The sequence below is a fragment of the Agrobacterium sp. RAC06 genome, from assembly GCF_001713475.1.
Lineage (GTDB): Bacteria > Pseudomonadota > Alphaproteobacteria > Rhizobiales > Rhizobiaceae > Allorhizobium.
On record NZ_CP016499.1, the window covers coordinates 2,546,108 to 2,766,467 of the forward strand.

Genomic DNA, 220,360 nt, shown 5'->3' on the forward strand with positions numbered 1-220,360 from the left:
AGATGTTCGGGTGCTGGCCCGAACGGAATGCAGCAATGCCAGAAGCCAGAGCTTCTTCATAGGTGCCCTTGGACACAGGCGTCAGAACACAGGCGGTCTGGGCTGCATTGAACTTGACGGCCAGTTCGTTCAGAACTTCGCCGTTGCGGCCGCCCATGCCGTGCCACCAGGTGATGTTGGTCGCGGCAAGCGTCGTCGATGCGGTCATGGTCAGGGCCAGAGCGGCCAGGGAAATCTTCTTGATCATGGGTTAGATCCTCTCCACCGGTTGTTGCGGTGAGGGCTCCAATAGGGCCGATCCATGACAGCGACTTGAATCTTTTATGACAGACCTGTCACAATGAATGGGTTTCGAAAAATCGTGATCGAAACTCAAACGAAGCTAAAATGCGCCCTCGAAATGGACAGGCCAGCGCCACGGCTGCACCACAATGATATCATGGCGAAGTGACAGACGTGTTGCATCGGATTGCCTGCGAAGCCAATGATCTGCGGCATTGGCGATGCGGCGCTCGGCCTCGTGGCCGACCGCATCGACGCCGGCGCGCAGGTCTTTTCGAGCTTTCACTTCGACAAAAAGAACCAGATCGCCACGACGGGCGATGATGTCCACTTCGCCGGCTTTCGTCTTGTAGCGGAGCGCCACGATCCGGTAGCCCTTCAGGAGGAGCGCGAGGGCGGCCCGGTATTCCGACCAGCGGCCCAGCCTCTCGGCGCGGATGCGTTTTCGATCCGCGCCTCTGGGCGTCATGCGGCCCCCTTGAGTTCCAGCAGCCGCTGGTAAAGCTCCTTGCGCGGCAGGCCGGTCAGCTTTGCGGCTTCCGTTGCGGCCTTGGCCGTCGGCATGGTGGTCGACAGTTCGGCGAGCAGGCTATCGACATCAGCGGCGTCAGGCGCTGCATCTGGGGCGGGCGGGCCGATGACGAGCACGATCTCGCCCTTGACCGTCTTGTCGGCATAGTCGCTGGCGAGGTCTCCGAGCGGACCTCTACGGAACTCCTCGAAAGTCTTGGTCAATTCGCGGCAGACTGAGGCCGGCCGATCGATGCCCAGTTCGTCGGCTGCCGCGACAAGCGTATCCCCGATCCGGTGCGGGGACTCGAAGAAGATCAGGGTTGCCGGCACCTTGGCGAGTTCGCGAAGTCGGTCGCGCTTGGCCTTGTCCTTGGTCGGCAGGAAACCGGCAAACAGGAAAGCGTCGTTCGGCAAGCCGGAACCGACAAGGGCCGCGAGCGGTGCGGAGGCGCCGGGGATCGGCACGACGCGGTGGCCCGCCTCGATCGCCAACTGGCCGAGGCGATAACCGGGGTCGGAGACGAGCGGCGTGCCGGCATCGGAGACAAGCGCCACCGACTTGCCGGCTTCGAGGGCGGCCAGCAGCCGGGCGCCTGCCTCGTCGGCATTGTATTCGTGATAGGCGTAAGGGCGGTTCTCGATGCCGTAGCGGTCGAGAAGGACCCGGGTGACCCGCGTGTCCTCGCAGGCGAGCACGTCTGCACCGGCCAGCGTTTCGAGCGCGCGGATGGTGATGTCGCCGAGATTGCCGATCGGGGTCGCGACCAGATAAAGCGCAGGCTCCAGCGGCCGCGCCGCGACCGGCGTGTCGTTGAGGCGATAGCGCTTCGAGGTGGCTGCAACCGGCTGATTTTTGTCTTCTGTTGTCATGGCGCCTTTATCCTCCACCCCCATGCTCGCGGCAAGGGTGCCCGGCCCATAAACCATTCCGGCAAGCTCTGCTGGGGACTGGCGTGGAAAACCTTGGAGCCTCTTGCTTTTCCCGCAAATTTGCTGCCATTTTGCCCGTCCACATCGTCCGGCCCGGGGACTGCCCGGCCCCTATTTTCCGATCCGGAACTCCGGAAGACGACACGTCGAAAGCGGTAGCATCCCATGCGTATAACTCTTGAACGGTCCAATCTCCTCAAGTCCCTCAATCACGTGCACCGCGTGGTTGAGCGTCGCAACACGATCCCGATCCTGTCGAACGTGCTGCTGAAGGCCGAGGGCGCCGAGCTCGATATGAAGGCGACGGACCTCGACCTTGAGATTACTGAGGGCACACCTGCCATGGTCGAGCAAGCCGGCGCCACGACGGTCCCGGCACATTTGCTTTATGAAATCGTGCGCAAGCTGCCCGACGGTTCCGAGGTTCTGCTCGCCACCAATCCGGATGGCGGCACGATGACGGTGGCGTCCGGCCGCTCGAAGTTTTCGCTGCAGTGCCTGCCGCAGTCGGACTTCCCGGATCTCACCGCTGGCACCTTCACCCATTCCTTCAAGATGAAGGCATCCGATTTCAAGATGTTGATCGATCGCACCCAGTTTGCGATCTCGACGGAAGAGACCCGTTACTACCTGAACGGCATCTTCCTGCACACGATCGAGGCGGGCGGAGCTTTGAAGCTGCGCGCCGTTGCAACCGACGGCCATCGCCTGGCGCGCGCCGATGTCGACGCACCCTCGGGTTCGGAAGGCATGCCCGGCATCATCATTCCGCGCAAGACGGTCGGGGAGCTGCAGAAGCTGATCGACAATCCGGATCTCATCATCGGCATCGAGATCTCCGATTCCAAGATCCGCCTCTCAATCGGCTCGGTCGTTCTGACGTCCAAGCTGATCGACGGCACCTTCCCGGACTATCAGCGCGTTATCCCGCAGGCGAACGACAAGGAAATGCGCGTCGATTGCCAGACCTTCGCGCGTGCCGTCGACCGCGTCTCGACGATCTCGTCCGAGCGTGGCCGCGCCGTGAAGCTGGCGCTGGCCGATGGTCAGCTGATGCTGACGGTCAACAACCCGGATTCGGGAAGTGCGACGGAAGAAGTCGCCGTCGGCTATGAAAGCGACGCGATGGAGATCGGCTTCAACGCCAAATATCTCCTCGACATTACCGCCCAGCTGTCGGGCGACGACGCGATCTTCCTGCTCGCAGATGCCGGCTCTCCGACGCTCATTCGTGATACGGCCGGCGCCGACGCGCTGTATGTCCTGATGCCGATGCGCGTGTAACGCGCCCCGTCTCTGGCGGGTCGATGGCTCGCCAGCGTCATTCTCTCTTGCAATTGCGACAAAACGACCCAAAATTGTCGCAATGCGCTCGAACAATCGAGCAGCAACAATAAGAGGGACGACCATGGCTATCCGATTGAAGGAACGGTTCGAGAAAAAATTCGACGAGGAAATCCGTTTCTTCAAAGGCATGATGCAGGGTCCCAAGACAGTCGGCGCGATCGTGCCGACGTCTTCGGTGACGGCAAAGCGCATGGCGAGCGTCATCGATGTGAAGTCGGGCCTTCCGGTCCTCGAGCTCGGCCCCGGCACGGGCGTGATCACCAAGCAGATCCTGGCGCGTGGAGTGCCGCCCGAGAAGATCGTTTCGGTCGAGTATTCCGAGGATTTCTATCGCCGCCTGGTCGAGGACTATGCCGGCGTCAACTTCATCCACGGCGACGCCTTCAACCTCGAAAACACCCTGGGTCGTTTTTCGGACCAGATCTTCGATTGCGTCATATGCGCCGTGCCGATGCTGAGCTTCCCGATGGAAGCCCGTATCCAACTGCTCGAAGACCTGCTGTCCCGCATCCCCGAAGGGCGCCCCGTGGTGCAGATCACCTACGGCCCGGTGTCGCCTGTTATCGCCAAGCCCGATCGCTATCACATTCAGCATTTCGACTTCGTCGTGCGCAATATCCCGCCCGCCCAGCTCTGGATCTACCGCAAGGCCTGATCGGCCAGTTTTGCGGAGAACGGGGGATCGTCGATCCCCCTGCCCTTGTCATGCTTGCGATTTGACGCGCGGCATGCGAGTGGACGGGGCATGGAGATCTGGCAGGAGTCTTTGTCTTGAGCGCACGTCACCGTCTCATCGTCGGACTGGATGTTCCGACTGTCCAGGAAGCGGAGCGCGTCGTCTCGACACTCGGCGACAGCATCTCCTTCTACAAGATCGGCTATCAGCTCGCCTTTGCCGGTGGATTGGAATTTGCCCGCGATCTCGCGAAAGAAGGCAAGCAGGTCTTCCTCGACATGAAGCTGCTGGACATCGACAACACGGTGGCGTCTGCGGTCGAGAACATCGCGCGCATGGGCATGACCATGCTGACCCTGCATGCCTATCCGAAGGCCATGGCGGCAGCCGTCAAGGCGGCCGAGGGATCCGGTCTTTGCCTACTCGGCGTGACGGTGCTGACCTCCATGGATGAACAGGATCTGACGGATGCCGGCTACGAATACGATCCGCATACGCTCGTGCTGAAACGCGCCGAACAGGCCCGCATCGCCGGCATGGGCGGGATCGTCTGCTCGGCCGAAGAGGCGTCGGCCGTGCGTGGAATCGTCGGACCGAAACTTGCGATCGTCACCCCCGGCATCCGCCCGACAGGCGCCGACAAGGGCGACCAAAAGCGCGTCATGACGCCGTCTGACGCGATTGCCGCCGGATCGAGCCACCTCGTCGTCGCTCGACCGATCGTCAAGGCAGAGGATCCGAAGGCGGCAGCGCTTGCGATCCTCGCCGAGATGGACGAGGCGCTGCTCAAGCAGCATTAAGCACAGCCGATATGGGAGGAGAGACCATGGCCAAGGGATACTGGATCGCACGCGTCGATATACGCGATGCGGAGCGCTACAAGGATTATGTCGCCGCCGCGAAGCCGGCCTTCGAGACATATGGCGCCAAATTCCTCGCAAGAGGTGGTGCCTATACCCTGGTTGAGGGCGATGGGCGGGCGCGCAACGTGGTGATCGAGTTCCCCACCTATCAGGCCGCCGTCGATTGCTACAACTCGCCGGAGTACCAGATCGCCGCCAAGATCCGCCAGGAAGTGGCGGACGGGGAAATCGTGGTTGTCGAGGGCATCTGAGCCCGCCCTGCCCCTGTGTCTCAATGTCCGGCGGATGCGGCCTTGACGGGCCTTTCCCCCGCCGGGCGATTCGGTTAAGAGAGGCCAGCCAGATCGCGCATATCGTGTGCGCCTATATATAGTTCAGGGGAGCCGTCCATGACCTTGTCCAACCTTCCGCCGCTCGTCACCGTTTTCGGGGGCTCGGGCTTCGTCGGACGGCATGTCGTCAGGGCACTCGCCAAGCGCGGCTACCGTATCCGTGTTGCCGTTCGCCGCCCTGATCTCGCAGGCTTCCTGCAGCCGCTCGGCAATGTCGGCCAGATCTCCTTCGTCCAGGCCAACCTGCGTTACCGCTCATCGGTCGATGCCGCTGTCCAGGGCGCCGACCATGTCATCAACTGCGTCGGCATCCTGTTCGAAAGCGGTCGCAACGGCTTCGACGCCGTGCAGGAATTCGGTGCACGCGCGGTTGCTGAAGCCGCCCGTTCGGTCGGCGCGACGCTGACCCACGTTTCGGCGATCGGTGCCGATGCCAAGTCCGACTCCGTCTATGCCGCGACCAAGGGTCGTGCCGAAGCCGCGGTCCAGTCGATCCTGCCCGACGCCACGATCCTGCGTCCGTCGATCGTCTTCGGCCCGGAAGACGGCTTCTTCAACAAGTTTGCCGCCATGGCTCGCCTGGCGCCGGCGCTGCCGCTCGTCGGCGGTGGAAAGACCAAGTTCCAGCCTGTTTATGTCGGTGACGTCGCCGAGGTCGTGGCGCGCTCCGTCGACGGCTCGATCGCCCGTGGCAAGATCTACGAACTCGGGGGCCGTGATGTCGCGACCTTCAAGCAGTGTCTCGAGATGATGCTGGAAATCGTCGGCCGCAAGCGTGCGCTGGTGACCCTGCCCTTCGGCATCGCTTCGCTGATCGGCAGCATCGCCTCTGCAGTGCCGCTGATCACGCCGCCGCTCACCAGCGACCAGGTCAAACTTCTGAAGAAGGACAATGTCGTGTCGGCCGCTGCCAAGGCCGAGGGGCGCACGCTGGAAGGCCTTGGCATCGAGCCGGTGACCATGGCCGCAATCCTGCCGACCTATCTCGTGCAGTACCGCGTGCACGGCCAGTACACAGGGACCGGCAAGGCGGCCTGAGGCCGCCTGAAGTCGCATTTTGCAGAGCTGCAACCTTAACCGCCGTTGCACAAAAGACGCAGCCGCATGAAGACCTGCGTTAACTCAGGATAAAGCAAGTTCGCCTATTGATGGCGGTCGTGGCAATGCGTAAAGACTGGCCCCCAACGGCCGGACGGCAACGATTGCCGGCCCTCATTTTCAGTCAGTCTCAAGAGGCATTTCCATGGGCAAGCCTATCGCACTGTTCTTCGCATGTGCGGCACTGGTCATCATCGCCGGCTCCTTCGTCGCCCCGACCACGGTGGCGGCCCGCAAGGACAACTGCTCGCCTGCCTATGGCATCGACCCCTGCTCGACGGCCTCGATACCGTCGACCAACTGATCTCCCAAAATCAAAAAGGCTGCCCCTCGGGACAGCCTTTTTTCTTGTCTCGGCTCTGCCGGCATCAGCCGAACATCAGCAGACCGATGATCCCTGCTGTGCCGACGGCAATCCGCCACCAGGCAAAGGGCGCATAGCCTCGTTTTGAAACAAAATTCAAAAGCCCCCTGACGACAAAGAGCGCCGAGATGAAGGCTGCCACGAAGCCGATCGCGATGATCATGGTGTCGTCGACGGTCAGCGCGTTGCGGTTCTTGTAGAGATCGAGCGTGAAGGCACCGAGCATGGTCGGCATGGCGAGGAAGAACGAAAACTCGGCTGCCGAGCGCTTGTCAGCACCGAGCAGCAGCGCGCCGACGATCGTCGCACCGGAACGAGATGTGCCCGGGATCATCGCGACGCACTGGCAAAAGCCGATCTTGAGCGCAAGCGACAGCGGATATTCGGTGACGTCGTGATACCGGGGCTTCAGCGGCAGGCGGTCGATCCAGAGCAGGACGAAGCCGCCAAGGATCAGCACGACACAGATCAGCATCGGCGTCTCGAAGAGCACGGTCTTGATGAAGTCATGCGCGAGGAAGCCGATCACGGCAGCAGGCAGGAAGCCGAGGAGAACCGCACCAACGAAGCGACGGCTCTCGGCGCTGGTCGGCAGCGACAGGGCAATCCCGAGTAGCTTGGCGAAGTAGACGCTGAGAATCGCCAGGATCGCGCCAAGCTGGATCAACACCGCAAATGTGTTGCCCGGCGATTCGAAGCCGAGGAAATGGCCGGCCAACAGGACATGGGCGGTGGAGGATACCGGCACGAACTCGGTCAGGCCTTCGATCAGGCCAAGGACGAGCGCGCTGATAATGGATTGGTCTTCCATGAGGTCTCCTTCAAGGGGAAGGCAAAGTGATTTGCTTGTATTGCCGGGGCCGAAACCCTATAGCTTGGAAGCCGCGCTGATGACCAGCCGCTTCGACAGCCTGCGCTGCGGCCACTGAAAAATCCGAGAATCCGAGTTCCGATGCCGACCCTGTATCATCACACGATGTCCACCGCGTCCCGTTTCATACGCCTGGTCCTGTCCGAATACGGCTTCCAGACGGATCTGGTGGAGGAACAGACCTGGGAGAAGCGCAAGGAGTTCCTCGCCTTCAATCCCGCCGGCACGTTGCCCGTCTATGTCGACGACAACATGCGGGCACTGTGCGGCCCGACCATCATTTCCGAGTTCATCGACGAGACGCATGGCGTGTTGAAGCGCGACCGGCGCCTGTTTGCGGAAGACCCGTTCCAGCGGGCCGAGATCCGCCGGCTGACGGAATGGTTCCTGCAGAAGATGGAGCAGGATGTCACCAAGCCACTGGTGCGCGAGCGGGTGCACAAGCTGATCATTCCTAATGGCCTCGGTGGCGGCGCTCCCGATTCCAAGGTTCTGCGTACGGCGCGCTCGAACATTCGCCATCACATGAAATACCTGACCTGGCTTTCCGGTTCGCGCCAGTGGCTCGCAGGAGACCGCATCAGCTACGCCGATCTCTCGGCGGCAGCGGCTGTTTCCGTGCTTGATTATCTCGGCGAGATCGACTGGAACGAATTCCCGGTCGCCAAGGAATGGTATCAGCGCATGAAGTCGCGGCCGTCCTTCCGCCCGTTGCTGACAGAGCGCGTGCGCGGCATCACGCCGGTGTCGCACTACGCCGATCTCGACTTCTGACGGTTATCTTCATGGACGAGCCGCAGATCGATCCCAAGATCCGGAAGCGGCAGGCAGACCTCACGCGTTTCCTGCGTCAGGAGGCCCATGCCCAAGGCTTCGATCTCTGTCGCATCACGCTACCGAACGCCATTCCCGAAGCGCCGGCAAGGCTCGAGACCTTTCTCGAGGCAGGACGGCACGGCACCATGGCATGGATGGAGGAGACCAGGGAGCGCCGGGCCGATCCACGCGTCCTCTGGTCCGAGGTGCGCTCCATCGTCATGTTCGGCATGAATTATGGCCCGGACGAGGATCCGCGGCACCTGCAGTCGCAGACCGATAAGGCGGCAATCTCCGTCTATGCCCGCAATCGCGACTATCACGACGTGATCAAGGGACGCCTCAAGGAAGTGGCGACGCGGTTTGCGGCGCGTGCGGGCGAAGACGTCAAGGTCTTCGTCGATACCGCGCCCGTCATGGAAAAGCCGCTTGCGGCGTCAGCCGGCCTCGGCTGGCAAGGCAAACACACCAATCTCGTCAGCCGCGACTTTGGCTCCTGGCTCTTCCTCGGCAGCCTATTCACCACGGCGGAGCTTGAGATCGACGCCCCCGAGCGTGACCATTGCGGGTCGTGCCGGGCCTGCCTCGACGCCTGCCCGACGGACGCCTTTCCGGCCCCCTACCAGATCGATGCGCGGCGTTGCATTTCCTATCTGACAATCGAGCACAAGGGTCTGATCGACCGGGCGCTGCGTCCCGCTTTCGGCAACCGCATCTATGGCTGCGACGACTGTCTCGCTGCCTGTCCCTGGAACAAGTTCGCGGCCACCGCCCGCGAGATGAAGCTTGTCGCGCGCGAGGACCTGAAGGCCCCCGACATCGCCTTCTTCCTGACGCTGGACGATCCGACCTTCCGCACCTATTTCAGCGGCTCGCCGGTCAAGCGGATCGGGCGGGACCGCTTTGTGCGCAATGTGCTGATTGCGGCCGGAAATTCCGGCTCTCGCGATCTGGCGCCGGCCTGTGAGAGGCTGCTGACGGACGGCTCGGCTGATGTGCGTGGCATGGCCGCCTGGGCGCTGTCCAGGCTTCTACCGGCGGATCGCTTCGCCGCTCTTCAGAGCGCGCATTTGATGACGGAAACGGACGAGCATGTCCGACAGGAATGGATGACGGAGAGCTGACGCATGCGCTTGATGATTTTTGGAGCCGGCTATTCGGGTAAGGCAATCGGCAAGCTTCTCGGCAGCGAGGGCGCCTCGGTCGCCGGGACCACACGGAGTGCAGAGAAGGGCAAGGAGCTTGAGGACATGGGAATCCGGCCCTTCGTCTTCGACGGCACGAGCCTGTCGGAGCCCCTTCTTGCCGAACTCGCCGAGACCACGCATCTCGTCCAGTCGATCGCGCCTGGCAGCGAGGGCGACCCGCTGATCCGGCTCTGCGGCCAGACGGGCATCAAGGCCTTGATGCCAAAGCTCGAATGGATCACCTATCTTTCGACCGTCGGCGTTTATGGTGATCATCACGGTGCCTGGGTGAACGAGGAGACGGAGCTGAAGCCGGTCTCTGTGCGCTCAGTGGAGCGCGTGGAGGCCGAGCAGGCGTGGCAGGTGGTCGCGGCACGGGACAACCTGCCTCTCGCGATCCTGCGGCTCTCCGGCATCTATGGTCCTGGCCGCAACACCTTCATGAACCTTGCCAACGGCACGGCGCGCCGCCTCGTGAAGAAAGACCAGGTGTTCAACCGCATCCGGGTCGAGGACATCGCATCCGCCACAGCGTTCCTGGCCGGCCCGAACACAGGCGGGATCTTCAACGTCACCGACGACATGCCCTCCCCGCCGCAGGACGTGGTAACCGAAGCTGCCCGCGTGATGGCGATGGATGCACCACCCGAGCAGCCTTTCGAGACGGCGGAGCTGACCCCCATGGCGCGCTCCTTCTATGGCGAAAACAAGCGGGTTTCAAACGGCAAGATCAAGTCGCTCGGATTCAACTTCCAGTACCCGAATTACATGATGTCGCTGGCCGATCTACTTGCCTCCGGCACATGGAACCAACGGGCCTGAAGGGGCGTTTTACGGGGTCAAACCTTGCGCTCTAAGCGCCAGAATGCCGATGCAGACGAGCGTCTGGCCCCGTCCGCACCACAATTTGGGCAGCAAATATGACCTGTGAGCAAAATTTTTCTCCACCGATTCCGTGAATTCCGAAAACGGTGGAATCGTGAGTTTTTAATTCCATGAAGACTCATGAAATCAAACGATTTTTCTGTAGAATTCACATTTCATTAAGGTAAAGATCCGTCTTCCGATCATCACGAATGTTACAGGATGTAATGTTTCGTGATGATCTGCGGGCACGTTTTTGCCATTTTTGACCCTGCCTAGCCGTCGGCACGCAAAAAACCACTCGTGTCAACGACTAGGGACGTAGATCTTGATCATCAACCGCCGCTCTGCTTTCGCCGCTGCAACTATTGCTGCACTCTTTGCTTTCGCACCTTCGAGTGCAAACGCAAAGTCGTCATGCGGTGGTGCATCCTGGTATGCGCTGACATCGAAGACGGCTTCCGGCGAACGCATGAACCCGACGAGACTGACGGCGGCCCACAAGACCCTGCCCTTCGGCACCAAGCTGAAAGTCACCAATGCGCGAAGCGGCAAGAGCGTTGTCGTCCGCATCAACGATCGCGGTCCCTTCATCCGCGGTCGCGTGCTCGACCTCTCCAAGGCCGCGGCCCAGAACATCGGCATGATCCGCTCGGGCCATGCCAAGGTCTGCTACGAGATCATCGGCTGATTGGCTGCAATTCCGGGAGCGGCGATTGGTTCGTCGGGTTTTAGGCGCTTGCTCTTGCCCTTGATCGCCGTTACCACGCTCTCTTCTTTCAGAGGAGAATGACCATGCGCTTGGGCGGCCGTCTTGCCGGTGCGATCGAAGTTTTGAGCGATATCGAGACCCGTCGCCGACCCGTTGCCGATGCCCTCAAGGATTGGGGCCTTTCGCACCGTTTCGCCGGTTCCGGCGATCGTGCTGCCATCGGCAACATCGTCTATGATGCGCTGCGCATGAAGCTTTCCCATGCTTGGCTGATGGATGACGACAGCGCCCACGCTCTCGGCTGGGCCGTTCTCCTGCGGCAATGGGGCATGAGCCTTGAGGCGCTCCAGGCGGAACTCGAAGGCGACAATTTTGCGCCGGCGGCGCTCTCTGAAACCCAGGTGCAGGCCTTTACCTCCCGCGACCTTTCCGACGCCCCGCTGCATGTCCAGGGTGACATTCCCGATTGGGTGCAGCCTTCGTTAGAAGAAGCCTTCGGCGACGAATGGCTGGCCGAAGCCAAGGCACTGGCCACCCGGCCGACGCTCGATCTGCGCGTCAACACGCTGAAAGCCAACCGAGACAAGGTGCTGAAGGCACTCGATCGCTCCGGCGCCAAGGCGTCGCCGATCGCCCGTTTTGGCATGCGCGTGCCGGCCGGCGAAGGCCCGTCACGCCTCCCGAACGTTACGGCGGAACTCAGCTTCCAGAAGGGCTGGTTCGAGGTTCAGGACGAGGGCTCGCAGATCGTCGCCGATCTCGTGACGCCGCGCGAAGGCGATCAGGTTCTCGATTTCTGCGCCGGCGGTGGCGGCAAGACGCTCGCTATGGCGGCTGTCATGAACAACAAGGGCCAGGTGCACGCCTATGACGCCGACCGCAAGCGACTGGCGCCGATCATCGAGCGGCTGAAGCGCGCCGGCACCCACAACGTCCAGGTCCACGACAGCACCAAGGGGCTGGCGAGCCTGAAAGAACGCTGCGACCAGGTGCTGGTCGACGCGCCCTGCACCGGCACTGGCACCTGGCGCCGTCGCCCTGACACCAAGTGGCGGCTCACCGACCGTAACCTGCAGGAGCGCATTGCCCAGCAACAGGAAGCGCTCACCGAGGCTTCGACCTTCGTCAAGCCGAATGGCTCCCTGCTCTATGTCACATGTTCGGTACTGCCTGAAGAAAATGACCGGCAGGTCCAGGCCTTTTGCGAGGCCAATCCGACCTTCGAGATCGTCCCCGTTGTCGAAGAATGGACGCATCTTTTCGGCGCCTCGGCGCCCAAGCCACGCTCGTCAGATGGCAAGACGGTGACGCTCAGCCCCGCCAGCATGGACACCGACGGCTTCTTCTTCTGTCGCATGCGCCGTCGTCCGACCTGACTTGATCATCGTCAATTCAAGCGATCAATTCGCATACTCGACTATTTGACACCAGTTTCTTTTTGCGCGAAGACATGGCCGTCCGTTCACATCGAGGTGCCCATTGGCGCCGAAGGGAGACACCATGATCCGGAAATCTGTCATCGGCGCGTCTGTCGCGCTGCTCGTCACATCGGCTGCGATTTTTGCCGGCCCTGCGGTCGCGGCACCCGCGCCCAAGGATGTGCTGACGCACTATGCAGAACTTGCCCACGCGAAGTTCGAAGACTCGTTGTCCACTGCCAAGGCCCTCGATGCCGCTATTGATGCGCTGATCGCAAAGCCCAGCGATGAGACGCTGAAGGCCGCCCGGGAAGCCTGGATTGCCGCACGCGTCCCCTATCAGCAGACCGAGGTCTACCGCTTCGGCAACCCGATCGTCGACGATTGGGAAGGTAAGGTGAATGCCTGGCCGCTGGATGAAGGCCTGATCGACTATGTCGACGCGGGCTACGGCACCGAAAGTGACGGCAATGCGCTTTACGTGGCCAACGTCATCGCCAGCCCTAAGATCAAGATCAACGGCGAAGAGGTCGATGCTTCGAAGATCACGCCGGAGTTTCTCGCCGAGACGCTGCATGAAGCCGGCGAAGTCGAAGCCAATGTCGCAACCGGTTATCACGCCATCGAATTCCTGCTCTGGGGCCAGGATCTGAACGGCACCGGTCCGGGCGCTGGCAACCGTTCCTACACCGATTATGACACGGCCAATTGCAGCAATGGCAATTGCGACCGCCGCGCCGCGTATCTCAAGGCCGCGTCCACGCTGCTGCTGCAGGATCTGGAAGAGATGGTCGTCGCCTGGGCGCCTGAAGGCGAAGCCACGAAGGCCGTTCTCGCCGACGAGCAGAAGGGCATTTCCGCAATCCTCACCGGCATGGGCTCGCTGTCCTACGGCGAGCTCGCCGGCGAGCGCATGAAGCTCGGCGTGCTGCTGCATGATCCCGAAGAGGAGCATGATTGCTTCTCCGACAACACGCATGCCTCGCACCTCAACGACGCGATCGGCATCGCCTCTGCCTATACCGGCGAATACACCCGCATCGACGGGACCAAGATGACCGGTCCGTCGCTGTCGGAACTCGTCGCCGCCAAGGACCAGGCACTCGATGCGGAAATGAAGGGCAAGCTTGAGAAGACGCTGGCTGCCATGAACACGATGGCCGAGCGTGCAGAGACCAAGGAAGCCTATGACCAGATGATTGGCGAAGGCAATGCCGAGGGCAATGCCACAGTGCAGGCTGCCATCGACGGCCTTGTTGATCAGACCCAGTCAATCCAGCGCGTCATTGCGTCGCTGGAACTCGGCACGATCGAGCTTGAAGGTTCCGATAGCCTTGATAGTCCTGAGGCCGTCTTCCAGTAAGCAGCAAAGGCGGGCCGCCCCTTCCAGGGGAGCGGCCCGATCCCCATCATGAGAACTCGCAAGGCCACCCTCGCCGGCCTCGGCATGTTTTTGACAACGGGCCTGGCTATCTCGCCCGTTGCCGCCGGAGAGGCTGTCGGACGAACCGATCTGACGCCGAAGGACATCTCCCGCGTCATCGCCGTCACGCGTCCGACGGAAGACTTCAGCAAGGCCGAGAATTTTGAACTGATGCAGGGCGGGGCCGGCACCTCCCCGCGCGGCGTGAGCGCCGACTCCTTTTCCGACTTTTCCGCCAACATCACCTTCGCCGAAGAAGAAGAGTTCAAGCTCGGCAACGCTCTGTTCCGCAAGCTCTGGGTCTCCTCCCCCTCCTCGACCCAGGCCTCGGACGGCCTCGGCCCTCTTTTTAACGCGCGGGCCTGCCAGAGTTGTCACCTGAAGGACGGGCGTGGCCACCCGCCGGAGGGCGACCGCGACCATACCTCAATGTTCTTCCGCCTCGCGCGCCCTGCCGCCACGCCAGAGGAGAAGGCCAAGCTTGAGCAGCTCGACATCGCTTCGCTGCCCGATCCCGTCTATGGTGGCCAGTTGCAGGACCAGGCGGTGCCCGGCATCTCCGCGGAAGGCCGCATGGCCATCACCTACACCGAAGAGCCGGTGAGACTGGCTGGCGGCGAGACGGTGATGCTGCGCAAACCCAGCTATTCCGTCAGCGATCTGAACTACGGCCCACTCGATCCAAGCACGACGCTTTCGCCGCGCATCGCCAATCCGATGATCGGGCTCGGCCTTATCGAAGCGATCCCCGAGGAAGATATCAGGGCACTTGCCGATCCCGATGACCTCGATGGTGACGGCATTTCCGGACGCGCCGCCCGTGCCCGCGACCACCGGACCGGCGAAATCAAGCTCGGCCGCTTCGGCTGGAAGGCGCAGAATGCTTCGGTGCGCGATCAGAGCGCCAGCGCCTTTGCCGGCGATATCGGGATTTCGACGCCGGATGATCCCAAACATTTCGGCGATTGCACCGAGAAGCAGACCGCCTGCCTCGAAGCGGCCACCGGAGTCCAGCCGCGGCTGGGCGATACCGAAGGCCCTGATCCCGTGCTCGAACTCGTCACCTTCTATGCGAAGAACCTCGCCGTTCCGAAGCGGCGTGACGTAGACGATGCTCAGGTGCTGCCCGGCAAGGAAATTTTCTACGCGAGCGGCTGCATTGCCTGCCATCGGCCGAAATTCGTCACGAGCCGCAAGGCCGAGAACAAGGCACAGGCCTTCCAGCTGATCTGGCCCTATTCCGACTTCCTGCTGCATGACATGGGCGAAGGTCTGGCCGACGGTCAGCCCGTGGGCGATGCCACCGGGCGGGAGTGGCGCACGCCGCCGCTCTGGGGTATCGGTCTGACGCAGGTGGTGAGCGGCCATAGCTTCTTCCTGCATGACGGTCGGGCGCGAAACCTGACCGAGGCCATTCTCTGGCATGGCGGAGAGGCGGAAGCCGCCCGCAATGCCTTCGCCGCTGCCACCCCCGAGGACCGCAAGGCCCTGATCACGTTTCTGGAGTCTCTCTGATGCGGTTTTTCGCGCGCCTTGCCCTCCTCACTGCCGCTCTGATGCCGCTGCCCGTACTGGCGCAGGAATCGAGCTCGACCGTCGGCGTGCTCGACGCAGCCAAGGTCCCGGGCGTCATGACGCGCGCCGTCGACGGTTTCATCCGCCCGGGTTATCGCCGTTTCACCGATCAGGCCACTGTCCTGCAGGGCGCGATGAACACGCTGTGCAGCGCTCCGTCACCCGAGACGCTCGACGGCGCACACAAGGCATTCGGCGACGTGGTCGAAGCCTGGTCGCGCATCGAGATTATCCGTGTCGGCCCTGTGCTCGACGATAACCGCTTCGAACGCATCCTGTTTTTCCCCGACCGCAAGGGTACTGGGTTGAAACAGGTGCAGGCGGCCCTTACCAAGCCCGATCTGAGCGTCACCTCGGTCGAGACGCTGAAGGGCAAGAGCGTTGCCATGCAGGGGCTCGGCGCGCTGGAATTCGTGCTGTTCGGCACCGGCTCCGAAGCGCTGACGACCACCGAAGGCCATTACCGCTGCCAGTATGGCACGGCGATCGCGGCGAACCTCAAACGCCTCGGCTCGGAACTCTCCGCCGCCTGGGATGCGCCGGATGGTGTGGCAGCCGCCTGGAAGACGCCCGGACCCAACAACCCGCTCTACCGCGACGAGGCAGAGGCCGCCAAGGAACTGCTCGGCGTGCTCGTGCATGCCGCAGAAACCATCCGCGACCAGCGCATCGAGCAATTCTACAAGGGCGACCCGAAGAAAGCCCTGCCGCGCCAGGCGATCTACTGGCGCTCGGGCAATACCTTCCGCTCGATCACCGCCAATATCGAAGGTGTGCGCGACCTGCTCGACACCTCGGGCATGGTCGAGCTTCTGGCCGAGGACAATCGCTCGGTCGTCTCCTCGACCGATTTCGTTGCCCGCTCACTGTCGCGGGTCTCAGCCGACATCAAGCCGGATGTGGCTCAGGTCTTTGAGGATCCAGCCCAGATCGCCAAGCTCGACTTCCTGCTGCTCAACAGCCGCGACCTGATCCTCCGGCTCAATAACGATCTCGGTGGCGGCATCGGGCTTGCCGCCGGCTTCTCCTTCTCCGACGGCGACTGAGATGATATCAACGCCGCTCATTGATCGCCGTGTCTTTCTGCGTTCCGCTGGCCTCGCCTTCGTCGCGGGGCTTGGCGCACGGTCGGCCTTTGCGCTCGAACGAACGGATGCCGTCTATGCCAGCGGGCTGAAGCGTCCGGACGGCAGATTTGCCATCGGGCTGGTCAGCGAGGCGGGCACGCTAATCGACGAAATCGCATTGCCCGGCCGTGTCCACGGGCTCTGCCACAGCGCCGCGAACGGGCTTTCGGTCGCCTTTGCCCGTAGACCCGGGACCTTTGCCGTCATCTTCGACGCCAAGAAATCCGTGGAGCCACGGATCATCGCGGCGGCGAACGGACGGCACTTCTTCGGACACGGCGCCTTTTCGCATGATGGTCGGCACTTCTATGCCAGCGAAAACGACTTCGACGCCAATGCCGGCGTGATCGGGATCTATGATTGCATCTCCGGCTTCGAGCGCGTGGGCGAGGTCCCGGCCCATGGTATCGGCACACATGACATCACCGTCACGGCCGATGGTCTCCTGGTCATCGCCAATGGCGGGATCGAGACCCACCCGGATTTCGGGCGGACCAAGCTCAATCTCGACCATATGGAGCCGTCACTCGTTCTGGCCGAGGCCAGGACAGGCGCGCTGATCGAGAAGCACACGCTTCCGCCCGAACTCAAGCAGCTCTCCACGCGGCATCTCGACGTGGCCGCCGACGGTCGCATCTGGTTCGCCTGTCAGTATGAGGGGCCGCGCACGGATCGACCGCCGTTGGTGGGGTATTTTGCCAAGGGCGTTCCAGTCTCCTATGTCCAGCTTCCCGACGAAACGACCGACCGGCTCGGCAATTATGTCGGTGCCATCGCCGTCAACAGGGCTCAGGGTCTCGTCGGCATCGCCTCGCCGAAAAACGGGCTCTGGGCGGTGCTCGATGGCAAGGACGGTCGCCTGCTGTCCGAGACGACGTTGCCGGATGCAGCGGGCATTGCCCCCTCGCCAAAGAGCTTTGCCGTCTCCTCCTATCGTGGCGATTTCCTCGACCGAAACACCGAGATTGCCTGGGACCAGCATATCATCCGCCTCTGAAGGCTGGCAGAACTAGCCGTGGAACACTAGATGACCTCCATGTCCAAAATCCTGAGCTACATTCTCTTCATTGGTTTCGTCGTCGGCGCGGGCCTTCTCGCCGGCCTCACCAATATGCCCGGCGACTGGTATCAGTCGCTCGAAAAGCCGTTCTTCAACCCACCCGCCTGGCTTTTCGGCCCTGTCTGGACCACGCTCTACGTGTTGATCGGCGTGGCTGGCGCCCGGATCTGGCAGCGCGCACCGAAATCAGCTGCCATGCAGCTCTGGTTCGCGCAGATGGCTTTCAACTTGATGTGGTCGCCGGCCTTCTTCGGTCTGCAGAACCCCGAGCTGGCGCTCGCCGTCATTCTGGGCATGCTGGTGACGATCATCGCCTTCATGGTGAAAGCCAAGCCGATCGACCGGATCTCGACACTGCTCTTCGTGCCCTATCTCGCCTGGGTCACGTTCGCCGGCATTCTCAATCTCAGCCTCGCCTGGTTGAACTGAATTTGCCGCTCGCCGGCTTGCCTGCCTGGAACGACCGTGCCAATTTCGCCGCCAAAGGGGACAGGGCATGGTGGACTACGATCAGGAAACGGTCGAAACACGCATTCGGCAGAGCTTCGCGCGCCAGGGGGCGATGGAAACGCTTGGGGCGGAACTCTCGCGCGTCAGCCCCGGCGTCGTCGAGATCGAGCTTGAATATGACCGCAAGCTCACCCAGCAGCACGGTTTCCTGCATGCCGGCGTCATCTCCGCCGCCCTCGACACGGCCTGCAGCTATGCGGCCTATACGGTGACCACGCCGGAGGTCTCGCTGCTCACCATCGAATTCAAGGTAAACCTGATGTCGCCTGGTCGCGGCGAGCGCTTCCTGTTTCGCGGCGAAATCACCAAGCCCGGATCCAACATCATCGTCGCCGACGGTCGCGGTTATGCACTGACAGATGGTCCCGCCAAGCTGATTGCCTCGATGACCAGCACGATGATGGTGATCCGCGGACGCGAGGGGATTTCCGGATGACCTATGAGATGAAGTCGATCGCCGGCAAGACCGTGCTCTTCGTCATGGCGGCGGATGCCGAATACGGCGTCTTCCTGCGCACCCGCATCTCGCCGCTGATGACCGGCGTCGGACCAGTGGAAGCCGCCGTGGTGCTGACGAAGGAGCTTTCCCGGCTGTCGAGCCACGACGATCTGCCGGATCTCGTCGTCTCTCTCGGCTCGGCCGGTTCCGCGACGCTCGAACAGGCGGAAATCTACCAGGTCTCGGCCGTCTCCTATCGCGACATGGACGCCTCTGCCTTCGGTTTTGAGAAGGGCAAGACGCCGTTTCTCGACCTGCCCGTTTCCGTTGAACTGCCACTCAGGATCCCCGGCATCCCGGCGGCCACGCTTTCGACCGGTGCCAATGTCGTTTCGGGTGCAGCCTACCAGTCGATCGACGCACAGATGGTCGACATGGAGACCTTTGCCATCCTTCGCGCCTGCCAGAGCTTCGGTATTCCGCTGATCGGGCTGCGCGGCATTTCCGATGGCCGCCACGACGTCAATCACATCGACGACTGGACGCAATATCTGCATGTCATCGACAAGAAACTCGCACTTGCCGTCGATGGCCTGCAGACGGCGCTGGAAGACGGCGTCTTCTGGTTCTGAGCGGCTGCACAAAAAATCGAGATTCTCTGGGCATTCTGCCATTGAAAGATGGGCCCGTTTTCTTTAAAGGCTCGCCATGACCCAGACAGCACATCCCGACAGTGTTCTCATCGTCGATTTCGGCAGCCAGGTAACGCAGCTGATCGCCCGCCGCGTTCGTGAATCCGGCGTCTATTGCGAAATCGTCCCCTTCCAGTCCGCCGAAGAAGGCTTCCACCGGTTGAAGCCCAAGGCGATCATCCTGTCGGGAAGCCCTGCTTCCACGCTCGATGAGGGAAGTCCCCGGGCGCCGCAGGTGCTGTTCGACAGCGGTCTTCCGATCTTCGGCATCTGCTATGGCCAGCAGACCATGTGCGCCCAGCTCGGCGGCAAGGTCGAAGGCGGTCATCACCGCGAATTCGGCCGCGCCTTCCTCGAGGTAGAACAGGATTGCGACCTGTTCGGCGGCCTCTGGTCGGTCGGTTCCCGCCACCAGGTCTGGATGTCCCATGGCGACCGCGTGACCGCGATCCCGCCGGGCTTCAAGGTGCTCGCCACCTCCGCCAATGCACCGTTTGCCTTCATCGCCGACGAGGCGCGCAAGTATTACGCCGTGCAGTTCCATCCCGAGGTCGTTCACACGCCCGACGGCGCGAAGCTCATCCAGAACTTCGTGCAGAACATCGCCGGCATCAAGGGCGACTGGACCATGCATGCCTACCGCCAGAAGGCGGTCGAGCAGATCCGCGCCCAGGTCGGCGACAAGCGCGTCATCTGCGCGCTCTCGGGCGGTGTGGACTCGTCGGTTGCAGCGCTCCTGATCCACGAGGCCGTCGGCGACCAGCTGACCTGCATCCTCGTCGACCACGGTCTGATGCGCAAGAACGAGGCAGCCGACGTCGTTGCCATGTTCAAGGAACACTACAACCTGCACCTCATCCATGTGGATGCCGTCGACAAGTTCGTCGGCGAGCTGGAAGGGGTTTCCGATCCGGAAACCAAGCGCAAGATCATCGGTCGCCTGTTCATAGAGACCTTCGAGGAAGAAGCCAAGAAGCTCGGCGGCGCTGACTTCCTCGGCCAGGGCACGCTTTATCCCGACGTCATCGAAAGCGTCTCCTTCACCGGCGGCCCTTCCGTGACGATCAAGTCGCACCACAATGTCGGCGGCCTGCCCGAGCGCATGAAGATGCAGCTCGTCGAACCCTTGCGCGAGCTGTTCAAGGATGAAGTGCGCGTGCTTGGCCGCGAACTGGGACTGCCGGACTCGTTCATCGGTCGCCATCCCTTCCCCGGTCCCGGCCTTGCCATCCGCTGCCCGGGTGGTGTCACCCGCGAAAAGCTCGACATCCTGCGCGAAGCCGACGCCATCTATCTCGACGAGATCCGCAAGGCCGGCCTTTACGACGCCATCTGGCAGGCCTTTGCAGTCCTCCTACCGGTCCAGACCGTCGGGGTCATGGGCGATGGCCGCACCTACGAGTTCGTCTGCGCCCTGCGTGCGGTCACCTCGGTCGACGGCATGACCGCCGACTTCTACCACTATGACATGGAGTTCCTGGGACGTGCGGCAACCCGCATCATCAACGAAGTCCGCGGCATCAACCGCGTCGTCTATGACGTGACGTCGAAGCCGCCAGGGACCATCGAGTGGGAATGAGGGCCTGACCTGCCCCAACGACTGGATATGCCAGACAATCAAACGGCGGAACACTGTTCCGCCGTTTTCGCTTTCAAGAGCCGGATCAGAGCATGCTGCCCGTCGATGATCGCCCTCGGCGCCAGAGAGTGACGCCCGCCCAGATGAACAGCAGTTGCACAACCACACGGATGGTGGCTGCGACCGGTGGTGCAAAGACCGGGTCGGGACGGACATAGTCCCAGAGATGCAGTGGCAGATACGTGAGGCAAAGCGCGGCGAAGGCGAGGCCAGCCAAGGCTCTCGTCCGTGGCCAGAGCGCGGCTGCGCCAATCAGGATCTGCACCACAGCCGCCGCGACCAGAACCGGATAGGCTGGCAGCCAGGGTGGAACCAGTGGGGCAAAGGCCTCAGGCTTTGCCAGATGGGCGACCCCTCCAAGGATCATGACAAGGGCCACCAGAGCCGTCAGCGCCCAGCCGGCAATCCGGGATGGTGTCTTGATCGATGCGTCAACCTGCCGCTCAGTCATGGGACACCTTCGTCGCGGCAACCGAGACGTCCTTCCATTCTTCCCAGGTCGCAAGGCGCGCCTTGTAGGCGTCCGGCACCATCATCGTCGGCAGCACGCCGAGGAAGAGGCGCAGCGGCGGGTTGTCAGCATCGACGAGCTTGAGCATGGCAGGACCTGCCGCCTCCGGTTCGCCGTAGACGGCGGGCGGCATCTGCGCCTGGCGCGCCTGCATGGCGTTGCGCAGCCCGTCATAGGCGGCGATCGGCTGTGCATGGCTTGCCGAGTTACCAGCCCAATCGGTCATGTAGGGGCCGGGCTCGACCAGGGATACCTTGATGCCGAAGCCAGCGACTTCCTGGGCCAGCGCATCGGTCAGTCCCTCGACCGCCCATTTCGAGGCGTGATAGGCGCCAAGGCCGGGGAAAGTCATGACCCCGCCGACGGTCGAGATCTGGACGATATGCCCGAAGCCCTGATCACGCAGTAGCGGCAGAACCGCCTGCGTCATGTTGAACAGGCCGAAGTAATTGACCTCCATCTGATCGCGCATCTGCTTTTCAGACACTTCCTCGACCATACCGAACAGGCCATAGCCGGCATTGTTGACGACAACATCAAGCCGACCGAGCCGCTCTGCGGCGGTTGCCACGACCGAGACGCAGGCGGATCGATCCGTGACGTCGAGCTGCAGCGGCACGATGCGATCGCCGTAGTCGGCAACGAGATCATCGAGGCCTGCAAGGCTGCGGCTGGTTGCGGCAACCTTGTCTCCACGCTTCAGGGCGGCGTTGGCAAAAACGCGACCCAGGCCGCGATTGGCGCCGGTGATAAGCCAGGTCTTTGACATGGAGCGTCTCCTGTTGATGGGTCATTTGATCACTGATAGAATGAAGGTGTAACTGGAAATCTGAACAGTGTATAGATGGCAGAGTCCCCAAACAGCGCCAAGTCAGGCTACCATCACGGCAATTTGAAATCGGCGATGATCGACGCCGCCGATACGATCATTCGCGAGCATGGCATCGAGGGGTTTTCGTTGCGCGAAGCCGCGCGCCGTGCCGGCGTCTCGATCGGCGCGCCGGCGCATCACTTCGGCAGCGCCAAGGGCCTGCTTACCGAAGTGGCCCTGCTCGGCTATGGCAGTCTCGGCGAGTATCTGAACGCGGTCGTGGCCAGTGATGATGCCAGGCGTGATCTTCGAGACCTGGCGCAGGCCTATGTGCGTTTTGCCATCACCCATACCGGGCGCTTCCGCCTAATGTTCCGACCCGATCTCGTCGATCGCGACGACCCGCGCTACAGCGAGGCCAGCCGGCAGGCGCTGACCGGGCTTGCGACTGCCATCGCCCGGGGCGCGCCCGCAGGCGCGGATGCCATGGGTGAGCTGTTCGTCGTCTGGTCCTCCATGCATGGCATGGCGAACCTCGCTGTCGACGGCAAGGCCAAATACCTGTTTGGCGGAGTAGATGCCGACAGGTTTGCCAGCGAGATCCTGCCGGGCCTCTTGGAAACGGCCTGGCCTTTTGGCAGGCCGTAATCCCTGCGCCAGAGCCCGGCAACACTCGTGCTTGGCCACCTTTCAAAAGGTGTCGAGCAACCGCTCCTGTTCTTGCATCCGCTCGTGAGTTTGCTATCCCTGCCGAACAGACCGCGAGCAGGGAGCCCCCTTCATGACTACCATCTACGGCATCAAGAATTGCGACACGATGAAGAAGGCGCGCATCTGGCTCGAGACCCAAGGCGTGGCGCATGACTTCCACGACTACAAGGCCAAGGGCGTGGATGCGTCGACCCTCGACAGCTGGATCGGCAGGGTCGGCTGGGAGGTGCTGCTCAACAAGGCCGGTACGACCTTCAAGAAGCTCGACGACGCGCAGAGGCAAGGCCTTGATGCCGCAAAGGCCAAGGCGTTGATGCTGGAGCAGCCGTCGATGATCAAGCGGCCGGTGCTCGACGTGGATGGCGCGCTTGTCGTCGGCTTCAAGCCCGAGATCTATCAGCAGACCTTCAAAGCCTAATCCCATGGCGAAAACCACCCGCGCCACGCAGTTTCTCGACAAGGCCGGGGTGGCCTATACCACGGCGACCTACGACTACGACCCGAATGCCGAGCGCATCGGGCTGCAGGCGGCGGAAGCGATCGGCGAGCATCCGTCGCGCGTGTTGAAAACGCTGATGGCGGAACTCGACGGCAAGCCGGTCTGTGTGGTCGTGCCCTCAGACAGGGAAGTGTCGATGAAGAAGCTGGCGAGTGCCTTCGGCGGCAAGTCGGCAGCGATGATGAAGCCGGCCAATGCCGAGAAGCTCACCGGCTTCGTGGTCGGCGGCATCAGCCCGTTCGGTCAGAAGAAACCGGTGCCGACCGCCATCGAGATATCAGTCATGGACGAAGCGCTCGTCTACATGAATGGCGGCCAGCGCGGGTTGCAGGTGCGGCTCTCGCCGCAGGATGCGTTTGCCGCACTGGGCGCAATTGCGGCGCCGCTGGTGGCTTGACACTTGCCCATGGTCTGGACTTCGCCATCTTTCCCCTTAAGTCTGGCGTGACAGCCACAACAGGAATACCCCATGACCCTCCCCGATCTCTCCGCCTCCATCGATCCAGTCAAGCTCGACAAACTCGCCGAGGTGGCGATCAAGGTCGGGTTGCAGCTGCAAAAGGGGCAGGACCTGGTGCTGACGGCCCCGCTCGTCGCCGTGCCGCTTGTCCGCCTGATCACGGCGCATGCTTACCAAGCAGGCGCTTCGACGGTCACCACCTTCTATTCGGATGAGGAGACGACGCTTGCGCGTTATCGCCATGGTCACGACGCGAGTTTCGACCGTGCGCCGAACTGGCTCTATGACGGCATGGCGAAGGCCTATGAAAACGGGGCTGCCCGCCTCGCCATTGCCGGCGACAATCCGCTGCTGCTGTCGCAGGAAGACCCTGTTAAGGTCGGCCGCGCCAACAAGGCGACCTCGATCGCCTACAAGCCGGCGCTTGAGCATATCTCCAATTTCGACATCAACTGGAACATCTGCTCCTATCCGAACCCGTCCTGGGCGAAGCTCGTTTTCCCTGACATGCCGATCGAGGAGGCCGTGCGCAAGCTTGCCGATGCGATCTTTGCCGCTTCCCGCGTCGATCGTGACGATCCCATCGCGGCCTGGGCCGAGCACAATGCGGAACTCAAGAAGCGCTCGACCTGGCTCAACGGCGAGCGGTTCTCAGCGCTGCATTTTGCCGGCCCGGGCACGGATCTGACGGTTGGTCTCGCGGACGGCCATGAATGGCATGGCGGCGCTTCAACGGCGAAGAACGGCGTGACCTGCAATCCCAACATTCCGACGGAAGAGGTCTTCACCACCCCGCATGCGTTGAAGGTGGAGGGACACGTCTCCTCGACCAAGCCGCTCAGCCATCAGGGCACGCTGATCGACAATATCCAGGTGCGCTTCGAAGGTGGTCGGATCGTCGAGGCCAAGGCCTCGAAGGGCGAGGCCGTGCTCAACAAGGTCCTCGACACCGACGATGGCGCGCGGCGCCTCGGCGAAGTGGCACTGGTGCCGCATTCCTCGCCGATCTCGGCGTCCGGCGTCTTGTTCTACAATACGCTGTTCGACGAAAACGCCTCCTGCCATATCGCGCTCGGCCAGTGTTATTCGAAGTGCTTCCTGGATGGCGCCTCACTCAGCCAGGACCAGATCAAGGCGCAGGGCGGCAACTCCTCGCTGATCCACATCGACTGGATGATCGGCTCTGACAAAGTGGATATCGATGGCATCCGCGCCGACGGCTCGAAAGTGCCTGTGATGCGTCAAGGCGAATGGGCTTAAGACCTCCGCCTCAGAGGTCGAGGTCGACCCAGAGAGCCGCGTGATCGGAGGCCGCATCCTGCGGCCTCTTCAGTTCCTCATAGGTCTCCCAGCGCTTCGGCCGCGACCCCGGCCACATGCCGGTGCGGATCACACCGCCCTTTTCCACCTTGTCGAAGAGCTTGGGAGAGAGCAGCAGGTAATCGATCTTGTTGCCGGGATTGGACAGGCCGTAAGTGCCCTCATAGCCGCCATTGTCGAAGCTCGGATGATCGAAGGCATCGGTCAGGTCGGCAGTCTTCAGCAGGGGGCTCAAGGGATCGCTGTCGGGCGTATCGTTAAGGTCGCCGATGACAGCGATATGCTCCCAACCCTCGGCAAGCCGCTCCTCGACGATCTCGGCAACACGGCTCGCCTGGGCCTTGCGGCGGCGGTCGGACTCAACCTTGCCGCCGAAACCCTTGCTCTTGAAGTGGTTGACCATCACCAGCAGCCTATTGCCGCTTGCGGTCGTCACCTCGAATTCAGGGCAGTCGCGGGAGAAGATGATGCGGTCGCTGCCATCAGGCAACCGGTCGTCCACATGGCTGCGCATCCGGCCGATCGGGAATAGCGGACCGGACATCAGGCCGACATCGATCCCGCGCTCGTCATTGCCATCGATCAGCATCACATGGCGAAACGGGTTGCCCCCGACCGAGGCGAGGATCTCGTCGCTGAAGGCCTTGAGCACGGGCCGGCTTTCCGCTTCGACCACGCCCAGCGCGTCCGCCTTCAGGTCGCGGACTACGCGTGCCGTGTTGCGCATGGCGTGCTCGTTGATGGGTTCATCGCGCAGTTCAAGAGAGCCGACCCAATCTGCACGGCCAGATGCGGTGATCTCGATGCCGCCTGTTTTGGGGCGCTTCAGCAGGCCGCCGCGATTGCGGCGCAGGATGACGAAGGGACCGGTGTCGCTCTTTTCCATTCCGAGATCGACGATCAGATCCGCCATCTTGCTGCGGTCAGTCGGCGTATAGGTGACCTCGCCGAGCAGGGCGTTCAATGCGGCGAATTTCTCAAGAACGGGGCGCCCGTCCTCCCAGGTCTCCAGGTTCATCGCCTTGGCGCGATCGAACAGGTTCTCGACGTTGTAGACGGCAAGGCGCATCACTCCCTCCCAGGCTCACTGGGAAGGAGTCATATCAGAGATTTGTGATGCGCGCATGTCGCGAGACGTCAGAGACTTCCCGCGACTGACACGCAGCCGTATCTTACTCAGCGATAATAGACGATCTTGCCACCGTTAAAGGCGGTCTCGACCCACAAGACGTTCTGCGCGGCAATGCCACGGACCTGGAGCGCTGCAGACAGACTCGGATCTTCCGTCACGGCCGCCTGGGCAAGCCGCATGCTGTTGCCGGTGGGGTAGATGACCTGCATCGGATAGGTATGACGATCGAAGCCGCCGCGATCGACGCGGATCGCGGTGACATTGCCATTATACTGCTTGCCGAAGAGGATTTCGCGGGGCGTCCAGCCGCCGGCCTCGACATAGGTTGCGGCACCGGCCGGAAGGGCGGCGAAAGTAGCCGCAGCAAGGGCTGCGGCGACGACGAGTTTCTTCATCATGATCATGCTCCTTTTCGCCGGACGCTTGGGAGCACATCCGGCTTCATCCGGACATGTGGAGATCGGAAGAATGGTTTTCCAGTATAATCACATCAGCTTGATCGGTTGCGCACAACCGATCGCGGTGACGGAGTGTTCACGTCCGCCGATGCGGGCCGCAGTCTCGCAGCCCGACGAGGGATTATGACTGCAATTAGCCCTGGCGGGCCTTGCGGGCGGCGTAGCGACGGTCGCGCTCGGCCTTGCGGGCGGCTTCGTCTTCGACAACGCGGCTGATGCGCGATGCTTCCGCGTGTTCGCGGGCGTCCTTCTCGGCATTTGCCGCAGCGATCGCGGCTTCTTCGCGTTCGCGGGCTTCCTGTTCGGCGCGGATCTTTTCCGCGGCCTTCAGGCGGTCGCGTTCGGCATGGCGCTTGACGCGCTCTTCGGCACGGGCCGCGCGTTCTGCCATGCGTGCTTCACGCTCAGGATCGGCAGCGGCATGGGCGGCCTTGTAAGCCTGAAGCAGCGCTGCCTTGGCGTCAGTTGCGGTGGTACGGCGCTCGGCGAGGCCATGGTCTCTCGTAAATTTCATTGGGGCTCCGATCTCTTGGAACTGGGGTCAGGTACGGGCGCGCTTGGCGACGAGGGCCGCCGTTGCGCTTTCGCGCGCTTCGCGTTCGCGTGTCAGACGGGCTTCGCGCAGGCGCAGCGTCTTCTCGTCACGGGCAGAGGTAATCGCATCCTGCTCGTCGATCGCGCGACCGCGGGCCAGAAACTGCGACTGCGTCTTCGCAAAGGCGAGTTCGGCGGTCTGGCGCGACTTGGTGAGTTGCTCGGTCATGTCATCTCCTTTCAGGAGGCTTGCCCATGTCGGGCAATAAAAAAAGGCCAGGCTATCTGCCTGACCTTCCGTGGGATCTTGCCTTCGACAGTGCCAGTACATCCGTGGTCAAAGGAAAGCGGATCCCGGATCTATCAGGCTGCCTGCAGGTTGCAGGCCGACATCTTGCCCGACTTGTTGTCGCGCTCCATGTCGTAAGCCAGCTTCTGGCCTTCAACGATTTCGCGCATGCCGGAGCGTTCAACTGCCGAGATGTGAACGAATGCGTCCGGGCCGCCGTTGTCAGGCTGAATGAAGCCGAAGCCCTTGGTGGAATTGAACCATTTTACTGTGCCAGTGGTCATGATGAACCCTTTCATAGCGTAGAGAGTGCCCCAGCGCGGATGCGCTGTGGAGGTAACGATTTTTGAAAGGAAGGTTCGACAGGGCGCAAATGATGCGCGGTAACCAAAGCTCAGCAAGCAAATATCGATGACCATTAGATAGACGCGTTTCTAATGAATGTCAACCATCGGTTTCCATTCCGCCTCAAATCTCAATCAAAAGTGTAATTTGCGCGAATGCAACCGCATCCCGTTTTCTGCATCAAATGCTCGCGAAAGCGGCCCTGAGTTTCGCCAGGAAACGCTTGCGCTTTTCATCCGTCGCGCGGTCCATGTCGTGCAGCGCCAGCATGCGAAAATCGACGGACTTGGCGCAGAAGGCGGCCACGCCGCGCTTCATGATCCGCCTGACCGGGTTGCCCATGTAGAGATGCACGACCCACCACGGAGAACCGGTCGAGGTCACGACCCAGAAGCTACGGATATGGGTCATCAGCGGCACGATGCGTCCGCCGGCCTTGTCATGCTCGAAGGCAACGCCCGGCACGAAGATGCGGTCGATGAAGCCCTTCATGATGGCCGGCAGATTGAACCACCATTGCGGAAAGACGAGCACGAGACCATCTGCTACCTTCAGTCGCTCGACAATGCCTGAGACGTCTTCCGGCGGTTGATAGCCCGGCTCCATGTAGGCGGCACGCTCGGCAGCCGCGAGGCGCGGTTCGAAATCCTCGGCGTAGAGGTCGAGCAGATCGACCTGATGGCCCTTCGCTTCCAGCGTCTCCACCACAGCCCGTGCGGAAGAAGCGGCAAAGCTCTGCGGCAGCGGATGGGCGAGCACGACCAGAAAGCGGCGTGACATCAGAACAGGCTCCCCTGCCCGGCCGGAGGCTCGCTCTTGCGCGCCGGCCTGGACACGGCGGCTGCGCGGGCCGGCTGCGGGGCCGACGGTTCCGGCGGGGATACACCCTCGCCAGCAACGGCATCCACTCGCCCATCGGCGAATTCGATCGCGATCGCCTGGCCATGCGACAGCCCGTCGGCGCGCGAAACCGGGCGATCATTCTCGTCGCGGATCACGGCATAACCGCGCGCCAGTACGTTCTTGTAGGAGAGTGACTGCAGCACGCGGTCCTGCGACAAGAGTGACTGTCGGGCACGGCGCAGGTCGTTCATCACGGCGCTGTCGGCACGGCGACCAAGACTTTCCAGCCTGTCCTTCGAGCGCTCCGTCATCGCCTTCAGCCGCGCCGGGACTGCCGTCAACGTTGCATCGAAGCGTCCAAGGCGGGCCTTGTTGCGCTCAATCAGCCGCTCGATGACGCGTTCGGCGCGCACGGCATTTTCCGTGAGTTTCTGCTTACGCTCTACCAGTCGGCGCGCCAGCATGTCGGGCGACAGTTTCGCCGCCGCGCGCTCGAAGCTGCGGCGCTTGTTCATGGTGTTGAGTTCGAGGCTACGCCCGAGACCTGCGGCCGCCTCGTCAAAGCGACGACGCGGCAAGGCCAGCAACTGGTCGAGCGAAGGCAGCGCCCGCACGAGGCTGCGCAGGTTCTGGCGACGATTGTCCATCTGCCTGTTCATGGCGCCAGAGAGCCGGGCAGACAGTGTGGCCACCTGCGCCTCAAGATCGGCCTTCACGGGCACGGCCATTTCGGCCGCCCCCGTAGGGGTCGGCGCGCGCACATCGGCAGCATAGTCGATCAGCGTCCAGTCGGTTTCGTGGCCGACGGCCGAGATCAGCGGAATGCTGCTCGCAGCCGCCGCACGGACCACGGCCTCATCATTGAAACTCCAGAGGTCCTCAAGGCTGCCGCCGCCGCGCGCAACGATCAGCACGTCCGGCCGCGGCATCGGCCCGCCGGGCTCCAGCGCATTGAAGCCGTGGATGGCATTCGCCACCTCGTCGCCGGAGCCTTCGCCCTGAACCTTGACCGGCCAGACCAGCACATGCACCGGAAAACGGTCCGAGATGCGGTGCAGGATATCGCGGATAACGGCACCGGTCGGCGAGGTGACGACGCCGATCACCTTCGGTAGGAAGGGCAGGAGCTGCTTGCGCGCGGGGTCGAACAGGCCCTCGGCCGTAAAGCGGCGCTTACGCTCCTCGATCAGGGCCATCAGGGCGCCTGCACCGGCCGGCTCCATCTGCTCGATGACGATCTGGTATTTCGACGAACCCGGGAAGGTCGTGACCTTGCCGGTGGCGATCACCTCCATGCCCTCTTCCGGGCGATATTTCAGCTTGGAAAAGGAGCCCTTCCAGATCACCGCATCAATGCGCGCCTTGTCGTCCTTCAGGCTGAAATAGGCATGGCCCGAGGAATGCGGTCCGCGATAACCGGAGATTTCACCGCGTACCCGCACATGGTCGAAGGATGTTTCGATGGTACGCTTGATCGAGCCCGAAAGCTCCGAAACGGAAAATTCGGTGAGGTTCGTCGGCGAATCGTTGTCGAAGAAATTGCTCATGCCCCTTCCCTAGCGGAAAACGGGGCCAAGATCAGCCCAAAGCACCCGTCATCAAGCGCTTTCCGCTCACGGCAGGTCCACCCGGTAAATCTGCATCCCGGAGGCGCCTTCGATGGGCACGGGCCTGAGATAAGCAGGCACCTCCCCCTTCATCATGCCGGCATAGAGCCCGTCGACTTTCGTCGACGCGATGTTTTGTGTAGGCGTGAGATCCGGGCAGAAGACGAGGATCGTCGCCCCGGCGCCGCGCAGGAAGGCGGCTGCCTCCTCCGGCTCGGCCAGCCCCACATGCAGTTCCGTCAGCATGCCACCCTGATTGCGGTGGTAGGGGCCGGACAGGACTCGGTGGCGGGTGAAACGCAGAATTTCCGGGCCCAGATCCACAGCCGCGACTACCACGCCGTCCGGCAGGCTGTTCAGGGTCGCAAATCCTGCCGGCGCGTCACAGGCCGGCTTGGCCCCAGCCATGGTGGCCGGTGTCTGGGCAAGCCCCTTCATCCGGTTGGTTACACCTGCCGTTCCCTCGACGAAGAGCACGCCGAACAGCGCCCAGGCGCTCGGCACGGACAAGAAGGCAGCGAGCGCAAAAAGCAGGCCCGTGCCAAGCTGCTGCGGCTCCTCGCGCGCCTTGCGCCTCAGTTCGCCGATCAAAAGCGCCAGCGGCGGGATGGCGAGCAAATTGGCGAAAATCGCCCCGCGCACCTGAACCAGCGCAATAACGAAAGAAACCGCGATCAGACCGAGCATGATTGCGTGGCTGCGGATCCGGTCACCATTGACGATGCGTAACAGGCAGACGCCAATGGCGAAGAAACCGACGGCGTAGAAGCCTCCGAAGGCTGCGGGGTCCTTGGCGAGTTGATCGATGAAGGACTGGGCCTCGATAACGCCGGAAAGCCAGAGCGTGTGCAGCAGCGGATCGAGTTCGTTCAGCGGGTTCTGCAGGCATTGCGGCGCGATCGTCACGGTGCCGGCCAGCACCAGGGCGCCGGTCACGCCGATCGCCGCAATCCGCAACCGACGATCGCCCATGCCCGGAAGCTGCGTGGCAACGAAGAGGGACGCGGCTCCGATGCCGACCACGGCATAGAAGCCGACCGAAAGGCTGTCGCAGGTCACCACCGCATACTGGACCGATGGCACGGTGGCGAAGAACATGGCAGACAGGCTGACAAGAAGCGTCAGGGAGAAGGCGCGCGCGGCCCTCGCATAAACCTCACCCTCGAGCGCCCATAGGATGCCGACGGTGGCACAGACGGTCGCCACCAGGGGCGTGGTCTCGGCGCCGATGGCGATCGCGAGTGCAGCAGCGAGGCCCGCAAGCGCATGGCCAACGAGCCCACGGGCCGGATCGACCAGCCCCGCAGCCATGGTCGCGACCAGGACCAGCTGGACATTGTGGTGATCGATCGAGCCCGGCAGGAAGCGGTTTCCGGTGACGACGAAGACCGCCGTCAGCATCAGTGCCAGATGCATGGTGACATCATCGCCCATGCGGCGGGCGGCGACGGCGACCGCTGCCATCAGCGGCAAGATCAGAAGGAAAGGCCAGACGATCAGCGCCAGCGCCTCGGCCTGTTGCATCGGCACCAACTGGGCGAATAGGCGGATCAGCAGCGCGATCGGCAGATCGATCAGGCGGGACCAGTGCATCAGCGTGCCGCCATCAAGCCCCAGCCGATACTGTGTGACGTCGAACCAGGACTGACCGGCAAGCAGATCACGCACCTGCACGAGCCGCAGGACATCGTCGTTGTCGGCTCCGACATAGTCGCTCGCGGCCGGCAGGTTGAGCGCAGCCAGCACCGCCATGGTCACGATACCGTAAACCAGCGTCCAGAGAAGGAGCGGGCGCGGCGCCCGGGCTCTCGACGCGCCAGGCAGGGTGATGTCGGCCATGCTTCGTCAAACCTCCAAGTCCGCCTCGATCGTTTCCTTGCAAAGAAACGACCGGCAGACCGTATTTCAAAGACTGCTCTTCTCCGAAACCTAGCCTTAACCTTCTCAAGAAATAGTAAAACCAATGGTGGCCGAAGGCTGCCCGAACCCCAGCGCTTTGAGCAGGTCCCGATGAGCCACCCGGCCAACCCCTCCCTCGACATCGCCGTTCTCTTGCCCTGCTACAATGAGGCGGCAACGATCGGCCAGGTTGTGAGCGATTTCCGTGCGGCCCTGCCCGAGGCGAAGATATACGTCTATGACAACAACTCGACCGACGGCACGGCGCTGAAGGCGATGCTCGCCGGGGCCACCGTCGTGCGCGAACGTCGCCAGGGCAAGGGCCATGTGGTGCGCCGCATGTTCTGCGACATCGATGCCGATATCTACATCATGGCCGATGGCGACGGGACCTATGGTCCTGCCGACTCCGAGGAACTGATCCGCACGCTGATCACCGAGCGAGCCGACATGGTGGTCGGCACCCGACGCGGGGTCCATGACGATGCCGGACGCCAGGGCCATGCCTTCGGCAACCGGCTGTTCAACCTGCTTTACCGCGTGCTGTTCGGCAACGACTTCACGGACATCTTGTCCGGCTACCGCGCCTTTTCGCGCCGCTATGTAAAGAGCTTCCCAGCGATTTCCGGTGGGTTTGAGATCGAGACGGAAATGTCCGTGCATGCCTCGCGGCTGAGGCTGCCGGTCGTCGAGCTGGAGCTCGACTATGGGCGTCGCCCAAAGGGATCACAATCGAAGCTCTCGACATTTCGAGACGGCTTCAAGATCCTCAAGATGTTCGCTCTCCTGATGAAGGAGACCCGCCCTTTCACATTCTTCGCCCTCATCGCCTGCGCGTTCCTGGGAAGCGGCATACTCTTTGCCGCTCCTGTCCTCGTGGAGTATCTCCAGACGGGCCTTGTCCCGCGAATGCCGACCTGGGTCCTGTCCCTCTGCCTCGTCGGCCTCAGCTTCGTTTCCTTTGCCGGTGGGGTCATCCTGGATTCGGTTGCGCAGGGACGCAACGAACTGCTTCGGCTTCATTATCTTGCCTTGCCCTCGATCCATTCGCGGAGCCGGTCCGAAGCGACCGAAGGGAATGCACAGGAAAGAAATGCCGCATGAGGCGCGAGACCACCAACAGGATCCGCTTCGTCATCGAAGACATCCTCCCGCCGATCCTGCGCGATTCCAGGCTGTTCCTTTGGCTGGCCGAGCGGGTCTGGGGCAATCACATCCGGGATCTGGCCGAGTTTCGGGCGCGCGCGCCGTTTCTGACGGAAGAGGCCTATGCCGCGCTCTACCGCAAACACCCGCGCGTGCATGCAGGCACGGACAATTCGGAGGCCTGCATTGAGCAGGTCGTTCAGGGGGTCGAGGGTGAAAGCGTCTGCGACATCGGCTGCGGGACGGGCGCGCTGCTCACGCGCATCCGTGCGCGTCACCCGCATCTTGCCCGGGTCACCGGCGTGGATTTTGTCATCGACGACGCGGCGGCCCTGCCGGGTGTCGAATATGTTGCAGCGAAGATCGAAAACCTGCCCTTTGCGGACAAAGAGTTCGATACGGTCATCTGCACCCATGTCATCGAACATGTTCTCGAATACCAGCGCGCCATCGCGGAGTTGCGGCGCATTGCCCGAAAGCGCCTGATCATCGTCGTTCCGCGGGAACGTGAGGCGCGCTACAGTTTCAATCCGCACTTCAATTTCTTTCCCTATACGCACTCGTTCCTGCGCGCCATGCATCCGATCCCACCACAATATGCCTGCGCGGATATCGGACGGGACATCTTCTACATGGAAACGCTGGAGGGCTGAGGGCGATGGAGTTTTCCAGCCTGACACTTGCGACCTGGATAGGATTGCTCGCCACGCCGCTGTTGATTGCGATGGGGCAGGTTCTGTTCAAGCTGACGAGCCAGAGCACAGGGACATTTTCTCTGGCGAGCCTGATGATGCTCGCGGTCAATCCGGTGTTCATTGCGGCGCTAGCGCTTTACGGTTTTGGAACCGTCGTCTGGATCTATGTGCTGCGCTCCGTGCCTCTGACGCTCGCCTATTCCTTCATGGGGCTGACCTTCTGCTTCGTCCCCCTGCTGGCGCAACTCTTCTTCGGCGAACCCTTGCACATGCGCTATCTGATCGGGACGCTGCTCATCCTGGCCGGGCTTGTGACCATACATGTCTGATCGCAGCAATCGGTTTGATTCGTCTGTGACGCTCGGCGTCACGCTGGCCGCCGACCTCCTGCTGTTTCCGATAACTTTTGCCGTCCTCGACGCACCGCTCATGTCACGTGCGGTATCCCTGGTCGTTGCCTATGCTCTCTCGCAGATCCTGCGGCTCGGCATCGGGCGCGGCATATCACCCCGGGCCCTTCTTCAGGTGCCGGGCTTGTGGCCGCTTCTTGCGGTCACGGTCCTGATCAATTTCGGCCTTTTCGTTATCCTCAACGCCCGTGCGCCGGACATCCGACCCATCCTGCATCTGTTGCTGGCTTGGGCCGGATCTCTGCTGTTCCTCAGTTTCGGATCTTCACGGATAAAACGCCTGCGCTGATCTTCGGCCACCGCTGCGGACAGTCGAGGTCGGTTCGCTTACACTGCTTCCCAGCCATCCTTGTCTGCGGCCCGGTAGATCGCATCGATCAGCTTCTGGTTTGCCTTGGAGCTTTCCAGGGTGACGACCTCCCCCTTGGTGCCGGCAACAGCGCGGGCAAAGGCTTCCGCCTCCAGCTTGTATTGGCGGCTGTCGGGGAAGCGGAAGATCTGCGAGACGTTGTGGCTGCGATTGGTGAGTTCGACTTCCTCGGCACCCCAGCGATCGGCGTTGAAGGGTGACTTCACCTCGATGAACCCGTCAGTGCCATGGAAGACCATCAGCTGGCGGTTGGCCATCTGGGTCGAGACATAGAAGTTCAGTTCGAAATCGGCAAAGTCAGCCTTCACGCTCGCATAGATATCCGTGCCGAAGTCCGGATCGCGCTCGATGGTCGACTGGACGCGGACCGGCTCCTTATCCGTGACGAAGCGGGTGGTGATCGTCGGGTAGACGCCGATATCGGGCAATGCACCGCCGCCGAGCTCCGGGATGTTGCGCATGTTGTCAGGGTCGCGATTGAAGTAGGTGAACGAGCCCTGGACCATCTTCAACGTGCCGATCGCGCCTTCGGCCAGCAGTTCGCGGACCTTCAGCCAGACCGGTGCATAGGTCACCATATAGGCTTCCGTGATCAGTACCTTGTTGCGTTCGCGCGCCGCGATGATCTCGTCGATTTCCGACGCTTTGAGCGCGATCGGCTTTTCACAAAGCGCATGCTTGCCGGCGTCGGCGGCCTTGATCGCCCATTCGACATGCTGCGAGGTCGGCAAAGGAATATAGACCGCGTCGATGACGTCGGAGGCCAGCATTTCCTCGTAGGAGCCGAAGGCATGCGGCACCGAGAAGCGATCGGCCATCTCGCGGGCTCTCGCCAGATCGCGGCTGGCGATCGCTGTCACCACGGCATTTTCGGCATCCTGGATCGCCGGCACGACAAGCTCGCGACCGATCTTGGCCGTCGACAGAATTCCAAAACGCAGCATCTTTATTCCTCCTCAAAATGTCGGGGCGGACATTAGGCGAAGCTCCGGCAGGGCGCAACGGGTTGTCAGACAATCAGCTTGCTCAGACAAGGAGCAGCTTGGCCGAAAATGTCCGATCTTCGTCCTGGCCGCGCATAGTACCCATGACGCCTGGACTTATGTTAGCTGTCATCACAACGACAGGAGACGAATATGTCCGCTCAAGACACTGCCCTCATCGTGGTCGACGTTCAGGAGAGCTTTCGCCATGCGCCCTATTGGGACGCATCGGAACTCCCCGCTTACCTTTCGAGGCAGCAGGCGCTGATCGACGGCGCGAAGGCTGCAGGCATGCCGATCGTGCAGATCTTCCACGTCGACACCGACGAAGCCTTCCGGCTGGAAAGCGGACTTGTCCGCACGCTCGACGAGATCACAATTACGCCGGACGTGACCTTCCACAAAGGCGTGCATTCGGCCCTGGTCGACACTGGTCTCGAAGCCTGGCTGCGCGAAAAGGGCATCTCACGCGTCATCGTCTCGGGCATCCGTACCGAGCAGTGCTGCGAGACCACCACGCGCCATGCATCCGATCTCGGCTTCGCGGTCGACTTCGTCACCGAGGCGACGCTCACCTTCCCGATGACGCATGCCTCCGGCCGGGTCTTTACCGCAGACGACATCCGCATGCGGACGGAGCTGGTGCTTGCCGACCGCTTTGCCCGGATCGTGACCGTCGAGCAGGCTCTGATGCCGCCCTCCGCCGCCGCCTGAGATCCCCGCAATGGACGTGATCCCGTTCTTCATCCTCGTTCCGCCTGACACGCTGCTGATCGACATTGCCGGTCCGCTGGAGGTGCTGCGGTATGCGAACCAGGAGCAGGACCGGGTCCGTTTCGACTATCGCTACATCTCGGCCCAATCGCGGCAGCAGACCTCGATCGGGCTCATGCTCGACGGTCTCGAACCCCTGCCCGAGACGCTGCCTGACAATGCGATCCTGATGATTTCCGGCAGCCTCACTGTCGGCACCGAAGAGATCGCCCGCGAGGCCGAACTGAAGACGCTGACGCGCTGGCTCGCCCGCACGGTCAGGCCGGACACGCGGCTCGTCACCATCTGCTCCGGCGCGCTGCTTGCTGCGGCAGCCGGGCTGATGGAGGGCTATCAGTGCACCACGCACGCAGAATGCCTAGACGAACTCCGGGCACTTGCACCGACGGCGAGTGTTCTGGAGAACCGGCTCTATGTGGAAGATGGCAACCGCTTTTCGAGTGCCGGTATCTCGACCGGCATTGACCTCATGCTGCATCTCGTCAGCCGCTTCGCCTCGCCGCAGGCAGCACTCGCCGCTGCCCGCAAGATGGTCATCTATCTCCGTCGCAGCGGCCAGGACCCTCAGCTTTCGCCCTGGCTTTCCGGCCGCAACCACATCCACCCGGCGATCCACCGCGCCCAGGATGCGATCATGGCGGATCCGGCGCGAGACTGGTCGCTGCCGGGGCTCGCCGAGATCGCGCATTTGAGCGAACGGCATCTGTCCCGTCTTTTCCGGGAATATGTCGGTCAGTCGGTCGTCGATTACGTCAACCTGATGCGGGTGACGCTCGCCCAGGAGCTGCTCAAGCAATCGAGGCTCGACATGGAGAACCTCGCTTTGCGCGCCGGATTTGCCTCCTCACGCCACATGCGACGGATCTTCGTCCAGCATCACGGCGTGCCGCCCAGTCACTTTCGCCGGGCGGCCGAATGAGGAGCCCTGGACCGCAAAAGAGAGACTGCGGGACTGGACGGCCGCCGGTTTCGATCCATATCGATTGCGGTTTCCGGCGTCGGGACAGCGGCTCTGCAGGTTCGATCAACGCTTCTGAATGGCCTCTTCGACCGACGCTTGCTAACCTGCCCTTTCCGTCGCTCCCTTGACCCCTCCCGAGGCTTTCCATGCAGAAACGTGCTCTCGGCCGCACCGGCCTTTCGATCGCTCCCGTCGTGCTCGGCGGCAATGTCTTCGGCTGGACGGCCGACGAGAAGACGTCGTTTGCCATTCTCGACCGCTTCTTCGATGCCGGCTTCAACACGATCGATACCGCCGACATGTATTCGCTCTGGGCCGACGGCAATGTCGGAGGCGAGAGTGAGACGATCATCGGCAACTGGCTGAAGCGCGGTGGTGTGAAGCGCGAAGATGCCGTTATCGTCACCAAGGTCGGGGCCGATCTCGGGGGCAAGAAGCGAGGCCTCAGCGCGCGCCGCATTGCAGAGGCCGTTGAAGACTCGCTCCGCCGTCTGCAGACGGACTATATCGACCTTTATCTCGCCCATTGGCCGGATGCGGAAACGGATGACGAGGAGAGCCTTGCCGCCTTCGCCAAGCTGAAGGATGCCGGCAAGGTGCGCGCGATCGGCTGCTCCAATCTCGACGCCGAACAGCTGCAGGCGACCTTCGATGCGGCAGCTAAGGCCGGCGTTGGTCGCTATGACGTGATCCAGCCGGAATACAATCTCTACACACGCTCGAAATTCGAGGGTGAACTCGCAGAGCTCTGCCAGCGCGAGGAGATCGGCGTCATCACCTATTATGCGCTGGCCTCGGGCTTCCTCACCGGCAAATATCGCAGTGCTGCCGATACCGAGGGCAAGGCACGCGGCGAGGATATGGAGCCCTATCTCAACGCACGTGGCTTCGATATATTGGGCGCTCTCGACCAGATCGCGGTCGAAACTGGCACCAGCCCCGCGACCGTTGCGATCGCCTGGATCGCCGCACAGCCCGGCGTCACCGCGCCGATTGCGTCTGCCACCAGCCTGCGCCAGCTTGAAAGCCTGATCGCGGCCGGGAAACTGGAGCTGACGACCGCGCAGATGAAACAACTCAACCAAGCCGGAGCATGATCATGAAGACCCGCAGACTCGGCACCCTCACCACATCGACCATCGGCCTCGGCTGCATGGGCATGAGCCATGGCTATGGCACCAACATCGACGAGGCGGCGGCGCAAACGCTGTTCGATCACGCCATCGAACGTGGCGTGAACTTCTTCGATACGGCGGAGGTCTATGGACCCTTCACCAACGAGGAACTGGTCGGAAAGGGACTGAAGCGGCATCGCGACCACGTGGTGATCGCCACCAAGTTCGGCTTCACCATCGGCGACGAGGCCAAGGCCGCTCGACCTTCCGGCCTCGACAGCCGGCCGGAGCATGTGCGGGCCGTCGCCGAGGCGTCGCTGAAGCGGCTCGGCGTCGAGGTCATCGACCTCTTCTACCAGCACCGCGTCGACCCCGATGTCGCGATCGAGGAGACCGTCGGCGCCATGGCCGAGCTGGTGAAGGAAGGCAAGGTCAAGGCGTTGGGCTTGTCCGAAGCAAGTGCGGCAACGCTGCGACGCGCCCATGCCGTGCATCCGATCTCGGCCATCCAGAGCGAATATTCACTCTGGACCCGCGACCCCGAAACCAACGGCGTGCTCGACACCTGCCGCGAACTCGGCATCGGCTTCGTGCCGTTTTCGCCGCTCGGTCGCGGCATGCTGACCGGCGCCTTGAAGGATTTGTCCAAGCTCGGCGAAAACGACTTCCGCCGCGGGTTGCCACGCTTCGACCAGGAGAATTTCGACGCCAACCTTGCACTTGTCACCGCTCTCGAAACCATGGCGGCGGACAAGGGCGTGAAGCCCGGCCAGTTGGCGCTTGCCTGGGTACTAGCCCAGGGCGATTTCATCGTGCCGATCCCCGGTACGACCAAGATCGCCAATCTCGACAGCAACATCGATGCGACCGGGATCAGGCTCTCGGCCGAAGAGCTCGCCACGCTGTCTTCCGTCGTATCGCCAGACAAGGTGGCCGGCGCACGGTATGGCGAGGCCATGGCCAAGATGGCGGGGCGCTAAAGGTCTCCCTCAAGCAAAGCGCCGGCTACCCGCCACGCAGAGAACGACCAGCAGGGCTGTCGCCAGCATGGGAAGGCTGACCTTCTCATGCAACAGCCCTGCGGCGAGCACGAAACCGAGAAAGGGTTGCAGCAGCTGCAGCTGCCCGACCGAGGCAATGCCGCCCAGCGCCAGACCGCGATACCAGAAGATGAAGCCGATCATCATGCTGAACAGCGAGACGTAAGCCAAAGCCAACCAGCCTGACATCGACACGGCGCCAAGATCCTGCGGCAGTGTCCAAAGCGCGAGTGGCAGCATCACCGGCAGCGACAGCACCAGCGCCCAGCTGATCACCTGCCAGCCGCCAAGCCGACGCGACAGGCGGGCACCCTCGGCATAACCCAGGCCGCAAACGATTACCGCCGCAATCATCAGCACTGCGCCTTGCACCGCCATGTCCGCCGTCGCCGAGAGCGCAAAGCCGGCCACGAGCGCCGCTCCCGTGACGGAAAACATCCAGAAAACAGCAGAGGGGCGTTCCCCCGCCCGCAAGACGCCGAACAGCGCGGTAGAAAGCGGTAGCAATCCGATGAAGACGATCGACTGGGCGGAATTGATGCTTTGCAGCGCGAAAGCCGTCAGCAGCGGGAAGCCGACCACGACGCCAAGCGAGACGATGGCCAGTGGCAACAGATCACCGCGCAGGGGGCGCTTCTCCCGCATCGCGATCAGCAGGGCCGCTCCCAAAAGTGCAGCGATCACGGCCCGCGCCGAAGTCAGGAACAGCGGGGCGAAATCGGCAAGCCCCACCCGCGTTGCAGGCAGTGAGCCGCTGAAGATCAGCACGCCGATGAAACCACTCGCCCAGGCCTTCCACGAAGTCGTCATTTTCGTCTCCATTCGTCTGGCCTCCCCTATCGCGCGGAGGGGCTGGCGCAGACAGAGACGGATCGATACAATCTAGTCAAACTGTATTGATGACAAAGGCCATACAGATGAACGAACGCGTTCAGCCACCGGAGCTGCCGGCCTCAAGGACGGCCCATGTCATGGCCGATATTCGCGGCCGCATCGGTTCGGGCCAGTTCGTGCCCAACGACCGGCTGCCCTCGATCCGGCGCCTCGCCGCGGAGCTTTCGGTGTCGCCCTCGACTGTGGTCGAAGCCTATGACCGGCTCTCCGCCGAGGGCTTGATCCGGGCCCGCCCCGGCTCCGGCTTCTTCGTCACCGAGGCCGGTCGCACGCCAGCACCCCTCGTCCGGCTTGAGCCGCCAAGGCCCCCTGAAGTCGATCCCTTCTGGGTAGCGCGTCAGGCGCTGGACGCCGATCCAGGCACATCCAAGCCCGGCTGCGGCTGGCTGCCGCCGGACTGGATGCCGACCGCCCTCCTGCATGCCGGCATGCGAAACGTGCTCCGCCAGGCGACCAGCCTCATGACGGATTACGGACCCTCGCGCGGCAGTGCTGGCCTTCGGCGCTTCGTCGAGATGCGACTGCGTCAGCAGTCGATTACGCTGTCCGAAGATCAGGTGCTGCTTGCAGGCTCTGCCACCCAGGCGCTCGATCTGGTCTGCCGGCTGCTTTTGCGCCCCGGCGACCGCGTGATCGTCGACGATCCCTGCTACTTCAATTTCCAGACGCTGCTCCGCGCCCACCAGGCCATCGCCATCCCCGTGCCCTATACAGAAAACGGCCCCGACATCGCCGCCTTCCAGGCCGCCGTCGCCCGCGAGGCGCCGCGGCTTTATCTCACCAATTCCGGTCTGCACAATCCGACCGGTGCTACGCTCTCGCCGCAGATCGCCTTCCAGCTGCTCGGCATCATCACGCGTTCGGACATGCTGGTCGTCGAGGACGACATCTTTTCCGATTTCGAGCCGGAGCCTGCGATGACACTTGCGACGCTCGACGGGCTTTCCCGGGTCATCCGCATCGGCAGCTTCTCCAAGACCATCTCTGCTTCGCTGCGCACAGGATTCATCGCCGCCGACCCCGAGCGGATCCGGCTCCTCACTGACCTCCAGGTTGCAATCCAGTTCGGCGGCCCAAGCCAGGTTGCGACCGAAGCGATCCATGGCGTGCTCGCAAGCGGCGGCTATCGCAAACATCTCGAGCAATTGCATCGGCGGCTCGACAAAGAGCGGCGCGCGGTGGGGACCCGGCTCGGGGATCTTGGCATCCATCCCGTGCTCGCGCCGCGCGGCGGGCCCTATCTCTGGTGCCGGATGCCGGAAGGTGTCAGTTCCACCGCGCTTGCGCAGGCCGCCCTGCCGCAGGGGGTTGTGCTGGCGCCCGGCAACGTCTTCAGCCCGTCGCTGTCATCAGACGGTTTCATGCGCTTCAACGTCGCGCACATGGGCGATGCGCGCCCGTTTCGGGTTCTGGAACGGGCGTTGAAGACGTCGCGCTGGCACTGACTGCCGTCGTCTTCGTGGTGGCTTTGAGTGTGGGGATCGGTGATCTGCCGATCCCGATCAGCACCACTTTCCTTGCGATCTCCAACAAGCTCGGCTGGACAACAGCCGAGCTCAATCGCATCCATGAAGCCGTGATCTGGGACTACAGGCTGAGCCGGGCGCTTGTCGCGGCCTTCTGCGGTGCGGGGCTCGCGATCTCGGGCGCCATCATGCAGTCGCTGCTGCGCAACCCGCTGGCTGAACCCTATGTGCTCGGCATTTCGGCCGGCGCCTCCACAGGGGCCGTGGGGTATTGTCATCCTCGGCTTCGGCTCCGCAGCCATCTCGCTCTCGGCCGGCGCTTTCGCCGGGGCCTTCGCCGCCTTCCTCTTCGTCGTCCTGTTGTCCAACGGCACGCGCGGCGGGGCCGACCGCACCATTCTGGCTGGCGTTGCTGCATCCCAGCTCTTCAACGCCGCAACCTCTTATATCGTGACGACTGCCGGCAATGCCCAGCAGGCGCGGGATGTGATGTTCTGGCTGCTCGGCAGCTTCGGCGGCGTGCGCTGGCCGGAGTTCATGCTGGTCTCCGTGGTCGTCGGGTTTGGCCTGATCGCCTGCCTCGCCTATTCCCGCATCCTCGACGCCTTCGCCTTTGGCGACGAGGCCGCAGCAGCACTTGGCGTCAATGTCGGTCGCGCCCGGCTCGCGCTCTTCTGTCTCACCGCCATGCTGACGGCGACGATCGTCAGCATGGTCGGCTCGATCGGCTTTGTAGGCCTCGTCATCCCGCATGCCGCACGCTTCCTCGTCGGACCGCTTCATATCCGCCTGCTTCCAGCCTGCGCCATTGGCGGGGCGATCTTCATGGTGCTTGCCGATATAGCCTCGCGGATCCTGGTTCCGCAGCAGGTGCTGCCAATCGGCGTCGTAACCGCGCTCGTCGGCGTTCCCGTCTTCTCGATCATCCTCTATCGTTTCCAGCGTCCGACATGAGCATCACGGCCGACACCATCACCTGGAAGATCGGGTCGAAGACCATTCTCGAACAGGCTTTGCCACGCGCCCCGGCGAGATGCTCGGCCTGCTCGGCCCCGATGGCTCCGGCAAGACATCCCTGCTGCGGCTGCTCGCAGGCTTGAAGCGTCCCCATTCGGGCAGCATCCGCCTTGAAGGACACGATATCCAGTCGATTCCCCGCAAGACGATGGCGCAGCGGATGGCCTTAGTCGAACAGCATGCCACGACCAATGCCAATCTGAAGGTTGTCGACGTCGTCAAGCTCGGCCGTTTCCCGCATCGCTCAATGTTCTCCGCCTGGACTGCGGAAGACCAGGCCGCCGTCGAGCAGGCGCTGGAGCGGGCGGGAATGGTGGCAAAGCGCGACCATACCTGGCAGAGCCTGTCCGGCGGCGAACGGCAGCGGGCGCATATCGCCCGGGCGCTGGCTCAAGCCCCCAAGGAAATCATCCTCGACGAGCCGACCAACCATCTCGACCTGCAACACCAGATCGCGCTTCTGTCGCGAGGTATTCTCGATCGATGCCCATGTTGAGCCCTCGGCGCATCATGGCCGGCCGCTGATCCAATTCTCGCGGACGGTCCGCTAGGTCGACATGATTGCCTGGCAGTCCTGACCCGGACGAGCCGCCGATGCGGCTGAGAAATCGACCATCTCGCTCAGCCGCCGACCGCCCGGCGATAGGCCGATGGCGTCGTGCCGGTGACGGCCTTGAACATTCGCGTCAGATGGCTCTGGCTGCTGAAACCGCAGGCCGATGCGATCTGGGCGATCGGTTCGTTGCCGGCCAGCATACGCCTTGCGCGATCGATACGGCGGTTGAGGATGAAGTCATGCGGTGAGACGCCGCAACTTGCGCGAAACATCCGCTGCAGATGGAATTCGCTCAAATCCGCGAGCCGCGCCAGATCCTTCAGGGTGATTGTCTGGTCGAGGCTTGCCTCGATGTGCTCCACAAGCCGTCTCCGCAGCACGGGAGCCAGACCGCCACGCAGCACCGGACGCCGCTCACCGCCATAACGCGGGTCGGCAAAGAGCTGCCCGACGGCCGCCACGATCGCCTGTTCGGCCAGCAGCCGGTTGCCGCCCTGCGTGGCAGCGGCCAGATGCACCAGCGCCTCCGCGAGTTTCGGCGCCTCGTCGAAGGTCGCCTCTGGTAGAAGCATCAGCCGGGCATCGCGGTCGAAGGTTTCCGAGAACAGGCGGCGCAGTTCATCGTCAGCGACATAGAGATGCACGAATTCGAAGTTGTCGGTGATCTCCCATTCGGACGAGGCACCCTGCGGCATGATGCAGAGCGCACCCGGCCAGCCGGCGATGCTGCCGGCATCGAGCCGTCGCGTGCCGTCGCCGCCGCGCAGGTAACAGCTGAAGGTATGCCCGTCGGTCCGCTCGTAGCGCATGCGGTCATGGCTGTTGCGCCAGATGGCGCTTGCCCTGCCCTCGCCCAGGTCAAGCGTTTCCCCACGCTCGGCACGGGACGAGGCGGACAGAGAGCCGAAGACGGTGGCGGTGTGCAGCATGGATAACCTTCACGAGATCGCCTCGCATTCTAGCGCGCTTGATGCGCCGCGCCATCACCAATCGGATAGGCGTAGCCGCCTCAGCGCAGTTCGCCGCAAGATCATGCAAGAACGGATTGCGCAAGCGGCGCTACCTGCCTTTCGAAAGCGAGGCGCATCCCATGACCAATTTTCTTCTCTTCTCGTCCACCGTGCTGATCTGGGGCACGACCTGGATCGCGATCGCGCTGCAGATCGGGCCGGTGCCCGTGCTGGTCTCGGTCTTTTATCGCTTCGCCCTTGCGGCGCTCGTGCTCGTCGGCGTGCTGGCCCTCACAGGTCGCCTGAAAGTGCCGACGCTCAAGCAGCAGCCCTTCATCCTCGTCCAGGCGCTGTCGCTCTTCTGCTGCAACTTCCTCTGCTTCTATCACGCGGCGAGCTATGTGCCGTCTGGGCTCATCTCCGTCGTCTTCTCGCTCGCCACTGTTTACAACGCCGTCAATGCCCGGATCTTCTTCGGCGATCAGATCAAGCCGCGCACACTGGTCGCCGCAGGCTTTGGCGCCACCGGACTTGCGCTGCTTTTCGGGCCCGAGATCTTCATCGCCGTCAATCCGGACAGCTGGAAGGGCATCGGCCTTTCGGCGCTCGGCACGCTGTTCTTTTCCTTCGGCAACATGGCCTCCCGCCGCAACAGCGCTGAAGGCATCGCGCCTGTCACCGCCAATGCCTGGGGCATGAGCTACGGCTCGGCAGCACTTCTTGCCCTGATCGGCATCACCGGCACGCCCATCGTGCTGCCGCCGGACCAGACCTATCTCGCCGCCCTCGTCTATCTCTCGGTCATCGGCTCCGTCATCGGCTTTACCACCTATCTGATGCTGGTCTCGCGCATCGGCTCGCAGAAGGCCGCCTATGCCACTGTGCTTTTCCCGGTCGTCGCGCTGACGCTATCAAGCCTCTACGAGGACTATCACTTCACGCCGCTCGCGATGGTGGGTCTCGCACTCACGCTCGCCGGCAATGCAGTGATGTTTGCGCGCCTGCCGCGCCGACAGCCCCTTAACGCTGTCGAGCCGGCGGAACTGAAGGGCTGACTACAGATCCTTCCGCCGTGACGGATGGCGCGGTCGATTTCCCGCGTCAGCGACGACATTCTGCGCTATGAGAAGCGTCACCGTCTGATCCCAACGCTGAAAGTGCCCATGGCCCCACGTTCCAACTCCGTGATCCGCCCTTGACCGGCCTCAACGACACCGCCGCGCTCACGCGGCTCGGCTTCAACGCCTTCTTCACCGAGCAAGTGACGGCTGACGAGGCCGAGCTCCTTGTGCGCCGCATCTCTTCGGTGCATCGCGACCGCCTGGAGGCGATCGATGCGACGGGGCCGGTGGAGATCGAGCTTCCGCCCAACAGCAATACCGCCGATTTTGCCGTGGGCGACTGGGTTCTTGCCGCGCCCTATACCGGACTGCTCGCGCGCCGCCTGGATCGCCAGACCGTGCTGCAACGGCGGACCGAAGGCGCCTTCGGCCAGCAGCTTGCCGCCGCCAATGTCGATACGCTGTTCATCGTCACCTCCTGCAATGCGGATTTCAACGCCGCGCGGCTGGAACGTTATCTGGTGATGGCCAATGAAGCGGGCACGCGGCCTGTCATCGTGCTCACCAAGGCCGATACGGTCGATGATGCCTCTGTCTACGCGGATGAGGCCCAAGGCCTGCAGCGCGATCTTCCCGTCGTCATCGTCAACGCCCGCTCGCCTGAAGCCGTCGACCCCTTGATGCCCTGGTGCGGCCCGGGCCAGACCGTTGCTCTGGTCGGCTCTTCTGGTGTGGGCAAGTCGACGCTGGTGAATACGCTCGCCGGCCACGGCGCGGAGACGGCGCAGAAGACCGGCGCGATCCGCGAGCATGATGCCAAGGGGCGGCATACGACGACGGCACGTTCCCTGCACGCCATTGCGAGCGGCGGCTGGGTGATCGATACGCCCGGCATCCGCACGCTCTATGTCAGCGACATCACGGACGGGATCGACACGTTGTTTGCCGAAATCACCGAGCTTGTGCCGCATTGCAAGTTCCGCGACTGCAGCCATTCGCACGAGAAGGGTTGCGCCGTGCAGGCGGCGATCAGGGACGGCAGCCTCGATCCTGCACGTCTCGACCGCTGGCGCCAGCTGCAGGCGGAGAACCGGGACCGCACGCCCGTCTATTCCGGGCCGAAGGGCAACAAGACGCTGCGCAAGAAGAAGTATTGAGCTTTCGGTCGCCAATCCCTACATAGGGTTCATAGGCGACGCCCTTCGCACGCGTTGCATCTGCTCGCCATCGACGAGCTTTTTCTTCCCCGTTCACCCGCGACATCACAGGCTTCGGCATCCTGCCGGGGCATTTTTCGGAATTGGAGACCAGCATGGCAGACGAAACCACCGCCAAGGGCTATGAGCCGATCCCCTTCGCCAAGAAGCACCGCATCTCGGTCGAAGATGCCAAGGCGATCCTTGCCAAGCACGGCGACGACCGCAAGTCCGCCGACAAGGAAGGCCGTCGCGTCAGCCTGTGAGGTGTGATGACGAAGCCCGACCTTACCGACGGTCATGACCTTCGGGTACACATCAAAAAAGCCCTTTCCCTGACATGCAGGGAAAGGGCTTTTTCTTTGTCTCATCGCCAGCGGCCCAGGTCCGCCCGCCATCACAGGATCAGGCGCGCAGCGTGCCGCCCGTGGACTTCTCGACATTGCCGACGATCTTCTTCGTCAGCGCATCGAAATCCTCGTCGGTCAGCGTCTTGTCGGTCGGCTGGATCAGAACCTCGATCGCCACCGACTTCTTGCCCTCGCCGACGGATGCGCCCTCGAAGATATCGAAGACATTGACGCCGGAGATCAGCTTGCGATCGGCGCTTGTCGCCGCCTTGATGATCGCGCCCGCCTCGACCGCCTTTTCGACGACGAAGGCAAAGTCGCGCTTCACCATCTGGAAGGCCGAAAGCTCGAGCGCCGGCTTGGTGCGGGTCGCCTTCTTCTTCGGTTCCGGCAGGGCATCGACATAGATCTCGAAGCCGCAGAGCGTGCCTGATACGTCGAGCGCTTCCAGCGTCTTCGGGTGGAATTCACCGAAGGTGCCGAGGATAACCTTGGGGCCGGCCTTGATGGTGCCGGAACGGCCCGGGTGGTACCATTCGGGACCGCCCTGCTCGATCTGGACATTGCTCATCGGAATGCCGCAGGCTTCCAACACGGCGAGCGCATCGGCCTTGGCGTCGAAGACGTCGACCGGCTTGCCGCCGCCCTTGGCCTGGTTGGACCACATGCGGCCGGCACCGGCGATTGAGGCCGTGCCACGGCGCACGCCACCGGCAACACGGCGCTGGGTCTCGGGCGTATCGCCCTCATAGGTGCCGGAGACTTCGAAGATCGCCACATCGCCAAAGCCACGGTCGGCATTGCGCTGGGCAGCGGTCAGCAGACCCGGCAGCAGCGAAGGCCGCATGTCCGACATGTCGGCCGCGATCGGGTTGACGAGCTTCAGCTTCTCGCTGCCGCCGCCGAAGAGCTTGGCATGCTCGGCCGAAATGAAGGACCAGGTGACCGCTTCCAGCATGCCACGCGAGGCAAGCGCCCGGCGGGCAGACCGCGTGCGGATCTGCAGCGTGGTCAGGATCTTGCCATTGACCGAACCGGTCGGCGGCAGCGGTTCCGGCTTGATGTTGTCGACGCCGTGCATGCGCATGACCTCTTCGACGAGATCGGCCTTGCCGTCGACATCAGGACGCCAGGAGGGAACGGAGACCTTGGCCGAAGTCTCGTCGCCCGACAGGATCTCGAAGCCGAGGGCTGTCAGGATCTGGCGCGACTCGTCGTTGGAAACGGTCAGACCCGTCAGGCGCTTGACTTCCGCATAGGGGAAATCAACCACCTTCTTCTGGTGACCCTTGTAGCCCTCGACCTTCTTTTCGGCCGCGACACCGCCGCACATTTCGAGCACCAGCTCGGTGGTGCGCTCCAGACCCGGGACCATATATTCCGGATCAACGCCACGCTCGAAGCGATAGCGCGCATCGGTGATGATGCCATGCGCACGGCCGGTCTTGGCAATGTTGATCGGATCCCAGAGGGCAGACTCAATCAGCACATTGACGGTGTTCTGGTCACAGCCGGAATGCTCGCCGCCCATGATGCCGCCGATGGATTCCGGTCCGTTGTCGTCAGCGATGACGACGTTGTTCGGGTTGAGCTTGTAGGTGCGGGTGTCGAGCGCAAGGATTTCCTCGCCGTCCTTGGCCCGGCGCACGACAAGCGCTCCCTTGACCTTGTCGGCGTCGAATACGTGCATCGGACGCCCCTGGTCGAAGGTCATGTAGTTGGTGACGTCGACGAGCGCCGAGATCGGTCGCAGGCCGATCGACAGAAGCCGCTGCTGCATCCATTTCGGGCTCGGGCCGTTCTTCACGCCGCGCACCAGGCGATAGGCAAAGCCCGGGCAAAGATGGTCTTCAAGCTCCAGCTTGACCTGATGCGGGGTCTCGCCCTCGACCTTGAAGGCGGGCGCCTTCGGGGCCTTGAGCGTGCCGAGGCCCGAGGCGGCCAGATCGCGGGCGATGCCGAAGACCGACGTGCAATCCGGACGGTTCGGCGTCAGGTTGATCTCGATGACCGGATCGTCGAGGCCGGCGTAAGATGCGAAGGAGGTTCCAACCGGCGCATCCTCGGGCAGATCGATGATGCCGTTATGGTCGTCGGAGATGTTGAGCTCCTTTTCGGAGCACATCATGCCATGGCTTTCGACGCCACGGATCTTGCCGACGGAGAGCGTGACATCAATGCCCGGCACATAAGTGCCCGGACGCGCCAAAGCGCCGATCATGCCGGCGCGGGCATTCGGCGCGCCGCAGACGATCTGCACTGGCTTGCCGTCGCCGGCATCGACCGAGAGCACCTTCAGGCGATCGGCCTCAGGATGCTTTTCCGCCGTCAGGATCTTGGCGATGACGAAAGGCTTGTAGGCCGCCTTGTCATCGACATCCTCGACCTCAAGCCCGATCGCGGTCAGCCGCTCGCAGATCTCGTCGAGCGAGGCCTCAGTTTCCAGGTGATCCTTCAGCCAGGAGAGTGTGAATTTCATCGAACTTTCTCGTCTTCCTCAGCGCGCACTGCGCAAATTCAATATTCCGTCGCGGTCTCATCGATAGGTCGGCGCTTAAATCAGGCCGCCTTGTCAGGCGCTTTGGCGCCCGGTGCCTTCCAGCCTGCCAGCATGCCTCGAATCGACAAATCCTCATCTACATCAGGCCAATGAACCCCCGCGAGCATGAGATGCACGTTGTTGCGCTGCGCAGGCGTTGCGTTCAGAAGCCGCGGATACCACCACAGCGGCGTCGATACCTGCCGTCCGTCGGCGAGCCGAACGTGGACCGTATGCGGGTCGCACCAGGCCTCGGTCGGGCGCTCCGCCTCTGGATAGGAATCATGCGAAATAGTCATTCCATGCCTCCAGCATCTGCTGCCTGTGTTCCGCGACCACTTCCAGTATACGTGCAAGGTCTCTCTGGCTAAAGCCCCCGGCTTCCGCGACCTTGAGATCAGCAAGCCAGACCTTCGCTTCACCTCCATTGCCATCGACGTGAATATGAGGCGGCTCATATCGGTCGGCGGAGTAGAAATGAAAGCGGAACCCATACTTGCGAAGGACCGTCGGCATCAGCTCACCCCTTGCACAATCTCCTTCAACCTGAAGGATCCTAACCCTACTGTCTCGTTCCCATCTGTATCTTGCCCGAGACGTCCAGCGGTCGCGCGCCTGATGCCTGTCTTCCGAGGAGTATGCTGACCACCGTCACATCGAGATCGATGTCGGGCCAGTGGATGCTCGACGGCATGAATTCCACGTTGTTCCGCTCCACCGGCATCGCCTCCTGAAGGGGCGGGTACCACCAGACCGGGACGCTGACGATACGACCGTCCGTCAGTTCCACATGCAGCAGGTCGTCATCGCAAAGCAGATCGACCGGCCGCATGTTGTCGAGATGTTCAATCACGTCGCATTTGCCTTCATTCACTCGGAGTAGCGGGCTTCATCCACCCCTCCGTCTGGCCGCCCCTCATTCATCGGGGCAGCCACGCATTGTGCCAATCAGCTGCTCAGACCGCCGAACAGCGTCGGCACATCGAGCGGGCGGAAGCCATAATGGCTCATCCAGCGGACATCGGCGTTGAAGAAGTCGCGCAGGTCCGGCATGCCGTATTTCAGCATGGCGATGCGGTCGAGGCCCATGCCCCAGGCGAAGCCCTGGTATTCGTCGGGATCAAGACCGCCAGCGCGCAGCACGTTCGGGTGGACCATGCCGCAGCCGAGGATTTCCATCCAGTCCTTGCCCTCGCCGAACTTGACGATCGGACCCGACGAGCGGTCGCACTGGATGTCAACCTCGAAGCTCGGTTCGGTGAAGGGGAAGAAGGACGGGCGGAAGCGCATGGTGACGCTGTCGACCTCGAAGAAGGCCTTGCAGAATTCTTCTAGGATCCAGCGCATGTTGGCGACATTCGCGGTCTTGTCGATGACGAGACCCTCGACCTGGTGGAACATCGGCGAATGGGTAGCGTCCGAGTCCTGGCGATAGGTCTTGCCCGGAATGACGATGCGGATCGGCGGCTTCTGGGCCTCCATGGTGCGGATTTGCACCGGCGACGTGTGCGTGCGCAGCACCTTGCGCTCACCGTTTTCATCCGGCTGCAGGAAGAACGTGTCGTGCATCTCGCGGGCGGGGTGACCTTCGGGGAAGTTCAGCGCCGTGAAGTTATAATAGTCGGTCTCGATATCGGGACCTTCGGCGATCGAGAAGCCCATGTCGGCGAAGATCGCTGTGATCTCGTCGACGATCTGGCTGATCGGGTGGATGCGGCCACGTTCGGCCGGCGAGGAGCGCACGGGCAGCGAGACATCCAGCGTCTCCGCCTTCAGGCGGGCATTGATCGCCGCATCCTTCAGGGCTGCCTTGCGGGTTCCGATTTCCTCGGTGATCTCGTTCTTCAGCGCGTTGATCGCGGCACCGCGCGTCTGGCGCTCTTCGGGCGTCATGGTACCCAGCGTCTTCAAGAGTTCCGAGACGGACCCCTTCTTGCCGAGGGCCGCCACGCGCACAGCCTCGATCTGAGCCTCGTCCGCAGCAGCGGCGATGTCAGCGAGAAGCGTCGTCTTCAAACTGTCGAGATCGGACATGTTTCCGTTTCCTGCCCCATTGTCTCGCCACCATTTCCCGGCGGCATGAAGATCACATGAAAAAACCCGCGCCAGCCCTGCCAGCGCGGGTTTCCCAATACTTGAATTCAGTCTGGGAAGCGCTGGTTACTTGACCGCGCTTTCAAACTCGTTGGCCGTGCCGGCGTCCTTGAGGTAGGCGAGTGCCTTCTTGGAAGCTTCTACGAGCTTCGCGAATGCTGCCGGCTCATGGATGGCGAGGTCGGAAAGGACCTTGCGGTCGACTTCGATGCCAGCCTTGTTCAGGCCATCGATGAAGCGGCCGTAGGTCAGGCCGAATTCGCGGACTGCAGCGTTGATACGCTGGATCCACAGAGCGCGGAAGTTGCGCTTGTTGTTCTTGCGGTCGCGGTAAGCAAACTGCTTGGAACGATCAACGGCAGCCTTTGCTGCGCGGATCGTGTTCTTGCGGCGGCCGTAGAAGCCCTTGGCCTGCTTGAATACCTTGTTGTGCTTGGCGCGGGAAGTTACGCCACGTTTTACGCGTGCCATGTCATGATCTCCTTAATTGTCCAACAGCGAGCGGGTCTCAGAGACCGTTTGGCAGGTAGTTCTTGATGACCTTCTTGCCGTCAGGTTCAGCCAGAACCATCGTGCCGCGGGCATCGCGAATGAACTTGTTGGAACGCTTGATCATGCCGTGGCGCTTGCCAGCAGCGGCGGCGAGAACCTTGCCGGTCGCCGTGATCTTGAACCGCTTTTTGGCGGCAGATTTCGTCTTCATCTTGGGCATTTTGCTACTCCATTGTTCTTGTATCGAAACAGGCTGACGAATGCCCGTTTTCAAGCATAAAGAACGGCCACGGCATGCCCTGCCGGACCGTTCGGACGCGCGCTTATAACCGTAGACCTGAAAAAGCGCAACGGGTGGCGATCGGAATCTTCGTTTACAGGCCAGCCGGCAAAAGCAAGCTCACTCTGAGGCCACCGGTTGCCCCCCGCGAAAAGGCGATGGCACCGCCATAGGCGTTCAGAATATCGGAGGTGATCGCTAACCCCAGCCCCGTACCCTCGTCCTCCACCAGATGGACACCGCGAGCAGCAATTTCCGGGATCGCTGCTTCGGCAACACCTGGACCATCATCCTCGACTTCGAGCCGAATATGTTTCCCGTCGCGCTCCGCCACGACAGCGATCTGAGTTTTGGCGAAGTGCGTGGCATTGTCGAGCACATTGCCGAGCGCCTCTGCGAGGTCGGCTGGATCCATGTCGACGGTCAGCTGATCATCGACATCGACCTTCCAGGCGACATCACGCGCTGACGTGACCGGCGTCAGAACCGATATCAGCTTGCCGGTGAGCGAGGCCAGGCCCGTCTGCGCCATCTGCTCGACGCCGAGCCTTGCCGACTGCAGCTGCCGGTCGGAACGTTGGCGGATCAGATCAACCTGCTGACGGATCATGCCGCGCTCCCGATCGGGCAGATTGTCTGCGAGCTGCAGCAGAACGGTGAGCGGCGTCTTCAGGCCATGGGCAAGGTCGCTTGCTCTGGCACGGGCGCGCTCGACGGCCGTTTCCCTCTCCTTCAGGAGGCCGTTGAGCTCCGTGACGAGAGGACGGAGCTCGGTAGGGCCGGCATCGGGCAATTGGTCGGTCCGTCCGGAACGGACGAGAGAAAGCGCCTGCTGCAATCTCGACAGCGGCGCAAGGCCGATGCCGATCTGCAGGAAAGCCGCCGCCAGCAGGACGGCAGCCGTGAGTACGAGCATGATCGTCATCGCGCCATGGAACTTAGAGATGGCATCATCGATCATCTTTTGATCGAAACCGGCAAGCAGCGTCAGAGGCCGATTGCCTTCCGGCGTTTCGAGTTGAACCTCGCGCAGTTGAAGCAACAGAGGTTCACCATCCGGCCCTTCGCCCTGTCGAAATCCGTAGGCGCCGTGTTTCAGGGTCTCGGGCAGCAGCTCGACATCCCAGAGCGAACGGGAGCGGAAGACCTGGTCGGTTCCGGCGATCACCTCCCAGTAAAGGCCACTGCCCGGCAGTTCGAAGCGCGGATCACCTGGCTCGTCCGTCATGCGCGCAACGCCGGCGGGGAATTCGACGCCGGCGGCCAACTGATCGATGATCGCCGACATGTCGGCATGATAGCGGTCTGCGACATAATTGGAGAAGATCCGGCTCAGGCCGGAGGCGACGAGGAGCAGAACAAAAGCAATCGCCAGAACGGCGCCAATGAACAGGCGCAGACGTAGCGACTGGGTCATGCCTCCTCGCCTGAGAGCGTGTAGCCGAAACCCCGGCGGGTCGCGATGGCAGACGGATGAGTCTTGCGGCGGATGCGCGCGATCATTGCCTCAACCGCATTCTTGGCCTGCTCGTCGTCCCGTCCCTGAACCTGGCGCGCAATCTCGATCGGATCGAAGACCTTGTGCGGCTCGGCGATCAGCATGGAAAGCAGCCTATACTCGAGCGGCGTAAGCTCGATCGGCCGGCTCTCGAAGGTCACGCGACGGGAGGTATCGTCGAGCACGAAACCTCCGGCTGATGCAGTCGCCTTTGCGCGGCCATGAACCCTTCTCAACAGAGCCTTCAGACGGGCGATGAGTTCCTCGCTGCGGAATGGCTTGGGGAGATAGTCGTCAGCGCCGGCATCGAAGCCGTCGACCCGTTCCATCCAGGATCCTCGTGCGGTCAGGACCAGGATCGGAACCTCGACACCGGCGCCGCGCCAGCGTTTGAGGATGGACAGGCCATCCATGCCGGGCAGGCCCAGATCGAGGATGATCGCCTGATAGTCGCCCGTTTCGCCCTCGGCCCAGACATCGGGTCCATTGTTGAAATGTTCGATGATGAAGCCTTCCGCCTCCAGCTTCGAACGTGTGTGGTCCGCAATGGTCTGGTCGTCCTCCGCGAGCAGAATGCGCATGTGTCACCATCCAAAGATATTGAGTTTGCGGCCGGTCGCCGCCTCGAACTTGAGTGTTCTGACACTCGGACCGCTCTGCACCTTCAACGTATAGAAGGGCTTGCGCGCCTGCATGTTGAGATCGACGGCGATCACACGTCCGCCGCCCTGCTCGTCGACCCGTTTTAGAATTTCCCGCAGTGGCAGGATCTCTCCGCGCCTGACGGCTTCGCGCGCCTCCTTCTGGTCGCGCTCACGCCTGGAGCTGCCGGATCGGTCGTCGTCGTCGTCCCTGTTGTCATCATCAGAGCCACGTCCCGAGCCGCTGCGGTCCTCCTTGTCGTCATCTTTGCCACTGTCATCATCATCATCGTCGTCAGATCCGCTGCCGCCGCTGCCGCCGCTGTCGTCATCTTTGCCACTGTCATCGCTGTCGCCATCATCCCCTCCGTCCTTTGCCCATGCCGATGACGTCGGTATGGCGGAGGCCAGACCGAGGCTCAGAAGGGCAAGAATGAAAAGACGACGGTCCATACAGGCTCTGTTCGGGTTTGTCGGAGAGTAGCGCGGGCCGAGACTTGCGCCAACAGGAGAAAAGCTATCCCCGCCCGGTGGGGGCCGGGCGGGGCGAAACGGTGAGAGGGTGCCCGCGGCGGCTCGGGCTTCACCGCTTCGAACTGGTCAGATGGCGGGGACCACGGTCACGCTGGACAGCGTGCCGCGTGGGGCCCGAAGCTTGATTTCCGTGTTGCCATGCTCCTGCTCAACCTCGAAGCGCAAACGCTTGCCATTCTGGTCGACGGGGATCATGGAGCCGCTGAGCAAGCCCTGCAGCTGGGTGTTATTGACGATAAGGCGGATCTCGTCGCGATCGCGGTTGCCGCTCCGGCGGCTGCCGTCCTCGGCGCTGTCATCAAAACGATCGTCGCTGTCGTCATAGCCATCATCGTCATCATCATCGCCGCTACGGTTGCGATCGCGGTCGCGGTCCCGATCACGGTCGCGGCCCGAGCTGTCGTCAGAGCTGTCGTCGTTGTCATCGGAACTGTCGCGGCCACTATCGTCCCTGCCGCTGTCGTCGCTACCACTGTCATCGCTACCGCCGCCGCCACTGTCACCGCTGTCGTCGCTGCCACCATCATCATCACCGCCACGCGCTTCGGCCTGGCTGACGACGAAGGATGCAAGGGTAGAGGGCGCGAGCGAGGCGATCGCGGGGATCAGGGTGAGTGCGGCCAATGCCGTGGTCGAGACCAGCAAGGTCCGGCGCAGAAATCGGGTCATCTTGAATTCCTCCAGGTTCGCAATCGCGTTCGATGGAGGGATCATGCATCAACGCCGCTGACAGAGCGGCCGCTGTGACGATCAGCGTTCTGTCAGACAAGGAACCGGCAAAAACCAAGCATGAAAAAAGCCGCCCCGTAAGGCGGCTTCATCCGGTCCTGCCATGCGGCAGCAATCAACGCGGCGCGAGCACCATCATCATCTGGCGACCTTCGAGCTTCGGCTCGGCTTCCACCTTGGCGATCGTCGCGGTGTCTTCCTTGACCTGAAGCAGGAGCTTCATGCCGAGTTCCTGGTGGGCCATTTCGCGGCCACGGAACTTGAGCGTCACCTTGACCTTGTCGCCCTCTTCGAAGAAGCGATTCATAGCCTTCATCTTCACCTCATAGTCATGGGTGTCGATGTTCGGGCGCATCTTGATTTCTTTGACCTCGACGATCTTCTGCTTCTTGCGCGCTTCGGCCGCCTTTTTCTGGTTGGCGTATTTCAGCTTGCCCAGGTCGAGGATCTTGCAGACCGGAGGCTCGGCATTCGGCGAAATCTCGACCAGATCCAGTCCGGCCTCTTCGGCCATGCGCAACGCCTGATCCGTCGCCACGACACCGAGGTTCTCGCCCTCTTCGTTGATCAGCTGGACTTTCGGAATGCGGATTTCACGGTTGGAGCGCGGCCCGTCCTTTACGGGGGCATCGGTCTTGAACGGTCTGCGAATGGTCGTATTCTCCTCAAAACATTTCGGAATGTCGCAGCGTAAACCCGCGCGCATCCGCGTCAAAGGGCTATGTGATATCTGCGACGGCAGTGTCAATAGCATGCTTGCGAAAGAAAATCACCTGTTGTCGCGCACTTCCTGGATGTGTTTTACAGCATTCGACAAAAGGAGCACGCGATGACCGACACAGCCAACATCCTCAGAGAGACGACACTGACCGTCGGTTCCGGCGATGCAGCCCGCGACATCGCGGTCATCACCCGCATGGGAACCGAGACGGACCGGCCGGCGCTTGTCTGGCTCGGCGGTTATCGCTCCGATATGGCCGGCACCAAGGCAATCGAAATGGACGCGTTGGCCGGTGACGAGGGGCTCACGGCCATTCGCTTCGACTATTCCGGCCACGGGGTGTCCGGCGGCGATTTCAGAAAGGGGACCATCTCGCGCTGGACCGAGGAAGCACTTGCCGTGCTTGCCTCGTCGGGCGTCAAGAAGGTCGTGCTGATCGGCTCGTCCATGGGTGGATGGATTGCGCTTCGCGTGATCCAGGAGGCACGGCGCCTCGGCCTGCCCTTCTCGGTCGATGGCCTGGTGCTGATCGCGCCGGCACCCGACTTCACATCGGAGCTCATCGAGCCCAGCCTGACTGCGGCAGAGCAGCAATCCCTGGCCGAGCGCGGCTATTTCGAAGAGCCGTCCGAATACAGCCCGGAGCCCAACATCTTCACCCGCCGCCTGATGGAAGACGGGGCCGAGAACCGGGTGCTGACCGGGCTCATCGAGACCGGTTGCCCGGTCCATATCCTGCAGGGCATGAAGGACCCGGATGTGCCCTATCAGCACGCCCTGAAGCTGATGGAATTCCTGCCGCTCGACGACGTGGTGCTGACGCTGATTCGTGATGGCGACCACCGGCTTTCCCGTCCAGAAGACATCGCCAAGATGAAATCGGCGATACTTTCAATGATCTGAGTATTTCGATTCTTTTATTTCTCCTCGATCTTGGGAACCGATTCTCATTTCGGCTGTTCGAACTGTCGCATTTTAACCATACCGGATGAATTGCGCGGGAGAGAGCCTCCCGCGCCGTTGACTCACGTCCTGTCGCAATCTTAACCTTTTGTTAAGGATACAGGGGACGTGTTCATGACGAACGGCTCGCGCGCCATCAAGGCGCTGATCATTGCAGTTGCGGTGCTCGCACCTGCCCATGCGGGTCTTTCGGCACCGCAGACATTGCGATCGATGATCACCGGCGCCGTGACATCCCAGCCCATCGGCCATTACGAATTCTGCAAGGCCCTCGCCGATGAATGCAGCATCCGGACCCGTCCTTCGGTGCCACCGAAGGTCACCGATCACGGCTGGAGCGTCATCCGCGACATCAATGCCAGCGTCAATCACGCCATCGTCCCCATGACGGATGCGGAGATCTACGGCCGCGAGGAAGTCTGGGCCTATCCGGTCGACCTCGGCGATTGCGAAGATTTCGTGCTGTTGAAGCGCAAGAAGCTGATGGAAGCCGGATTCAATGCGGCCGATCTCCTGATCACCGTCGTGCGCAAGCCGGATGGCGAAGGCCATGCGGTGCTGACGGTTCGCACTCAGTCCGGCGACTTCGTGCTCGACAACCTCAACGACGACGTCAAGCTCTGGACCGAGACGCGCTATGCCTTCCTCAAGCGCCAGTCTTCGACCGACACCGGCCGCTGGGTCACCATCGAGAACGGCACCTCCGACGTTCTCGTCGGCGCGCTGCAGTAAAATCGGTCAGCTTTGTCTCTCGCGCGTCAGCGCGAGGGTCGCGATCACGGCAAGGCCGGCCATGCCTGCCAATGCAGCCAGAGCTGCATTGGTCCCGACCGTCTCGTTCAGCCAGATCACGGACACAGGCGCAATCGCCGAGGCGATGATGCGGGCGGACGCGAGCGTGCCCATGGTCCGCCCATAGCCCGCAGCGCCGAAGTAGTGCAGCGGCAAGACGCCCCGCACGATCGAGGTCAGCCCCTGCCCTGCCCCGTAGAAGATTGCAAAGGCGATGGCGAAAGCCGCCATCGGCTGGACCAGTGCGCCGGCAAGAATGGCGAGGCTCAGCGCCATGGCCGATGCGGCGATGATTGCGGTCAGCGGCGGCGAGAAAAGGTTGCGTCTGACATATTCGATCAGCCTGGCAGCTACCTGGCTTGGACCGATGAGGCTGCCGGCAAGCGTTGCCATTGCCGTGGCATAGCCGAGGTCGCGCATCAGGACGAGAAGTGTCGACCCCACCGCCGACATGACGAAACCTCCGGCGGCAAAGGCCGTCGCCATGAGGATCATCCGGCGTTTGCGCTCGCTGTCGAGAACAGGCTCACCGGTCGATTGCTCTTCACGGACGGTCTCCTCCGGCGCGATCATCCGCGCCCTTGGCAGAGCCAGATGGATCGGCAGCGCGATCAAGAGGTTCATTGCGGCCATCACCAGGTAGATGTCGCGCCAGGTCATGATGGTGAGCAGCCATTGCAGGAGCGGCCAGAAGACGGTGGAGGCAAAGCCCGCGATCAGCGTCACCAGCGTGATATGGGCGCGCGCCTCGCGGCCATGGCTCTGGGCGAGTGCTGCAAAGCCCGCATCGTATTGTACCGCAAGCGCGATGAATTCGGCGACGAGCGTGATCGCCGCGAATTGCCAGGCATTCTCCATCACCGAAAACAGCGCGAGCGAAAGTGCTGCCGCGACGGAACCGAGACAAAGGATGAGGCGTGCACCGTATCGATCGACCAAGCGCCCGAGCACGGGGGCTGCCACCGCGCCCGCCAGCAGCCCGAAAGAAAAGACGCCGAAGACGAAGCTCTGGCCCCAGCCGAATTCGCGAGCGATCTCGGGAGCCAGCACGGAGAAGGAATAGTAGAGCGTGCCGTAACCAATGGTCATGGTGACGCCCAGACCGATGGTCGCGGGAGATGCTTTCATGAAGGCGCCATATCCACGGATTATTGCAGGCATGTGACCATTCATCCTGACGCAATCGGTCACCTCAGCCAAACTCAATCTCTGTTGCTTGTCGGGTCAGCCGGGGTCTGCCACCATGACGGGTGAGTGGGGGACATCGTGCAGGCCAGACAGTTCAGACAGCTTCTCAACGAGGCGCGACGCCTCAGCCGGCGGGCGGACGAGGCGGAAGACCTTCTTCAGGACGCGCTCCTCGCCGCGATCACCGCAGGCCGGGAGGATTTTTCCAAGCCGGAGAACCTGCGTTGGCTGCGCGGCGTGTTGCGCCATCGCAGCACCTTCGTGGCGAGATCGGCAGTCAGGCGACGGCAGCGGGAGAGCGTCTTCGTATTTCGGCAACCGCAGACCAGTGAACCGGCCGAGCCGAATGACCTCGCCCACCATCTGCAACGCCTGCCGCCCGGCCTCAGAACCACCTTTCTGCTCGCTCTCAATGGCCAGACGCATGCGGAGATCCGCCATCTGCTGAAGCTCAACGAGGCGGCGCTGCGCCAGAGGATCTGCGACATCCGCAAACGCCTGCGTCCCTTTGAATTTACTGGCGCAGTACCAGACCGGCTGTGCGGAAATCTCGCCTTCGGCTCAATCCGCCAGACGCTGCGTCCGCTGATCGGCCATGTCGACGCGATGCTTGCGACCCATGATCCGGACGGTCATCTGATTTCTTTTGGACGCAACCTCACGAAAATACGGCCAGCGGCAACATGATCATGTTCGCATTCCAACACGGGAGTTCTCCATGCTGAAATCCAAAAAACTCACCAATATCTGCTACTACGTCGCCGATATCGATCGGACGGCCCGTTTCTATGGCGAAACGCTGGGGCTCGACCTTCAGCGCATGCCGAACGAGCCCGGCGAACCCGACTGGCTCATTGCCTCGACGGCCAACGGCATCGATCTCCTGTTCTTTCAAATGGAGACCAGGCCCGGCAATTCACCGATCATCGTCTTCGACCTCGACGACGGCGGCATCGACGACATGGTTGCGGGACTGGCCGAGCAGGGTGTCACAATCGTGACACCCGTCAGCCATGCGCCCGGCGGCTGGTCATCTGAATTTGCCGATCCAGACGGACATACGCTGTCCATGTACCAGACCGAGGAGATGCCGCGACAGAAGAAGGCCGCAGTCTAAGGCGAAGGCAGCCGCTCCTCGCATTGCGTCATCCCTGCCCGATCAGAACCCCGGCGGCCAGCACCAGCGAGCCGCCGAGCACCACCTGCATGGCCGCGCGCCAGAAGGGCGTCTCCATGTAGCGGTTCTGAATGAAGGCGATCGCCCAGAGTTCGAAGAAGACGATGACGATGGCGGTGATCGTCGCGGTCCAGAAATGCGGGATCAGATAGGGCAGTGCGTGGCCGAGACCGCCGACCGTGGTCATGATGCCGGAGGCAAGGCCGCGCTTCAGCGGCGAACCGCGGCCAGAAAGCTTGCCGTCGTCATGGGCTGCCTCGGTGAAGCCCATCGAAATGCCCGCACCGACCGAGGCCGAGAGGCCGATCAGAAAGGTCGACCAGGTATCGCCTGTCGCGAAGGCGGCCGCAAAGATCGGCGCCAGCGTCGAAACAGAACCGTCCATCAGGCCTGCGAGGCCAGGCTGCACATAAGTCAGAATGAACTGACGCTTCTTCGTTTCATCTTCCGTCTCGCGTGCATCCTCCGGCAGATGCCGGTCGCCGAGCATGGTCGCGATCTCCTCGTGACCCTGTTCGGCCATGGCGAGATCGCCGAGCAGCTTGCGGATGCCGGCGTCGGAGGTGTGTTGGGCGGCCTCGTGATAGAAGCGATAGGCCCCCTCTTCCATCTGCAAGGCCTCTTCGCGGATCTGGTCCAGCGTCAGGTTCTTCCTGAGCCAGTCCGGCTTGCGATCATAGAAGCCGCGCACATGTTCGCGCCGGATCAGCGGGATACGCTCGCCGAAACGGTCCCGATGCATCTCGATCAGCATGTTGCGATGGGTATGCTCCACCTCGGCCATATCCTCGAAGACCTTGGCAGATTGTGGATAGGCCGCCCGCAACTGGTCGGCATAGGCGAGGTAGATGCGGGCATCGTCCTCCTCGGAGGAAATGGCAAGCGCCAGGATCTCCTGTTCGGAGAGTGTGTCGAAGGGGCGCTTGCCGCCCTTCTGGAAAAGACTGAACATGACGATTATCACCTATCTTAGAATTATTCTAAACTTAGGCCATGGGAGGCCTTGTATCAAGATGCCGCATAGACCATTTGCACGGCAGGGTGCATCAGGTGCCCGAAAGCCATGAACGAGACGAAACCGATGACGATGGAACTTACGGGCCGCGCCGCCCACCGCGCTGAAATCACGGCTCGTGCCCAGGCCGACATGGCAGCCATGGGTGTCGATGGGGCATTTATCGACCGCTTGGTGGAGACGTTCTACGGGCATATCCGCCAGCATCCCGAGCTCGGCCCGGTGTTCGACGGGCGGCTCGCCGGACGCTGGCCGGACCATATGGTCAAGATGAAGGCCTTCTGGAGTTCCGTCGCCTTCAAGACAGGCGCCTATGGCGGCAAGCCAGTGATGGCTCACCAGAATGTCGACGGCATGGCGGAACACCTTTTCCTGCAATGGCTGCAGCTCTTCTCCGACACCCTCGTCGAAATCGGCGCCTCGGAAGAAGCCCATGGCTGGTTCATGGCCAGCGCCGAGCGGATCGCCAAGAGCCTGGTGCTGTCCCTCTTCTACAATCCAGCCTTCGATGACCCGCGCATGCGTAGCCCGTCCTGACAGTTCCTTGCGCGGAACACCGCTTGCGCGAAAGAATAGGCAAATTTGGTAAGGTTGCCGGACAATTTCCTGAGCTTTTGAACTTGCACTCCCGGTCATGCCCGACTAGACCCACCGCGGGAGCTGGAGGAGTGCGTATTATCAGAGGCAAGAGATCATGAACCGCCGTCAATTTTTCAAGCAGGCCAGTGTCGCCGGCATCGGTGCCGCCGCGCTTGCCGCCCCCGCGATTGCCCAGGAAAATCCGAAGATCACCTGGCGCCTCGCCTCGTCCTTCCCGAAGAGCCTCGACATCATCTATGGCGCTGCCACCGACATTGCCGAAAGCGTCTCGAAGGCGACCGACGGGCAGTTCCAGATCCAGGTCTACGCAGCTGGCGAAATCCTGCCGCCGCTTGAGGTCGCCGATGGCGTCGCCGACAATACCGTCGAGATGGCCCATACCTGCTGCTATTATTACATCGGCAAGGATCCGGCCTTCGCGCTCGGCACCGCCATCCCCTTCGGCCTCAATGCCCGCATGACCAATGCCTGGTTCACCGCTGGCGGCGGCAATGAGCTGCTCAACGAGTTTCTCGCCCCTTACAAGCTCTATGCGCTTCCCGCCGGCAATACCGGCGCGCAGATGGGCGGCTGGTATCGCAAGGAGATCAAGACGATCGACGACCTGAAGGGTCTGAAGATGCGGATTGCCGGTCTTGCCGGGGAAATCATGACCAAGGTTGGCGTCACGCCGCAGCAGATCGCCGGCTCCGACGTCTATCCGGCGCTCGAAAAGGGCGCCATCGACGCCACCGAATTCGTCGGCCCCTATGACGATCTGCAGCTCGGCTTCTACAAGGTCGCGCCCTATTACTATTACCCGGCCTGGTGGGAAGGCGGCCCGACGGTTCACGCCTTCTTCAACCTCGAAAAGTTCAACGCGCTGCCCGAAAGCTACAAGCGTATCCTGACGGATGCCTGCGCTGCCGCCAACGCCCGCATGCTCGCTCGCTATGATGCGTCCAACCCCGGGGCGCTTCGCGAACTCGTCGCCGGCGGCGCCCAGCTGCGCGCCTTCTCGTCGGATATCCTCGACACCTGCCACAAGGCGGCGAAGGAAACCTATGCGGATCTCTCGGCCAAGAACGAGTGGTTCAAGAAGCTCTTCGACAGCCAGCAGGCGTTCAAGCAGGACGCCTATCTCTGGGCTCAGATCGCCGAATACAGCTTCGATACCTATCAGATGATCCAGCAGCGCCAGGGCACGCTCTGATCAAGGCGTCATCGTCCGACAACGACAAACCCGGCTTCCAGGCCGGGTTTGTTTGCTTTTGCCGCAGGGTCGCTTCATGCCCTTCAAAAGGCAGGACAAAACGACTAAGCTCGCTGCAGAACGGAACAGGAGCCGCAACGCTCCAACTGCATGAAGCGGGAGACAGTGCACTGTCGGTCATCGTCAGGGTCTTGATCGGCAAGCTTTCCCTGTCGGGCGTCGTTCTCGCGATCGCCTTCTTCTGCGCATCGCTCACTCCCAGTCTCATGCCACGCGAAGCCCTGGTGCAGGGCTCACTGTCCGGCATCGCGTCAGCTGTCGGCTATTTCTTCGGCGTTCTCCTGAGCTCTCTCTGGAGGCTTTTCGAGTTGCCCGAACCCCGGCTGCGTCGGGACAAGGCGCTTTTCTGGATAGCGGCGTTTGGTGTGTCCGCAATGGCCGTGGCGCTCTGGCGCTCCGCGGTCTGGCAGGAATCGGCGCGCGCGCTCTGGCAGATGGCTCCTCTCGACGTGTCATATCTCGAGGCGGTGCTGGTGGCCGCAGCCCTGTTCCTTAGCCTGCTATGGATCGCCCGTCTGTTCATGATGCTGTTCAGGAGGCTGGCGGCACGCATGGCCACCATCTTCCCGGCACGCTTCGCCACCGCGATCGGCTTCGTCATCGCCGCCTTCATCTTCTGGTCGATCGGCGAAAACGTGGTTTTGCGCGGCGCAATCCGGCTCGCCGATTCCTCCTTCCAGCAATTGGACGACCTGATGGAGGACGAATTCGCCGCGCCGACGTCCTCGGCAAAAACCGGAGGACCGGATTCGCGTCTCGAGTGGCATGGTCTGGGCCGGCAGGGTCGTCATTACATCGCGTCTGGCCCGACGCGCGAAGATATCGAGCGCTTCTGGGGAGAGCCGGCGCTGGAGCCTATCCGCGTCTATGCGGGCCTCAACAATGGAGAAAACATCGAGACGCGCGTCGCACTCGCGCTCGAGGAACTTATCCGGCAGGGCGGTTTCGAACGGTCGACGCTGGTGATCAAGGCCCCGACCGGAACCGGCTGGATCGACCCTGCGGCGGCAGACACGCTCGACCTTCTGCTGCGCGGCGATGTCGCAAGCGTCGCCCTGCAATACTCCTATCTGACCAGTTGGCTTTCGCTGCTGGTCGAGCCGGAATATGGCTCGGAGTCGGCAAAGGCGTTGTTTCGCGCCGTCTATCGTCACTGGAAGCAGTTGCCGCCCAATGAACGCCCCCGGCTGGTGCTCTATGGCCTGAGCCTTGGAGCGCTCAACTCGCAGAGCTCAGTCGACCTTCTCGAAATCGTCGCCGATCCCTTCTACGGCGCGCTGTGGGTCGGACCGCCGTTCCAGAGCCGGATGTGGAGCGAACTCACCGCCGGTCGGGAGGCGGGCTCGCCTGCCTGGCTGCCCCGCTACGGCGACGGCTCGATCGTGCGCTTCACCAATCAGCGGGCCGACCTCAATTCACCCTATGCCGAATGGGGGGCACTGCGGATCGTCTACCTGCAATATGCCAGCGACGCCGTGGTATTTTTCGACCCCCGTTCGGCCTATCGGTCTCCCGCCTGGCTCTCGGGCACGCGGGGTCCGGATGTCTCTCCCGAACTCACCTGGTATCCCGTGCTCACCATGCTGCAACTCCTGTTCGACATGATGATCGCGACGACCAGCCCGGTCGGTTACGGGCATGTCTATGCTCCGCAGCATCATATCGATCCCTGGATCGCCGTGACCGGGATTGAAATCGACCCGGCCGACGTGGCCCGGCTGAAGCGCCATTTCACCGCAGTCGCCGAGACCTATTGAGGCGCCTTCAACCTTCCAGCCCTTTGAGCACATTGGCGACGTTGAGTCCGATTTCCGGCACGCCGTAGCCGCCTTCCATGAGCGTCAGCACCGGCACGCCACTGGCCGCGATCATTTCGCCCATCCGGATATAGTCAGGGCTCTTCAGCTTGAAGAAGCTGATCGGGTCCTTTTCGAAGGTGTCGACGCCGAGCGAAACGACGATCGCCTCTGCGCCATAGGCCTTGATCTTCTTCAGGCTGTCTTCCAGCGCTGCCGACCAGATGTCGAAAGGCGTGCCCGAGGGCATCGGGTAGTTGGCGTTCAGGCCTTCGCCTTCGCCCTCACCGGTTTCGTCGGCATAACCGAGGAAGAAGGGGAAGGCGTCTTCCGGCTCGCCATGCAGCGAGGCGAAGAAGATGTCGCCGCGACGATAGGTGATGTCCTGCGTGCCATTGCCGTGGTGGAAGTCGACGTCGAGGATCGCGACTTTCTTGGCGCCGTGGTCGATCAACCGCTGGGCGGCGACCGCAGCGTTGTTGATGAAGCAATAGCCGCCGAAGAGATCGATGCCGGCATGGTGGCCGGGCGGGCGGCAGAGCGAGAAGGCGAAGCGGTTGCCCTCGTTCAGCCAGTCGGCACCGGACAGGGCCACATCCATCGAGGCAATCGCCGCCTCATAGGTGCCCTTGGAAATCGAAGTCTCTGCCGAATTGGTGTAGTAGCCGACGGCGCCGTCGATGTTCTTCGGCACGCGGCCCGTCTGGCTGCGGCGGCAGGGGAAGGAGGTGGCGATCGCCTCGCCTTCGAAGCCATGCGCCTGCCAGCGGTCCCAGCAGGTGCGCAGGAATTCGAGATAGCCTGCGTCATGCACCTTGAGCGCGGTTTCAAGCCCGTGTTCGGCCGGCGCGCGGACATCGGTGAAGCCCGCCTCCTTGACGCCCGAGAGCACCCATTCGGCGCGGAACGGCCCCTCGAAAGGCTTGACCAGCAGGCCGCCATGCAGCTCGGTCTTGGCGTCTCGCAGCTTGTGCTTTTCGGAATAGAATACGCGCATGTCGGTTGTTTTCCCTCTGGTGTTTTGGAGAGAAAACTAGCCTCGTCACGGCCTCAGCCACAAGTGCAAAGGGGGCGATTTTCCTGGTCAATCGACCAAAAAAATCGCCCCCGCCCCTCGGCCCCCGCCGATCCGATGTTACTCGGTCAGGTTAATCTGCTCGGTCTCGCCACCGGTGCAGGTATAGCAGCAGTTCTCGCAATTCTCGGCATTGTCAGGACCGACGCCCCAGTAGCTCTGCTTGTCGCCGGAAATCCAGGCGCCGTAGCAGATCGTCTCGCCTTCTTCGCAAGACAGGGGGATCTCCTTGGTCTCACCGTCATCGAGATAAAAGACCTGGTTGTCACCCGGCCAGACATGGTCGCGATCCTGGCTGTAGAGCTCGACCTCGACGGCATTCGGATGATCGTTGCGCATGAAGAAGGTCACGTCTGCGGCCAATGCGGGTGCCGCAACGGCAACAGCCAGCGCCAAACCCAACCATCTCAAAGTTGCTGTTGCAACCATCTGAAGTCCACCCCCGGAAATTTAAAAACGGAGGGACGATAATCAGATGCGTCGACCGCTGAAAAGGGCGAAGCTCAGACGTTTTTTGGGCTCAATCTCAAGAACTTGGCAGAGATGCCGTCAGGCCACAGTTTTCCAGAAGATCACCGTGTCGCAGTAGCGACCATCCGGAAACAGCGCGTAGTTCGGGATGATGCCTGAACGCTGCCAGCCAACCTTTTCATAGAGCGCCTCGGCAAGCTCGCCTGCTGCCGTGTCGAGCACCAGCAACGTGCGTCCGGCCTGCGCTGCCCCCTGTTCGGCGGCCGCCATCAGCGCCTTCGACAAGCCGAGACCACGGGCGTCGCGATGTACCAAAAGCTTCATCAGATCGCCGCGATGCGGCTGGTTCGGCTTCGAGGCAAAGCCGACCTGAACTGTGCCGACCAGCCGATCGCCGAGAAAGGCGCCGTAGAGCAGGACTTCGCCACGCCCGACTGCCTCTGCGACGCCCCGCCAGAAGGTTTCGCCATCAGCGGGCGCAAACGGCGACATGAAGCCGAGCGAGGCGCCGCCTTCGACGCAATCGGAAAGCGTCTCGCAGAGGTCGGGCAAGGCGCCAAGCGTCTCGTCTTTGGAAATCGGGCGGATGTCGGGCTTGGGCATGGGGTCAGGTCCTGTCGTCGGAAGTGGGAGATGGTCAAGGGCCGAGGGAAATCACCACGGCATAGCGGGCGGGTCGATCGGTCGGGTTTCGGTAGCCATGCACGTCACCGACATTCATGAACAGGCAGTCGCCGGCTTCGAGCCGGTGCTCGGCGTCACCGACGGTCAATTCGATTACGCCGTCGAAGACCCAGACATGCTGCGTCTGGCTGCGCCCGCTCGGGCGGCCGGGAAAGCGGACCTCGGCACCGGCCGGAAACTCGACCTCGACGATATCGGTGCCGCTGCCTGTGCCCGGGGGCGAAATCGCACGGCGCAGATATCCGCTTTCCGGATCGCGCCAGACCGGTTGGTCGGCTCGTCGTGACAGTGGCGAGGGTTCGCTCTCCGTGCTGGCAAAGAAGACGGACAGGGAAACCCCGAGCGCCGAGCAGAGCCGCGCCAGAAGCGCTGCCGTCGGACTTGCCTCGGATCGCTCGATGCGCGAGATCATCGCCCGGCTGACGCCTGAAAGCTCCGCCAGCTGGTCGAGCGTCAGCCCCCGCTCGATGCGCAGGCGCTTCAGCCTTTCGGCGACATGTTTCTCGAATTGATCCTCTGATTCCATTATTTGAGAATTCCACGCGCATATATTGGAGTCAAGCTTTCATGCCCGCCCTCTTCCGTTGCGCCTGCCGGTCGGCGTAAAAGAGGCGGTCGGCACCCGCCGACGTGACCGCAGGACATTCTGATGCAGCAGCACACTCCCGAGATCGGCCCGGCCATCAAGCGCGAGCGCAAGGCGCGCAAGCTGACGCTCGAACAGCTCGGCACATTGTCCGGCGTCTCCAAGTCGATGCTGAGCCAGATCGAGCGTGGCGAGGCCAATCCGACCTTTGCCGTGCTCTGGAGCCTCACCCAGGCGATGGAAATCGAACTCTCGGACCTGATCGGCAATGGCACCTCCGTCGCCGGACGCGAGGAGATTGAAGTCACCTCGGTCATGCACACGCCCGTCATCCGTAGCGCCGACGGCTCTTGCCGGTTGAAGATCCTGAGCTCGCCCCGGCTCGCCGGCCAGACGGAATGGTACGAGCTCGAAATGGATCCCGGCGGCGCCCTTGTGAGCCAGCCACATTCGATCGGCGCCTTCGAACATTTCACCGCCTTTACCGATGGTTTCGAGATTTCGAGCGGCAGCAGCAAGACCCAGATTCGATCAGGCGAGACCGCCCGGTACCGCGCCGATGTTCCGCATGCGATCCGCAATGGCGGAACGGATATCGGCAAGGGCCTGCTGGTCGTGCTACACAGATAGGCGACAAGGCAATTCCAAAATATCGATTGCCGCGGGGCAAAATTCCGATATGCTGGAATTATTCAGCATCGAGGGATTTCCCATGCAGACCGGCTTTCTCGACCACATCACCGACATCCTCCAGGGCATCGAAGCCGACGGGCTACTGAAGCGCGAACGCGAAATCGTCAGCCCGCAATCGGGCCGCATCCAGGTGCGCGATGCGAAGGGCACGCGCGAGATGATCAATCTCTGCGCCAACAATTATCTCGGCCTCGCCAACCATCCCGAAATCGAAAAGGCCGCCAAGGCCGCGATCGACAGCCACGGCTTCGGCATGGCCTCGGTGCGCTTCATCTGCGGCGCGCAGGACATCCACCGTCAGCTCGAACAGGCAATCGCCCGCTATCTCGACAAGGATGACGCGATCCTGTTTGCCGCCTGCTTTGATGCCAATGGCGGGATCTTCGAGACCCTGCTCGGCCCGGAAGATGCGATCATTTCCGACAGCCTCAACCACGCCTCGATCATCGACGGCGTGCGGCTCTCCAAAGCGAAGCGCTACCGCTATGCGAACTCGGACATGGACGGGCTGGAAGACGAGTTGAAGAAGGCGATTGCCGAGGGCACGCGTTTCCGGCTGATCGTCACCGACGGCGTCTTCTCGATGGACGGCTATGTCGCGAAGCTCCCGGAGATCTGTGCGCTCGCCGAGAAATACGGCGCCATGGTGATGATCGACGAATGCCATGCCACGGGCCATTTGGGCGCCAAGGGCAAGGGCACGCCGACGCTGACTGGTGTCGGCACCCGCGTCGACATCATCACCGGCACTTTCGGCAAGACGCTGGGTGGCGCCATGGGCGGCTTCATCGCCGGCCCGAAAGCTGCGATCGACCTGCTTCGCCAGCGGGCACGGCCCTATCTCTTCTCCAACAGCCTCGCCCCCGCTGTCGCTGCCGGCTCGCTCAAGGCGATCGAGATCGCCGAAAGCGCCGACGACCTGCGCGCCAAGCTCTCCGGCCACACCAAACGCTTCCGCCAGGGCCTCACCGAGGCGGGCTTCGAACTGCTTCCTGGCGAGACGCCGATCATCCCGGTTATGACCCATGACGCTGTGCTGGCGCAAAAGCTCGCCGCCGAACTCGATGCGCGCGGCGTCTATGTCGCCGGCTTCTTCTTCCCCGTCGTGCCCAAGGGCCAGGCCCGCATCCGCACCCAGATGTCGGCAGCGCTCTCCGAGGCCGATATCGACACCGCCATCGCCGCATTCATCGATGCCGGCAAGACCATCGGGATGATCTGATCATGAAGGCGCTTTCCAAGCAGAAATCCGAGGTCGGCATCTGGATGATCGACGCGCCCGTTCCCGAAATCGGGCCGGATGACGTGCTGGTCAAGATCAACAAAACAGGCATCTGCGGCACCGACGTCCACATCTACAAATGGGACGAGTGGGCGCAGAAGACGATCCCCGTGCCGATGATCACTGGCCATGAATATGCCGGCGAAATCGTCGCCGTCGGGGCCAATGTGCGAAACCTCCAGGTCGGCCAGCGCGTCTCCGGCGAGGGCCATCTCGTCGGCATGAACAGCCGCGCCTCACGCGCCGGCAAGTATCATCTCGACCCGGAGACCAAGGGCATCGGCGTCAACGTCCAGGGCACGTTTGCAGAGTTCGCCAAGATCCCGGCCTTTAACATCATCCCGCTGCCAGACACGATCGACGACGAGATCGGCGCGATCCTCGATCCGCTCGGCAATGCCGTGCATACGGCGCTTGCCTTCGACCTCGTCGGCGAGGACGTGATCATCACCGGCGCCGGGCCGATCGGCATCATGGGTGCCGCGATCGCCCGCCATGTCGGCGCGCGTCACGTGGTCATCACTGACGTCAACCCGGAGCGCCTGGCGCTGGCGGCCGAGGTCGCCGATGTACATCCGGTCAACGTCGCGAACGAAGACCTGCGGGACGTCATGACGAAACTGAAGATGAAGGAAGGCTTCGATGTCGGCCTTGAGATGAGCGGCTCGCCGGCAGCGCTTGACCAGATGATCGACCATCTCGTCATGGGCGGCCGCATCGCACTTCTGGGCGTCCCCGCCCGGCCTTTCCATTTCGACCTCTCCAAGGTCGTCTTCCGGATGGTGACGCTGAAGGGCATCTATGGCCGCGAAATGTTTGACACCTGGCACAAGATGCTCGCCATGCTCGAAAGCGGCCTCGACATCCGCAAGGTAATCACCCACCGGATGAAGGTGGACGATTACGCCGAAGCCTTCGAACTCGCCACCGCCGGCAAGGCAAGCAAGATCGTACTCGACTGGACCTGACGGTCGCGCAATGCCAAAGCCACGCTCACGCAGAATTTCTGGAACATAGAGCGACTATCCCGCGTATGGTGATCGTTTGAAACGAGGAACAACCATGCGAAAAATCGGTCGAGTGCGGGAAGTCTGGCGCTATCCGGTGAGTTCTCTCGGCGGAGAAGCGCTCGCCTCGATCACCGTCTCGCCCGACGGCATCGAGGGTGACCGACGCTTTGCGCTGTTCGATCCGGACACCGGCCTTGCCGCCGCCCCCGAGAAGGAAACGCGCTGGCGCCCTGCCCTCTTCATCACCGCCTCGCAACCGGCAACCGGACTGCCGGTTCTGCGCTTCGCCGACGGCGCCGAACATGCACTCGATGACAGCGCATTGCCGGACCGTCTGGCAGAGCATTTCGGCTTCCCGGCCGCCATCGGGCTCGTCGGGTCAGGCGATTACCGCTTCCCCGTCGTCTCCAACCGCTACGCACCGGCGCCGCTTCACCTCGTGACCACGGCCTCGGTCAGCGCGCTTGCGGCAGTCACGGGCCTCCCGTCGCTGGATGCGAGACGCTTCCGCCCCTCGGTGTTGATAGAGACGGAAGACGATGAAGGCTTCATCGAAAACGACTGGGTGGGCCACATGGTCAGGATCGGCGAAGCGGATATCCGCGTCACCGAAGCCTCGCGCCGCTGCGGCATGACGCTGGTCGCTCAACCGGGCATGGCAGAAGAGCCCGACGTGCTGCGCGGCATCATGCGCCACAACAAGCGCAATCTGGGCGTCTACGCCACGCCGGCCGCACCCGTCACGCTGTCCGTCGGCGACCCCGTCTACGCCGAGATCTGAAACACCGGCGTATCAACGTCCACTACGTCCCTCAGGATCGCCCGGCCGACCGTCTCGCCGATATCCCGCGCGCTGGTGATGCCCTGCACGAAGGGCTCCTTGTGCAGCAGGAAGGCCACCGCTGCGCAATAGAGCCTGCCTTCCGACATCAGACCGAGACGCGGGCGATAGAATTCATCGACGTCGATTCCACCGGTGCGAACCATATCGGGATCCCGGTCGAGCGATCGGATCGCCGTCGCCTTCGGCGTCGCGGCTTCGCGCACACCACCCTGATCGACAAGCGTCGGAAAGGGCAGATCGGTCGCCGACAGCGTCTCCTGACCGGTCGCATCGACAAAGGCCCCGAAGGTATGCGTGGTTCCGCCAACCACGATCTCGGCGCCCCGCTCCAGGCCATCCTCGGCCGTCCGGATCTCGTAATCCTCGCCGAGTTTCAGGATCGACAGCTTGCCCGCACGGGCAAGCGCCAAAAGCCGGCGAATCGACATCAGCGGTACCGTTGCATAGTCGTCGATGAAGATGCCCTTGAAGTGGCGATGGAAGCGCTTCAGATCGTTCTCATCGAGATGCGGAATGACCTTTGCCACGATCTCGTGGGTGATCAGGATCGCATAGCGCCAAGGCACGGTGTAACGCTTCTGCCGGTTCTCTTCGGCCTCGGCCAGATTTTTCGCCGCCCAGACAAAGGGATCGCTTTCGCTGCGATCGGCATAATAAGCGGCCGCAAAGGTCTCGACCGTCAGCTGCGACAGACCGATCCGGGCGGCATAATCAGGGTCACGCGCAACGATTTCGCCGCGAAAGAGCTCGAAGACCTCGTCGAGCAGATCGTGCCGGCCCGTGGCAATCAGCGCATCGATCGCTTCTTCGGTGCAGACGAGGGGCGTGACATACGGAAGCGGGCAGTAGAAATCGGCCTCCGGCAGGATGCCCTTGCGTGACATCAACGTGGCGGAGAACCCTTCGGTATCGGCAGCCGGCTGATATTGCAGATCGCCGGCGGCATCGGCGTAGAACATGCCGTGTGCCGTCGCGACCGTCATCAGTGCATCGATGCCGCTCAGCGACGTGCCGAGAATGCCGACCGCCTCATTGCGGATCGATGTCAGAACGGTCGCCGGCCAGGGCGAGACGAAATAGCCGGGCCGGATTTCCGTGCTGTCGGGCCAGTTGTGGCCGGTCGCCATGACGACATGGTCATAGGCCGCGTCGTTCTCCCCGTCGACATGGCTGACGCGAAGGCGGATCGCATCGGCCTGGATCTCGATATCAATCACCTTGTGGCGGGCAAGCACGATGATCTCGTGACCACGCTCGGCCGCGATTGCCCGCATCCGCTCGAACTGCGCCTGCATATAGTCGCCAAGCACGAGACGCGGATAAAACTCCCGCTCATCGATCGCCTCGCGCCTGATCCCGTGGCGCATCAGCGTATCGTCATCCTGTCGTCGCAACCACTCGACCAGGGTCTCCGTAAACGCCGGAAACTCGATGCTCGGGATGTTGGAGAGCATGGCGGGATCGTTCATGTCGGGATGGTAGGGCGTGCCCTTTCCCGGCTCGCCCTCTGCTTCGTAAAGCGTGATGGACAAGGGAACGGTGGAACCGATCAGTTGTTTGAAGGTGTAGAGGCCGGTGGGACCGGTGCCGATGATCGAAATTCTCGGAAACATGTATGGACTCGCTGTCGGCGAGGGATCTCGCGCGGGTGCCTATCAATGCATCTGAAGCATGGATGTTCCCTTGCCTGTCTCATGCCTTCTGCGGCGAAGCGCCCCGGAACAAATGCCGCCCGTCGCGCCTTTCTCCGACACCCCAACCCAAGAGGAGCATGACCAATGATTTCTGCAGATCAGATCCGCGAACACATGGAAGTTCTTGCCCAGGACGGCGCCCATGTCGGCACCGTTGACCATATGGATGGCGCAAGCCGCATCAAGCTGACCAAGAATGATTCCGCTGATGGCCAGCACCATTACATCCCGCTCGACTGGGTCGATCATGTCGATCAGCACGTCCATCTGTCGAAGGACGGCGATACCGTGAAGCGCGACTGGTCGGTCAACTGATCGATCAGTGCCTGGCACAATGCCGGCAGAAGAGCCGCCACGCCTATGCGTGGTGGCTCTTTCTCGTTTTATCAGCCGCCGACCTGGGCGATCCAGTCGGGAAGGCTGTAATAGTTGGAGATGCGGGCGACCTTGCCGTCGCGGATTTCGAAAAAGGCGCCCGCCGGCAGGCGGTAGGTCTGGCCATTGGCTTCCGGCAGGCCCTCGTCGGTTGAAAGATAAGTGCCGTTGACGATGAATTCGGCCGCACCCCGCGTGCCGTCCTCGTTGACCATCACCACCATGTCGGTGAGCTCTTCCCGGTAGCAGCGGTTCATGTGGTCCATGAACTTCGAGAACGCTTCCTTCCCCGTCTGGCGGGCACCCTGGTTGATGTCGTGCGCGACGTCATCGGTCAGCAGCGCGAGGAAACGGTCCATGTCGCCGGCATTGAAGGCATCGTAATAGGCGCGGATGGTGGCTGCGGCGGTCATCGGTCACTCCTCGTCGTGGAATTGCTTTCTTGGGTGGTCGCAGATGGGTATAACCACTCCGCAACGGACTGAAAACACTCTATGGCGCTTACGATCCAATCCTTTTCCGGCAGCGACGCCGCCCCCTATTTCGACGACCTCGCGCGGCTTCGGATCACGGTCTTCCGTGATTTTCCCTATCTCTATCATGGCGATAGCGACTATGAGCGAGAGTATATGGAGATCTACGCCCGCTCGGAGGGCTCGGTCTTCATCCTCGCCATCGATAATGGCCTGGTCGTCGGCGCCTCCACGGGGACGCCGATGGCGACAGAGACCGACGAGGTCCAGGCACCGTTCATCAAAGCCGGTCGCGATCCGGCCGATTACTTCTATTTCGGCGAAAGCGTGCTTCTGGCCGACTATCGCGGCCAGGGCATCGGCGTGAAATTCTTCGAGGGCCGGGAGGCGCAGGCGAAGAAACTCGGTCTGCGCTACACCACCTTCTGCGCCGTCGAGCGCCCCCTCGACCATCCGCGCCGCCCGGCCGACTACCAGCCGCTCAATGCCTTCTGGCAAAAACGCGGTTATACCCATCACCCCGCGCTTCGAACCACCTTCACCTGGCGCGACCTCGACGCATCAGTCGAAAGCCCGAAGCCGCTTTCCTTCTGGATCCGAGATCTTTCACCATGACCGCTCTCACCCTCGCCGCCTGCCAGTACAAGATCGATCTGATTGAGAGCTGGGAAGACTACGTCCTCCACCTGACACACCTCGTGCATGAAGCGGTCGAGCGCGGCGCAAAGCTCGTGCTCCTGCCGGAATATGCCGGCCTCGTGCTCGCCGGCCAGCTCGATCCGGAAACCCGCTCCGACCTCACCGGCTCGATCGCCGGCATCCAGCCGCTGATCCCGGCCTGGGTCGAACTCTGCGAGGAGCTTGCCCGCACCCACGAAATCGTCTTGCAGCCCGGCTCCGCCCCCGTGCTCGACCCGGACGGTCAATACCGCAATCGCGCCTTCCTCTTTGGCCCGGACGGCCTGATCGGTCATCAGGACAAGATCATCATGACCCGCTTCGAACGCGAGCAATGGGGAATCGCCGCCGGACGCGACGGGCTCACCGCCTTCGACACCCCACTCGGCAAGCTCGGCATCCTCATCTGCTACGACAACGAGTTCCCGATGCTGGCCCACACCCTCGCAAACCAGGGCGTAGACCTCATCCTCGCGCCCTCCTGCACGGATACACTCGCCGGCGCCTATCGCGTCCGCATCGGCGCCCAGGCCCGGGCGCTGGAAAACCAGATCGCCGTCCTTTCGTCACCCACCGCGGGCACCGCCCCGTGGTCGCCGGCGCTCGACGAAAACCGCGGCCGCGCCGCCCTTTACGTGCCCTCCGACTACGGCATGCCACCATCGGGCATCTATGCCGAAAGCGAGAGCGACGAGGTCGAAGAGAGCCACTGGCTGATCACCGAGATCGACCTCGATACCGTCCGGCGCCTGCGCACGGAGGGCCAGGTCGCCACCCGCCGCGACTGGCCGGAACAGTTCGGGGTGTGACAACCCCGGTTTTCCAGCCGATCGCGACAATTTCCCGCTAGGCGTTGACCGAGCTCGCTGCTATATGCGCGAGCCATGAGCACCGATCGCACGCCCCTGAGCCATATCCGCAACTTCTCCATCGTCGCCCATATCGACCATGGCAAATCGACGCTGGCCGACCGCCTGATCCAGTCGACCGGCGGCCTCGCCGATCGCGAGATGTCGGAGCAGGTCCTCGACAACATGGAGATCGAGAAGGAACGCGGCATCACCATCAAGGCCCAGACGGTGCGGTTGCACTACAAGGCCAACAATGGCGAAACCTATGTGCTGAACCTGATCGACACGCCCGGTCACGTCGACTTCGCCTATGAAGTCTCGCGCTCCCTGTCGGCTTGCGAAGGCTCGCTGCTGGTCGTCGACGCGTCCCAGGGCGTCGAAGCCCAGACGCTGGCGAACGTCTACCAGGCGATCGACAACAATCACGAGCTGGTGACGGTCCTCAACAAGGTCGACCTCCCGGCCGCCGAGCCCGAGCGCATCAAGGAACAGATCGAAGAAGTCATCGGCATCGATGCCTCCGAAGCCGTGCTGATTTCGGCGAAGACCGGTCTTGGCATCCCCGACGTTCTCGAAGCCATCGTGCACAAGCTGCCGGCGCCGAAGAGCGAAGGTGGCGAAAAGGCCCCCTTGAAGGCCCTGCTCGTCGACAGCTGGTACGACACCTATCTCGGCGTCATGGTTCTCGTCCGCGTGCTAGACGGCGTGCTGACCAAGGGCCAGACCATCCGCATGATGGGCACGGACGCAAAGTATGCTGTCGAACGCGTCGGCGTGCTGACCCCGAAGATGGTTGCCGTGGATTCACTCGGCCCGGGCGAAATCGGCTTCTTCACCGGTTCGATCAAGGAAGTGGCCGACACGCGCGTCGGCGATACCATCACCGAAGACAAGCGCCCGACCGCCAAGATGCTGCCGGGCTTCAAGCCGGCCCAGCCGGTCGTGTTCTGCGGCCTCTTCCCTGTTGATGCCGCTGACTTCGAAGACCTGCGCGCTGCCATGGGCAAGCTGCGCCTCAACGACGCCTCCTTCTCCTTCGAAATGGAATCCTCTGCAGCACTCGGCTTCGGCTTCCGCTGCGGCTTCCTCGGCCTGCTGCATCTCGAAATCATCCAGGAGCGCCTCGAGCGCGAATTCGATCTCGACCTGATCGCGACCGCCCCGTCCGTCGTCTACAAGCTGTTCATGACCGACGGCACAGAACGCGAGCTGCACAACCCAGCCGACATGCCCGACGTGGTGAAGATCTCGGAAATCCACGAGCCGTGGATCAAGGCGACGATCCTGACACCCGACGACTATCTCGGCGGCATCCTGAAGCTCTGTCAGGACCGTCGCGGCGTGCAGACCGAACTCACTTACGTCGGCAAGCGCGCGATGATCACCTATGAGCTGCCGCTCAACGAAGTGGTCTTCGATTTCTACGACCGCCTGAAGTCGATCTCCAAGGGCTACGCCTCCTTCGACTACCATCTCGACGGCCATCGCGAGGGCAACCTCGTCAAGATGTCGATCCTCGTCAACGGCGAGCCGGTCGATGCACTCTCGATGATGGTCCACCGCATGGCAGCCGAAAAGCGCGGCCGCGACATGTGCGAAAAGCTCAAGGACCTGATCCCGAAGCACATGTTCAAGATCCCGATCCAGGCCGCGATCGGCGGCAACGTGATCGCCCGTGAAACCATCTCGGCGCTGCGCAAGGACGTGACCGCCAAGTGCTACGGCGGCGACGCGAGCCGCAAGCGCAAGCTCCTCGACAAGCAGAAGGCCGGCAAGAAGCGCATGCGCCAGTTCGGCAAGGTCGAGATCCCGCAGGAAGCGTTTATCGCGGCGCTGAAGATGAGCGACGAGTGAGGGTTGGAGGGAGCCTTTTCCAAGGCTCCCACTCGCCGTTTCCTCTTCATCACCCTGCCGCCCGCGCAGCCTCTGCCGCGATCGCCAAGGTGGGCCGCGGCGCTCCGGCGATCAGGGCCGGAAGGTCCGTGTTCTCTGCTTTTAGAAATCCTGCGGCCGCACTGGAATAGATCGACATCAGCATCGGCGGCTGGAAGGGCTTGAGTGGCGCAGCGGCCAGCGACGCCCGCAGCTTCTCGAGGCTCCATGGCTGAAATGCGGCGCCCAGGACGGCTGCCAGATCGGCAACACTCCAGGCTTCTGCTCCCGACAGTTCGTAGATCATGCCCGCATGGGCGCGCGGGTCCTTGAGAACCGCCAATGCGGCATCGGCCAGATCGCGCCTCGCCACGGGCGATAGCGGCGCGGTGCCGAAGGGTGCCCGGATCACGCCATCGAGCGGTGCGGCAAGTGCCCCGATCAGCTCGGCATAGAGACCATTGCGCAGGATCGTCCAGGCAAGGTCGCTATCCTTCAGTCGCTTCTCGGTCCATCGATGGGCAAGCGAGAAAGCAAGATGATCACCCGTTCCGCTCAGGCTCGTATAGACGACATGTCGGACGCCCGAGCGGATAGCAGCCGCGATCACCGCATCATGGCGGCGGATGACAACATCGTCCTCCGCGTAACCGGCAGAGATCATCATCAGCGTTTCGACATCGCTGAAGTCGAGCGTTTCTGGATCGTCGAAATCGATCCGGCGTCGACCTGTATCCGTCTCCTCTGCCAGACGGCTGCCAATGCAGATGTCGAGACCGGCGTCTTTGGTGCCTTGCGCGATGAGCGAGGAGAGTTGGCCGGAGCCTCCAGTGAGCAGTATCATGGGTTGCGTCCTTTTCGTTGCGGGCGCATCTATTTATTGCGACCACCGGAACGACGTAAGGAGGCACATTGATGTTCGCCGCGACCCAGCCCGAGATCGAGACGCTCGAACCTTGCGGAACGCCGGATCATGGAGATTGCGGCCTTCGTCTGACGCTTGATCGCCTCGGTGAAAAATGGACAGTCATGGCCATTGCCGAGCTCTCGGCCGGCCCTCGCCGCTACCGGGAGATTGAGCGCGCGCTGTCAGGCGTCACCCAGCGCATGCTGACGCTGACACTGCGCCGTCTCGAGCGGGACGGATTGGTCGACCGTCATGTCGAACCCACCAACCCTCCTTCGGTCACTTATTCTCTGACGCCCCGGGGCTTGGGATTTTCGGCCATCACGGCCGGGCTGGTCGAATGGTCGCGGGAACACAAGGAGGCGATCCTTTCATCGCGGGAAGCCTATGACGGGCGAGGCAAGGGCTGATCGGCCCATTCTCAGCAAGCCGGAGCCGTGCTAGGCTCCGTCCAGCGCCGGAGACCATCCCATGTCGATCGAAGCCCGCAAAGTCCATGACCTGACGGTCAGTGAAGCCCTTGTAGCCGAGGCTGAAACGCTCGGCCTCGACATCACCGGTGCGGCTGAACAGGGCATCGCCCGCGCCATCAAGGCCGAGAAGGAACGGCGTTGGAAGATCGAGAACGCCGAGGCGATCCAGGCATCCAACGACTATGTCGCCAAGCATGGCCTTCCACTCGCAAAGTACCGAATGTTCTTACCATGACCCGCTTCCACGTTCACCGCATCGGGAACGACGGAAGCCTGGCCCTCGACGTGCAATCCAATCTGCTGGATGCCCTGACGACCCGCGTGGTCGTGCCGTTCGCACCGATCGGTGACGTTGCGACCCTTGTTCCGCGCCTCAATCCGCGCGTTGTCATCGATGGCGAAACCTTTGCGATGCTCACCCAGTTCATCACGACGGTTTCCATCTCCGCGATCGGCCCCTCGATCGCCGATCTCTCCACCCGCGCCGACGAGATCACCGCTGCCACAGATTTCCTCTTCCAGGGCTTTTGAGCCCTCCTTGCCCGCCTGCCGCAGTCGCGCTAGCATTCGAATGCAATCATAAGCCGATGAGCAAAGGGGAGACGGGCATGCACAAGTTCAAGATCGTCAAGACCGAAAAGGGCGAGTTCCGCGTCCAGTTCGTCTACAATGCCGAGATCATGGTCTGGTCGGAAAACTACGCTTCGAAGGCAAGCGCGAAGAACTGCGTCGAGTCGCTGAAGAAGAACGCCCCCGCAGCGCCCATAGTCGATCTTACGAAGAAGGAGACCGGCAGCGGTTATCGTTTCGAGATCGACGAAGCCAAGAACGGCGAAACCTTCGTCCGCTTCCGCGCCGCCAATGGCGAAATCATGGTGCGCTCGGAAACGTATAAGTCGAAGTCCAGCGCCAAGAATTGCATCGAGTCGATCCAGAAACGCGTGGCGGAGGCTGCGGTGGAGGAGGCAGAGTGAGGCCTCGGCTCTATCCGTCAAACTAAGGCGCCGGCGGGTTTCCACCTCTCCCCTGTGTGGGAGAGGTTACAAAATCGAAGGCTTAGCCCGATCAGGGCTAAACTTCAGACTTTGTTGGTGAGGGGATCGGCGATGGTGGCACGAGATAACCGCCCCCCTCTCTGGCGATTTCGGATGTTTAGGCGGCTTGCGCTCGCCTAGTTCATCGAAATCGCTTTCTCCCCCACCAAAGGGGGAGATGGGCGTTGCGCATGCCGCCCGCTCCCGCTTCTCCCCGCTGGGGAGAAGATGGTCCGCAGGACCAGATGAGGGGGGCGCGAAGCGCAAGGCGATGCTGCAGAGCATTGGCGGGTTTATGGTGATCCTGTGCGCGGCGAAATCCGGCTCCGCCGCCCCCTCATCCGGCGCTACGCGCCACCTTCTCCCCGCTGGGGAGAAGAGGGAGGCCGACGCCCCCCTCAATTCCCCTAGTCGGCGGGGGATGACTTTGAGAGTTTCCTCAACAAAATCAAACCCCGACATGTTTTTTCATCCCCGCCCATTTCCACGCGCTTACCCTGATGCCCGTCCCGCCCTCGGATACACCTGACGATGCGATGTCAGGCGAGGCGGGGCCGGCGCCGGGGTGGAGCACTGTCGCAGGTGTGAGTTCCCGGCCCGCTGCAACGGTCTCCCTCCGGACGTGGGGCTGGTAACGAAGGTGACGGGGTCGGATGCTCTCGTCACCGGATACCCCGATCGGAAGGACGTGCCTCAGAGGCACACAGACAAGGCGCCCACGTCGTTGCGAACATTACCAGACGGCGGGGCGGAAAAAACGGCGGGGATGATGGCGAGGTCGGTAATGACCAAGGCCCCATCCCCCGGGCGAGGGTCCCGGTCGGAATGGTGCACCATCCGGCGGGAACCTCCCGGGCCACCGGCCAGGCTATGGCAGACATTCCCTTGGGAGGGCTCTGTCAAAGCCGGACCCTACGCCCGGTCAATTTTCGGTCCTCGGGTCAAGCCCGAGGATGACGAGGACCGTCGCCGCCTTGCCAGAGAGACGCATGCAGCGGGAATAGACGCCGAACGGGGCGCCGGAAGGAGCCACATAAAACTACTTAGACAGGTTGCTTCTGGCGCCTCGTCCGATCCTCGGGTTGAACCCGAGGGCAAGCATCACCCGACCCGGAGGGAGCGATCCCGACCGGCGGCGAAGCTTGGGTTTTTTGACATTTATAGATCACCCTCACCCTGAGGTGCCAGGCTTGCCCGGCCTCGAAGGGCGAGGCCACCCCGCCACCCCTCATGCTGAGGTGGCACCGAAGCGACCCTCGAAGCACGAGGTCACCAGAGCGGGATGCTTCGAGGCCCTCGCCTTGCGACGGCACCTCAGCATGAGGGCCTAGCGGAATGCGCGGAGCCTATCTCCCCCCTTGCGGGGGAGATGGGGTCGTGCCCCTTCACATCCCCTCGCCCGGATTCCACAGCCTTGGCCCCGTGCCACGCCCAACGAGGTAAAACCCATCAGCCGCCACCGTCTGCCACTCCCCAACCTCGCCATCCGGCCAAAGCACGCGGATCTCGGTTTCTGCCTGTTCCCCCAGACCAAAATGATGCCAGCCGGTCTTGCCGCTGACATGGCCGCCGCCGATGGTGAGTTCGCGGCGCTGCACGACATCGCCGGTTTTCACCTCGATCCAGGCGCCGACCGCATCGCGGTTCGGACCGTCCTGGCGCAGCGCCAGTTGCAGGAAGTGGCCAGCGCCTTCCGTCGTATTGCGCCAGATCTCCACCGTAGAACCCTGGTTGACGGCGAGGAGGTCGATCTTTCCATCAAGATTGAAGTCGGCAAGCGCCCCGCCCCGGCCCTTGGCCATCGAGGCGACGCCGGCCTTGTCGCCCATCTCTATGAATTTGCCGTCCTCGCCCTGGACGAGCAGATTGTTCGGGTCCTTCTCGGCAAAATCGGGCATCTCCGCGACATTGCCCTTGGCGATGAAGAGATCAGCGCGGACGTCGTTGTTGACGTCCTCGAATTCCGTATGCCAGGCGGTCGAAGGGCGGATCTCGCCACCGACATAGGGCCGGTGCGCCGTGGCGCCCTTGGCGAAGGCGATATCGGCGTAGGAAGGCTTCGGCTTGCCGTCGGCGGGGATTTCGGCGAGCCTCTGCAGCTTGTTGTCGGCCATGCTGGTGAGGAAATATTCCGGATAGCCGTCGAAATCGAGGTCATAAGAGGCGATGCCCATGCCCCAGATGCGCAGGTATTTCCAGCCTTCTTCCTGGGTGTAGAGCGCCGGTGCCTTGCCCGGCTCAACATGCCACATCTGCTCCTGGCCGCCCTTGTAATATTCGCGGTCATTGGAGACGCGCAGCGAGGGCGTGCCGGAGCGGTTCCAATCGGTGAAGAGGATCGACAGCGGGCAATAGGAGGGGTTGAGCGCGAGCGGCGGGGCGAAGCGACGCTCGGCAGCGGACAACGGGCGATGCAGCCAGTTGTCGGTGCAGGAGCCCCAGGGCTCGAAGTCCTCGAAGCGGTCGATGTAATTGCCGACGGCAAGCGTCGGCCAGGAGTTGCCGCGCTCCCAGGTGGCGGAAAAGGCCGTCGACCAGGCGTCGCCGCCGTCGAAGCCCCAAGCCTCGTTGGCGCGTTCGAAACGGCACTCGCCCAAGCCGCGCATCACGACATTCTCGCCGGAGCGCAACAGCACGACGTCCTGCAGCCCGTCGCCATCGACATCCAGCGGATAGGCGCCGATCACCTTGTCGAGTTCGAGGCCGGACACCTGTTCGTCGAACTTGAGAGCGCCGCCAGCCTCGCTTCGGTTGAGGTAGAATTTCGCCTTGTCCTCGCCGCCTGCAAGCAGGAGATCGGGGAAACCGTCGGCATTGCAGTCGAAACTGCCGGCACCGCCGCCGACCATATATTCCCAATCGCCGCGATAGGTGCTGATAATACCGCTTGAGGCGGTTTCGTCGGTGAACCGGGGCACGAGGGGGCCGCCATTGGCAAGCGCTGTGCCGGACTGGAGCGCGGCGAACAGGGCGGCCGCAAGGGCGGTTCGGCGATGGTGCGAGGCGATGGCTTCGGCCGTCATCCGCGGGTCCTCAAGGCGACCGCCTTTTCGCCGATGCAGCGGCCCTGATCGAGGCCACGATCGATCGCGGCGCGGAAATGAATGCCGCCATAGAGACGCGAGATGCCGGCTTCTTCAGCCGCATCCCAGAAGCTCTTGAAGCTGCGGTTCGGCAGCTTGTCCTTTTCATGGGTGTTGTCGGTGAAGGCGAAATTTTCGCCGAAAAAGGCCGTCAGCACCGTGGCTGCCGCACCCGACTGGGTGGAATGGCCGGAGGGATATTCCGGGAAGGGCGGCGTGATCAGGATCGGCTCCCATTTGGGATCGATGACCCGCTTGATGTAGGTGACCGGGCGGAGCAGGTCGTATTCGAATTTCGAATGCCAGCAGCCGATGAAGGCATCGGCGAGCGAAATCCCGAGCCGGGCGAGCAGGTCGGCATGTTCGGCTGCACCGGCCTCCTGCTCGTCGAGGACCTTCAGGGCAATCACGATCCAGTGGCCGGGCGGGGTCGGCGAGAGCATAGGATCATCCGACCAGAAGCGGGCGATGGCGCGCTGCTCATCGGTCACGCTGTTCACCGCCTCATAGACCTCCATCGCTTCCTTGTAGAAGTCGGAATCCTTGTCCTCGCTGTAGACAGGCGGCGCCGGCAGCGGGCAGGCATTGCCGGTCTGCAGGGCGAAGGGACGGTTCTCGCCCCACTGGGGAAGAAGGGGCGTTTGCTGCTGATTGATCAGACTGGTCGGCACCCAGCTGTCCTTGTTGCTCCCCAGCGCGAATTCCAGGGGGAAGCCCATGTTTTCGACCTTGGCGCCGCCGTCGTCCAGCGACCAGGCAAGGATATGCGCCGTTATGCTCTCGCCATAGGCCTGGCTGCGGGCGACGAGATCGGGGGCAAGTCCGACGGACACTTCGGACGAGAGCTTTTCGGTCATGCGCTTCAGGGCGCGCTGACCGGTCGGGCCGGTATTGCCGAAGAATTCGCGCGCGGCTGATGACAGGGCGGCCTGCATGACGACGGCCTCGTCATAGGCGAGGCCCGCTTCACGCCGAGGTACTGGGGTGAGGCCGTTCAACTGACCGGCAAGCGAGGTCATGGTCGTGTCGCCGGCCGCCAGCGCCTCATAGGCGGTGACCCCGAGATAGGCGAAGGCGCGGCTTGCCACGGGGGGCGAATAGGTCGGCGTATGACGGACAAGTTCGAGAATGAGGCGATACCAGTCGCGCATGACCGTGTCGGCGCCCACAGGGGATGCCTGGGCCGGCTGGAAGGCCATCCCGATGATGATGAAGCAGAGCGCAACCAAGCGCTTACCCACTGCCTTCATGTCCCCCTCCCACAGGTTTCTGAAGCGATCTCAATCGATTGAAGTTCGATTAAGCACGGGGACGGATGGCTCGCAAGAGGGAGGTCGGGGACACCAGATCAAATCCAGCCGATGGCGCGGCCGGCAAGACTCAAGGCAAAGACCGCGAGGCAGCTTGCGGCGACCCGCCCGAACAGCAAGGGGTTGGTGGTTGCCAGCCGCCGGAGGATGGCGGCGCCGGCGCTCAACCAGCAGGTGGCGACAATGACGACGAGCAGCAAAAACATGGCGAGATAGGGGAGCGGCCGGAGCAGTGCTTCCAGCGAACCCGTTCCGGCGGCGGGAATGAGGGCAAGCCCGATGATCAGGGCCTTGGGGTTGAGCACCGTGGTGGCGTAGACGGCAACCACCGTCGTTCCGGCCTGCGCATTGGCCGAAGGCGGCCGGATCCAGAGCCGGGCGGCGAGCAGCAAGACCCAGAGGGTCGAGGCGAGCTTGATGCCAAGGGCTGCAGCCGGCTGATCGATGAGCAGTGGCGCGGCCAAAAAGACAAGCGGGACGATGGCCGTGAGATAGCCGGCGCATTCGGCACCGATCAGCGGCAGCGAGGCCTTGAGGCCGCGGGTGGCGCCTGAAACGGCAAGCAGGGTATTCGTCGGCCCCGGCGTCAGCAGGAGGAGCAGGACGGCAAAGGCAAAGGCGGACAGGGACAAGGCAGAACTCCGATCAGTGAGGTCGGAGATAACAGGTCGGGTGCTGCGGCGGCTTGATGTCGGTCAAACCCGGCGAAGGGATCCGGGTGACGCGGGAGATGCGCTCAAGACGGGAGGATCTGCCGGACCCAGGCACGAGCCAGCGCCAGCCCGGCTTCATCGGAAAGCTGCCCGTCGGTCGGTTCGATCTCAGGATGGCGGTTGAGCCAGCCGGGTTCCTTGCGCTCGATGACCTCTGGGAAATGCGTCATCCAGTTGCGCACAACCTCGCGGTTAGCCTCGAAATGGAACTGGAAGCCATAGGCAGCGCGGCCGATGCGGAAGGCCTGGTGGCGAGCCGCTTCGTTTTCCGCGAGGTGAGCAGAACCTTGCGGCAGCGTGAAGGTGTCGTCGTGCCACTGGAAGGAGAGGAATTGGTCGGGCATGGCCGAGAGCACCGGATCGTGTCTGCCGGCTTCGGTGCGGCCGATGCTGCGCCAACCGAATTCGGGAGCGGCACCGATCAGGTTTTCGCTGCCATAGGCGCGGGCAAGGAGCTGGCTGCCGAGACAGATGCCGAGCACGGCTTTCGCGCTGTCGCCGAAGCGACGCATCAGGCTTGCGAGTTCCGGGAGATAGGGATGCTTCTCGTCGTCGCGGGCATTCTGCTCACCACCGAACACCACCAGAGCGTCGAATGCATCGAGGTCCGGCAGTGGTACGCCGGCATAGGCGCGGATGGTGGTAGTCTTCGCGCCCGCCTCGGCAAGCGCAATGCCGACCTGACCGACTTCGGTGACGCGGGTGTTTTCGACGATGGCAACGCGCATGGGGAATCGGATCTCGTGGGTGGCTGCCTCAGAGAAAGCATGCGGATGCGAATGTCGCAAGACGGGGGCGCCGCAAGATGGAAGGGCGCCGCAAGCAGCGCCCTTCCGGGACCTCAGAAGGTTTTCTTCAGACGGGCGTCGACAGAGTGGCGGTTGCCGCCACGGATGACGAAATAGAACGTCATCGCCGCCCAAAGCAGAGATTTTTCAGCCCCAGAGAAGCCCTGATCCAGCTGGATCCAGTGGAAATAGACCGTGACCAGCAGGACGATCGTAGCTGCAAAGGCTGCCGGGCGGGTGAGTAGACCGATTGCGAGCAGGATGCCGCCGAAGAATTCGGTGATCGCCAGAAGCGGCGACCAGAAGACGCCGGGATAGAAGCCGAGGCCTTCGACCATCTGGACGGCGCCGAAGGGATCAACGATCTTGCTGGCGCCATGGATGACGAGGAAGCCACCGGCCACCAGACGCAGCAGGGTTTCGACCCCGTCGTGACCGGAGCGATAGACGGGGGCAAGGGCAGGAACAAAAAGACGGTTCGGTTCAATGGACATGAACAAACTCCAAAAAAGACAATAACCTGCGCGTCATGGCCGAAGCTTAGCTGCGTGGCAATTGGACGCACGCAGAAAAGTTGATTAGTTGGGTTAACTTATCCGTGAAGTGAGGAATACGCCGATGGAAAAACCCCGGATTTCGATCACCTACTGCACCCAATGCAACTGGCTTCTGCGGTCAGGCTGGATGGCGCAGGAACTGCTGCACACCTTTGCTGACGATCTGGGCGAAGTGGCACTTATCCCTGGCACGGGCGGGATTTTCGAGATCAAGCTGAACGACGACCTGATCTGGGAACGCAAGCGTGATGGCGGCTTTCCAGGCCCGAAGGAGCTGAAGCAGAAGGTGCGTGATGCCATCGATCCCGAGCGCGATCTCGGCCATGTGGACCGGGTGAGCCGCAATGAAGGGCTCGACAGCTGACACAGGGGCGAAGGCGGCCGCAGAACCGCCTTCGAAGATCGCTCGTCTCAATAGAAGGGCGATTGGCAGACCTTGTAGTAGCCGCTCGTCGAGAGGAACTGATTGGTGCGGGGATTGTAGGACCGGTAGCGGTTCAGGCACCAGTCGACATGCCGCTCCCAGGACCGACGTGGCGGACGATAACCCGGATCCTCGTAAACCGGCGGGCGCGGCCGTGGACGGTAGCCGGGTTCGACATAGACGGGCGGACGCGGCCGTGGGCGATAGACCGGCGGCTCGTCATAGACGGACGGCGGATAATACTCCGGTGGCAGGGGGCGTGGACGGCGCGGCGGCGGGCGGTCCCAGGTCTCGTAGCAACCGGAGAAGTCGCAGACGATATCGATCTCTTCGACATCGGAGCCCGGCTGCGAAATCAATGGCATCGGCTTCGTCATCGCAGCATCCGCCACGGAGGTGAAAAGCTGGGCGCCGGCGAGCGCCACGGCCACAAAAGCGGATCGAATCGTCATATAGTCATCCCGTCGTTCATCCCGGCGGCGGGCAAACCGCCTCGCCGACGGCAAGATAGAGCGTTTCGATCACGGCTTTTTCACGGCCGCGTTATCCGTGGCAGACTGTGCAAAAGGCCTGTGTCCCAACGCATCTGCGAATCCGCTTCCGGCATTCAGGCAGACGCCTTCATCGCGCCGACATGAAAACTTCAAAAAGCCGGTTGACAGGTCGGAGCAGTCCCTTTACACGGCTCCTCGTCGCCCAGATGGCGGAATTGGTAGACGCGCCAGCTTCAGGTGCTGGTACTCGAAAGGGTGTGGAGGTTCGAGTCCTCTTCTGGGCACCAAATTCCGATTTGAGATCAGCAGTTTATGCGATCCTCAAACACTTTAAAAAGCCCGGCTTGCCGGGCTTTTTTCTTGTCTGAAAATTGAGTTTCCGGTGCTGTCGCACTGTCGTTTTCAGTGCGATTTTTCACGCATTCCCGAGCACCCCAAGACCGCCACAAGGACAGACCATGGACGAGACCGTCGCCATCGAAAGCCGCAGCGAATTTGCCCTCTGGGCGATCGAACGTGCCAAGGAAATCGTTGCCCAAGAGGGCACGGCGCTGGCGCTTGCGGCGCGCGATATGGACGAGGAAGGTTTGCGCGAGGCAGGCCATAAGCTCGGCGGCGCGATCAGCGAAGCGCTGATCGAAGTGTTCGACGGTTTGCTCGGCCAGGACGATCCGGCTTGAGAAAAAGGGCGCCCAACGGACGCCCTTCCTCGATCTGAATTCCTTCGACCAGCATCAGCGCAGCCAGCATCAGCGCAGAATGCGAGGATTGGTGAGACCGCTCGTCGGCGTCGAACCGCCACCCGACAGGGGCTCGATCTTCCAGTTGGCCGAATTCATGATGATGGTATTCACCACCAGCGTGATGTTGTTCGTCTGGTTCGTGGTCGAATTGTAGGTCACGTCGCGATTGGGCAGGTGGATGATCCCCTTGAGGATCTCGCCCTTGCTGCCGTTGAAGACATATTGCTGCGGGTTGCGGTTGTTGCTGGTGTCGCTGGTCTTCTCGAACATCAGGATGTCCTTGTAGGTCCCTGATGTCGGCGCCGTCGCCGTGAAGGTCAGGCCGCCATTGGCGCGGATCTCGCTGTTGACGTCGGGGAAGTAGAAGGTGACACCTTCCGCCTTCACCGTTGCGCCGGAATTGATGATCATCCGGCCGGAAATGATGTGCAGACCCGGTTTGAACGTGACGGTCGGCGAGCCGTTGAACGTGGTTCCGCAGTGCTTGCCCGGCTGCAGCGTGATGGACTGACCGTCCATCGTGCCCGATGTGGTGCAGTTTGCAGGGACCTTGGGCTCCGGCATCTTGCCGGCGAAGGGATCCGCTTCCGCCGCGCATTTCGTCTGAAGATTGCTGAGCGTGCCGCCGTTCTTGATATAGTTCGCGCCCTTGACGCAGAATTTCGCCGTATCGATCGTTGCCCCGGCATTCATGATGAAGGCGGGATTGCTGGTCGAATGGACGTGGACCTCGCATTTCGTCGATTTGACATTGGCACCGGAGTTGATGAGCACGGCCTGGCTCTTGTTGCCGAGGGCATAAATGCAGCCATTGCCGCCAGCCTCCTCTTCCGCCCCGGCAGCGACGGTGGTGCTGACGCCAAGCGTGAAGCTGCTCAGGCCGACAATACCGAGAAACCTGTTGTCGACATCCTGCTCGTAGCCGCCGGTGAGCGAACCGTCGGCATTGACCGTCAGCGTGAAGCCGGCGCTTTCATTCAATTCGTCCTGCTCGACGTCGAGACCGAGAAAGTTACGGGCTTCAAGCTCCTGGGCGCTTTTCCCACTCTTGCGGGCAGCGGCGAGCATGGCGGCGTCGAGCTGAGCCTGCATCTCGATGCGCGTATTGTAGGCCGAAGCGACATCCAGTGCACCACCTGCGGACACGAGGACGATCGGTGCGAGCAATGCGGAAATGATACCGAAGTTGCCCGACCGATCCTGCCAACAGTGACTGATCTTCTCCAGAAGCATGATGTGTCCTCATTGTTTGAAACGACAATGGATCCGGACCACGCTGGATGGACGGATGCCGTCTATTGAGGACAACCTAAGAACGAAATGCTACTTTCGCGTTTTCATCTTACGTAAAATCTTGCAAAGCCCGACAAAGGCCAGTTGATCGCGTAGCTTCCTGCCTCGAACGACTGAACCGAGACCGACGAGATCAGTCGATAACCCTTGGGTTGACGCCGGGATACCACATGCGGCCGGACCGCGGCGGCTCGGTGCCTTCATAGACGATGCCGTTCTTTTCGCAGCGATAGACCGTGTAGGGCAGGCTGTCGCGCAGATCACGGCGACCGAAGTGATGGCGGTTGGGGACAACCGTCCGCGTTTCACAGCTGACGTTTTCACCGAACTGGTTGACAGGATCCTGCGGCTTGACGCCAGGCAGGTCCTTGAAACTCTCCTGTCCGGCTCTGCTCCAGGCGATGCCTTCTGAGGCTGAGGCGGGGGCGACAGCTGCGAAGACGGCCAGCGACGCCAGCACCAGAGCAGTGCTGATCTTCGTGGACGTGTTGTTCTTTCGGCAGGCCGGCAGCATGGGCAATCTTCTCGTCAGCTCTAGTGGTGCCGATATAAGCACTCGACGCGGCGGCACCAAGACCGGGATCATCACGTTTCGGCGACGGGGCGGCGGTAGCCGGTTGGGGTGCCGTAGAGCCAGCCGATGCGTTCGATGGCGGCCTCAAGCGTCTCGCGGGCCACGGACATGGTGTTGCCGTTGGCGTGGATCATGGTCGTTTCGTCTTCCATGATCGCCACATGGCCCTTCCAGAAGACAAGATCGCCGCGCCTGAGTTCGGCACGCTCCACGGGTACGCCGAGGCCTGATGCCTGCATGTCGCTGTCGCGCGGGGCTTTCCGCCCTGCCATGCGCATGGCCAGCTGCACGAGACCAGAGCAATCAATGCCGAAGCCGGACTTGCCGCCCCAAAGATAGGGCGTTTCGAGGAACAGCGCTGCAACGGCGACGTAATCCGGTGCAGGAGGTTCGGCGATCGGGCGAATGTGGCGGGAAACAAGGGCTCCGCCGTCCGGCATCAGCAGATAGCGGGTGCCGCGGGTTTCCGCCTCCCCCTCGATCGTTAGCCGGCTTCCCATCGACAAGGCCATCCGCGTCGGGAAGCGCAGATCGGGGCCAGAATAGACGAAGCTGCGCGGCACAGTGACGAGATGGGTTGCTATGGCAACAGCGCCGAGCGTTTCTTCCAGCAGGTAGCCGACATAACCGTCGTCCACCGCCTGCACCCACGCCCAGCCATTCTTGCGCTCGAAAACACGGACTTCTTCACCCATCAGGAGTTCGGTATCGATTCCCATGGAAAGATCGGGTTTCGGGCGAAGCGGCACGACCGGCTGGGTGATCATCGCCGGTTGCGGGGTGACAAACCTGTCCGCTTCGACTTGCCCCTTCAGGGCGATATCGGCGAGATCGGGCCGGAAGGCGTTGAGGCGCCGGTCGAGCATAATCAAGTCTCCGTCAGCCGAGCGAGCGGCCCCGGGCGATGATGTTATCGCCGAATTTTTCGAGAAAGAGCGCACCGCCGACGGTGCGCTTGACGATGACGCTGCGGCGGTCGAGCTCGTCCCTGATACGGTCAACGAGGCCCAGCTCCCCGAGCGTATCGAGTGCGCGGGTGATGACAGGCTTTGTGACATTGAGGGTTGCGGCAAGGCCGCGCACCGTATGGGGCGGCGGCACAAGATAAATCTCGAGAAGCACGGCGAGCTGACGCATGGTGAGGTCGTGGCCGTCTTTCTGGACCTGATCCAGGGTCACCCTGTGCCACAGGGAAAGCGCCTGGGTCGCCGTCATTTCGAGGCCCATGGCCCCTCCCCCTCGTTCTGATCCGGGCCAGCAGCCCCTCGCGAGTATCATTCCGGTAAAGGAACGATCTGGCAAGGGGCTGGTGGATTCAGGCTCAGTCGGCGCCGGACTGCAGGTAGCGGTAAAGCGCGCGGATCGCCTGAGCCTCGCCGCCGACAGGCGAATGGGCCCGCTCCGTCGGCGACCAGCCGAAAATGTCGAAATGCGCCCAGCGGCGGCCCGGCGAGACGAAGCGCTTGAGGAAGAGGGCGGCCGTGATGGCGCCCGCCATACCGCCCGAGGGGGCATTCGTCACGTCGGCGATCTGGGCCTTCAGCATGCGCTCATACCCCTTGTAGAGCGGCATGCGCCAGAGCGGATCGTCGACCGCGAGGCTCGCATCGGCGATGCCATGGGCAAGGTCTTCGTCATCGGTGAAGAAGGGCGGCAGATCCGGGCCGAGCGCGACACGGGCGGCCCCCGTCAGGGTGGCCATGTCGATTAGCAGATCCGGTTCCTCGGCGTCGGCATAGGCCAGCGCATCGGCAAGGATCAGGCGTCCTTCGGCATCGGTGTTGTCGATCTGGACGGTCAGACCCTTGCGGCTCTTGTAGACGTCACCGGGGCGGAAGGCATTGCCAGCGATGGCGTTTTCGACCGCGGGAATGACGACGTGGAGATCAACCTTGAGCTTGGCATCCATGATCATCAGCGCAAGGCCGAGAACATTGGCGGCGCCACCCATGTCCTTCTTCATCAGGAGCATCGAGGAGGCCGGCTTGATGTCGAGGCCGCCGGTGTCGAAGCTCACGCCCTTGCCGACAAGGGTGACCTTGCGATGGCCCTTCTTGCCCCAGCGCATCTCGATCAAGCGAGGGGCAACCGTGGAGGCGCGGCCGACGGCGTGGACGAGGGGAAAGTTCTTCTCGATGAGTTCGTCGCCGGTGATGACGGAGACCTCGGCCTTGTAGTGTTCGGCGAGGCGACGGACGGCGGCTTCGATATCGGCCGGGCTCATGTCGTTGGCTGGGGTGTTGATCAGGTCACGGGCGAGATAGACGCCCGCCAACTGGCGCTTGATGTCGGCGGCATCGGCATCCTGCGGGATCAGGAGGCGCGGTTCCGTGACCCGCTCGGAGCGATAACGGTCGAAGCTGTAGGCGCCGAGGCCATAGCCGAGCAGCAGGCGGTTGGCGGTGAGCGGGGCGGTTTCGATGTGCCATTCGCCGGCCGGCAGCGCACGGGCGAGCTTGCCGGTGAGATAGGGATTTTCGGAAGGGTTGGCGCCGAGCCCGAACAGCGCGCCACCCACATGGCCGTCGGCGGTGGGGATCAGCAGCACCGAGCCGGCCTCGGCCTTGAAGCCGGCCTTCTTGGCCCAGTCGAGGGCGAGTGGTTCCAGCGTGCCGGTCTCGACATGGGCCGGGGTGACGGCGAAGACCGGGAGCGTCTTGCCGCCCTTGGTGCTGAAGGGGGACGGTCTTTCGATATACTGGAACGGGGCCATGGCGAGACGCTTTCTGGAGATTCGGCTGAAGAATCGTTGGGGGCTCGATTAACACTCCGTTAGGGTTAACAGATTATTGCTTGAGTGGAGGTTGCGCCGCCCGGACGAGGCGCGGCGGCGGGGACTAGCTAACTCGGGACGATCACCATGCGCATGCGAATTCCAGGCTCGGCAAACCATCTGCGGATCGTGGCCATGACAGGTCTGGTGATGGCGGCGATGACGCTCACCGGCTGCGGCTCGGCGAAGAAGGAGCTGACGACGGGCTCGATCCCCAAGGCAAGCCAACAACTCGATTCGCTCAGCGGTCCGCAACTGAGCCGCGCCGTGGAAGGCATCGGCCAGGCCTATGACCGCAACCCGAAGGACCGGAATATCGGCCTCTCCTATGCCAATGGACTGATGATGACAGGCCGCAACACGCAGGCGCTTGCTGTCATGCAGCAGGTGGCGATTGCCCATCCGAACGATCGCGAGGTGCTCTCCTCACTCGGCAAGGCGCAGGCTGCGGCGGGCCAGCTGGAAAAGGCACTCGGCACCATTCAGCGGGCGCAGACACCGGACCGACCCGACTGGCGGCTTTATTCGGCGGAAGGGGCCGTGCTCGACCAGCTCGGCCGTTCCAGCGAGGCGCGCTCGCGTTACCGCATGGCGCTGCAGATGCAGCCGAACGATCCAAGCGTATTGTCGAACATGGGCATGTCCTTCGTGCTTTCGGGCGACCTGAAGACGGCCGAGGACTATCTGCGCCAGGCGTCGCAGCAACCCCGTGCCGACAGCCGGGTCCGTCAGAACCTCGCGCTGGTGGTCGGCCTGCAGGGCCGGTTCCAGGAGGCAGAACAGCTGGCGGCCCAGGAGCTCGATCCGCAGCAGGCGGCGGCCAATCTGCAATATCTGCGCGGCATGCTTGCCCAGCAGAATTCCTGGAAGCAGCTTTCCAGCCAGGACATGCCGAAAAAGAAGAGCTGAGCGCTCAGTCCGGAAAGACGAGGCTTGACCGGCCGCTGGTGAGATCGCGCACCAGCCGGATCGCCTGATCCTCATCGCCCTGCCTCAGCGTGACCGCGAGATCGACACCCTCTGCCGTGAAGCTTTCGACGAAGGTGAGATGCGGGATTGCGGCGAGCCGCGACTTCACGAGGGCGAGGTCCGAGAAGCTGACCGATGATTCGCCCGTCACCATCGGGATGATCTCCCGCTTGTCGGCCGATCGGAGCATCTGGGCAGCCGTTCCGCCATAGGCACGCATCAAACCGCCACTGCCGAGCAGGATGCCGCCAAAGAAGCGGGTCACGACCACAACGATACCGTCGAGTTCCTGGCCATCGATCGCCTGCAGGATCGGCTTGCCAGCCGTGCCCGAGGGCTCGCCGTCGTCGGAGAAACGGTAGGCCTGACCGATGCGCCAGGCCCAGCAATTGTGATTGGCGGCGGGATCGGAGACCGAGGCGAGGAAGGCCTTGGCTTCCTCTTCGCTGGCAATCGGTGCCGCTTGCGCGATGAAGCGGCTTTTCTTGATGTCCTGAACGAACTCAACCGGCGCGACGAGGGTGAACGGCATAGTGTGCTGCCTCAGCCGTCTGCTTCGTGTGCGAGAAGCCACTCGGCAAGTGCCGCGATCACGGAGAGGCGCAAGGCCGCTTTCATGGCGAGCGCGCGGGTGAGCGAGGCGTCGCGGCTGGAGAAGCCGAGTTCGGCCATGACACCGGAGGGCGAGAGTTTTCGAGCGCGCATGACCGCTTCGACCCGCTCGATCGTCGATGGCAGCAGATACCGGCCATTGGCGATGAGGGCCGCGGCGTCGTCTGGAATCGGTTCGGCACCGGACGGATCGGGGGCGGCCGATGCGCGGGCCCGCACTTCTGCCGAGACCAGATCCAGAAAGGCCTGGCGATCCTCGGGCCCCGCTGATGTCCAGGCCTTCAGGAGCTTCTTCAGGGGACTGGGCTTCTCTTTCTTCGACATGACCGGCTTTCTGTTCGTCCCCGTCCATAGCCCGAGCGGAGACACGGTGCGAGAAAAAAACTTGGGGGGCAGCATCTTCCGGCGAGGGGCGAAATTCGGCTTTGGCAACAGCGGCGTCGGGGACGAAAGGGCCCGATTCAGACCCTTCGTGCATTAGAAATTTCTGCCGGACAGAAAGCGGTCGTTAACCTTTATTTTCTACTCAGATAGCTCAGTTTTCGCGTTCTTGTATCCCGCCAGCGTTCAGGTTTCCGATGCACCCTCCCCGTTCAAATTCCGCGTATCAGGTCAATCATTTAGGGGACAACAAGGGTGAAGGCGCCGATCAGTCGGCAGCCGACCAGATCGAGGGGCGTGAGGAAACGCCCGTCTGGCAGAAGGCCTTCGTGTTAGGTCCCAATGTGCGTTTCACCCGCACGCCCGACCGCGTGCCGGGCAAGGCCGAGCCAACGCCTGCGCCTGTCGCCCAGCCGAGCGCACCGCCTGCACGGACGGCCGCACAACAGCCGGCGATGCCTCAGGCGCCCACACGACAAGCCTATCAGCCGACAGCTCAGCCGGTGGCCCCTGCCCCGGCAAGGCCTGCCTCTTCTGCGGCGAGCAGCGTACCCTATGCCGGATTGCCGCGCACAGGCGCACCCGCGCCGGCACCGAAGGCCGAAGTGCCGCGCATGCCTGCTTCCGTGACCTTGCCGCAGCCGCCGGATGCCGTGGGCGCGCGCGCGCTCACCTACAAGCTTCGCCGGGAACTCGCCCGCCAGCAGGCCGAACAGGCCGCCTGGGAAGCATCGATGGCAGATGGCGCATCGCCGCAGGAGATCGGCCCTGCCCCACAGCCCGTTCAACCGGCACCCCTGGTTCAGGGCATGCGCAGCGTGCTTGCCAGCACCCAGGCCGCGACCGTCGGGGCAAATGTTCGACCGACGACCGAGCCGCATGTGCCGCCGCACCTGCAGCGGTCGCTCGCCCAGCAGGCCGAAGCCTTGCGGCTTGCTGCCCAGCAGGCGGCCCCCGCAGCGCGTCCGCCGATGGTGCGCAATGCGTTTCTGCGGACACCGCCTGCAGCGGCTGCACCTGAGCCGGTTGCGGCTCCTGTGTTTGCTCCGCCATCCGTCCAGCCTATTGTCACGGCTCCGGCCGTCACGGCATCTGTTGCATCAGGCTTTGCCGCGTGGACGCAGATGACCAATCCATCACCGACGCAGCCCGAGGCCGTGACTGCGGTCGCGCACGAAGCGCAGGTTGAGCGTCTGCCGATCGCAGCGCTGCTGTCGGACCACATCTTCTTCGAGGCGATGATCGCGCCGGTGGATGCTCCATTGGAGATCGAAATGGCGCGGACCCCGATTGCGCAACCTGTTTCACAGGCTTGCCAGCCGGCGGCTCCGCAAAGGGCTCAGCACACCGCACCGCAGCCGGTTCGCAGCATTCCAGCGCCAGCACCTCAGGCTGTTTCAACGGTGCGCGCCGAAGTCGTGCGCTATCGCCCAGAAGGGGTTTCGGCCACCACACATCCGGTGACCGTTGCGGCGCGCAAGCCCGTGTTCGACGCAACCCCGGGCTCGGTCGTCGCGCTGTATCGGGAAGTCGCATATCGGGAGGTGTCAGCGGCGTCCTACGCGTTGCAGCAGGCGCAGGCAGCGGCGACCGAGACGGTTGCCCCCCTTGAGGCCGTTGTTGCGGCGCCGCTCCAGGCGAACCATTCGTCGATTGCTCCGATGTCTGCCGCACTGCCACGCCAGCCGCTGTTCAAAGCGCAGGAAGCGCTGGGCGAAGGCGAATACGAGCTTCCCTACCTCGATTTCCTGCAGATGCCGCCGGTTCAGACCGGCGTGACGATGACGGCAGAGGCGCTCGAGCAGAGCGCCGGGCTTCTGGAAAGCGTGCTCGAAGATTTCGGCATCAAGGGCGAAGTGATCGACGTGCGCCCGGGCCCCGTCGTGACGCTCTACGAATTCGAGCCGGCACCGGGGGTCAAGTCCTCGCGCGTCATCGGTCTCTCGGACGATATCGCCCGTTCAATGTCGGCGCTATCTGCCCGCGTCGCTGTTGTCCCCGGTCGCAATGTGATCGGCATCGAGCTGCCGAACCCGGTGCGCGAGACGGTCTATCTGCGCGAGCTGATCGAGACGCCCGATTATGCCGAGACGCGCTACAAGCTTCCGGTCTGCCTCGGCAAGACCATCGGTGGCGAGCCCGTGATCGCGGAACTCGCAAAGATGCCGCATCTGCTCGTTGCCGGTACCACCGGTTCGGGCAAGTCGGTCGCGATCAACACGATGATCCTGTCGCTGCTCTACCGGTTCCGGCCGGACGAGTGCCGGTTGATCATGGTCGATCCGAAAATGCTGGAGCTTTCCGTCTATGACGGCATCCCGCATCTGCTCACCCCCGTCGTGACCGATCCGAAGAAGGCCGTGATGGCGCTGAAATGGGCGGTGCGCGAGATGGAAGACCGCTATCGCAAGATGAGCCGCCTCGGCGTGCGCAATATCGACGGCTACAATGCCCGCGCGGCCCAGGCGCGCGAGAAGGGCGAGACGATCACCGTGAGCGTGCAGACCGGCTTCGACCGGCAGAGCGGCGAGATTGTCTACGAGGAGCAGGAGCTCGATCTCTCGCCGATGCCTTACATCGTCGTCGTGGTCGACGAGATGGCCGACCTGATGATGGTTGCCGGCAAGGAAATCGAAGGTGCGATCCAGCGACTGGCGCAGATGGCGCGTGCGGCCGGCATCCACCTGATCATGGCGACGCAGCGGCCCTCGGTCGACGTCATCACCGGCACGATCAAGGCGAATTTCCCGACGCGCGTTTCCTTCCAGGTGACCTCGAAGATCGACAGCCGCACCATTCTGGGTGAGCCGGGTGCCGAACATCTGCTCGGCCAGGGCGACATGCTGCATATGGTCGGCGGCGGGCGCATTGCCCGCGTACATGGTCCCTTCGTCTCCGACGAGGAAGTCGAGAAGGTCGTCGCGCATCTGAAGATGCAGGGCCGTCCGGACTATCTGGGCACCGTGACTGAGGATGCGGACGAAGCCGAAGAAGAGCCGGAAGAGGACGTGGCCGTTTTCGACAAGAGCGCGATGGCGGAAGAGGACGGCAACGACCTCTACGACAAGGCGGTCAAGGTTGTGCTGCGCGACAAGAAGTGCTCGACCTCCTACATCCAGCGCCGGCTATCCATCGGCTACAACAAGGCGGCTTCGCTTGTGGAGCGGATGGAGCAGGAAGGCATCGTCGGTGCTGCCAACCATGTCGGCAAACGAGCGATCATCGTCGGCGGGCGCGAGGTGAATGCCGAGGGCGACTTCGAAGGCTGATCCGGATCGCCGAAAGGTCCAGCGCGGGCAACAGACCAGTCTTCAATAAGGCACGCCAGGCTGCGGCGTGCCTTTTCCATGATCCACCCAGCCTCTTGGCCACGGGGAACCCTTCAGGGGACTCGCGGTTCGGAGACGGTCAGATCAAGGAGACAGAGACAATGGCAGAAGACAGACGTTCGCTTTTCGTTACCGGCCTGCGCAATGCGCATGCGATGGAAAACCAGGCAATCTCGATCATCAAGCCACAGCTTTCCCGAATCGAAAACTATCCTCAGGTGGCACGGCGACTGGAACAGCATCTGCAGGAGACCGAAGTGCAGTTGAAGCGGCTCGAGGACATCCTCGCGAGCCTCGACGAGGATCACTCGACCATCAAGGACTGGATGCTCTCGGCAGGCGGCAGCATGGCTGCAATCAGCCACGCCATGGCGGGTGACGAGATCCTGAAGAACTCATTCGCCAACCAGGCTTTCGAGAATTACGAGATCGCCGCCTATAACTCGCTGATGGTCATGGCGGAAATGGGTGGGTTCCAGGGCGCGACCAGCGGCCTGCAGCAGAACCTGGCGGAAGAAGAGAACATGGCCCAATGGCTGAAGGACAATCTACGTGAGGTGACGATGGAATTCGTTTCACGGCAAGAGGCTGGGGAAAGCGCCAAGGTCTGAGGCCCGAGCTACTTCGAAAACGGCAAAAGCGGAAGCGGGTGTGGCCCGCTTCCCTCAGGCCGGCATCATGACAGCCACGCTTCGATCAGATCTGGACGGGTCTGATCGTGTCGATGCCAATCTCGCCATCGATGAGACCACGGGTGAGACCATGCCTGTCACGCGCGATCTCGATGACCGTGTAGAGTTTCTCCGAGCGGAAGGCACTTGCCATTCCGGTCGTCACGTCCTCGGCAGGTTTGGCGTCGATTTCCATATAGTCCAGCTCCTGCGAGGCCGCGACGAGGCGGGCATCGCCCGTTGAGCGGGCAGCTACCGTCACCACACCATGGCCAGGGGCATTGTCCCAACGCGGATCGTCCGGCGCGGCTATGGGCTCCAGCCGGTAGATGCTGAGCAGTTCATCGCCCCTCGACATGCCATGTTCCACGGCGGCTGCATCCGACCGGCGCGCGGCGGCTTCTAAGGGCGGCGCCAGATGCGGATCGACCTCCTCGCGCTGATGGCCGGTCGATAGTTCGTGCTTGGTATTGTCGGACATGGTCTTCTCCCTGTGAAGTATTTGGGAGCCCAACCGACCTCGGCCGGCTACGGTTCCGCCCGGCTTCTCTCGTCTCGGCAGGGAACATGGCGGCATGTGGACCAGTTTCCCTGACAACAAGGAGCCCGACATGCCGCCAGTGACACCTTCATCCACGCCCCTCACTGCCTCCCAAGTCCGCGATGAACGAGGGCGAGACGCGTGCAGCCCCAGCGACATTCCGGTGCGTGGCCTGTGGGACGTTTCGCTCAGGGTCCTGTCGCGGCTGACATCCGACCGGGTCACGCTCGCTGCAGCAGGCGTGTCCTTCTACGTGATGCTGTCGCTGTTTCCCGGTCTTGCAGCGCTGGTGTCGCTTTATGGCCTGATTGCCGATCCGACCACGATCGCCGGACGGCTGGATTTCCTCTCCGAACTGCTGCCTGCCGATGGGGTCACGATGATCCTGGGGCAACTACAGGCGCTGGCCGACGAAAACAACAGTACCTTGAGCACGGGTTTTCTCGTCGGTCTTGGCGTGTCGCTGTTCAGTGCCCGCAACGGGATGCTGGCGCTCTTCGAGGCCATGAACATTGCCTATGAGGAACAGGAGAAACGCGGCTTCGTCCATACTACGCTTATGGCCGTCGCATTTACACTTGGCGCCATGGCCGTTCTCGCCGTCGTCGTCACGGCACTCGCAATTCTGCCGCTGATCATGTCGGTCGTCTTCATTTCCGCGCGGGCCGAGATGATCGTCGGGTTTATCCGCTGGCCGATCCTGATCGGCGTGATCTGGCTGGGGTCCGCGATGATCTATCGTTATGGGCCGAGCCGCGAGAACGCCCAACTGCGATGGCTGACCTGGGGCACTTTGCTGAGTTCGCTCGTCTGGATGATCATGTCGCTCGGCTTCTCCTTCTATCTGGAGAATTTCGCCGACTACAACGCGACCTATGGCGCGCTCGGCACATTTATCGCCTTCATGTTCTGGACCTGGCTGTCGGTGGTGATCCTGATTGTCGGGGCCATGCTGAATGCGGAGCTCGAACATCAGACGGCAGTGGACACGACGACTGGACCGGCAGAGCCGATGGGACGTCGGGGCGCGCATATGGCGGACACGATCGGCGAGTCGCAGTAGCCGTGATGAGAGCCGCAAACAAGAAGGGCGGCACCGGAATGCCGCCCTTCTTGTTTGGGTCTTATCGATCACGCCTGTCGTCAGGCGTTGCGGCGCTCACGGGCCCGGCTGCCGGGAAACAGCAGCTGGATGAAGCATTCGGCCGTTGGCTGCGGCTCGTGATTGGCAAGCCCGGGCCGCTCATTGGCTTCAATGAACACGTAGTCCGGTTTTGCAGGATCATGGACCATGAAATCGATGCCGACGACCGGAATCTTGATGGCCTTGGCGATCCGGCAGGCGGCATCGACGAGGTCAGGATGGACAGTCGCGGTGACGTCGTGGATCGTGCCGCCGGTGTGGAGATTGGCAGCCTTGCGGACGGTGATTTCGCGGCCCTCTTCGAGCACGCTGTCGAGATCGAGGTCCTGCTCGGCGAGGCATCGCTTCGTCTCGGCATCAACAGGAATCCGGCTTTCGCCACCGGTTGCGGCAGCGCGACGACGGGACTGCTGTTCGATCAGCCTGCGGATCGGCGAGCGGCCATCACCAATCACGCGGGGCGGGCGACGCACGGCGGCGGCGACGAGCTTGTAGTCGATGACGACGAGGCGGAGGTCTTCCCCTTCGAAACAGGCTTCCAGAAGCACGCGGTCGCAGACCTGGCGGGCCTGACGGATGGCGGCCTGCAGGGCGTCCATCGAGGAAATGCCGACCGAAATGCCCCGGCCCTGTTCGCCGCGGGCGGGCTTCACCACCAGCTTGCCGTGTTTTTCGAGAAAGGCGTGCTTTTCGTCCTCGGGGGCGTCTGCGGAGAGCTGTTCGGGGACTGTGAGACCCGCCGTCTGGGCGAAGCGGCGGGTGACGGCCTTGTCGTCGCAGATCGACATCGCGACCGATGAGGTGAGGTCCGAGAGGCTTTCGCGGCAATGGATGCTGCGCCCGCCATGGCTCAGACGGAAGAAGCCGCCTTCGGGATCGGTCACCTCGACATGGATGCCGCGGCGGAGCGCCTCGTCAACGATCAGACGGGCATAGGGGTTGAGCGCCTCGTAGCCCTCGACCGGCTGGGCGAAGAACTTCTCGTTGATGGCATTCTTGCGCTTGACGGCAAAGAGCGGCACCCGGCGGAAGCCGAGCTTCTCGTAGAGGCCGATCGCTTTGTCGTTGTCATGCAGGACGGAGAGATCGAGATAGGCGAGGCCCCGCGCCTGGAAATGTTCGGCGAGGATACGCACAAGGCCCTCGCCGATGCCCGGCTGGCGGGCTTGCGGGTGGACGGCGAGGCACCAGAGCGAGGCGCCGCGCTCCGGGTCGTCGAACATGCGGTGATGGTCGATGCCGGTGACGGTTCCGACGATCTCGCCGGTCAGATCGTCCTGCGCGACGAAATAGGTGACCGGCCTGTTGTCACGCTCGCCGGTGAAGAAGTCCTCGCGCACCTGGACCATGCCGCAGCTGGCATAGACCGCATTGATACCCGCCGCATCGCTTTCCGAGGAGAAACGCCTGATGGTGACGCCCTTGGGGCGGCGGCCTCCGGCGCGATAGGTGGAGAGATCGAGCCTAAAGGTGTGGGACGGATCGAGGAAGATCTCCTGCGGTGCCTGGGCGAGCAGGACATGGGGATCGCCGACGTGAAAGGCGATGTCGCGCGTGTCGGGGGCTTCTTCGCGGAGCGCTTCGAGGAGGTCGGTATAGGCCTCGAAGGTCGGTGTGAAAAGAAGCCGACCCCAGCCGCAATCGAGGGCGACGTTGCGGTTGCGTGCATCCGGTTCGCAAGTACGGCTGGCTGCCCCCTGGCCACTGCCGCCAGGGGTTCTGAGGCGCGTCAGCCGATGCGATAGCGCGTTGCCGCGACGCGCCTTGCGCGGCTGGGTGGCGGGCTTCTTCTCTGCCTTGCTCACGTCAGTTCTCCTGAGCCTGCAACCACATTTCGAGAAGGCCGATCTGCCAGAGTTCGGAGCCCTGCAGCGGCGTGATATGCGCGGCGGGATCGGCCACCAGACGATCGATGTAATCCTGGCGGAAGAGGCCACGTTCGCGGGCAGCCTGTGACGACAGGGCGTCGCGGAGCATGTCGAGATAGGGACCGGCGATGTATTTCAGCTGGGGTACCGGGAAGTAGCCCTTCTTGCGGTCGATGACCTCGGAGGGGATGACCTTGCGGGCGACATCCTTGAGGATGCCTTTGCCGCCGTCGCGGAGCTTTTCCTCCGGGGGAATGCGGGCGGCGAGTTCGACCAGTTCGTGATCGAGGAAGGGCACGCGCGCTTCCAGGCCCCAGGCCATGGTCATGTTGTCGACGCGCTTGACCGGATCGTCGACGAGCATGACATTGCTGTCGAGGCGGAGTGCCTGATCGACCGGGCTGTCTGCACCGGCGCGCAGGAGATGTTCGCGGAGCAGGTCGCCGCTGACATCGCGCTCAGTGATCCAGCGGTCCCGGAGCTGGGTTGTCAGCGTTTCATGCGAGCGATCGCGGAAGGCGCGGCCGTAGTCGCCGACGACATCGGTGGAGCCGACCAGCGGCGGATACCAGTGATAGCCGCCGAAGACCTCGTCGGCGCCCTGGCCTGACTGCACGACCTTGATGTGTTTCGAGACTTCCTTCGACAGAAGGTAGAAACCGACATTGTCATAGGAGACCATGGGCTCGGACATGGCAGCGATGGTGCCGGGAAGCGCGCCCATCAGATCGGCCGAGGGCACGAAGATCTTGTGGTGGTCGGTGCCGAAGTGCTTGGCGATCAGGTCGGAATAGACGAATTCATCGCCCTTTTCGCCATTGGCTTCCTCGAAGCCGACGGAGAAGCTCATCAGGCCCGTCTGACCTGCTTCCGCCAGAAGGCCGACGATCAGGCTGGAATCGACACCACCTGACAGCAGGACGCCGACGGGGACATCGGCAATCATCCGGCGCTTGACGGCGAGACGAAGCGCATCGAGCAATTGCTCCTGCCAGTCCTCGCGGCTCATGCCTGCATCTTCGGCCCGGCGCGTATAGGCCGGGTCCCAATAGCGTTTGTCCTCGAAGCTGCCATCAGGCTGGTAGACCCGGATGGTTGCCGGGGGCAGCTTGCGCACGCCCTTGTAGATCGTGCGCGGCGGAGGCACGACGGCGTGGAAGGTCATGTAGTGATGAAGCGCCGTGACATCGATCGCGGTGTCGACGCCACCCGCCTTGACGATGGCGGGAAGCGAGGAGGCGAAGCGCAGACCACCGGAGACTTCGGCCAGATAGAGCGGCTTGATGCCGAAGCGGTCGCGCGCTATGGCCACGCGACCGGTGTCGCGCTCGTGGATGACGAAGGCGAACATGCCGTGGAAGCGCGATACGCAGCCCGTGCCCCAGGCATGCCAGGCCTTCAGGATGACTTCGGTGTCGCCATCGGAGAAGAAGCGGTAGCCCTTGGCTTCCAGTTCGCTGCGCAGTTCACGGAAGTTGTAGATACAGCCGTTGAAGACGAGCGAAAGGCCGAGATCGGGATCGACCATCGGCTGCTGCGATTTGTCGGAAAGATCGAGGATGCGCAATCGTCGATGGCCGAGCCCGACATTGCCCCTGACCATCACGCCGGCCGAATCCGGCCCTCGTGGGGCCAAGACGTCCGCCATGATCGAAACTGCCGCTACCGACGGCGATACGCCATCGAATCTCACTTCTCCACAAATGCCACACATGAACCGGGCTGAAACCTCCGTTGAAAGACCAAACGAAAAGGTGCCGGCAAACCGTTCCTCGGTTTACCGGACACATGATTTGCAAATGGCCGAGAGGTTCCATTGTTCCATTCTTTTTTCAGAACATGGATGACGGCGACTCGGCGCCCCGCTTTTGGGGGCGCCGATATTCAATCAGCTCAATGCCTTTTTCAGCGGCCTGATGTGGCGAAAGACGAGGAAGTCAAGGAGAAGCACCGCCAGGAGGACGGCGCCTAAGAGCGGGAAGAGCAAAGCCGTTCCCAGCATCACCAGTGCTCCGGTCTTCCAGAGGGGCCCGGGCTCGCCAACGTTGGGGGCCATAAGACGACCGGCACCTTTGGGGCGGCGCTTCCACCACATGACGAAACCGCTGACCGATAGGAAGATGATCGACAGACAGACGATATTGACCAGCACCAGGTTCCAGAGACCCATATCGCCCTCGTGGAAGGCGATACCGGCGGCCATGGCCTTGCCGGCTGGACCGTAATCACTGAAGCCGACATCGGCGAGGATGCGGCCGGTATACTGGTCGACATGAACGGTGCGATCCATCAAGGGATTGGCACTGTCATTACTCATGGTATCGCGCGAGATGGTCCAGACGGCCGTCTCGTCACCCGGGAACGCCAGCTGGAAGCGCTGCTCGAAGCCGAGCGTGCGGGCGAGCATGACGATGGCATCGAGCGAAACGGGCTCACCTGCCGGTGTGCCGGTGACACCGGCATCCGAGCCGGAAGCCGGCATCGGGGTCTGTTCCAGCGTCCACGGCACCTCCTTGACGCCGCCATGGTTCATGCTGGCATGGGTCTTGTCCGACAGGGGCACATTGTCCCATTTTTCCGCCGGGAAGGTGCTCCAGGCCTGGGTGAACTTCTCGCCCCAGATCCCCGCCCAGGTCAGGCCGGACAGCAGGAAGACGACGAGGAAGAGCGAGGCATAGAAACCGATCGTCAGATGCAGCGACTTCCAGAACTGACGCCCCCTGGCGGAAAGCTGCGGAAGCAGCACCGAGCCGAAACCGCGGCCATCGCGTGGCCACCAGAGATAGAGGCCGGTGATCACCAGAACGATCCCGAAGCCGGCGGCGATCTCGATCAGACGGTCTCCGAGAGTGCCGATCAGCAGCGTGCCATGGATGTTGTCGGCGAGATCGTAGAGCCCGGTACGCCGATCCCAGTGGCCGAGGACTTCGGCACGGTAAGGATCGACCGCCACCATATAGGAGGCGTCACCCTGGTTGATGCGAAAGAGGGCGGCCTGTTCGGGCGTGCGCGGGGCGATGTACTGGATGATCTGGCCGGGGATTTCGAGGGTCGCGGCTCCCGCCTGGTCCGAGACGGCGGAAATGGCGGCCTGCGGCTCGACGGTATAGGTCTTTTCGCCATCGCGGCCGAACAGGGTCGCCGTCCACAGCATCATCAGGCCGGTGACGGCGAGCATGATCATGAAGGGCGCGACATAGAGGCCGGCATAGAAATGCCAGCGCCACGCGGTGATGTAGAAGCGGCGCGACAGATCCTTGTCTGTCGCCTGGGCGGGGGTGAGGTCGGAAACGATGGTCATCCTAATTCTCTGTTGGTTATGGGAAAATGCAATTGGCGAGCGCATAAGCGCCGGCAGCAACGCCTGAGAGCTGTTCCGGATCGAGCACGGTGACGAGATCTCCGTGCTTGATCTCGATGAGCCCTGCCTTCTTCAGACGGGTGAGGCAGCGGCTGACGGTCTCGATGGTGAGGCCGAGCCAGTCGGCGAGATCGCCGCGTGTCGGGTAAAGATGGAAGGTGACGGACCTCCGCTTCCTGTCACGCGCGGCGCGGCCAAATTGCTCCGCAAGATCGATGAGGGCGGAGGCGACACGCTCCGGTGCGGTCTTGCGACCGAGCAGCATGACCAGGCTTTGCGAGCGGGCCAGCATTTCGCTCAGCGCCAGATCACGCTCGCCCTGGGCCATGCTTTCAGACACGGCCTCCAGCCGGGTGAAACCCAGCGTTTCCGCGGAATAGCGGTTCTGATCGCCAAAACCGAGGCCGATCAGGCGTCCGGGGCCGACGAGATCGATGATCTGGCGCCGACCATCGACCAATGTCTGGGCGGTGGCGACACAGCCATCGACGACGCGGTATTGCGGGGAGCGCGCCAGACCTTCGAGAAAGACGACGGTGCGCGGTGGCAGAAGCGGACCGGCGAGCGACATCGCCCGTTGCGGCGACAAGGTTGAAGAAACAGGCGGGAACGCAGGCGGCGCCCCGCAATCGGCAAACATTTGCAGCATGACAGACATCCGATTTCGACCGGAGCTGCGCGATTGCTAGCTCACCGGCCTGACGACACGGACAGCCGGGCGCAGACATGCGCCGGCCATGGTTTTCGATCAGGCGGTGATAGGGGGCGCGCGGGGATGGCTGTCGGGAGGGAAAAGCTGGCGATAGTGAGCCTCTGCCGGTTGCGGCAGGGTGATGGCTGCGATGAGCGGCATGCGGATGCCGACCGAATCGGCCGGCGCAGGCAACAGCGCCGACGCCGCGATGCGGCAAGCTTCACAATCGGACGAGGCGGCGTGCCCCTTGGCCTTGCCGTTCTCTGTGGGCAGGCAGAGCTCAGGCAGGCTGCCATCCGGCAGGGTAAGGGCTGCGATTTCCTGCGGGGAAAGCTGCGGTGTGGGTGGAACGGCAGGGCGATGCGCGAGGCCGAGCAGCACAAGCGCGACAACGCAGATCATGCGTATCGCCCGGTCAAAGCTCAAATCAACGCCCCGTTCGGCCATTCTATCCCCCGACAGATGTCCGCTGGATAGCACCGGCCGAGTCGGCTCACAAGCGGGCGGCCGGGGCCTTTGCGTCGCAGGCAACAGACCTAAAAAAGGCACTCCTAACGCAGCTGATGCGCGAGCCCGATCGCGGTCAAACCGTCGGATGGCTGCGCATCTGGCCTGGTGTCCGGCCATAGGTGCCCTTGAAGACGCGGGTGAAATGCGAGGTGTTCTGGAAGCCGACCTGAAGGGCGATATCGATCAGCGAAGCATTGGTCTGGGTGACCAGCATCTTGGCGCGTTCCATCCTGAGCTTCGTATAGATGCGGGCGGGCGAGACATCGATCTTCTGGGCGAACAGGCGTTCGAGCTGGCGGCGCGAAAGGCCGACCGAGCGGGCAAGCTGATCGATGGTCAATTCGTTTTCGAGGCTCTGCTCCATCAGGATCAGAACCGCTTTCACCCGGGGATCGTCGCATTCGATGGTGAGCGGGCGACGGACCTGGATGTCCCTGTTGGTGCGGGCCTTCTCGATCTGCAGGACTTCCAGCGCGTTTCGCTCGGCATCGTGGCCGAGATACTGTCGGACGATGAAGGCGGCGAGGTCGGCGGAGCTGCTGCCGCCGGCACAGGAGCCGCGGCGGCGATCGAGATTGAACAGACGGTCGGAGCGGACCTCATGATCGGGAAAACGGTCCCGGAACTGCTGGTAGTGGAGCCAACTGACGCAGGTCTGGTGGTTCTTCATCAGACCCGCGTCCGCGAGGATAAAGGTTCCCGTGCAAAGGCCGATCAGTGGCACCTTCTGGGCATCGGCCCTTTTCAGGAAGGCGATGGTCTGATCGTCCACGGCGGCCTGGCGCCCGAGAAGGCCGCCGACCACGACGATGTAATCAAAGCGGCTCGGATCGACGAAGTCGCTGGTCGGTGCGACCTGCACACCGCAGCTCGAACTGATCAGGTGGCGCGTGCTGCCGAGCACCTGCCAATCGGCGAGCACGCGGCCCGAGCGATCATATTCGTCGCTGGCAAGCCGGATTGTATCAATGAAGAGGGCAAAGGCGGACAGAGTGAAGGAGCGCGACAGCACGAAGCCGATCTTCAGCCGCGGCCTTTTCGTTGCCTCGTCGCCCGACATTGTCTCACTCTCCGCAGGTTCGGCGCATCCGCCATTCCGAACGCTAGCAGGGGGAAACAACCGCCGCAATCGGATGTCAAGCCATGCGCGAAACTTCGCGACAATCGCGCCTCAAAAGCGGCTTCAACTGTGGCGATCCGCGACGTGGGCGGATGGTTCGAAGTGCCGGAATTATGGTTCGTCGGGTTCGTTTGCTCGAAGCACCTGCTCGGCCGGTGCCACCTTCTGACGGGTGAAGCCGCGCAGACCGGAAACCTCTTCGGAATCGCGCTCGATCCGGACTTCGCTGGCGGCGTAATGGACCACCAGCTTGGCGACCGAGATCAGTGCATGGAGATGGATGCGCTCGTAGCCATGCGAGGCATCGACGCCGAAGGCCAAAAGTGCGGTGCGCACATCATGACCGGCCTCGACCGCCGAAGCGGCATCGGAGCGATAGTAGCGAAAGACATCCTTCTGAACGCGGATGCCATGTTCGCCGCACAGTTCGAAGAGCTTCTTGGACAGGTGATAGTCGAAGGGGCCGGTCTGGTCGGCCATGGCAAGCGTTACGCCGAATTCGTCGGAAGCCTGACCGGGTGCTGTGGTGCCATTGTCGATGGCGACCAGGGAGGCGATTTCCGGCACGAGCGCGGCAGAGGCGCCGACGCCGACTTCTTCGCCGATGGTGAACAGCCAATAGGTATCGACCGGTGTCTCGATGTCCTGCCGCTGCATCGCCTCGAGTGCTGCCAGCATGATGGCGACGCCGGCCTTGTCGTCGAGATGACGCGAGACGATGAAGCCGTTTTCGAGAAACTCCGGCTGCGGATCGATCGCAACGATGTCGCCGATATCGATGCCCAGCTGCACGATGTCCTTGCGGTCGCGGGCCAGAGCGTCGATGCGCATTTCAATGTGCCGCCAGCCGGTCGGCTGTGTGTCGACCTCGTCGTTGAACGTATGCCCGGATGCCTTCAATGGCAGGATGGAGCCACGGTAGATGCCCTTGGTCGAAAAGATCGAGGCGCGGGCGCCCTCGGCAAAGCGCGCCGACCAATGGCCGATGGAGACAAGCTCCAGGCGTCCATTGTCTTTCAGCGCCTTCACCTGGGCGCCGAGGGTGTCGAGGTGGGATACGATGCCCCGGGCGGGTCTGTCGGCGGCTCCCGGTCGACGGGCGCGGATCGCACCCCTGCGGGTCAGCTTGACCTCAAGTCCGAGACGCTCGAGTTCGCGGGCGGTGTGCCGGACAGCCTCGTCTGTGAAGCCTGTAGGGCTCGGAATGGCGAGCAATGCCTTCAGCCGAGACCTGAGATAATCCGGGTCGATATCGATCGGTGTATGCATCCGAGCCTTGTCGCAGTCATTGGCCAGTGGGTCAACACCGGTACGGACTTGCCGATCCAGGGCCGGGCCGCCTCTGCATGGAAGGTGGTCTATCGCTTACGGCTCGAGGCCGGCGCAACGCGCGGTGTTGCGGATATGGGTTTCCATCTCGAGCTTGGCGCCTGCGCCGTCATTGGAGCGCAGGGCGAGAATGATCCTGCGGTGTTCGGCGATGGATTCCCGCATGCGTTCTGGATCGGTGATCGGGATCGGCTGGCGCTGCGTTTCCGTCACAAGATCGCGGACGGTCTGGTAGAGGGCCTTCAGCATGGCGTTCGAGCAGGCCGAGACGATCAGCCCGTGAAACTCGAGGTCTGCCTCGACATTGGCGAGGAGATCCTGATTGGCCCAGCACTCTTCCATTGTTCGCGTCGCCTGCTCCATCTTGTCGAGCTGCAGCTGCGTCAGGCGGCCAGCCGCCAACCGGGCAATCTCGCCTTCAAGCAGGATGCGGGTCTGGAAGACATCGAAGACCGAATGGCTGTCGGAATAGCGCCAGGGGGCCATGTGACCGGTGGCAGCAGAGGCCGGCGTGGCCGGGCTGGCGACGAAGGTGCCCCTGCCCGCCTCCGTCTTCAACAGACCGAGTGTTTCCAGCGTCAGCAGCGCTTCGCGCAGGGAGGCGCGGCTGATACCGAACTTCTGGGAAAACTCCCGCTGCGAGGGGATCTTTTCGCCAGGCTTCAGCTGCCCGGACTGGATCATGCCCTGGATCTCGCGTGCCACCGATTGCGGCACGAGCGTCTTGTTGAACATGCGGTCCCTTCCCCGGCGGCGTGCTTCGACACCTAATCTATTTTTTTCGGCATCCCCTTGCCAAGCGGAAAGCCGCATGCTTGTTTGGCCTGACTGGTCTGACCAGTTAGACCAATGTAGATTGAGTCATGTTCAAAAAACAAGGGGAACTCTCATGACACGTTCAACGACATTTAAAGCATCCATCTTCGCGGGCCTGCTTGCCGCATTCGGCACGTCCGCCCATGCAGCAGATCTGACCGTCGGCGCCAATATCGGCAACGTACCCTGGGAATTCGAAGACGCCAGCGGCAAGGTCACGGGCTTCGAGGTCGATCTCGTCAATGAGATCGCCAAGCGTCTCGGCAAGACGGTCGAATTCGTCAACACGCCGTTCAACGGCCTCTTCCCGGCCGTGCAGTCGGGCCGCATCAACATGGCGATCTCGTCGATCACCATCACCGAAAAGCGTCTGGAATCGGTGTCCTTCGCGCAGCCCTATTACGACAGCGACCAGTCGCTGACCGTGACTGCCGCCTCCGGCATCATGGGCCTCAAGGACATGGGCGAGAAGGTCGTCGGCGTCGACACCGGCTCGACCGGCGACATGTGGTCCGAAGCCAACAAGGGCGAATATAAACTCGGCGAAATCCGCCGCTTTGAAGGCCTGCAGCCCGCGATGCTCGACCTGGTTGCCGGTCGCATCGATGGCTATATCTCCGACATCCCGGCGCTTCTCTATTACGCGAAGGACAAGCCGGAACTGAAGGTGGTCGAGCGTATCCCGACCGGCGAGAAGTATTCGATCATGTTCAACAAGGACGATCCGCTCGCAACGGAGGTCAATGCCGTGATCACCACGCTCAAGCAGGAAGGCTTCATTGCCCAGCTGCATGAGACCTGGTTCGGCGCAAAGGCCGAAGACACGACTTCGACGGTCACCGTACTCGACATGCCGAAAGCCATGTAACGCTCAAAACGCGATCGGCGGGACGCTCTTGTCCCGCCGACGTGCCAAGGGAGCCGATGCGGCATGACACTCCTCAATACCTTCTTCAATCTGCAGGTCCTGGCTGACAGCATGCCGGCCCTCCTATGGGGTCTGGTGGTGACCTTGCAGATCGGCGTGACCAGCATTCTGGTCGGTCTTGCCGGCGGACTTTTTCTGGCCGTCGCCCGCCTTTACGCGCCGACTTTCTTCAAGCTTTTGATCCGCGTCTACATCGACATCTTCCGCTCCATCCCGCTTCTGGTCCTGCTGATCGTCGTCTACTACGCGCTGCCATTCGTCGGCATCCGGCTATCGCCATTTCTGTCTGCGGTCACGGCGCTCTCCCTGGTGTCCGCAGCCTACACCGCCGAGATCTTCCGCGCCGGTATCGAGGCGATCCCGCATGGCCAGTTCGAGGCATCGGCTGCACTCGGTCTTTCCAATCGCCACACCATGATCGACGTGATCCTGCCGCAGGCGATCCGCATCGTCATTCCGCCGCTGACCAACAACTGCATCAACGTGATGAAGGATACGGCACTCGCCTCCGTCGTCGCCATGCCGGATCTTCTGAAACAGGCGACCCAAGCGCAGGCGCTCGCTGCCAATCCGTCACCGCTGATCGGGGCGGCTTTGATCTATATCGCCCTGCTCTGGCCGATGGTTGCCATCGTCTCGCGTCTCGAGAAACATTTCAGCCGGGGGAAACGCTGATGACCGGAACCACAGCCCCGCTCATTTCGATCCGCGGGCTCACCAAGGCCTATGGCACCTTCACCGTGTTGCACGACATTGACCTCGATATTGCCGAAGGCGAAGTCGTCTGCGTCATCGGACCCTCGGGTTCGGGCAAGTCGACGCTGATCCGTTGCATCAATCATCTTGAAGCTTTTGCGCCGGAAAGCCGGATCACCGTCGACGGCATCCGCGTCGAGCCGGGCCCGGCGCTTGCCAAGGTGCGGGCAGAAGTCGGCATGGTCTTCCAGTCCTTCAACCTCTTCCCGCACATGACCGTCTTGAAGAACGTCATGCTTGCGCCGATGCGGGTGCGCGGCACCTCGGTGGCGGAAGCAGAACGCAAGGCGCGCGAACTGCTCGCCCGCGTCGGGATCTCGGAGCAGGCGGAGAAGTTTCCCGGGCAACTGTCGGGCGGCCAGCAGCAGCGCGTGGCGATTGCCAGAGCGCTCGCCATGGAACCCAGGGTGCTGCTCTTCGACGAGCCGACATCGGCGCTCGATCCGGAAATGGTCGGCGAGGTGCTCGACGTGATGCGCAAGCTTGCAGGCTCCGGCGTCACCATGATCGTGGTGACACACGAGATGGGCTTTGCCCGCCAGGTGGCCGATCGGGTGATCTTCATGGATGGCGGTCGCCTCGTGGAAAGCGGAGCGCCCGAGGATATCTTCGACACGCCCAAACACGAACGGACGCGCGGTTTCCTGCGCGCCGTCCTCAACCACTGAACAAAAAAAGACCGGAGGACACCCTGCCATGGCAACCCCAACCCCAAAGGCGCTCGATCTCGATTATGTGCGGAGCCAGTTTCCGGGCCTCGCCCGCGGTTGGACCTTCTTCGACAATGCGGGCGGCTCGCAGATCCTCAAAGGCGCTGTCGAGCGCATCAACACCTTCCTTCTTGAGAAGAACGTCCAGATCGGCGGCTCCTACGAGGTCTCGCAGGCGGCGGCCGCAGCCCTCCATGAGGCGCGCACTGCGGCCATGCATCTGGTCAATGCCGGCCGGCCGGAAGAGATCGTCTTCGGCAATTCCACGACCGCGCTGTTGCAGAATCTCGCACGGGCCATGCATAGCCAGCTATCGGCAGGCGACGAGATCATCATCACGATTGCTGACCACGAATCCAATATCGGACCCTGGGACCGGCTGCAGGAGCGCGGCGTGGTGTTGAAGATCTGGCCGCTGAACAAGGACACGATGACGCTCGACCTTGCCGATCTCGCACCGCTGATGACAGAGCGGACGAAGCTCGTCTGCGTCACCCATTGCTCGAACCTGCTGGGCTCGATCAACCCGATCCGCGAGATCGCCGACTTCGTGCATGCCCGTGGCGCCAAGATATGCGTCGATGCCGTTGCCTATGCCCCGCATCGCGCGGTCGACGTGCAGGCCTTCGACGTCGACTACTATGTCTTCAGCCTCTACAAGACCTATGGTCCGCATTACGCGCTGATGTATGGCAAATACGACCTGCTTCTCGAGCTCGACCCGATCTACCACTACTTTTACGGCAAGGATAAAGTGCCGGGCAAACTGGAGCCGGGCAATCCCAACTACGAGCTCGCCTATTCCACATGCGGTATCGTCGACTACCTCGTGAGCCTTGGCGAACAGGCGGGCGAAACCGGCAGCGTGCGCCAGAAGATCGAGGCCGCCTATGCGGCGATCACGGCGCAGGAGGACGCGCTGACCGAGCGTCTGCTCACCTATCTGCGCTCGCGCAACGACTGCATGATCGTCGGGCAGTCAGCCAATCACGAGAGCCGCCGGGTGCCGACCATCGCCTTTCGTTTCGACGGTCGCGAGGCCGGCGAGATGTGCAGGGCGATGGACGCAGAAAAGATTGCGATGCGCTTCGGCGACTTTCACTCGCGCCGGCTCGCCGAATATCTCGGCCTGACGGATCATGGCGGCATGCTGCGCGTCTCGATGGTGCATTACAACACCCTGGAGGAAGTGGACCGTTTCACGGCAGCGCTTGATCGGATCCTGGCCGGACAGGCCGGGCTTGCGAAGGCGAGCTGAGCCCCAACAGAGAAGGACGTGCCCCATGCATTTCGACACGGTGATCCGCAACGGAACGGTGGTGACAGCAAGCGATACCTTCGTCAGCGATGTCGGCATCAAAAACGGGCGGATCGTGGCGCTGGCAACCGATCTGAGGGATGCCGACGAGGTCATCGATGCAACGGGGCTCTTCGTCCTGCCGGGCGGGATCGACAGCCACGTGCATCTCGACCAGCCCTCCGGCGAGGGCATCGTCATGGCCGACGATTTCGACAGCGGCACGCGGTCGGCTGCGATCGGCGGCAACAGCAGCGTGCTTGCCTTCTGCATGCAGGAAAAGGGTCAGTCACTGCGCGAGGCGCTCAAGGTCTATCACGGCAAGGCCGAGGGGAAATGTCATATCGACGTGTCCTTCCACCTCGTCGTGACTGACCCGACGGCCGAAGTTCTCGGCCAGGAACTGCCGGCACTTGTCGAGGATGGCTACACCTCGCTCAAGGTCTTCATGACCTATGAGGGCCTGCGTCTGCGTGACGACGAGATTCTGGCCACGCTGGATACGGCAAGGCGCACCGGTGCGCTGGTCATGGTCCACTGCGAGAATGAGGATGCGATCCGCTACCTGATCGGCCGGCATGAAGAAGAGGGCAAATTCGCCCCTAAATACCATGCCACAACACGCCCGGTGGCGGCCGAACGCGAAGCGACCCACCGGGCGCTGTCGCTCGCCGAAATCGTCGACGTACCCATCGTGATTGTGCATGTCTCCAACCGCGAGGCGATGGAGGAAATCCGCCGCGCCCGCCAGCGCGGACAGAAGATCGCCGGCGAGACCTGCCCGCAATATCTAATGCTGACGGCGGATGACCTCGATCTCGAAGGTCTGGACGGCGCAAAGTTTGTCTGCTCGCCGCCGCCGCGCGACAAGCCGAGCCAGGATGCCTGCTGGGAAGGTCTCGAACAGGGCGTTTTCGACCTCTTCTCGTCCGATCACTGCCCGTTTCGTTTCGATGATCCGGAGGGCAAGCTGAACGAGAAGGGCAAGCGGCATTTCCGCTGGATCCCGAACGGAATACCGGGTGTGGCAACGCGCCTTCCCATTCTGTTTTCCGAAGGGGTGATGAAGGGGCGGATCGATATCAACCGCTTCGTTGCGGTGACGTCGACCAACCACGCCAAGCTCTACGGGATGTATCCGCAGAAGGGCACGATCGCGATCGGCTCAGATGCAGACATCGCGCTGTGGGACCCGAAGAAGCAGCTCACCCTTACCAATGAGATGCTGCAGCACGGGGCAGATTACACACCCTATGAAGGGCTTGCGGTGACGGGGTGGCCGGTGCGCCTGCTGGTCCGCGGCAAGACCGTGATGGATCAGGGATCCATCGTTCGTGCGGCAGAGGGACGTTATCTCAGTCGCAAACGATCGGCCTTGAGCACCGCACCGGCCTAAGTTGGGCGAAAGCCTTGGCTCAGGCTCTCGCGATTTTCGAGCGGAAACGGTCCGCACCCGTCACGATATGATCCAGAATGGTCTCCACGGCCCAGTGGCGTTCCGCTATGTCATGCGGCACGGCGCGGCTATGGACATTCGAGAACGTGCCGATGCGGCGATGGAAATGCTTGGCGAGCTTCGGATAGCCGTAGCTCTCCGACATGGCCGAGAGGACGAGGAAGGTGTCGAGTTCGGCGGCAAGTTCCGGATCGGCTTTGCCGTGATCGTAGAGCCAGCGATAGAGATCCGGGTGGAAGTTGTTCATGACACCCGAAAAGCCGTGGCCACCGGCCTGAAGGAAAGGCCAGGCAATCGCTGCATTGGCATTGTTGATTGCAAGCGGCGTGTTTTCGACCAGAGCAAGCCGGCGGCGGATGTGGTCGAGATCGCAGGAGACATCCTTCAGGAAGGCGAAGCGACCGCTCTCGGCGCACCAGCGGACCTCATCATCGGTCAGCAATCTGCGATAGGGTGCGGGGCATTCGTAGAGCCCGAGCGTCATGTCTGCCGGGATCGCGCCGAGCAGGTCCTGCATGCGCGAGCGGAAGACGGTGGCATCTTCGTCGGCAGCCGCCAGGCGGTTTGTCACCAGCACGACGGCATCGACGCCCGTCTCAGCCATGGCCCGAAGTTCTGCCTTCTGGTCGTCCATGCTCTGAGAGATATGCCCGGAAGCGACGACCGGGACGCGGCCCTTGACTTGGCGGACCGTGAATGAGGCGAGCGCGGTGCGCTCCTCGAGCGTCAGAAACAGCATTTCCGAGGACTGGCACACGGCGAACAGGCCATGGGAGCCATTGTCGATGTACCATTCGATCAGCCTGGCATAGCCGTCCCAGTCGATCCCGTTGTTGTCGGTAAAGGGCGTGATCATCACCGGGACGATCCCGTGGAAGTTATGCGTCATGGAAGCGGTCCTCGAAACAGGGGCAGTTGCGGTCAGCCGGCATAACCGAGGGCACGCGGCAGCATCAGGGTGATGTCAGGAATGAGGATCAGCAGCAGCAGGGCAACCATCAGGGCCGCCAGGAAGAGCCAGATCTCTCGGATGATTTCAGCGAGCGGTATGCGCGTCACGGCATTGATGACGAAGAGCAGAATGCCATAGGGCGGCGTGATCAGGCCGATCATGCAGTTGACCACGGCCACCACACCGAAATGCACGAGGTCGATGCCGAGCGCACGGCATGTCGGAATGAACAAGGGAATGATGACCAGGATGATCGTCGAGGCATCGAGGAAGCAGCCGAGCACGAGCAACAGAAGGTTGACGGCGAGCAGGAAGACCAGCGGGTGCACATCGAGGTCGACCAGGGCGTTGGCGACGACGGTCGGAATGTTCTCCGAGGCGACGATGTAGTTCAGGATCAGCGCGCCGCCAATGATCAGGCCGACGGCAGCGGAGGAACGTGCGCTGGTGACCAGGATCTCGTAGAAATGCTTGAAGCTGAGCGACCTGTAGAAGATCGTCGCCAGGATCAGCGCATAGAAGGCCGCCACAGCCGCCGCCTCGGTCGGCGTCGTGACGCCGCCATAGATGCCGTAGAGCAGGATCGCCGGCATCATCAATGCAGGGCCGGCATTGATCGTCAGGGCCGGGAATTCCCGCAGCGGCACGGGCTCATGCTTGGCAAAGCCACGCCTGTGCGAAATCCAGGCATTCATGGCCATCAACATGGCACCCATCATCAGGCCGGGGACGATACCGCCGAGGAAGAGGAAGCCGATGGAGGTGTTGGAAACGAGGGCATAGAGCACCATCGGGATCGACGGCGGGATGATCGGGCCGATGGTGGCGGAAGCGGCCGTGATCGCGGCGGCATAGCCGCGCGTGTAGTGGCCGGACTTCACCATCATGTCGATGATCATCTTGCCGATGCCGGCGGCATCGGCAATCGCAGAGCCGGACATGCCGGAAAAGACCAGGGACGAGAGGATGTTGACATGGCCAAGGCCGCCGCGGAAGCGGCCGACCAGGGCGACGCAGAACTGCAGCAGACGATCGGAGACCGAGCCGGCATTCATGATATTGGCCGCGATGATGAACAGCGGCACGGCCAGCAGAATGAAGCTCTGGTAAAGGCCATCAAGCAGGATCTTGCCGCTGATGCCGATGCTCTGACCGCTGGCTGCAAGATAGGCGAATGAGGCGACGAGGATCGCATAGGCGATGGGCGTACCCATCACGGCGAGGCCAAGCAAAATGACGATGCAAAGGAGGAAGGCGATGCTCATGCCTGGCTTCCCGTCTGTCCGGTATCACCAGAGCCGCTGAGGCTCTCGCGCAACGCCTGCCAGACCTGCCACAGATAGCGGCCGGCGACGGCGACGAGGAAGACGATATAGATCATGTAGACATCCCGCATGCGGATCCAGTCGCCGAAGAGATCACCGAGAGTGGCCGTCTTTTTCAGGCGAAGAATGGCGAGGCGATCCCAGGTGGGCGCTACCGACAAGAGAAGCGCGATGGCGACCGCAAGGCCGGTGACGATGGTGAAGATCCGCCGGACACGCGGGGAGACGGAAACATAGAGGACGTCGAAGGTAACGTGATCCTCGACCCTGACGACGAAACTGTTGCCCCAGAAAATCAGCCAGACCCAGATGGCGAGACAGAATTCCAGCGTCCAGCCAAAGTTGGTCGGCTGGAGAAAGGGCATGTTCTCGGCGACCCAGGGCAGACGCGCCGTGTAGCGAACGAGGACCTGCAGAATGAAGGTCGCAAACATGGCGGCCATCAGCGCGGCAGCCACGGCCTCCGCCGAAGTCCGAAACAGTCTGATTAGAGAAGACACACCATCACCTTCGACAGGACATCATGTTCGACGAAGGGCCGGAGATCACTCTCCGGCCCGGTTCAGGTCAGATCGGGATCAGTCGGCGAGCGCATTGACCTTTTCGAGAACACCTTCCGGCCAGGCCTTGGCGAAGTCGGAGCCGACATACTGTGCCTGGACATGGGTACGGAACGCGTTCAGATCGGGCTCATAAACATCGAGGCCCTGTTCCTTGAGGAAGGCGACGAGTTCGTCTTCCTTCTTCAGCTGGCCTTCCCGGCCCGACTGCGCCGCGTCTTCGGCGGCCTTCTGGACCGTTGCCTGCTGCTCCGGCGTCAGCTTGTCCCAAACAGCCTTGGAAAGGGCGATGTAGTTCAGGTCAACGAGGTGGGCGGTCAGGCTCACCTGCTTGGTGACTTCGTAGAACTTCGCATCGACAACCGTCGGCAGCGGATTGTCCTGACCATCGACCGAGCCAGTCTGCAGGCCGGTGTAGATTTCGGTGAAGGCCACCGGTGTCGGGTTTGCGCCGAGCGCGCGGCCGAGGAACTGCCAGGCGTCGCTGCCTGGCATGCGCAGGTTGACGCCGGCCAGGTCGGCGGGAGTCATGACGTTCTTTTCGGAACGCGGGAAGCGCAGGTTCACATGGCGCTTGCCGAGATACATGACGGCAAGCAGCTTCACGCCGAGTTCGCTTTCGACCTTGTCCTTGAACGGCTGCATCAGCGGGTCGTTGAAGACGTTGACCTGATGCTGGGCGCTGCGATGAACATAACCGGTGGCGAAGATCGAGAATTCCGGCAGGAAGTTTGCCAGTTCCTGGGCCGAGGTGATCGACATTTCCAGATCGCCGGCTGCAATGGCCTCGAGTTCCGAGCCCTGCGGCACGAGGGAGGCATTGTAATGCGGCTGGTAGGTGGCGAACTCGCCGATCGCCGGGCCGAAGACGGTTGCCAGCGCAACGGATCGCTGATCGGTCTCGGAGGCCGGTGTGGACATGCGGATCACCGGCTTGTCCTGGGCGACGACGGTTGCGAGCGGGCCGCTCGCGGCGAGTGCCGTGAAGGTGATGGCGGACGCCATCAGGAAGCGGCGGGTCAGTGTGAGTTTCATTGCGTAGTCTCCTCCCGTTTGACTATGGAACTTCTGGTTGTTTTTCCGCCCCAGCACGCTTCCGGTCCTCCAAACCTGTGAAAACGCGCTGCTGGCAGAGATCCTGCCTTACTGATATCGAACTAACATGTTAGTGTGCTGTTATCAATCCCGAACAACGACAGTGTGACCCCATGAGAGACAAACCGAGCGCCCGGCAGGCAGTTATGTCGACGACAGGTGAAAGCTCCCTCAGGCAGCTCGCCTATAATCGAATTGAAGAACTTCTGAATTGGGGCCGGCTGAAGCCGGGCCAGGTCATCTCCCAGCGCGCGCTGGTCGAGACGACGGGTCTGACCTTGAGCGCCATCCGCGAAGCCATCCCGCGGCTCGAGGCCGAAGGCCTTTTGCAGACGCTGCCGCAACGCGGCCTGATGGTGCCGAGCCTCGACGTGACCTTCGTGCGGGAAGCGTATCAGATGCGTCGCATCATCGAACTCAGCGCCATTCCGGACATGATCCAGCGCCTCGACCGCGCCGTGATCGCGAACTGGCTCGACTGGCATATCCAGGCGCGCGAACGGCTCGGCGGCGACGACATCACCGACCTTCCCGCCTTCCTGCGCGAATTGCAGGTCTATGACTGGCAGATGCATGCCGACATGGTCGATGCCATGGAGAACAGCCTGATCGCCAATGTCTACCGTGTCACGGCGATCAAGATCCGGATGACGGCGCAAACCAGAGTGCGCGTGACCCGGGACAATGCCAAACGGGTTATCTCCGAGCATCTGGCCTTCCTCAACCCGCTGCTGGAGGGGTCTTCGGAGCTGGCTGCCGCAGCTCTGTCGCGTCACATCGACCAGTCGCTGACGATTGCACTCGGCGGCACGGTGGCGAACTGAACGGCTGCGACCGGCTGCGTGGATAATCCGGGCGCTCATTTCGGCATTCCCTTCGGACGCAGATGGCGCTTGAGGGCAGCGATGCGGAAGATCGCATTCGGCGCTCCATAGCCACGATAGCCCCGACGCTCGACGATTTCGAAGAAGAAACCCTCGCCATAGGTTGGCGAGTAAAGCTGGAAATACTCCCCCGCTTCATCCTGATCATAGAGGATGTTCGCCGATTTCATCCGCTCGACGAGATCGGGATCGAGACCGAAGCGGGCTTCGATGTCGTCATAATAATTGGGCGAGATCACGAGGGATCGGAAACCCTTGGCGGCAAGTGCCTCGGCCGTGGCGAAGATATCGTCGCTCTCGAAGGCGATGTGCTGGATACCCGAGCCGAAGGTTTCGGCGATAAAGCGGCCGGCCAGCGTGTTGCGGTTTTCAGCGCCGTTCAGGGTGATTCGCAGGCGTCCGTCAGGGGTCTCGACCACCTGGCTTCTGACGAGGCCGGCCGGATCGATGATGTCGACCATCGGCGTCTTCCGGGCATCGAGCTGCGATGTGTAGAAGAGCAGCCAGGTGAGCATTTCCTCATAGCGCGTTGTCTGGGCGATGTGATCGACCCGGGTCAGGCCGATGTCGACGCTGCTCTCCGGCGTTTCATCGAGAGGCATGAACTCGACGTCGAATATCCGCGCGAGTTCACTCTTTTGGTCGAGGAAGTAGACGAGCCCTCCCCCGACGCCGCGGATCGCCGGGACCTGCAGCTCGCCTGGACCGACGGACTGGCGGAAATCCTCGGCACCGAGCTGAAGCGCGCGCCTGTGGGCCTCTGCCGCGTCATCGACCATGAGCCCGAAGGCATAGGCATTGGCCCCATGGACGAGATAGGAGGCGTTGGCGAAACCCGTCTCTTCCCTGTTGATGACGAGGTTGATGTCGCCCTGGCGATAGAGGGTCACGGCCTTGGAGCGATGCCGGGCGGTGGGCACGAAGCCGAGCAGCGTGAAAAGGGCTTCGAGTTCGCGCTCCTCGTCCTCGCCGGCGGCGAACTCGATAAAGGCGATGCCGGATACTTTGGCGCGATCGGGCATGGCCGGCACCGGTATGCGGATCTTCGGTTCAGCGCGGGCCACCTGATCCATGAGGTTGACCAGCGAGCGACGCCCGTCCCGCGAGATCGCATCGGGTGAGCCGCCACGAAACTGGTCGTTGAAGATTTCCAGCGACAGATAGCCGTTGTACCCGGTGGCCGCGACGGCCTGCATGAAGGCGGTGACGGCCAAGTCACCTTCGCCCGGCATGTTGCGGAGATGGCGCGACCAATAGAGGAGATCCATCTCGATCAGCGGCGCATCCGCGAGCTGGACAATGAAGATGCGATCGCCTGGGATCGACCGGATCGAATTCAGCTCGATCTTGCGAGACAAGGTGTGGAAGCTGTCGAGGATCAGGCCAATGCTGGGGTGGTCGGCGCGGCGCACGATCTCCCAGGCGTCGCGGTGGTCGTTGATATGCCGACCCCAGGCGAGCGCCTCGTAACCTACCCGCAAGCCGCGGCGCGCGGCACGTTCGCCAAGCGCATGGAAATCCTCGGCGGCGCGATCGATCCCGCCCAGCGCGACCGGTGAGGCGTTCGAGCAGATCAGCATCAGATCCGTGCCGAGCTCGGCCATCAGATCGAATTTGCGCTCGGCGCGATCGAAATTGCGAGACCGGAAGGGTTCCGGCATGCCTTCGAAGTCGCGAAACGGCTGGAAAAGCGACACGGCAAGCCCGTGATCACGAACCATCTGTCCGACCTCTGCCGGCGAACGGTCAAAGGCGAGGAAGTCGTTCTCGAAGATCTCGACGGCATCGAAGCCGGCGCGCGCGATGGCGGCGAGCTTTTCCTCGAACTCACCGCTGATGGAGACTGTCGCAATCGAGGTCTTCATGCGAGCCTCCTCGCACAGGCGGGAACAGCCAGCACAGCGGATCGCATGCAAGGAGTTGGAGCATGGGACAGCGACAGGTGGCGCACAGCCCGGGAGTACAGGATGTCGATGATGCCGGACATGTCTTCCTCCTCCCTGCCCTTTCGGGCCACCAGTTTCAATCCAGACAGGCTGCCAGCGCCTGACGCCCGCACTCCAAATGCACTCTCCGCCTCAAGCCGTCTGAGGCTGGCGCGTGACACCACCCTCCGTCAGCACTTCAAAATGGCGAAGCATGCGACCGACCTCCGGCTGGAGGCCCGTGAACAACGAGAATGCGCCGACGGCCTGGAAGACGGCCATGCCGCCTCCGTTGGCCACACGACATCCGCGCTGGCGGGCGGCCTGCAGTAGCGCCGTGTCCAAGGGGAAGTAGACCACCTCGGCGACCCAGAGGCCGGGGGGCAACAGTTCTGCGGGCACCGGCAGGCCGGGATGCTTGTCCATTCCGATCGGCGTGGCATGGACGAGCCCGGTTGCGCCGCCAATGACAGCCTGAATATCGGAGGCCACGCTGACCGATGCTTCCGGGAAATGTCTGGCCATCAGGGACGCGAGTTCCGATGCCTTCTCTAGTTCAATATCGAAGATCGCCAGTGACCGCGCGCCCATTTCGAGCACGGCATAGGCCGTCGCCGCGCCGGCGCCGCCGGCACCGATCTGAATCACAGACGACAAGTCTGCGTCAGGCAGTTGGCGACTAAGCCCTTGGGCAAATCCCCACCAGTCGGTGTTGTGGCCGATGCGCTTTCCGTTTCGCAAGATCACCGTATTGACCGCGCCGAGCTTTCGCGCGTCCTCGGAGAGGTCGGTCAGCAAGGGCAGGATCTTCTGCTTGCAGGGGTAGGTAATGTTGAGGCCGCAGAAGCCGCGTTGCTCAGCCTCGGCGACAAGCGCGTCGAGGTCATCGGGGCCGAGCTTGCGCTCGTTGAGGTCGATGAGCTCGTAGCGATAGTCGACGCCCTGGGCCTCGCCTTCGCGCATGTGCATGGCAGGGGTCAGCGAGCGCTGAATGCCGAACCCGATCAGTCCGGCGCGCAAGATATCGCGCTTTTGCGTCATAACCGCCTCCCAATGTCGAAGCCCGGATCTCGTCCAAGCTTCCGGCCTCCCAACCTGGCAGGAACGATAATGTACTAACTAGTTAGTGTCAACACTGGCCGGCTTGAAGCGTGGGGCCGAGATCACTATGAACTGAAGGCGCGCTGCGTCGGCAACGGCCGCAATCGCGATCGGGGATGGAAACTATGGCGAAAACGGCGAGGGAAACGCGCAGGAACGACCCTGAGCGGACGCGGGAAGACATCCTGGATGTCGCAACGGAGGAGTTCGCCGAATTCGGCCTGTCGGGCGCGCGGGTGGATCAGATCGCCGAGAAGACGCGCACCTCCAAGCGGATGATCTACTACTACTACGGCAGCAAGGAAGGGCTTTACCTCGCGGTGCTGGAAAAGGCCTATCGCAAGATCCGATCGCTCGAAGCGGATCTGCAGCTGTCGGAACTGGAGCCCGACGAAGCTCTGCGCCGGCTGATCAGCACGACCTTCGACCATGACGAACACAATCCCGATTTCGTGCGGCTCGTCAGTATCGAGAACATTCATCACGCGATGCACATGAAGCGATCGAGTGAAATCGCTGATCTCAACATCTCCGTCATTCGCACGCTGCAGGACATCATCGACCGTGGCCTGAAGAGCGGCCTGTTCCAGCGAAGGGTCGACGCGATCGATCTGCACATGCTGATCAGCGCCTTCTGCTTCTTTCGCGTCTCGAACCGCTACACCTTCGGCACGATCTTCAAGCGTGACCTTTCCGAACCTGACCTCTACGACCGTCACAAGTCGATGATCGCCGACGCCGTGCTCGGATATCTGCGCAGCACCGACCCTTAAGCGTCCAGCATTCAGCGGCATGTTGCAACAGACCGGACAGCCAAGTGCTGGCCGCCTCGGAGTTGCATGACGAAAACCGGAGGATCCGGGCCGAGCCGAACTCTCCTTGATGTGTATCAACCGCAGGTCGGCGCTTTGCCGATAGTCTTCCCTTGGGTTCGCTTGAAACAACCCGTCCTTGGAGGAGGTAGGCATGCATCATGTAACCGCTCATGTCGTCTGGTTTGATGACCTCAAACGCTCTGATGTCGCCAAGGTCGGGGGCAAGAATTCCTCGCTCGGAGAAATGATCCAGGAGCTGGGTCTCCAGGGCGTCGATGTTCCGCCGGGCTTTGCGACCACGTCTGATGCCTACTGGCATTTCGTCGACGAAAACCAGATCCGCGAATCGATCGGCAAATCGATCGCCGACTGGACAGCCGGCAAGGCAAGCCTATCCGAGACGGGGGCAGCCATCCGCCAGCTGTTCCTCAGGGCAGACTGGCCGGCCGCCACGGCCGCTGCCATCGTCGAGGCCTATCGCGGCCTGGCAGACAGAGCCGGTCAACCTGATGTCAGTGTCGCCGTCCGCTCCAGCGCCACGGCCGAAGACCTGCCGGATGCGAGCTTTGCCGGACAGCAGGAGACCTTCCTCAATATCGTCGGGGAGACGGAACTCCTGCAGGCCTGCAAGCGCTGCTTTGCCTCGCTGTTTACCGACCGGGCGATCTCCTATCGCCAGACGAAAGGCTTCGACCATATGAAGGTCGCGCTGTCTGTCGGGATCCAGCAAATGGTGCGTTCCGACATTGGCGGGTCCGGCGTCATGTTCTCGATCGACACGGAAACGGGATTCGACAAGGTCGTCCTGATCGATGCCGCCTGGGGGCTCGGTGAAAACGTCGTCCAGGGTGCCGTCGACCCGGACGAATATCAGGTCTTCAAACCGCTCCTGGACGATCCGACGCTCAGCCCGATCATTTCAAAGAAGTGCGGCAGCAAGACCATCAAGATGATCTATGGCTCTGCCGAGCAGCCGACGCGCAACGTGCCGACATCGAAAGCGGAGCGCGCCGCCTTCGTGCTTTCAGACGCCGAGATCCTGACACTTTCGCGCTGGGCCACGACCATCGAACGCCATTACGGCTGCGCCATGGATATGGAATGGGCCCGGGACGGGCATTCCGGGCGCCTCTACATCGTCCAGGCCCGACCGGAAACGGTCCAGTCGAACCGCGAAACCGCAGTGTTCAGCTCCTACGAGATCAAGAGCAAGGGCAAGACACTGCTTAAGGGCCTGTCGATCGGCGACGCCGTCGTCTCCGGCCAGGTCTGCCTGATCGAGAACGCCCGCGACATCGGACAATTCGTCGACGGTTCGATCCTGGTGACGTCCACGACCGACCCCGACTGGGTTCCGATCATGAAGCGGGCGGCTGCCATCGTGACAGATCATGGCGGCCGCACCTCGCATGCTGCCATTGTCAGCCGGGAACTGGGGCTGCCCGCCATTGTCGGGACAGGGACAGCAACCCAGGTCCTGCATTCCGGCCAGGAAATTACCGTGTCCTGCGCCGAAGGCGACGAGGCGTCGATCTATGAGGGCCGCGCCGACTACGAGGTCCAGACACTGGACATGGAGGATATTCCGGCGACAAAGACCAAGGTAATGCTGAACCTCGCCAATCCGGGTGCCGCATTCCGCTGGTGGCGACTGCCGGCGGACGGCGTTGGCCTGGCGCGCATGGAATTCGTCATCAGCAACGCCATTCGTATCCATCCCATGGCACTGGTGAATTTCGACAGCCTGACCGATCAGAGTGCCAAGGCCGAAATCGCCGAACTGACGGCGGGCTATGCCGACAAGTCCGCCTATTTCGTCGACAAGCTCGCCGAAGGGCTGGCGAGGATCGCAGCAGCCTTCTACCCGCAGCCTGTCATCGTCCGGATGAGCGATTTCAAGACCAATGAATATGCGGGGCTTCTTGGCGGTGCCGCGTTCGAGCCGACCGAGGAAAACCCGATGATCGGTTTTCGCGGCGCCTCGCGCTATTATTCGCCGCGATACCGGGACGGATTTGCTCTCGAATGCAGGGCAATTCGAAAGCTGCGCAACGAACTTGGCTTCAAGAATGTCGTGGTGATGATCCCATTCTGCCGTTCCGTTGCGGAGGCTGAAAAGGTACTTGGCGTGATGGCCGAAAACGGACTGAAGCGCGGGGAGAGCGACCTGCAGGTCTTCGTCATGTGCGAGATCCCCTCGAACGTCATCCTTGCCAAGCAGTTCGCCCAGCATTTCGATGGGTTCTCCATCGGATCAAACGACCTGACCCAGCTGACACTCGGGGTCGACCGCGATTCCGGCGAGCTGGCCGATCTCTTCGACGAGCAGGACGACGCGGTCAAATGGATGATCCGCAGCGTGATCGGCGAAGCCAAGGCTGCCGGAGCCAAGATCGGCATTTGCGGCCAGGCACCGAGCGACCATCCGGAATTTGCGAAGTTCCTCGTGGAGTGCGGCATCGACAGCATCTCGGTCACGCCGGACAGCTTTATCGCGGTCAAGCAGAGCGTTTCGGAAGCCGAGAATGCAGGGGGAACCGCCAACACTGTGCCATCGGGGTGAATGGCATCATATAGTCGAATGGAGATGGGGAAGAATGGCGGACAGGGTGGGATTCGAACCCACGGTACGCTTTCACGCACACACGCGTTCCAGGCGTGCGCCTTAAACCACTCGGCCACCTGTCCAGGGGGAACGCGGGGAAAACCACCGCGGTTGGTCGGGCGGGATATATACCGAGGAATTTCGGCGGATCAACCGAAATCTATCAGAATTTTGACATCGGCCGACAATTCCCTATCTTTAGGCTCAGTGCGGCAGGCCCTAAAGGCCGTGCCGGGCTTCAGCCGGAGACATTGGTGGTGCGCTTCCTGTTCAGGGTCTTGAGTTTGCTTGCGCTTTGCGTCGGCGTCGTATTCGGCGTGATCGATGCCATTGCCTCGGTATCTGCGTCGCAGGTCATCATGACCCCGATTTCGGAAGCCTGGATCGAGACGCATCCGGGCTCTCTGATGACACTCGAGGAGCTTGTCGTCGGGCGCCTCGGCGACGGTGCCTGGCTCGCGCTTCGCGATGTTGTCCTGCCGCAGCCGGCATTTGCCGCCATGCTGGTGCTGTCGCTCGCCTTCTGGATGATCGGCTACAAGAGGCCTTCGCTGGCCGGACGATTTGCAGCTTGAACCGGGCCTTCAGCGCGCCAAAGGCTTGAAAGTGCCCGGCAGATTGCAAGTTTCGGTGAGTGCCGACGACCAACGAAACAAGATCGCAACCGGTTGATGCGGCGGGCGGTGATCTGCCGCAGAGGCAGAACAAAGTGGAAAAACAGGCCGAGAAACGGCCTCAGGAGGTTTCAAGATGTTCCTGATCGACATGTTCAACAAGAAAACCGTCATGCCGACGGCAGAAAACGCCCTGCCCGGCCGATCCGAGCCGATCCCGACCGCATCGACGCATTTCATCTCCGGCCTGCCGCTGAAGGGCCCAGTGCCCGAGGGCATGAAGACCATCTATCTCGGCATGGGCTGCTTCTGGGGCGCCGAGCGTCTGCTCTGGCAAACGCCGGGCGTTCATCTAACCGTCTCCGGCTACCAGGGTGGCATCACGCCCAATCCGACCTATCAGGAGACCGTGACGGGCCTGACCGGCCATACCGAAGTGGTGAAGGTGGTCTACGACCCCGCGAAAATCTCGCTGGAAGGGCTGCTTAAGATCTTCTTCGAGGCGCATGATCCGACCCAGGGCATGCGCCAGGGCAATGATATCGGCACCACCTATCGCTCCGCGATCTATGTCGAGGATGACGAGGACATGGCGCTTGCCATCGCCGTTCGCGATCGCTTCCAGGAGGCGCTGGTGAAGGCTGGACGCAGCAGCCGGGTGACGACGGAGATCGCCCATGCCGGACCGTTCTACTTTGCCGAGGAGTATCACCAGCAGTATCTGGCGAAGAATCCGAATGGTTACTGCGGCCTACGCGGTACGGGCGTTTCCTGCCCGATCTCGCCCGCAGCCTGAGGGCGAATGCTCAAAGACGCAGCATAAATCCTATTGATCTGACTGATTTTTCAGCGTCCTGCGCTGAAAAATCAGCAGGCTTGTGAATCTTTACCAGATGAAAAAAATCTGGTGAATTTTGAAGCGAGCCATGCAAGGATGAAAGCCAGCCAGGACCTCCGGAAAAGGGGGCGGCGGTTCCGCAGACATGTCTTTCTCATGAGGAAGGCTTGCGGGAGGACCCAACAAGATCAATAGCAACAACAGGGCTGCACCATGAAGAAAACCCTCCTCAGTCTCTTTGCCTTGGCCGCGATGTCGGCGACCGCGCTTGCGGCCGACGTCAAGCCGGCGCTGGTCTACGGCACGGGCGGCAAGTTCGACAAATCCTTCAACGAAGCCGCTTACGGTGGCGCCGAGAAGTTCAAGGCCGAAACCGGCATCGACTACCGCGACTTCGAGCCGACCAGCGACACGCAGGGCGAACAGGCAATCCGCAACTTCGCTTCGCGCGGTTTCAACCCGGTTGTCGCCGTTTCCTTCGCCTGGACCTCGGCCATCGAAAAGGTTGCCGCTGAATTCCCGGATACCCAGTTCGTGATCGTCGATTCCGTCGTCGACAAGCCGAATGTCCGTTCGGTCGTCTACAAGGAAGAGGAAGGCTCTTACCTCGTTGGCCTGCTCGCCGGCATGGCTTCCACCACCGGCAAGGTCGGCTTCGTCGGCGGCATGGACATTCCGCTGATCCGCAAGTTCGCCTGCGGCTACGAGCAGGGCGCACGCGCTGCCAAGGCCGACATCCAGGTCTTCCAGAACATGACCGGCACCACGGGCGCTGCCTGGAACGACCCGGTTCGCGGCGGTGAGCTCACCAAGAACCAGATCGACCAGGGTGCGGATGTCGTTTACGCGGCAGCCGGTGCAACCGGTCTCGGCGTTCTGCAGACCGCTGCCGACAACGGCAAGCTGTCGATCGGCGTCGACTCCAACCAGAACCACCTGCATCCGGGTTCGGTTCTGACCTCGATGGTCAAGCGCGTCGACCTCGCCGTCTACAACGCTTACGCAGATTCGAAGAACGACAAGTTCACGCCCGGTCTGCAGGTTCTCGGCGTCGCACAGGAAGGTGTCGCCTACGCTCTGGACGACAACAACGCCAAGCTGATCACCGATGAGATGAAGGCTGCCGTCGAGAAGGCCAAGGCCGACATCGCCGCCGGCACCATCAAGGTCCACGACTACATGTCGGACAATTCCTGCCCGAAGTGATCTAGAATCCGGGCGCAGGACGGCGACATCGTCGTTCTGCGCCCTTTTTGTATGTCTGGGGGACCGGAATGAACGCAACGAACCAGGCACCCGCGATCGAATTGATCGGCATCGACAAGAAGTTCGGTGCGGTGCATGCCAACAAGAATATCAATCTGACGGTCGCCAAGGGCTCCATCCACGGCATCATCGGTGAAAACGGCGCCGGCAAGTCAACGCTGATGTCGATCCTCTACGGCTTCTATCAGGCCGATCAGGGTTCCATTCAGATCGACGGAAAGCCGATCACGATCAAGGACAGTCAGGCCGCCATCAGTTCCGGAATCGGAATGGTGCACCAGCACTTCATGCTGGTCGAGAATTTCTCCGTGCTCGAGAACCTGATGCTCGGTGCCGAAGGCGGCGCCTTGCTCGGCAAGGGCACGGATGCCGCACGCGCGGCGCTCAAGAAGCTGGAAGAAGACTACGAGCTGGACGTGGATCCCGACGCGATCGTCGAGGAACTGCCTGTTGGTCTGCAGCAGCGCGTCGAAATCCTGAAAGCGCTCTATCGCGGTGCCGAGATCCTGATCCTCGACGAGCCGACGGGCGTGCTGACACCGGCTGAAGCCGACCATTTGTTCAAGATCCTCGGCGTGCTGCGCGACCAGGGCAAGACGGTCATCCTGATCACCCACAAGCTGCGCGAGATCATGGCGATTACCGATACCGTGTCCGTCATGCGCCGCGGCGAAATGGTTGCGACCCGCAAGACGGCCGAAACCACGGTCGAAGAACTCGCCGAGCTGATGGTCGGCCGCCGGGTGCTGCTGCATGTGGATAAGAAGCCCGCCAATGCCGGCGAGATTTTCCTCTCGGTGCGCAATCTGACCGTCAAGGACAACCGGGGCGTCGTCATGGTCGACAACGTCTCCTTCGACGTGCGCTCCGGCGAGATCGTCGGTATTGCCGGCGTCGCTGGCAATGGTCAGAGCGAGCTTCTCGAAGCCATCACCGGGATTCGCAAGCCGACCTCGGGCGAAATCTGGATCAACGGACAGAACGTTGCCGGCCTCGACCCGGCCGAACTGCGCGGCATTGGCGTGGCGCATATCCCCGAAGACCGCCACCATATGGGCCTCGTGCTTCCCTTCGAGGAAAGCCAGAATGCCATTCTCGGCTATCATCGCGACGAGCGCTATGGAAAGGGTCCGTTCCTCAATCCAGACCTGATGCGCAAGGCGGCGGTCGAGGAAATCGAGAAATACGATATCCGTCCGCCGAACCCCAGACTGAAGACCGCCAATTTCTCGGGCGGTAACCAGCAGAAGATCGTCGTTGCCCGCGAAATCGAGCGTGATCCAAAGCTGTTGATCGTTGGCCAGCCGACGCGCGGCGTCGACATCGGCGCGATCGAGTTCATTCACAAGCGGATCGTCGAGACGCGCGACGCTGGCAAGGCCGTGTTGCTCGTCTCCGTCGAGCTCGACGAGATCCGCTCGCTCTCCGACCGCATTCTGGTGATGTTCGCCGGCAAGGTCGTCGGCGAAAAGACGCCTGATACAGGCGAACAGACACTCGGCCTGATGATGGCCGGCATTGCCGCTTGAGGATTTGATGAGCACTGCATCCGTACCCCTGCCGAACTGGATCAATTATGCGCTGCTGCCGCTGATCAACCTCACGCTTGCCTTTCTCGTGTCCGGCCTCGTGGTCTGGATCATCGGGGAAAACCCGTGGGACGCACTCAAGCTGATGCTGGAAGGCGCGCTTGGCAGCGGCGAAGGCATCGGCTTCACGCTGTTTTATGCGACGAACTTCATCTTCACCGGGCTCTCCGTCGCGGTCGCCTATCACGCCGGCTTGTTCAACATCGGCTCGGAAGGCCAGGCCTATCTCGGTGGACTGGGTGCCGCACTCGCAGCGCTTGCGCTCGACCATTACGTACCGTGGTATGTCACCATGCCGTTTGCGATCATGGCGGCCGCCCTTTTCGGCGCGGCCTGGGCCTTCATCCCGGCCTGGCTGCAGGCCAAGCGCGGCAGCCATATCGTCATCACGACGATCATGTTCAACTTCATCGGCGCAGCGCTGATGGTCTATCTGCTGGTCAACGTGCTGATCGTGCCGGGCAAAATGGCGCCGGAAACCCGCACCTTCCTCGAAGGCGGCCAGCTGCCCAAGCTCGACTGGCTGATCGCGATGTTCGGCGGCACGCTCGGACCTGCCCCGTTCAACGTCTCCTTCCTGATCGCGCTCGTCATGTGCGTGCTGGTCTGGATCTTGATCTGGCGCACCAAGCTCGGCTTCGAGATGCGCACGCTCGGCATCAGCCGTTCGGCCGCCGCCTATGCCGGCATTCCCTATGTGAAGATCGTCATGATCACGATGCTGATCTCCGGCGGCCTTGCCGGCATGATGGCGCTCAACCCGGTGCTCGGCGCGTCTGCCCGTCTGCAGGTGGAATTCGTCGCAGGCGCGGGCTTTGTCGGGATCGCGGTGTCGCTGATGGGGCGCAACCATCCGCTCGGCATCGTGCTTGCCGCCATCCTGTTCGGCATTCTCTATCAGGGTGGAGCCTGGCTCTCCTTCGACATGCCGAACATCACCCGCGAGATGATCGTGGTCATTCAGGGTCTTGTGATCCTGTTTGCCGGCGCGCTGGAATTCATGTGCCGCCCGATGATCGTGCGGATCTACCAGACAATGACAAAGGCCTGAGGACGCGACCATGGAATCCTTTGACATGCTCATCAGCATCCTCGGCTCGACGATCCGACTGTCGATCCCGCTGATCCTGGCAGCCCTTGCCGGCCTATATTCCGAACGGGCCGGCGTCTTCGACATCGGGCTTGAAGGCAAGATGCTGGCAGCGGCCTTTGCCGCGGCCTGTGTCGCCTATCTCACCGGTTCGGCCTGGCTCGGGCTCTTCTCCGGCATCGCCGTCTCACTGGTGTTCTCGCTGATCCACGGCTTTGCCTCGATCACCAATCGCGGCAACCAGATCGTGTCGGGCGTGGCGCTGAACTTCGTTGCGGCTGGCCTCACCGTGGTGCTCGGCCAGGCCTGGTTCGGCCAGGGCGGCCGTACGCCGCAGGTCTCCGGCGACGGTCGTTTCTCCCCTATCATCCTGCCGGGTGCCGACATGATGCGCGACGTGCCCTTCATCGGGCCGATCTATTCGAACGTGATCTCCGGCAACAACATGCTCACCTATATCGCGTTCCTCGCCGTTCCGATCTCCTGGTGGGTGCTCTATCGCACGCGCTTCGGCCTTCGCCTGCGTGCCGTGGGCGAGAACCCGGGTGCGGTCGATACCGCCGGCATTTCGGTCACCTTCCTGCGCTACCGCGCGGTGCTGATGGCCGGTCTGCTCTGCGGCATCGCCGGTACTTACCTCGCAATCGCCCAGTCGGCTGCCTTCATCAAGGACATGTCGGCCGGCAAGGGCTTCATCGCGCTTGCAGCGCTGATCTTCGCCAAGTGGAAGCCGGTGCCGGTCATGTTCGCCTGCCTGCTCTTCGGTTTCCTCGATGCCCTCGCCAACTTCATGCAGGGCAAGGAGATACCGCTCATCGGGGAAGTGCCGGTGCAGCTCTTCCAGGCCCTGCCCTATATCCTCACCTGCATTCTGCTTGCGGGCTTCATCGGCTCTGCCAACCCGCCGAAGGCCGGTGGCGTCGCATACTCCAAGGAGCGTTGATCATGGCACATGATCTTTTCGAAGCCGCGCGTGACGCGATGAAATTCGCGCATGCGCCCTATTCGAAGTTCCCCGTGGGGGCTGCCATCCGCGCGGACGACGGTCGCATCTATACCGGCGCCAATATCGAGAACCTCTCTTTCCCTCAAGGGTGGTGTGCCGAGCCGACGGCGATCGGCTGCATGATCATGGGTGGCGGCAAGAAGATCGTCGAGATGGCCGTGATCGCCGAGAAGCTGGCGCTCTGCCCGCCCTGCGGCGGCTGCCGGCAGAAGATCTCGGAATTCGCGTCTGCCGATACCAAGATCTATCTCTGTGACGAAGTGGGTGTGCAGAAGACCATGACGATGGACGAGCTTCTGCCGCTCAGCTTCAAAACGGACATCCTCGGATGAAGGCGGCCGTGGATCTGCTGGTCGAGCGCCTGAACGGCCTCATGCCGCGCTTCGGCATCGTTCTCGGATCGGGCTTGGGATCACTGGTCAACGAGGTTCGTGATGCCATCCGCATCCCCTACTCCGATCTGCCCGGTTTTCCCTTAAGCGGTGTGTCGGGCCATGCCGGCGAGATCGTTGCGGGCTATCTCGGGCGCACGCCGGTCATCATGCTGGCCGGCCGCATGCACTATTACGAACACGGCGATGCGAATGCGATGCGCATGCCGATCGAGGTTCTCATGGGGCTCGGCGTGAAGTCGCTGATCCTCACCAACGCGGCGGGATCGCTGCGCGAGGACATGCCGCCTGGTTCGGTCATGCAGATCACCGATCACATCAACTTCTCCGGCAAGAACCCGCTGATCGGCGAGCCGAGCGACGGGCGCTTCGTCGGCATGACCTCGGCTTATGATGCCGAGCTGCAGGCCGCGATGCGGGCAGCTGCTGAAGCAGAAGATGTGCCGCTCGCGCAGGGTGTCTATATGTGGTTCTCGGGCCCGAGCTTCGAGACGCCGGCGGAGATCCGCATGGCGCGTATTCTGGGTGCAGATGCCGTGGGCATGTCGACCGTGCCGGAAGTCATTCTCGCCCGTTTCTGTGGCCTGAGGGTTGCAGCCGCCTCGGTGATCACCAATTATGGGGCAGGCATGACCGGTGGCGAACTCAGCCACGAAGAAACCAAAGACATGGCGCCGATCGGCGGCAAACGTCTGGCCACCATCCTGAAACGGATGATCGGCGGAGGAAATGACATTGGATAATCAAGAACTGCGCGCTGTCGCATCGCGGGCGCTTTCGCTGCTCGACCTCACCAATCTGAAAGACGACTGCACGCCCGACCAGATCGTGACGCTGTGCGGTCGCGCCCAGAGCGCGTTTGGTCCGACAGCTGCGATCTGCATCTGGCCGCGCTTCGTCATGCAGGCACGCACGCTGCTCGGTCCCGATAGCCCGATCCGCATCGCAACGGTGGTCAACTTCCCTTCGGGCGAGATGAAGACCGAGGACGTGCTGGCCGAGACGCGCGATGCGGCTGCTGATGGCGCCGACGACATCGATCTCGTCATCCCCTACCGGGCGCTGGCGGCCGGTGACGACAAGGCCGTGACGAACATGGTTTCGGCGGTCAAAGACGCCTGTGGCCCAGCGATCCTGAAGACGATCCTGGAAACGGGTGAGCTCAAGGACATTTCCCTGATCCGACGTGCATCGGATCTTTCGATCGCGGCCGGTGCCGACTTCATCAAGACCTCGACCGGCAAGGTTGGCGTCAATGCGACGCTCGAGGCGGCCGACATCATGCTGCAGGCGATCCGCGACAGCCGCAAGAAGGTCGGCTTCAAGCCGGCCGGCGGCATTGCGACAGTAATGGACGCTGGCCATTATCTAAAGCTCGCCGACACCATCATGGGCGAGGACTGGGTGATGCCATCGACCTTCCGCTTCGGCGCTTCCGGCCTGCTCGACGACATCATCGCCGTGCTCTCGGGCGAGCGCTCAACCGCTGCGGCATCGGGGTACTGAGCCATGCTTCCCCAGGAGATCATTCGACGCAAGCGTGATGGCGGGACCCTGAGCGCGCAGGAGATCGCCGGCTTTATCGAGGGCCTGTCGAAGGAAAAGATCTCCGAGGGGCAGGTAGCGGCCTTTGCCATGGCCGTCTTCTTCAAGGGCATGACGCCGGATGAAATCGTGGCGCTGACGCTTGCCATGCGGGATTCCGGCGACGTGCTTTCCTGGGCAGGCGTCGGCAAGCCCGTGGCCGACAAACATTCGACGGGTGGCGTCGGCGACAATGTCTCGCTGATGCTGGCTCCGATCGTGGCGGCCTGTGGGCTGGCCGTCCCGATGATTTCAGGGCGCGGGCTTGGCCATACCGGGGGCACGCTCGACAAGCTGCAGTCGATCCCCGGTTACGACGTGATGCCTGACAATGTCACCTTCCGCCGGACGGTCGATCGTGCGGGCTGCGCGATCATCGGCCAGACAGGTGATCTGGCCCCGGCCGACAAGCGGCTCTATGCGATCCGCGACGTGACGGCGACGGTCGAATCCATTCCGCTGATCACGGCCTCCATTCTGTCGAAGAAACTCGCGGCCGGGCTGGAAAGCCTGGTTCTCGACGTCAAGGTCGGCAATGGCGCCTTCATGGCGAAAGCTGAGGATGCGGAGGCCTTGGCGCGATCGCTGGTGCGTGTCGCCAATGGCGCCGGCGTGAAGACCACGGCGCTTTTGACCGACATGAACGAGCCACTTGCCGACTGCGCCGGCAATGCGATCGAAGTGCTGAACGCCGTCGATTTTCTGAAGGGCTTGAAGAGCGGTACGCGACTCGAAGAGGTGACGCTGGCGCTCGGTGCCGAGATGCTGATCAATGCCGGCGTCGAGAGCAATCAGGCGGCCGCGCTTGCCCGTTGCAACCGAGTTCTGGCATCGGGCGAGGCTGCGGAGATCTTTGGTCGCATGGTGTCGGAGCTCGGCGGTCCCGCCGATTTCATGGACAAGGCAGAAACGCATCTCCCACGGGCCAAGGTTGAGATCGCCGTTCTTGCCGATGAGGACGGTTATCTAAGCAGTTGCGACACGCGTGGCCTTGGGCTTGCCGTTGTCGCGCTTGGTGGTGGTCGCCAGCGTCCTAGCGACAAGATCGATCACGGCGTGGGCATCTACGGCTTCAAGCCGCTGGGCACAAAGGTCGAAAAGGGCGAGCCGATCGCCTTTGTTCAGGCGAATGACGAGGCGACTGCCACTCAAGCCGCCAGGACGGTGGCGGAATGCTATCGCATTTCGGGAACGAAGCCGACGGCAGTACCGGTCATCGGGCTCAGGATCGCTGCCGAATAGCAGGCGCAAATCTCACTGGATCATCCTCAGCGTGCGCTTCTCCGCCGTATAGGACCTGAGTTTTGTCATGAAGCTCATGCCGACAAGCGTGGATGAGAGCGCCTCATCACCCAGAACGACAGCCTCGACGTTACGCACCCGGATACTGCCGATCTCGACCCGGTCAAGCGTCACGTGTGCGGCCTTGGTGACGCCGTTTGCAGTTCTCACCTGGTAACGGAAATCGAGCGCTGCCGGGCTGAACCCGAGGCGGCGGGCGGTCGAGACATTCATCGCCACCCTGGAGGCCCCGGTATCCACCATGGCATCCACCGGCTTGCCGTTCATCTTGAACGTTCCCGAATAGTGGCCATGGCGACCCATCGTGAGAACCGTCTGGCCGGATGGAACCGCTGCGGCAGGCTTTGCCACGACGGCAGCGGGTTCGGTCGTCTCGCGCTCGTCCAGCATGGCCTGAACCTTCTCCGCGATCGTCGGCCATTGGCTGGCGGACAAGGCGAGCATCATGACTGTGAACAGCGTGCGAGCGAACATCTGTTATCCCCGTGAGCGACGCCGGATCGTAGCAGCGGATCCGAAGAAGTTGGATAACGCAGGACGCAAAACGGCCCGAAACCGGGGTTTCGGGCCGTCAAAGCTTGCGATCTGGTTAAGAAATCACTTCGTTCCGTACATCCGGTCGCCGGCATCGCCGAGGCCGGGCATGATGTAGCCCTTCTCGTTCAGATGGCTGTCGATAGACGCGGTGAAGATCGGCACATCGGGATGCGCTGCGTGGAAATTCTTGATGCCTTCGGGGGCAGCCAAGAGGCAGAGGAAGCGAATGTTCTTCGCGCCGCGCTCCTTGAGCTTTTCGATCGCGGCGATCGACGAGTTGCCCGTGGCGAGCATGGGGTCGACGACGATGATCAGTCGTTCCGACAGGGCGTCGGGTGCCTTGAAGTAGTATTCGACGGCCTGCAGCGTCTCGTGGTCGCGGTAGACGCCAACATGGGCGACGCGGGCGGCTGGCACAAGTTCCAGCATGCCTTCGAGCAAACCATTGCCGGCACGCAGGATCGAGGCGAAGACCAGCTTCTTGCCTTCGAGGATCGGCGACTGCATCTCGGTGAGCGGCGTCTCGATCGTCTCCATCGTCAGTTCGAGATCGCGGGTCACTTCATAGCAGAGGAGAGTCGAGATTTCGCGCAGCAGCCGACGGAAGCTCGAGGTCGACGTTTCCTTGCGGCGCATGATCGTCAGCTTGTGCTGCACGAGGGGGTGATCGATGACTGTTACGCCGTCCATGGTCGAGCCTTCTTTTCTTGTTTTCTGAGGTGCTTCTATTTTCACGTTCTCTTGGACGCCCGCAAGAGCGATGCCGGAATTTAGCCGGTCTTCAACAGGCGTAGCATCAAAGACGGGCGAGAAGCCGCGCTCGCGTCTCCTCGTCGACGAAAGCGGCCTCGATGGCTGTGCGCGTCATGCCGTCGATCTCGGCATCGGTAAAGCCGAATTCGCTCGACGCCCAGTCGTATTCCTGGGCAAGTGATGTACCGAAGAAGGGTGGATCGTCGGAATTGATGCAGACCTTCACACCGGCCTCGTGGAACTTCTTGAGCGGATGGCTGGCGAAATCGGAAAAGACCTTGAGCGCGATGTTGGAGCCCGGGCAGACTTCCAGCACGGTGCCGAGATCAACGAGGCGGCGGACGAGCTCGGGATCCTCGATGGCGCGGACGCCGTGGCCGATACGAGCGGGTTTGACGAGGTCGAGGGCATCGGTGACGCTGAAGGCGCCGCAGACCTCACCGGCATGGATGGTGAGGCCGAGGCCAGCCTCGCGGGCGATGTCGAAGGCGCGGGCGTAATCCGCCACGCGGCCCATGCGCTCCTCGCCGGCCATATTGAAACCCGTGACCAGCGGATTGTTGCTGCGGGCGGCATATTCGGCAGCGGCAATGACGCTTTCCGGGCCGAAATGGCGCTCGCCGGTGACGATGATGCGGGCCTCGATGCCAGTCGCAGCCTTGGCGGCCTCAATACCGGCGGTGATGCCGGAGAGATAGGTGTCGGCACCGAGGCCGATGCGATCGCCATGGTCAGGCGAGACGATGATCTCGCTGTAGATCGTATCGACGGCTGCAAGCTCGCGCAGGTAAGTCTCGGTCAGGAGGGCATAGTCCTCTTCCGTACGGAAGAGGGCCGCCACACGGTCATAGGCCTTGATGAATTCGGCGAAGTCGCTCCAGACATAGGTGCCGTCGCGCATGAAGGTCGCAGGATCAACGCCGTATTTCTCGGCCTGGTCGAGCGCCAGCGCCGGCGGCGCCGCACCCTCGATATGACAGTGCAGTTCAGCCTTCTTCATTCGTCTCGTCACAGGAAGCTCCGTCCGTGGCGGCCGGGGGCGATCCCCAGATGCGCCGCGATGGTTTCGCCGATATCGGCATAGGTATTGCGCACACCGATGTTGCGCGAGCGCACGCCGGGGCCGAAGCACATGATCGGTACGCGCTCGCGGGTGTGGTCGGTGCCGCGCCAGGTGGGATCGCAGCCGTGGTCCGCGGTCATGAGAACCATGTCTCCCGGCTTCAGCTTGCGATGGACCTCCGGCAGGCGGCGGTCGAATGCTTCGAGCGCTGCGGCGTAACCCGGCACGTCGCGCCGATGGCCGAAGAGCATGTCGAAATCGACGAAATTGGTGAAGACGAGATCGCCGTCTTCGGCCTCGTCCATGACCTTCAGCGTCGCGTCCATCAGCGCCATGTTGCCATTGGCCTTGATGATGCGGGAGACACCCTGGTGGGCAAAGATATCGCCGATCTTGCCGACGGCATGGACCTTGCGACCGGCCTCGACGAGGCGGTCGAGCAGGGTCGGCTCCGGCGGAAGTACGGAATAGTCGCGGCGATTGCCGGTGCGCTCGAAGGTCTGGACGGTTTCGCCGATGAAAGGCCGCGCGATGACGCGGCCGATGTTCAAGGGATCAAGAAGCTTTCTGACGATCTGGCAGAGTTCGAGCAGGCGTTCGAGACCGAAATGGGTTTCATGGGCGGCGATCTGGAAGACGGAATCGCTTGAGGTGTAGCAGATCGGTTGGCCGGTCCGGATATGCTCCTCGCCAAAGCGGGCGATGACCTCGGTGCCGGATGCATGGCAATTGCCGAGGATGCCCGGCAGGTTCGCTTCGCGGCAGATCGCTTCCACCAGATCTGCCGGGAAGGCTTCCTCGCCTTCCGGAAAATAGCCCCAGTCGAACATCACGGGCGTGCCGGCGATTTCCCAGTGACCAGAGGGCGTGTCCTTGCCGTGCGAGACTTCGCTTGCCGCACCATGCAAGCCGAAGACCCGCTCGGGGACGGCCATGCCGTCGGGCGCCTTGCCGGTGGCGAGCCTAGCGGCCTCGATGAGGCCGAGTGCCGACATGTTCGGCACGACCAGCGGCCCATGCCGCAGCCCCTTGCGATTGCCGGCGCCGGCAGCACAGAACTCGGCGATATGGCCGAGTGTATCGGAGCCATGATCACCATAGGCGGGCGCATCGGGCGCGCCGCCGATGCCAAAGGAATCGAGAACGAAAAGGAAAGCACGTGCCATGTGAACACCACGGCCGGGTCTGGTTTGTTGTTCTGCCGGCCTTCGATCGCATCCTTAACGCCTGCGCGAAGGCTTGGCAAACGCCTCAGATCAGCAGCCTTGGCATTTGATTTCGGTGCCGAGGCGCTGGCGGAAGTAGTATTCCCGCGCAATGGTCAAGTTCTTGGCTTCGGTACCCGACAGGCCCGGCAGATACATCATCAGTTCGTGGCTGACGCTGAGTTCGCTGCGGATCAGAAATGTATCGGCAACAAGCATGTCAGCTGGCACGGGTGCATCCGTGCCGGCGGCATAGGGGGCGACGCCTGTGGTCGACCAGGACCACAAGACTTTCGCCGCTTTCGAGGAATCGATCTTTATCGCGCTGACGTTGATCAGCAGATCTTTCGACGGATAGGGCACGAAGATCGCGCCGGAGACATCCGCCATGCCCGCAAGGAATGTCTTGTCGACTGCCTCTTCGCGCGAAACGAGGTCTGCAATCGTGCTGCTTGCCATCGACGCCTTCTTGGCAACGCTCAAGCCCATGGTGAGCTCGAATGCCATCAGATAGAGCACGATCAGCATCGGCGCGACGAGCGCAAACTCGACCCCACCTACGCCCTGCCTGTCGCCCATCAGGCGCTTCAAATTGCAGACAAGGCCGAAGCAACCCTGGCGAAGGCTGGCGATGCTTCGTTTCAGCGCGGACATATCTCTGCCGTTCGCGGTCATGGATAGTTCTCGTTCTGGAAGGCGGTGGTGGCGACGATGAGGAAGTCTGACGGCAGGGACCCATCTGCGGGTCTGATGGTCGTGATGTAGGGGCGGACGAGATCGGTGATCACCTGCCAGCGATAATAGGCACGCAGCATGTTGACCGTGTCGGGCCCTCCGGGCGTGAACTTGAAGCTCGTCGTGTCGATGTCGGCGAAATTGGCCGTCGACACACGCGGGATGGTTTGCGGAATGTCTGCAAACTTGGGGAAGGTTCGGGCGTCGATATAGAGTTTGCTCGGCGTGGCGATTTCCGCCTCCGAGCACTGGATCATGATGTCTATCTCGTCACAAAACGCCTCCCGGAACTTGGTGACATCCATGTCCGTGGCAGGGCGGTTCATCTGATAGGTGATCTGTCCGGTGCGTATCTGCCGGCCCAGCGTGTTGACCGCATTGGTCACCAGCTGCTCGGCAGCGAAAGCGACGAAGGTTTCGATGATCGCGAAGATGATGAGGAAATAGGGTACAGCGAGAATCGCGAATTCGATCGCTGCAGCGCCGTCTTTCGATCGCGCAAGCTTGCGCCACAGCCGTGGTCTGCGGCGCTCAATGTGATGATCTCGATCGATATCCTGGCTGGTCATAGCCTTCTTCATCCTCAAAGCTCAGGAGAAGCTACGAGCCAAATATTGATTTTCCGTTTCCCGAATATTTACACTTTGCCACGCCGTCTGAAAGCGAAACTCAAGAGTATTACGGCGTAGCGCCGGTCTTTGCGTGTTCTTCGCAGTTCGGCGTGCAGGAGAGAACGGTGCGCGCGGTGGACTTAAACACCCGCACGGTGCTGGCCTCGTCGATGGATACGAGGATGCGTTCGTCCACGATGGCATTGCCGTCGGCATCCAGCAGGACAAGGTTCGTCGTGCCGTATGAACGGCCGGTCAGGACAATCGTGCGTGCGTCGGCGACGGTTGCATCGGCAACCTCGGCATTGCCGACGATCACCTTGCTCACCGGGCGATCCAGCTTCAGCACCCGTGCGCTGTTCATATAGACGCGCAGGATGCCCTCATCTTGCGCATGCACAACGGTTGCTGACGAAAGCGTGGCCAGGACCATGGTCATGGCGGCGGCAGCAGCAAGAAGACGATCGGACATGAACGTGCCTTTGAATACGCGCGTGGGGATGTTGCGGGAAGCATGCCGGCTTTTGGTGAACGAAGGGTTAAATGCATTTTTGCAGCGCCAGACAGAGCACTCGATCGGCTCGGCTAACAAATTTCGCCTGCGGCTCGAGGGACGGATTGGTCGAATGTGTGCCATTCGGGCGCAGCCTGGCGAGGAGATGCGTTAACATTTGCTGTCAAGGGGAAAGACCTTGGAACGCCGCACCCGTCATGAGGATGGGAAAGCTCCCGACAATGCGCCGTTTTGGCTGAGATCTGCGGCATCTTATCGGTCGATGCCAACATTCATTTACCACGCCGGAGGCTTGCGCCGTTTCACGATCTGGTAACCGTTTTTCTTAAGCCGATGGCAATAGGCCGCCGCTTAGGTTGACGACATCCGAGCAACGGCAAACAGTTGCCGGCAGTGCTGATCAACCTCGCGGAGTAGGAGAAATAACATGACCAAGCTTTTCGCACGTTTCGTCAAGGACGAGTCCGGCGCAACCGCAATCGAATACGGCCTTATCGCCGCCCTCATCTCGGTCGCCCTGATCACCGGCGCCACGACCCTCGGCGGCGCCCTGAACAACACGTTCCAGGGCATTTCGACCAAGATGTCTACGGCCGAAGGCGCCAACTAAGACTGGCGTAAGCAAGAATTTGAAGGCCGCCTCGACCAGGCGGCCTTTTCGCATTTGCGGCATGTTCAGAAGCTAGAACGAAGCTTCGTTTCCTGAATCTCAATACAAATCGGATATCGGGGCTGACGAGGAGTAGCGGCCATGTATTCAGCGATCGTCTTTATCGTGCTTCCAGCCTGTCTGGTTATGGCAGCGCTCACCGATTTCCTGGAGATGACGATCCCGAACTGGATCTCGCTCCTGCTCATCGGCGCCTTCGTCCTTATTGCCCCCTTCAGCGGATTATCCGCCATCGAACTCGGCTGGCATCTGGCGGCGGGTCTGCTGGTATTCATTGGATGTTTCAGCCTTTTTGCGCTCAATGTCATGGGCGGCGGCGATGCGAAGCTGCTGACGGCTGCGGCGCTCTGGTTCGGTTTCAACACCTCTCTCTTCGAGTTCCTCGTCTATACGGGATATCTCGGCGGTGTGCTGACCATCTTGGTCATGCTCCTGCGTGCCAACTGGGACAAGCTCGCGACTGTCGGCGTCCGACTTCCACAAACATTTATGATCGCCAACAAGATCCCTTACGCCATTGCCATTGGCGCAGCAGGTCTGCTGGCCTATCCGAGTTCACCGCTTGTAGTTTCAGCCATTCAGAAAGCGCTCTGACGAGGACTGAAGAAACCTTCCGTTAACTACAAATGTAAGCGGGTCATTAACCATAAGTACACCAATTCCTGATCAACCTTGCCGGTAGAACCTATTGCGTCGCCCGAGGATCGATCATGAAACCCGCCCGCCTCATCATACTCGCCGTCGCCGTCGTGGCTGCCGGTATGGCCGGTCTGCTTGCCATGCGGCTAAGCGGCAACCAGACCGTGATCGTGCAGGATGCCGTCATCGAGAAGGAACCGACCGTAGAGGTGCTCGTCTCCGCGGCGAACCTTCCGGTCGGTGCCTTCTCGATGAAAACTCCATGCGCTGGATGGCCTGGCCGGAAGGCAGCGTGGTGGATGGCTTCATCACAGCATCGACGCGGCCGGATGCCATCGCCGAGCTGTCCGGCGTCGTCGTTCGCCTGCCCGTCTTCGAAGGCGAGCCGCTTCGGCGTGAAAAGATTGCCGATTCCTCTTCCCGTATCCTCTCGGCGCTCTTGCCATCCGGCAAGCGGGCCGTCTCGACCGAGATTTCGGTGGCCACCGGCGCCGGCGGTTTCATCCTGCCGAACGACCGCGTCGACGTGATCATGGTCCGCAAAGGTGAGGAAGACAATTTCCTGACGGAGACCATTCTTTCCAATGTTCGTGTGCTGGCGATCGACCAGCAGATCGCGGAAGCCCCTGATGGCTCCAAATCCGTCATCGGCACGACGGCAACCCTCGAACTGACGCCGGACCAGACCAAGGTCATCGCTGTTGCGCAGCAGATGGCAGATCGTCTCTCGCTCGCACTGCGTTCGGTCGCCGACGCGCAGGAAGAAGACACGTCGGCTGCCGACCATCTGCTCAGCGGTGGAGACGGCCAGCCGATCATCCAGGTCATCAAGTCTGGCGAGGTGGTCAAGTCGACCTCATCGACCGCCAATTCCATGCAATGAGTGGAGACCCATCGTGGCCAGTCTGACACACAAACTCAAGGTATCGCTGACCGCAAGCATCGCCTTTGCCATGGCGATCACTGGCGCTCCGAGCTCCTTTCTTGACCACGGAACCATGGTGCCTGCAGCAGAGGCTGCGCAGCAGACGGTCTTGCGCATCACCAATTCCGGTCCGGGCGCCCGCCGGTCTTTGAAGCTTGGCCTGAACAAGGCGCTGGTTGTCGACCTGCCCGCAGATGCTCACGACATTCTGGTGGCAGACCCGGTGATGGCCGATGCCGTGACGCGCTCGTCGCGCCGCATCTATCTGTTCGGCAAGATGGTCGGCCAGACCAACATCTTCATCTTCGGCGCCAATGGCGAGGAGATCGTCAGCCTGGACATCCAGATCGAGCGCGATATCTCGGGTCTTGAAACCAATCTGCGCCGCTTCATTCCAGAATCCGACATCAAGGTCGAAATCGTCTCCGACAACATCGTCCTGACAGGCAGCGTGCGTACCCCGCAGGACGCCGCCCGTGCAGCCAGCCTTGCAGAGGCTTTCCTCAAGGGCGGTGAAGCAACGACGCGCAATACGACTGCCACCAGCGAGAGCAGCGGCGACGGCGCTGTGGCGATCTATGCCGAGCAGAGACAGACGTCGCAGATCGTCAATCTCTTGACCATCGAGGGCGAGGACCAGGTGACGCTGAAGGTCACCGTGGCAGAAGTCAGCCGGCAGGTGCTGAAGCAGCTCGGTTTCTCGGGCAGTATCTCCGACGGATCGACCGGCATCAGCTATGCCAATCCGTCGAACCTCGGCAATGCCATCGATCCGACAGGGACGGCTGTGATTTCTGCTGGTATCGGCGGCCTCGGGCTCAATACCTACATCAATGCCATGGAGCAGGCCGGCGTGATGCGCACGCTGGCCGAACCGAGCCTGACCGCAATCTCGGGCGAGCCCGCGAAGTTCTATGTCGGCGGCGAATTCCGACTTGCCGGACCGCAAGAAGTGTCGAGCGACGAAGAAGACGGCATTTCCATCGAACGCACGACGCAGAGCATCGACTACGGCATCGAGTTGAACTTCCGCCCGGTCGTTCTCGCACCTGGTCGTATCAGCCTGCAGATCGAGACCAATGTCTCCGAGCCGACCTGGGAATCCTCGCAGGTCACGGGTAACGTTCTCAACCAGGTCCCGGGCTCGACCTTCCTGTCGATCCGCAAGCGCGAGGCCTCGACCACCGTCGAATTGCCGTCCGGTGGCTCGATCGTGATTGCAGGTCTCGTTCAGGACAATATTCGCCAGGCGATGTCCGGTCTGCCGGGTCTATCCAAGGTGCCTGTGCTCGGCACGCTGTTCCGCAGCAAGGACTTCCAGCGCAACGAGACAGAACTCGTGATCATCGCGACACCCTATCTGGTGCGCCCCGTTGCACGCGGCGCCCTGTCGCGACCGGATGACAATTTCAACCCGGAAAACGACGGCGCGACCTTCTTCCTGAACAAGGTGAACAAGGTCTATGGCCGCCGCGAGAACAACCAACCGACCGGCCAGTACCATGGCGCTGTCGGCTTCATCTACAAGTGAACGGCGTGAGGATCGAAATGAAACATTCGGCACGTCAAGTCAGGGAAAGTCGGCCAGCCATGGCATCAGTGGGTCATTCATTCCAGCGTATCCTCCTCGCCGGCCTCGTTCTCGGAACAGCCGTCGCACTTTCGGGTTGCGGCAGCACGAAGGACCGGATGACGACGTCCGCCATCCCCGACGACTACCGCACGCGACATCCCATCATGCTAAGCGAAGTGGAACATACACTCGATGTTCCGATCGCATCCGGCGACCGCAGACTGACGGTTGGCGTGCAGGATTCGATCGCCGGTTTTGCCGCAGACTATCTGTCGGCGTCGACGGGCACGATCCAGGTCATGGTGCCGCACGGCTCGCCGAACTCCGGCGCGGCGTCGGCCATGCGCAAGCAGATCCGCCAGGTCCTGACCACCCGGGGCGTTGCGGCCAACAAGATCATCGAAACGTCTTACCAGGCAGAAGCCAACAGCAATGCGGCCCCTGTCAGGATCAGCTATGTCGCGATCACCGCGATGACAAATCCCTGCGGCGAATGGCCGGAGGACCTGCAGAACAACACCTTCAGCAACAAGAACTATCATAATTTCGGCTGCGCGACGCAGAGCAACCTCGCCGCACAAATCGCCAATCCGATGGATCTCGTTACCCCCCGCGACATGGCTCCGATCGACGCCACCAGGCGCTCGACCGTGATCGGACTTTATCGCCGGGGCGCCGACACCTCCACGAATTGATGCGACTGCGGTCCAAGAGGACAGGATGAGAGCATGAACGCGATCGACTATGACATCGGCGAATCCACTGAGGGATATCGGAGCGCTTCCGAGAGCGTGATCGCAGGCGACGTCGAGAACCTGCGTCCGCTGCCGCGCATCTCGATCCATGCCTTCTGCATCAGCGAAGGCGTGCATCGGACGATGGAGCAATGCGCCGGCGACCGACGCATGGCGCGTGTCAGCATGCGCATCACGCATGGCAATATCGCGGCTGCCGCGAACATGTTCTCCTCGACGCCGACGCCGAACCTCATCATTCTGGAAACCGACGCCGGACCGCGCGACCTGATGACGGAGCTGGCACCGCTGGCCGAAGTCTGCGATCCGAGCTCGCGGGTGATCCTCGTCGGCCGGCACAACGATATCGCGCTCTACCGCGAACTGATCCGCAGCGGCATTTCCGAATACATCGTGGCGCCCTTCACCATGGCCGACATGATGAGTTCAATCGCCTCGATCTTCGTCGACCCGGAGGCCGAGCCGCTCGGCCGCAGCATCGCCTTCATCGGCGCCAAGGGCGGCGTGGGTTCCTCGACCATCGCGCATAACTGCGCCTTCGGCATCTCGTCGCTGTTTTCGACGGAGACCGTGCTTGCCGACCTCGATCTGCCTTTCGGGACCGCGAATATCGACTTCGACCAGGATCCGGCCCAGGGCATGGCAGAAGCCGTATTTTCGCCGGAGCGTCTCGACGAGGTCTTTCTCGACAGACTGCTTACGAAATGCGGCCAGAACCTCTCACTGCTCGCAGCCCCGTCGATGCTCGACCGCGGTTACGACTACGAGCGCGGCGCCTTCCAGCCGATCCTCGACGTTTTGCAGCGGAGCGCTCCCGTGACGGTGCTCGACCTGCCGCATACCTGGGCCGACTGGACCCGTGCTGTGCTCTCCGACGTCGACGAGATCGTCATCACCTGCGCACCGGACCTCGCCAATTTGCGCAACATGAAGAACATGATCGACGCATTGAAAAAGCTGAGGCCGCAGGACAAGCCGCCGCATCTGATCCTCAATCAGGTGGGCATGCCGAAGCGGCCGGAAATCGCGCCATCCGACTTCTTCGAACCGCTTGAGCTCGATCCGGTCGCAATCATCCCGTTCGACGCCCAGCTTTTCGGCACCGCTGCCAATAGCGGCCGGATGATCAGCGAGATGGACGGGAAATCTCCGACGGCAGAGACATTCTCGCAGCTCGCACATCTCGTGACGGGCCGGGCCACGATCAAGAAACCCAAGAAGGCGGGTCTCGGCTCGTTCATCGAAAAGCTGCGCAAGAAGTAGACCGCTAACAGGAACAGGTAGAGCTCATGTTTGGCAAACGCGGAAACGACGGTTTCGGCAAGGGCGGGGCGGGCGTCGGCACGATCCCGACACAGCCGGCTGCTGCTGCGCCCGCGGCACGCTCCAGCACGCTCATCGAACCCGGCAGCCCGGAGGTCAGCACGCGTCAGCAGGTGACGCCGCCGTCGATGCAGACGCCCGGCCGCAAGAAACCGCCGCGGACAGAAGACTATTACGACACCAAGAGCCAGGTGTTTTCCGCGCTCATCGACACGATCGATCTGTCGCAGCTCGCCAAGCTCGACGGCGAAAGCGCGCGTGAAGAAATCCGCGACATCGTCAACGACATCATCACGATCAAGAATTTCGCGATGTCGATCTCCGAGCAGGAAGAGCTGCTCGAGGATATCTGCAACGACGTTCTGGGTTACGGCCCGCTCGAACCGCTCTTGGCCCGCGACGACATCGCCGACATCATGGTCAACGGTGCCGGGCAGACCTTCATCGAAGTCGGCGGCAAGACAATCGAATCGGAAATCCGATTCCGCGACAATTCGCAGCTTCTGTCGATCTGCCAGCGCATCGTTAGCCAGGTCGGCCGCCGCGTCGACGAAAGCTCGCCGATCTGCGACGCGCGCCTGCCCGACGGCAGCCGTGTCAACGTCATCGCCCCGCCGCTGGCCATCGACGGTCCGGCGCTTACCATTCGTAAGTTCAAGAAGGACAAGCTGAACCTCGCCCAGCTGGTCAAGTTCGGCGCGATCACGCCGGAAGGCGCAGAAGTGTTGCAGATCATCGGCCGCGTCCGCTGCAACGTGGTCATATCGGGCGGTACCGGCTCGGGTAAGACGACGCTTCTGAACTGCCTGACGGGCTTTATCGACACCGACGAGCGTATCATCACCTGCGAAGACACGGCCGAACTGCAGCTGCAGCAGCCGCATGTCGTACGTCTGGAAACGCGCCCGCCGAACATTGAAGGCGAAGGCGAAATCACCATGCGTGACCTCGTCAAGAACTGCCTGCGTATGCGCCCAGAACGCATCATCGTCGGTGAAGTGCGCGGACCTGAGGTTTTCGACCTTCTTCAGGCGATGAACACAGGTCACGACGGATCAATGGGCACCATCCACGCCAACACGCCGCGCGAATGCCTCAGCCGTATGGAATCGATGATTGCCATGGGCGGCTTCTCGCTGCCAGCCAAAACCGTGCGCGAAATCATCTCCGGCTCTATCGACGTCATCATCCAGGCAGCACGTCTGCGTGATGGTTCGCGCCGCATCACCCACATCACCGAGGTAATCGGGATGGAAGGCGACGTGATCATCACCCAGGACCTGATGCGCTACGAGATGGACGGCGAGGACGCCAACGGCAAGATCATCGGCCGGCACATGTCGACCGGTATCGGCAAGCCGCATTTCTGGGATCGTGCGCGTTATTACAACGAAGATCGTCGACTGGCGGCAGCACTCGACGCCATGGAACAGAAGTCCAAGGGGATCTGACCAGCATGTTCGGCATCGATCCTACCATTCTGGCCATTGTCGTCCTCGCGGCCGTCTCGACAGGCGCGATCGCCTATGGTGTGCTCTATTCGAAGATCGAGACCGAGAAAAAGACGGCAACCCGCATCAACCGCGTGCGGTCTGCCGAAACCGACACCAACCAAATGAAGGCCGCCCGCGACCGCGTGCAGGAGATTTCCAAGCGACGCAAATCGGTGCAGGACTCGCTCAAGGAACTCGAGAAGAAACAACAGCAGGACAAGACCAAGAAGGCCAATGCCGCCAGCCTGAAGGCGAAGCTGGTGCAATCGGGTCTGGCGATTTCCCTGTCCCAGTTCTATATGGTGAGCGTCCTGATAGGACTGGTCGTACTGGCGGTGACGTTCCTTGCGGGCATGGGACCGCTGGTGATCGCAGGTGCTACATTCGTCGCCGCTTTCGGCCTACCCCGCTGGTTCGTCGGGTTTCTCGTTGGCCGTCGCCAGAAGAAGTTTCTCGAAGAATTCCCCAATTCGCTCGACGTCATGACACGTTCCATCCGCTCGGGCCTTCCGCTCAATGACGCAATCCGGATGATTGCGTCGGATGGTCAGGACCCGGTCAAAACGGAGTTTCGGCGCATCGTCGAGTCCCAGCAACTCGGCCTGAGCGTGCCCGATTCCGTGGCCCGCATGCATCAGACCATGCCGCTGAGCGAAGTCAGCTTCTTTGCCATCGTCGTCGCGATCCAGGGCCAGGCGGGCGGCAACCTCTCCGAAGCGCTCTCCAACCTCTCGCGCGTCCTGCGTGACCGCAAGAAGATGAAGGCCAAGGTCAACGCTCTGTCGATGGAAGCGAAGGCATCGGCCGCAATCATTGGCGCACTGCCCTTTATCGTGGCCCTGCTCGTCTACCTGACGTCGCCGGACTACATCATGATCCTGTTCACGGATTCCCGCGGACACCTGATCCTCGGCGTCTCGGCTGTCTGGATGAGCATCGGCCTTCTGGTCATGCGCAACATGATCAACTTCGAGATCTGAGGAGCGGGCGATGACGGAAGACTGGGCCGCACAACTGACAGATCCGACGCTGCTGATCGCCGTTCTCGTGGGGCTCGCGGTGTTCGGCACGTTCTACACCTTCGCCATGCCCTATCTGGAACGTGGCGACCTGAACAAGCGCATGCGTGCTGTCTCGACCGAGCGCGACCTGATCCGCGCACGGGAGCGGGCAAAACTTAACGCCGAAGTTGCCCAGAGCCGGGCATCACTCAGAGCGACGAACAACAAGTCGGTGCGGCATATCGTTGAACGGTTCAACCTGCGCAAGGCGCTGGTGGACGACAACACGGTCGACAAGCTGAAGGCTGCAGGCCTGAGATCACAGAACGCGTTGAACATGTTCCTTGTGGCGCGTTTCCTATTGCCGTTCGGAACACTCGCTCTTACGGCTTTCTGGATCTTCGTGCTCGGCAATCTGGCCGAAAAGGCGCTGCCGATTCGACTCTTCGTCACCATTCTTGGCGGCTATCTCGGCTTCTACCTGCCGAACATCTACGTTTCGAACCGCATCACAAAACGCCAGCAGTCAATCAAGCGCGCCTGGCCGGATGCGCTGGATCTCATGCTGATCTGCGTGGAATCGGGTATCTCGCTGGAGGCTGCAATGCGGCGCGTATCGGACGAGATCGGTGAGCAGTCGCCCGAACTCGCCGAGGAAATGGTGCTGACCACGGCCGAACTTTCATTTCTTCCCGACCGCCGCCAGGCGCTCGAAAATCTTGGCACACGCACGCAGCTCGACGGCGTCAAGAACGTGGTTCAGGCGCTCATTCAGGCCGACCGATACGGTACACCTGTCGCGCAAGCTCTGCGCGTGCTTGCGCAAGAGGGACGCGACGAACGCATGAACGAAGCGGAGAAAAAGGCAGCAGCCCTTCCGCCGAAGCTCACCGTTCCGATGATCCTGTTCTTTCTGCCGGTGCTGATCGCCGTCATTCTGGGCCCCGCAGGGATCCAGGTCTCCGACAGGTTCTGATGGGCCGACTGGCCGCTATCAGTGGACGGTCGCGAGTTCTTCTTCGAGCAGCTTCAGTGCATCCTGCAGCGCTTCAACCAAGATGTCCGTCAGTTCGTCGGATTTGTTCTCGAGAAGCATCAGCTTGACCGCCATGTCCTGCTGCTCGAAATACTGGTCAGGTCCTTCGTTCATCATCATGTCCCCTTAAGGCCGAATCATCTCGGCTGGTTCCACGATGCCGCCGCTTCCTTGTGCCGGGCTTTCACCCGATCCTGCGTCATCCGTCAAGCGTCAGTCTCGACCCCACCGGTCACTGCGGAATTGAAGTTCGAGAAAAACTCGCCTGCGAGCTTCTTCGAGGTCGATTCGATCAGACGGCTTCCCAACTGGGCGATCTTGCCGCCGACCTCGGCCTTTACCGTATAGGTGAGCAAGGTCGCTCCGTCCTCTTCCGGTGTCAGGGTCACATCTGCACCACCCTTGGCAAAGCCGGCAAGGCCACCCTTGCCTTCGCCTGATATCGTATAGGAATGCGGCGGATTGAGATTGTGCAGCTCGACGGCCCCTTCGAACTTTGCCTTGATCGGCCCGATCTTCAGAACGACCTTGGCGGCCATCTGACTGTCAGAGGTCTTTTCCAGGCTTTCGCAGCCCGGAATGGACTGCTTGAGGATTTCGGGATCGTTCAGCGCACGCCAGACGGTTTCCACCGGCGCCTCGATGCGCTCGCTGCCTTGCATGTCCATCCGGTCGTCCTCCCTTGCAGATCGCGGGCTCCCTCCCGCAGTCCCAGACTGCATGGCGAAGGCGGCGGATGCAAGACTGCTAAAGCATCAGTGCAACCGACCGTCAGACGAGTACGGCCTGCTCGACGCGGTCCTGAGAGCCGAAGAAGCGGAGGTAACGCTCGACTTCCTGCGGATCCCCGGTCGCCTTGCGCGGGTTGTCGGAAAGCTTGACCGCCGGGCGACCGTTGGCTTCCGAGACCTTGCAGACAATGGAAATCGGCTTTAGGCCAGCGATCTCCACGGGCGCGCAGCCGGCGAAATCATTGGTGAGATTGGTACCCCAGCCGAAGGACATGCGAACGCGGCCGGCGAAATGGCGGTAGGTGTCGATGATCGCGTCGACGTCCAGACCGTCCGAGAAGATCAGGAGCTTCTTGCGCGGATCGCGGCCCATCTTCTTCCACCATTCGATGATCTTCTCGCCGCCTTCGATCGGGGGCGCGCTATCCGGTCGGAAACCGGTCCAGTCGGCGACCCATTCCGGTGCATGCTGGAGAAAGGACGTGGTGCCGTAAGCATCAGGCAAAACAATCAGCAGATTGCCGCCGTAGAGGCGATTCCAGTCTTTCAACACCTGATAAGGGGCTGCGGCCAGTTGCTCATCGGTCTTTGCCAGTGCTGCAACGACCATGGGCAATTCATGGGCATTGGTACCGACGGCTTCGAGATCGGAATCCATGGCAAGCAGCACATTGCTCGTGCCGGTGAAGGCCGGGCCGATACCTTCCTTCAAGGCTTCCACGCACCAGCGCTGCCAGAGGAAGCTGTGCCGGCGGCGGGTGCCGAAGTCGGAAATGCGCAGACCCGGCAATTCGCCTAGGCGCTCGACCTTCGACCACATCTTCGCCTTGGCACGCGCATAGAGCACGTCCAGAGTGAAATAGCCGAGCGAGCGCATGGCGGCCCGCGAGCGCAGCTCGTTTATGATGGCAAGCGCCGGAATTTCCCACAGCGTGGTTTCCATCCAGGAGCCGTGGAAGGTCAATTCGTATTGGCCATCGCGCTTGGAAAGTTCGTATTCAGGGAGCTGGAGATTGCCGAGCCAGGCGAGGAATTCAGGCTCGAAGATCTGAGCGCGACCGTAAAACGTGTTACCGGCCAGCCAGATCATTTCCTTTTTTGTCAACCGCAGCGAACGAACATGATCGAGCTGGTCGCGCAACTCCTGCTCGTCGATCTCGTCGGCGAGCCTGACCGAGGTCGTGCGATTGATGAGCGTGAAGGTCGCGTTCACCTGCGGATAGAGCTTCCAGATCATCTGGAGCATCAGCAGTTTGTAGAAGTCCGTATCGATCAGGCTGCGGATGATGGGATCGAGCTTCCAGGCATGATTGTAAACCCTGGTCGCGATATCTGTCTTGGTCATGATCGATTGCCTTGCCATCCGCAGGGGGACTGCGGGGGACGGCCGAAACGCTTCGGCCGTTTCCGCTGCAGTTATCGGCAATCACCGGAGGAATGTCCAGAGAGCGCCATTACGCCGCTCTCCGCAAGATTTAACCGAATTACTGGCTGGGTGTCGGGCTGGACTCCGGCACGATCTGACCCTGGCCGTTGTTCTCGCTCGGCGACGGGGCCGTCTGCTCGACCGGCTGATTTGCCGGCTCACTCGGTGCAATCGAATTGCCCCACCATTCGGCCGGGATCCAGACGAGCATGGCGAGGATCAGCCCGCCGAGCAGCACGATGAGGACCGGTTTGCCTTTAGAGCCCTGACGCGCATCCGTCGGCGTCATCGGTTCCGGCTTCAGGCCCCGCGTTCGGCGGTCGGTCGTGTCTGGAAGATCGGTTCGGCTGCTCATGTCGTTGCTCCCTGTGTCCTGAGGCGCGCAAAGCGCGAATTCTCAGGGGAAACGGGAGCTCCAGCGGGTTTGTTCCCGCAATTCTCGGGCGGCTAGTAACCAGCTGTCCGGTCGACAACGAATTCAAGGGGCTTGCCAGCCTCGAACAGGCCGATCTGCGCTTCGACATGGCGGAAGAGCGCACGAACATCGGAGGCGGCTGCGGCGTGGGGCGTCACGATCACGTTCGGCATCGACCAAAGCGGGCTGTCGGAATCGAGCGGCTCCTTTTCGAACACATCGAGGGACGCCGCCTTCAGCGTGCCGTCCTTGAGGCATTCGACCAGCTCTGCTTCCTTCTGGCTCCCGCCGCGACCGGCATTGAGAAAGATTGGACCGCCCAGGGGGCCGGAGCGACGCAGCTTGGAAAACAGAGCGCGGTCGTAGATGCCGCGTGTATCGTCCGTCAGCGGCAGCAGGCCGACCAGGATATCGGTGCGGCCGAGGAAGGCGTCGAGCCCGTTTGCATCGAAGGTTTCGACGCCATCGATCTCTTTTTCGCGACGAGACCAGCCTATGACATTAAAGCCGATGATCTTGAGCTTGTGAACGGCATCTGCGCCCAAGACCCCGAGGCCCATGACGCCGACCGTGACATCCCGGGCTTCCGGTTGATCGGCAATCTCATGCCAGACGCGATGCTGCTGCTGGCCAGCATAGGCAATGCCGTTGCGCAGATGATGGAGGCATTGCCAGACGACCCATTCGCTCATGCGGTCCGTCAGGCTGCGATCGACAAAACGGACGATCGGGAGATCCGGCAGTTCATAGGCCGAGAGGATGTGATCGACACCGGCACCGCCGGAGAAGATGGCCGTGAGCCCGGTTGCACGACGGAAAAGGGCCGGATCCGGTTTCCAGACCACGGCGAATTCGGCATCCGATAGGTCTCGGTCCGCATGCGCCGGGTCACCCATGTCGATGACCGGACGATCGGGGAAGGCCGAGCGAAGAGCATTGACGACGCTTTCGCGCGCAAAGCGGAGATCGACGACGACGGGGCGTTTTTCGGACATTGCAGACTCACATTATTGGCGGATGCCGCCGGCTTCGACGGCTTCGAGATTGAAGGCGGCGGCCATCAAGGCGCGGGTGTAGTCGGCCTTGGGGGCGGCGAAGACCTCTGCGGCGGGACCTTTCTCCACCACCTTGCCGCCGCGCATGACGATCAGCTCATTGGCCAGCGCCTTCACGACCTTCAGGTCATGACTGATGAAGAGATAGGCAAGATCGTGTTTGGCCTGAAGATCGCGAAGGAGATCGACCACCTGGGCCTGGACGGTCATGTCGAGGGCGGAGGTGGGTTCATCGAGCATGACGAAACGGGGTTTCAGCACCATGGCGCGGGCGATCGCGATGCGTTGGCGTTGGCCGCCGGAGAATTCATGCGGGTAGCGCCAGCGGGTGGCGGGGTCGAGGCCGACTTCCTCCAGCGCCCATGCAACGCGGCTGTCGCGCTCGTCTGCCGTCAGCTGCTTTTCGTGAACCTTCAGACCTTCCGCGATGATCTCGCCCACGGACATGCGCGGGCTGAGCGAACCGAAGGGGTCCTGAAAGACGATCTGCAGGCGATCGCGCAGCGGCCGCATCTCGCTGTAGGAGAAGGCATCGATGTCCTTGCCGATGAAGCTGATGCGCCCCTTCGAGGAGATAAGGCGTGAAAGGGCAAGACCGAGCGTCGTCTTGCCGGAGCCGGATTCGCCGACCACGCCGAGCGTCTGGCCGGCGCGGAGCGTGAGATCCACGCCATCGACGGCCTTCACGTGATCGACTGTGCGGCGCAGGAAGCCGGCCTTGATCGGGAACCAGACACGGATGTCTTCGCCCTGCATGACAACAGGCTTTGTCTCGTCCAGGACCGGCGGTTCGCCGCGCGGCTCCGAGGCGAGCAGTTTCTTCGTATAGGCATGCTGGGGCCGCTCGAAGATATCCTCGACGGGACCTGCCTCGACGATCTTGCCCTTGGTCATGACGCAGACGCGATCGGCGAACTTCCGAACGATACCGAGGTCATGGGTGATGAACAGCATGGACATGCCGTGCTCGGACTTGAGGCGGCCCAAGAGTTCGAGAATCTGGGCCTGGACTGTGACGTCGAGGGCTGTGGTCGGCTCATCGGCGATGAGAAGCTTCGGCCTGTTGGCAAGTGCCATGGCGATCATCACGCGCTGGCGCTGGCCGCCCGAGAGTTCATGCGGGAAGGCGGTCAGCCGCTTCTCCGGCTCGCGGATGCCAACCTGGTGCAGAAGTTCGAGCACGCGGGCGCGGGCGGATGCGCCTTGCAGTCCCTGGTGAAGCGCGAGGATTTCGCTGATCTGCCGCTCGATCGAGTGAAGCGGATTGAGCGAGGTCATAGGCTCCTGGAAGATCATGGTGATGTCGTTGCCGCGCACCGCGCGGAGCTCGGGCTCGCTGGCGGTCATCAGGTCTCGTCCGTCGAACAGGATCTGACCGGATGGGTGGCTCGCTGCCGGATAGGGCAGGAGCTTCAGCACCGAGGCGGCGGAGACCGATTTGCCGGAGCCGGATTCGCCAACCAAAGCGACGATCTCGCCGCGCTGGATGTCGAACGAGACACGGTCGACCGCCAGGCTCTCGCGGCCACCCTGGTGGAAGGCGACGGAAAGATCGCGCACGAAGAGCAAGGGTTCGGTCATGCGGTGAGGCTTTCGATCAGGGAGGTTAGAGAGCCGGCGTCCAAGCGGAAAACTTCAAACAAGTCAGGCTCTTTCGAGGACGAATTTGTCACAGAGCTGGAGATGCCTTGGTCATCGGTCAAGAAATGCGTGGTGGCGACAGCGAGAGCTGATGCGACATGGATGGCATCTGGCAGTTTCAGGCTGTTCCGGCGCGCCCGCAATTGTGCGGCGGTATCCAGAATGCTGCTCGCTACGGGAACGATCTGCAGCCACGGCAGACCCGAGCCCCAAGCCCTGTAGACTTCAACGAGCCTCATATCGCCATCGCGCAATGGCTTCACCAGCAGTTCCGAGATGGTCAACGCGCTCGTAGACAAGATCGCGCTCGGTCGAGATGATGCCTTGCTGGTCAAGTTTCGCATCAAGTCACGTAGAGGGCCATCACCCTCAACGAGCAAGATCGCAGCATTCGTGTCGAGGTGGATTTGGTGCCGTTGCGGCATCAGTCGTCCCATTCGTCGCGAAGTTCCCGAATACGCGCCACAGCTTCAGCGGCCGTAACGCGGCGGTCGTCCTGGCGACGGTAGGCCTCTACTTTTTTCATGAACTCTTCAAAGCTCGTTTTGGCCGGGCTCGGGGCGTTGCCTTCCATCTCCAGCACGACGCGCACTGTGCCGCCCGCTTCCAACCCCTCTCGGAGGTCGGCAGGCAGATTCTCAACCGGATAATGCTCTCTGACGATCTTGTTCATCGCATCACGCTCCTGATCAGGCCTGCGCCCATCATGCCACAGATGCTGTCTTTTGACGAACCCGCGCTCATCGGAAGGTTTTCCTGGGATCAAACGCATCGCGGACGGCTTCGCCGACGAAAATCAGGAGCGAGAGCATGATCGACATGGTGAAGAAGGCGGTGAGGCCGAGCCAGGGGGCCTGGAGGTTGCGTTTGCCTTGCGCGATCAGTTCACCGAGCGATGGCGAGCCGGGCGGCATGCCGAAGCCGAGGAAGTCGAGCGAGGTGAGCGTGGTGATCGAACCCGAAAGGATGAAAGGCAGGAAGGTCAAGGTGGCCACCATGGCGTTCGGCAGGAGATGGCGGAACATGATCGTCCAATTGCCAACGCCGAGCGCCCGGGCCGCATTCACATATTCGAAATTTCGCGCGCGCAGGAATTCGGCGCGCACGATGCCGACGAAGCCGACCCAGGAGAAAAGCAGCATGATGCCGAGCAGGACGAAGAAGCCGGGCGGCAGGATGGCCGCGATGATCAGCAGGATGTAGAGAACCGGCATGGACGACCAGATCTCGATGAAGCGCTGCATCAGGAGATCGGTCCAGCCGCCGAAATAGCCCTGCACGGCACCAGCCGTGACGCCGATCGCAGCGGAGGCAAGCGTAAGCACCAGGCCAAAGAGGATCGAGATGCGGAAGCCGTAGATCATGCGCGCCATGACGTCGCGGGCCTGATCATCCGTGCCGAGCCAGTTCATGTTGCCGAGCACGCAGTTCGGATCCTCGGCCTTCAGCGGATAGGCGGCGCAGCGGGTCTCCTTGTCCATCAGCCAGAAGGGCGCTGTCGGTGCCGAATGCGGGACCTCGGAATTGACCGTGCGGTAGGAATAGCGGATCGGCGGCCAGACCATCCAGCCATTGGCGTTGATCTCGTCGGATATGAAGGGCGAGCGATAATCGGTGACGGCAAGGAAGCCGCCGAACTTCTCTTCCGGGTAGTCGACGATGACGGGGAAGAGGATTTCGCCCTTGTAGGAGGCGATAACAGGTTTGTCGTTGGCGATGAACTCGGCAAACAGGCTGAGCACGAACAGAACCATGAAGATCCAGAAGGACCAGAAGCCACGGCGGTTCGCCTTGAAGTTCTCAAGCCTTCGGCGGTTCGTTGGGTTCAGCCAGCCCTTTTTCGGCGGGGCAATGATGGTGGTTTCGACGGCGGACATCAGACATCCCTCCGGTCGAAATCGATGCGCGGATCGATCCAGGTGTAGATCAGGTCGGAAATCAGGCCGATCACGAGGCCCATCAGCGAGAAGATGTAGAGCGTGGCAAAGACGATCGGATAGTCGCGGTTGACAATCGCGAGATAGCCGAGGCGGCCGAGGCCATCGAGCGAGAAGATGTTTTCGATCAGCAGCGAGCCGGTGAAGAAGGCGGAGATGAAGGCACCCGGCAGGCCGGCGATGACGATCAGCATGGCGTTGCGAAAGACATGGCCATAGAGCACCTGGCGCTCGCCAAGGCCCTTTGCCCGGGCCGTGACGACATATTGCTTCTTGATCTCGTCGATGAAGGAGTTCTTCGTCAGCAGCGTGGTCGTAGCAAAGGCCGAGAGCAGGAGTGCTGTGAGCGGCAGAGCGAGATGCCAGAAGTAGTCGAGGATCTTCTGCCACCAGGAGAGTTGGTCGAAATTGTCGGAGGTGAGGCCGCGGAGCGGGAACCAGTCGAAGAAGGATCCGCCGGCGAAAAGCACGATCAGAAGGATGCCGAAGAGGAAGCCGGGAACGGCGTAGCCGACGACGATGATGCCTGATGTCCAGACATCGAAGCGGGAGCCGTCGGCGACCGCCTTGCGGATGCCGAGCGGGATCGAAATCGCGTAGGAGATCAACAGCACCCAGAGGCCAAGTGAGATGGATACCGGCAGCTTCTCGATGATCAGGTCGATGACGGAAGTGTTGCGGAAGAAACTCTCGCCGAAATCGAAGCGGATGTAGTTCCACATCATCTCGAGAAAGCGCTCGAGCGGCGGTTTGTCGAAACCGAATTGCTTTTCGAGCTTGGCGATCAGTTCCGGATCGAGGCCCTGGGCGCCGCGATAGCGGGAGCCCCCCTCCTCTGCACCGGCGGACTGGCCCAGCATGTCCCCACCGCCTGACAGGCGCGCATCCGCGCCATCAGCCTGGCCGCTGAGCTGTGCAATGACCTGCTCGACGGGGCCGCCAGGGGCGAACTGGATAACGATGAAGGAGATGCCCATGATACCGATCATTGTGGGTATCATCAGCAGCAGACGCCGGAGAATATAAGCGGTCATGCGCGGCGCCCCCGTTCAGGATCACATCTGCCCACGATGTCCAGGCTCGTTTGGTCAGCCAATATCAGCCGCTCCGTTTTCCAGCGATTCGTTCCCTCCATTCCTAGAGTCTCACACAAGAGGCGCAAGCCCCGAGCCGGAATCACGGAGCCTTGGCCCACCAGATCGAGGGGAAGCCGGTGCTGTAGGTCGGGAGCTCGGCGGGGTGCTCAAACTTGTCCCAGAAGGCGTAGCGTGCCGTTCCGCCGTAATAGAGCGGAATGACGTAGTCATGGGCTAGCAGCACACGGTCCATGGCCTTGGTTGCGGCGACCTGCTCCGCGCGGTCGGCCGGGAAGATGATCTTCTCGATCAGGGCGTCCACAGCCGGATCGGCAATGCCGGCATAATTCTGCGAGCCTTCACGATTGACGGATGTCGACCCCCAGTAGTCGCGCTGCTCGTTGCCGGGGTTGAGCGTCTGAGCCCATACGGTCCAGGTCATGTCGTAATCGAAGCTTCGAGTTCGATTGGTATATTGCGAGGGATCGACCGTGCGGACCGACATTTCCACCCCAATCTTGCGCAATTGCTGTTGGTAGGGGACCGCGACCACCTCAAGCTGGGGGCTGGACAACAGGAGCTCGAAGCGGAAGGGCTGGCCGGTCTGCGCGTTGACCATGGCATTGCCACGAAGTTCATAGCCTGCCTGTTTGAAGAGCTCGACGGCCTTGCGCAAATTGTCGCGAGACGCCTGCGGTGAACCGCCGACGGGGTTCGTGTAGGGCGTATCGAAGACCGAAGCGGGAACCTTGTCCTTAAGAGCGGTCAGCAGTTCGAGTTCCTGGCCTTGAGGCAGCCCGCTGGAAGCAAGTTCGGTTCCGTTGAAAAAGCTGCTGACGCGGAAATAGGCATTGTAAAAGACGGTGCGGTTCAATTCCTCGAAGTCGAGCGCGTAGTTGAGCGCCTTGCGGACCCGCTGGTCCTTGAACATCTCGCGCCGCATGTTCGGCACCAGCGCCTGCATCACGCCCGTTGCACGGAAGGGATTTTCATATTCCTCCTTCTTGACGCGGCCATCCTGTGCGGCCGGAAAATCGAAGCCAGTCGCCCAGCGCGCGGCCCGCGTCTCCTGCCAGAAGTCTGTGTTGCCGGAACGGAAGGCCTCGAACTCGACGTCTCGATCGCCGAACATCGTGTAAGTGATGTTCTTGAAGTTGTTGTAGCCCAGATTGACGTTGAGATCCTTGCCCCAGTAGTCGTCCCGCAATTCGTAGCGGATGGTCGAGCCAGCCGTGAACTCGGCGATCTTGTAGGGCCCCGACCCCATCACCGGCTCCAGCGTGGTCCGTCCAATATCCCGAGACTGTCCATCAGCCCCGCTTGCCTCCCACCAGTGCTTCGGGACAACCGGGAACTGGCCAAGGATCATCGGCAGTTCCCGGTTGTTCTTCTGGTCAAAGCGGAATGTGACGTCACGATCGCCCGTCTTCTCAGCTGCAACCACATGGCTGTAATAGCTCATGTAGAGCGGGTTCAATTCCTTGAGCTTCTCAAAGCTGAAAATGACGTCTTCCGGCTTGACGGGCTCACCGTCAGCGAAGCGGGCCTCGGCGCGGAGACGGAAGGTTGCGCTCGATATGTCTTTGGGGAATGAGACGCCTTCTGCGAGCAACCCGTAGCCGGTGGAAATCTCGTCACTCGTGTCTTTCAGAAGCGTATCGAAGACGTTGATCAGGCCGGGTGCTGCTTCGCCCCTGTCGAGCACCGGGTTGAAGCTGTCGAAGGTTCCGGTCGACGACATGCGCAAGGTGCCGCCCTTCGGCGCTTGCGGATTGACGTAATCGAAATTGGCAAAGCCGGGCGCATATTTGAGCTCGCCCAGAAGCGAGACGCCATGGCGGAACGGCTCTGCATTTTCCTGCGCCATCGCATGAGACGGCGCAAACGCCAAGACTGCCATAAAGCCCCAGATTGCGAAGCTCGACTTGTTGCGATCCATCCGCCTATTTCCCCGTATCTGCTTTTGTTGCGAAGCAGGATAGGGCAAAACCAGGCAAAAAACAGGGGACTGACAGAGATGTGAGCGCCGGGCCTTCCGCAGATTCACCCCAATTCCGTTTCAGGCTAGACTGACCTGTGATTCACCCGGCCATCCGGCGGGGAGCGAATCCGGACCGACCGGGGACATGCACACGATGAACAAAACCAGGGGCGCACGCCCGCTCGCCATGGCACTGACGTTTGCCTGCGCATTCGCGACCGTCGTCAGCGATACGGCATCCGCCGAAGGACGTCCGGCCAAGGAGCTCTTCGGCGGCATGGCGCTGCCGGCCAAGGCTGCCCCCTCCCCTTATGGTTCCTATGCCAAGGGCTGCATTGCCGGCGCCGTCGCCATTCCAACCGATGGACCAACCTGGCAGGCGATGCGCCTGTCGCGCAATCGTCGCTGGGGTCATCCCGAGATGATCACGCTCCTCGAGCGTTTCTCAAAAGATGCAGTGCAGCTCGGCTGGGGCTCGGGCATCCTGATCGGCGACATCTCGCAACCGCGCGGCGGGCCGATGCTTTCAGGCCATGCCTCGCATCAGATAGGGCTTGATGCCGATATCTGGTTCACGCCGAAGCCCGCCAATGCTCTTTCCCCGCAGCAGCGCGAGGACCTGCCGTTCACCTCCATGCTGGAGAAGGACAAGTTCCTGACCGTCGACAAGCGGCTCTGGACCAATACCCACGCACGCCTCGTCGTGCAGGCCGCGAGCTATCCGCAGGTGGAGCGCATCTTCGTCAATCCGGCGATCAAGAAGAAGCTCTGCGACACCTGGACCGGTGACCGCGCCGTTCTCGGCAAGATCCGGCCGATCTATGGCCATGACGCGCATTTTCATATCCGCATGCGCTGCCCCGATGGGGCAAGTGGCTGCAAGCCGCAGGCGGCCGTACCGCCGGGCGATGGTTGCGACAAGTCGCTGGCCTGGTGGTTCACCAAGGAGCCTTGGGCAGCACCGAAGAAAGACCCCAACGCAAAGCCAGCGCCGAAGCCCCGAGCCATGCAGGTCGCCGATCTCCCCAAGGCCTGCGCCCTGGTTCTCGACGCGCGTGGACCGTCGAGCGAGTACGAGGTGACCTATCAGGCAGCGGGTGGGTCGATGCCCGGCAGCGCTGCGTCGGCGTTCGCGGCACCGCCGGTCGTGACGATGGTTGAGCCTTTCGAATTGCCCACCATCGTTCCGGTTCCCCCCGCTCGGCCGGCCGGTTGGTGAAGGCGAGGTTCCGCAGGGTGCTTTTCAAGTGATCCTGGCTGCGCTAGATGGGTCTATCAAATCGATTTAAATCAGCTGGGGTCCCCTTGTGAGCCGCACCCGTTGCATCGCCCTGATCGCGCATGACCAGAAGAAGGACGACATGGCGGATTTCGCCCGGCGTCACCAGGCAAAGCTCATGGGCTGGCGGATCGTGGCGACCGGCACGACGGGCGGACGGATCAAGGATGCTGTCCCCGAGCTCGATGTGACGCGGCTGAAAAGCGGTCCGCTCGGCGGAGACCAGCAGATCGGCGCATTGATCTCGACAGGTGAAGTGGACATGCTCGTCTTCTTCGTCGACCCCTTGACTCCCATGCCCCATGATGTGGATGTCAAGGCGCTGATGCGGCTGGCGACCGTCTATGACATTCCGATGGCGCTGAACCTCGCAACCGCCGACATCCTGATGCAGACCCTGACTGCCTGAGCAGCGGGGCCCAAGACCGGACAGACCATGGCCCAGACACATCGCGACGACACCCTCCCCTTTCCGATCCTGATTGGTGACATCGGCGGCACCAATGCGCGCTTCTGGATCCTCCTCGATGAAAGTGGCGAGAAGATCAGCTTCCCCAATGTGGTGAACAAGGATTTCGCCACAATCGACGATGCTATCCGCTCGAGTGTTCTAGAGACAACAAGCCACAAGCCTCGGTCGCTGATCCTGGCGCTGGCTGGCCCGATCAAGGGCGACGAAGTGCCGCTCACCAACTGCCCCTGGGTGGTGCGCCCCAAGGTGCTGATGGCTGATCTCGGCTTCGCCGAAGTGCTGCTGCTCAATGATTTCGAGGCTCAGGCGCTGGCTGCGGCGACCCTCGGCGTCGACGACCGGCAGCATCTCGGTTCGCTCAGCGAGGCCCCGCTCGGCTCACGCGTCGTGCTGGGTCCGGGCACGGGGCTCGGCGTTGCCGGTCTGGTCCGGGCGCGCGACATGTGGTTTCCGGTTCCAGGCGAAGGTGGACATGTCGACGTCGGCCCGCGCACCAGCCGCGATCACCGGATCTGGCCGCATCTGACCCCGGTCCGCGACCCCAACGCCACGCTCGGCCGGATTTCGGCAGAAGAACTGCTCTCCGGGCGCGGCCTGATGAATGTCTACCGTGCGCTTTGCAAGGCGGAGGGGAACCTGACGCCGCGTTACGAGGATCCGGCACAGGTTTCGTCTGCCGGTATTGCCGGGGCAGATGCGCTGGCGGGCGAGGCGCTCAGCCTGTTTGCAACCTATCTCGGTCGGGTTGCCGGCGATCTAGCCCTGATCTTCATGGCCAAGGGCGGCGTGTTCCTCGCCGGCGGCATATCGCCGAAAATCCTGCCGGCGCTGCAGAGCGGCGAATTCCGCGCCGCCTTCGAGGACAAGGCGCCGCATCAGGCTCTGCTGCACAGCATTCCGACCTTTGTCGTGACCCATCCGCAGGCGGCCCTGCATGGCCTTGCCGCCTTTGCGACGGCACCTTCGGATTTCGGGCTTGCGACCGAGGGGCGCCACTGGCGCTGAGCGGACCTGCCCCGCTATGGTCAAAGGCGCTGCGACTGGCTATAGAGCGGCGGCGCCTGCCGAGGCGTGACAGACAATAGGACAGGACACTCTTTTTGGACGCTCACGATAGCCAGACCCGCCAACCGGACATGGACAGCGTCTCCGCCGTCCTGAAGCGCGTCATCGCCGAGAATGGGCGGCAGCATGTGGGCGGTTATGCCTTTGCCATCGTCTGCCTGCTCACGGTTGCCCTGACGACCGCATTTACCGCCTGGATCATGGAAGCCGTGATCAACGAGGCCTTTGCCAACCGGCGCGCCGATCTCGTCTGGATCATCTGCGGCTCGATCTTTGCGGCTTTTGTGCTTCGCGGCTTTGCCGGATATGGTCAGGCCGTGACGCTCTCCAGGATCGGCAACAACATCGTGGCGCGCTACCAGCTGCGCCTGTTTTCACATCTGATGTCGCTCTCCATCGGCTATTTCAGTGAAGCACGGTCCGCACGGCTCGCAGCGCAGATCAACGAGAACATCAACGGGATCCGTGACGTCCTCAACATGACGATCACCTCGCTCGCCCGCGACCTCGTGACACTGATCGCGCTGCTGGGCGTGATGTTCTATCAGGACATTGTCCTGTCGTTGATCGTGTTCACCGTAGCGCCGCCGCTTTTCCTCGGCCTTCGCTACATTTCCCGTCGCCTGCGCAGCGCGACGAAGGAATCGGTGATTTTGAATTCGCATGTGCTGGGGGCCATCCAGGAAGCGGTGCAGGGGATTGCGATCGTCAAGGCCTTCACGATGGAAAGCCAGCTGGAGAACAAGATCCAGTCGACGATCGATGCCGCAGAAGGACGCGCCAACAGGATCGCCCGCCTCAGCGAACGCAACGGACCGCTGACCGAGAGCCTCGCGGGCCTGTCGATTGCCGGTGTCATGGCCTATGCCGCCTATCAATCGATCTATGGCGGCGTGCTGCCAGGCGCCTTCTTCTCTTTCGTTACGGCCCTGCTGCTCGCCTATGAGCCCGCCAAACGTCTGGCGCGTCTGCAGGTGTTCATGGAACGCGCCGCCGTCAATGCGCGGATGATCTACGAGATCCTCGACACGGAGCCGAACCAGCGGGACAAGGACGGCGCCAAGCAGATTTCGGTGTCCGAGGCGAAGATCGAGTTCCGCAACGTCACCTTCGCCTATGGTTCGAACGAGCCGACCTTGCGAAGTCTGAGCTTCACGGCCGAAGGCGGCAAGACAACCGCGCTTGTGGGTCCATCGGGCGCTGGCAAGTCCACGGTTATCACACTTGTTCCGCGCTTCTATGATCCGGCCGAAGGCGAAATCCTGATCGACGGGCAGAATATTGCCGACATCACGAAATCGTCGCTGCGGCAGCAACTCGCCTATGTGTCGCAGCAACCCTACCTCTTCGAAGGCACGATCCGCGAAAACATTCGCTACGGACGCCCGGAGGCGACCGATGCGGAGATCGAGGATGCGGCACGGCTGGCCAATGCCCATGACTTCATTCTGGCGCAGGCGCAAGGATACGATACGCCCGTCGGCGAAAACGGCATCACGCTTTCCGGTGGCCAGCGGCAGCGGCTCTCGATCGCCCGCGCGCTGGTGCGCAACGCACCGATCCTGCTCCTCGATGAGGCAACATCCTCGCTGGACACGGAATCGGAAGCGGCCGTGCAACAGGCACTCGATGCGGCCATGGCCGGTCGCACCGTGATCGTCATCGCGCACCGCCTCTCGACTGTCGTCAATGCCGACAAGATCATTGTCATGCAGGACGGCGAGGTGGTGGAAGAAGGCACGCATGAGAGCCTTGCACAGCGGCAGGGCGGTCTTTACGCTCGCCTCAACAATCTGCAGGCCGCTCCGAACGGCCAGTTCATCAGCCAGGAATAGACCCGCATGAATAAGCCCATGAAGCTCGTCGTCGTCGGTGCCGCCGGTCGCATGGGCAAGACGCTGATCAAGCTGATCAGCGAGACAGAGGGCCTTGTGCTGCATGCGGCGGTCGAACGGGCCGGCTCGGCCGTGCTCGGCCAAGATGCAGGCGAACTGGCAGGCGTGCCGAAGCTCGGCGTTGCCGTGACCGACGATCCGCTGGCTGCCTTCCTGCATGCCGATGGCGTTATCGATTTCACCACGCCGGCTTCGACCGTCGAATTCGCGGCGCTGGCGGCCCAGGCGCGCATCGTGCATGTGATCGGCACCACCGGCTGCCTGTTGGAGCATGAGGAGAAGATCGATGCGGCCGCACGGCATGCGCGGGTCGTGAAGTCGGGCAATATGAGCCTCGGCGTCAATCTGCTGTCGGTTCTGATCAAGCAGGCGGCCCAGGCGCTCGACGCAGCCGGCTGGGATATTGAGGTGCTCGAGATGCACCACAAGCACAAGGTTGACGCGCCTTCCGGCACGGCGCTTTTGCTCGGCGAGGCAGCGGCCGAGGGCCGTGGCATTTCGCTTGCTGATCATTCCGTTCGGGTGCGCGATGGCCATACGGGCCCGCGCGAAGAGGGTTCGATCGGCTTTGCCACGCTGCGCGGCGGCTCCGTCATCGGCGAACACTCCGTGCTGTTTGCCAGTGAAGGCGAGATGGTCACGCTGTCTCACAGTGCGACCGACCGTTCGCTGTTTGCTCGTGGTGCGCTAAAGGCCGCCATCTGGGCCCGGGACAAGAAGCCCGGCCGCTATACCATGCTCGACGTGCTCGGGCTCAACTCCACCCCCTGATCGTCAAGAGAGGAATTGTCGATGACCGGTACCCTCGTGCTCGTGCGCCATGGCCAGAGCGACTGGAACCTGAAGAACCTGTTTACCGGCTGGCGTGATCCGGACCTGACTGAACTCGGTGTGCAGGAAGCCAATGCCGGCGGCAAGGCGCTGGCCGACTACGGCATTAAGTTCGATATCGCGTTCACCTCGGTGCTCACCCGTGCGCAGAAAACCTGCAACATCATCCTCGAAAACGTCGGCCAGACCGGTCTTGAGACGATCAAGGACGAGGCGCTGAACGAGCGCGACTACGGTGATCTCTCCGGCCTCAACAAGGATGATGCGCGCGCCAAGTGGGGCGAGGAGCAGGTGCACATCTGGCGCCGTTCCTACGACATCCCGCCGCCGGGCGGTGAAAGCCTGCGCGACACCGGTGCGCGCGTGTGGCCTTATTACATGACCGAAATCCTGCCGCGCGTGCTGCGGGGCGAGAAGGTGCTGGTCGCAGCCCACGGCAATTCGCTGCGCTCGCTGGTGATGGTGCTCGACAAGCTGACCAAGGAGCAGATCCTCGGCGTCAACCTCGCGACGGGCGTTCCCATGGTCTACAAGCTGAACGCGGATTCGACGGTGGCTTCCAAGGAAGTGCTGGGCGACATGTCCGCCGCGCATTGAGCGTCACCACCCTCCCCGAAATGAAAGAAGCCGCCCATGAGGCGGCTTCTCTCATTTTCAGTGACTATTCTCAGTTCGCCTGCTTGCGCATGAAGCCCTGGATCAGCTCGGCGAGCGCTTCCGGCTGCTCGACCGAGGGGATATGGGCGCAATCGTCGATCACCTCGAAACGCGCGCCTGGCACAAGCTGGGAACCGGCCTCGACAGTGGCGGGCGGCGTCGAGCCGTCCTGGTCGCCGACGACGAAGAGCGTGGGAACCGTGATGGTCGGCAGGACGTCGGAGAAATCCGTGTCGCGCAGGGCGGCACAGGTCGAGAGATAGCCGGCCTTTGACTGGCGGGTCATCATCAGGCGGTAACCGGCCAGTTCGTCGGCACGGTCGTCATGGAAGGCCGGCGTGAACCAGCGCGCCATGGCGCTGTCGGCAGCACTTTCGATCCCGTCCTTCTCGATGCCGGCGATGCGCTCGGCCCAGATCTCGGCAGAACCGATGCGGGGTGCGGTGTCGCAGAGGATGAGCTTGCGGAACAGATCCGGCCGCTCCTGCCAGAGGCCCTGGCAGACGAGACCGCCAACCGAGAGGCCGCAGAAAGTGGCCTTGCGGATACCAAGTTCATCGCAAAGGGTGGCGAGATCCGAGACCAGATCGGCCATGCCGAAGGGCTTGTCGGCACCGCCGGACAGGCCGTGACCGCGGCTGTCGTAAAACAGGACCGAGACGTCATCGTCGAGTTCATCGAAGAGCGGCAGCCAGATGCGGAAGTCGGTGCCAAGCCCGTTGGAGAAAACGATCAGGTTCTTGGCTTTCGCCTCGCCGATCAGCTCGTAGTGGACGACATTGCCGTTGATGGTGGTGAAGGCCAAATCTTTTACTCCTGTGGGACCTGCGCCCCGTTGTTGTGGTTCCGGCCAGGCCGGGAATTCTTAGTGTGCCTCGTCCCAATTGTGGGCGGCGCGAGCGTCGACCTTGAGCGGCACGCGCATCGAGACGGCCGGCATGGCGGCATTTTCCATGATGTCCACGATCACAGGCATGGCGGTATCGACCGCCTCGTCCTCGACCTCGAAGATCAGTTCGTCATGCACCTGCAGCAGCATGCGGCAGCGTTCGGCAAGACCGGCAGCCACGAGTGCAGGTTCGATCTGGATCATGGCGCGGCGGATCACGTCGGCGGCCGAGCCCTGGATCGGGGCATTGATGGCGGCGCGTTCGTTGAAGGCGCGCATCGAGGGGTTGGACGACTTGATCTCCGGGTAATGGGCGCGGCGGCCGAAGATGGTTTCCACATAGCCGTGCTCGCGGGCGAAGGCTTTGGTGCTCTCCATGTAGTCCTTGATGCCGGGGAAGCGCTCGAAATACTTCTTGATGTAGTCGCCGGCTTCCGAGCGCTCGATGCTCAGCTGATTGGCCAGACCGAAGGCCGAGATGCCGTAGATGATGCCGAAGTTGATCGCCTTGGCGCGGCGGCGGACTTCCGACGGCATGCCCTCGACCGGCACGCCGAACATTTCCGACGCGGTCATGGCATGGATATCGATGCCGTCGGCGAAGGCCTGACGCAGCTGCGGGATCTCGGCGACATGGGCGAGCACGCGCAGCTCGATCTGGCTGTAGTCGGCCGAGAGCAGCTTGTGGCCCGGCGTCGAGATGAAGGCGGTGCGGATCTTGCGGCCTTCGGCGGTGCGGACCGGGATGTTCTGCAGGTTCGGTTCCGACGATGACAGGCGGCCCGTCGTCGTCGAGGCGAGCGAATAGCCCGTGTGGACGCGCTTGGTCTGCGGATGGATATAGCCAGGAAGCGCGTCGGTATAGGTGGACTTCAGCTTGGTGAGCTGGCGCCAGTCGACGATCTTGCGCGGCAGCGGCGCGCCCTCGGCGGCGAGATCTTCCAGCACCTGGGCTGAGGTGGACCACTGGCCGGTCTTGGTCTTGGAGCCGCCGGGCAGGCCCATGCGGCCAAACAGGATATCGCCGAGCTGTTTCGGCGAGCCGATGTTGAAGCGCTCGCCGGCGAGTTCGTAAACCTCGTCCTCGGTGGCGGCGGCCTTCTGGGCAAGCTCGCCCGACAGGCGGGAGAGGATCTGGCGATCGACGGTGATGCCGCGCTCTTCCATATGGGCGAGCACCGGCACCAACGGGCGCTCCAGACGCTCGTAGATACGGGTGAGGCCTTCGGCTGCCAGACGGGGTTTCAACACCAGCCAGAGACGTAGCGTCACGTCGGCATCTTCGGCCGCATAGGCGGTGGCGCGATCGATGTCGACGAGATCAAAGGTGACGGAGGATTTGCCGGAACCGGCGACGTCCTTGTAGGGGATCGGGGTATGGCCGAGCCACTTCTCCGACAGGCCGTCCATGCCGTGATTGCCCTTGCCGGCGTCGAGCACGTAGGACATCAGCATGGTGTCGTCGAAGGACTGGAGCGTAACGCCGTGGCGCTTCATCACCAGGTAGTCGTATTTGAGGTTCTGCGCGACCTTCAGGACCGACGGATCTTCGAGCAGGCCCTTCAATGCGGCAAGCGCATCCTTCATCGGGATCTGGCCTTCGGCATGACCGCCGCCGAGGAGATCGCCGACACCGGTCTTGTGGGTGAGCGGAATGTAGGCCGCGCGGATGTCCGTCGAGCCGGGTGACAGGACGTTGTCCTGGATGGCGAGCGAGACGCCGACGAGTTCGGCCTGCATGGGATCGAGCGAGGTGGTCTCGGTGTCGAAGGCGACGAGGCCGGTTTCCCGGGCAGCAGCAATCCAGAGCTCGAGGGTCTCGATATCGCGGATCGTCACGTATGCGCTTCTGTCGATCGGCTTGCCGGCGAATGCATTGGCGCGGCTTGCGGCGAGATCGGCGGGTGTCTTGCCGTCGGGGCTTGCTGCCGGAGCCGAAGACGATGCGGCTGACAGCGCCGAGGTCGGCGTCCCGGACGAGGCGGGAACGTCGCCGACGTCGAGATCGGGCCCGCGGGCGGCGTCACCCCATTCGACCGGAACAACAGCGGCGTCGATGGCACCCGCATCACAATCGCAGACCTCCGCGACGCGCCGGGTCAGGGTGGTGAATTCCATCGCCTTGAGGAAGCCGATCAGCTTTGGTCCGTCCTGCGGCTCCAGCACCAGGTCTTCGAGCTTCATGTCGATCGGCACGTCGGTGCGCAGTTCGACCAACTGGCGGGAGACCCGGGCGAGCTCGGCATTGGCGATGATGTTTTCGCGGCGCTTGACCTGCTTGATTTCGCCGGCCCGGGACAGCAGAGTTTCGAGATCGCCAAACTCTTCGAGAAGCTGGGCGGCGGTCTTCGGACCGATGCCGGGGATGCCAGGCACGTTGTCGGTCGAATCGCCGGTCATCGCCTGCAGATCGATCATCTTTTCCGGCGGCACGCCCCATTTCTCGATGACGTCGGGAATGCCGATCTGCTTGTCCTTCATCGCGTCGTACATGTGCACGTTCGCGGTCAGGAGCTGCATCAGGTCCTTGTCGGAGGAGACGATCGTCACATCGGCGCCGACGGCCTCGGCCTGGCGGGCATAGGTGGCGATGATGTCATCGGCCTCGAAGCCTTCGGTCTCGATGCAGGGCAGGTTGAAGGCGCGCGTCGCATGACGGATCAGGCCGAATTGCGGGATCAGATCTTCCGGCGGGGCCGAGCGATTTGCCTTGTAGAGTGGATAGATTTCCTTGCGGAATGTCGTCGAGGAGTAGTCGAAGATAACAGCGAGATGGGTCGGCGTGACCCCGACATCTGTATTGCGCGCATCGCGCAGCAGCTTCCACAGCATGTTGCAGAAGCCGGAAACCGCATTGACGGGCAGGCCGTCCGATTTGCGGTTGAGGGCCGGGATGGCGTGGAAGGCGCGGAAGATGAAACCCGAGCCGTCGACGAGGAAGAGATGATCGCCTTTTTTCATGTCGGCATGGATAGCGCGGGGCGGCTGAAACGTCCATGACGGTTTGGGTCGAATGCGGCGAAATCGCTCGCCTTAGCAGGCAGCCCTTTATCATTGGATCACCGACGGATCACGGGTAAACCATCACGAAAAGCTTACCGATTTGTAATCCCGTCTTCCCTTGAAAAACCACATTCCAGATCACAAATCCTAGTCATCGGCGCCTGATCACGCCGTAGTCTGAAAGAGGCTCGTCCCCCGCCGCTTCAGACTCGGGCAAAGGCCTTATCCCCCTCTCCGGGCCTTTGTCCCCATATTCCGGAGCCGTCGTGGCAGTCCCCCCGCCTAACGCCACGGCGGCTTCCGTTCCCCTCGCATGAAAACCCAAAATTAGTCAGCCTCGGAAATGGATCGCATGCGATCATTCCCGAACGACGAACCACGACGACGTGTCGAGCGCCATGGCCAATGACCGTACGATCCCCGACCGCTCCGAGTCCGCCACTTGGCTGGCGAGCCAGCTTGCGCGCGGGTTCACACGGGCGCTGCAGGCACGGGCGGCCAAGCTCGGCTTCTCCCCGGGACAATTCCCAATTCTGCTCGAGCTCTGGGAAGAAGAAGGGTTGACGCAGAGGCAGCTGCTCGACCGGGTCGATGTCGAACAGGCGACGATCGCCAATACGCTCGCCCGGATGGAGCGCGACGGGCTGATCGAGCGACGCGTTCACCCCAAGGACAGACGCGCGCAGCAGATCTTCCTGACCGACAAGGCGCGGGACATGCGCGAGGAAGCAATGGCTGCCGCCGAAGCGGCGGAGCAGGCTATCTTCCAGGGTTTCCGGCGTTTCGAGAAGGAATTGCTGAAGGAATACATCCGCTGGGCGATCGCGAATGCCCGCAAGCTGTGAGCAGATATTGATGCGCAGTTGAGAAAAAATCGCGGTCAGAACGCCTCGAAACATCAGGAGCTTTGGTCTATCGTCCGCCGCACTTTCAAATTTGCAGGACATGACCATGACCGATCTCTCCCCCATCCTCGCCAAGGCCGACGAGGCCCTGCCGCAGAGCCTCGAACGGCTGTTCGATCTCGTGCGCATTCCCTCGATCTCGACGGATCCGGCCTACAAGGCCGATTGCCGCAAGGCCGGCGAGTGGCTGGTATCCGTACTCACCGAGCTCGGCTTCGATGCCTCGCTGCGTGATACGCCCGGCCATCCGATGGTGGTCGCCCATCACGCAGCTGAAACGGCCGACGCGCCGCATGTGCTGTTTTACGGTCATTACGATGTACAGCCGGTCGATCCGCTCGACCTCTGGGAAGACGATCCCTTTGCGCCGGCGATCAAGGAGAAGGATGGCCGCAAGGTCATCACCGGTCGCGGCACATCCGACGACAAGGGTCAGCTTTTGACGTTTGTTGAAGCCTGCCGCGCCTACAAGGCGGTGAAGGGTTCGCTGCCGGTCAAGATCACCATCCTGTTCGAGGGCGAAGAAGAATCCGGCTCGCCGTCGCTCAAGCCCTTCCTCGCTGCGAATGCCGATGAGCTGAAGGCCGACTTCGCGCTGGTCTGCGATACCAGCATGTGGGATCGCGAGACGCCGGCGATTGCTGCGGCCCTGCGTGGCCTCGTCGGCGAAGAAGTCACCATCATCGCTGCCGACCGCGACCTGCATTCGGGTCTCTTCGGCGGTGCAGCGGCCAACCCCGTTCATATCCTGACGAAGATCCTTGCCGATCTGCATGACGAAACCGGCAAGGTCACCCTTCCGGGCTTCTACGAAGGTGTCGAGGAGACCCCCGCCAACATCAAGGCATCCTGGGAGAGCCTGGGGCGGACGGCGGAAAGCTTCCTCGGCGAGGTGGGCCTGTCTGTCCCGGCGGGTGAAAAGGGCCGTTCCGTGCTGGAGCTCACCTGGGCGCGGCCGACGGCGGAAGTGAACGGCATTATCGGCGGCTATACCGGCGAAGGCTTCAAGACCGTGATTGCTGCCAAGGCCTCTGCGAAGATTTCCTTCCGCCTCGTCGGCACCCAGGATCCGGCCAAAGTGCGCGAAAGCTTCCGCGCCTTTGTACAGGCCCGCATTCCCGCCGACTGCAAGGTCGAGTTCCATGAACATGGCGGCTCGCCGGCCATCCAGCTCTCCTATGATTCGCCTGAACTGACCAAGGCGAAGAACGCACTGTCGGATGAATGGCCGAAGCCGGCCGTGATCATCGGTATGGGCGGCTCGATCCCGATCGTCGGCGATTTCCAGAAGATGCTCGGCATGGATTCGCTGCTGGTCGGTTTCGGCCTGACCGACGACCGCATCCATTCGCCGAACGAGAAGTATGACCTCAACTCGTTCCACAAGGGCATCCGCTCGTGGATCCGTATTCTTGACGCGCTCGCAAACGGCTGAGGCCAGAAAAGCAAAAAGGCCGGTCAAAAACCGGCCTTTCCTTTACGCTTCTACGCTTGCCTGCCAGTACATCCGTGGTCAGGGACGGAAACGTGCCATTCGATGTCTCGGATGTTGGCCCACCTTCGTGAACCGCATCCCGGATCTAGATGATCGCTCTGGATGCTTAACAACCGGTTAAGCGTTTTGAAGTTCCTGAAACAGGATCTCCGCAAACGCTCTATCGCATGGTGATCCAGAGATGGGGATGCTCGACTGCCCTTTCAAGAGGCAAGGGCGCTTGAAAAGCGGATGTGGCTGCGGATAGAGTTTCATCATGAGCCTCGAATCCGTCCGACAGTTCTTCCGGGAAAACGCACCCGACATCTCCGTCATCGTCACCGAAGCAAGCTCCGCCACCGTGGCGCTTGCGGCCGAAGCGCATGGCGTCGAGCCGGACCAGATCGCCAAGACGATATGCCTGAGGATCGGCGAAGACGTCGTGCTCGTGGTCACAGCTGGCACGAAGCGTCTGGACAATCGCAAGTTCAAGGATCGTTTCGGCGTGAAGCCGCGCATGCTCGATGCCGAAGCCGTGGTCGAGGCGACGAGCCATCCTGTCGGCGGAGTATGCCCCTTCGGCCTGCCCTCGCCTCTCAAGGTCTATTGTGATCTCTCGCTCCGGGCCTTCGACGAGGTGGTTCCGGCCGCAGGTGCGACGAATGCTGCGGTGAAGATTGCGCCGGAGCGCATGAGGTCACTGGTCGATGGCGTCTGGGCAGATCTCTGCCAGTAGCTTCACGCCTCGTTCAGAGCTTGTTTACCGGACTTTAACCACCCCTTAAATCGCCGCAATTACTGTGCAATTGCGCGATCATCGGCTCGACGAGAGTAGATGATCGTCCGAGATTTCTTGAAGCCATTTCCGCGCCTGTCTTCCTTTGGCAGCGCATAACGAGCATCTGGAGCAAGATCACCGCAATGGTGAGCAGAGGCAAATCCCGCGACCGTATTGAACCGAGCTTCGGCGACGAGCGCGAGGACGAGGATTTCCGTCTGGATGCAGATGATCGCGTCATCGGTGGCCGGCCGGTACGCGCCGGTGGCAAGAAGACGGCGGGTTCGGCGAAGCGCGGCAAGTCCGGCAACCAGAAGAGCCGGAAAGCGAAAAGCAGTGGCGGCGGATTCGGGCTTGGAAAGCTGATCTACTGGGGTTTCGTGCTGTCTATCTGGTGTGGCATCGGCGTGGTGGGTCTGGTCGCCTACTATGGCTCGCAGATGCCGAGCGCCAGCAGTTGGTCGATCCCCGAGCGCCCACCGAACATGAAGATCGTGTCCGTCGAAGGTACCGTGATCGCCAATCGTGGCGCGACCGGCGGGGAGGCCCTACCGCTCGAGGAAATGTCGCCGTTCATTCCGCAGGCGGTGATGGCGATCGAAGACCGGCGCTTTTATTCGCATTTCGGCGTTGACCCGTTGGGGCTTGCGCGCGCGATCGTGACCAATGTGACGAATGGGCGGGCGGTGCAGGGTGGCTCGACGCTGACGCAGCAGCTGGCAAAGAACCTTTTCCTGTCTCCGGAGCGCACAATCGAGCGCAAGGTGCAGGAAGTGCTGCTCGCCTTTTGGCTTGAGCAAAAATACACCAAAGACCAGATCATGGCGATGTATCTGAACCGGGTGTTTTTCGGCTCGAACGCCTATGGCGTCGAAGCGGCATCGCGGCGTTATTTCAACAAGTCGGCCCGCGACGTGAACCTCGGCGAGGCCGCACTTCTGGCAGGGTTGCTGAAGGCACCGTCCCGGCTCTCGCCGGCGCGCGATCCGGAGGCGGCCGAAGCGCGTGCCCAGGTCGTTCTGCAGGCGATGCTCGAAGAAGGCTACATCACCGCCGACGAGATCAAGACCGCCATGTCGCAACCGCCGACCAAGGCCAAGCGCTACTGGAGCGGCGCAGGCCAGTATGTCGCCGATCTGGTGCGCGACGAGGTGACATTGCTGATCGGCAAGGTGACCGAAGACATCGTGGTCGAGACGACGATCGACATGACGCTGGAGAAGAAGGCCGAGGCCGCACTGACGGAATCACTTGCCGCCGAGGGCGATAAGGTCAATGCCTCGCAGGCAGCCCTCGTTTCCATCGACGGGACCGGTGCTATCCGGGCGCTTGTCGGCGGGCGGGACTATGCCGAAAGCCAGTTCAACCGGGCGGTCAAGGCAAAGCGCCAGCCCGGCTCGGCGTTCAAACCCTTTGTCTATGCCGCTGCGGTGGAGAACGGCTTGCGTCCGACTTCGGTGCGCAACGATGCACCGATCCGCATCGGCTCCTGGACGCCTGAGAATTATGACCAGAAGTATCGGGGACAAGTGACCGCGACTCAGGCACTTGCCGAATCGCTGAACACGATAGCCGCTCAGTTGGTCATGGAAGTCGGACCCGATCAGGTGATCAAGGTCGCGCACCGGATGGGTATCGAATCGGAGTTGCAAAAGAATGCTTCAATCGCGCTCGGCACCTCGGAAGTCTCGCTCCTCGAACTGACGGCCGCCTATGCGCCCTTCATGAATGGCGGCTACAAAGCGACGCCGCATATCGTTCGGCGGATCTCCAAGGCCGATGGCACACTGCTCTACGAGAACAATTATCTCGAGCCGCCGAAGGTGCTCAACGACGGAGTGGTCGCTGCGATGAATGCGATGATGCGCGATGTCATCGATCATGGCACGGGAAAGAATGCACGGCTAGCCGGATGGGAAGCGGCGGGCAAGACGGGCACGACGCAGTCCTTCCGCGACGCGCTGTTCGTTGGCTATACGAGCAATCTGACCACGGGCATCTGGTTCGGCAATGACGACGGACAGTCGATGAAGAAGGTGACCGGCGGAGGGCTTCCTGCCAAGGCCTGGCATGATTTCATGACAGCGGCGCATCAGGGGCTTGCGCCGGCCCCGCTGCCGGGTGGTGACTTCATCGAGCCGGCGCCGGCGGAAGATCCGATGACAATCGGCACGATCATATCAGACGTCTTCCAGGGTGGCGGTGAAGAGCGGTATTCCGGCGATCCCGTCTATGCCGAAGACTATCCCGCAGGTGCTGTTCCCTCACAGGATGTGACTGGTTCGGCAGGCCCCATACCGCCGGCCGAGGTCGGCGGAGGGCAAGGCACGCGCAGAACCACTCTGCTCGACTTGATCCTGGGACAATAAGGGCCACATGAGGACGGCGAGATGCCGTCGGCCTGACGCAAGGCCGCGACTCTAGTATAGCCGGTCTGTCAAGGACCGAGGGGTGCGGCAAAGCCCATGAAAACGCTGCACCAATCTGTTCTTTTTTACGGGTTTCCAGCGGATTTCCAGCCTTGCAGTCAGAAATTCCGCTTCTTATATACGCGACATAACCGCAGCGGCGCTGCAGTGTATCCCAGACCATCCACGTCGAGGGGCTGTCAGGAATGCCTGATTGGGGTTCCGACGGCCTGCTTCAAGGAGAATATGACATGGCAAAAGTAATCGGTATCGACCTTGGAACGACCAATTCCTGCGTCGCCGTCATGGACGGCAAAGATGCAAAGGTCATCGAGAATTCGGAAGGCGCACGCACCACGCCGTCCATGGTGGCGTTTTCGGACGATGGCGAACGCCTCGTCGGCCAGCCGGCCAAGCGCCAGGCGGTCACCAACCCGACCAACACCCTGTTCGCCGTCAAGCGTCTGATCGGTCGTCGCTACGAAGATCCGACCGTCGAGAAGGATAAGGGCCTCGTGCCGTTCCAGATCGTCAAGGGTGACAATGGCGACGCCTGGGTCGAAGCACAGGGCAAGGGTTATTCCCCGTCGCAGATCTCTGCCATGATCCTGCAGAAGATGAAGGAAACGGCAGAAGCCTATCTCGGCGAAAAGGTCGAAAAGGCCGTCATCACCGTTCCCGCATACTTCAACGACGCGCAGCGCCAGGCCACCAAGGATGCCGGCCGCATTGCCGGCCTTGAAGTTCTGCGCATCATCAACGAGCCGACGGCTGCAGCACTTGCCTATGGTCTCGACAAGACGGAAGGCAAGACCATCGCCGTCTACGACCTGGGTGGTGGTACCTTCGATATCTCGGTTCTGGAAATCGGCGACGGCGTCTTCGAAGTGAAGTCGACCAATGGCGACACCTTCCTCGGCGGTGAAGACTTCGACATGCGCCTCGTCGAATATCTCGCAGCCGAGTTCAAGAAGGACCAGGGCATCGACCTGAAGGGCGACAAGCTGGCCCTGCAGCGCCTGAAGGAAGCCGCCGAAAAGGCCAAGATCGAGCTGTCGTCCTCGCAGCAGACCGAAATCAACCTGCCGTTCATCACGGCAGATGCCTCCGGTCCGAAGCACCTGACGATGAAGCTGACCCGCGCCAAGTTCGAAAGCCTGGTCGACGACCTCGTCCAGCGTACGATTGCACCGTGCAAGGCAGCCCTCAAGGATGCCGGCGTCTCTGCAGCCGATATCGACGAAGTCGTTCTCGTCGGCGGCATGAGCCGCATGCCAAAGGTCCAGGAAGTCGTGAAGCAGCTGTTCGGCAAGGAGCCGCACAAGGGCGTCAACCCGGATGAAGTGGTTGCTCTTGGCGCCGCCATCCAGGCCGGCGTTCTGCAGGGCGACGTCAAGGACGTGCTGCTGCTCGACGTAACCCCGCTGTCGCTCGGCATCGAAACGCTCGGTGGCGTCTTCACCCGTCTGATCGATCGCAACACGACGATCCCGACGAAGAAGAGCCAGACCTTCTCGACCGCCGAAGACAACCAGCAGGCCGTCACCATCCGCGTATCGCAGGGCGAGCGCGAAATGGCGCAGGACAACAAGCTGCTCGGCCAGTTCGACCTGGTCGGTCTGCCGCCGTCGCCGCGTGGCGTTCCGCAGATCGAAGTCACCTTCGATATCGACGCCAACGGCATCGTCCAGGTTTCGGCCAAGGACAAGGGCACCGGCAAGGAACAGCAGATCCGCATCCAGGCCTCCGGTGGTCTCTCCGACGCCGACATCGAGAAGATGGTGAAGGACGCCGAAGCCAATGCCGAGGCCGACAAGAAGCGTCGCGCCGTCGTCGAAGCCAAGAACCAGGCTGAAAGCCTCATTCACTCCACCGAAAAGTCGGTCAGCGAGTATGGCGACAAGGTTTCGGAAACGGATCGCAAGGCGATCGAGGATGCGATTGCGGCCCTCAAGGGCGCCATCGAAGCCTCCGAGCCTGATGCAGACGACATCCAGGCCAAGACCCAGACCCTCATGGAAGTTTCCATGAAGCTGGGCCAGGCCATCTACGAGTCCCAGCAGGCCGATGGCGGTGCAGACGACGCAGATGGTGGCAAGGACGACAACGTCGTTGACGCCGACTACGAAGAAGTGAAGGACGAAGACGCGAAGAAGTCGGCTTGATGCAGGGCCACTTCGGACGCCGTTCCAAGACCTGGCTGGCCTTCGGGCCAGCCGCATTTTCGTTGATTCTGGCGACTGGTGCCGTGGCACAGGACAGGGGACAGGTCAGCGCCGTTCACCGCCAGGTGAGCGCCGCCGAGGCCAAGGTGGCCAAGGCGATTTCCGCGAAGGACAGCAATTCCCTTTCCCGCATCGGCAACGATCTCGGCAAGATCATCGAATCGGCGCTTCAAAGGCGTGAGAACGGTGGCGAAGTCTCGTCCTGCGACATGGCTGCGCATTCGCTGGCCTTTGCGGCGGTGACGTCCGCAGACGGACTGATTAGCAATGGCGAAGCACGCACGCTTCTGATGCAGGATGCGATCTTGGCTGCGTCCGACTTCCAGAAAGACATGCAGGCCTGTGACAAGCAGGCCGGCAAGGCGACGGGCAGCCACACGAGCGTTGGGAAAGCTTTGAGAGCTTTGTAAAACCATGGCAAAAGCAGATTTCTACGAGACCCTCGGGGTTGGCCGGACGGCGGACGAGAAGGAGCTGAAGAGCGCCTTCCGCAAGCTGGCCATGAAATACCACCCGGACAAGAACCCGGGTGACGATGAGGCGGAAAAGAAGTTCAAGGAACTCAACGAGGCCTATGAAACTCTGAAGGATCCGCAGAAGCGTGCGGCCTATGACCGCTTCGGCCACGCCGCCTTCGAACAGGGCGGCATGGGCGGTGGCGGCTTTGGCGGCGGCGGCGGCGGATTTGCCGGTGGCGGCTTCTCCGACATATTCGAGGACATCTTCGGCGAGATGATGGGTGGCGGCCGCGGCGGGCGTGCCCGATCGACCGGCGGTCGCGAACGTGGTGCAGACCTGCGCTACAACATGGAAATCAGTCTCGAAGAGGCCTTTACCGGCAAGACTGCGCAGATCCGGGTTCCGACCTCTATCACCTGCGATGTCTGCACGGGTTCGGGCGCCAAGCCCGGAACGCAGCCGAAGACCTGCACGACCTGTCAGGGCTCCGGTCGCGTACGCGCGGCCCAGGGCTTCTTCTCGATCGAGCGCACCTGCCCGACCTGTCACGGTCGTGGCCAGACGATCTCAGACCCTTGCGGCAAGTGCCACGGCCAGGGCCGCATCACCGAAGAGCGTTCGCTTTCGGTCAGCATTCCCTCTGGTATCGAGGACGGCACGCGCATCCGCCTGCAGGGCGAAGGCGAAGCCGGACTTCGCGGTGGCCCTTCGGGCGATCTCTACATCTTCCTGTCGGTGAAACCGCACGAGTTCTTCCAGCGTGACGGGGCGGATCTCTATTGCTCCGTGCCGATCTCGATGACGACGGCGGCACTGGGCGGAACCTTCGACGTGGTGACGCTGGATGGGACTAAGTCGCGTGTGACGGTTCCGGAGGGCACCCAGCCCGGCAGGCAGTTCCGCCTCAAGGGCAAGGGCATGCCGGTTCTGCGCTCGACGCAGGTCGGTGACCTCTACATTCAGATCCAGATCGAGACGCCGCAGAAGCTGACCAAGCGTCAGCGCGAGCTGCTGCAGGAGTTCGAACAGCTGTCGTCGAAGGAAAACAACCCGGAATCGACGGGCTTCTTTGCCCGGATGAAGGATTTCTTCGATACGCTCAGCGACTGAGCGAGCGATCGTCAGAGACAAGATTTGCAAGGGGCGGTCTGAAGGGGGGCCGCCCCTTTTGCATGAGGTCAGGCCAGCAGACGCGGCTGGCGCAGGATGAACCAGGCAAAGTGCCTGTGGATCGCGGGTGCGATGCCATAGACGATTGACAGCACCATGATCGGCGCCAGAAGTGCCGTGCGAGCCCAGATCGGCCAGCCTTCGGTCAGCGGCATGAGGACGTAGAGAATGCCGGTGACGAAGGGATAGATGACGAGCAGCATGAGCAGGGCAAGCCGATGCTTGGACGGTGTTGGGCGGGATGCAGACGAAGTGGACATGGGAGGCTCCATAAGAACGGTACGTTCCGTTTATATTGAAACGGGCCGTTTCGTTCAATAGATTTTTCTGGTAGGGGAATGGCAGAGGAGTACAGACTGTGACGACAACTGCACCTGACATCACAAAGCGTACATCGATCGGTGCGCAGCGGAACCCGGCCAGCGAGGACGCCATCCTGACGGCAGCGGCCGAGATCCTGCGCGAGGGCGGGTTGTCAGCCTTCTCGATCGAAGCGGTGGCACGACGGGCCAAGGCCGGAAAGCCGACGATCTATCGCTGGTGGCCTTCGAAGGCAGCGCTGCTTCTCGATGTGTACCACCGGCAGAAGGGCGAGACCTTCTATCCTGATACCGGAAACGCACGCGGCGACCTGATCGCCTTTCTTGAGACGTTGCTCGGCTTCTGGCAGAGGAGTGGCGGCGAGGTCTTCCGCTCGATCATCGCCGAGGCACAGAGCGATCCGGCGGCTCTGGAGGCGCTGCGCGACTACGCAGTGACGCGCTGCCGGGCAAGCGGCGTGATCCTGGAGCGGGGCGTGGCGCGCGGTGATATCCGCTCCGGCCTCGACATCCCACTCGTCATGGAACTGTTCTCGAGCTTCTGCTGGCAGCGGCTGCTGACCGGTCGGCTCAACCCGTCTCGCGATCAGATAGCACACATCGTCGATGCCGTGCTGACCGGCTTTGCGACGACGGGTCGTGACGCTCAGTAATGCGGCGGGCGGGTGATGGCCGGGGCTTCCAGGCCCTGCTCTTCCAGGGACAGGAAGCGCTCCGTGAGCCGATCCAGCTTGGCCCGGGTCTGTTCGACCACCTTCCATTGCTCGGTCAGCTGGTCCGACAGTTCCTCGATGACCCGCGTCTGATGGGCGACGGTCTCTTCCAGACGCGTGATGCGCTCGTCCTGCGTGTCCATGATCTTCTCCATCGTCTCTCAAGCGGCCTAGATGCCGCAAGACGGACGCCCCGTCAAACGTGGCGCTGAAGGGATCGGATCAGCGCTGCTTCTTCTTGCGATACGGCATGGTCATGACGGCAGAGGCGGTCACGGCTGCGGCAAAGATCAGCGCCAGCGGCACGGCCATCATGACCGTCGGAAGCACGGGGTGGCTGGAGCGCGAGAGCGAGGTGCCAAGGCCGCCGAGGTCAAGCCAGACGATGGCAAAAGCGACCAGGAAACCGATTGCTGCACCGAGCGATGCGTTGAGGGCAAGAAAGCCGAGCATCTCCCAGTGGTCGCGTCGGGCTTCTTCGGGCGTGAGATCATCGGAATGCAGAGACATGGCCTGGCTCCAGAGCGGCGGCAATAACGTAAAACTAACGCGTCTGAAAAAGAGTTCCATGTCGCCAAGCGCCGCACACCTCGGCAAGTTCCAGAAAGCGCGCTTGCGCCTTGCCTTCACGACACATTCGGCCTAGCTCAAGGCGACAGCGAATCCGACCGATGACCCAGAAGACACAGATCCAGCGGCTCAAACTCACAGACTTCCGCAACTATGCGCAGGCAGGCCTTGCGCTGGACGGACGGCATGTGGTGCTGGTCGGCGACAACGGGGCCGGCAAGACCAACTTCATGGAAGCGATCTCCTTCCTCTCGCCCGGGCGTGGCCTGCGCCGTGCGGTGCTCTCTGACATTCCGCGTATTGGGGCCTCCGGAAGCTTCACCGTCTTTGCCGCCATTGACGGCATGGCTGGCGAGGCCGATATCGGCACCGGCACAGAGACCACGGAGGAAGGCAACCTCGTCCGGCGTCTCCGGATCAATGGCGGCCCGGCAAAGTCGGTCGACGAACTCACCGACCACCTGCGCATCCTCTGGCTGACGCCGGCCATGGACGGGTTGTTCACCGGCTCCTCTTCCGATAGACGCCGTTTCCTCGATCGGTTGGTCCTCTCCCTCGACCCAGCGCATGGACGACGAGCCAGCGATTTCGAGCGCGCCATGCGCAGCCGCAACAAGCTGCTTTCGGAAGGGCGCTTCGATCCGACCTGGCTGTCCGGCATCGAGCAGCAGATGGCAGCGCTGGGCGTTGCCATGGCGGCCGCACGGCGCGAGATGCTGGGATTGCTCTCCGGCCTGATCGAGGCGGACAGGGAAACCTCCGCCTTTCCATCGGCCTCCCTCGCCCTGACCGGCTTTCTCGATGATCTGGCTGATCTACCCGCCTTCGAATTCGAGGAACGCTACATCGAGATCCTCGCACAATCCCGCCATCGGGATGCGGCAGCCGGCCGGACTTTGGATGGTCCGCACCGCGCCGATCTCATGGTCCGACATATCGAAAAGGACATGGACGCCGAGCGCTGCTCGACGGGGGAGCAGAAGGCTCTCCTGATCGGGCTCGTACTCGCCCATGCCCGGCTGGTGGCGACCATGACGGGCTTTGCGCCGATCCTGCTGCTCGACGAGATCGCCGCGCATCTTGACGAGGGCCGGCGAGCATCGCTCTTTGCCCGCATCGATGCACTCGGCGGCCAGGCTTTCATGACGGGCACGGACAAGGCAATGTTTTCTGCACTGGGCGACCGGGCGCAGTTCGTGACGGTGACAGACGGTGAGATCGATGCGTGAGCGCGCTTTTCATCTTCATGTTCGGGTGGCAAGGTAGCGCCCATGGACCCGCTCTCGCCCGAAGAACTCTCCCGCTATCATCGCCATATACTGCTGCCAGAAGTCGGCGGCCATGGACAGCAACTGCTGAAAGCCGCACGCGTGCTGGTGATCGGCGCTGGCGGGCTCGGCTCGCCAGTGCTGCAGTATCTGGCAGCGGCCGGCGTCGGCACGCTCGGAATCGTTGATGACGACGGGGTGTCGCTCTCCAATCTCCAGCGGCAGGTGATCCACGACACGGGAACGCTTTCGGAGAAGAAGTCGGAGAGCGCGGCGCGGGCCATCGCACGGCTCAATCCGCATTGCCGCACGGTTTCCTACGAAGAGCGATTCGACGCCGCATTCGCCCGGGATCATCTCTCCCGCTTCACGCTGCTGATCGACGGCTCCGACAATTTCTCGACGCGCTATGCGGCAGCGGATGCTGCGGAACTTGCGAAGGTGCCGCTGGTAACGGGGGCCGTCGGGCGCTTCGACGGAACTGTGACAGTGTTGAAACCCTATGAGAGCGGGCCGGACGGGGTAGCGTATCCGCGCTATACCGATCTCTTCCCCGAACCGCCGCCAGAGGGTTTGATCCCAGCCTGTGCAGAAGCCGGTGTCATCGGCGCGCTAACGGGTGTCATCGGCACCCTGATGGCCATGGAGGCGATCAAGGTGATCACCGGGATCGGCGAGCAATTGGTCGGACGGCTGTTGATGTATGATGGGCTTGCGGCCCGTTTCGATACCATCCGCTACAAACGCCGGGCAGGAACATGAGCATCGTCATCCGTCAGATTGATCCGAGCTATTCGCAGTACGAGGAACTGCTGGCGCTGATCATGGCGTCCTTCGCCTATATGGACGGCGTCATCGACCCTCCCTCCTCCGCGCATCGCCTGACCATCGCCTCCCTCACGGACAAGGCCCGTGACGAAATCGCACTGATCGCAGAGATGGACGCGAACCTCGTGGGCTGCGCCTTTCTGCGTCCCGAACCGGATTTTCTCTATCTCGGCAAACTCGCGGTTGCCGCAGAGGCGCAAGGCAAGGGGATCGGCGGACGTCTGCTGGCGGAGGGCGAGGCGATCGCCCAACGCTTAGGCAAACAGGCGCTGCGGCTAGAGACCCGGATCGAACTGACCGGCAACCATGACCGGTTCGGCGCCTGGGGGTTCGTCAGAACCGCCGAGAGAAGCCATGCCGGCTATGACCGCCCGACCTATATCGAGATGCAGAAGCGACTGACCTGACGCGGCTCAGTTGCGGTTCGGCAGCACCCTGTTCGGCGGGCGGTGGCCGTCGAAATAGGTTCTGATATTGATGATGACCTTGTCGCCCATATCGATGCGGCCTTCGATCGTCGCCGAACCAGTATGCGGTAGGAGCACCACCTTGCCCTCGTTGGCGAGCTTCACCAACTTCGGGTTGACTGCTGGCTCGTTCTCGAACACGTCGAGACCCGCACCGGCGATCTTGCCGGCACGTAATGCCTGGACCAGCGCGTCCTCGTCGATGATGTCGCCACGGGCGGTGTTGACGACGTAGCTTGTCGGCTGCAGCAGGGCGAGGCGACGGGCCGAGAGCAGGTGAAAGGTTGCCGGCGTCGAAGGGCAGTTGACCGAAACGATGTCGACGCGGGCGAGCATCTGGTCGAGGCTGTCCCAATAGGTCGCCTCCAACTCGTCCTCGGTCGCCGGACTGACCCGCTTGCGGTTGTGATAATGGATCGACAGGCCGAAAGCCTTGGCACGGCGGGCCACGGCAGTGCCGATGCGGCCCATGCCGATGATGCCGATGCGCTTGCCCCAGATTCGGCGTCCGAGCATCCAGGTGGGCGACCAGCCCTCCCATTCGCCAGGCTTGTCCATCAGCACGCGCGCGCCTTGAACGAGACGGCGCGGCACGGCGAGAATGAGCGCCATGGTCATGTCGGCCGTGTCTTCGGTCAGAACGTTCGGCGTGTTGGTGACGGTGATGCCCTTTTTCGCGGCGGCATCGATGTCGATATGATCCGTACCGTTCGAGAAGCTGGCGATGAGCTTCAGTTGCGGGCCGGCTTCGGCAATCAGGGTTGCATCGATTCGGTCGGTCACGGTCGGCACAAGCACGTCTGCCGATTTGACGGCGGCGATCAATTCTTCGCGCGTGCGAGGTTTGTCATCGACATTCAATTCCGCATCGAAGAGCTCGCGCATGCGCGTTTCCACGGCATCGGGCAGTTTCCGCGTGATATAGACCTGGGGTCTTTTCCTGTTCGTCATGGGCCGCATCGATGCCTTCTTCAGAACTCGTTAACCAAGTCGCGGGATACTTCGCTTCTCAGGAAGGCAATTTCTACCAAACCCGTCGGCGAAGACAAACAAAACTCGTCGGATGACGGCGGATTTGTCCCTGATACGCGCGACGCGTCTCGGGGTGGTCAGAAAGCCCTTCATTTCCACAGCTTAGCCCGGAATGACCATGTTTCATAATCTGTGCCGCGTCAGCATTGCATTCAGCGTTCTTGCGCTGTCTCTCGTGGCCGGCCCGATCGCCGGTCATGCCCAATCCACGACCAAGGGTTCGAGCGGGCTGCCGCTGCCGCGGTTCGTCAGCCTGAAGGCCGAAAGGGTGAACCTGCGTATCGGTCCGAGCACCGACTACGCCGTCTCCTGGCGCTACATGAAGTCGGGACTGCCGGTCGAAATCATCCGCGAATACGAAAACTGGCGGCAGATCCGCGATGCCGACGGAACCGAGGGCTGGGTGAACCAGACCCTGCTCACCGGGGAACGTACGGCGGTTGCTGCCCCGTGGATGCGCGGCAACGGCGACGCTGTCTACGTCATGATGCGACGCGATTCCAACTCGTCCGCAGCCATCATTGCCAAGCTCGAGCCCGGCGTCGTGCTCAGGCTCAAGGAGTGCAACGGCAATTGGTGTCAGGCCGAGGCCGGCGGCGTCAACGGCTGGATCTCGCAGAATGAGATCTGGGGCGCCTACCCGGGCGAGGCCTTCAAATAAGGCCGATCGCCGAAGCGCCCTTCGCAAGCGACATCATCGGTCGGGGGCCGATCTGCTGGATGACGATGCCAGCCGCATAGCAGCCAAGATGGCCGCAATCCTCGAAGCTTCGACCATTGGTGTAGCCATAGAGGAAGCCGGAGGCGAAGAGATCGCCGGCACCTGTCGTATCGACCACCGTCTCGACCTTGGTGGCAGGGACACGGATGCGCTGCTCCCCCTTCACGATGACGGCACCCTGATCGCCCATGGTAACGGCGGCCAGCTTGCAATCCTTCGAGATCAGATCAAGCGCGTGAGCGAAATCGTCCGTTTCGTAGAGAGACAGGGCTTCCTGCTCGTTGGCGAAGACGATGTCGACCGTGCCGGAGCGCATCAGGTCAAGGAATTCGGCGCGGTAGCGACCGACGCAGAAGCTGTCGGAGAGCGTCATCGACATTTCCCGGCCCGCCTCGTGGGCAATGCGGGCGCAGTCGAGGATCGCCTGCTTGGCGCGCGGCGGATCCCAGAGATAACCCTCAAAATAGGTGACCTTGGATTTGGCGACGACGTCGGGCTCGACATCCTCGGGGCCGAACTCGACGCAGGCGCCGAGATAAGTGTTCATCGACCGCTCGCCGTCTTCTGTGACGAAGATCATGCTGCGGGCCGTCGGTGGCTGGCTGCCCAGGGGACGGGTCTGGAAATGGACGCCCTGGGCGCGGATGTCATGGGTGAAGATCTCACCGAGCTGATCCTCTGCCACCTTGCCGAAATAGGCAGCCTTGCCGCCGAAATTGGCGATACCGGCCGCCGTGTTGCCGGCGCTGCCGCCGGAGGCTTCCACAGCCGGCCCCATCATGCCGTAGAGCCGTTCGGCACGCTCGGCGTCGATCAGGTTCATTGCGCTTTTGGTAATGGCATTGTCGATCAGAAACTGGTCGTCGCAGCGAGAAATAATGTCGACGATGGCGTTGCCGATCGTCAGGACATCGAACTGGCTCATGAGGTCCGGGGCTCCGTTTGCTTGGCCTGACGGTCATAGCCGTTTTTCCGCCGATGGGAAGGGAAAAGCAGACCGACGTCATCTGGTCGTTACATCGGGCGGGTATCAAACTCGCCGTGGATGACCATCTCCCCTGGAGTCCACCGGGACATGAACGGTTCCGTACGGGAAAGCCGACCACGGATGTACTGGCGGCAGATCCCACCCCGGTGTGACCGGGCGTCGAAGCAGGCTCCCGCCCGCTTTTGTCGTTTCTGATGGATTGGCCGGGCGCGGCAAGAAGCCTAAGAAGGGCTTTCTTGCCATGACGAGTCGATTTTCATGACCACCGTTGCCCAGGACGTCCTTCCCATCTTCATTCTCATTCTCTTTGGCTGGGCGCTCGTCCGGTTGAAGATCCTGACCGCGGAGATCGGTGACGGGTTGGGCGACTTCGTGTTCAAGGTCGCGGTGCCGCTCCTTCTGCTTCGGACGATCGCCAATGCCGACTTCCACGGCGCCTCTCCGTTTCGGTTGTGGATCGCCTATTTCTCCGGGGTTCTGATCACCTGGATCATTGGCCATCTTCTGGCAACGCGCATCTTCGGACGTGACCAAAAGGTCGGCGTGCTCGCGGGCGTTTCCGCAGCCTTTGCCAACAATGTCTTCATCGGCCTGCCGCTTGTCGAACGCACCGTCGGACCGGAAGGGATCGTCGCCATGTCGATCCTGCTCGCCGTGCACCTGCCGCTGATGATGATCGCCGGTGTTCTGGCGATGGAACGGGCAGAGCAGAGAAGCGGAGGACGCAATGCCACAGGCATTATCGCTGTTTCCAAACAGGTGGGCGGCAATCTTGTGCGCAATCCGCTGATCATTGGCCTCGCCGGCGGGGTCCTTCTGCAGCTTGTAGGCACCCCTGTTCCGGCGCTGATCGACGGCATCGTCGCTCAGGTAGCCGGCATGGCAGCACCGGCAGCACTGATCTCGCTCGGCATGACGCTGAACAAATACGGGATGGCGGGAAACATAAAAATTGCTGGCAGCATTTCGCTGCTGAAGCTCGGCTTGATGCCAGCCGTGGTCTGGCTCGCATCCACGCTGCTTGGGCTCTCACCGCAATGGACGGCAGCACTCGTTCTGACCTCTTCCGTTCCGACGGGTATCAATGCCTGGCTGATTGCAAACCGCTTCGGTGTGGGCCAGGGACTGGCAGCCTCGGTCATTACCCTCTCGACTGCTGCCGGCGTGGCAACCGTTTCACTTTGGGCGCTGTTCCTGCTCTGACGCTGACAAAACAAACGCCCGACCACAAGGGCCGGGCGCGTGTCTCAGTAGCGTCAATGCCAGCGGGCTATGACGATCAGGGCGTTGCAGGCTGTGCAGGAGCAGGCTCTGCCGGGGCAGCTGGCGCGGGCTCAGCTGGAGCCGCAGGCGCCGCGTCGGCCGGAGCGGCTTCCGCCGGAGCCTCTGCAGGTGCGGCAGCGGCATCTGCCGGAGCGGCGTCAGCAGGCGCAGCAGCATCTTCAGCCGGTGCAGCAGCTTCAGGCGACGGCAGCGGAACCGGGCTGTCGGCCATGGTGTGCAGATACACGATCACGTTGGCGCGTTCGTCGTCCTTCTTGAGGCCTGCGAAACCCATCGACGTGCCGGGGATATGCTGCTTCGGAGCGAGGAGGAATTCGTTCAGGTGGTCCCAGGTCCAGAGCTCGCTGCCGCCCTGCGAAAATTCCTTGATGGCAGCCGAATAGCTGAAGCCTTCATGCGAGGCGATCGGACGGTCGACAAGGCCATAGAGGTTCGGGCCAACCTTGTTGGCGCCACCCTTGTCGACGGTGTGACAGCTCGCGCACTTCTTGAAAGAAGATTCACCCGCGGCTGCATCGGCGCTGGCCAGCAGGACTGCGATGGGAGTGGCAGCGACTTCCGGTGCTGCGTCAGTCGGAGCAGCCTCTTCGGCCACGATGGCGAAGCCTTCCTGCTCAGGCGCTTCAGAATGGAATATCCCTTCCGACGCGATGGACACAGACATCAGGACGAAGACGGTGCCGAGAAAGGCACCCACGCCCATGTTGGTATAAGAGTTCATCTGCAAAGCTCCCCGTGCAGCCGGCCGATGAGCAACCGGACGATCTTGAAATCGCGCGGAACCTATGTCTTTTGCATAACACTTGCAACACGATTATGGTCCCGCGGCTGGGACTATTTGACACTTCTGTATGGTGATTTGAAGGGGTTATGGACATGAATGAAGGCAGAGCTGCCAAAACCTTGATCCTGATCCCGGCACGCATGGCGTCGACCCGTCTTCCGGACAAGCCGCTGGCCGACATAGCAGGTCTGCCGATGATCGTGCAGGTCGCAAAACGGGCTCAGGAGGCAGAGGTCGGGCGAATCATCGTCGCCGTCGACGACCAGAGGGTCTTCGACGCCGTTGAGGCCGCAGGTTTCGAAGTGGTCATGACCCGTGGGGATCACCAGTCCGGTTCCGACCGCATTTTCGAGGCGCTGACGAAGGTAGACCCCGATGGCGTGGCCGAGATCGTCATCAACGTTCAAGGCGATCTGCCGACGATCGATGCGCAGACCATCCGCGCGGCACTTGAACCACTGGAAGATCCTGCAGTCGACATCGCAACGCTCATCGTCGAAATCGAGGACGAGCAGGAGAAGACGAACCCGAACGTGGTAAAGGTAATCGGCTCGCCGCTTTCCGAGGACAGGTTGCGTGCACTCTATTTCACGCGTGCCACCGCGCCCTACGGTGCCGGCCCGCTCTACCACCATATCGGGCTCTACGCCTATCGGCGCGCCGCGCTCGAACGCTTCGTTACTCTACGCCCGTCCACGCTCGAAAAGCGGGAATCGCTCGAACAGCTCAGGGCGCTGGAAGCGGGCATGCGGATCGATGCCCAGATCGTGAAAACCGTGCCGCTCGGCGTCGACACGCCCGCAGACCTTGAAAAAGCACGCCGCATCCTTTCCGCATCCTCCTCAAACGCAGGACACTGATCCCTTGGCACCGACGAACAAGATTTCCTTCCAGGGCGACTACGGCGCCAATTCCGACATGGCCTGCCGCGACATGTTCCCCAAAATGGAGCCCCTGCCCTGCCCGACCTTCGAGGATGCCTTCGTGGCGCTGGAGACGGGAGAAGTGGATCTGGCGATGATCCCGATTGAAAATACGCTCGCCGGTCGCGTCGCCGACATCCACTACCTGCTGCCGCTGTCGCGCCTGCATATCGTCGGCGAGTATTTCATGCCGATCCGCTTCCAGCTGATGGTGCTGCCGGGCGTCAAGCTGGACGAGATCCGCACCGTTCACAGCCATATCCATGCGCTCGGCCAATGCCGCAAGATCATCCGCAGCCATGGCTGGAAGGCAGTCGTCGCCGGCGATACGGCGGGGGCTGCCAAGCTCGTTTCGGAGAAGGGCGACCGCACGATGGCAGCCCTTGCGCCGCGGCTTGCGGCACCGCTCTACGGGCTCGACATCATCGCTGAGAATGTCGAGGATTCGGAAAACAACGTCACCCGCTTCGTCGTGCTATCCCGCGACGAGGACGAGCCGAAGCGCGTGAGCGATGACGAGCACTTCATCACGACGTTCGTGTTCAACGTGCGCAACATTCCGGCAGCCCTCTACAAGGCAATGGGCGGTTTTGCGACGAACGGGGTCAACATGACCAAGCTCGAAAGCTATCAGATCGGCGGCAAGTTCATCGCCACACAGTTCTATGCCGATATCGAGGGGCACCCGGACGATGCGCCGGTCAAGCGGGCACTGGAAGAACTGCGCTTCTTCTCCGAGAAGGTGCGCATCCTCGGCGTCTACAAGGCGCATGAGATGCGCGGCAAGCTCTGATCACTACGGTGGCGGCATAGAGCGTTCCGGCGAAAAGAAGCGCCGGAACGCTCTATTTTTTGTTTTCGCGCAATTCCGGCCGCAGAACCGCTACGCACTTTGGCCGGAATTGCTCAGTGCCGCCACTCGTACCAATCCTCGATCAGACGACGGGCGATCGTGCCGTGGATCGGCAGGGTCCTGCCATCGGCTGAACCCTCCGACAGCATCCGGCCAATCTCGTCGCGGGTGAACCAGCGGCAGTCTTCGAGTTCGGCGGTATCGAAGGTGATGTCGAAATTCATCGCCTCGCCGTAGCAGCCGATCATCAGCTGGTGCGGCATCGGCCAAGGCTGTGAGGCGTGATAGCGGACGCGGCCGACTGTGATACCGGATTCCTCGCGTGTTTCGCGACGGACGGCGTTTTCGATCGTTTCGCCAGGCTCGACGAAACCGGCGAGCGAGGAATACATGCCTGCCGGAAAGCGCGGGCTCCGCCCCATCAGGCAGCGATCCTTCTTTTCATCGACGACCAGCATGATGGCGACCGGATCGGTGCGCGGGAAGATTTCGTGGCTGCAGGCGGTGCATTTGCGCTTGTAGCCACCGATGAGCATGTCCATCGTGCCGCCACAGCGACCGCAAAACTTGTTGTCGGCGTTCCAGCGCAGGAGGCTGAGTGCCTGGGCGACTTCGCCGAGCAGTTCGTCACCGATCAGGGCATCGCGGAAAAGCGCACGGGGGTCGGCGGGCTTGTATTGGGCGGCGAGCGCTTCCGGGGGAACATTGACGGGGACTGCAAGACGCGGCTCACCAGAGGCCTGGTGGCCGAGCAGAATGGCGTCATCGAAGTTCGGCTGGAGATCCGCGAGCTCGTAAGGGGCAAAGAGCGGATCGAGAACCTGGCCATCATGCTTCAAGACGAGCTGAGTGCCGGAGAAGGCGAGGATGTGCATGCCCTCGACCTTGAGTGCCTGCTCAAGCGAGGTCTCGTCGCGATGTTCGCTGTCACGGTCGAGCTTGTTGCCGGAAAAGGCCGTAAGTTCGCTGGGTTCAAGATGGGGGGCACGGTTGAGGAAAATCGAGTTCTTCATTGGAATGCTTCAAGTATCCTGTGCTTCATCGCCTCGAAGGCCTTTTCCTCATAGGGGACAGACTGGCCAAAGCCCCAGATGGGGCCGGGCCAATTGGGATCATTCTCGCTGCGTGCGACGACATGGACGTGAAGCTGGCGCACGATATTGCCGATGGCGGCGATGTTGATCTTGTCGGCACCGCTCACCTTCTTCAAAGCCGTCCCCACGGTCACCTGCTCGAACGCCAGCATTGCCTGATCAAGCGGGGTCAGGTCGAAGATCTCCGAGACATCCGGGCGCTGGGGGACGAGAATCAGCCAAGGCCAGCGGCTATCCCGGGCAAGCCGCAGGTCACAAAGGCCGAGTTTCAGGATCGACTCGCTGTCTCTGCCAAGACGCTCATCCAGGGTGAATGGCTGCACGGTGTTTCTCTCCGCTTTGTTTTTTTCTGATGCCAGGCAATGCTGTCTGGCGATCTTGCTTTGTCGCAGGTTCTGATCGGAAAACCGCAGGACATTTTTCCGGAACCTGCTTAGCAGTTTTTTTGGCGCTTGGCTTGCATTTGGCGACGTTATTGCCGATATGTCTCCTTGGGAGGTTGGTGGTGGACGAGCCACTCGCCAACCGGGTCAGGTCCGGAAGGAAGCAGCCCTAACGAGCGCGGCACGGGTCATCGTGCCAGCCTCCCACCTCATCTTCATTTCCGGCCTTTGTTTCCAACACGGGCCGTGCCATGCCCGGAGCCGGGCGACGGGGAAGCTGGCAACGCGATGAGCGATTTCGAGCCGACTGCAGAGGCCAAGCCCGCCCCCGGCGGCTACCGCGTTCTCGCCCGCAAATATCGCCCAAAGGATTTCACGGACCTGATGGTCGGCCAGGAGCCGATGGTACGAACGCTGACAAATGCGTTCGAAACCGGCCGCATCGCCCAGGCCTATATGCTGACCGGCGTGCGCGGGGTGGGCAAGACGACCACGGCCCGTATTCTGGCGCGTGCACTGAATTACAAGACCGCTGAGATCGACAAGCCGACGATCGACCTTCGCGTCCCCGGCGAACATTGCCAGGCGATCATGGAAGGCCGGCATGTCGACGTGATCGAGATGGATGCGGCATCGCATACCGGTATCGACGATATCAGAGAGATCATCGAGCAGGTGCGCTACCGCCCGGTTTCGGCGCGCTACAAGGTCTACATCATCGACGAAGTGCACATGCTGTCGACGGCGGCCTTCAACGGGCTGCTGAAGACGCTCGAAGAGCCGCCGGAGCATGTGAAGTTCATTTTCGCGACGACCGAAATCCGCAAGGTCCCGATCACCGTGCTCTCCCGCTGCCAGCGCTTCGACCTGCGCCGCATCAGTGCGGGGGATCTTGTCGGGCTGTTTTCGACCATTGCGTCGAAGGAAGGCATCGAGGCGGACGAAGACGCGCTGGCGATGATTGCGCGTGCTGCAGAAGGCTCGGCACGTGACGGGCTCTCGCTGCTCGACCAGGCGATCGCCCACGGCAGCGGCGTGGTGCATGCCGATGCCGTGCGTTCCATGCTGGGTCTTGCAGACCGGGCCCGTATCGTCGACCTTTTCGACCATATCGTGCGCGGTGATGTGGCAGCAGCCCTTTCCGAATTCGGCAGCCAGTATGAGGCGGGTGCCAACCCGACCGTGGTGCTGACCGATCTTGCCGATTTCACCCATCTGGTGACCCGGCTCAAATACATTCCCTCAGCCGCACAGGATCCCTCGCTTTCCGAAGTCGAGCGCGTGCGCGGCGCCGACCTCGCAGAGAACGTGGCAGTGACGACGCTGTCGCGCATGTGGCAGATGCTGCTCAAGGGCATCCCGGAAGCGGAGGCCTCGTCGCGACCGGCAGGTGCTGCCGAGATGGTGCTGATCCGGCTTGCGCATGCCGCCCATCTGCCCTCGCCCGAAGATGCTGCGCGACGCCTGCTCGAATTGTCGAATGGTGAAGGTGGCGGAGATCGCGCGCCTTCTGCGCCGCGGCCGAATGGCGGCGGCGGTGGGGCCTCGATGGCGATGCGCGTGCAGGCCGTGGGCCAACCCTCGCAGGATAGCGCCCCGCGCCCGGCAATGAGCCAACCGGTTGCGCATCTGCAGAGTGTGCCGGCTGGTGATGCGCTGCCGCAAGCGATGGAGCGGCGGGAAGCCAAGGCCGAGGAAGCGCCGGTCCCGGGCGTTCGCGTTGAGACACTCGACGATATCGCTGATCTCTGCACCAAGAACCGGGCGCCCGTGTTGCGGGCTCAGCTTCGTCAGTTCGTGCATCTTGTGAAGATCGAGCCGGGCCGGCTGGAGATTCGCCTCGAATCGCAATGCCCGCCTGGTATCGTCAACGAGCTGAAGATGAAGCTCAGCGAGTGGACCGGCATCACCTGGTGGGTGACGCTGTCCAACGAGGCGGGCGCGCCGACTCTGGTCGAAGTCGAAAAGACGACGCGCGAAGCGCGGCTAGTCGATGCGCGGCAGGACCCGGATGTCGCGGCGATCCTCGCACGCTTTCCCGGCGCCAAGGTGACCGACGTGCGGATCAAGGCAGCTGCGATCGAGGACGACGACATCGTGGCGGCACCGCCGGCAGCAGCCGAATCCGCCGAGGGCGACATCCTGCCGGGCGACGACATCGAATTCTAGGGCTGACGCCCTTGCCGCAGAACACGACAACAATCCAAGGAGACGACGATGCGCGACATCAAGGGCATGATGGGCAAGGTCAAGGAAATGCAGTCCAAGATGGAGAAGATGCAGGAAGAGATTGCTGCACTCGAAATCGAAGGCAAGTCTGGTGGCGGCATGGTGACCGTTGTCCTGAGCGGCAAGGGCGAGATGCGCAGCATCAAGATCGATCCGTCACTGTTTAAGGAAGACGATGTCGAGATCCTCGAAGACCTGATCGTTGCCGCCCATAAGGATGCCAAGGACAAGGGCGAAGCCCAGGCGCAGGAAAAGATGGCGGCACTGACCGCCGGCATTCCGCTGCCGCCGGGCATGAAGTTCCCGTTCTGATCAAGCAGTTCATTCTGCTCGAAAAAGGTGATCGGGTCTGTCAGCGATAGACCCGATCACCCCAAGGATTCTCCCCTTCGCGTAGAAACACCAGGCTCTCATTCCAGAAGCCACCCTCATGGCGGGCGTGGAAGAGATCGAAGTGACCGATACGGTCAAAACCGAGGTCTTGTGGTGCGAGCAGCACCTTGGTCACCGCCGCGCGGCGATAGTAACGCATCGCACGATCTATTGCCTTCGGCGTCGCGATCTCGTCATCCGACATGGCGACACTGAGGATCGGGCAGGCTGCGGTGGCGAACCGGTCGCGCATGACTTCGGCCGCCTCTCGCGACAGGCCCTGTTCCGCCCGGCCCTGCTGCAGCCCCCAGCCATAGGCGACCCCTTTCGGCAAATCCTCCAGCCAACCCAGGCGCTTGCCGGGAAAATGGCCGAGTGCAAGGGTAATGGCCGGCATCGCGACATGCCATTTCAAAAAGAGCGGCAGGCGTCGTGCTGGCAGATAGTCCCCCCAGTAGCCATACTGGCCGCCGACCGAAAGCATGGCCGAGACGCGCCCGACTGCCGGCGAATAGCCCGGCAGGAAGCCGCCGATGCTGTGGCCAACGACGAGGACGCGTCCCGTCTTGTCCTCCTGCAGCGCTTGGCGCAGCGCGGCATCGAAATCCTGCTCGCCCCATTGGCGCCAGGTGAAGGTCGATCCTTTAAGGCTTTCGGGACGGGAGAGCCCTATACCGCGATAATCATAGGTGAGGACGGAAAAGCCGTTTGCCGCGAGGTAGGCGGCATAGCGATGGTAATAGCGGGCCTGGACGCCAGTTGCCGGATTGACGATGACGGTCCCGACAGGCGCTCCGTCAGCGGATCGCCACCAATGACCGGTCAGCCGCACGCCATCGGCTGCGGTCAGCTCTGTTCTCCTCGGGTCCATCGCTCCTCCAAGCGGGCGGCATGATGGCGAGAAGCATGGGGCGGGTAAAGCCGGGCGGCTTTACGACCTTTGGCGGAGGCTCACATCTCGCCGGCGCGGATCGCGTCCCTGACCTTGTAGTGGACGGGTGCGGCGAGATAACGGGCGCGATCGGTCTCGCTCAGCTTGCGGCCAAAGGTCGCCATCATCTCGCGCATCGTCACGCGGTCGCCGCTCCAGGGCGTGAATTCTACGGCCTGGCCGGCTTCGACCATGCCACCCAGAAGGACGCGTGCATAGGCGCCCGGGCGGGCTGCGCGGGTGTAGCGCTTGACGATGGTCGGATCGCCCATCTTGGCGGCGAAGGTGGCGCAGGGCATGCGGGCGGAGGTGACTTCAAGAAGCACTTCGCCGATCGCCAGCCTGTCGCCGGCCCCCAACTGGGCGCTTTCCAGGCCTTCGATCACGAGGTTCTCGCCGAACGTGCCATAGGGCAGATCGCGGCCGAGCTCGGCCTGCCACCAGTCGAGATCGATGGAGCCCTCGATATAGACGGCCTGATCGACGCCGCCATGGTGTTTGCGATTGAGGATGGCGTCTCCGACGAGGCCTTCGGCATCGACCATGATCGGACCCTGGATGGCGAGCTTGTTGATGCCGGTCTTGTATTTCTTCCCCGGCAGGATCTCGGGTCGACCAAGGCAGACGGCGAGGATTTTCATCTGGGGCGCTCCTTCGGCGATTCCGTTTGGCGTCTATATGGGCTAGAAACGCCGCCATGGCAAAACGAGTCACCGGCCCCGAAATCGAGAAACTCATCCAACTCCTGGCGAAAGTCCCGGGGCTTGGACCACGCTCGGCACGGCGTGCAGCACTGCATCTGATCAAGAAGAAGGATCAGCTTCTCGGCCCCTTAGGTCACGCCATGGGCGAGGCCTATGACAAGGTGAAAATCTGCTCCTGCTGCGGCAATGTCGACACCGTCGATCCGTGCACCGTCTGCACTGACGTCGCTCGCGACCAGTCTGTCATCATCGTCGTCGAGGACGTCTCAGACCTCTGGGCACTGGAGCGCGCAGCCGCGATGAATGCCGCCTATCACGTGCTGGGGGGCACGTTGTCGCCACTCGACGGGATCGGGCCTGATGATCTCAACATCAAGGGGCTGATCGACCGGGTAGCGAAAGGCGGGGTCCGCGAGATCATTATCGCTGTTAATGCGACCGTCGAGGGGCAGACCACAGCACACTATATAACCGACCACCTGACAGGGCTTGATGTGAAGATCACGCGGCTTGCCCATGGCGTACCTGTCGGTGGCGAGCTCGACTATCTGGACGAGGGAACACTGTCTGCGGCGATCAGGGCACGCACTGCAATCTGACTGTATTCCGGGAGGAACGATCGATGGCACGACTTCGAAAGCCGTTTCGCTTGATACTGACCACCGTTTCACTGGTTCTGGCCGGGAGTTTCGCCTCGTCGGCCGCCGCCGCGTCGCGCAGCGCCGTCGAGGCACAGTTCCGGCAATGGATCGCCAGCGACCTTTGGCGCGCCGCTCAGGAAGGCGGGATCAGCAAGGAGATATTCGACCGGACGCTTCAGAACGTCCAGCTGAACTGGGACCTGCCTGATCTCGTGCCTCCGGGCACAGCGCCGCCTAGGGAGCGCACGCAGAGCCAGGCAGAGTTCAGCTCACCAGCCTCCTATTTCAACGAAAAGCGACTTCAGGGACTGGCCGCGACCGGTCGGACCCTGGCAAGTCAGCATGCGGCGACACTGCGCAAGGTCGAGGCGACCTATGGCGTTCCCGGCTCGATCATCGTTGCGATCTGGGGCCGCGAGTCGGGTTATGGCCGGGCAAAGCTGCCGCATCCGGCGATCGACGTGCTGGCGACCAAGGCCTTCATGTCGACGCGCAGGCCGATGTTTCAGCAGGAGCTGATTTCGGCGCTGCATATCGTCGAAAGCGGGGATGTCAGTGCCGAGAAGCTTATGGGCTCCTGGGCGGGGGCTTTGGGACAGCCGCAGTTCATGCCGGGAAGCTACCTGAAATACGCCGTCGATTTCGACGGCGACGGCAAGCGCGACATCTGGAATTCGGTGCCGGATACATTGGCATCCATAGCCAACTATCTGGTGAAGAGCGGCTGGCAGAGGGGTCGCGACTGGGGTTACGAGATCACCATTCCCGACGGCGTTTCCTGTGCTCAGGAAGGTCCGGACAGAGCAAAGGCGGTGTCGGCCTGGGCAAGCGGCGGGCTGACCCGGATTTCTGGTCGAGCATTCCCTTCGTCGGAGGCGTCTCAGCCGGCGATGATGCTGGTGCCGGCCGGCACCTATGGTCCGGAATTCCTGGTGACGCCGAATTTCTACGTGCTCAAGGAATACAACAATTCCGACCTCTATGCCTTGTTCATCGGCAATCTCGCTGACCGGATTGCGAGCGGTGGCGGTGCGTTCAAGGCGCCCTGGGGCGATGTCGGCAAGATGCTGCGCTCGGATGTGCTTGCCATGCAGCAGGCGCTGGTGGCGCAAGGCTATGATGTCGGCAAGGTGGATGGCCTGCCCGGTTTCAAGACGCGGAGGTCGCTCGGCGAATGGCAGGCGAAGAACGGGATGAAACCCAGCTGCTATCCGAGTGCAGACCTCAAGGCCAAGCTGCGCTGAGACCCGCCATCAGTGGTGATCGATGTGCGACTGGTGGAAGACGTCGTCGGCCGGTGGGATTGCCTGACGCTCGATCATGCGGTGGACCTTGGGCGGCCTGTCGCCGCGATGCAGTTCGATCAGGCGGTCGGTGATCTCGGCATCGGCCTTGGTGCGGCGCTGGTTGTGACGGACATAGTCGACCCATGTCGGCACGTGATAGGTTTCCGTCCAGATGTCAGGGTTTTCCAAATCGCGCATCAGCGTCCAGTTTCGCGCGCCGTCACGCAGGCGGATGCGGCGGCGCTCGACCATAATCCTCAGGAATTCTGGAACGTCTTCGTCGGCGATCTCGAAATCGACATGAATGACGATCGGGCCGCTGCGCGGGCGGATGTCGAGCTTGAGGGCCGGCTCGTTGAAACGGTTCAGCGGATCGAGATCAAGGGTCGCAAAGGCAGGCATTGGCAAGAAAAAGCCGATGAAGACGCCGACCATCATCAAAAGGCTTGAGGCCACCAGCGCATGGTCGGACCCGTAGCTTTCGGCGACGCTGCCCCAGAGCCAGCTGCCCGTTGCCATCCCGCCGAAGGTCGCGGTCTGATAGAGCGAGAGGGCCCGACCGACGACCCAACGGGGAGCCGAGAGCTGGACGACGGTGTTGAACAGCGAGAGAGCCAGAACCCAGCAGGCGCCAGCGACCATCAGGGCAAGCGCCGTGATCCAGACCGAGGTGCTGATGCCCGTGACGCCGGCGGCAACGGCAAAGCCGGCGAAGGCGGCGCGGACGATGTCTTCACTCGACAGCAGTTCCCGGGCGCGCTGGTTGGCGAGTGCGCCGAAGATGGCGCCGAGGCCGAAGGCACCGAGCAGGCCACCAAAGGTGAGCGGACCGCCCAAGAGCTGGTCGCGAGCAACAATCGGCAGAAGCGAAAGAATGGCGGTCGCGGTGAGACCGAAGACGAAGCCGCGGAAGAGCACCTTGCCAAGATTGGGTGACATGGCGACGTAGCGCAGGCCGGCGCCGATCGCCGAGCCGAGCTGCTCGCGTGGCAGCGGGTTTTTCGGAATGTTCGGCTGCCAGCGGAAGAGGGCATAGGTAATGGCGAAGTAGGACAGCGTGTTGACCGCAAAGGCGGCTGCCGCACCTGCGGCGGCGACGATTGCACCGCCAATCGCCGGGCCAACGCTGCGGGTAATGTTGAAGCCCATGCTGTTGAGCGAGACGGCGGCAGGCAGATCGGCGCGCGGGACGATATCGCCGACAGAGGCCTGCCAGGACGGGTTGTTGAGCGCGGTGCCGCAGCCGATGAGGAAGGTGAAGGCGAGGAGCGCCCAGGGCGTGATGAGATCAAGCAGGGCAAACAGCGTCAGAAGCGCCGAGACCACGATCATGAAGAGCTGGGCGGCGATCATGACGCGGCGTCGATCGAAGCTGTCGGCGATGGCTCCGGCGATCAGGGACAAGAGCATGATCGGGCCGGTGTTCGAGGCCTGAACCAGCGCCACCATGTTTTCGGAGGTCGAGATCGAGGCCATCATCCAGGCGGCACCAACACCCTGGATCAGACCGCCGAGATTGGACGAGATGCTGGCAAGCCAGATCCGGCGATAGGCTTCGTTGCGCAGCGGCAGGAGCGGGGAACGGCTTTCGTGTGTGGACATGTCTTGAACTTCTCTGGCCACAACCATGTTTGGAAACAGCTGCGGCGGGTCAAACCTTGCCTTGCGCAACGCATGGATGGCAAGTTTGTTTTCACGCTTCGGCTAAAAGCTTGCAAAAGCCGGGGCGGTCGGCTATATGAGCTTCAAATTCTTGATCGACAGATGAAGGGTGGGCCCGAAAGGACCCGCTCTTTTTTATTGGCGATCACAGCCAATCGGGAGTAAAACGATTGTCCGAAGATATGCCGAAGCCGGAACTCGGCGAAGCACGGATCATCATCGAGACGGGCCTTGACCGTCGTATCGCAGAGATTATCGAGCCCGTGCTCGTCGCGATGGATTTCAAGCTGGTTCGCGTGCGTATGATGAACCAGAACGGAATGACACTGCAGATCATGGCAGAACGCACCGACGGCACGATGACCGTCGAAGATTGCGAAGCCGTATCGATGGCAGTTTCCCCGGTTCTCGACGTCGAGGATCCGGTCGACAAGGCGTATCATCTGGAAGTGTCGTCGCCGGGCATCGACCGCCCGATGGTTCGCAAGTCGGATTTCAGCCGCTGGCAGGGCCATATCGTGAAGTGCGAGACGTCGATCCTGGTCGACAACCGCAAGCGCTTCCGCGGCAAGATTACCGACGTGAACCAGGACGGCTTTACCCTGGAACGCGATCAGGTGGCCTATGGCGAAGAGCCGAAGGTGGTTATCCCCTTCAATACCCTCGCTGAAGCCAAACTCATTCTGACGGACGATCTGATCCGTGACGCGCTCCGAGCCGATAAGCTCGCCAAGGCGCAGGCCGCGAACCAGAACGACGAAGACGACAGCGAAGAATAACGTTTGACCTATAGCCCGAGGCCGATGCCCGGGCGTGAAGACGGAGACCTAAGACAATGGCAGTCAGTGCTAACAGGCTCGAGCTCTTGCAGATCGCAGATGCCGTCGCCCGTGAAAAGGTGATCGACCGCGAAATCGTGCTCGCCGCCATGGCCGACGCGATTCAGAAGGCTGCCCGGTCGCGCTACGGCAGCGAAACCAACATCCGCGCCGACATCAACTCCAAGACCGGCGAGATCCGTCTGCAGCGCCTTCTGGAAGTGGTCGAGAAGGTCGAGGACTACGCGACCCAGATCGCACTTGAACTGGCCCGTGACCGCAATGTCGACGCCAAGCTCGGCGACTTCATCGCCGATCCGCTGCCGCCAATGGACTTCGGCCGTATTGCCGCCCAGTCGGCCAAGCAGGTCATCGTGCAGAAGGTTCGCGAAGCCGAGCGTGACCGCCAGTTCGACGAATTCAAGGATCGCGTCGGCGAGATCGTGAACGGCACCGTCAAGCGCGTCGAATACGGCAACGTAATCGTCGATCTCGGCCGTGGCGAAGGCATCATCCGTCGTGACGAGATGATCCCGCGCGAAGCTTTCCGCTACGGCGACCGCGTACGCGCCTATGTTTACGATGTTCGCCGCGAGCAGCGTGGCCCGCAGATCTTCCTGTCGCGTACCCATCCGCAGTTCATGGTGAAGCTCTTCACCATGGAAGTTCCTGAGATCTACGACGGCATCATCCAGATCAAGTCGGTTGCCCGTGACCCGGGTTCGCGCGCCAAGATCGCCGTGATTTCGAACGATAGCTCGATCGATCCGGTCGGCGCCTGCGTCGGTATGCGCGGTTCGCGCGTTCAGGCCGTTGTCGGCGAGTTGCAGGGTGAAAAGATCGACATCATTCCGTGGAGCCAGGATCCGGCCTCCTTCATCGTCAACGCCTTGCAGCCGGCTGAAGTCGCCAAGGTCGTTCTCGACGAAGATGCAGAGCGCATCGAAGTCGTGGTTCCGGACGAGCAGCTGTCGCTGGCCATCGGCCGTCGCGGTCAGAACGTTCGTCTGGCATCGCAGCTGACCGGCTGGGATATCGACATCATGACGGAAGCGGAAGAATCCGAGCGTCGTCAGAAGGAATTCAACGAGCGTACGAACCTGTTCATGGATGCGCTCGACGTTGATGAAATGGTCGGCCAGGTACTGGCATCGGAAGGTTTTGCTGCGGTTGAAGAAGTTGCCTATGTCGAGCTCGACGAAATTGCGTCGATCGATGGCTTCGACGAAGACACCGCGCAGGAAATCCAGACCCGCGCCCGTGAGTACCTCGAGAAGATCGAGGCAGAGATGGATGCGAAGCGCCGCGAACTCGGCGTTGCGGACGAACTGCGCCAGATCGACGGCATGACCTCGCAGATGATGGTCGCGCTCGGCGAAGACGGCATCAAGACGGTCGAGGACTTCGCCGGCTGCGCTGCCGACGACCTGGTCGGCTGGAGCGAGCGCAAGGACGGCGAGACCAAGAAGTTCGAGGGCCTGTTCTCGAAATTCGACATCTCGCGCGCCGAAGCTGAAGCCATGATCGTGCAGGCCCGCCTCGCAGCCGGCTGGATCACCGAGGAAGACCTCGCGGCCGAAGCCGAAGTCGAAGCTGAAGGCGTACTCGAAGGCGAAGAAGCCGAGCAGGCAACGTGATGGGCGCGCAGACGCCCGACGCGACAGAGGCCGAAGACGACTTCGACCTCTCCGACGTGAACGGACGCATGTGCATCGTCACCCGCGAAAGCGGATCGCCCGAGACGCTTCTGCGTTTCGTGGCGGCACCCGACGGGACCGTGGTCCCTGATCTGAAGCGGGCGCTCCCGGGCCGGGGCTGCTGGGTCAGCCCCAGCCGCGAGGCCGTCGACAAGGCCGTGGCGAAGAAGCTCTTCGCCAGGGCACTGAAACGGGATGTGAAGGCGGATCCGGAACTCGGGTCCGTCGTCGAGCGGCTTCTGGTCACGCAGCTGATCGGGATGATGAACATGGCCCGCAAGGCCGGCCAGTTCATCACCGGGGCGGCGAAGGTCGAGGCGGCGGTGCGCAGCGGAGAAGCCATCGCGGTCTTCCATTCGCAGGATGCCGCGCCAGATGGCGTGAGAAAGATCGACCAGGCCCGAAAGGCCTGGCACCTCGGAACAGGGGCAGAGGCGGAAGTTCCCGCCTTTCACCTGCTCACCGGGGCGGAATTGGACGAGCAGATGGGCCAGAATGCGTTTATCCATGCTTGCGTGCTTGCAGGGCAGGCAGGTGAAGGTGTAGTGAAGCGCGCAACTCTGCTCGAAACCTACCGCGGCACGCCGCGGGTATCGGGCGCTGGCCCGAAATCACAATGACGCGGTCACCGGCACAGGTCGGCCTCCGTGGTTTAGGACAGTATGTGAACGGCGAGGCCTGATGCTCGGCATCCGGCCCCGCTCGAAGGAACGGGAACGGAATGACCGACAACAAAGACGACAAGACTATCGGCGTGAAGAAGACTCTCACCCTGAAACCATCGGGGATGAGCCAGGGTACCGTGCGCCAGGACATGGGGCGCGGCCGTACGAAGTCGGTCGTCGTCGAAACGGTGAAGCGCCGGACGACCAGGCCGCTCGACGAAAAGCCACCGATTACGCCGATCACCCCTGTTCGTGCGGAACCGGCCGCGGCAGCTCCGACGCCGGCGCCGACACAGGCACCTTCGCCGGTTGCGGCACCCGTTGCAGCTGCGCGCCCGGCACCGGCACCGGCACAGCAGCATCGCCCGCAGCAGCCGCAGCGCCCCCAACAGCCGCAACGCCAGCAGCCCTCGCAGCCGCAGCGCCAACCGGAACGTCCGCGTGGTGCCGTTCTGCACGACCTGTCGGCCGGCGAGATGGAAGCGCGTCGCCGCGCCCTTGCCGAAGCCCAGATTCGTGAAGTTGAGGAAGCCAAGCAGCGCGTGATCGACGAAGCTCGCCGCAAGGCCGAAGCCGAGGAAGCCGCACGCCTGGCCGCCGAAGAGGCAGCACGCCGCGCCGCCGAGCCGCAGCCCGAGACACAGCCGGAAGCTGAAGTTGCCGCTGAGCCCGCTGTGGCGCCGGTGGCTGACGCGCCCGTCGTCGTGAACCGTACGGCCATTCCGGCACCCGGCGCACCTGGGTTCGTGCGTGGACGCAAGACCAATGACGAAGACGAGGGCCGCGCATCCCCGCGGACGATCCCCGGTCGGGGCAAGGTCGCCATGCCAGTGGCCCCCAAGGTCCCTGCCCGTCCGAAGGTCGAAGAGGACCGTCGTCGTGGCAAGCTGACCGTCACCACGGCCAATGTCGAGGATGACGGCACCGCCCGTGGCCGCTCGCTCTCTGCCATGCGCCGCCGTCAGGAGAAGTTCCGCCGCAGCCAGATGCAGGAGACCCGTGAAAAGGTCATGCGCGAGGTTATTCTGCCTGAGACCATCACCATTCAGGAACTGTCGCAGCGCATGTCCGAGCGCGCCGTCGACGTCATCAAGTACCTGATGAAGGAAGGTCAGATGATGAAGCCGGGCGACATCATCGATGCCGACCTTGCAGAACTCATCGCCACCGAATTCGGTCACACCGTGAAGCGCGTATCGGAATCCGACGTTGAAGAAGGCATCTTCAACGTCAAGGACGACGAAGGCGAGCTGGTATCTCGTCCGCCCGTGGTCACGATCATGGGTCACGTCGATCACGGCAAGACCTCGCTGCTCGACGCCATCCGCAAGACCTCGGTCGTATCGGGCGAAGCCGGTGGCATTACCCAGCATATCGGTGCTTACCAGGTCGAGCAGAACGGCCAGAAGATCACCTTCATCGACACCCCCGGCCACGCAGCGTTTACCGCAATGCGTGCCCGTGGCGCCCAGGCGACCGACATTGCGATCCTCGTGGTTGCAGCAGACGATAGCGTGATGCCGCAGACGATCGAATCCATCAGCCATGCGAAGGCTGCCGGCGTTCCGATCATCGTGGCGATCAACAAGATCGACAAGCATGAGGCTAACCCGGACAAGGTTCGCCAGCAGCTTCTGCAGCATGAAGTCTTCGTTGAATCGATGGGCGGTGAAGTGCTCGACGTCGAAGTCTCGGCGAAGAACAAGCTCAACCTCGACAAGCTGCTCGAAGCCGTGCTTCTGCAGGCCGAAATCCTCGACCTGAAGGCCGACCCGACGCGGACTGCCGAAGGTACCGTTATCGAAGCACAACTCGACCGCGGTCGTGGTGCCGTTGCGACGGTTCTCGTCCAGAAGGGCACCTTGAAGCCCGGCCAGATCATCGTTGCCGGCGACCAGTGGGGCCGCGTTCGCGCCCTCGTCAACGACAAGGGTGAGCACGTAAAGGAAGCGGGTCCTGCCATGCCGGTCGAGATCCTCGGCCTGTCGGGCACGCCTGCTGCCGGTGACAAGTTTGCCGTCGTCGAAAACGAGAGCCGCGCTCGCGAGATCTCCGAGTATCGTCAGCGTCTGGCCCGCGACAAGGCTGTCGCCCGCCAGTCGGGTCAGCGCGGTTCGCTGGAACAGATGATGAGCCAGCTGCAGAACACCGGCTTCAAGGAGTTCCCGCTGGTCATCAAGGGCGATGTTCAGGGCTCTGTGGAAGCGATCGTCGCGGCACTCGACAAGCTTGGCACCGACGAAGTGCGTGCCCGTATCGTCCATTCGGGCGCCGGCGCCATCACGGAATCGGATATCTCGCTCGCCGAGGCATCCAATGCCGCGATCATCGGCTTCAACGTCCGTGCGAACGCCCAGGCTCGTACCGCTTCCGAGCGTGCCGGCATCGAGATCCGCTACTACAACATCATCTACGATCTGGTGGATGACGTGAAGGCAGCGATGTCGGGCCTGCTCTCTCCGGAGCGTCGCGAAACCTTCCTCGGCAATGCCGAGATCCTGGAGGTGTTCAACATCACCAAGACCGGCAAAGTCGCAGGTTGCCGTGTTATCGAGGGCAAGGTCGAACGTGGTGCGGGCGTTCGCCTGCTGCGCGACAATGTCGTCATCCACGAAGGCAAGCTCAAGACGCTCAAGCGCTTCAAGGACGAAGTGTCCGACGTGCCGATGGGTCAGGAATGCGGTATGGCCTTCGAGAACTACGAAGACATCCGCGCCGGCGACACGATCGAGTGCTTCCGCGTGGAACATATCACGCGTACGCTCTGATCTCAGGCGTTTCGAACAACGATCCTTTCGGGCGCCGGATATTCCGGCGCTCGCTGTTTATGGGATCGTGACATCCGGCATTGGCCGGATGAACCACAATTACGGCATGACGCAGCAGGCAAGCGCCCCCGATGTCATGCGAAAGGCTTTGAACCATGACAAAACCAACCTCTTCGGCACCTTCGCAGCGCATGCTGCGCGTCGGCGAGCAGGTGCGTGCCGCCATCACCCAGGTCCTGCAGCGCGGCGAAGTCCGCGACGAGGTGATCGAAAAAACCGTCATCTCCATCTCCGAAGTCCGCATGTCGCCGGACCTCAAGATGGCGACCGCTTATGTCACGCCGCTCGGCGTCAAGGACCATGACACGGTCATTGCAGCCCTCAACAAGCACGCCAAATACATTCGCGGCCGGCTGGGCAACCAGCTCCGGCAGCTGAAATACATGCCGGAAGTCCGTTTCCGCGACGACACCAGCTTCGACAACTACCAGAAGATCGATGCGCTGCTGCGTTCGCCGGAGGTCCAGCGCGACCTCGGCTCCGACGAAGATCAAGACTGAGAAAAGACCTAGATGTCCAAACCCCGCAAGCCCAAGGGCCGCCCGATTTCGGGCTGGCTCATTCTCGACAAGCCGGTGGATTTCGGCTCGACCGAGGCCGTCGGCAAGATCAAGTGGCTGTTCAACGCCCAGAAGGCCGGTCATGCCGGCACGCTCGATCCGCTCGCATCAGGCATGCTGCCGATTGCACTCGGCGATGCGACGAAGACCGTCCCTTACGTCATGGACGGCCGCAAGATCTACGAATTCACGGTGACCTGGGGCGAGGAGCGCTCGACGGACGATCTCGAGGGCGAGGTGACGCAGAGCTCCGACAAGCGCCCTGCAAAGAGCGACATCGAGGCGTTGCTGCCCAACTACACCGGCACCATCAGCCAGATCCCGCCGCAGTTCTCGGCGATCAAGATTGCCGGCGAGCGGGCCTATGATCTCGCCCGCGATGGCGAGACAGTCGAGATCCCCTCTCGCGAGGTCGAGGTTCACCGCCTGACGCTGCTGAACTGCGAAGGCGACAAGGCACATTTCGAGGTTGAATGCGGCAAAGGCACTTACGTGCGCTCGCTGGCCCGCGACTTTGGTCGCGATCTCGGCTGCTACGGCCATATCTCCTCGCTCCGCCGCACCTTCGTGGCCCCGTTTGCCGAGGAGATGATGGTGCCGCTCGCGGAGCTCGTGGCGCTCGAAGCCATCGAGGACCGGGATGAGCGGCTGGCCGCTCTCGATGCATTCCTCGGCGATACGGCAGAAGCGCTTTCCGCCCTGCCGCAGCTCAGGATCACCGATGACCAGGCGCATCGGCTGCGCATGGGCAACCCGATCATCCTGCGCGGCCGCGATGCACCCGTTGCAGAGCCTGAGGCCGTGGCGCTTGCCGGCGGCAAGTTGATCGCCATCGGCGAGATCGCGGGCGGCGAGTTTCACCCGCGGCGCGTCTTCGCCTGACGCCTTCCCGCCGCCTGCTCTTTCCTTTCTTGAGGGAATGGAGTATAGGCGGCGGCAGCTGGCCCTTCGGGTGCCTGCATTCACGGCCAATGCTGGACGACATCCCGGCGTTTGGCGACCTGTTTCTCCTTATTCTAGAAAGGATTCACGATGTCGATCACTGCAGAGCGCAAGGCCGCCCTCATCAAGGAATACGCAATCAAGGAAGGCGACACCGGTTCTCCGGAAGTTCAGGTCGCAATCCTGACCGAGCGTATCACCAACCTGACGGAACACTTCAAGGGTCACAAGAAGGACAACCACTCGCGTCGTGGCCTTCTGACCATGGTTTCGACCCGCCGTTCGCTTCTCGACTATGTCAAGAAGCAGGATGAGGCTCGCTACACGACCCTGATCACGCGCCTCGGCATCCGCCGCTAACGACTTCCCGGCGGACCTTCTTCACGAAGGTCCGCCGGTTGCCTTTCCGGGTCAGGCTACAAGACCCGCGACTGGTTCCGCGCGAAGACCGCCCGGAACGAACGACAGGCCGGATGGGCCGGATCTGTCGACGACAACCGATGACCTGTCATGGGGCAGGATTGTTGGATGCTTCCGCACCCTGTCGGGTGCTCGAACCGGCCAATGCCGAAACCGAAGCCTCCCACTGTCTTGCCCGTGATTGCGTCAGCACATTGCAGACCAACCGCCCCCTGCCCATTCGGCAGGACGAAGGTCCGCATATGAAGGACAAGATATGTTTGATGTTCACAGCGTTGAGATCGAGTGGGCAGGCCGCCCGCTGAAGCTCGAGACCGGCAAGATCGCCCGCCAGGCTGACGGTGCCGTTCTCGCCACTTATGGCGAAACCGTCGTTCTCGCCACCGTCGTTTCGGCCAAGTCGCCGAAGCCGGGCCAGGATTTCTTCCCGCTCACCGTCAATTACCAGGAAAAGACCTACGCCGCCGGCAAGATCCCGGGTGGCTACTTCAAGCGCGAAGGTCGTCCGTCGGAAAAGGAAACGCTGGTTTCCCGTCTGATCGACCGTCCGATCCGCCCGCTCTTCCCGGAAGGCTACAAGAACGACACCCAGGTCGTCGTCACCGTCGTCCAGCATGACCTCGAAAACGATCCGGACGTATTGTCGATGGTTGCCGCTTCGGCAGCGCTGACGCTCTCCGGCGTGCCCTTCATGGGCCCGGTCGGCGGCGCTCGCGTCGGCTACATCAACGGCGAATATGTTCTGAACCCGCATCTCGACGAGATGGACGAGTCGGTTCTGGATCTGGTCGTCGCCGGCACCCAGGACGCCGTCCTGATGGTCGAGTCGGAAGCCAAGGAACTCAACGAAGACATCATGCTCGGCGCCGTCATGTTCGGCCACAAGGGCTTCCAGCCGGTCATCGACGCGATCATCAAGCTCGCTGAAGTGGCTGCCAAGGAGCCGCGCGAGTTCGAACCGGAGGATCATTCCGCTCTCGAAGCTGAAATGCTGTCGATCGCCGAAACCGAACTGCGCGCAGCCTACAAGATCACCCAGAAGGCTGATCGCTACACCGCCGTCGACGCCGTCAAGGCCAAGGTGAAGGCACATTTCTTCCCGGAAGGTGCAGAACCGAAGTATTCGAACGAAGTCATCGGTGCCGTCTTCAAGCACCTGCAGGCGAAGATCGTTCGCTGGAACATCCTCGACACGAAGAGCCGCATCGACGGTCGTGACCTGTCGACCGTTCGTGCGATCGTGTCGGAAGTCGGTATCCTGCCGCGCACGCATGGTTCGGCCCTCTTCACCCGCGGCGAGACGCAGGCAATCGTTGTTGCCACGCTCGGTACCGGCGAAGACGAACAGTATGTCGACAGCCTGACCGGCATGTACAAGGAACGCTTCCTTCTGCATTACAACTTCCCGCCCTACTCCGTCGGTGAAACCGGCCGCATGGGTTCGCCGGGTCGTCGCGAAATCGGTCACGGCAAGCTCGCATGGCGCGCTATCCGTCCGATGCTGCCGTCGGCTGAGCAGTTCCCCTACACGCTGCGCGTCGTCTCCGAGATCACCGAGTCGAACGGCTCGTCCTCGATGGCAACCGTCTGCGGCACCTCGCTCGCACTGATGGACGCTGGCGTTCCGCTGGCCAAGCCGGTTGCCGGTATCGCCATGGGTCTGATCCTCGAAGGCGAGCGCTTTGCGGTTCTCTCCGACATCCTGGGTGACGAAGACCATCTCGGCGACATGGACTTCAAGGTTGCGGGTACTGCCGACGGCATCACCTCGCTGCAGATGGACATCAAGATCGCCGGCATCACCGAAGAGATCATGAAGGTTGCACTCGGCCAGGCTCAGGGTGGCCGCAAGCACATCCTGAACGAAATGGCGAACGCCCTTTCGGAAAGCCGCGGCCAACTCGGCGAATTCGCACCGCGCATCGAAGTGATGAACATCCCGGTCGACAAGATCCGTGAAGTCATCGGCTCGGGCGGCAAGGTCATCCGCGAAATCGTCGAAAAGACCGGCGCCAAGATCAACATCGAAGACGACGGCACCGTGAAGATCGCCTCCGCCTCCGGCAAGGAGATCGAAGCGGCCCGCAAGTGGATCCATTCGATCGTGGCCGAGCCAGAAGTTGGCGTGATCTACGAAGGTACCGTTGTGAAGACCGCCGACTTCGGCGCATTCGTCAACTTCTTCGGTTCGCGTGACGGCCTCGTTCACATCTCGCAGCTGGCTTCCGAGCGCGTGGCCAAGACCTCCGACGTCGTCAAGGAAGGCGACAAGGTCTGGGTCAAGCTCATGGGCTTCGACGAGCGCGGCAAGGTCCGCCTGTCGATGAAGGTCGTCGATCAGGCAACCGGCCAGGAAATCGCTGCCGAGAAGAAGAAGGAAGACGGCGAAGCAGCTGAGTAAGCTGACGTCGTTCCCGATCCGAGGCGCGGGAGAATTTCCCGCGCCTTTTTTGTTCGCCGAGAAAGAAGACCGAGCCATGAGCCGCGAAACGCTGAAGACCCTGTTCCACCCCTTCGTCACCGAAACCGTCGCCCTTCCCGAAGCTGGAAGTCGCTACCTGTTTCTCGGCGCTGAAGCGGGATTTGCCAAGCCCGAGGGCTTTGCCGCCGAACTGACCGTGGTTCAGGATTTCCGCCCGGAATTCCGGCGCCTCGAAGCCAGCCACCTCCAGCCCGTCCCGATCGTCGATGGCGAGGGCTACGACGGTGCCCTCATCCTCTGCGGCAAGCACAAGGGCGTCAACGAGGACCGCGTTGCCGAAGCGCTGCGGCGGGTGAAAGCCGGCGGGATGATCCTGGTTGCAGGCGCCAAGGAAGACGGCATTCTGCCGCTGCGCAAGCAGCTGGACCGGCTCGGCCTTTCGCCGGAATCCATGCCGAAATACCACGGCGTCGTCGTCTGGTTCAGCACGCCCGAGGATTCCTCGGCAATCGTTTCGACGCTTTCCGCCAAGCCGGTCACGGTCGACGGACGTTTCGAGACGCGCTCCGGTCTCTTCTCACATGCCCATGCCGACGAAGGCTCCGAACTGCTCGCGAGCCGCCTGCCGACGGCCTTCGACGGCAATGCGGCCGATTTCGGCGCTGGCTGGGGATATCTCTCGGTCATGCTGGCTGACGCTTCGCCCCGTACCAATCGCATCGATCTTTTCGAAGCGAGCCACGAGGCACTCGAGCATGCCAAGCGCAATCTGGCGCGCAACTGCCCTGATCTGACGACACGGTTTTTCTGGCAGGATCTCGGCAACGAGCCGCCGAAGGAAAAATACGACCTCGTCATCATGAACCCGCCCTTCCATGAGGGTCATGCCGCCGAGCCGTCTATCGGCGCTGCGATGATAAAAGCTGCAGCGGATTCGCTGCGCGGCGGCGGCGATCTTCTGATGGTGGCGAACCGGGGCCTGCCCTATGAGCCTGTCCTGGCTCAGCATTTCAAGCAGCATGGCGAAGTCTGCCGAAATGCTCGCTTTAAGGTCCTCTGGGCAAAGCGCTGATGCCAAAGCGATCGTGATCGGGAGCGGGCGGCCTTAGACTACGCGCCCCTCGACTCCGGATCGCACCTACCTTAGCATCTGGCGCCATAAGCTTCACTTCTGGCGCCAGCGGTCTCATGCCTTCTCGGAATCTCACCGATGAATTGACCACCGTGGCCGGCCTCGCCTCAGCGGTGGTCGAGCATGCCCAGTCCTATGGCATCGACATAAAGCCCATTTGCAAGGCGCTGGAGATCGATCCGGAGATTTTCCAGAGCCTCACTGCGCGCATCAGCCTCGACCGCCTGTGCAGGCTCCTGGAGACCTGCGCGCTCCTGTCCGACGATGAGGCATTCGCGCTTACAAGCATCACGCGATATGAGGCAGGCTCGACCGGTCCGTTCGGATATGGATTGATGGCCGCGCCGACAGGGCTGGATTTCGTCCAGTTTCTCGACGACCACATCCAGTATGCCACCCAGACCAGCTATTCCAAGCTTACGCTTGGCGACCGAGGCGCGTATATCGCCTGGACCTTCGCTCCCATCATCGTAAAACGCGACCAGTATGTCGATATGTCGGTCGGGCTGGTGATGCAACGAGCCCAGGCGTTTGCCACCAGCGACAGTATCGAGGTACAACTGGAAAGACCGGCTCCCCGCAATCACAAGCCCTTTCGACAATTGCTGTCGCGACGCGTCAGTTTCGGGGCGCGCGTGAACTGCGTGCATTTCCCGCCAAGCTTCCTTCAAGCCCAGAATCCCACGGGCGACCGCAGGCTTTTTGAACTGATGGATCTGCAGTGTCGGAGCCTGAGGCCACCGACGCCGGAGAAAAGCGCCGACTTCCTCGACCAGGTCCGTCGCTACCTGCTGCTGCACGTGTCGGATGACGATTATCCGCTCGCCGAGATCGCACCCTATTTCGGCTTGTCGGAGAGAACGTTCCAGCGCCGTCTGGCGGGTCACGGGACGAGCCTCAACGAGCTGCGGGATCAGATCCGCAAGGAAGTCAGCTTCAATCTGCTGACCGAAAGTGAACTGCCGATTTCGGAAATCTGCTACCGGCTCGGCTATTCCGCGCCGAGCGCTTTCACGCGCTCGGTCACGCGATGGTTCGGCACCACACCAACGGAAGTGCGGGAGCGGAAGTCGGCATGAGAGCTTCAGAAACTTGACAAGTGCAGAGTGATCCGGCGTAATCAGGCTATCAAAGCGCTTGGAGCGCTGAATTTCTCTTCTTTTAGCGTGTTCGGATAAGCGGTTGGCGTGCGATGTCAACGACGCAGGTCCGGCAGAATGCTATGAGCGCCGCCTGACGACCTGATGGATATCAAGTCGACCTTTCTCCAGTGCGGCAACAAAAATCATGAAAACCGATACCAAACGGGCAATCGGAAGATCGCCTGCTATTTCGATCCTTTCGGATCGGGAAATCCTCTGCTTGCAGCTCGTTGCCGAAGGCATGCGGTCGGACGAGGCGGCGAATGCGCTCGTGCTGTCACGGGAAGAGGTGAACCAGGCTCTGGTCAGCGCTCAAGATAAGCTTGAAGCGAGCAATCTGATGCATGCGGTGAGCCTCGCCATGCTGATCGGCGTCATTGACCATACCGATCCTCATCAACCGAAGTAAGCCGTACTCCCACGGCTGGCGGACCACTTCGGATGAACGCCTGGCGCGGCAACGCGCCAGGCTTTTTTTATTCTGACGTCTCGACGATCAGCCTTGATGGCGCTGGAAGACCAGCGTCGCGTTGGTACCGCCGAAGCCGAAGGAATTCGACAGCACGGTATCGATCTTTGCGTTGTCGATGCGCTTGCGAACAACCGGCACACCTTCGAACTCGGGATCGAGTTCGGTGATGTGCGCGCTTTCGCCGATGAAGCCGGCCTGCATCATCAGGAGACCATAGATCGATTCCTGCACGCCGGCAGCACCGAGTGAGTGACCGGTTAGCGACTTGGTCGACTGGATATGCGGGATCTTGTCGCCGAAGACTTCGCGGATTGCGCCGATTTCCTTGCTATCACCCACCGGCGTCGAAGTGCCATGGGTGTTGATGTAATCGACATCGCCCTTCACAGTCGACAGGGCCTGGCGCATGCAGCGGATCGCGCCTTCGCCCGAGGGAGCGACCATGTCGTAGCCGTCGGAGGTGGCACCATAGCCGACGACCTCGGCATAGATCTTGGCGCCGCGGGCCTTGGCATGCTCGAGCTCTTCGAGGACCAGAACGCCAGCGCCGCCGGCGATGACGAAGCCGTCACGCGAGACGTCATAGGCGCGCGAGGCGGTCGAAGGTGTGTCGTTGTACTTCGACGACATGGCGCCCATAGCATCGAACAGGCTGGACATCGTCCAGTCGAGATCTTCGTGGCCGCCAGCAAAGACCATGTCCTGCTTGCCCCACTGGATCATCTCATAGGCGTTGCCGATGCAGTGCGCCGAGGTCGAGCAGGCGGACGAGATCGAGTAGTTGACGCCGTGCAGCTTGAACCAGGTGGCAAGCGTTGCGGATGCCGTCGACGACATCGCCTTCGGAACGGCAAAGGGGCCGATGCGTTTCGGGCTGTTGTTCTGGCGGACGATATCGGCAGCTTCGACGATCTGCTTGGTCGACGGACCACCGGAGCCCATGATGATGCCGACGCGCTCATTCTGCTGATAATCGGCCTCTTCGAGACCGGCATCGGCGATGGCCTGCTTCATGGCCACATGGTTCCAGGCACCGCCCTGGGACAGGAAACGCATGGCACGACGGTCAACCAGATCGGTCGGGTCCAAACCGGGCTTGCCCCAGACCTGGCACTTGAAGCCGTGTTCGGCGAAATCGGGAGAAAAGGTGATGCCCGACTTGGCGTCGCGCAGCGATGCTGTGACTTCGGCGGCATCGGCACCGATGGAGGACACGATGCCAAGACCTGTTACTACAACCCGTCTCATCTCTCAGACCTTCTTTATAAACTTCAGGTGCGGACCGGGCCGGTTCAGGCCGCCTTGTCCTTCGACAGACCGACGCGCAGGTCGGATGCCTGGTAGATAGTTTCGCCATCGGCCTTTAACCAGCCATCGGCCGTGCCGAGCACCAGGCGACCGCGCATGACGCGCTTGAAGTCGATGCCGTATTCGAGAAGTTTCGTCTCGGGGCGCACCATGCCCTTGAACTTCACTTCGCCCGTTGACAGCGCCATGCCGCGGCCGGGTTCTCCCAGCCAGCCGAGGAAGAAGCCGGTCAGCTGCCACATGCCGTCGAGGCCAAGGCAGCCCGGCATGATGGGGTTGCCCTGGAAATGGCAGGGGAAATACCAATCATCGGGACGGACATCGTATTCGGCACGAATATAGCCCTTGTCGAAGGCACCGCCGGTTTCGGAAATGTCTGTGATCCGGTGCACCATCAGCATGGGCGGCAGGGGGAGCTGCGCGTTGCCCTCGCCGAAGAGTTCACCGCGGCCGCAGGCGAGGATTTCGTCGTAGTTATAGCTGGACTGTCTCGTAACCATTGTTCTTCTTCTTCCCCCCTCTGCTTCAGATATCCGGGACCCATTAGAGCAAGACGGTGGCAAATTGAAGCCCCGCAGCCGCTCCGCCGGTTTCCTTAAGGCCTTGCCGGCCTCATCCTCATATCATCGTCGCATACAGGAAGGAAAAGGGCATCACCAGACCCGAAACATCAAAAACCGCCCGACAGCAGGCGTCACAAGGCTTCTCGTTACCGTATCTATTGAAAGAGCCTGATTTTGCAGCTATATCCACACGTGTGGAAGCTCATGCATGCCACGCAACGACTGGAGTGCGTCTTTGACGATGGCAACCTGCCAAACGGGTATCGAATTGAAACTGCGCCGCTCGGGCCTTCGCCCGACGAAGCAGCGTATTGCGCTGGCCGGCCTGCTGTTCGCAAAGGGTGACCGCCACCTGACCGTCGAAGAACTGCACGAAGAGGCGATCTCCGCCGATTTTCCCGTCTCGCTTGCGACCGTCTACAACACGCTGCACCAGTTCACCGAAGCAGGGCTGATCCGTGTTCTCGCGGTTGAAAGCTCCAAGACCTATTTCGACACGAACGTGTCCGACCATCACCATTTCTTCGTCGAAGGCGAGAACAAGGTGCTGGACATCCCGGTCAACAACATCAGCATCGACAATCTGCCGCCACCGCCGGAAGGCATGGAAATCGCGCATGTCGACGTTGTGATCCGGCTGCGCCCCAAGCAGGGCTGATCTCTCCCTCGCCTCGCCTCACATGACTTCATCCGGATGCCGGCCCGGCTTGTGTTTGTAGGTCGGAAACGTCCATCCGAAGTACAGCGCGCCGCCTCTGAGCGCAAACGCTGCCAACGCTCCGATCGCGGAGGCTGCATAAAGCGGCATGCCGAACTCGTTCGCCGCCGTGAAGACCGCCGCACCGACCAGAGCTGCGGTGATGTAGATCTCCGGCCGCAGAAGCACCGAGGGCTCATTGGCCAAGAGATCGCGCAACACACCGCCGAGGCTTGCCGTCAGGGTTCCCGTCACGATCGCAATTGTCGGGGAACCGGTTGCAGCGAGCCCCTTGGCCGCGCCCATGACGCAATAGGCCGAGAGCCCGATGGCATCGAGCCAGATCAACAGGCGATAACGCGATTCGACAAGATGGGCAGTGAAGAATACGACGACGCCGATCGCGCAGCAGATCAGGATGTAATCCGGATTCAGGACCCAGAACACCGGCACACGACCGAGCACGATGTCGCGCACCGTCCCGCCGCCGAGCCCGGTCACCACCGCGAAGAACAGAAAGCCGATCATATCGAGCTGCTTGCGCGACGCCGCAAGGGCGCCGGTGGCAGCAAACAGGGCAATGCCCGCATAATCGAGATAAGACAGGAGCGACATGGCTTCTTTCCTCGCTGGAGCCTCCGGTCCGGGCGAGATTTGCCGCACGCCGTTAAGGGTGAGGCAAGACGCAGCCGCTAGACTTCCCCCTCGTTCAGCACAGATTGCGATCCGGAGTCCAGACCGTGCCATTCCTATTCCGCCTCCTCCTCGTCGTCGCGACCGGCATTTTTGCCGCGCCCGCCTTCGCGCAGCAGGAATTGCTGACCGATCCCGAGATCTACGAGAAGAACCACTACGCCAAGCGCTGTGATGCCGTGCAGTTTGGCGGTCGTTTCATCGACCGAATCGACATCAACAACGACGGCATCACCGACGTCGTCACCAATAGCAGCGAAATCGTCTGCGACGGCGTGCGCGGGCCCGATTGCACGGCCGAAGGATGCCCCTTCAACTTCTATCTTCAGGTGAAGGAAGGTGGCTACTTCATGATCGCCACGGCGCAGATGTACTCCTACGATTTCATCCAGCGCTTCGGCAACATGGTCTTCATCCTGAAGATGCATCCGCGCTATTGCGAGCGGGAAGAGGGCCAGGAGCCTTGCGCGATGACGGTTCGCGTGCGTGGCACCAAATTCCTCACGATCTCGAAAAAGTGACGTTTACGGCGCGGGAAAGACGTCGTCGATCCTGCCGAGAATTCGATAGGCGGCAAGCCCCACCCACTCGCGGACGGCTGTCGACATCTGCTGCGCGTTCAAGGTCGGCTGCGTGAAGTCGAGCGCGAAGGACAGATCGCCGGCGGTGCGATAATCGACCGGCCAGGGCGCCACATCCACACCTGCCTTTCGAAACAGCCCGACGGAGCGTGGCATGTGGAAGGCAGACGTGATCAGCAGGCATTGCCCCAGATCGCGCTCGGACAGAAGTTCGCGGCTGTTCTTTGCGTTTTCATCGGTATTTCTGGATGTCGTTTCGGCGATGAGCCGGTCGCGTGATACCCCGAAAGCCTCGAAGAAACGGATCGAGGCCGCAGCATCGCCCTCATAGACGCCACTCAGGGATCCATCGCCGCCAGACACGAGAACGCTTGCCTCGGGATAGCCGATCGCCAGGCGCAGCGCTTCGACGAAGCGGTCGGCCGCCTGATTGAGATCCACGCCGCCACGGGCTGTCGTGACTTCGGTCTCGAAGGCACCACCCAGCACGATCATGCAGGATACGTCTGAGGGATCCACCACCGGCCGGGGAAATCGAGCCTCGAGGCTTTGCAGCAGCACGGAGCCAAGGGTCGTGTAGAGGGTGAGGAACAGAATCAGAAGCGAGAGCGACAGGGCGGCCACGGCCGACCGGAGCCAGCGGAACCAGATCAAGGCCAGCGCAAGCAGCCCAAGCAGGAAAACGAGCGAGAGCGGCTGGACGGCATTCCAGAACAGCTTTGAAATGACAAACACGCGCGCGCTCCTCACAAACATCTCAGGCCGTTGCGCGAGTTCCCCGCCCTAAGGGGAGGAAAGCTTCGCTCAAGCAGGCGTTACTAAACCCTCGTCCCACTGTCACCCATTTCGATTCTAAATTTTCCGGGAGGAAACCATGCGATTTGCCATCGACACCGTGGACGACTCCGGCAATGACCGTCTCTATATCGGCACGCCCGTTCATGTCAGCGGCGACAAGCTGCACCTGAAGCTTCGCGACGGAGAGGTGAAGCTCGAGATCCGCAAGATCATCGACTGGTTCCAGATCGATCTCTCGGAGAGCGGCGAGCGGGTGGAATTGTTTCGGCGGTGAGGACTAACCACTTAGATCTGTGACCCTGCGGATCTCCGAAGAGCTACGCCATGACCACATTCCAGTCTATCAAATAGCCAGCAGCCTGAAGCTCCTTCGACAGGGCAACCTTCCAGCCACCTCCACCGTCGAACGCCGTATAGATCACGCCATCAAAGTCGCTCGGGGTTTCCACATCGCCCTTCTTGAGGGCTGCAACGCGCTCGGGTCCCAATGCACCCAGAAAGAACCCGAGCTCCAAGATAACGTTCTGTCGGGCGCGGTGCTGGCCTCCAGTTGTCTCGTCGTCTGGCGAGAGGAGCACCACTGCAAAGCCTACATCCTTGGCCTCCTCCCGAAACTTCTGGATGATGGTACGGCCACGGTTGGGCTGCTCGTGCAGAATGATAGCGTCAAACCCAATAGACCCAAGAAAGCGCGCCACGCCCTCCTTCATGCCGTCATCATGGCCATGCACGATGAAGACCGTGCGGGAGGTAATATCTAAGGTGCGCGCCGGGGTGGCTCCGACCGGTGCCGTCTGAGCCTCATCCGTTGGAAAGTCCTCAAGGCGCTCCGTCAGGAAGGCGATTGCACTCTCAATCAACTGGATCGATTTGACCCTCTCCCTTGTGAGGGCCGTGATGACCTCGTGCGAAGACACTGGCCCAGCCATCGAGATGGGGTAGTTGAAGAACGCAGCCATATAGTACCGATCATGCTCCATGGTCCCTGCGCCAAACACCTCAACCATAGTCGCTTCAATAGCTGTGCGTAATGGTCGGGTTGTAGCGCTAGGATCACGAGGATCAACGGCGGTCGGATCGAACTGCTCAACTTCTTTTCGGCGCTGCTCAAGCCGCTTGATGCCACGCTCAATCTTCGCCCTCGTAAACTGGGCTGGCTGGTGGTCGGACGTTGGGCGGTGGGCCAAATCTGCTCTCCTGGTTGCGGATAAGCAATTTGCACCACAAAAATGCACTGAGTCGCTAGGCAGACTCTGTGCGTTTCCCGAGGAGTCCACAAAGCAAGATCCCGCAACACACTCAGAATCAAAGTCATTTATGTAT

Annotated in this window: 228 protein-coding genes, 2 tRNA genes, 1 other RNA gene and 3 pseudogenes (1 of these 234 only partly in view); 131 read left to right on the forward strand and 103 right to left on the reverse strand. The window is 62.0% G+C overall.

Annotated features, from left to right (window positions below):
• From BSY240_RS12215 to rsmI, 3 genes are all read right to left on the reverse strand, one after another.
• Nucleotides 1–247, reverse strand: the 5' end (the start) of a protein-coding gene (locus tag BSY240_RS12215) for an extracellular solute-binding protein (protein ID WP_069042485.1). Its footprint begins 1,052 nt before the window's first position; the window shows 247 of its 1,299 coding nt (coding positions 1–247); its start codon is at nt 245–247; its stop codon lies beyond the left edge, outside the window.
• A gap of 135 nt (nt 248–382) precedes the next feature.
• Complete coding sequence (locus BSY240_RS12220; RefSeq protein WP_069042486.1) at nt 383–751, reverse strand: YraN family protein; 369 nt, start codon at nt 749–751, stop codon at nt 383–385.
• Entirely contained in the window at nt 748–1,665 is a 918-nt protein-coding gene (gene rsmI, locus BSY240_RS12225) for a 16S rRNA (cytidine(1402)-2'-O)-methyltransferase (RefSeq protein ID WP_054151260.1), read from the reverse strand. Before rsmI ends, BSY240_RS12220 begins: the two co-directional genes overlap by 4 nt.
• 225 nt (nt 1,666–1,890) lie before the next feature.
• Between rsmI and dnaN the strand changes: the two genes are divergently transcribed.
• From dnaN to BSY240_RS24150, 6 genes are all read left to right on the forward strand, one after another.
• A complete protein-coding gene (gene dnaN, locus BSY240_RS12230; RefSeq protein ID WP_069042487.1) occupies nt 1,891–3,009 on the forward strand; it encodes a DNA polymerase III subunit beta in 1,119 nt (372 codons plus the stop codon).
• Between the two features lie 124 nt (nt 3,010–3,133).
• On the forward strand, nt 3,134–3,727 hold the full coding sequence (gene pmtA / locus BSY240_RS12235) for a phospholipid N-methyltransferase PmtA (RefSeq protein ID WP_054151230.1): 594 nt from the start codon (nt 3,134–3,136) through the stop codon (nt 3,725–3,727).
• A gap of 116 nt (nt 3,728–3,843) precedes the next feature.
• A complete protein-coding gene (gene pyrF / locus BSY240_RS12240; protein WP_069042488.1) occupies nt 3,844–4,548 on the forward strand; it encodes an orotidine-5'-phosphate decarboxylase in 705 nt (234 codons plus the stop codon).
• 26 nt (nt 4,549–4,574) lie between these two features.
• The gene (locus BSY240_RS12245; protein ID WP_069042489.1) at nt 4,575–4,862 is read left to right on the forward strand and encodes a DUF1330 domain-containing protein; all 288 of its coding nucleotides are present in this window, start codon (nt 4,575–4,577) and stop codon (nt 4,860–4,862) included.
• Between the two features lie 138 nt (nt 4,863–5,000).
• Complete coding sequence (locus BSY240_RS12250; protein ID WP_054151233.1) at nt 5,001–5,981, forward strand: complex I NDUFA9 subunit family protein; 981 nt, start codon at nt 5,001–5,003, stop codon at nt 5,979–5,981.
• 205 nt (nt 5,982–6,186) lie between these two features.
• Nucleotides 6,187–6,345 carry a hypothetical protein gene (locus tag BSY240_RS24150; protein WP_171901570.1) on the forward strand — a complete coding sequence of 53 codons (159 nt, stop codon included), beginning with the start codon at nt 6,187–6,189 and terminating at the stop codon, nt 6,343–6,345.
• 64 nt (nt 6,346–6,409) lie between these two features.
• Here the strand turns inward: BSY240_RS24150 and BSY240_RS12255 are convergent, their stop codons facing one another.
• Nucleotides 6,410–7,216, reverse strand: coding sequence for an undecaprenyl-diphosphate phosphatase (locus tag BSY240_RS12255; RefSeq protein WP_069042490.1), 807 nt, complete (start codon nt 7,214–7,216; stop codon nt 6,410–6,412).
• 141 nt (nt 7,217–7,357) lie between these two features.
• On the opposite strand from BSY240_RS12255, the gene BSY240_RS12260 reads away from it, so the two are divergent.
• The 13 genes from BSY240_RS12260 (at nt 7,358) to guaA (ending at nt 20,678) form a co-directional block, all read left to right on the forward strand.
• Complete coding sequence (locus BSY240_RS12260; RefSeq protein WP_069042491.1) at nt 7,358–8,050, forward strand: glutathione S-transferase family protein; 693 nt, start codon at nt 7,358–7,360, stop codon at nt 8,048–8,050.
• Between the two features lie 11 nt (nt 8,051–8,061).
• Nucleotides 8,062–9,216 (forward strand): tRNA epoxyqueuosine(34) reductase QueG, encoded by a 1,155-nt coding sequence (queG, locus tag BSY240_RS12265; protein WP_069042492.1) that lies wholly within the window; start codon nt 8,062–8,064, stop codon nt 9,214–9,216.
• A 3-nt stretch (nt 9,217–9,219) separates the two neighbouring features.
• Nucleotides 9,220–10,101 carry an SDR family oxidoreductase gene (locus tag BSY240_RS12270; protein WP_069042493.1) on the forward strand — a complete coding sequence of 294 codons (882 nt, stop codon included), beginning with the start codon at nt 9,220–9,222 and terminating at the stop codon, nt 10,099–10,101.
• Between the two features lie 370 nt (nt 10,102–10,471).
• Nucleotides 10,472–10,834 carry a septal ring lytic transglycosylase RlpA family protein gene (locus BSY240_RS12275; protein WP_171901571.1) on the forward strand — a complete coding sequence of 121 codons (363 nt, stop codon included), beginning with the start codon at nt 10,472–10,474 and terminating at the stop codon, nt 10,832–10,834.
• A gap of 104 nt (nt 10,835–10,938) precedes the next feature.
• On the forward strand, nt 10,939–12,231 hold the full coding sequence (locus BSY240_RS12280; protein WP_069042494.1) for an RsmB/NOP family class I SAM-dependent RNA methyltransferase: 1,293 nt from the start codon (nt 10,939–10,941) through the stop codon (nt 12,229–12,231).
• A gap of 124 nt (nt 12,232–12,355) precedes the next feature.
• On the forward strand, nt 12,356–13,636 hold the full coding sequence (locus BSY240_RS12285) for an imelysin family protein (protein ID WP_069042495.1): 1,281 nt from the start codon (nt 12,356–12,358) through the stop codon (nt 13,634–13,636).
• A gap of 48 nt (nt 13,637–13,684) precedes the next feature.
• Entirely contained in the window at nt 13,685–15,211 is a 1,527-nt protein-coding gene (locus BSY240_RS12290) for a di-heme oxidoreductase family protein (protein ID WP_069042496.1), read from the forward strand.
• Complete coding sequence (locus tag BSY240_RS12295) at nt 15,211–16,317, forward strand: imelysin family protein (RefSeq protein WP_069042497.1); 1,107 nt, start codon at nt 15,211–15,213, stop codon at nt 16,315–16,317. Before BSY240_RS12290 ends, BSY240_RS12295 begins: the two co-directional genes overlap by 1 nt.
• 1 nt (nt 16,318) lies before the next feature.
• A complete protein-coding gene (locus BSY240_RS12300; protein ID WP_069042498.1) occupies nt 16,319–17,395 on the forward strand; it encodes a DUF1513 domain-containing protein in 1,077 nt (358 codons plus the stop codon).
• Nucleotides 17,396–17,434: 39 nt separating this feature from the next.
• On the forward strand, nt 17,435–17,887 hold the full coding sequence (locus tag BSY240_RS12305) for a TspO/MBR family protein (protein ID WP_069043958.1): 453 nt from the start codon (nt 17,435–17,437) through the stop codon (nt 17,885–17,887).
• Between the two features lie 67 nt (nt 17,888–17,954).
• Nucleotides 17,955–18,404: a PaaI family thioesterase gene (locus tag BSY240_RS12310; RefSeq protein WP_054151243.1), complete on the forward strand. Its 450-nt coding sequence runs from the start codon at nt 17,955–17,957 to the stop codon at nt 18,402–18,404.
• On the forward strand, nt 18,401–19,039 hold the full coding sequence (locus BSY240_RS12315; protein WP_069042499.1) for a 5'-methylthioadenosine/S-adenosylhomocysteine nucleosidase: 639 nt from the start codon (nt 18,401–18,403) through the stop codon (nt 19,037–19,039). The genes BSY240_RS12310 and BSY240_RS12315 overlap by 4 nt, the downstream gene beginning before the upstream one ends.
• 76 nt (nt 19,040–19,115) lie before the next feature.
• Nucleotides 19,116–20,678: a glutamine-hydrolyzing GMP synthase gene (gene guaA, locus BSY240_RS12320; protein WP_069042500.1), complete on the forward strand. Its 1,563-nt coding sequence runs from the start codon at nt 19,116–19,118 to the stop codon at nt 20,676–20,678.
• Between the two features lie 85 nt (nt 20,679–20,763).
• On the opposite strand, the gene BSY240_RS12325 is transcribed toward guaA, so the two are convergent.
• Together BSY240_RS12325 and BSY240_RS12330 are read right to left on the reverse strand one after the other, a co-directional pair.
• On the reverse strand, nt 20,764–21,189 hold the full coding sequence (locus BSY240_RS12325; protein ID WP_069042501.1) for a hypothetical protein: 426 nt from the start codon (nt 21,187–21,189) through the stop codon (nt 20,764–20,766).
• Entirely contained in the window at nt 21,182–22,018 is an 837-nt protein-coding gene (locus tag BSY240_RS12330; protein WP_069042502.1) for an SDR family oxidoreductase, read from the reverse strand. Before BSY240_RS12330 ends, BSY240_RS12325 begins: the two co-directional genes overlap by 8 nt.
• Before the next feature lie 75 nt (nt 22,019–22,093).
• On the opposite strand from BSY240_RS12330, the gene BSY240_RS12335 reads away from it, so the two are divergent.
• The 4 genes from BSY240_RS12335 (at nt 22,094) to BSY240_RS12350 (ending at nt 24,990) form a co-directional block, all read left to right on the forward strand.
• Nucleotides 22,094–22,708: a TetR/AcrR family transcriptional regulator gene (locus BSY240_RS12335; protein WP_069042503.1), complete on the forward strand. Its 615-nt coding sequence runs from the start codon at nt 22,094–22,096 to the stop codon at nt 22,706–22,708.
• 133 nt (nt 22,709–22,841) lie between these two features.
• Complete coding sequence (locus BSY240_RS12340; protein ID WP_069042504.1) at nt 22,842–23,189, forward strand: ArsC family reductase; 348 nt, start codon at nt 22,842–22,844, stop codon at nt 23,187–23,189.
• A gap of 4 nt (nt 23,190–23,193) precedes the next feature.
• Nucleotides 23,194–23,667: a Cys-tRNA(Pro) deacylase gene (gene ybaK / locus BSY240_RS12345; protein WP_054151250.1), complete on the forward strand. Its 474-nt coding sequence runs from the start codon at nt 23,194–23,196 to the stop codon at nt 23,665–23,667.
• 72 nt (nt 23,668–23,739) lie between these two features.
• The gene (locus tag BSY240_RS12350; RefSeq protein ID WP_069042505.1) at nt 23,740–24,990 is read left to right on the forward strand and encodes an aminopeptidase; all 1,251 of its coding nucleotides are present in this window, start codon (nt 23,740–23,742) and stop codon (nt 24,988–24,990) included.
• A gap of 10 nt (nt 24,991–25,000) precedes the next feature.
• Here BSY240_RS12350 and BSY240_RS12355 read toward each other — a convergent pair whose 3' ends face one another.
• From BSY240_RS12355 to BSY240_RS12390, 8 genes are all read right to left on the reverse strand, one after another.
• Nucleotides 25,001–26,119 carry an endonuclease/exonuclease/phosphatase family protein gene (locus BSY240_RS12355; RefSeq protein WP_069042506.1) on the reverse strand — a complete coding sequence of 373 codons (1,119 nt, stop codon included), beginning with the start codon at nt 26,117–26,119 and terminating at the stop codon, nt 25,001–25,003.
• Nucleotides 26,120–26,226: 107 nt separating this feature from the next.
• Nucleotides 26,227–26,580: a hypothetical protein gene (locus BSY240_RS12360; RefSeq protein ID WP_150127464.1), complete on the reverse strand. Its 354-nt coding sequence runs from the start codon at nt 26,578–26,580 to the stop codon at nt 26,227–26,229.
• A gap of 193 nt (nt 26,581–26,773) precedes the next feature.
• Nucleotides 26,774–27,154 carry a DUF6481 family protein gene (locus tag BSY240_RS12365; protein ID WP_054151254.1) on the reverse strand — a complete coding sequence of 127 codons (381 nt, stop codon included), beginning with the start codon at nt 27,152–27,154 and terminating at the stop codon, nt 26,774–26,776.
• Nucleotides 27,155–27,181: 27 nt separating this feature from the next.
• Nucleotides 27,182–27,403 carry a hypothetical protein gene (locus tag BSY240_RS12370; protein WP_054151255.1) on the reverse strand — a complete coding sequence of 74 codons (222 nt, stop codon included), beginning with the start codon at nt 27,401–27,403 and terminating at the stop codon, nt 27,182–27,184.
• A 134-nt stretch (nt 27,404–27,537) separates the two neighbouring features.
• Nucleotides 27,538–27,747, reverse strand: coding sequence for a cold-shock protein (locus BSY240_RS12375; RefSeq protein ID WP_006725042.1), 210 nt, complete (start codon nt 27,745–27,747; stop codon nt 27,538–27,540).
• Between the two features lie 241 nt (nt 27,748–27,988).
• Nucleotides 27,989–28,588 carry an NAD(P)H-dependent oxidoreductase gene (locus BSY240_RS12380; protein WP_069042508.1) on the reverse strand — a complete coding sequence of 200 codons (600 nt, stop codon included), beginning with the start codon at nt 28,586–28,588 and terminating at the stop codon, nt 27,989–27,991.
• Entirely contained in the window at nt 28,588–30,198 is a 1,611-nt protein-coding gene (xseA, locus tag BSY240_RS12385) for an exodeoxyribonuclease VII large subunit (RefSeq protein WP_069042509.1), read from the reverse strand. The genes BSY240_RS12380 and xseA overlap by 1 nt, the downstream gene beginning before the upstream one ends.
• Nucleotides 30,199–30,264: 66 nt before the next feature.
• On the reverse strand, nt 30,265–32,097 hold the full coding sequence (locus BSY240_RS12390; RefSeq protein WP_069042510.1) for a hypothetical protein: 1,833 nt from the start codon (nt 32,095–32,097) through the stop codon (nt 30,265–30,267).
• A 171-nt stretch (nt 32,098–32,268) separates the two neighbouring features.
• On the opposite strand from BSY240_RS12390, the gene BSY240_RS12395 reads away from it, so the two are divergent.
• From BSY240_RS12395 to BSY240_RS12410, 4 genes are read left to right on the forward strand one after another with little or no spacing between them, the layout of a single operon-like run.
• Nucleotides 32,269–33,261 carry a glycosyltransferase gene (locus tag BSY240_RS12395; RefSeq protein WP_069042511.1) on the forward strand — a complete coding sequence of 331 codons (993 nt, stop codon included), beginning with the start codon at nt 32,269–32,271 and terminating at the stop codon, nt 33,259–33,261.
• Entirely contained in the window at nt 33,258–33,956 is a 699-nt protein-coding gene (locus BSY240_RS12400; RefSeq protein ID WP_069042512.1) for a class I SAM-dependent methyltransferase, read from the forward strand. Before BSY240_RS12395 ends, BSY240_RS12400 begins: the two co-directional genes overlap by 4 nt.
• Nucleotides 33,957–33,961: 5 nt before the next feature.
• Entirely contained in the window at nt 33,962–34,327 is a 366-nt protein-coding gene (locus BSY240_RS12405; RefSeq protein ID WP_054151426.1) for an EamA family transporter, read from the forward strand.
• Nucleotides 34,320–34,697: a hypothetical protein gene (locus BSY240_RS12410; RefSeq protein WP_069042513.1), complete on the forward strand. Its 378-nt coding sequence runs from the start codon at nt 34,320–34,322 to the stop codon at nt 34,695–34,697. The genes BSY240_RS12405 and BSY240_RS12410 overlap by 8 nt, the downstream gene beginning before the upstream one ends.
• 38 nt (nt 34,698–34,735) lie before the next feature.
• Here the strand turns inward: BSY240_RS12410 and BSY240_RS12415 are convergent, their stop codons facing one another.
• Complete coding sequence (locus tag BSY240_RS12415) at nt 34,736–35,722, reverse strand: Gfo/Idh/MocA family protein (protein WP_069042514.1); 987 nt, start codon at nt 35,720–35,722, stop codon at nt 34,736–34,738.
• A 192-nt stretch (nt 35,723–35,914) separates the two neighbouring features.
• Here BSY240_RS12415 and BSY240_RS12420 point away from each other — a divergent pair, with 192 nt between their 5' ends.
• The 4 genes from BSY240_RS12420 to BSY240_RS12435 all read left to right on the forward strand — a co-directional run bounded on the left by BSY240_RS12420 (nt 35,915) and on the right by BSY240_RS12435 (nt 39,591).
• A complete protein-coding gene (locus BSY240_RS12420) occupies nt 35,915–36,475 on the forward strand; it encodes a cysteine hydrolase family protein (RefSeq protein WP_069042515.1) in 561 nt (186 codons plus the stop codon).
• 10 nt (nt 36,476–36,485) lie between these two features.
• Nucleotides 36,486–37,454, forward strand: a complete 969-nt coding sequence (locus tag BSY240_RS12425; RefSeq protein WP_069042516.1) for a GlxA family transcriptional regulator — start codon at nt 36,486–36,488, stop codon at nt 37,452–37,454.
• A 188-nt stretch (nt 37,455–37,642) separates the two neighbouring features.
• Entirely contained in the window at nt 37,643–38,593 is a 951-nt protein-coding gene (locus tag BSY240_RS12430) for an aldo/keto reductase (protein WP_069042517.1), read from the forward strand.
• Between the two features lie 2 nt (nt 38,594–38,595).
• Complete coding sequence (locus tag BSY240_RS12435; RefSeq protein ID WP_069043959.1) at nt 38,596–39,591, forward strand: aldo/keto reductase; 996 nt, start codon at nt 38,596–38,598, stop codon at nt 39,589–39,591.
• Nucleotides 39,592–39,600: 9 nt separating this feature from the next.
• Here the strand turns inward: BSY240_RS12435 and BSY240_RS12440 are convergent, their stop codons facing one another.
• The gene (locus BSY240_RS12440; protein ID WP_069043960.1) at nt 39,601–40,461 is read right to left on the reverse strand and encodes a DMT family transporter; all 861 of its coding nucleotides are present in this window, start codon (nt 40,459–40,461) and stop codon (nt 39,601–39,603) included.
• Between the two features lie 107 nt (nt 40,462–40,568).
• Between BSY240_RS12440 and BSY240_RS12445 the strand changes: the two genes are divergently transcribed.
• The 3 genes and pseudogenes from BSY240_RS12445 to BSY240_RS12455 all read left to right on the forward strand — a co-directional run.
• Nucleotides 40,569–41,990, forward strand: a complete 1,422-nt coding sequence (locus BSY240_RS12445) for an aminotransferase-like domain-containing protein (RefSeq protein ID WP_069043961.1) — start codon at nt 40,569–40,571, stop codon at nt 41,988–41,990.
• A pseudogene (locus BSY240_RS12450) lies at nt 41,981–42,965 on the forward strand (FecCD family ABC transporter permease). The gene BSY240_RS12445 and the pseudogene BSY240_RS12450 overlap by 10 nt, the downstream one beginning before the upstream one ends.
• Nucleotides 42,962–43,491 (forward strand): annotated as a pseudogene (locus BSY240_RS12455) (ABC transporter ATP-binding protein); the annotation flags it as partial. The pseudogenes BSY240_RS12450 and BSY240_RS12455, both read left to right, overlap by 4 nt.
• Before the next feature lie 158 nt (nt 43,492–43,649).
• Here BSY240_RS12455 and BSY240_RS12460 read toward each other — a convergent pair.
• Nucleotides 43,650–44,393: a helix-turn-helix domain-containing protein gene (locus BSY240_RS12460; protein WP_069043962.1), complete on the reverse strand. Its 744-nt coding sequence runs from the start codon at nt 44,391–44,393 to the stop codon at nt 43,650–43,652.
• A 281-nt stretch (nt 44,394–44,674) separates the two neighbouring features.
• Here BSY240_RS12460 and BSY240_RS12465 point away from each other — a divergent pair, with 281 nt between their 5' ends.
• The 3 genes from BSY240_RS12465 to BSY240_RS24155 all read left to right on the forward strand — a co-directional run bounded on the left by BSY240_RS12465 (nt 44,675) and on the right by BSY240_RS24155 (nt 47,057).
• Nucleotides 44,675–45,589 (forward strand): DMT family transporter, encoded by a 915-nt coding sequence (locus tag BSY240_RS12465; protein WP_069043963.1) that lies wholly within the window; start codon nt 44,675–44,677, stop codon nt 45,587–45,589.
• Nucleotides 45,590–45,729: 140 nt separating this feature from the next.
• Nucleotides 45,730–46,752 (forward strand): ribosome small subunit-dependent GTPase A, encoded by a 1,023-nt coding sequence (gene rsgA / locus BSY240_RS12470; RefSeq protein WP_069042518.1) that lies wholly within the window; start codon nt 45,730–45,732, stop codon nt 46,750–46,752.
• A 155-nt stretch (nt 46,753–46,907) separates the two neighbouring features.
• Nucleotides 46,908–47,057 (forward strand): hypothetical protein, encoded by a 150-nt coding sequence (locus BSY240_RS24155; RefSeq protein WP_171901572.1) that lies wholly within the window; start codon nt 46,908–46,910, stop codon nt 47,055–47,057.
• Between the two features lie 139 nt (nt 47,058–47,196).
• On the opposite strand, the gene pheT is transcribed toward BSY240_RS24155, so the two are convergent.
• From pheT to infC, 12 genes are all read right to left on the reverse strand, one after another.
• Nucleotides 47,197–49,620, reverse strand: a complete 2,424-nt coding sequence (gene pheT, locus BSY240_RS12475; protein ID WP_069042519.1) for a phenylalanine--tRNA ligase subunit beta — start codon at nt 49,618–49,620, stop codon at nt 47,197–47,199.
• An 80-nt stretch (nt 49,621–49,700) separates the two neighbouring features.
• On the reverse strand, nt 49,701–49,979 hold the full coding sequence (locus tag BSY240_RS12480) for a DUF2442 domain-containing protein (protein ID WP_054151418.1): 279 nt from the start codon (nt 49,977–49,979) through the stop codon (nt 49,701–49,703).
• On the reverse strand, nt 49,963–50,196 hold the full coding sequence (locus BSY240_RS12485) for a DUF4160 domain-containing protein (protein ID WP_054151417.1): 234 nt from the start codon (nt 50,194–50,196) through the stop codon (nt 49,963–49,965). The genes BSY240_RS12480 and BSY240_RS12485 overlap by 17 nt, the downstream gene beginning before the upstream one ends.
• A gap of 46 nt (nt 50,197–50,242) precedes the next feature.
• Complete coding sequence (locus tag BSY240_RS12490) at nt 50,243–50,533, reverse strand: DUF2442 domain-containing protein (RefSeq protein WP_083229732.1); 291 nt, start codon at nt 50,531–50,533, stop codon at nt 50,243–50,245.
• Between the two features lie 95 nt (nt 50,534–50,628).
• Entirely contained in the window at nt 50,629–51,714 is a 1,086-nt protein-coding gene (gene pheS / locus BSY240_RS12495) for a phenylalanine--tRNA ligase subunit alpha (protein WP_069042520.1), read from the reverse strand.
• Nucleotides 51,715–51,840: 126 nt separating this feature from the next.
• Nucleotides 51,841–52,245, reverse strand: a complete 405-nt coding sequence (rplT, locus tag BSY240_RS12500; protein ID WP_006725066.1) for a 50S ribosomal protein L20 — start codon at nt 52,243–52,245, stop codon at nt 51,841–51,843.
• Nucleotides 52,246–52,282: 37 nt separating this feature from the next.
• Complete coding sequence (rpmI, locus tag BSY240_RS12505) at nt 52,283–52,486, reverse strand: 50S ribosomal protein L35 (protein WP_054151415.1); 204 nt, start codon at nt 52,484–52,486, stop codon at nt 52,283–52,285.
• Between the two features lie 154 nt (nt 52,487–52,640).
• The gene (locus BSY240_RS12510; RefSeq protein ID WP_069042521.1) at nt 52,641–53,963 is read right to left on the reverse strand and encodes a sensor histidine kinase; all 1,323 of its coding nucleotides are present in this window, start codon (nt 53,961–53,963) and stop codon (nt 52,641–52,643) included.
• Entirely contained in the window at nt 53,960–54,625 is a 666-nt protein-coding gene (locus tag BSY240_RS12515) for a response regulator transcription factor (RefSeq protein ID WP_054151413.1), read from the reverse strand. The genes BSY240_RS12510 and BSY240_RS12515 overlap by 4 nt, the downstream gene beginning before the upstream one ends.
• A gap of 3 nt (nt 54,626–54,628) precedes the next feature.
• Entirely contained in the window at nt 54,629–55,138 is a 510-nt protein-coding gene (locus BSY240_RS12520) for a PepSY domain-containing protein (protein ID WP_069042522.1), read from the reverse strand.
• Nucleotides 55,139–55,285: 147 nt separating this feature from the next.
• On the reverse strand, nt 55,286–55,888 hold the full coding sequence (locus BSY240_RS12525; protein WP_236759250.1) for a hypothetical protein: 603 nt from the start codon (nt 55,886–55,888) through the stop codon (nt 55,286–55,288).
• 175 nt (nt 55,889–56,063) lie between these two features.
• Nucleotides 56,064–56,600, reverse strand: a complete 537-nt coding sequence (infC, locus tag BSY240_RS12530; RefSeq protein WP_236759370.1) for a translation initiation factor IF-3 — start codon at nt 56,598–56,600, stop codon at nt 56,064–56,066.
• Between the two features lie 177 nt (nt 56,601–56,777).
• Between infC and BSY240_RS12535 the strand changes: the two genes are divergently transcribed.
• Nucleotides 56,778–57,572: an alpha/beta hydrolase gene (locus tag BSY240_RS12535; protein ID WP_069042524.1), complete on the forward strand. Its 795-nt coding sequence runs from the start codon at nt 56,778–56,780 to the stop codon at nt 57,570–57,572.
• Nucleotides 57,573–57,746: 174 nt separating this feature from the next.
• Nucleotides 57,747–58,364, forward strand: coding sequence for a transglutaminase-like cysteine peptidase (locus tag BSY240_RS12540; RefSeq protein ID WP_054151436.1), 618 nt, complete (start codon nt 57,747–57,749; stop codon nt 58,362–58,364).
• Nucleotides 58,365–58,370: 6 nt separating this feature from the next.
• Here BSY240_RS12540 and BSY240_RS12545 read toward each other — a convergent pair whose 3' ends face one another.
• Nucleotides 58,371–59,552: an MFS transporter gene (locus BSY240_RS12545; RefSeq protein ID WP_069043965.1), complete on the reverse strand. Its 1,182-nt coding sequence runs from the start codon at nt 59,550–59,552 to the stop codon at nt 58,371–58,373.
• A gap of 138 nt (nt 59,553–59,690) precedes the next feature.
• Here BSY240_RS12545 and BSY240_RS12550 point away from each other — a divergent pair, with 138 nt between their 5' ends.
• Nucleotides 59,691–60,299, forward strand: a complete 609-nt coding sequence (locus BSY240_RS12550) for an RNA polymerase sigma factor (protein ID WP_171901573.1) — start codon at nt 59,691–59,693, stop codon at nt 60,297–60,299.
• Nucleotides 60,300–60,330: 31 nt separating this feature from the next.
• A complete protein-coding gene (locus BSY240_RS12555) occupies nt 60,331–60,729 on the forward strand; it encodes a VOC family protein (RefSeq protein WP_069042525.1) in 399 nt (132 codons plus the stop codon).
• 28 nt (nt 60,730–60,757) lie between these two features.
• Here the strand turns inward: BSY240_RS12555 and mbfA are convergent, their stop codons facing one another.
• Entirely contained in the window at nt 60,758–61,741 is a 984-nt protein-coding gene (gene mbfA, locus BSY240_RS12560) for an iron exporter MbfA (protein ID WP_069042526.1), read from the reverse strand.
• A 129-nt stretch (nt 61,742–61,870) separates the two neighbouring features.
• Between mbfA and BSY240_RS12565 the strand changes: the two genes are divergently transcribed.
• The 3 genes from BSY240_RS12565 to BSY240_RS12575 all read left to right on the forward strand — a co-directional run bounded on the left by BSY240_RS12565 (nt 61,871) and on the right by BSY240_RS12575 (nt 65,413).
• Nucleotides 61,871–62,341 carry a group III truncated hemoglobin gene (locus BSY240_RS12565; RefSeq protein WP_054151434.1) on the forward strand — a complete coding sequence of 157 codons (471 nt, stop codon included), beginning with the start codon at nt 61,871–61,873 and terminating at the stop codon, nt 62,339–62,341.
• Nucleotides 62,342–62,498: 157 nt separating this feature from the next.
• On the forward strand, nt 62,499–63,596 hold the full coding sequence (locus tag BSY240_RS12570; RefSeq protein WP_054151405.1) for a TRAP transporter substrate-binding protein: 1,098 nt from the start codon (nt 62,499–62,501) through the stop codon (nt 63,594–63,596).
• A gap of 191 nt (nt 63,597–63,787) precedes the next feature.
• Nucleotides 63,788–65,413, forward strand: a complete 1,626-nt coding sequence (locus BSY240_RS12575) for an alpha/beta hydrolase (protein ID WP_236759251.1) — start codon at nt 63,788–63,790, stop codon at nt 65,411–65,413.
• A 7-nt stretch (nt 65,414–65,420) separates the two neighbouring features.
• Here BSY240_RS12575 and BSY240_RS12580 read toward each other — a convergent pair whose 3' ends face one another.
• From BSY240_RS12580 to BSY240_RS12595, 4 genes are all read right to left on the reverse strand, one after another.
• Complete coding sequence (locus BSY240_RS12580; protein ID WP_069042527.1) at nt 65,421–66,449, reverse strand: histone deacetylase family protein; 1,029 nt, start codon at nt 66,447–66,449, stop codon at nt 65,421–65,423.
• Between the two features lie 138 nt (nt 66,450–66,587).
• On the reverse strand, nt 66,588–66,956 hold the full coding sequence (locus BSY240_RS12585; RefSeq protein ID WP_069042528.1) for a hypothetical protein: 369 nt from the start codon (nt 66,954–66,956) through the stop codon (nt 66,588–66,590).
• A gap of 120 nt (nt 66,957–67,076) precedes the next feature.
• A complete protein-coding gene (locus BSY240_RS12590) occupies nt 67,077–67,601 on the reverse strand; it encodes a GNAT family N-acetyltransferase (protein ID WP_069042529.1) in 525 nt (174 codons plus the stop codon).
• Nucleotides 67,602–67,635: 34 nt separating this feature from the next.
• A complete protein-coding gene (locus tag BSY240_RS12595; protein WP_069042530.1) occupies nt 67,636–68,211 on the reverse strand; it encodes a helix-turn-helix domain-containing protein in 576 nt (191 codons plus the stop codon).
• 120 nt (nt 68,212–68,331) lie between these two features.
• Between BSY240_RS12595 and BSY240_RS12600 the strand changes: the two genes are divergently transcribed.
• From BSY240_RS12600 to BSY240_RS12615, 4 genes are all read left to right on the forward strand, one after another.
• Nucleotides 68,332–68,898, forward strand: coding sequence for an XRE family transcriptional regulator (locus BSY240_RS12600; protein WP_069042531.1), 567 nt, complete (start codon nt 68,332–68,334; stop codon nt 68,896–68,898).
• Between the two features lie 82 nt (nt 68,899–68,980).
• Entirely contained in the window at nt 68,981–70,183 is a 1,203-nt protein-coding gene (locus BSY240_RS12605; protein WP_069042532.1) for a glycine C-acetyltransferase, read from the forward strand.
• A 2-nt stretch (nt 70,184–70,185) separates the two neighbouring features.
• Nucleotides 70,186–71,211: an L-threonine 3-dehydrogenase gene (tdh, locus tag BSY240_RS12610; RefSeq protein ID WP_069042533.1), complete on the forward strand. Its 1,026-nt coding sequence runs from the start codon at nt 70,186–70,188 to the stop codon at nt 71,209–71,211.
• A gap of 94 nt (nt 71,212–71,305) precedes the next feature.
• Complete coding sequence (locus BSY240_RS12615) at nt 71,306–72,034, forward strand: MOSC domain-containing protein (RefSeq protein WP_069042534.1); 729 nt, start codon at nt 71,306–71,308, stop codon at nt 72,032–72,034.
• On the opposite strand, the gene BSY240_RS12620 is transcribed toward BSY240_RS12615, so the two are convergent.
• On the reverse strand, nt 72,019–73,710 hold the full coding sequence (locus tag BSY240_RS12620; RefSeq protein ID WP_069042535.1) for an FAD/NAD(P)-binding protein: 1,692 nt from the start codon (nt 73,708–73,710) through the stop codon (nt 72,019–72,021). The genes BSY240_RS12615 and BSY240_RS12620 overlap by 16 nt on opposite strands.
• A 165-nt stretch (nt 73,711–73,875) precedes the next feature.
• On the opposite strand from BSY240_RS12620, the gene BSY240_RS12625 reads away from it, so the two are divergent.
• A complete protein-coding gene (locus BSY240_RS12625) occupies nt 73,876–74,106 on the forward strand; it encodes a DUF2171 domain-containing protein (RefSeq protein WP_069042536.1) in 231 nt (76 codons plus the stop codon).
• A gap of 71 nt (nt 74,107–74,177) precedes the next feature.
• Here the strand turns inward: BSY240_RS12625 and BSY240_RS12630 are convergent, their stop codons facing one another.
• Complete coding sequence (locus BSY240_RS12630; RefSeq protein ID WP_069042537.1) at nt 74,178–74,579, reverse strand: ketosteroid isomerase-related protein; 402 nt, start codon at nt 74,577–74,579, stop codon at nt 74,178–74,180.
• An 81-nt stretch (nt 74,580–74,660) separates the two neighbouring features.
• Between BSY240_RS12630 and BSY240_RS12635 the strand changes: the two genes are divergently transcribed.
• The 3 genes from BSY240_RS12635 to lepA all read left to right on the forward strand — a co-directional run bounded on the left by BSY240_RS12635 (nt 74,661) and on the right by lepA (nt 78,022).
• The gene (locus BSY240_RS12635; protein ID WP_069042538.1) at nt 74,661–75,254 is read left to right on the forward strand and encodes a GNAT family N-acetyltransferase; all 594 of its coding nucleotides are present in this window, start codon (nt 74,661–74,663) and stop codon (nt 75,252–75,254) included.
• Nucleotides 75,251–76,126 (forward strand): carbon-nitrogen hydrolase family protein, encoded by an 876-nt coding sequence (locus tag BSY240_RS12640; protein ID WP_069042539.1) that lies wholly within the window; start codon nt 75,251–75,253, stop codon nt 76,124–76,126. The genes BSY240_RS12635 and BSY240_RS12640 overlap by 4 nt, the downstream gene beginning before the upstream one ends.
• A 75-nt stretch (nt 76,127–76,201) precedes the next feature.
• The gene (gene lepA / locus BSY240_RS12645; protein ID WP_069042540.1) at nt 76,202–78,022 is read left to right on the forward strand and encodes a translation elongation factor 4; all 1,821 of its coding nucleotides are present in this window, start codon (nt 76,202–76,204) and stop codon (nt 78,020–78,022) included.
• A gap of 49 nt (nt 78,023–78,071) precedes the next feature.
• On the opposite strand, the gene BSY240_RS12650 is transcribed toward lepA, so the two are convergent.
• Nucleotides 78,072–78,884: an NAD(P)H-binding protein gene (locus tag BSY240_RS12650; protein ID WP_069042541.1), complete on the reverse strand. Its 813-nt coding sequence runs from the start codon at nt 78,882–78,884 to the stop codon at nt 78,072–78,074.
• Nucleotides 78,885–78,955: 71 nt separating this feature from the next.
• On the opposite strand from BSY240_RS12650, the gene BSY240_RS12655 reads away from it, so the two are divergent.
• From BSY240_RS12655 to BSY240_RS24600, 4 genes are all read left to right on the forward strand, one after another.
• Nucleotides 78,956–79,357, forward strand: coding sequence for a winged helix-turn-helix transcriptional regulator (locus tag BSY240_RS12655; protein ID WP_069042542.1), 402 nt, complete (start codon nt 78,956–78,958; stop codon nt 79,355–79,357).
• 61 nt (nt 79,358–79,418) lie between these two features.
• On the forward strand, nt 79,419–79,655 hold the full coding sequence (locus BSY240_RS12660) for a type II toxin-antitoxin system CcdA family antitoxin (RefSeq protein ID WP_069042543.1): 237 nt from the start codon (nt 79,419–79,421) through the stop codon (nt 79,653–79,655).
• The gene (locus tag BSY240_RS12665; protein WP_069042544.1) at nt 79,652–79,951 is read left to right on the forward strand and encodes a CcdB family protein; all 300 of its coding nucleotides are present in this window, start codon (nt 79,652–79,654) and stop codon (nt 79,949–79,951) included. The genes BSY240_RS12660 and BSY240_RS12665 overlap by 4 nt, the downstream gene beginning before the upstream one ends.
• A 77-nt stretch (nt 79,952–80,028) precedes the next feature.
• Nucleotides 80,029–80,394, forward strand: a complete 366-nt coding sequence (locus tag BSY240_RS24600; protein ID WP_054151387.1) for a YegP family protein — start codon at nt 80,029–80,031, stop codon at nt 80,392–80,394.
• Nucleotides 80,395–81,839: 1,445 nt separating this feature from the next.
• Here BSY240_RS24600 and BSY240_RS12680 read toward each other — a convergent pair.
• The 5 genes from BSY240_RS12680 to BSY240_RS12700 all read right to left on the reverse strand — a co-directional run bounded on the left by BSY240_RS12680 (nt 81,840) and on the right by BSY240_RS12700 (nt 86,842).
• Nucleotides 81,840–83,477: a CRTAC1 family protein gene (locus BSY240_RS12680; RefSeq protein ID WP_069042546.1), complete on the reverse strand. Its 1,638-nt coding sequence runs from the start codon at nt 83,475–83,477 to the stop codon at nt 81,840–81,842.
• Nucleotides 83,474–84,787: a vanadium-dependent haloperoxidase gene (locus BSY240_RS12685; protein WP_069042547.1), complete on the reverse strand. Its 1,314-nt coding sequence runs from the start codon at nt 84,785–84,787 to the stop codon at nt 83,474–83,476. The genes BSY240_RS12680 and BSY240_RS12685 overlap by 4 nt, the downstream gene beginning before the upstream one ends.
• 98 nt (nt 84,788–84,885) lie before the next feature.
• Complete coding sequence (locus BSY240_RS12690; protein ID WP_069042548.1) at nt 84,886–85,479, reverse strand: LysE family translocator; 594 nt, start codon at nt 85,477–85,479, stop codon at nt 84,886–84,888.
• Between the two features lie 104 nt (nt 85,480–85,583).
• Nucleotides 85,584–86,288: a type 1 glutamine amidotransferase gene (locus BSY240_RS12695; RefSeq protein WP_069042549.1), complete on the reverse strand. Its 705-nt coding sequence runs from the start codon at nt 86,286–86,288 to the stop codon at nt 85,584–85,586.
• Nucleotides 86,289–86,401: 113 nt separating this feature from the next.
• A complete protein-coding gene (locus tag BSY240_RS12700; protein ID WP_054149484.1) occupies nt 86,402–86,842 on the reverse strand; it encodes a DoxX family protein in 441 nt (146 codons plus the stop codon).
• A 124-nt stretch (nt 86,843–86,966) separates the two neighbouring features.
• On the opposite strand from BSY240_RS12700, the gene BSY240_RS12705 reads away from it, so the two are divergent.
• The gene (locus tag BSY240_RS12705; protein WP_069042550.1) at nt 86,967–87,269 is read left to right on the forward strand and encodes a SelT/SelW/SelH family protein; all 303 of its coding nucleotides are present in this window, start codon (nt 86,967–86,969) and stop codon (nt 87,267–87,269) included.
• A 47-nt stretch (nt 87,270–87,316) separates the two neighbouring features.
• Here BSY240_RS12705 and BSY240_RS12710 read toward each other — a convergent pair whose 3' ends face one another.
• A complete protein-coding gene (locus BSY240_RS12710; RefSeq protein ID WP_054149482.1) occupies nt 87,317–87,781 on the reverse strand; it encodes a BA14K family protein in 465 nt (154 codons plus the stop codon).
• Between the two features lie 242 nt (nt 87,782–88,023).
• On the opposite strand from BSY240_RS12710, the gene BSY240_RS12715 reads away from it, so the two are divergent.
• Nucleotides 88,024–88,110 (forward strand) — tRNA-Leu (locus BSY240_RS12715).
• Nucleotides 88,111–88,281: 171 nt separating this feature from the next.
• Complete coding sequence (locus tag BSY240_RS12720; RefSeq protein WP_069042551.1) at nt 88,282–88,503, forward strand: hypothetical protein; 222 nt, start codon at nt 88,282–88,284, stop codon at nt 88,501–88,503.
• Nucleotides 88,504–88,572: 69 nt separating this feature from the next.
• On the opposite strand, the gene BSY240_RS12725 is transcribed toward BSY240_RS12720, so the two are convergent.
• The 5 genes from BSY240_RS12725 to BSY240_RS12745 all read right to left on the reverse strand — a co-directional run bounded on the left by BSY240_RS12725 (nt 88,573) and on the right by BSY240_RS12745 (nt 93,146).
• The gene (locus BSY240_RS12725; protein ID WP_069042552.1) at nt 88,573–89,799 is read right to left on the reverse strand and encodes a TadE/TadG family type IV pilus assembly protein; all 1,227 of its coding nucleotides are present in this window, start codon (nt 89,797–89,799) and stop codon (nt 88,573–88,575) included.
• Nucleotides 89,800–89,992: 193 nt separating this feature from the next.
• A complete protein-coding gene (locus tag BSY240_RS12730) occupies nt 89,993–90,373 on the reverse strand; it encodes a hypothetical protein (protein WP_069042553.1) in 381 nt (126 codons plus the stop codon).
• Between the two features lie 71 nt (nt 90,374–90,444).
• Nucleotides 90,445–91,299, reverse strand: a complete 855-nt coding sequence (locus BSY240_RS12735; protein ID WP_069042554.1) for a C40 family peptidase — start codon at nt 91,297–91,299, stop codon at nt 90,445–90,447.
• Nucleotides 91,300–91,312: 13 nt separating this feature from the next.
• Nucleotides 91,313–91,660: a MarR family transcriptional regulator gene (locus tag BSY240_RS12740; RefSeq protein ID WP_069042555.1), complete on the reverse strand. Its 348-nt coding sequence runs from the start codon at nt 91,658–91,660 to the stop codon at nt 91,313–91,315.
• 94 nt (nt 91,661–91,754) lie between these two features.
• The gene (locus BSY240_RS12745; RefSeq protein ID WP_069042556.1) at nt 91,755–93,146 is read right to left on the reverse strand and encodes a leucyl aminopeptidase family protein; all 1,392 of its coding nucleotides are present in this window, start codon (nt 93,144–93,146) and stop codon (nt 91,755–91,757) included.
• Nucleotides 93,147–93,341: 195 nt separating this feature from the next.
• On the opposite strand from BSY240_RS12745, the gene BSY240_RS12750 reads away from it, so the two are divergent.
• Entirely contained in the window at nt 93,342–94,115 is a 774-nt protein-coding gene (locus BSY240_RS12750) for a tetratricopeptide repeat protein (RefSeq protein ID WP_236759373.1), read from the forward strand.
• A 4-nt stretch (nt 94,116–94,119) separates the two neighbouring features.
• On the opposite strand, the gene BSY240_RS12755 is transcribed toward BSY240_RS12750, so the two are convergent.
• Together BSY240_RS12755 and BSY240_RS12760 are read right to left on the reverse strand one after the other, a co-directional pair.
• Nucleotides 94,120–94,707 carry an IMPACT family protein gene (locus tag BSY240_RS12755; protein WP_054149475.1) on the reverse strand — a complete coding sequence of 196 codons (588 nt, stop codon included), beginning with the start codon at nt 94,705–94,707 and terminating at the stop codon, nt 94,120–94,122.
• 11 nt (nt 94,708–94,718) lie between these two features.
• A complete protein-coding gene (locus tag BSY240_RS12760; RefSeq protein ID WP_069042557.1) occupies nt 94,719–95,111 on the reverse strand; it encodes a hypothetical protein in 393 nt (130 codons plus the stop codon).
• A gap of 254 nt (nt 95,112–95,365) precedes the next feature.
• On the opposite strand from BSY240_RS12760, the gene BSY240_RS12765 reads away from it, so the two are divergent.
• Nucleotides 95,366–98,437 carry a DNA translocase FtsK gene (locus BSY240_RS12765; protein WP_069042558.1) on the forward strand — a complete coding sequence of 1,024 codons (3,072 nt, stop codon included), beginning with the start codon at nt 95,366–95,368 and terminating at the stop codon, nt 98,435–98,437.
• Between the two features lie 161 nt (nt 98,438–98,598).
• Nucleotides 98,599–99,108 carry a ferritin-like domain-containing protein gene (locus BSY240_RS12770; protein WP_069042559.1) on the forward strand — a complete coding sequence of 170 codons (510 nt, stop codon included), beginning with the start codon at nt 98,599–98,601 and terminating at the stop codon, nt 99,106–99,108.
• Nucleotides 99,109–99,193: 85 nt separating this feature from the next.
• Here BSY240_RS12770 and BSY240_RS12775 read toward each other — a convergent pair whose 3' ends face one another.
• A complete protein-coding gene (locus BSY240_RS12775; RefSeq protein WP_069042560.1) occupies nt 99,194–99,649 on the reverse strand; it encodes a hypothetical protein in 456 nt (151 codons plus the stop codon).
• Between the two features lie 130 nt (nt 99,650–99,779).
• On the opposite strand from BSY240_RS12775, the gene BSY240_RS12780 reads away from it, so the two are divergent.
• Entirely contained in the window at nt 99,780–100,772 is a 993-nt protein-coding gene (locus BSY240_RS12780; protein WP_069043967.1) for a YihY/virulence factor BrkB family protein, read from the forward strand.
• 80 nt (nt 100,773–100,852) lie between these two features.
• Here BSY240_RS12780 and ngg read toward each other — a convergent pair whose 3' ends face one another.
• Nucleotides 100,853–102,658 carry an N-acetylglutaminylglutamine synthetase gene (gene ngg / locus BSY240_RS12785; protein ID WP_069042561.1) on the reverse strand — a complete coding sequence of 602 codons (1,806 nt, stop codon included), beginning with the start codon at nt 102,656–102,658 and terminating at the stop codon, nt 100,853–100,855.
• 1 nt (nt 102,659) lies between these two features.
• Complete coding sequence (locus BSY240_RS12790) at nt 102,660–104,435, reverse strand: N-acetylglutaminylglutamine amidotransferase (RefSeq protein ID WP_069042562.1); 1,776 nt, start codon at nt 104,433–104,435, stop codon at nt 102,660–102,662.
• Between BSY240_RS12790 and BSY240_RS24160 the strand changes: the two genes are divergently transcribed.
• On the forward strand, nt 104,368–104,568 hold the full coding sequence (locus BSY240_RS24160) for a hypothetical protein (RefSeq protein WP_171901534.1): 201 nt from the start codon (nt 104,368–104,370) through the stop codon (nt 104,566–104,568). The genes BSY240_RS12790 and BSY240_RS24160 overlap by 68 nt on opposite strands.
• 41 nt (nt 104,569–104,609) lie before the next feature.
• Here BSY240_RS24160 and BSY240_RS12795 read toward each other — a convergent pair whose 3' ends face one another.
• From BSY240_RS12795 to BSY240_RS12820, 6 genes are all read right to left on the reverse strand, one after another.
• A complete protein-coding gene (locus BSY240_RS12795; protein ID WP_069042563.1) occupies nt 104,610–106,022 on the reverse strand; it encodes a PepSY-associated TM helix domain-containing protein in 1,413 nt (470 codons plus the stop codon).
• Nucleotides 106,023–106,038: 16 nt separating this feature from the next.
• Entirely contained in the window at nt 106,039–106,731 is a 693-nt protein-coding gene (locus tag BSY240_RS12800; protein ID WP_171901574.1) for a Crp/Fnr family transcriptional regulator, read from the reverse strand.
• 99 nt (nt 106,732–106,830) lie between these two features.
• Nucleotides 106,831–107,223 carry a hypothetical protein gene (locus BSY240_RS12805; RefSeq protein WP_069042565.1) on the reverse strand — a complete coding sequence of 131 codons (393 nt, stop codon included), beginning with the start codon at nt 107,221–107,223 and terminating at the stop codon, nt 106,831–106,833.
• Between the two features lie 136 nt (nt 107,224–107,359).
• Nucleotides 107,360–108,346 carry a GlxA family transcriptional regulator gene (locus tag BSY240_RS12810; protein ID WP_054149465.1) on the reverse strand — a complete coding sequence of 329 codons (987 nt, stop codon included), beginning with the start codon at nt 108,344–108,346 and terminating at the stop codon, nt 107,360–107,362.
• Between the two features lie 171 nt (nt 108,347–108,517).
• Nucleotides 108,518–109,675, reverse strand: coding sequence for an osmoprotectant NAGGN system M42 family peptidase (locus BSY240_RS12815; protein ID WP_069042566.1), 1,158 nt, complete (start codon nt 109,673–109,675; stop codon nt 108,518–108,520).
• Between the two features lie 96 nt (nt 109,676–109,771).
• Nucleotides 109,772–110,470, reverse strand: coding sequence for a FadR/GntR family transcriptional regulator (locus tag BSY240_RS12820; protein WP_054149463.1), 699 nt, complete (start codon nt 110,468–110,470; stop codon nt 109,772–109,774).
• 154 nt (nt 110,471–110,624) lie between these two features.
• Between BSY240_RS12820 and BSY240_RS12825 the strand changes: the two genes are divergently transcribed.
• The 5 genes from BSY240_RS12825 (at nt 110,625) to hydA (ending at nt 115,638) form a co-directional block, all read left to right on the forward strand.
• Entirely contained in the window at nt 110,625–111,419 is a 795-nt protein-coding gene (locus BSY240_RS12825; protein ID WP_069042567.1) for an ABC transporter substrate-binding protein, read from the forward strand.
• 63 nt (nt 111,420–111,482) lie between these two features.
• Nucleotides 111,483–112,154, forward strand: coding sequence for an amino acid ABC transporter permease (locus BSY240_RS12830; protein WP_054149461.1), 672 nt, complete (start codon nt 111,483–111,485; stop codon nt 112,152–112,154).
• The gene (locus BSY240_RS12835; RefSeq protein WP_054149460.1) at nt 112,154–112,903 is read left to right on the forward strand and encodes an amino acid ABC transporter ATP-binding protein; all 750 of its coding nucleotides are present in this window, start codon (nt 112,154–112,156) and stop codon (nt 112,901–112,903) included. The genes BSY240_RS12830 and BSY240_RS12835 overlap by 1 nt, the downstream gene beginning before the upstream one ends.
• Nucleotides 112,904–112,931: 28 nt before the next feature.
• Nucleotides 112,932–114,203: a cysteine desulfurase-like protein gene (locus BSY240_RS12840; protein WP_069042568.1), complete on the forward strand. Its 1,272-nt coding sequence runs from the start codon at nt 112,932–112,934 to the stop codon at nt 114,201–114,203.
• A 25-nt stretch (nt 114,204–114,228) separates the two neighbouring features.
• Nucleotides 114,229–115,638, forward strand: a complete 1,410-nt coding sequence (gene hydA / locus BSY240_RS12845; protein WP_069042569.1) for a dihydropyrimidinase — start codon at nt 114,229–114,231, stop codon at nt 115,636–115,638.
• Nucleotides 115,639–115,657: 19 nt separating this feature from the next.
• On the opposite strand, the gene BSY240_RS12850 is transcribed toward hydA, so the two are convergent.
• From BSY240_RS12850 to dctP, 4 genes are all read right to left on the reverse strand, one after another.
• Complete coding sequence (locus BSY240_RS12850) at nt 115,658–116,587, reverse strand: dihydrodipicolinate synthase family protein (RefSeq protein WP_069042570.1); 930 nt, start codon at nt 116,585–116,587, stop codon at nt 115,658–115,660.
• A gap of 32 nt (nt 116,588–116,619) precedes the next feature.
• A complete protein-coding gene (locus tag BSY240_RS12855) occupies nt 116,620–117,915 on the reverse strand; it encodes a TRAP transporter large permease (RefSeq protein ID WP_054149456.1) in 1,296 nt (431 codons plus the stop codon).
• Nucleotides 117,912–118,475 carry a TRAP transporter small permease gene (locus tag BSY240_RS12860; protein WP_069042571.1) on the reverse strand — a complete coding sequence of 188 codons (564 nt, stop codon included), beginning with the start codon at nt 118,473–118,475 and terminating at the stop codon, nt 117,912–117,914. The genes BSY240_RS12855 and BSY240_RS12860 overlap by 4 nt, the downstream gene beginning before the upstream one ends.
• A 78-nt stretch (nt 118,476–118,553) precedes the next feature.
• Complete coding sequence (gene dctP, locus BSY240_RS12865; protein WP_069042572.1) at nt 118,554–119,570, reverse strand: TRAP transporter substrate-binding protein DctP; 1,017 nt, start codon at nt 119,568–119,570, stop codon at nt 118,554–118,556.
• Nucleotides 119,571–119,776: 206 nt separating this feature from the next.
• Between dctP and BSY240_RS12870 the strand changes: the two genes are divergently transcribed.
• A complete protein-coding gene (locus BSY240_RS12870) occupies nt 119,777–120,454 on the forward strand; it encodes a GntR family transcriptional regulator (RefSeq protein ID WP_069042573.1) in 678 nt (225 codons plus the stop codon).
• A gap of 35 nt (nt 120,455–120,489) precedes the next feature.
• Here BSY240_RS12870 and BSY240_RS12875 read toward each other — a convergent pair whose 3' ends face one another.
• Nucleotides 120,490–122,379, reverse strand: a complete 1,890-nt coding sequence (locus BSY240_RS12875; protein WP_069042574.1) for a bifunctional sugar phosphate isomerase/epimerase/4-hydroxyphenylpyruvate dioxygenase family protein — start codon at nt 122,377–122,379, stop codon at nt 120,490–120,492.
• A gap of 213 nt (nt 122,380–122,592) precedes the next feature.
• Nucleotides 122,593–123,480: a shikimate dehydrogenase gene (locus BSY240_RS12880; protein WP_069042575.1), complete on the reverse strand. Its 888-nt coding sequence runs from the start codon at nt 123,478–123,480 to the stop codon at nt 122,593–122,595.
• A gap of 185 nt (nt 123,481–123,665) precedes the next feature.
• On the opposite strand from BSY240_RS12880, the gene BSY240_RS12885 reads away from it, so the two are divergent.
• Nucleotides 123,666–124,313: a TetR family transcriptional regulator gene (locus tag BSY240_RS12885; RefSeq protein ID WP_054149450.1), complete on the forward strand. Its 648-nt coding sequence runs from the start codon at nt 123,666–123,668 to the stop codon at nt 124,311–124,313.
• A gap of 193 nt (nt 124,314–124,506) precedes the next feature.
• A complete protein-coding gene (ppsA, locus tag BSY240_RS12890; RefSeq protein WP_069042576.1) occupies nt 124,507–126,918 on the forward strand; it encodes a phosphoenolpyruvate synthase in 2,412 nt (803 codons plus the stop codon).
• A gap of 35 nt (nt 126,919–126,953) precedes the next feature.
• Here ppsA and BSY240_RS12895 read toward each other — a convergent pair.
• Nucleotides 126,954–127,043: transfer RNA gene (locus BSY240_RS12895), tRNA-Ser, on the reverse strand.
• Between the two features lie 171 nt (nt 127,044–127,214).
• Between BSY240_RS12895 and BSY240_RS12900 the strand changes: the two genes are divergently transcribed.
• The 10 genes from BSY240_RS12900 (at nt 127,215) to deoA (ending at nt 136,581) form a co-directional block, all read left to right on the forward strand.
• On the forward strand, nt 127,215–127,535 hold the full coding sequence (locus tag BSY240_RS12900) for a hypothetical protein (RefSeq protein ID WP_054149448.1): 321 nt from the start codon (nt 127,215–127,217) through the stop codon (nt 127,533–127,535).
• A gap of 175 nt (nt 127,536–127,710) precedes the next feature.
• A complete protein-coding gene (gene msrA / locus BSY240_RS12905; RefSeq protein ID WP_054149447.1) occupies nt 127,711–128,370 on the forward strand; it encodes a peptide-methionine (S)-S-oxide reductase MsrA in 660 nt (219 codons plus the stop codon).
• 255 nt (nt 128,371–128,625) lie between these two features.
• Nucleotides 128,626–129,618 carry a BMP family lipoprotein gene (locus BSY240_RS12910; RefSeq protein ID WP_069042577.1) on the forward strand — a complete coding sequence of 331 codons (993 nt, stop codon included), beginning with the start codon at nt 128,626–128,628 and terminating at the stop codon, nt 129,616–129,618.
• A 68-nt stretch (nt 129,619–129,686) separates the two neighbouring features.
• Nucleotides 129,687–131,207 carry an ABC transporter ATP-binding protein gene (locus BSY240_RS12915; RefSeq protein ID WP_069042578.1) on the forward strand — a complete coding sequence of 507 codons (1,521 nt, stop codon included), beginning with the start codon at nt 129,687–129,689 and terminating at the stop codon, nt 131,205–131,207.
• 7 nt (nt 131,208–131,214) lie between these two features.
• A complete protein-coding gene (locus tag BSY240_RS12920; protein ID WP_069043969.1) occupies nt 131,215–132,318 on the forward strand; it encodes an ABC transporter permease in 1,104 nt (367 codons plus the stop codon).
• A gap of 10 nt (nt 132,319–132,328) precedes the next feature.
• A complete protein-coding gene (locus BSY240_RS12925) occupies nt 132,329–133,300 on the forward strand; it encodes an ABC transporter permease (RefSeq protein WP_054149443.1) in 972 nt (323 codons plus the stop codon).
• A gap of 2 nt (nt 133,301–133,302) precedes the next feature.
• On the forward strand, nt 133,303–133,695 hold the full coding sequence (locus tag BSY240_RS12930) for a cytidine deaminase (protein ID WP_069042579.1): 393 nt from the start codon (nt 133,303–133,305) through the stop codon (nt 133,693–133,695).
• Nucleotides 133,692–134,498, forward strand: a complete 807-nt coding sequence (locus tag BSY240_RS12935; protein WP_069042580.1) for a purine-nucleoside phosphorylase — start codon at nt 133,692–133,694, stop codon at nt 134,496–134,498. The genes BSY240_RS12930 and BSY240_RS12935 overlap by 4 nt, the downstream gene beginning before the upstream one ends.
• A complete protein-coding gene (gene deoC / locus BSY240_RS12940) occupies nt 134,485–135,261 on the forward strand; it encodes a deoxyribose-phosphate aldolase (RefSeq protein ID WP_442855985.1) in 777 nt (258 codons plus the stop codon). The genes BSY240_RS12935 and deoC overlap by 14 nt, the downstream gene beginning before the upstream one ends.
• A gap of 3 nt (nt 135,262–135,264) precedes the next feature.
• Nucleotides 135,265–136,581, forward strand: coding sequence for a thymidine phosphorylase (gene deoA, locus BSY240_RS12945; protein WP_069042582.1), 1,317 nt, complete (start codon nt 135,265–135,267; stop codon nt 136,579–136,581).
• Between the two features lie 12 nt (nt 136,582–136,593).
• Here deoA and BSY240_RS12950 read toward each other — a convergent pair whose 3' ends face one another.
• The 7 genes from BSY240_RS12950 to BSY240_RS12980 all read right to left on the reverse strand — a co-directional run bounded on the left by BSY240_RS12950 (nt 136,594) and on the right by BSY240_RS12980 (nt 141,984).
• A complete protein-coding gene (locus BSY240_RS12950; protein WP_069042583.1) occupies nt 136,594–137,115 on the reverse strand; it encodes a TIGR02281 family clan AA aspartic protease in 522 nt (173 codons plus the stop codon).
• A 123-nt stretch (nt 137,116–137,238) separates the two neighbouring features.
• Nucleotides 137,239–137,868, reverse strand: a complete 630-nt coding sequence (gene upp, locus BSY240_RS12955) for a uracil phosphoribosyltransferase (RefSeq protein WP_006725188.1) — start codon at nt 137,866–137,868, stop codon at nt 137,239–137,241.
• Between the two features lie 106 nt (nt 137,869–137,974).
• Nucleotides 137,975–138,943 (reverse strand): adenosine deaminase, encoded by a 969-nt coding sequence (locus BSY240_RS12960; RefSeq protein WP_069042584.1) that lies wholly within the window; start codon nt 138,941–138,943, stop codon nt 137,975–137,977.
• On the reverse strand, nt 138,940–140,160 hold the full coding sequence (locus BSY240_RS12965) for a phosphopentomutase (protein WP_069042585.1): 1,221 nt from the start codon (nt 140,158–140,160) through the stop codon (nt 138,940–138,942). Before BSY240_RS12965 ends, BSY240_RS12960 begins: the two co-directional genes overlap by 4 nt.
• 90 nt (nt 140,161–140,250) lie before the next feature.
• Nucleotides 140,251–140,874: a TadE/TadG family type IV pilus assembly protein gene (locus BSY240_RS12970; RefSeq protein ID WP_236759252.1), complete on the reverse strand. Its 624-nt coding sequence runs from the start codon at nt 140,872–140,874 to the stop codon at nt 140,251–140,253.
• Nucleotides 140,871–141,503, reverse strand: a complete 633-nt coding sequence (locus BSY240_RS12975; RefSeq protein WP_069042586.1) for a TadE/TadG family type IV pilus assembly protein — start codon at nt 141,501–141,503, stop codon at nt 140,871–140,873. The genes BSY240_RS12970 and BSY240_RS12975 overlap by 4 nt, the downstream gene beginning before the upstream one ends.
• A 109-nt stretch (nt 141,504–141,612) precedes the next feature.
• Nucleotides 141,613–141,984, reverse strand: a complete 372-nt coding sequence (locus tag BSY240_RS12980) for a pilus assembly protein N-terminal domain-containing protein (protein ID WP_236759374.1) — start codon at nt 141,982–141,984, stop codon at nt 141,613–141,615.
• Between the two features lie 502 nt (nt 141,985–142,486).
• On the opposite strand from BSY240_RS12980, the gene BSY240_RS12990 reads away from it, so the two are divergent.
• The 9 genes and pseudogenes from BSY240_RS12990 to BSY240_RS13030 all read left to right on the forward strand — a co-directional run bounded on the left by BSY240_RS12990 (nt 142,487) and on the right by BSY240_RS13030 (nt 151,414).
• Nucleotides 142,487–142,669 carry a Flp family type IVb pilin gene (locus tag BSY240_RS12990; protein ID WP_069042589.1) on the forward strand — a complete coding sequence of 61 codons (183 nt, stop codon included), beginning with the start codon at nt 142,487–142,489 and terminating at the stop codon, nt 142,667–142,669.
• Nucleotides 142,670–142,810: 141 nt separating this feature from the next.
• The gene (locus BSY240_RS12995) at nt 142,811–143,323 is read left to right on the forward strand and encodes an A24 family peptidase (protein ID WP_069042590.1); all 513 of its coding nucleotides are present in this window, start codon (nt 142,811–142,813) and stop codon (nt 143,321–143,323) included.
• Between the two features lie 116 nt (nt 143,324–143,439).
• Nucleotides 143,440–144,251 (forward strand): annotated as a pseudogene (gene cpaB, locus BSY240_RS13000) (Flp pilus assembly protein CpaB).
• Nucleotides 144,252–144,264: 13 nt separating this feature from the next.
• A complete protein-coding gene (locus BSY240_RS13005; RefSeq protein ID WP_069042591.1) occupies nt 144,265–145,824 on the forward strand; it encodes a type II and III secretion system protein family protein in 1,560 nt (519 codons plus the stop codon).
• Between the two features lie 59 nt (nt 145,825–145,883).
• The gene (locus BSY240_RS13010; protein WP_054149429.1) at nt 145,884–146,561 is read left to right on the forward strand and encodes a CpaD family pilus assembly protein; all 678 of its coding nucleotides are present in this window, start codon (nt 145,884–145,886) and stop codon (nt 146,559–146,561) included.
• Nucleotides 146,562–146,594: 33 nt separating this feature from the next.
• Nucleotides 146,595–147,884: an AAA family ATPase gene (locus BSY240_RS13015; protein ID WP_054149428.1), complete on the forward strand. Its 1,290-nt coding sequence runs from the start codon at nt 146,595–146,597 to the stop codon at nt 147,882–147,884.
• A gap of 26 nt (nt 147,885–147,910) precedes the next feature.
• Nucleotides 147,911–149,395, forward strand: coding sequence for a CpaF family protein (locus tag BSY240_RS13020; RefSeq protein WP_054149427.1), 1,485 nt, complete (start codon nt 147,911–147,913; stop codon nt 149,393–149,395).
• Nucleotides 149,396–149,400: 5 nt separating this feature from the next.
• Nucleotides 149,401–150,417, forward strand: a complete 1,017-nt coding sequence (locus BSY240_RS13025) for a type II secretion system F family protein (protein ID WP_069042592.1) — start codon at nt 149,401–149,403, stop codon at nt 150,415–150,417.
• A gap of 10 nt (nt 150,418–150,427) precedes the next feature.
• Nucleotides 150,428–151,414, forward strand: coding sequence for a type II secretion system F family protein (locus BSY240_RS13030; protein WP_054149425.1), 987 nt, complete (start codon nt 150,428–150,430; stop codon nt 151,412–151,414).
• A gap of 18 nt (nt 151,415–151,432) precedes the next feature.
• Here BSY240_RS13030 and BSY240_RS24165 read toward each other — a convergent pair whose 3' ends face one another.
• The 11 genes from BSY240_RS24165 to BSY240_RS13080 all read right to left on the reverse strand — a co-directional run bounded on the left by BSY240_RS24165 (nt 151,433) and on the right by BSY240_RS13080 (nt 161,694).
• The gene (locus BSY240_RS24165; protein ID WP_167494934.1) at nt 151,433–151,588 is read right to left on the reverse strand and encodes a hypothetical protein; all 156 of its coding nucleotides are present in this window, start codon (nt 151,586–151,588) and stop codon (nt 151,433–151,435) included.
• A gap of 92 nt (nt 151,589–151,680) precedes the next feature.
• Nucleotides 151,681–152,142: an SRPBCC family protein gene (locus BSY240_RS13035; RefSeq protein WP_069042593.1), complete on the reverse strand. Its 462-nt coding sequence runs from the start codon at nt 152,140–152,142 to the stop codon at nt 151,681–151,683.
• A 103-nt stretch (nt 152,143–152,245) separates the two neighbouring features.
• Nucleotides 152,246–153,550 carry a nicotinate phosphoribosyltransferase gene (gene pncB / locus BSY240_RS13040; RefSeq protein ID WP_054149518.1) on the reverse strand — a complete coding sequence of 435 codons (1,305 nt, stop codon included), beginning with the start codon at nt 153,548–153,550 and terminating at the stop codon, nt 152,246–152,248.
• Nucleotides 153,551–153,689: 139 nt separating this feature from the next.
• The gene (locus BSY240_RS13045; protein WP_054149423.1) at nt 153,690–153,986 is read right to left on the reverse strand and encodes a hypothetical protein; all 297 of its coding nucleotides are present in this window, start codon (nt 153,984–153,986) and stop codon (nt 153,690–153,692) included.
• 92 nt (nt 153,987–154,078) lie between these two features.
• Entirely contained in the window at nt 154,079–155,041 is a 963-nt protein-coding gene (locus tag BSY240_RS13050; protein ID WP_069042594.1) for a 2-hydroxyacid dehydrogenase, read from the reverse strand.
• 12 nt (nt 155,042–155,053) lie between these two features.
• Nucleotides 155,054–156,682, reverse strand: a complete 1,629-nt coding sequence (locus BSY240_RS13055) for an ABC transporter ATP-binding protein (RefSeq protein ID WP_069042595.1) — start codon at nt 156,680–156,682, stop codon at nt 155,054–155,056.
• Nucleotides 156,679–157,179, reverse strand: coding sequence for a type II toxin-antitoxin system VapC family toxin (locus tag BSY240_RS13060; protein WP_083229622.1), 501 nt, complete (start codon nt 157,177–157,179; stop codon nt 156,679–156,681). Before BSY240_RS13060 ends, BSY240_RS13055 begins: the two co-directional genes overlap by 4 nt.
• Nucleotides 157,167–157,415, reverse strand: a complete 249-nt coding sequence (locus tag BSY240_RS13065; protein ID WP_069042597.1) for a hypothetical protein — start codon at nt 157,413–157,415, stop codon at nt 157,167–157,169. Before BSY240_RS13065 ends, BSY240_RS13060 begins: the two co-directional genes overlap by 13 nt.
• Nucleotides 157,416–157,482: 67 nt before the next feature.
• On the reverse strand, nt 157,483–158,619 hold the full coding sequence (locus BSY240_RS13070; RefSeq protein WP_054149418.1) for an ABC transporter permease: 1,137 nt from the start codon (nt 158,617–158,619) through the stop codon (nt 157,483–157,485).
• Nucleotides 158,619–159,713, reverse strand: a complete 1,095-nt coding sequence (locus BSY240_RS13075) for a microcin C ABC transporter permease YejB (protein WP_054149417.1) — start codon at nt 159,711–159,713, stop codon at nt 158,619–158,621. Before BSY240_RS13075 ends, BSY240_RS13070 begins: the two co-directional genes overlap by 1 nt.
• 142 nt (nt 159,714–159,855) lie before the next feature.
• Nucleotides 159,856–161,694: an extracellular solute-binding protein gene (locus BSY240_RS13080; RefSeq protein WP_150127467.1), complete on the reverse strand. Its 1,839-nt coding sequence runs from the start codon at nt 161,692–161,694 to the stop codon at nt 159,856–159,858.
• A gap of 187 nt (nt 161,695–161,881) precedes the next feature.
• Here BSY240_RS13080 and mepA point away from each other — a divergent pair, with 187 nt between their 5' ends.
• The 6 genes from mepA to BSY240_RS13110 all read left to right on the forward strand — a co-directional run bounded on the left by mepA (nt 161,882) and on the right by BSY240_RS13110 (nt 167,875).
• Complete coding sequence (gene mepA / locus BSY240_RS13085; protein ID WP_069042598.1) at nt 161,882–162,955, forward strand: penicillin-insensitive murein endopeptidase; 1,074 nt, start codon at nt 161,882–161,884, stop codon at nt 162,953–162,955.
• A 142-nt stretch (nt 162,956–163,097) separates the two neighbouring features.
• Complete coding sequence (locus tag BSY240_RS13090) at nt 163,098–163,424, forward strand: methylglyoxal synthase (RefSeq protein WP_371418502.1); 327 nt, start codon at nt 163,098–163,100, stop codon at nt 163,422–163,424.
• Between the two features lie 27 nt (nt 163,425–163,451).
• Nucleotides 163,452–164,492 (forward strand): glucokinase, encoded by a 1,041-nt coding sequence (locus BSY240_RS13095; protein ID WP_069042599.1) that lies wholly within the window; start codon nt 163,452–163,454, stop codon nt 164,490–164,492.
• 131 nt (nt 164,493–164,623) lie between these two features.
• Nucleotides 164,624–166,387 carry an ABC transporter ATP-binding protein gene (locus tag BSY240_RS13100; protein WP_442856014.1) on the forward strand — a complete coding sequence of 588 codons (1,764 nt, stop codon included), beginning with the start codon at nt 164,624–164,626 and terminating at the stop codon, nt 166,385–166,387.
• 18 nt (nt 166,388–166,405) lie between these two features.
• The gene (gene dapB, locus BSY240_RS13105; protein ID WP_069043972.1) at nt 166,406–167,218 is read left to right on the forward strand and encodes a 4-hydroxy-tetrahydrodipicolinate reductase; all 813 of its coding nucleotides are present in this window, start codon (nt 166,406–166,408) and stop codon (nt 167,216–167,218) included.
• Nucleotides 167,219–167,239: 21 nt separating this feature from the next.
• Nucleotides 167,240–167,875 (forward strand): 2,3-bisphosphoglycerate-dependent phosphoglycerate mutase, encoded by a 636-nt coding sequence (locus tag BSY240_RS13110; RefSeq protein ID WP_069042601.1) that lies wholly within the window; start codon nt 167,240–167,242, stop codon nt 167,873–167,875.
• 70 nt (nt 167,876–167,945) lie between these two features.
• Here the strand turns inward: BSY240_RS13110 and pcaD are convergent, their stop codons facing one another.
• Nucleotides 167,946–168,740, reverse strand: a complete 795-nt coding sequence (gene pcaD / locus BSY240_RS13115) for a 3-oxoadipate enol-lactonase (RefSeq protein ID WP_069042602.1) — start codon at nt 168,738–168,740, stop codon at nt 167,946–167,948.
• A gap of 60 nt (nt 168,741–168,800) precedes the next feature.
• On the reverse strand, nt 168,801–171,785 hold the full coding sequence (polA, locus tag BSY240_RS13120) for a DNA polymerase I (protein WP_069042603.1): 2,985 nt from the start codon (nt 171,783–171,785) through the stop codon (nt 168,801–168,803).
• Nucleotides 171,786–172,225: 440 nt separating this feature from the next.
• Here polA and BSY240_RS13125 point away from each other — a divergent pair, with 440 nt between their 5' ends.
• From BSY240_RS13125 to dnaJ, 7 genes are all read left to right on the forward strand, one after another.
• Nucleotides 172,226–172,672, forward strand: a complete 447-nt coding sequence (locus BSY240_RS13125; RefSeq protein ID WP_054149410.1) for a MarR family winged helix-turn-helix transcriptional regulator — start codon at nt 172,226–172,228, stop codon at nt 172,670–172,672.
• 106 nt (nt 172,673–172,778) lie between these two features.
• Nucleotides 172,779–174,167, forward strand: coding sequence for a dipeptidase (locus tag BSY240_RS13130; RefSeq protein ID WP_054149514.1), 1,389 nt, complete (start codon nt 172,779–172,781; stop codon nt 174,165–174,167).
• A 316-nt stretch (nt 174,168–174,483) separates the two neighbouring features.
• Entirely contained in the window at nt 174,484–174,942 is a 459-nt protein-coding gene (locus tag BSY240_RS13135; RefSeq protein WP_069042604.1) for a YbaK/EbsC family protein, read from the forward strand.
• A gap of 185 nt (nt 174,943–175,127) precedes the next feature.
• Entirely contained in the window at nt 175,128–177,353 is a 2,226-nt protein-coding gene (locus tag BSY240_RS13140) for a transglycosylase domain-containing protein (protein WP_069042605.1), read from the forward strand.
• Nucleotides 177,354–177,643: 290 nt separating this feature from the next.
• A complete protein-coding gene (gene dnaK / locus BSY240_RS13145) occupies nt 177,644–179,557 on the forward strand; it encodes a molecular chaperone DnaK (RefSeq protein ID WP_069042606.1) in 1,914 nt (637 codons plus the stop codon).
• Nucleotides 179,557–180,027, forward strand: coding sequence for a hypothetical protein (locus tag BSY240_RS13150; RefSeq protein WP_054149406.1), 471 nt, complete (start codon nt 179,557–179,559; stop codon nt 180,025–180,027). Before dnaK ends, BSY240_RS13150 begins: the two co-directional genes overlap by 1 nt.
• Nucleotides 180,028–180,031: 4 nt before the next feature.
• Entirely contained in the window at nt 180,032–181,186 is a 1,155-nt protein-coding gene (gene dnaJ / locus BSY240_RS13155; RefSeq protein WP_069042607.1) for a molecular chaperone DnaJ, read from the forward strand.
• A 68-nt stretch (nt 181,187–181,254) separates the two neighbouring features.
• On the opposite strand, the gene BSY240_RS13160 is transcribed toward dnaJ, so the two are convergent.
• A complete protein-coding gene (locus BSY240_RS13160) occupies nt 181,255–181,506 on the reverse strand; it encodes a hypothetical protein (protein WP_236759253.1) in 252 nt (83 codons plus the stop codon).
• 98 nt (nt 181,507–181,604) lie between these two features.
• On the opposite strand from BSY240_RS13160, the gene BSY240_RS13165 reads away from it, so the two are divergent.
• Complete coding sequence (locus BSY240_RS13165; RefSeq protein WP_069042609.1) at nt 181,605–182,219, forward strand: TetR/AcrR family transcriptional regulator; 615 nt, start codon at nt 181,605–181,607, stop codon at nt 182,217–182,219.
• Here the strand turns inward: BSY240_RS13165 and BSY240_RS13170 are convergent.
• A complete protein-coding gene (locus tag BSY240_RS13170) occupies nt 182,213–182,422 on the reverse strand; it encodes a SlyX family protein (RefSeq protein WP_054149513.1) in 210 nt (69 codons plus the stop codon). The two genes, BSY240_RS13165 and BSY240_RS13170, sit on opposite strands and share 7 nt — an antisense overlap.
• A 79-nt stretch (nt 182,423–182,501) precedes the next feature.
• Nucleotides 182,502–182,789, reverse strand: a complete 288-nt coding sequence (locus tag BSY240_RS13175) for a hypothetical protein (protein ID WP_069042610.1) — start codon at nt 182,787–182,789, stop codon at nt 182,502–182,504.
• A gap of 161 nt (nt 182,790–182,950) precedes the next feature.
• On the opposite strand from BSY240_RS13175, the gene recF reads away from it, so the two are divergent.
• From recF to BSY240_RS13190, 3 genes are read left to right on the forward strand one after another with little or no spacing between them, the layout of a single operon-like run.
• Complete coding sequence (recF, locus tag BSY240_RS13180; RefSeq protein WP_054149401.1) at nt 182,951–184,078, forward strand: DNA replication/repair protein RecF; 1,128 nt, start codon at nt 182,951–182,953, stop codon at nt 184,076–184,078.
• A gap of 42 nt (nt 184,079–184,120) precedes the next feature.
• The gene (locus BSY240_RS13185) at nt 184,121–184,879 is read left to right on the forward strand and encodes a molybdopterin-synthase adenylyltransferase MoeB (RefSeq protein WP_069042611.1); all 759 of its coding nucleotides are present in this window, start codon (nt 184,121–184,123) and stop codon (nt 184,877–184,879) included.
• Entirely contained in the window at nt 184,876–185,352 is a 477-nt protein-coding gene (locus BSY240_RS13190) for a GNAT family N-acetyltransferase (RefSeq protein WP_069042612.1), read from the forward strand. The genes BSY240_RS13185 and BSY240_RS13190 overlap by 4 nt, the downstream gene beginning before the upstream one ends.
• A 6-nt stretch (nt 185,353–185,358) precedes the next feature.
• Here the strand turns inward: BSY240_RS13190 and BSY240_RS13195 are convergent, their stop codons facing one another.
• Nucleotides 185,359–186,363, reverse strand: coding sequence for a 2-hydroxyacid dehydrogenase (locus BSY240_RS13195; RefSeq protein ID WP_054149512.1), 1,005 nt, complete (start codon nt 186,361–186,363; stop codon nt 185,359–185,361).
• 199 nt (nt 186,364–186,562) lie between these two features.
• On the opposite strand from BSY240_RS13195, the gene BSY240_RS13200 reads away from it, so the two are divergent.
• Nucleotides 186,563–187,105 (forward strand): SH3 domain-containing protein, encoded by a 543-nt coding sequence (locus BSY240_RS13200; protein ID WP_150127470.1) that lies wholly within the window; start codon nt 186,563–186,565, stop codon nt 187,103–187,105.
• Here BSY240_RS13200 and BSY240_RS13205 read toward each other — a convergent pair.
• Nucleotides 187,098–188,090 carry an adenosine kinase gene (locus BSY240_RS13205; protein WP_054149397.1) on the reverse strand — a complete coding sequence of 331 codons (993 nt, stop codon included), beginning with the start codon at nt 188,088–188,090 and terminating at the stop codon, nt 187,098–187,100. The genes BSY240_RS13200 and BSY240_RS13205 overlap by 8 nt on opposite strands.
• A 321-nt stretch (nt 188,091–188,411) precedes the next feature.
• Here BSY240_RS13205 and BSY240_RS13210 point away from each other — a divergent pair, with 321 nt between their 5' ends.
• Entirely contained in the window at nt 188,412–189,356 is a 945-nt protein-coding gene (locus BSY240_RS13210) for an AEC family transporter (protein WP_069042613.1), read from the forward strand.
• 76 nt (nt 189,357–189,432) lie between these two features.
• Here BSY240_RS13210 and BSY240_RS13215 read toward each other — a convergent pair whose 3' ends face one another.
• Entirely contained in the window at nt 189,433–190,158 is a 726-nt protein-coding gene (locus BSY240_RS13215) for a c-type cytochrome (protein WP_069042614.1), read from the reverse strand.
• 155 nt (nt 190,159–190,313) lie between these two features.
• On the opposite strand from BSY240_RS13215, the gene BSY240_RS13220 reads away from it, so the two are divergent.
• Both BSY240_RS13220 and BSY240_RS13225 read left to right on the forward strand, forming a co-directional pair.
• Nucleotides 190,314–191,081, forward strand: a complete 768-nt coding sequence (locus tag BSY240_RS13220) for a 3-deoxy-manno-octulosonate cytidylyltransferase (RefSeq protein WP_069043973.1) — start codon at nt 190,314–190,316, stop codon at nt 191,079–191,081.
• Between the two features lie 58 nt (nt 191,082–191,139).
• Complete coding sequence (locus BSY240_RS13225; protein WP_236759376.1) at nt 191,140–191,937, forward strand: prephenate dehydratase; 798 nt, start codon at nt 191,140–191,142, stop codon at nt 191,935–191,937.
• Between the two features lie 113 nt (nt 191,938–192,050).
• Here BSY240_RS13225 and nudC read toward each other — a convergent pair whose 3' ends face one another.
• Both nudC and BSY240_RS13235 read right to left on the reverse strand, forming a co-directional pair.
• The gene (nudC, locus tag BSY240_RS13230) at nt 192,051–193,010 is read right to left on the reverse strand and encodes an NAD(+) diphosphatase (RefSeq protein WP_069042616.1); all 960 of its coding nucleotides are present in this window, start codon (nt 193,008–193,010) and stop codon (nt 192,051–192,053) included.
• On the reverse strand, nt 193,007–193,414 hold the full coding sequence (locus tag BSY240_RS13235; protein ID WP_054149509.1) for an HIT family protein: 408 nt from the start codon (nt 193,412–193,414) through the stop codon (nt 193,007–193,009). Before BSY240_RS13235 ends, nudC begins: the two co-directional genes overlap by 4 nt.
• Before the next feature lie 171 nt (nt 193,415–193,585).
• Between BSY240_RS13235 and ffs the strand changes: the two genes are divergently transcribed.
• The 3 genes from ffs to BSY240_RS13250 all read left to right on the forward strand — a co-directional run bounded on the left by ffs (nt 193,586) and on the right by BSY240_RS13250 (nt 196,015).
• Nucleotides 193,586–193,682, forward strand: an RNA gene (gene ffs / locus BSY240_RS13240) — signal recognition particle sRNA small type.
• Nucleotides 193,683–193,762: 80 nt separating this feature from the next.
• On the forward strand, nt 193,763–195,643 hold the full coding sequence (locus BSY240_RS13245; RefSeq protein ID WP_069042617.1) for a DNA polymerase III subunit gamma/tau: 1,881 nt from the start codon (nt 193,763–193,765) through the stop codon (nt 195,641–195,643).
• A gap of 48 nt (nt 195,644–195,691) precedes the next feature.
• Nucleotides 195,692–196,015, forward strand: a complete 324-nt coding sequence (locus BSY240_RS13250) for a YbaB/EbfC family nucleoid-associated protein (protein WP_069042618.1) — start codon at nt 195,692–195,694, stop codon at nt 196,013–196,015.
• Between the two features lie 40 nt (nt 196,016–196,055).
• Here the strand turns inward: BSY240_RS13250 and BSY240_RS13255 are convergent, their stop codons facing one another.
• Nucleotides 196,056–196,946: an alpha/beta hydrolase family protein gene (locus BSY240_RS13255; RefSeq protein WP_069042619.1), complete on the reverse strand. Its 891-nt coding sequence runs from the start codon at nt 196,944–196,946 to the stop codon at nt 196,056–196,058.
• An 80-nt stretch (nt 196,947–197,026) separates the two neighbouring features.
• Nucleotides 197,027–197,647 carry an MOSC domain-containing protein gene (locus tag BSY240_RS13260; protein ID WP_069042620.1) on the reverse strand — a complete coding sequence of 207 codons (621 nt, stop codon included), beginning with the start codon at nt 197,645–197,647 and terminating at the stop codon, nt 197,027–197,029.
• A gap of 56 nt (nt 197,648–197,703) precedes the next feature.
• Between BSY240_RS13260 and recR the strand changes: the two genes are divergently transcribed.
• Nucleotides 197,704–198,309, forward strand: coding sequence for a recombination mediator RecR (gene recR / locus BSY240_RS13265; RefSeq protein WP_069042621.1), 606 nt, complete (start codon nt 197,704–197,706; stop codon nt 198,307–198,309).
• 23 nt (nt 198,310–198,332) lie between these two features.
• Nucleotides 198,333–199,595, forward strand: coding sequence for a lytic murein transglycosylase (locus tag BSY240_RS13270; protein WP_150127471.1), 1,263 nt, complete (start codon nt 198,333–198,335; stop codon nt 199,593–199,595).
• 9 nt (nt 199,596–199,604) lie between these two features.
• Here BSY240_RS13270 and BSY240_RS13275 read toward each other — a convergent pair whose 3' ends face one another.
• Complete coding sequence (locus BSY240_RS13275) at nt 199,605–201,239, reverse strand: MFS transporter (RefSeq protein WP_150127472.1); 1,635 nt, start codon at nt 201,237–201,239, stop codon at nt 199,605–199,607.
• A gap of 242 nt (nt 201,240–201,481) precedes the next feature.
• Here BSY240_RS13275 and rimP point away from each other — a divergent pair, with 242 nt between their 5' ends.
• The 11 genes from rimP to BSY240_RS13330 all read left to right on the forward strand — a co-directional run bounded on the left by rimP (nt 201,482) and on the right by BSY240_RS13330 (nt 214,334).
• Nucleotides 201,482–202,078: a ribosome maturation factor RimP gene (gene rimP, locus BSY240_RS13280; RefSeq protein ID WP_069043975.1), complete on the forward strand. Its 597-nt coding sequence runs from the start codon at nt 201,482–201,484 to the stop codon at nt 202,076–202,078.
• A gap of 56 nt (nt 202,079–202,134) precedes the next feature.
• Nucleotides 202,135–203,754, forward strand: coding sequence for a transcription termination factor NusA (gene nusA, locus BSY240_RS13285; RefSeq protein ID WP_069042623.1), 1,620 nt, complete (start codon nt 202,135–202,137; stop codon nt 203,752–203,754).
• Nucleotides 203,754–204,434: an RNA-binding protein gene (locus BSY240_RS13290; RefSeq protein WP_069042624.1), complete on the forward strand. Its 681-nt coding sequence runs from the start codon at nt 203,754–203,756 to the stop codon at nt 204,432–204,434. The genes nusA and BSY240_RS13290 overlap by 1 nt, the downstream gene beginning before the upstream one ends.
• Before the next feature lie 101 nt (nt 204,435–204,535).
• On the forward strand, nt 204,536–207,247 hold the full coding sequence (gene infB, locus BSY240_RS13295) for a translation initiation factor IF-2 (protein ID WP_054149386.1): 2,712 nt from the start codon (nt 204,536–204,538) through the stop codon (nt 207,245–207,247).
• Nucleotides 207,248–207,402: 155 nt separating this feature from the next.
• Complete coding sequence (rbfA, locus tag BSY240_RS13300; protein WP_054149385.1) at nt 207,403–207,807, forward strand: 30S ribosome-binding factor RbfA; 405 nt, start codon at nt 207,403–207,405, stop codon at nt 207,805–207,807.
• Between the two features lie 12 nt (nt 207,808–207,819).
• The gene (gene truB / locus BSY240_RS13305; protein WP_006725259.1) at nt 207,820–208,749 is read left to right on the forward strand and encodes a tRNA pseudouridine(55) synthase TruB; all 930 of its coding nucleotides are present in this window, start codon (nt 207,820–207,822) and stop codon (nt 208,747–208,749) included.
• A gap of 150 nt (nt 208,750–208,899) precedes the next feature.
• Nucleotides 208,900–209,169, forward strand: a complete 270-nt coding sequence (gene rpsO / locus BSY240_RS13310; protein WP_006725260.1) for a 30S ribosomal protein S15 — start codon at nt 208,900–208,902, stop codon at nt 209,167–209,169.
• Between the two features lie 316 nt (nt 209,170–209,485).
• Entirely contained in the window at nt 209,486–211,630 is a 2,145-nt protein-coding gene (gene pnp, locus BSY240_RS13315; protein WP_069042625.1) for a polyribonucleotide nucleotidyltransferase, read from the forward strand.
• A 76-nt stretch (nt 211,631–211,706) separates the two neighbouring features.
• On the forward strand, nt 211,707–212,723 hold the full coding sequence (locus BSY240_RS13320; protein ID WP_069042626.1) for a class I SAM-dependent methyltransferase: 1,017 nt from the start codon (nt 211,707–211,709) through the stop codon (nt 212,721–212,723).
• Nucleotides 212,724–212,839: 116 nt separating this feature from the next.
• Nucleotides 212,840–213,862, forward strand: a complete 1,023-nt coding sequence (locus BSY240_RS13325) for an AraC family transcriptional regulator (protein ID WP_069042627.1) — start codon at nt 212,840–212,842, stop codon at nt 213,860–213,862.
• Nucleotides 213,863–214,145: 283 nt separating this feature from the next.
• On the forward strand, nt 214,146–214,334 hold the full coding sequence (locus tag BSY240_RS13330; RefSeq protein ID WP_236759254.1) for a LuxR C-terminal-related transcriptional regulator: 189 nt from the start codon (nt 214,146–214,148) through the stop codon (nt 214,332–214,334).
• 87 nt (nt 214,335–214,421) lie between these two features.
• Here the strand turns inward: BSY240_RS13330 and fabB are convergent, their stop codons facing one another.
• Both fabB and fabA read right to left on the reverse strand, forming a co-directional pair.
• Nucleotides 214,422–215,645, reverse strand: a complete 1,224-nt coding sequence (gene fabB / locus BSY240_RS13335; protein ID WP_054149381.1) for a beta-ketoacyl-ACP synthase I — start codon at nt 215,643–215,645, stop codon at nt 214,422–214,424.
• Between the two features lie 44 nt (nt 215,646–215,689).
• Nucleotides 215,690–216,205: a 3-hydroxyacyl-[acyl-carrier-protein] dehydratase FabA gene (gene fabA / locus BSY240_RS13340; protein WP_054149380.1), complete on the reverse strand. Its 516-nt coding sequence runs from the start codon at nt 216,203–216,205 to the stop codon at nt 215,690–215,692.
• Nucleotides 216,206–216,509: 304 nt separating this feature from the next.
• On the opposite strand from fabA, the gene irrA reads away from it, so the two are divergent.
• Nucleotides 216,510–216,926: an iron response transcriptional regulator IrrA gene (gene irrA, locus BSY240_RS13345; RefSeq protein WP_006725267.1), complete on the forward strand. Its 417-nt coding sequence runs from the start codon at nt 216,510–216,512 to the stop codon at nt 216,924–216,926.
• 18 nt (nt 216,927–216,944) lie between these two features.
• Here the strand turns inward: irrA and BSY240_RS13350 are convergent, their stop codons facing one another.
• Nucleotides 216,945–217,580, reverse strand: coding sequence for a trimeric intracellular cation channel family protein (locus tag BSY240_RS13350; RefSeq protein ID WP_054149379.1), 636 nt, complete (start codon nt 217,578–217,580; stop codon nt 216,945–216,947).
• 125 nt (nt 217,581–217,705) lie between these two features.
• Here BSY240_RS13350 and BSY240_RS13355 point away from each other — a divergent pair, with 125 nt between their 5' ends.
• Complete coding sequence (locus BSY240_RS13355; RefSeq protein WP_054149378.1) at nt 217,706–218,179, forward strand: hypothetical protein; 474 nt, start codon at nt 217,706–217,708, stop codon at nt 218,177–218,179.
• Nucleotides 218,180–218,182: 3 nt separating this feature from the next.
• Here BSY240_RS13355 and BSY240_RS13360 read toward each other — a convergent pair whose 3' ends face one another.
• Nucleotides 218,183–218,974, reverse strand: a complete 792-nt coding sequence (locus BSY240_RS13360) for a YdcF family protein (RefSeq protein ID WP_069042629.1) — start codon at nt 218,972–218,974, stop codon at nt 218,183–218,185.
• A 139-nt stretch (nt 218,975–219,113) separates the two neighbouring features.
• Here BSY240_RS13360 and BSY240_RS13365 point away from each other — a divergent pair, with 139 nt between their 5' ends.
• Nucleotides 219,114–219,311: a hypothetical protein gene (locus tag BSY240_RS13365; RefSeq protein WP_069042630.1), complete on the forward strand. Its 198-nt coding sequence runs from the start codon at nt 219,114–219,116 to the stop codon at nt 219,309–219,311.
• Nucleotides 219,312–219,354: 43 nt separating this feature from the next.
• Here the strand turns inward: BSY240_RS13365 and BSY240_RS13370 are convergent, their stop codons facing one another.
• On the reverse strand, nt 219,355–220,224 hold the full coding sequence (locus BSY240_RS13370; protein ID WP_069042631.1) for a TIR domain-containing protein: 870 nt from the start codon (nt 220,222–220,224) through the stop codon (nt 219,355–219,357).
• Between the last annotated feature and the right edge of the window lie 136 nt (nt 220,225–220,360).

What these genes read in the sequence shown, in the direction of transcription:
- BSY240_RS13090 (WP_371418502.1), top strand. Translation starts at nt 163,098, where the DNA reads ATGGCGGATTTCGCCCGGCGTCACCAGGCAAAGCTCATGGGCTGGCGG.
- BSY240_RS12910 (WP_069042577.1), top strand. Translation starts at nt 128,626, where the DNA reads ATGAAGAAAACCCTCCTCAGTCTCTTTGCCTTGGCCGCGATGTCGGCG.
- BSY240_RS13215 (WP_069042614.1), bottom strand. Translation starts at nt 190,158, where the DNA reads ATGAACTCTTATACCAACATGGGCGTGGGTGCCTTTCTCGGCACCGTC.
- BSY240_RS12280 (WP_069042494.1), top strand. Translation starts at nt 10,939, where the DNA reads ATGCGCTTGGGCGGCCGTCTTGCCGGTGCGATCGAAGTTTTGAGCGAT.
- BSY240_RS12350 (WP_069042505.1), top strand. Translation starts at nt 23,740, where the DNA reads ATGACCCTCCCCGATCTCTCCGCCTCCATCGATCCAGTCAAGCTCGAC.
- BSY240_RS12310 (WP_054151243.1), top strand. Translation starts at nt 17,955, where the DNA reads ATGGTGGACTACGATCAGGAAACGGTCGAAACACGCATTCGGCAGAGC.
- BSY240_RS13220 (WP_069043973.1), top strand. Translation starts at nt 190,314, where the DNA reads ATGAATGAAGGCAGAGCTGCCAAAACCTTGATCCTGATCCCGGCACGC.
- BSY240_RS13150 (WP_054149406.1), top strand. Translation starts at nt 179,557, where the DNA reads ATGCAGGGCCACTTCGGACGCCGTTCCAAGACCTGGCTGGCCTTCGGG.
- BSY240_RS12515 (WP_054151413.1), bottom strand. Translation starts at nt 54,625, where the DNA reads ATGCGCATTCTGCTCGCGGAGGACGACCAGACCATTGCGGACCACACA.
- rplT (WP_006725066.1), bottom strand. Translation starts at nt 52,245, where the DNA reads ATGGCACGCGTAAAACGTGGCGTAACTTCCCGCGCCAAGCACAACAAG.
- BSY240_RS13195 (WP_054149512.1), bottom strand. Translation starts at nt 186,363, where the DNA reads ATGACGAACAGGAAAAGACCCCAGGTCTATATCACGCGGAAACTGCCC.
- BSY240_RS12410 (WP_069042513.1), top strand. Translation starts at nt 34,320, where the DNA reads ATGTCTGATCGCAGCAATCGGTTTGATTCGTCTGTGACGCTCGGCGTC.
- BSY240_RS13210 (WP_069042613.1), top strand. Translation starts at nt 188,412, where the DNA reads ATGACCACCGTTGCCCAGGACGTCCTTCCCATCTTCATTCTCATTCTC.
- BSY240_RS12635 (WP_069042538.1), top strand. Translation starts at nt 74,661, where the DNA reads ATGGCGCTTACGATCCAATCCTTTTCCGGCAGCGACGCCGCCCCCTAT.
- BSY240_RS12580 (WP_069042527.1), bottom strand. Translation starts at nt 66,449, where the DNA reads ATGCGCGTATTCTATTCCGAAAAGCACAAGCTGCGAGACGCCAAGACC.
- BSY240_RS13260 (WP_069042620.1), bottom strand. Translation starts at nt 197,647, where the DNA reads ATGAAAATCCTCGCCGTCTGCCTTGGTCGACCCGAGATCCTGCCGGGG.
- BSY240_RS12870 (WP_069042573.1), top strand. Translation starts at nt 119,777, where the DNA reads ATGTCGACGACAGGTGAAAGCTCCCTCAGGCAGCTCGCCTATAATCGA.
- BSY240_RS12990 (WP_069042589.1), top strand. Translation starts at nt 142,487, where the DNA reads ATGACCAAGCTTTTCGCACGTTTCGTCAAGGACGAGTCCGGCGCAACC.
- BSY240_RS13125 (WP_054149410.1), top strand. Translation starts at nt 172,226, where the DNA reads ATGGCCAATGACCGTACGATCCCCGACCGCTCCGAGTCCGCCACTTGG.
- BSY240_RS12570 (WP_054151405.1), top strand. Translation starts at nt 62,499, where the DNA reads ATGAACCGCCGTCAATTTTTCAAGCAGGCCAGTGTCGCCGGCATCGGT.
- BSY240_RS13060 (WP_083229622.1), bottom strand. Translation starts at nt 157,179, where the DNA reads ATGGGACGACTGATGCCGCAACGGCACCAAATCCACCTCGACACGAAT.
- BSY240_RS12540 (WP_054151436.1), top strand. Translation starts at nt 57,747, where the DNA reads ATGACGAACGGCTCGCGCGCCATCAAGGCGCTGATCATTGCAGTTGCG.
- BSY240_RS12245 (WP_069042489.1), top strand. Translation starts at nt 4,575, where the DNA reads ATGGCCAAGGGATACTGGATCGCACGCGTCGATATACGCGATGCGGAG.
- BSY240_RS12975 (WP_069042586.1), bottom strand. Translation starts at nt 141,503, where the DNA reads ATGACCAGCCAGGATATCGATCGAGATCATCACATTGAGCGCCGCAGA.
- fabA (WP_054149380.1), bottom strand. Translation starts at nt 216,205, where the DNA reads ATGGTTACGAGACAGTCCAGCTATAACTACGACGAAATCCTCGCCTGC.
- BSY240_RS13365 (WP_069042630.1), top strand. Translation starts at nt 219,114, where the DNA reads ATGCGATTTGCCATCGACACCGTGGACGACTCCGGCAATGACCGTCTC.
- BSY240_RS12565 (WP_054151434.1), top strand. Translation starts at nt 61,871, where the DNA reads ATGACGATGGAACTTACGGGCCGCGCCGCCCACCGCGCTGAAATCACG.
- BSY240_RS13080 (WP_150127467.1), bottom strand. Translation starts at nt 161,694, where the DNA reads ATGGATCGCAACAAGTCGAGCTTCGCAATCTGGGGCTTTATGGCAGTC.
- deoC (WP_442855985.1), top strand. Translation starts at nt 134,485, where the DNA reads ATGACATTGGATAATCAAGAACTGCGCGCTGTCGCATCGCGGGCGCTT.
- BSY240_RS12390 (WP_069042510.1), bottom strand. Translation starts at nt 32,097, where the DNA reads ATGGCCGACATCACCCTGCCTGGCGCGTCGAGAGCCCGGGCGCCGCGC.
- BSY240_RS12295 (WP_069042497.1), top strand. Translation starts at nt 15,211, where the DNA reads ATGCGGTTTTTCGCGCGCCTTGCCCTCCTCACTGCCGCTCTGATGCCG.
- BSY240_RS12695 (WP_069042549.1), bottom strand. Translation starts at nt 86,288, where the DNA reads ATGCGCGTTGCCATCGTCGAAAACACCCGCGTCACCGAAGTCGGTCAG.
- BSY240_RS12285 (WP_069042495.1), top strand. Translation starts at nt 12,356, where the DNA reads ATGATCCGGAAATCTGTCATCGGCGCGTCTGTCGCGCTGCTCGTCACA.
- BSY240_RS12770 (WP_069042559.1), top strand. Translation starts at nt 98,599, where the DNA reads ATGGCAGAAGACAGACGTTCGCTTTTCGTTACCGGCCTGCGCAATGCG.
- BSY240_RS12330 (WP_069042502.1), bottom strand. Translation starts at nt 22,018, where the DNA reads ATGTCAAAGACCTGGCTTATCACCGGCGCCAATCGCGGCCTGGGTCGC.
- BSY240_RS12665 (WP_069042544.1), top strand. Translation starts at nt 79,652, where the DNA reads ATGACCCGCTTCCACGTTCACCGCATCGGGAACGACGGAAGCCTGGCC.
- BSY240_RS12915 (WP_069042578.1), top strand. Translation starts at nt 129,687, where the DNA reads ATGAACGCAACGAACCAGGCACCCGCGATCGAATTGATCGGCATCGAC.
- BSY240_RS12395 (WP_069042511.1), top strand. Translation starts at nt 32,269, where the DNA reads ATGAGCCACCCGGCCAACCCCTCCCTCGACATCGCCGTTCTCTTGCCC.
- ppsA (WP_069042576.1), top strand. Translation starts at nt 124,507, where the DNA reads ATGCATCATGTAACCGCTCATGTCGTCTGGTTTGATGACCTCAAACGC.
- BSY240_RS13065 (WP_069042597.1), bottom strand. Translation starts at nt 157,415, where the DNA reads ATGAACAAGATCGTCAGAGAGCATTATCCGGTTGAGAATCTGCCTGCC.
- BSY240_RS12535 (WP_069042524.1), top strand. Translation starts at nt 56,778, where the DNA reads ATGACCGACACAGCCAACATCCTCAGAGAGACGACACTGACCGTCGGT.
- BSY240_RS12600 (WP_069042531.1), top strand. Translation starts at nt 68,332, where the DNA reads ATGCAGCAGCACACTCCCGAGATCGGCCCGGCCATCAAGCGCGAGCGC.
- BSY240_RS12370 (WP_054151255.1), bottom strand. Translation starts at nt 27,403, where the DNA reads ATGACCGAGCAACTCACCAAGTCGCGCCAGACCGCCGAACTCGCCTTT.
- tdh (WP_069042533.1), top strand. Translation starts at nt 70,186, where the DNA reads ATGAAGGCGCTTTCCAAGCAGAAATCCGAGGTCGGCATCTGGATGATC.
- xseA (WP_069042509.1), bottom strand. Translation starts at nt 30,198, where the DNA reads ATGAGCAATTTCTTCGACAACGATTCGCCGACGAACCTCACCGAATTT.
- BSY240_RS12630 (WP_069042537.1), bottom strand. Translation starts at nt 74,579, where the DNA reads ATGACCGCCGCAGCCACCATCCGCGCCTATTACGATGCCTTCAATGCC.
- BSY240_RS12840 (WP_069042568.1), top strand. Translation starts at nt 112,932, where the DNA reads ATGGCAACCCCAACCCCAAAGGCGCTCGATCTCGATTATGTGCGGAGC.
- lepA (WP_069042540.1), top strand. Translation starts at nt 76,202, where the DNA reads ATGAGCACCGATCGCACGCCCCTGAGCCATATCCGCAACTTCTCCATC.
- BSY240_RS13050 (WP_069042594.1), bottom strand. Translation starts at nt 155,041, where the DNA reads ATGTCCGAAAAACGCCCCGTCGTCGTCGATCTCCGCTTTGCGCGCGAA.
- BSY240_RS13020 (WP_054149427.1), top strand. Translation starts at nt 147,911, where the DNA reads ATGTTTGGCAAACGCGGAAACGACGGTTTCGGCAAGGGCGGGGCGGGC.
- BSY240_RS13130 (WP_054149514.1), top strand. Translation starts at nt 172,779, where the DNA reads ATGACCGATCTCTCCCCCATCCTCGCCAAGGCCGACGAGGCCCTGCCG.
- BSY240_RS12510 (WP_069042521.1), bottom strand. Translation starts at nt 53,963, where the DNA reads ATGACCCAGTCGCTACGTCTGCGCCTGTTCATTGGCGCCGTTCTGGCG.
- BSY240_RS12880 (WP_069042575.1), bottom strand. Translation starts at nt 123,480, where the DNA reads ATGACGCAAAAGCGCGATATCTTGCGCGCCGGACTGATCGGGTTCGGC.
- BSY240_RS13045 (WP_054149423.1), bottom strand. Translation starts at nt 153,986, where the DNA reads ATGAGCAGCCGAACCGATCTTCCAGACACGACCGACCGCCGAACGCGG.
- polA (WP_069042603.1), bottom strand. Translation starts at nt 171,785, where the DNA reads ATGAAAAAAGGCGATCATCTCTTCCTCGTCGACGGCTCGGGTTTCATC.
- BSY240_RS12795 (WP_069042563.1), bottom strand. Translation starts at nt 106,022, where the DNA reads ATGACCATCGTTTCCGACCTCACCCCCGCCCAGGCGACAGACAAGGAT.
- BSY240_RS13325 (WP_069042627.1), top strand. Translation starts at nt 212,840, where the DNA reads ATGCCTTCTCGGAATCTCACCGATGAATTGACCACCGTGGCCGGCCTC.
- BSY240_RS12655 (WP_069042542.1), top strand. Translation starts at nt 78,956, where the DNA reads ATGTTCGCCGCGACCCAGCCCGAGATCGAGACGCTCGAACCTTGCGGA.
- mepA (WP_069042598.1), top strand. Translation starts at nt 161,882, where the DNA reads ATGCACACGATGAACAAAACCAGGGGCGCACGCCCGCTCGCCATGGCA.
- BSY240_RS12420 (WP_069042515.1), top strand. Translation starts at nt 35,915, where the DNA reads ATGTCCGCTCAAGACACTGCCCTCATCGTGGTCGACGTTCAGGAGAGC.
- BSY240_RS12850 (WP_069042570.1), bottom strand. Translation starts at nt 116,587, where the DNA reads ATGACGCATAACTTCCACGGGATCGTCCCGGTGATGATCACGCCCTTT.
- BSY240_RS12810 (WP_054149465.1), bottom strand. Translation starts at nt 108,346, where the DNA reads ATGTCGGGCGACGAGGCAACGAAAAGGCCGCGGCTGAAGATCGGCTTC.
- BSY240_RS12615 (WP_069042534.1), top strand. Translation starts at nt 71,306, where the DNA reads ATGCGAAAAATCGGTCGAGTGCGGGAAGTCTGGCGCTATCCGGTGAGT.
- BSY240_RS13070 (WP_054149418.1), bottom strand. Translation starts at nt 158,619, where the DNA reads ATGTCCGCCGTCGAAACCACCATCATTGCCCCGCCGAAAAAGGGCTGG.
- BSY240_RS12430 (WP_069042517.1), top strand. Translation starts at nt 37,643, where the DNA reads ATGCAGAAACGTGCTCTCGGCCGCACCGGCCTTTCGATCGCTCCCGTC.
- BSY240_RS12995 (WP_069042590.1), top strand. Translation starts at nt 142,811, where the DNA reads ATGTATTCAGCGATCGTCTTTATCGTGCTTCCAGCCTGTCTGGTTATG.
- BSY240_RS12340 (WP_069042504.1), top strand. Translation starts at nt 22,842, where the DNA reads ATGACTACCATCTACGGCATCAAGAATTGCGACACGATGAAGAAGGCG.
- pheS (WP_069042520.1), bottom strand. Translation starts at nt 51,714, where the DNA reads ATGTCCGATCTCGACAGTTTGAAGACGACGCTTCTCGCTGACATCGCC.
- BSY240_RS12445 (WP_069043961.1), top strand. Translation starts at nt 40,569, where the DNA reads ATGAACGAACGCGTTCAGCCACCGGAGCTGCCGGCCTCAAGGACGGCC.
- BSY240_RS12250 (WP_054151233.1), top strand. Translation starts at nt 5,001, where the DNA reads ATGACCTTGTCCAACCTTCCGCCGCTCGTCACCGTTTTCGGGGGCTCG.
- BSY240_RS13025 (WP_069042592.1), top strand. Translation starts at nt 149,401, where the DNA reads ATGTTCGGCATCGATCCTACCATTCTGGCCATTGTCGTCCTCGCGGCC.
- BSY240_RS12480 (WP_054151418.1), bottom strand. Translation starts at nt 49,979, where the DNA reads ATGACTATTTCGCATGATTCCTATCCAGAGGCGGAGCGCCCGACCGAG.
- BSY240_RS12260 (WP_069042491.1), top strand. Translation starts at nt 7,358, where the DNA reads ATGCCGACCCTGTATCATCACACGATGTCCACCGCGTCCCGTTTCATA.
- guaA (WP_069042500.1), top strand. Translation starts at nt 19,116, where the DNA reads ATGACCCAGACAGCACATCCCGACAGTGTTCTCATCGTCGATTTCGGC.
- BSY240_RS13270 (WP_150127471.1), top strand. Translation starts at nt 198,333, where the DNA reads ATGGCACGACTTCGAAAGCCGTTTCGCTTGATACTGACCACCGTTTCA.
- BSY240_RS13185 (WP_069042611.1), top strand. Translation starts at nt 184,121, where the DNA reads ATGGACCCGCTCTCGCCCGAAGAACTCTCCCGCTATCATCGCCATATA.
- BSY240_RS13275 (WP_150127472.1), bottom strand. Translation starts at nt 201,239, where the DNA reads ATGTCCACACACGAAAGCCGTTCCCCGCTCCTGCCGCTGCGCAACGAA.
- BSY240_RS12885 (WP_054149450.1), top strand. Translation starts at nt 123,666, where the DNA reads ATGGCGAAAACGGCGAGGGAAACGCGCAGGAACGACCCTGAGCGGACG.
- BSY240_RS12775 (WP_069042560.1), bottom strand. Translation starts at nt 99,649, where the DNA reads ATGTCCGACAATACCAAGCACGAACTATCGACCGGCCATCAGCGCGAG.
- rimP (WP_069043975.1), top strand. Translation starts at nt 201,482, where the DNA reads ATGCCGAAGCCGGAACTCGGCGAAGCACGGATCATCATCGAGACGGGC.
- pmtA (WP_054151230.1), top strand. Translation starts at nt 3,134, where the DNA reads ATGGCTATCCGATTGAAGGAACGGTTCGAGAAAAAATTCGACGAGGAA.
- BSY240_RS12325 (WP_069042501.1), bottom strand. Translation starts at nt 21,189, where the DNA reads ATGACTGAGCGGCAGGTTGACGCATCGATCAAGACACCATCCCGGATT.
- BSY240_RS12335 (WP_069042503.1), top strand. Translation starts at nt 22,094, where the DNA reads ATGGCAGAGTCCCCAAACAGCGCCAAGTCAGGCTACCATCACGGCAAT.
- BSY240_RS12305 (WP_069043958.1), top strand. Translation starts at nt 17,435, where the DNA reads ATGTCCAAAATCCTGAGCTACATTCTCTTCATTGGTTTCGTCGTCGGC.
- ybaK (WP_054151250.1), top strand. Translation starts at nt 23,194, where the DNA reads ATGGCGAAAACCACCCGCGCCACGCAGTTTCTCGACAAGGCCGGGGTG.
- BSY240_RS12755 (WP_054149475.1), bottom strand. Translation starts at nt 94,707, where the DNA reads ATGCCGTTCACCCTCGTCGCGCCGGTTGAGTTCGTTCAGGACATCAAG.
- BSY240_RS12680 (WP_069042546.1), bottom strand. Translation starts at nt 83,477, where the DNA reads ATGACGGCCGAAGCCATCGCCTCGCACCATCGCCGAACCGCCCTTGCG.
- BSY240_RS12425 (WP_069042516.1), top strand. Translation starts at nt 36,486, where the DNA reads ATGGACGTGATCCCGTTCTTCATCCTCGTTCCGCCTGACACGCTGCTG.
- BSY240_RS12440 (WP_069043960.1), bottom strand. Translation starts at nt 40,461, where the DNA reads ATGACGACTTCGTGGAAGGCCTGGGCGAGTGGTTTCATCGGCGTGCTG.
- BSY240_RS13320 (WP_069042626.1), top strand. Translation starts at nt 211,707, where the DNA reads ATGAGCCGCGAAACGCTGAAGACCCTGTTCCACCCCTTCGTCACCGAA.
- recR (WP_069042621.1), top strand. Translation starts at nt 197,704, where the DNA reads ATGGCAAAACGAGTCACCGGCCCCGAAATCGAGAAACTCATCCAACTC.
- dnaJ (WP_069042607.1), top strand. Translation starts at nt 180,032, where the DNA reads ATGGCAAAAGCAGATTTCTACGAGACCCTCGGGGTTGGCCGGACGGCG.
- BSY240_RS12745 (WP_069042556.1), bottom strand. Translation starts at nt 93,146, where the DNA reads ATGGCCCCGTTCCAGTATATCGAAAGACCGTCCCCCTTCAGCACCAAG.
- BSY240_RS12685 (WP_069042547.1), bottom strand. Translation starts at nt 84,787, where the DNA reads ATGAAGGCAGTGGGTAAGCGCTTGGTTGCGCTCTGCTTCATCATCATC.
- BSY240_RS12855 (WP_054149456.1), bottom strand. Translation starts at nt 117,915, where the DNA reads ATGAGCATCGCCTTCCTCCTTTGCATCGTCATTTTGCTTGGCCTCGCC.
- BSY240_RS13290 (WP_069042624.1), top strand. Translation starts at nt 203,754, where the DNA reads ATGGGCGCGCAGACGCCCGACGCGACAGAGGCCGAAGACGACTTCGAC.
- pnp (WP_069042625.1), top strand. Translation starts at nt 209,486, where the DNA reads ATGTTTGATGTTCACAGCGTTGAGATCGAGTGGGCAGGCCGCCCGCTG.
- BSY240_RS12705 (WP_069042550.1), top strand. Translation starts at nt 86,967, where the DNA reads ATGGAAAAACCCCGGATTTCGATCACCTACTGCACCCAATGCAACTGG.
- fabB (WP_054149381.1), bottom strand. Translation starts at nt 215,645, where the DNA reads ATGAGACGGGTTGTAGTAACAGGTCTTGGCATCGTGTCCTCCATCGGT.
- BSY240_RS13250 (WP_069042618.1), top strand. Translation starts at nt 195,692, where the DNA reads ATGCGCGACATCAAGGGCATGATGGGCAAGGTCAAGGAAATGCAGTCC.
- BSY240_RS12400 (WP_069042512.1), top strand. Translation starts at nt 33,258, where the DNA reads ATGAGGCGCGAGACCACCAACAGGATCCGCTTCGTCATCGAAGACATC.
- BSY240_RS13255 (WP_069042619.1), bottom strand. Translation starts at nt 196,946, where the DNA reads ATGGACCCGAGGAGAACAGAGCTGACCGCAGCCGATGGCGTGCGGCTG.
- BSY240_RS12750 (WP_236759373.1), top strand. Translation starts at nt 93,342, where the DNA reads ATGACAGGTCTGGTGATGGCGGCGATGACGCTCACCGGCTGCGGCTCG.
- BSY240_RS13135 (WP_069042604.1), top strand. Translation starts at nt 174,484, where the DNA reads ATGAGCCTCGAATCCGTCCGACAGTTCTTCCGGGAAAACGCACCCGAC.
- BSY240_RS12735 (WP_069042554.1), bottom strand. Translation starts at nt 91,299, where the DNA reads ATGCTCGACCGGCGCCTCAACGCCTTCCGGCCCGATCTCGCCGATATC.
- truB (WP_006725259.1), top strand. Translation starts at nt 207,820, where the DNA reads ATGTCCAAACCCCGCAAGCCCAAGGGCCGCCCGATTTCGGGCTGGCTC.
- BSY240_RS13225 (WP_236759376.1), top strand. Translation starts at nt 191,140, where the DNA reads ATGGCCTGCCGCGACATGTTCCCCAAAATGGAGCCCCTGCCCTGCCCG.
- dctP (WP_069042572.1), bottom strand. Translation starts at nt 119,570, where the DNA reads ATGAAACTCACACTGACCCGCCGCTTCCTGATGGCGTCCGCCATCACC.
- irrA (WP_006725267.1), top strand. Translation starts at nt 216,510, where the DNA reads ATGGCAACCTGCCAAACGGGTATCGAATTGAAACTGCGCCGCTCGGGC.
- rsmI (WP_054151260.1), bottom strand. Translation starts at nt 1,665, where the DNA reads ATGACAACAGAAGACAAAAATCAGCCGGTTGCAGCCACCTCGAAGCGC.
- infB (WP_054149386.1), top strand. Translation starts at nt 204,536, where the DNA reads ATGACCGACAACAAAGACGACAAGACTATCGGCGTGAAGAAGACTCTC.
- BSY240_RS12220 (WP_069042486.1), bottom strand. Translation starts at nt 751, where the DNA reads ATGACGCCCAGAGGCGCGGATCGAAAACGCATCCGCGCCGAGAGGCTG.
- BSY240_RS12935 (WP_069042580.1), top strand. Translation starts at nt 133,692, where the DNA reads ATGAAGGCGGCCGTGGATCTGCTGGTCGAGCGCCTGAACGGCCTCATG.
- BSY240_RS24165 (WP_167494934.1), bottom strand. Translation starts at nt 151,588, where the DNA reads ATGAACGAAGGACCTGACCAGTATTTCGAGCAGCAGGACATGGCGGTC.
- BSY240_RS12380 (WP_069042508.1), bottom strand. Translation starts at nt 28,588, where the DNA reads ATGTCACGCCGCTTTCTGGTCGTGCTCGCCCATCCGCTGCCGCAGAGC.
- BSY240_RS12720 (WP_069042551.1), top strand. Translation starts at nt 88,282, where the DNA reads ATGGACGAGACCGTCGCCATCGAAAGCCGCAGCGAATTTGCCCTCTGG.
- BSY240_RS12650 (WP_069042541.1), bottom strand. Translation starts at nt 78,884, where the DNA reads ATGATACTGCTCACTGGAGGCTCCGGCCAACTCTCCTCGCTCATCGCG.
- BSY240_RS13095 (WP_069042599.1), top strand. Translation starts at nt 163,452, where the DNA reads ATGGCCCAGACACATCGCGACGACACCCTCCCCTTTCCGATCCTGATT.
- rpmI (WP_054151415.1), bottom strand. Translation starts at nt 52,486, where the DNA reads ATGCCCAAGATGAAGACGAAATCTGCCGCCAAAAAGCGGTTCAAGATC.
- nusA (WP_069042623.1), top strand. Translation starts at nt 202,135, where the DNA reads ATGGCAGTCAGTGCTAACAGGCTCGAGCTCTTGCAGATCGCAGATGCC.
- BSY240_RS12820 (WP_054149463.1), bottom strand. Translation starts at nt 110,470, where the DNA reads ATGTTCAACAAGACGCTCGTGCCGCAATCGGTGGCACGCGAGATCCAG.
- BSY240_RS12920 (WP_069043969.1), top strand. Translation starts at nt 131,215, where the DNA reads ATGAGCACTGCATCCGTACCCCTGCCGAACTGGATCAATTATGCGCTG.
- BSY240_RS13170 (WP_054149513.1), bottom strand. Translation starts at nt 182,422, where the DNA reads ATGGACACGCAGGACGAGCGCATCACGCGTCTGGAAGAGACCGTCGCC.
- BSY240_RS13140 (WP_069042605.1), top strand. Translation starts at nt 175,128, where the DNA reads ATGGTGAGCAGAGGCAAATCCCGCGACCGTATTGAACCGAGCTTCGGC.
- BSY240_RS12355 (WP_069042506.1), bottom strand. Translation starts at nt 26,119, where the DNA reads ATGCGCCTTGCCGTCTACAACGTCGAGAACCTGTTCGATCGCGCCAAG.
- BSY240_RS12300 (WP_069042498.1), top strand. Translation starts at nt 16,319, where the DNA reads ATGATATCAACGCCGCTCATTGATCGCCGTGTCTTTCTGCGTTCCGCT.
- BSY240_RS12585 (WP_069042528.1), bottom strand. Translation starts at nt 66,956, where the DNA reads ATGGTTGCAACAGCAACTTTGAGATGGTTGGGTTTGGCGCTGGCTGTT.
- BSY240_RS12765 (WP_069042558.1), top strand. Translation starts at nt 95,366, where the DNA reads ATGCACCCTCCCCGTTCAAATTCCGCGTATCAGGTCAATCATTTAGGG.
- pncB (WP_054149518.1), bottom strand. Translation starts at nt 153,550, where the DNA reads ATGACCAAGACAGATATCGCGACCAGGGTTTACAATCATGCCTGGAAG.
- hydA (WP_069042569.1), top strand. Translation starts at nt 114,229, where the DNA reads ATGCATTTCGACACGGTGATCCGCAACGGAACGGTGGTGACAGCAAGC.
- BSY240_RS12710 (WP_054149482.1), bottom strand. Translation starts at nt 87,781, where the DNA reads ATGACGATTCGATCCGCTTTTGTGGCCGTGGCGCTCGCCGGCGCCCAG.
- BSY240_RS12725 (WP_069042552.1), bottom strand. Translation starts at nt 89,799, where the DNA reads ATGCTTCTGGAGAAGATCAGTCACTGTTGGCAGGATCGGTCGGGCAAC.
- BSY240_RS12555 (WP_069042525.1), top strand. Translation starts at nt 60,331, where the DNA reads ATGCTGAAATCCAAAAAACTCACCAATATCTGCTACTACGTCGCCGAT.
- BSY240_RS12255 (WP_069042490.1), bottom strand. Translation starts at nt 7,216, where the DNA reads ATGGAAGACCAATCCATTATCAGCGCGCTCGTCCTTGGCCTGATCGAA.
- pheT (WP_069042519.1), bottom strand. Translation starts at nt 49,620, where the DNA reads ATGAAATTCACACTCTCCTGGCTGAAGGATCACCTGGAAACTGAGGCC.
- recF (WP_054149401.1), top strand. Translation starts at nt 182,951, where the DNA reads ATGACCCAGAAGACACAGATCCAGCGGCTCAAACTCACAGACTTCCGC.
- BSY240_RS12965 (WP_069042585.1), bottom strand. Translation starts at nt 140,160, where the DNA reads ATGGCACGTGCTTTCCTTTTCGTTCTCGATTCCTTTGGCATCGGCGGC.
- dnaK (WP_069042606.1), top strand. Translation starts at nt 177,644, where the DNA reads ATGGCAAAAGTAATCGGTATCGACCTTGGAACGACCAATTCCTGCGTC.
- BSY240_RS12525 (WP_236759250.1), bottom strand. Translation starts at nt 55,888, where the DNA reads ATGACCCGATTTCTGCGCCGGACCTTGCTGGTCTCGACCACGGCATTG.
- BSY240_RS24150 (WP_171901570.1), top strand. Translation starts at nt 6,187, where the DNA reads ATGGGCAAGCCTATCGCACTGTTCTTCGCATGTGCGGCACTGGTCATC.
- BSY240_RS12950 (WP_069042583.1), bottom strand. Translation starts at nt 137,115, where the DNA reads ATGTTCGCTCGCACGCTGTTCACAGTCATGATGCTCGCCTTGTCCGCC.
- BSY240_RS13015 (WP_054149428.1), top strand. Translation starts at nt 146,595, where the DNA reads ATGAACGCGATCGACTATGACATCGGCGAATCCACTGAGGGATATCGG.
- BSY240_RS12815 (WP_069042566.1), bottom strand. Translation starts at nt 109,675, where the DNA reads ATGCATACACCGATCGATATCGACCCGGATTATCTCAGGTCTCGGCTG.
- deoA (WP_069042582.1), top strand. Translation starts at nt 135,265, where the DNA reads ATGCTTCCCCAGGAGATCATTCGACGCAAGCGTGATGGCGGGACCCTG.
- BSY240_RS12925 (WP_054149443.1), top strand. Translation starts at nt 132,329, where the DNA reads ATGGAATCCTTTGACATGCTCATCAGCATCCTCGGCTCGACGATCCGA.
- BSY240_RS12620 (WP_069042535.1), bottom strand. Translation starts at nt 73,710, where the DNA reads ATGTTTCCGAGAATTTCGATCATCGGCACCGGTCCCACCGGCCTCTAC.
- BSY240_RS12270 (WP_069042493.1), top strand. Translation starts at nt 9,220, where the DNA reads ATGCGCTTGATGATTTTTGGAGCCGGCTATTCGGGTAAGGCAATCGGC.
- BSY240_RS12290 (WP_069042496.1), top strand. Translation starts at nt 13,685, where the DNA reads ATGAGAACTCGCAAGGCCACCCTCGCCGGCCTCGGCATGTTTTTGACA.
- BSY240_RS12465 (WP_069043963.1), top strand. Translation starts at nt 44,675, where the DNA reads ATGACCAATTTTCTTCTCTTCTCGTCCACCGTGCTGATCTGGGGCACG.
- BSY240_RS12520 (WP_069042522.1), bottom strand. Translation starts at nt 55,138, where the DNA reads ATGGACCGTCGTCTTTTCATTCTTGCCCTTCTGAGCCTCGGTCTGGCC.
- BSY240_RS13350 (WP_054149379.1), bottom strand. Translation starts at nt 217,580, where the DNA reads ATGTCGCTCCTGTCTTATCTCGATTATGCGGGCATTGCCCTGTTTGCT.
- upp (WP_006725188.1), bottom strand. Translation starts at nt 137,868, where the DNA reads ATGGACGGCGTAACAGTCATCGATCACCCCCTCGTGCAGCACAAGCTG.
- rbfA (WP_054149385.1), top strand. Translation starts at nt 207,403, where the DNA reads ATGACAAAACCAACCTCTTCGGCACCTTCGCAGCGCATGCTGCGCGTC.
- BSY240_RS13175 (WP_069042610.1), bottom strand. Translation starts at nt 182,789, where the DNA reads ATGTCTCTGCATTCCGATGATCTCACGCCCGAAGAAGCCCGACGCGAC.
- BSY240_RS12640 (WP_069042539.1), top strand. Translation starts at nt 75,251, where the DNA reads ATGACCGCTCTCACCCTCGCCGCCTGCCAGTACAAGATCGATCTGATT.
- BSY240_RS13030 (WP_054149425.1), top strand. Translation starts at nt 150,428, where the DNA reads ATGACGGAAGACTGGGCCGCACAACTGACAGATCCGACGCTGCTGATC.
- BSY240_RS13245 (WP_069042617.1), top strand. Translation starts at nt 193,763, where the DNA reads ATGAGCGATTTCGAGCCGACTGCAGAGGCCAAGCCCGCCCCCGGCGGC.
- BSY240_RS12970 (WP_236759252.1), bottom strand. Translation starts at nt 140,874, where the DNA reads ATGACCGCGAACGGCAGAGATATGTCCGCGCTGAAACGAAGCATCGCC.
- rpsO (WP_006725260.1), top strand. Translation starts at nt 208,900, where the DNA reads ATGTCGATCACTGCAGAGCGCAAGGCCGCCCTCATCAAGGAATACGCA.
- queG (WP_069042492.1), top strand. Translation starts at nt 8,062, where the DNA reads ATGGACGAGCCGCAGATCGATCCCAAGATCCGGAAGCGGCAGGCAGAC.
- BSY240_RS12405 (WP_054151426.1), top strand. Translation starts at nt 33,962, where the DNA reads ATGGAGTTTTCCAGCCTGACACTTGCGACCTGGATAGGATTGCTCGCC.
- BSY240_RS12660 (WP_069042543.1), top strand. Translation starts at nt 79,419, where the DNA reads ATGTCGATCGAAGCCCGCAAAGTCCATGACCTGACGGTCAGTGAAGCC.
- BSY240_RS13100 (WP_442856014.1), top strand. Translation starts at nt 164,624, where the DNA reads ATGGACAGCGTCTCCGCCGTCCTGAAGCGCGTCATCGCCGAGAATGGG.
- BSY240_RS12485 (WP_054151417.1), bottom strand. Translation starts at nt 50,196, where the DNA reads ATGCCGACGGTCCTTCGCAAGTATGGGTTCCGCTTTCATTTCTACTCC.
- BSY240_RS12545 (WP_069043965.1), bottom strand. Translation starts at nt 59,552, where the DNA reads ATGAAAGCATCTCCCGCGACCATCGGTCTGGGCGTCACCATGACCATT.
- mbfA (WP_069042526.1), bottom strand. Translation starts at nt 61,741, where the DNA reads ATGTTCAGTCTTTTCCAGAAGGGCGGCAAGCGCCCCTTCGACACACTC.
- BSY240_RS12875 (WP_069042574.1), bottom strand. Translation starts at nt 122,379, where the DNA reads ATGAAGACCTCGATTGCGACAGTCTCCATCAGCGGTGAGTTCGAGGAA.
- BSY240_RS12415 (WP_069042514.1), bottom strand. Translation starts at nt 35,722, where the DNA reads ATGCTGCGTTTTGGAATTCTGTCGACGGCCAAGATCGGTCGCGAGCTT.
- BSY240_RS12590 (WP_069042529.1), bottom strand. Translation starts at nt 67,601, where the DNA reads ATGCCCAAGCCCGACATCCGCCCGATTTCCAAAGACGAGACGCTTGGC.
- BSY240_RS12360 (WP_150127464.1), bottom strand. Translation starts at nt 26,580, where the DNA reads ATGATGAAGAAACTCGTCGTCGCCGCAGCCCTTGCTGCGGCTACTTTC.
- BSY240_RS12760 (WP_069042557.1), bottom strand. Translation starts at nt 95,111, where the DNA reads ATGTCGAAGAAAGAGAAGCCCAGTCCCCTGAAGAAGCTCCTGAAGGCC.
- BSY240_RS13190 (WP_069042612.1), top strand. Translation starts at nt 184,876, where the DNA reads ATGAGCATCGTCATCCGTCAGATTGATCCGAGCTATTCGCAGTACGAG.
- BSY240_RS12365 (WP_054151254.1), bottom strand. Translation starts at nt 27,154, where the DNA reads ATGAAATTTACGAGAGACCATGGCCTCGCCGAGCGCCGTACCACCGCA.
- nudC (WP_069042616.1), bottom strand. Translation starts at nt 193,010, where the DNA reads ATGAAGAACTCGATTTTCCTCAACCGTGCCCCCCATCTTGAACCCAGC.
- BSY240_RS13010 (WP_054149429.1), top strand. Translation starts at nt 145,884, where the DNA reads ATGGCATCAGTGGGTCATTCATTCCAGCGTATCCTCCTCGCCGGCCTC.
- BSY240_RS12375 (WP_006725042.1), bottom strand. Translation starts at nt 27,747, where the DNA reads ATGACCACTGGCACAGTAAAATGGTTCAATTCCACCAAGGGCTTCGGC.
- BSY240_RS12740 (WP_069042555.1), bottom strand. Translation starts at nt 91,660, where the DNA reads ATGGGCCTCGAAATGACGGCGACCCAGGCGCTTTCCCTGTGGCACAGG.
- BSY240_RS24155 (WP_171901572.1), top strand. Translation starts at nt 46,908, where the DNA reads ATGGCAGACGAAACCACCGCCAAGGGCTATGAGCCGATCCCCTTCGCC.
- BSY240_RS12800 (WP_171901574.1), bottom strand. Translation starts at nt 106,731, where the DNA reads ATGCTGCAAATGTTTGCCGATTGCGGGGCGCCGCCTGCGTTCCCGCCT.
- BSY240_RS12835 (WP_054149460.1), top strand. Translation starts at nt 112,154, where the DNA reads ATGACCGGAACCACAGCCCCGCTCATTTCGATCCGCGGGCTCACCAAG.
- BSY240_RS13200 (WP_150127470.1), top strand. Translation starts at nt 186,563, where the DNA reads ATGTTTCATAATCTGTGCCGCGTCAGCATTGCATTCAGCGTTCTTGCG.
- BSY240_RS13055 (WP_069042595.1), bottom strand. Translation starts at nt 156,682, where the DNA reads ATGACCGAACCCTTGCTCTTCGTGCGCGATCTTTCCGTCGCCTTCCAC.
- BSY240_RS12930 (WP_069042579.1), top strand. Translation starts at nt 133,303, where the DNA reads ATGGCACATGATCTTTTCGAAGCCGCGCGTGACGCGATGAAATTCGCG.
- BSY240_RS12315 (WP_069042499.1), top strand. Translation starts at nt 18,401, where the DNA reads ATGACCTATGAGATGAAGTCGATCGCCGGCAAGACCGTGCTCTTCGTC.
- BSY240_RS12625 (WP_069042536.1), top strand. Translation starts at nt 73,876, where the DNA reads ATGATTTCTGCAGATCAGATCCGCGAACACATGGAAGTTCTTGCCCAG.
- BSY240_RS12730 (WP_069042553.1), bottom strand. Translation starts at nt 90,373, where the DNA reads ATGCTGCCGGCCTGCCGAAAGAACAACACGTCCACGAAGATCAGCACT.
- dapB (WP_069043972.1), top strand. Translation starts at nt 166,406, where the DNA reads ATGAAGCTCGTCGTCGTCGGTGCCGCCGGTCGCATGGGCAAGACGCTG.
- BSY240_RS13110 (WP_069042601.1), top strand. Translation starts at nt 167,240, where the DNA reads ATGACCGGTACCCTCGTGCTCGTGCGCCATGGCCAGAGCGACTGGAAC.
- BSY240_RS12805 (WP_069042565.1), bottom strand. Translation starts at nt 107,223, where the DNA reads ATGGCCGAACGGGGCGTTGATTTGAGCTTTGACCGGGCGATACGCATG.
- BSY240_RS24160 (WP_171901534.1), top strand. Translation starts at nt 104,368, where the DNA reads ATGATCGAAACTGCCGCTACCGACGGCGATACGCCATCGAATCTCACT.
- BSY240_RS12780 (WP_069043967.1), top strand. Translation starts at nt 99,780, where the DNA reads ATGCCGCCAGTGACACCTTCATCCACGCCCCTCACTGCCTCCCAAGTC.
- BSY240_RS24600 (WP_054151387.1), top strand. Translation starts at nt 80,029, where the DNA reads ATGCACAAGTTCAAGATCGTCAAGACCGAAAAGGGCGAGTTCCGCGTC.
- BSY240_RS12825 (WP_069042567.1), top strand. Translation starts at nt 110,625, where the DNA reads ATGACACGTTCAACGACATTTAAAGCATCCATCTTCGCGGGCCTGCTT.
- BSY240_RS12830 (WP_054149461.1), top strand. Translation starts at nt 111,483, where the DNA reads ATGACACTCCTCAATACCTTCTTCAATCTGCAGGTCCTGGCTGACAGC.
- BSY240_RS12700 (WP_054149484.1), bottom strand. Translation starts at nt 86,842, where the DNA reads ATGTCCATTGAACCGAACCGTCTTTTTGTTCCTGCCCTTGCCCCCGTC.
- BSY240_RS13160 (WP_236759253.1), bottom strand. Translation starts at nt 181,506, where the DNA reads ATGTCCACTTCGTCTGCATCCCGCCCAACACCGTCCAAGCATCGGCTT.
- BSY240_RS13205 (WP_054149397.1), bottom strand. Translation starts at nt 188,090, where the DNA reads ATGAGCCAGTTCGATGTCCTGACGATCGGCAACGCCATCGTCGACATT.
- dnaN (WP_069042487.1), top strand. Translation starts at nt 1,891, where the DNA reads ATGCGTATAACTCTTGAACGGTCCAATCTCCTCAAGTCCCTCAATCAC.
- BSY240_RS12790 (WP_069042562.1), bottom strand. Translation starts at nt 104,435, where the DNA reads ATGTGTGGCATTTGTGGAGAAGTGAGATTCGATGGCGTATCGCCGTCG.
- BSY240_RS12980 (WP_236759374.1), bottom strand. Translation starts at nt 141,984, where the DNA reads ATGACCATGGTCCTGGCCACGCTTTCGTCAGCAACCGTTGTGCATGCG.
- BSY240_RS12435 (WP_069043959.1), top strand. Translation starts at nt 38,596, where the DNA reads ATGAAGACCCGCAGACTCGGCACCCTCACCACATCGACCATCGGCCTC.
- BSY240_RS12605 (WP_069042532.1), top strand. Translation starts at nt 68,981, where the DNA reads ATGCAGACCGGCTTTCTCGACCACATCACCGACATCCTCCAGGGCATC.
- BSY240_RS13035 (WP_069042593.1), bottom strand. Translation starts at nt 152,142, where the DNA reads ATGGACATGCAAGGCAGCGAGCGCATCGAGGCGCCGGTGGAAACCGTC.
- BSY240_RS13075 (WP_054149417.1), bottom strand. Translation starts at nt 159,713, where the DNA reads ATGACCGCTTATATTCTCCGGCGTCTGCTGCTGATGATACCCACAATG.
- BSY240_RS12460 (WP_069043962.1), bottom strand. Translation starts at nt 44,393, where the DNA reads ATGCGCTACGAGCGGACCGACGGGCATACCTTCAGCTGTTACCTGCGC.
- msrA (WP_054149447.1), top strand. Translation starts at nt 127,711, where the DNA reads ATGTTCCTGATCGACATGTTCAACAAGAAAACCGTCATGCCGACGGCA.